Genomic DNA, 230,686 nt, shown 5'->3' with positions numbered 1-230,686 from the left:
CATACGTTCTGCACCATCTTCATTTTCGGCATATAACATACCTGGCATTTGCATTGGCATATCTTCATCTGCTGGGTCTAAATGATGCATAATAACATCAACAGAACCAGAGTACGAAGAGCCATCTTCTTTTATAAAATTACCGTCAAAGCTAACAGAGCTTCCGTCATTGGCTGTAATGGTTTCTGAAGCACCACTATTTACAGTGCCAACAACAGTTGCTTCAAGTAACATAATAGTGACTTTATTTGTGCCATTAGCAGGTACAACACTTCGTGATCCATGGATATAACCAGCTTTTTCGGCTTTTATATAACCAAAGCGCTCATTAACAGAAGCATTGTTTAAAATAAATACACCATTACTATCTGTTAAAGCAGTTTGACTTCCAATAGTTATAGTTACTCCCTCAATTGGGTTTTTATCAATATCAATGACATTTCCTATAAAGTCCCTTGAAATTTGGTTTCCAAAATATTCTGAGAAGGTATCAGGTATATTTTCTTGAGGTCCGCCACTTCCATTGCCATCATCTTTTTGGCAAGAAGTCATAGTAATTAAAGACATAAGTAGGATTAAGATGAGATTTGGTAGTTTGTTAATTTTCATCATTTTATTTCGATTTTTTGAGTTTCGTATGTGTTAGTGCATTTTTTTAATATAACAGTTCGCAATATGAAACTCCTACCTATGGTATTAAAAAACAAAACCCTCATAGTATTGTTTATGAGGGTTTTGATTTGTGTTTTATAATGCTTTTATAAATTAAAAGCTGATCTTACTTTGTCAACATAGTCTAACTTTTCCCAAGTAAATAACTCTACATCTAAAGTTATTGGTTCACCATTAGGTTGTTCAAAAGTTTTGCTTACAACTTCATGTTGTCTACCCATATGTCCATATGCAGCTGTTTCACTATACATAGGTTGTCTAAGCTTTAAACGACTTTCAATTGCTGCAGGTCTCATATCAAAAATGGCTTCTACCTTTTTAGCAATTTCGCCATCTGTAAGATTAAAAGGACATGTACCATAAGTATCAATAAAAATTCCCATAGGTTCTACAACACCAATTGCATAAGAAACTTGAACTAATACTTCTTCACATAATCCTGCAGCTACTAGATTTTTTGCAATATGTCTTGTGGCATAAGCAGCACTTCTATCAACTTTACTAGGATCTTTACCCGAAAAAGCTCCACCACCATGAGCACCTTTGCCTCCGTAAGTATCTACTATAATTTTACGACCGGTTAAACCTGTATCTCCATGTGGTCCTCCAATAACAAATTTACCCGTAGGATTAATATGGTATTTTATATCATTATTGAATAGCGGTTTAATATGTTCCGGAAGTTTAGCAATAACTCTAGGAATTAAAATTTCTACGATATCCTTTCTGATTTTAGCTAGCATGGCTTCATCAGAATCAAATTCATCGTGTTGGGTAGAAACCACAATGGCATCAATACGCTGAGGTGTATTATCATCACTATACTCAATAGTAACTTGGCTTTTGGAATCAGGTCTTAGGTAGGTAATATCTTTATTTTCACGACGTAATTCTGCCAATTCTATTAAAATTCTGTGCGATAAATCTAATGCCAAAGGCATATAGTTGTCAGTCTCATTTGTTGCGTAGCCAAACATCATACCTTGGTCACCAGCGCCTTGCTCTTCTTTCGTAGCTCTGTCGACACCACGATTAATTTCTTCTGACTGCTCATGTATAGCAGAAAGTACTCCACAGGAATTACCATCAAACATATAGGCACTTTTAGTATAGCCAATTTTGTTTATAGTATCTCTTGCAATTTTCTGCACATCTAAGTACGTGTTAGACTTAACTTCACCAGCAAGTATCACTTGCCCTGTAGTTACTAATGTCTCGCATGCAACCTTAGATTCAGGATCAAAGGCTAAAAAATTATCAATTAAAGCATCACTAATTTGGTCTGCTACTTTATCTGGGTGTCCCTCAGAAACACTTTCTGAAGTAAATAAATATGGCATAAACTCTATTTTAGGTTATAGTTATTTATAAAAAAATCTGAGATTGCTTGGTCGCTAGAGAAGTCGTTAACTTACTGCTTTAGCATTTTTGTTTCGGCTGAAATTATTCAGCGTCAGAGGTTGCAATCAGACAAATTTTTCCTCTAAATTTTAATGATGCAAAAGTAGAAAAATTAAATGGAAAGTAAATTTATTTCAATCTTTTTATAAGTTAATTTAAAAAGTACAAAATTATGGAGCTTATTTTTTTCTATAATAATTCTAGCAAAAGTTAATCTTTTAGATATAGAAAAAAGTACTAGATTTACATCATGCTTTCAAAGAAAACAAAATACGGAATTAAAGCCTTGGTGCATTTAGCAAAACAAGAAGATAAAGTTCCTGTTCAAATTTCTGAAATTTCTAAAGCGGAAAATATTTCACAGAAATTTTTGGAAAGCATATTATTAGGTCTGAGAAAGCATGGAATTTTAGGTTCTAAAAAAGGAAAAGGCGGAGGTTATTACTTATTAAAAGACCCAAAAGAAATTCCAATGACAACTGTTATGAGATTGTTAGAAGGACCAATAGCCATGGTGCCTTGTGTGAGTTTAAATTTCTACGAAAAGTGTGCCGATTGCCCAGATGAAAATGCCTGCGCAGTACATAAACTAATGCTTGAAGTACGCGATAGTACCTTAGAAATTTTCAGAAATACAACCTTAGCAGATATATCAAATTGAGGAATCCTCAAATTTTAACCCATATTTTTTCGTAATTAATACTTGAGTTTTATAAAATAATATTTAGGTTTGCATTTTACTCTACTAAATCGATAGGGTAAAAGGATTAATAGTAAAAGAATATTATGGAAAGTGTATTACAAACGGAATTAAGAGAAAAAAAAGAAGAGATTCAAGGACCGCAGGAAAATATAAAAAGAAGTATTGCAAAAACAATTAGCTGGAGGGTGGTAGGTACTTTGGCAACTGTAGCTATTTCATATTTATTAACAGGAACTCTGGCTCTAGCATTTTCAATAGGTGGTATTGAGTTAGTATCTAAAATGGTACTATACTTTTTTCATGAACGCGCTTGGAATAATATTAAATGGGGAAAATAATGGAACTTGACATTGATAAAATAAATAAGGAATTAAGGAGCAAATCACCGAAGGATATTGTGATTTGGGCATTAAGTATTTCTAAAAATCCAGTAGTGACTACTAATTTCAGACCTTATGAAGCAGCTATTTTGCACCTAACCAATACTGTGAAGCATAATATAAAAGTAATCTGGTGCGACACAGGTTATAATACACCTAACACGTATAAACATGCCGAAGAAGTAATTGAAAAATTAAACCTTAACATACAATTATATGTTCCTAAACAAACCGTTGCACACCGTAACGTACTTATGGGAATACCAAGTGTGGAAGATCCAACACACAAATTGTTTACGGAGCAGGTTAAATTAGAGCCTTTTAAAAGAGCTATGTCTGAGCACAAACCAGATGTTTGGTTTACAAACTTACGTAAAGGGCAAACGGCCTTTAGAGATAGTATTGATATTGTGTCTCAGGATAACACAGGTGTCATTAAAGTAAGTCCTTTTTATCATTATTCAGATGAAGCTTTAGATGGCTATTTAAAGGAAAATAATCTCCCAAATGAGTTTAAATATTTTGACCCAACAAAACAATTAGAAAACAGAGAATGTGGATTACACGCCTAAAATTTTTAAGATGAAGAATACAGAACATATAAATCCATTAGAAAACGAAGCCATTTACATCTTCAGAGAAGTTGCTGCTCAATTTGAGCGACCTGTTCTATTATTTTCAGGAGGTAAGGATTCTATAACTCTTGTACGTTTAGCACAGAAAGCATTTTACCCAGCAAAAATTCCTTTTCCTTTAATGCATATTGATACTGGACATAATTTTCCAGAGACAATTGAGTTTAGAGATAGACTTGTAAAGGAATTAGGATTAGAATTAATAGTAAGAAACGTACAAGATTCTATAGACGAAGGAAAAGTAAGAGAGGAATCTGGTAAATATGCTAGTCGTAATGTATTACAGACAACAACACTTTTAGATGCTATCGAAGAATTTAAATTCGATGCATGTATTGGTGGTGCACGACGTGATGAAGAAAAAGCAAGAGCTAAAGAACGTATTTTTTCAGTACGAGATGATTTTGGGCAATGGGATGAAAAGAATCAACGTCCGGAATTGTTCGATATGCTCAATGGACAAATAGAATTAGGTCAAAATGTTCGTGTATTTCCTATATCAAATTGGACAGAATTAGACGTATGGTCATACATTCAAAAAGAACAAATTGAGATTCCATCAATATATTTTGCACATACCAGAGCTACCTTTTTACGAGATGGATTAATATGGTCGGCAGATGATGCTGTAGTCTATAGAGAAGATTATGAAGAAGTAAAAGAACGCACTGTTAGATTTAGAACTGTTGGTGACATGAGCTGTACTGCAGCTGTATTATCAACAGCATCCGACATTAACAGTGTCGTGCAAGAAATTAGAGAATCTTCCATATCAGAACGAGGTGCAAGGATTGATGATAAACGCTCCGAAGCAGCAATGGAAAAACGTAAGCAACAAGGGTATTTTTAAAAAAAGTCCTTAATCCCCAAAAGGGGGAATCAGCAAGTTTGAGGGAACTTAAGATTAATAAAATTTTATAAGACATTAAAAACAAAACTCAACATTCGCCCGAGTAAGAGTTCTTCCCATCTGGGGAAGTTAGAAGGGGCTTTTGATTATGGAAGTATTAAAAATAGCAACAGCAGGAAGTGTAGATGATGGTAAAAGTACATTAATAGGTCGACTTTTATACGATACAAAATCGTTGACATCAGATAAATTAGAAGCTATAAAAAACAAAAGCCGTCAGTTAGGTTACGATTATTTAGACTTTTCTTTAGCTACGGATGGATTAGTTGCAGAAAGAGAACAAGGAATAACAATAGATGTGGCACACATTTATTTTTCTACAATTAATAAAAGTTACATTATAGCAGACACACCTGGTCACGTAGAATATACAAGAAATATGGTTACTGGAGCTTCAACATCTCAAGCAGCCATAGTTTTAATTGACGCTAGAAAAGGGGTGATAGAGCAAACCAATCGTCATTTTTTTATTAATAATCTGTTGAGAATAAAAACAGTTATTGTCGCTATAAACAAAATGGATTTGGTTGATTTCTCTGAAGAAAAATATAACGCAATTAAAGCAGACTTTGAGGCTTTAATGAGTAAGAGAGATTATAAAGACCAGAAGATTACTTTTATTCCTGTTAGTGCTTTAAAAGGTGATAATGTGGTTAATAAATCAAAGAATACACCTTGGTACAGAGGTGATACTTTACTCGAATACTTAGAAAATATTGATAATGAAGATATTTACAATGTTGGCACACCTAGGTTTCCTGTTCAATATGTAATTAGACCGAAAACTCAAGAGTTTCATGACTTTAGAGGTTATGCTGGAAAAGTATATGGTGGTGAGTTGAGTGTTGGAGATGATGTGGTGGTTTTGCCTTCAAAGACCAAATCGAAAATTAAGGAAATCCATTTTTACGATCAGAAAGTTGAAACAGCCTCAAGGCGATCTTCAGTCTTAATAACACTTGAAGATGATGTTAATATTAGTAGAGGAGATATGATTGTTAAAGCCAATGACTTACCAACTGTAGATAAGCAATTTACAGCTACTATTTCTTGGATGGATTCACAAAACTTAACAGCAGGAAAGAAATACTATGTGCAACACGGAGTTAATAAAGTATTAGCGAAAGTAGATCAAATTTACCATAAAATTAATCCGGATTATTCTGGTATAGATGAGTCTATTACTGCTTTGCAGATGAATGATATTGCAACGGTTTCCTTTAAGCTTAATAAACCAATATTTTATGATGCATTTAAATCTCATAGAACTAACGGTTCTTTTATAATTATTGATTCCCAATCTAATAATACAGTAGGCGCAGGCTTCATTCAATAAAAAATGTATTTTAAAAAACTAGGAAACGTATTTTTTTAATTCCTAGTAAACCCATAGGAATAATATAATAATAATGCAAAGCTTCAGAACAGAATTAGAAAACCCAGTTGTAGAAAAGGATATCATTGAATTAGCCAATAAGATTGAGCTATTTCAAAATGGAAAAATAGACGAGGAAAAATTCCGTAGCCTACGTTTGGCAAGAGGCATATATGGTCAGCGTCAAGAAGGTGTGCAAATGATTCGTATCAAATTGCCTTATGGTAAAGTGTTGAGTCATCAGTTGCGTCGTATTGCTGAGGTTTCTGACGAATATTCTAGAAGCCGATTACACATTACAACACGTCAGGATATTCAAATTCACTATGTTGATATTAATCGCACTCCAGAACTTTGGGCAGAATTAGAACGTGACGACGTTACGATAAGAGAAGCTTGTGGTAACACCGTGAGAAATGTCACCGCAAGTGAAACTGCTGGTATCGATCCAAAAGAACCTTTTGATGTGTCTCCATATGCTGATGCCTTGTTTAAGTTCTTTCTGAGAAATGCGATTTGCCAAGAAATGGGAAGAAAGTTCAAGGTGTCCTTTTCATCTTCAGATGACGATACTGGCTTGTCATATATTCACGATTTAGGTTTTATAGCTAAAATAAAAGATGGAGTAAAAGGATTCAAAGTGATGCTGGGTGGAGGCTTGGGTTCGCAACCTAGACATGCCGATGAATTTTATAGCTTTTTACCTTCAGATAAAATCATTCCTTTAATGGAAGGTGTACTTCGTGTTTTTGACCGTTATGGTGAACGTAAAAGTCGCGCCAAAGCCAGAATGAAATTCTTAGTAAAGGACATCGGTTTAGATGCTTTTAGACAATTGGTAGAAGAAGAACAAAATGCCATTGAGTTTAAGTCTGTTGAAATTGATGAAACCAACTATGTGGTTTCAAAACCGGTTTCAGTAAAAGCTCCGAAAATTGAAATAAAAGATGTGAAAGCTTTTAACTTGTGGAAATCCACAAACGTTATTCCTCAAAAGCAAGAGGGTTATGTTGCCATTGGTATTAAAGTTTTACTGGGCGATTTCTACACGGATAAAGCACGATTATTAGCCGATTTAGTTGAACAATATGCAGCTGGTGAAATTAGATTGAGCTTACGCCAAAACATTTTAATTCCATTTGTAAAGGAAGATTTAATCCCATTTTTCTATACCGAATTAGAAAAATTAGGCTTCACAGAAGCAGGTTATAATAAAGCCGTGGACATTACGGCATGTCCTGGAACAGACACTTGTAATTTGGGAATTGCTAGTAGTACAGGAATTGCAGAAGAATTGGAGCGCGTCATAAAATCAGAATATCCACAGTATTTACAGAATAAAGATTTAGTGATTAAAATAAGTGGATGTATGAATGCTTGTGGACAGCATAATATGGCAGATATTGGTTTTCAAGGCATGTCCATTAGAACTAAAGATAAGTTGGTTGCTCCAGCATTGCAAGTGCTGTTAGGAGGTGGAAATTTAGGAAACGGTAACGCTTATTTCGCTGACAAGGTGGTTAAAGTGCCTAGTCGAAGAGGACCAGAAGCCTTACGTCGAATTCTAGATGATTTTGAAGCCAATGCAGATGGAAAATTATTTGTCGATTATTATAAAGAAAAAGGCGAAAAATACTTTTATCAGTTGTTGACTGATTTGTCAGATATTGAAAATTTAACTCCAGAAGATTTTATTGATTGGGGAACCGATGAACAATACGTTAAAGCCATCGGAATTGGTGAATGTGCTGGTGTTGTTATCGATTTAATCGCTACACTTTTCTTAGAAAGCGATGAAAAAATTGAAGAAGCTAAAGAGGCATTCAGTAACAAAGTATATTCTGGAGCCATTTATGAAGCATATCGTTCTATGGTGAATTCGGCGAAAGCAATTTTATTATCCGAAAATATAAAAACCAATACACAAGCCGGAATCATAAGTCAGTTTGATGAACTATTCGTAGAGACTAAAAAAATAACATTAGGGACATCATTTTCAGATTTAATATATCAGATTAAGGTGTACCCACCAACTGAAGATTTCGCAAACAATTATATAAATGCAGCAGCACAATTTTTAACCGAGGTTAAAGCATTCAGAGAAGAACAATTAGCCGTTAAAATTTAAAATCATGACACCAAGATTAACCGTAGTAGGAGCAGGACCAGGAGATGCAGATTTAATTACATTAAAGGCTATTCAAGCCATAAAATCTGCAGATGTTATTTTATTCGACGCGCTTGTAAATGAAGAGTTACTTCAATATGCGTCGCGTAAAGCAGAGAAAATCTTTGTAGGTAAACGTAGTGGTTGTTATGCTTATCAGCAAAGTCAGATTAACGATTTAATTGTTGAACGCGCGCTAAGATGTGGACATGTAGTAAGATTAAAAGGAGGCGATCCATTCATTTTTGGTCGTGGAGCGGAAGAGTTAGACTATGCTAAAGATTATGCTATTGAAGTAGCCGTTGTTCCAGGTATATCGTCCTCTGCTGCTGTTCCAGCTTATCAAGGTATTCCGTTAACCAAACGCAATGCTTCAGAAAGTTTTTGGGTAATAACGGGAACAACCAAATCTCATAAAATTTCTGGTGACATCGCTCTAGCAGCAAAGTCAACAGCGACAGTAGTGATATTAATGGGAATGGGAAAATTGCCTGAAATTGTTCAAACGTTTAAAAAAGAAGGTAAATCTGAAACCGCTGTTGCAGTTATTCAAAATGGAACTCGATTAAATGAAAAAATAGGAATTGGGACGATAAGCACCATTGAAAAAATTGTGGAAGAAAAGCAACTCTCAACACCTGCAATTATAATAATTGGTGAAGTTGTAAATCAGAGGGTAGATCTTACAGATATTTATGCTAAAGCAGATTTGGCTATTGCCAATTCAAAACAAAAAAGCGCTTAAAGCTATGGATAGAAATAATTTATATCCCATTTTTCTTAAAGCAAAAAATCTTGAGATTTTAATAGTTGGTGGTGGATTTGTAGCAGAAGAAAAACTGACGTTTTTATTAAAGTCGAGTCCAGATGCGAAGGTTACCATGGTGTCGCCAATGTTTAGGGAAGATACCATCAAAATTGCTGAAACAGGAAATGTAAAACGTATCAATGCAGTGTACCATAAAAATCATTTAGAAGGAAAGCATATCGTCATCGCTACTACAGACAATCCTGAGGTTAATATAGAAATATACAACGATTGTAGAGCACAAAGTAAATTGGTTAACGTGGCCGATAATCCACCATACTGTGATTTTTATATGGGAGGCATTGTTACAAAAGGCAATGTAAAAGTAGCGATTTCCACCAACGGTAAATCGCCAACAACAGCAAAACGCTTACGACAATTTTTTGAAGATGTTATACCAGAAAATATTGATGATTTGGTACAAAATCTCAATATATACAGAAAAACAATAAAAGGAGACTTTGAACAAAAAGTCGAAAAATTAAACGAATTCACTAAAGGTTTAGTGGAAAAAATATAATTATGATTAAAACAGATATACTCATCATTGGAGCAGGACCAACAGGATTATTTACAGTATTTGAAGCTGGCTTGTTAAAATTAAAGTGCCATTTAATTGATGCATTACCACAACCTGGTGGTCAATGCTCTGAGTTGTATCCTAAAAAACCGATTTATGATATTCCTGGCTTTCCAGAAATATTAGCAGGTGATTTAACGTCTAACTTGTTAGAACAAGGACGACAATTTCAACCAGGTTTTACTTTAGGTGAACGTGCAGAAACCATTGAGAAATTAGAGGATGGTAGTTTTATTGTTACTACTAATAAAGGAACGCAACATCACGCACCAATTATAGCCATCGCTGGAGGTTTAGGCAGTTTTGAGCCTAGGAAACCACAGTTAGAAAATATTGAAAACTACGAAGACAATGGTGTTGCTTACTTTATAAAAGATCCTGAAGTCTATCGAAACAAAAAGGTTGTTATTGCAGGAGGAGGAGATTCTGCCTTAGACTGGAGTATTTTTCTGGCAGATGTAGCTTCAGAAGTCACTTTAGTCCACAGACGAAACGAATTTAGAGGAGCACTTGATTCTGTTGAACGTGTGCAAGAATTAAAATTGCTTAATAAAATTAACCTTATTACACCAGCAGAAATCACTGGGCTTCATGGAAACGAACTTTTAGAAGCCGTTTCGATTACAAAAAATGGTGACACAGAAATTTTAGAAGCCGATGAGTTTATTCCGTTATTTGGTTTATCACCAAAATTAGGTCCAATAGGAAATTGGGGATTAGAGATTGAAAAAAATGCTATCAAAGTAGATACAGTGGATTATCAGACCAATATTCCTGGCATTTATGCCATTGGAGACGTCAACACTTATGAAGGCAAGCTAAAGTTAATTCTTTGCGGTTTTCACGAAGCCACCCTAATGTGTCAGTCAGCTTACAAACGCTTGAATCCTGGAAAGAAATTTGTACTGAAATACACAACGGTTAGTGGTATTGATGGTTTTGATGGTAGTAGAAAAGAATCACCTAAAGCTGTAGTTAAGGCAATAGTTTAGTGCTATAACAGTAACGTTTTCTTAGGGTTTAATTAACACTGTAGTCAGTTTTCATTTAGATATTTGAAGAGTAATTTTAAGCCCCTTTAAAAATGAAATTAATCAAAAAGAATAAATCGGAATTTAGATTTGTAATACAAATTTTAGCGCTCACAATAGTGTCATTGGTTGCTACATTGTTTGTATAATATTCCTAACATTTAGAATAGCTATTGAGTTATAATTATTGACTATTTTTGCGACTCAACAATTTTGAATGCGAAAATTAGTAAGTACAATTTTATTGCTCTCATCTATCGTGCTTTTTGCACAGGAGAAAAGAAACAATTCGTATTTAGATGTCAACTATTTTGGTGGAAACATTGCACTGCACAACAATGATATTCTTCATTTAATTACAGGTCACCCAGAGGGTTTTATTTTTACATGGAACAAAAAAACCTTTGGAAACCAACCTTGGGAACAACGTTTTAATTATCCAGATTATGGAGCGTCTTTTGTATATCAAGATTTAAAAAATGATGTTCTTGGTGAAAACTACGGACTCTACGCACATTATAATTTTTACTTTTTAAAGCGAAATTTAATGCTTCGCATTGCGCAAGGATTAGCTTACAATACAAATCCTTATGACAAAGAGGATAACCACAAAAACATTGCTTTTGGTTCTCATTTTTTAAGTTCAACATATCTAATGTTGAATTATAAAAAGGAGCGAATATTTAACAGGTTTGGCTTACAAACGGGTTTATCTTTAATTCATTATTCCAATGCCAATGTAAAAGCACCAAATACAAGTGTCAATACAATTGCTTTTAATTTCGGGCTAACCTATAATTTAGATAATGAAGATGCAGAATATCTAGATAATCCAGATGATAAAAAATTTACAGAACGCATCAAATACAATATTGCTTTTAGAAGTGGCATAAACCAAAGTGATGTTATTGGTAGTGGTCAATTTCCTTTTTATATTTTTTCGGCTTATGCAGATAAGAGATTAAGTCATATTAGCGCAGTTCAGTTGGGTGTTGATGTGTTTTTTTCAAACTTTTTAAAGGAGTTAATTTATTACCAATCGGTTTCTTTTCCTGAGCTAGATGTTAGCGGTAAAGAAGATTACAAACGTGTTGGATTGTTTGCAGGTCATGAATTATTCATCAATAAAATGTCTATAGAAACACAATTTGGGTATTATGTCTACTATCCTTTTGATTTTGAAGGAAGAACGTATATAAGAATAGGATTAAAACGCTATTTTGGAAAAAAATTCTTCGGTGCGATGACCTTAAAGTCGCATGGAGCAAAAGCCGAAGCTGTTGAATTTGGAATAGGAGTAAGATTATAAAATAATGACATGCAGAGAGCAGTTGATTGATAGAAACATTATTTAAGTTTTATTAATATTTGAGTTTCCGAAACACGATTAGAATAACAAACAATGAGAAAAAGAGTTTACATACTATTGCTTTTTGTTTTCGCTTGTAACAGCGAAGATGCCAATGATTGTTTTCAAACTTCTGGACATATTATACAAGAAGAAGTTACGGTTTCTAATTTTGAAAAAATCCTAGTCAATAGAGGAGTAGAACTCATTATTAAAGAAGCAACAGATTATAAAGTAACCATTGAAACTGGTGAAAACCTTATCAATGATGTTAAAGCTGAAATTGTAGGAGACCAATTAGTGCTAACCGATAATAATACTTGCAATTATGTTAGGGATTATGGTATAACAAAGGTATATGTGGAAGCACCAAACCTAACAGAAATTATTACATCGTCTCAATATGAAATAGTTTCCGATGGTGTACTCTCGTATGACGATTTAACACTTTATTCCGAAGATGTCAATACTGGCAGTCAATTTACAGTTGGTGATTTTAGATTAACCATAAATTCTGTAGAACTAAATATTGTTTCAAATAATATTTCATCGTTTTACATAGATGGAAATGTTACAAACTTATTTGTTGGTTTTTATTCAGGCTCTGGACGTTTTGAAGGCGAAAATTTAATAGCTCAAAATATAAGCGTTTACCATCGTGGCAGTAACGATATGATTGTAAATCCACAATTGTCCTTAGCTGGCGAGCTTAGAGGCACTGGAGATTTAATTTCGGTTAACGAGCCACCACTTGTGGATGTTGAAGAAATCTATATTGGTCAGTTGATTTTTGAATAATTTTTTTACTTAATTAAAATGCTATTTAATTCAAGTTTTATTTGAAAACTGAAAATGTTCTACCTTCTTTTCTCTTTTTGTTTCTCATTTTTATCCCAATAATAATAACTAAAATCGTAGACAAGGGAACTATACTTTTACTAAAAAAACTATAAATAATAATATCTAAAGTAATTCCACAAATTAGAAAATATCGTAGAGATAAATCTGGACCAAAGTCACTTTCTTGAATTAGATAACTTCCAACTGGACGTAGGTGTTTTTGGTATAAGTCTAAACTTTGTTTTCTTTTGTCATGAATATATTTGACATTATTGATATTATCGTAATATTCAAAATCTTTTACTATTTCAAAATATTCAAGCATTAAATCTTTTAGCTTATTAGCTTCGGAATTATTGAAACGAATTATTTCTTTAGATAAATTTATAACTGACTGATAGTGTAATAGCTTTTTAGTCTTTTTGGGAGCATTTTCAAAACTCAATATAAATTCACTTAATTTTTCGTTAATTAAATCTTTATATCCACTGAGATTTTTAAAACTATCTGTTCTCATAGTATAGTCGCAACATATCATTCCTTCCCTCTGGGAAGGCTAGGATGGGCTTTTTAATTCGTCAATTCCCTAAACAAACTCTCTAAGCTTGCATTTTTCTGATTTAACTGTAGAATTTTTAATTCATTGTCATGTGCAAAATCAAACACATGAGAGCGCATATCGTCTTTGGTAGAAAAAGTGATTTCGTATATAAAATCGTGCGTGTTTTTTACACTAGTTACTTTTGGTAGCTTTAATAAAAAGGCATCTTCAACAGGATAATCAAACTCTACCACAACAACTTGTTCTTGTCCGTCTCTTAAATCCTTTAAGTATTTGTCTGCAACAACTTCACCTTTATTGATAATGATAACACGATCGCACATAGCTTCAACCTCTTGCATAATATGAGTGGATAGAAAAATGGTTTTTTCTTTACCAATAGTTTTAATCAAATTTCTGATATCTACCAATTGGTTTGGGTCTAAACCTGTAGTAGGTTCATCTAAAATCAACACATCAGGATTGTGTAATAAAGCATTTGCCAAGCCAACACGTTGTCTGTAACCTTTAGAAAGCTGTCCAATTTTTTTGTGCGCTTCTGGTGTTAAGCCCGTTAACTCAATAACTTCGTTTATTCGAGATTTTGAAGCACCATATACATTGGCATTAAAACTTAAATACTCTTTAACGTACAAATCCGTATAAAGCGGATTGTGTTCTGGTAAATATCCAACGCTTTTTTGAACATTTTTTTTGTCTGAAGTAACATCAAACCCATTGACGTTAGCAGAACCTTCTGAGGCATCAATATATGTGGTTAATATCTTCATCATGGTAGATTTACCAGCACCATTTGGGCCTAAAAAACCTACAATTTCAGCATCCTTTACTTTAAAAGATACATCATTTAGAGCCTTTTGGTCTTTGTATAGTTTTGTAATGTTTTTAACTTCAATTGACATAAAAGAAAAGTTTATTCAAAAATAAGTATTATATAATATTGTATAGCGTTTATTGCTAATTCTTTAAAAGTTAAACTTTAATTTCAAAAAATCTATTTCCACATTTTGATTTGTAAAAATATTAATTACATTAGCCATATAATTAAAACAATGAACACAACTAAAACATATTTTAACTGGTTTTATTTCTTTTTTAGCAAAAGAAACGAGGCTTAGTATGTTTTATTTAAAATATAAATTTTATAAAGTCTCGATTTAATCGGGACTTTTTTTTTAGTAAAACTCTGTTTTCAAAAGCTGGAAGCAAATTGAAAATAGATAGTTGAACTTATCCTGAATTAATTTCAGGATCTCATAATAAGAATATAAAATATTGAAAAAGCCAATAGCTATACAAGGAATTAAAGGATCGTTTCATCACGAAGTTGCACAGCTTTATTTTAATGATAATGCCGATGTTATTGAGTGTATGTCGTTTGATGGTACAGTAGAAAGTCTTTTAAAAGGTGATACAGATTTTAGTATAATGGCTTTAGAAAATTCTATAGCAGGCTCAATTATACCAAATTACGCGCTTATAGATAACCATAATTTAAACATCGTTGGTGAGTACTATTTAGATATTCAGCATAATTTGTTGGCCTTGCAAGGTGAAACAATGGCATCTATAAGAGAAGTGCATTCGCACCCAATGGCTTTACTGCAATGCAAAGTGTTCTTTAAGGATTTTCCGCATATCAAATTAGTTGAAGCCAAGGATACAGCAGATGTTGCCAAGCAAATTTCAGAACAAAAGATAAAAGGTATCGCCGCAATAGCAAGTCAAAAAGCAGCAAAATTATATGGTCTGGATATATTGGCAAAAAGCATACAAACCATAAAACATAACGAAACACGATTTGTTATTGTTGAGCGAGAAAATAATGACCTTGAACGAAAAGGACTTAATAAGGCTTCCTTAAAATTTGAATTAGATCATAAACGTGGTAGCTTAGCTACAATACTCAATGTAATGAGTGATTGTAAATTAAACCTAACCAAAATTCAATCCTTGCCAAAAATAGATAGCCCTTGGAAATATGCCTTTTTTGTTGATGTCACCTTTGAAGACTATAAAGACTATGAAAAAGCACATTCCATCATGCAATTAATGGCACAGAATTTTAAAGTGTTAGGCGAATATAAAAATGCAAGATTATGATTGAAGTTGCCAAACGTTTAAAGCATGTTGAAGAATACTACTTTTCTAAAAAGTTGAGAGAAGTTGCGTTTTTAAAATCCCAAGGAAAGCCAATAATAAATTTAGGTATTGGTAGTCCGGATTTAGAGCCACCTTTTAAAGCAACAATGTTGTTGAGAGATAGTTTAGATGATGAAGGCGCAAATAAATATCAAAGCTATCAAGGTATACCAGAACTTAGAGATGAAATAGCAAACTTTTATAAAAACCGCTATAAGGTTAATCTCAGTGGACAGACAGAAGTGTTGCCTTTGCTTGGTAGTAAAGAAGGTATAATGCATATTTCTATGGCGTTTTTAAATAAAGGTGATAAGGTTTTAGTACCAAATCCAGGTTACCCAACGTATTCTGCAGTAGCCAAACTTTTAGAAGCAAAGCCAATATTATATGATTTAAAAGAAGACAATAATTGGTTGCCAGATTTTATCGCTTTAGAACGATTAGACTTAAGTAAAGTAAAAATAATGTGGGTAAATTATCCACACATGCCAACAGGAGCCAATGCACCTAACAAATTTTATGATGAGGTTATTGCTTTTGGAAAGCGTCATAATATCCTCATTGTAAACGATAACCCTTACAGTTTTGTGCTCAATGAAAAGCCAATTAGCATTATGCGCTACAAGAATGCTAAAGATGTGTGTTTGGAGCTTAACTCATTCAGTAAAACCTTTAATATGGCAGGCTGGAGAGTAGGAATGGCTGTAGGTAGCTATGAGCATCTTAATGCAGTTTTAAAAGTAAAAAGCAATATGGATTCTGGAATGTTTTATGGCATTCAAAAAGGAGCTATTGAAGCTTTAAAATGTTCAGATATGTGGTTTGTAAGTTTAAATAGTGTTTACGAACAAAGACGTGAATTGGTATGGAAATTAGCCGAAAAACTTAACTGCACTTATGATGAATTTGCCACAGGTATGTTTGTTTGGGCAAAATTGCCACCGAAAATTAAATCCGAAGAATTTACAGATATGGTTTTAAAAGAATATTCAATTTTTATTGCGCCAGGAACAGTATTTGGTAGTAATGGTGAAGGTTATGTTCGGTTTTCGTTATGTGCGCCAGTAGAAATAATAAAAGAAGCAATCGCAAGAATATAATGAGAAAACAAGTTACAGTCGAAATTTGTATAGGTAAAAATTTTAATAGTGATTTTCTTCCCTTTGGGAAATCGAAGATTCAACGAATCAAATAAGTAAGTATTAACGAAAGAGTTAAATGTCTCAAAGAGACAGATGGGAATGAAAAATATTTGTATTGTAGGAGTAGGATTAATTGGAGGCAGCTTTGCATTAGATATTAAACAGCAGCATACTTCTTGTACTATTTATGGTATCGATAAGAACAAAGCGCATTTAGACGATGCAATGAGTTTGGGTATAATAGACAAAAAGTCAAATTTTGAAGAATTAGATAAGGCAGATTTGGTCATAATAGCTATTCCTGTAGATGCAACTTTAGAGGTTTTGCCTAAGGTTTTAGATAAGATTTCAGATGAAGCAATTGTCTTTGATGTTGGTTCCACCAAAGAAGATATTTGTCTTAAGGTGCAAAGTCATCCGAAACGCAGAAACTTTCTAGCAGCGCATCCTATTGCAGGTACGGAATATTCAGGACCAAAAGCAGCTATTCGTGGACTGTACAAAAACAAAACAAATATTATTTGTGAAGTAGAAGAAACCGCATTCAAATTGCAAGAAAAAGCATTGAAGCTGTTTTCAGATTTAGGAATGCGTATTCGTTATATGAATCCCAAGGCTCACGATAAGCATATTGCTTATGTATCGCATTTATCGCACATCAGTTCATTTATGCTTGGAAAAACTGTGATTGATAAGGAAAAAAATGAACGCGATATTTTTGATATGGCTGGTAGTGGATTTGAAAGTACGGTACGTTTGGCAAAAAGTTCACCAGCAATGTGGACACCAATTTTTAAGCAAAACAAAACGAATGTTATAGAGACTTTAGATGAGTACATAACTAACCTAAAGCATTTTAAAGAGCTTATGGAAAATGGTGATTTTGAGGCCGTTTATAAAGAAATGGAAACCACAAATCATATAAAAGATATATTAAACGGAATAAAATAAAATGTCAGGTTGAGCGCAGTCGAAACCTCATAAAAATTAAAAGTAAAATTAGAAAAGAAGATTAATAGCAGTATGGAGAATAAGAAAGAATTAAGAAATTGGTTAGACGCATATAACTTAGATCATCCACTAGTTATAGCAGGACCATGTAGCGCAGAGACAGAAGAGCAAGTATTAAAAATAGCACATCAGCTAAAAGATAGTGATGCTACGGTTTTTAGAGCTGGTATTTGGAAACCAAGAACTCGTCCAGGAAATTTTGAAGGAGTTGGCGCACTTGGCTTAAAATGGCTTCAAAAAGCAAAAGAAGAAACAGGTATGAAGATTACTACGGAAGTTGCTAATGCCAACCATGTAGAATTAGCCTTAAAACACGATGTAGATATCCTTTGGATAGGTGCTAGGACAACCGTTAGTCCTTTTATAGTTCAAGATATTGCTGATGCTTTAAAGGGAACAGACAAACCTGTATTAATCAAAAACCCTGTAAACCCAGATTTGTCGTTGTGGTTAGGTGCTGTAGAGCGTTTTTATACACAAGACATTAAAAATTTAGGTGTTATTCATAGAGGGTTTTCTACCTATGAAAAAACACGTTACAGAAATAATCCAGAGTGGCAAGTAGCTGTAGATTTACAGAACCGTTTTCCGGATTTACCATTAATTTTAGACCCATCACATATTGCAGGACGACGCGATATTATTTTCGATTTAAGCCAAACAGCTTTAGATTTAAATTACGATGGACTAATGATAGAAACTCATCACGATCCTGATAATGCATGGAGTGATGCGGCTCAGCAAATTACACCAGAGACCTTAATAAAATACACTGAAGATTTAAAAATCCGTAAGGAAGTGGGTGATGACAAGGCATACAATAATAAAATCAACACGCTAAGAACCCAAATAGATGTTATTGACCACCAGTTAATAGAAATGATGGGCAAGCGTATGACAGTTGCTGACGATATTGGTCAGTTAAAAAAGGAGCACAATGTTGCCGTTTTACAATCCAAACGTTGGAATGAGATTTTAGGAAAAATGATCCTTCAAGGAGAAGAGAAAAATTTAAGTGAAGAATTTATTCTACGCGTGTTTAAAGCAATTCACCAAGAATCGATTAACCACCAAGAAAAGATTATAAATCATTAAAATTTAAGGCTCGCAATTTGCGAGCCTTTTTTATTTCGATTTTATCCTTTTAAAAGTATATCGTGTTACAAAAATTCCTTGTCCATCATCTTTACCACTATCGCTTTCCACAGCACTATTAATAAACATGAGCTCCCAACCTTCTTTCGCCATTGCTGTAAGCTTTGAGCTAACAAGAGCATCATTGGCTACAATATTTTGGAAACGAATACCACCTATATTATAAAAGTTCAACAATTTGGTTTCTTCAAAATCCTTAACACGTATGTCACCACGTTTGGATTTATTTCTGCTATTGTCTTCCTCAGATTGCTCTGAAGTAAATTCTTCGAAATTTCTATCAACATTAGATGAAATTAAACGAGAGCGTCCTAAGCCATTAGATACAATAGATTCGACGCTTGTTATAACTTTGTATTCTATTTCTGCTTGCGGCTGTTCTTGATTGATGAATGAAAAAGAAATAAAGCCAGCAATGAGCAACCCGAAAAATAATAGGAATTTTTTCATGAGAATGGTTTTAAGATTAATACTTCTAATTTAAGAAATATTTTAGTTTAAAATCGTTTCTTTGTTATACATTAAAAGTATGATAGGAACAGTATATAAATCTACAGGCAGTTGGTACACTGTAAAAACCTTAAACGGCAAATTTTATGAATGTCGCATAAAAGGACGTTTTAGGTTAGAAGGTATAAAGAGTACCAATCCCATCGCTGTTGGCGATAATGTAGAGTTTCAATTAGAAACAAAAAATAATACTGAAACGGGAGTCATTAACCGTATCGAAGAACGCAAAAATTACATTGTGCGCAAATCGGTAAACCTGTCTAAGCAAACCCATATTATTGCTTCAAATATAGACCAGGTATTTCTCCTAATTACAATAGATAATCCACCTACATTTACCAGTTTTATTGACCGCTTTTTAGTAACGGCAGAAGCCTATGCTGTAAAGACCGTCTTATTATTCAATAAGATTGATACTTATGATGAGGAAAAATTAATGGAGGTTAAATACCTAACAAGTATTTACAAAAAAATAGGCTATGAGTGTATAAATATTTCCGCAACTACAGGCGAGAATATTGACAAGGTTAAAGCTCTGATGGTTGATAAAGTAAGTATGTTTGCTGGTCACTCTGGTGTCGGCAAATCTACATTGGTAAATGCCATAGAACCTTCTTTAGATTTAAAAACCAAAGCTATATCAGAGCAACACATGCAAGGCCAACATACCACAACTTTTGCAGAGATGTTCGATTTAAGTTTTGGAGCTAAAATTATTGATACACCTGGTATAAAAGGGTTTGGTATTGTGGATATGGAAAAAGAAGAAGTTGGTGATTATTTTCCTGAATTTTTTGAACTAAAACAAGATTGTAAATTCAATAACTGTTTACATCTTAAAGAGCCAAAATGTGCTGTTAAAGACGCTTTGGAAACTGATGAAGTTTCCTATTCTAGATATAGAAGTTATATTCAAATTTTAGAAGGAGAAGATGAACATTATAGAACCGATAATTGGGATAATGAATGAAAGTAATTATACAAAGAGTTTCAGAGGCTTCAGTTGTTATAGATAAAAAGGAAGTTGCATCCATTAAAAAAGGCCTTTTGGTTTTATTGGGTATTGTTAATGAGGATGCACAAGAAGATATTGATTGGCTTTGCAAAAAGATTGTAAACCTACGCATTTTTCCAGATGAAAATGAAGTGATGAATACATCACTTTTAGATGTTGAAGGTGATGTTATTTTGGTGAGTCAATTTACACTTCATGCAAGTATCAAAAAAGGGAACAGACCAAGTTATATTAAAGCAGCAAAACCAGATGTTGCTATTCCGTTGTATGAAGATTTTATAAAAACACTACAGTCAGAGCTTGGTAAAGCAATACAAACTGGAGCCTTTGGTGCAGACATGAAAGTTCATTTAGTTAATGATGGCCCAGTGACTATAATTATTGATTCTAAGAACAGGGAATAATGGCATCAATTTTTGGTCATGGACTGGTGGCATATACAACCTCAAAGCTTATAGATTATAAGTCTGGTAAGTTGTTATTGTGTTTAGCAATAGGTTCGGCAATGTTACCAGATTTAGATGTATTAGCATTTAATTTTGGTGTTAGCTATTCTCATCCTTTTGGTCATAGAGGGTTTACGCATTCTATTTTCTTTGCTTTAATTTGGAGCAGTTTATTAGCGTTTGTTTTCGGAAAAAGCAAAAAGCTTATATATCTCATTGTTTTATTTCTTTCAACTATTTCCCACGGACTTTTAGATGCAATGACCTCTGGTGGTGAAGGAGTCGGTTTTTTTATTCCTTTTGAGAATTCAAGATATTTTTTCCCTTGGAGAGGGATTAAAGTATCTCCAATTGGAGTAGAAAAGTTCTTTTCAGAACGAGGAATAAATGTCATTCTTAGTGAATTTAAGTATATAGGTATTCCGTGTTTAGTAATATTATTGGTTTTATTTTTTAGAGCAAAATTCCTTAAAAAGCGTTCGTAAATCACAATTTTATAGACGATTATCGAAAAATTTTAATTCAAGAGAAATATATTAGAGTAATTATTTGCAGAGATAATATTCCTTTTTATATTGTAATTCCAAAACGCAATTAAACAAGTGCATGCCTCCTACAAAATTTACGCTTTTCACTTTTTTCACCTTTATTTTCTTTTTTAGCTTTTCACAAACGGATGATGTTTATAACGCTCTGTTAGTTCCTGCTGAACTTAAGGTTAAAGCTAACGCAGTTGTTAGATTCGAAAAAACAACAGTTGAGATTCAAAGTATAGATGAGATAAAAGTTACAACCAAGCGTATTACTACAGTCTTAAATAAATATGGAAATAGACACATCAATGCAGGCGAAGGTTATGATGATAATACAAAGATTCAAGACATAGAAGCACGTGTTTTTGACGAGATGGGAGATGAAATAAAAAAGATAAAAGAAAGGGATTTTATAGATGTTAGTGCTGTAAGTGATTTTTCAATCTACGAAGACAATCGCGTAAAATACCTTAAATATACACCGATTAATTACCCTTATACTGTTGAATATACATCTGAAGTAGTCCATAAAAACACAGCTTTTTTTCCGGAGTGGAAGCCAATTGATGATTATTATGTAAGTGTACAGCATTCCGAATATGAGATAATTAATACTGCTGGTATTTCTATAAAGAGTAAAAAGGCAAACTTTGATGATTTCAATATTCAGGAGGTTTCAGAGCATCATTTTATAGCAGAAAATATCAATGGAGTTAAATATGAAGCTTATACACCTGAATTAAAAAGCTTATTACCTAGATATAGAGTTGCGCTTAAAACGTTTAGTATGGTTGGTGTAGAAGGAGTAAATAACAACTGGAATGAGTTTGGTAAATGGATGTACGATAAATTATTGACAGGCACAGACAACATACCTGAAGAGCGAATTGCAGAAGTAAAACAACTCACAGCAGGTGTTGATGATAAAATAGAACGTGCTAAAATTATCTACAAATACATGCAAGACAAAACACGTTATATAAGCATACAAGTTGGTATTGGAGGTTGGAAACCCATGATGGCTGATGATGTGGATAAATTGGGATATGCAGATTGTAAAGGACTAACTAATTATACAAAAGCCTTATTAGAAGCGGTTGATGTACCATCTTTTTACACGGTCGTTTATGGTGGCAATGGTATAAGAAGTATTGATAACGAGTTTTCCGCAATTGAAGGTAATCACGTTATTCTATGTGTGCCTAATGAAGATGAGAATATATTTTTAGAATGTACAAGTCAAACTAATCCGTTTGGTTTTATTGCTGGCTTTACAGATGATAGAGATGTGTTATTGGTAAAGCCAGAAGGTGGTGAAATTGTACATACTAAAGTTTATGAAGCAGATGATAGCGTACAGAAAACTATGGCTACAATTAACCTAGATGATACAGGTGGTTTTACAGCAGATGTTAGTATAGCTACAACAGGATTTCAGTATAATCTTCATGAAGGTATAGAGAAAAAAACTGAAAGAGATCAAAAATTACATTATCAGGAATATTGGGACAATATTAATGGCTTAACAATAGATAATATTGCTATTGAAAATGATAAAGACAATATTATTTACCAAGAAAATGTCAAGTTGTCTTCAGCCAATTACGCTTCAAAAAGTGGTACGAGACTTATTTTTCAGCCTAATATGTTTAATAAAGTCACAAATATTCCACCACGATATACCGAGCGTAAATTAGAATTTAAAATAGATCGCGCTTTTAAGGATGTCGATGAGTTTATTATTCAACTACCAGAAAACTTAAAGCTAGAAGCAATGACAGAAGGCAAGACCATTGACAACAAGTTTGGTAAGTATGAATTTAAACTTGAAGCCTTGGAAGACAATAAAATTAAGTACACACGAACCTATATTTTAAATAAAGGAAGTTACGAGAAAGAAGATTATAAAGCGTTTAGGGATTTTAGAAAGCAAATTGTTAAACACGATAAAACTAAAATTGTACTTATTAAGGATTAACATTTTTAAGTCGTAAAATAAAAACATTAAACAATCAATATTCAATAGCAATGAAACAACTTTTTTTAACCATAATTACTGTACTTACAATTACCCAAGTTAGTGGTCAAGATTATGATTTTGGCAAAATTTCTAAAGCAGAACTTGAAGAAAAATACCATCCTTTAGATTCTTCAGCATCTGCAGCAGTATTGTACAGAAATGAAGAGATTAGTTTCTTTTATTCAAACAATCAAGGGTTTATGCAGCAGCGAAAAGTACATGAGCGCATCAAAATTTATAACAAAGATGGCTTTGATTGGGCAACAAAAAAAATATACTTGTACAAAGGGAGCAGTGATGAAGATATTAGTAGCTTAAAAGGCTTTTCCTATAACCTTGTAAACGGTAAAATAGAAAAAGACAAGCTAAGTAGTGATGGTAAATTTAAGGAAGATTATAATGATTATTTAAAAGTAAACTCATTTACGATGCCTAATGTAAAAGAAGGTACAATAATAGAGTATAGATATACAATCAACTCACCTCGTATAGGTATTGATGATGTTATTTTTCAATACAGTATTCCAATAAATAAGTTGGATGTGAAGATTTCAACACCAGAATATTATGCCTATAACAAGCAACTAAACCCTAGGGCGAGGTTTTATCCTAAGCTTAACAGTTCAACAAAAAACATTAACGTTCCATTTGAATATAGATTAGATATTTTAGATGTTAACGAAACTAATATACCAGGATTAAGGGAAGAGGCTTATGCTGGAAATATTAATAATTACCGAAGCAAGATGAGTGTGGAACTCACAGCAATACTTGATGCTAATAAAGTTTTAAAGAAGTCTTTTTCAGCAAATTGGGAGGAAGTTTCAAAGACCATATATGATAGTGAAGACTTTGGAGGACAATTAGCCAAATCTAGTTTTTATAAAGATGATTTAGAAGCATTGATGGTTGGTGTGGAAGATGATTTTGAAAAAGCACGTATCGTAGAAAGCTTAGTGAAATCTAAGGTAAAATGGAATGGTAATTATGGTAAATATGCCCAAAAAGGTATCAGAGCTGCCTACAAAGATGGTGAAGGCAATGATGCAGATATTAACTTGCTGGTAGTTTCAATGCTTAGATCTCAAGGAGTCAATGCAAATCCTGTGTTAATCAGTACAAGAAATAATGGTATTCCTTTGTTTCCAACCAGAGAAGGATTTAACTATGTAATTTGCAATGTGCAAAGTGGTGATAATAATTTACTGATTGATGCCACTGAAGAATACAGTACAAATAACGTATTGCCTTATCGTGTATTAAATTGGCAAGGAAGATTGATTGAAGAGGGAGGTATTTCTAGATGGATTGACATCATGCCTAATGCTAAGTCTGTTGAGTCCACAATGCTCAATATAAAAATTGATAATGATTTTAATGTTACAGGAAAAGTTGCTAAAAACTTAACGTCTTATATGGCATACAGTTATAGAGATAAATACGCTCAAGTAACTACCGAATCTCATATTAAATCCCTTGAAAAAGATAAAGGTAATCTTGGGATTAGTGACATAGATTTTGAAAATAAAAACGAAATCACTGAACCTGTTAAGATAAGTTATGAGTACGATTTGTCGGATGCAGTTGATGAGGTAGGTGATAAGCTGTATTTTTCTCCGCTTTTGTTTATGGCCATGAAAGAAAATCCATTTAAACTTGAAGAAAGACAATATCCAATAGATTTTGTAATTCCTTATGAGGATAAATATTTGGTTAATATTATGCTTCCTGAAGGTTATGTTGTGGAATCATTACCAACATCAGAGGCTATTGCATTTAAAGATGAAAACGTAAAGTTTGTATATGTAGCCAAAGAAAACGGCAGATATTTGCAATTAAAAGTGCAATTAGATATTAATAACCCTATGATACTGCCTGATGACTATAAAGATTTCAAAGCCTTTTATGGTAAAATCGTAGAAAAGCAAGGAGAACAAGTTGTATTAGCCAAAGCACAACCATAAAAAGTATTTATTTTATTACAAAAGCTCCCTTTTCATTAGTTTGATGGAAAGGGATTTTTCTTTTTAGGCAAGTTGATTTCCAACGATTAACATAAGATTTGTAATTACTGGCATCTGCAATAATCTGTTTTGGTTTTAGGCGATCTATTACGCGATTCAGATTTATTCTCGGTGAATTTCGTAATAAAACATAATCAGTTTTAAAGCTAATATTGTTATAAACTCCTAGACTATCAATAACTAAAATAGTTTTGCCTTTATATTGGTAAACAGACTGTAAATCTTCAGTTGAGACGGAATTTATTAATTCACCGACTTTATAATTTCTAATAACATTATCAGTGCGCTGCTTTATGCTATCTAGGTTATGATGAATGACTAACTGACCATTATGTTTCTGACCAATTATAGAGTGTCGGCTCTTATTAAAAATAATAAAAGCATCATTTTGTGTTTGGTAGTCATTATAAATCAATAAGCCTTGAAAGCTAATAATGCCAATTAAACACATAGCTACCCAATTAAACAATTTGGTTTTATAGATTTGAACCAAGCAAACAATAATAAAATAACATATGATAACTTGAAGTAAAGTGAAAGGAATATCTCTAAACAAAAAGCCTTCAAATTGTGCAACCCAAGCAATAAACCCATTTAAGCTATCAATGATAAAACTGTAAGCAATAACCATATAATGTGGAAGCAAATTCAATAATGCTAAGGCAATAACCAATAAACCGAAACCAAGTATTAAGCCTAAAAAAGGAATCACTACAAGATTGGAAACAAAAAACAAACCAGGAAACTGATGAAAGTAAAATAAGCTTATAGGCACAACTCCAGCTTGGGCAGCTAAGGTTACTGTAAATATTTGCCACAATTTATCAGTTATAAGAAATTTTGGTTTCCAAAGTTTGTAGAGAATTGGCTGTACACTAACAATGCCTAAAACGGCCAAATAACTCATCTGAAAACCAACTTCGAACAGAAAATTTGGGTTAATAAGAAGTATAAGAAAAGCGGAAATTGCCAATGTGTTGTAAATATTCGTAGGTCGTTTTATATGCATTGCAATGCTGATAATACTAAACATCGTCACAGCACGAGTTACAGAAGGTGACAATCCGGCAATAACAGCAAACGACCAAAGCAAAGTAACAATGATAAATGGCCTTATAATATTACCATACCTAAAATAAAGTAATGGACTAAATATAAAATTTAAAATCAGTAGCAGAATACCGACATGAAGCCCAGAAACAGCTAATATGTGTATGGTGCCAGAGTTGACATAATTGTTATAAATGTTTTTGTCTATTGTTTGGCGTTGGCCCAGTAAAAGCGCGTTAATAATACTCAGCGTATCATCATTAAAACCTGCTTTTACAAGTTTTCCATTAATGGTAGTTCTCAATTGGTCGGCAAAACCATAAATGGTTGTTTTATCGTCTGAAAGCAACAACAATTCTGAAGGCTTTAAATAAAGCTGATGGTAAACTTGCTTCAATTCTAAATACTTACTATAATCAAACTGATGTGGATTTAATGGTTTTTGAATAGTTTTAAGGTTAGTAGAAGTAAACAAAACCACATCAACTGGCAAAACCTTGGAGGTCGAATCTCGTCTTATATTTATGAGAAGTTGTCCAGAAGCTCTTTCATTATTAATTGAACTTACCGAAACGATATATTTGTCGTTATAGGCATCAGGTTTTAGACGTTCTTCCACCTTAAAAACGATTGCTGCTGTTGATGAATCTAGTTGTTTGTTGGTATAATGATGCGGTTGTAATGTTTCATTTTTAATGTTATAGGAAGTTATCCCAATACCAATCATGCACACAAAGGCTAACAAAGCAAAATAAGGTGCTTTGTCAATTTTTTGTTTAAGCACAAACCAGTAAATACCTAGTAAAATAATTAATCCGATTGTAGAAAAAAGAACGGCATTAAAGTCAAGCACAAAATAATGAGCTATAATAATGCCTATCATAAGGCACAAAGTCAGTTTTATGATGGTAAAATTCAGTAACTTCATGATTATGAGTTACTAATATAAGAAAATGATTACAAAATTCGTCGCGCTTGGACAAAAGCAAAATACCAATATTTCTCAGCTAAAGAAGAAATCATTACTCCTCTGCTACTTGAGGCGTGTATAAACTCAACGTTACCTGTTCTCACATTTGTTACAATACCAACATGGTTTACTTTTCGGCTATTCTTTTTGGTCGCAAAAAAAACGAGATCGCCAACATTGACTTCTTTTACATCAATCCAGCTACCATAACTAGATAAACCTCCAGTGGTTCTTGGTACACTAACATTGTTGTCGTTAAATGAAGTATATACCAAACCAGAGCAATCCATACCACGTTTTGTTGTGCCTCCGTATTTATAGCGTGTACCATTAAATTTTTTGGCATAATTAGCAATGGTTTCGGCTTTTTCAGAAGGCTTTGCTGTAGTATTGACTTTAACGGTATGCGTTTGCCTTTTTTTACTTGAATATGATTTTTTGGATTTGCAACTGCCTAATAAAAGTATTAATAATAATAGTGGTAGTAATTGCTTCATTGGTAATTTTTGAGATTTGGAATTTAGTTATTGGAATTTCTAATTGAGTTATAAATCAACTTAGCTGCATTTTCACTAGCACCTCTACCTCCAAGTTTTTGCTCTAATTCGTAGTAATCTAAAAATAGTTGTTCGCGTTTTTTAGTTTTTAAAATTGCTGTGAGCTCTTTTTTAAGGCGTTTTTTGTTTAAATCTCCTTGAATAAGTTCTGTTACCACTTCACGATCCATAATAAGATTTACTAGTGAAATGAATTTTAAAGTAATAATACGTTTTGCAATTTGATAAGATATAGCATTGGCTTTATAGCAAACTACCTGCGGCACTTTATATAATGCAGTTTCTAAAGTTGCAGTTCCAGAAGTAACCAACGCAGCAAAAGAAATACTTAATAGGTCATAGGTCTTGTTAGATATAAAGTGCACATTGTCCTGTTTAATGAAGCTTTTGTAAAAGTCATAATCTTGACTAGGAGCACCAGCAATAACAAACTGGTAATCTTCAAAATCATCAACCACGCTCAACATAACTCCAAGCATTTTGGTAATTTCTTGTTTTCTGCTTCCTGGTAGTAAAGCTATAATTGGTTTGGTGCTTAGTTGGTGTGTTTTTCTAAAATCGTTTTCATCTATTTGTTTGCGGTCTGCAATAGCGTCAATCAAAGGATGTCCTACAAAATTAACGTCGTAATCGTACGTTTTGTAAAATTCCTTTTCAAAAGGAAGTATGCAGTACATGGCATCGACATCGCGTTTTATTTTTTCAACACGGTTAGCTCTAGAAGCCCATACTTGCGGAGAAACGTAATAATGGGTTCTAAAACCTTGTTCTTTTGCCCACTTTGCTATCCTAAGGTTAAACCCGGAATTGTCAATAAAAATAATAACATCTGGTTGGTAGGTTTCAATATCTTTCTTGCAGAATTTTATATGACCAAAGATTTTTCTGAGGTTAAAGATAACTTCAGCAAATCCCATAAACTGACGTTCTTTATAGTGCATCACAAGTTCGCCGCTAACAGATTGCATTAAATCTCCTCCCCAAAATCTAAAATCGGCTTTAGGATCTTGTTTCAATAAAGCCTTCATTAGGTTGGAACCATGCAAATCGCCCGAAGCTTCGCCAGCAATGATGTAGTATTTCATTTAGTTCATGAATTTAATAATCAGTGTTGTAATAAAAACCAATAAAGTAGCAATTAAAACACCTTTTGCTCTATGGTCTTGGTTTTTCTTTAAAAACAAGAAAAATGCTCCAAGATTTAGTAACGCTCCAATACTCATAAGTTTGGTTAAAAAACCATTTGTAATGGCTTGTCTTACCACTTCGCCCCAATCATCCGATTTCCCAAAAATTTGTATAGCGATAATCAATCCAAAGGCTGCGGCAACAAGTCCTACGGCAAACCCAATTAAAATTTCTTTTTTCATTGTGCTGAATTTATTTCAGTAACTAATTTAATTTCCAAGTATTTAATTTCTGAATGGCATGATGTGCTGTTAAATCAAATTGCACTGGGACAACAGATACATACCCATTGGCTAAAGCCCATTCGTCAGTGTCCTCACCATTATCCATATTTACAAATTTACCTGCAAGCCAATAATAGTCACGTCCCATCGGATTGGTACGCTTATCAAACTCTTCAACCCAATTTGCCTTAGCTTGTCGGCATACTTTAACACCTTTTATTTTGTCTTTTTCTAGGTTTGGTAAGTTTACATTTAGCACCACACCATCAGATAAACCATGCTCTAAAACCTGCTTGGTTATGGTTTCAACAAAAGGTTTGCAATGTTCAAAATTAGCATTCCAATTATAATCTAAAAGAGAGAAACCAATTGCTGGAATACCTTCAATACCAGCTTCTAGGGCAGCACTCATTGTGCCAGAATAAATAACATTAATTGAGGAATTAGAACCATGGTTAATACCCGAAACACAGATGTCTGGTTTTCGTTCTAAAATCTCACGCACAGCAAGTTTTATACAATCTGCAGGTGTTCCAGAACAACTGTATTCAAGCTGTTTACCATCAATATCTACTTTTTCAAGATAGAGTGTTGCGTTTACTGTAATTGCATGTCCCATGCCACTTTGTGGGCTGTCAGGTGCCACAACAACCACATCTCCTATAGTATTCATTACAGAAATTAAGGCTCTAATGCCAGGTGCGGTGATACCGTCATCATTGGTTACTAATATTAAAGGGCGTTTAGACATATAGCAATTATTTGTTTTTTTTTGATGGAGTAAAAATACTAAAAAGCATAAGAATATTAAGTAATTGCACCTTTAACAAAAAATTAGTGCCTCGTTTTTTTATGGCACGGTTTTTTCTTCTATTTTAGTGAAATATTGCATGCCTACTTAATACAAATAAAAAATTAAGATAAAATGAAAGGGAATTATAAATTTTTGCTACTTGCATTGTTAATAGCATTTGCTTCATGTAGCTTTACAAGTAAAACATTTGACAATCCTGATAAAGATAAGCTGTTAATACAATTAATTACTTATGTGCTTGATAATGGGCATTTTGACCCTCAGGATTTAAACGATGATTTTTCTGAAAATGTATTTGAAGACTATTTGAATCAGCTCGATCCGTTTAAACGTTATTTTTATGAGTCTGATATAAAAGAATTTGAAGAATTTAAGCATCAGCTTGATGACCAAATTAAGGCTTATGATGTGTCTTTTTTTAATCTTACACACCAACGTTTGTTACAACGTATTGAAGAATCAAAGAAGATTTACGCTGATATTTTAAGCAAACCTTTCGATTTTTCAAAAGATGAAGAATATTCTTCGGACTATGAGAAGTTAACTTATGTAACCAATAAGCGCGACATGAAAGAGCGTTGGAGACAACAACTTAAGTTTTCAACTATTGCAAATTATGACGATGCTATTTCTCAACGCGATTCAAACTTAGAATCAAATATGCTTCCTGAAAGTGTGTTTTCTGCTGAAAATGAGAAGTCTAATACTGATGAAAAGAAATCATTAAAAGAAATAGAAGAAGAGGCGAGAGAAGCGACAAAGCGTTCGCTGGATGAGCTTTACGATTTTATTGATGATAGACAACGAAAAGATTGGTTTTCGGTTTATATCAATGCCATTGTAGAAGAGTTTGATCCACATACATTCTATTTTGCTCCAGAAGACAAAGACCGTTTTGATGTTGCAATGTCTGGTAATTTTGAAGGTATAGGTGCAAGATTACAAAAGCGAATGGATGCAATTATGGTGAATGAAATCATTAGTGGTGGTCCAGCTTGGAGAGCAAACGAACTAGAAGTTGGTGATCAAATTCTTAAAGTTAGACAAGAAAACGAGAAGGAAGCTGTAAACATCGTTGGCATGCGCTTAGATGATGCCATAAAACTTATCAAAGGTGAAAAAGGAACCACAGTAGTACTTACACTTAAGAAAGTAGACGGAACCATTGAGGATATATCGATAACAAGAGATATTGTAGAATTAGAAGAAACATATGCTAAGTCTTCTACAGTTATCAAAGACGACAAGAAATTTGGTGTTATTAATTTGCCTAAGTTTTATATCAATTTTGAAGATTATAACAAGAGAAATGCTGCTTCAGATATAAAACAAGAAATAATAAGACTAAAACAAGAAGGTATAGAAGGATTGGTCTTAGACCTTAGAAATAATGGTGGAGGATCCTTACAAACTGTTGTTGACATTGCTGGATTGTTTATAGAAGATGGACCTATTGTACAGGTTAAAACTACTGGTGAGCCTAAGGAGGTCTTAAAGGACAAAGACAAATCTATTGTTTGGGATGGACCTTTAGTAATTTTGGTAAATGAGCTATCGGCTTCAGCTTCTGAAATTTTAGCTGCAGCAATGCAAGATTACAAACGTGCTATTGTTATAGGAAGTAAGCAAACTTATGGTAAAGGCACAGTGCAAAATGTATTGGATTTAAATAGATTGGTAAGAAACAACTCTAATGGAGATTTAGGTGCTTTAAAATTTACAACTCAAAAATTTTATAGAGTTAATGGTGGTTCTACACAATTAGAAGGAGTTAAGAGTGATGTTGTAGTGCCAGACCGTTACAGCTATATTAATATTGGAGAAAAAGATCAGGAAAACCCATTGCCTTGGGATAAAATTGATGCGGTTGATTATAATCTTTGGGGAAATTACTTTGATTACGACTCTACGATTGAAAAAAGTAAAGCGCGTATGGCTGTAAATGAACAATTAAAACTAATTGATGCCAATGCACAATGGGTTAAGAAGATAAGAGATCGTGAAGTATATTCGTTGAATTATGATGAATACAAAAAAGCTATGGAGTTAAATGAAGAAGAGGCAAAACGTTTTGAAAAGCTTTCTGAGTACCAAACAGATTTAACATTCAGTTCTCTGCCTTATGAGGTTCAGTTAATGGAACAAGATTCTGTTTTAAAGGAAAAACGTAACCGCTGGCACCAAAGTTTAGCTAAAGATGTTTATATAGAAGAAGCTTTAAATGTGCTTCATGATTTAAAGATGACTTACGCTATAAAAAACAAAGTGGCAACGGTTAAGAATTAATGTTCTTATAAATGTTAGTTCTACTATCACGCTGACGGTAGTCGAAGTGCTTTAAGACTAAAACTAAATGTCAAATAACAATAATTCACTAACAAGATTGGCGCTTCAAAAGTTTAAAAAAAACTTTTGGGGCGTTTTTAGTTTTGGTATTATTTTGGTCATAGGTTTCATCTCAATTTTCGCCTATGTTTTTGCGCCAGACGCATCAAAAAATGCTAATCAAATGCACTTGTCTATTCATTCAAAACCTCCAGGCTTTGAAGTGCAAATGCTAACGATACCTTCTGGTATAGAATCTAGCCAAAATCTGTTTTCAAAGTTGTTTTTTGGTAAGGACAATACGGATACGGAAATTCCGATTCAATCCTATAACGTTGAAGATAATGCGCTTCATTATGTAGAGTATGCTTCAGATGGGTTAAAAGGTCAGGAAAAACAAGTCTTATTGAGTCAGTTTCCAAATTCAGATTACAAAAGTTATATTGACAACAGAAGTTTTCTTTTTGGTACGGATAAGTATGGAAGGGATTATTTAAGCCGAATTTTAATAGGTTCTCGTATATCTTTTTTTATTGGTTTTGTGGCTGTTTTTATATCTCTAATAGTTGGTTTGCTCATGGGAAGTTTAGCTGGTTATTATGGAGGGAAAATTGATGCTTTTATAATGTGGATTATTAATATTGCGTGGTCTATTCCTACACTTTTATTGGTGATTGCTATTACTTTGGCTTTAGGTAAAGGGTTTTGGCAAGTGTTTATTGCTGTAGGTTTAACAATGTGGGTGGAAGTGGCAAGAGTTGTTAGGGGACAAATTATTAGCGCCAAGGAAATGCAATATGTTACGGCAGCAAGAGCGTTAGGTTATAAGGATTACCGAATTATAACAAAGCATATTTTGCCTAATATTTTTGGGCCTTTAATTGTGATTTCTGCGGCAAACTTTGCAGCAGCAATTTTAATAGAAAGCGGTCTTAGTTTTTTGGGAATTGGAGCACAGCCACCAATGGCAAGTTGGGGAGCTATGATAAAAGATCACTACAATTATATTATTCTTGGTAAGCCTTATTTAGCACTAATTCCAGGGCTTTGTATCATGTTGCTGGTAATGGCTTTTATGCTTGTCGGAAACGCCCTTAGAGACGCTTTGGATGTAAAGACCTAATACTTTATGGGTTTTTTAGACGTTCAATTTCTTCATTAGTAGCTTCAATAAAATTTAAAACCTCTTCTTGTCCAATTTTTTTGCTGGATGATGTTATAAAGTAAGGTGGCAATTCTTCCCAAGTTTTTAATAATTCCTGACAGTACTCGTCAACCTGCTTGTCTATAGCTTTTGGTTTTAGCTTATCTGCTTTTGTGAAAATAATGCCAAAGGGAATGCCATTTTCCCCTAGATATTGCATAAACTCTAAATCTATGGGTTGAGGTTTATGTCTTATATCCACCAAAACAAATGCTGAAACCAGTTGTTGGCGTTGCTCAAAATAATTAGTGATAAACTTTTGGAATTTCTTTTTTGAAGTCTTAGAAACACGAGCATAGCCATAACCAGGTAAATCTACTAGATACCAATTGTCATTTATGATAAAGTGGTTAATAAGCTGTGTTTTACCAGGGCGACCCGAAGTTTTTGCTAGACTTCTTCGGTCGGTAAGCATATTAATCAATGAAGATTTACCGACATTACTTCTGCCTATAAATGCATATTCAGGAATAGGATTCTTGGGGCATTTTGCCACTTCAGAATTACTAACTACAAACTCAGCAGATTTTATTTTCATGGTATTTCCTGCGGAAGCAGAAGTCTTTTTAATTAAACTTAGTGCTATGCTTTAAAAGCCTCTAGATTTTAACCACTTATTCAAAATCTTATTAAATTCATCAGGATGCTCCATCATGGCAGCATGTCCACATTTGTCAATCCAGTATAATTCAGAATCAGGTAAGAGTTCATTGAATTCTTCAGCTACCTCAGGAGGAGTCACATTATCATTTTTTCCCCAAATAATACAAGTTGGAGTATGCATGTTTGGTAAATCTTTAGCCATGTTGTGTCTAATGGCACTTTTAGCAATAGCTAGTGTTTTTATAAGTTTATTTCTGTCATTTACAGTTTCATAAACTTCATCCACTATTTCTTTGGTTGCTACAGCCGGATCGTAAAAAACATCCTGAGCTTTTTTCTTTATTACTTCGTAATCGCTACGTTTTGTGTAGCCACCTCCCATAGCACTTTCATAAAGTCCAGAGCTACCAGTTATAATTAACGCTTTTACCTTTTTAGGGTATAACTTTGTATGGTATAAACCAATGTGGCCACCCAAAGAATTACCTAGTAAAATAACTTCTTCAAAGCCTTTAAAGTCAATAAAATCTTTAAGATAATTGGCAAAGCTTTTAACGTTGGTTTTTAGTAGTGACATGGTATATATAGGTAGTTCAGGAATAACAACCTTATAACCATTGCTGCTGAAAAAGTTGGTGACAGCATCAAAATTACTTAATCCACCCATTAAACCATGAAGCACAATGATTGGTGTGCCTTCTCCTACTTCAATATATCTATAATCCTTTTCTTTTTTTAAAAGGTGTGCCATCTATAAACTTAGTGCTTAGTGTTAAAAACAAATATAACTAAATCCTTTTTAAATCAAATAGAATAATTGGTTTTCAATTTTTTTCAATTCTAAAATCATTAAGCAGCAGTTGTTGATAAGTACCACTTTTTTAATGCTATTAAACACCTTGATTTTAGGGTGATTGTCAAAGACTGATTTTTTTGAAACACAAAACTTATCAACAAAAGTGGGAAATCGTGGTAAAATGTGGTAAAATTTTCAATATATTTGAATCTTAATCGTTTAAGTGGGAAACCAAGTACGTTGAATTCATTTATAGGAACATACGAGTGTAAAGCAGATGCCAAAGGAAGGTTGATGATACCTGCTGTATTGAAAAAGCAGCTATCAGCAGCTTTGCAAGATGGCTTTGTGTTGAAGCGTGCTGTGTTTCAATCGTGTTTGGAGCTTTATCCTATGGCAGAGTGGAATGCTTTGATGGCTAAAGTCAACAAGCTAAACAGGTTCAAAAAAAAGAACAACGATTTTATAAGACGATTTACAGCTGGTGTTAAGGTTGTTGAAGTTGATAATGCTGGACGATTATTAATTCCGAAAGATTTGATTGCTTTTTCAGGGATTACAAAAGAAGTGGTTTTGGCTTCAGCGGTTAATATTATTGAGATTTGGGATAAATCGAAGTACGAGCAAGCTATAGACGATGCGGCTTCGGACTTTGCAGATTTAGCTGAAGAAGTAATGGGACAAGAGGATGATGACAATGGAATATCATAATGCAGTTTTACTTAAAGAAACAGTAGATGGTTTAGATATAAAGCCAGATGGTGTTTATGTAGATGTCACTTTTGGAGGAGGAGGGCATAGTCGAGAAATTTTATCGCGACTTGGGCCAAATGGTAAGTTATATGCTTTTGATCAGGATAAAGATGCTTTAGCAAATGCAATAGATGATGATCGCTTTGTTCTTATCAATGAGAATTTCAGGTATATAAAAAGGTTCTTAAGATTTTATGGTGTAAAGGAAGTTGATGGTGTTTTGGCAGATTTTGGTGTGTCATCACATCAATTTGATGTAGCAGAACGCGGTTTTTCTACACGTTTTGAGGCGAAGCTAGATATGCGAATGAATCAAGGTAATAAGTTGTCAGCTTTTGAAGTCATTAACGAATATGAAGAAGAGCAAATAAGAGCTGTTTTGTTGCAATATGGCGAGCTGAGACAAGCACCAGCTATGGCAAGGGTGGTTGTTTCAGAGCGAAAAACAAAGCCAATTGAAACCAGTGAGCAATTAAAAACGGTCTTAAAACAATTTTTGAATCATAAAAAAGAGAATAAAGTTTTAGCGCAAATCTATCAGGCAATAAGGATAGAGGTTAATCAGGAGATTGAAGTGTTAAAAGAGCTTCTGGTGCAGATGCCAGAAATCTTAAAAGTTGGTGGTCGATTAAGCTTTATCTCTTACCATTCTTTAGAAGATAGATTGGTAAAGCGCTATATAAGAAACGGGTTATTTGAAGGTGAGCCAGAACGTGATGTTTTTGGAAATTTTGAAGTCCCATTAAAAAAAGTGGGTGGACTTATTGTGCCATCAAAAGAAGAAATAAAAGCAAATAATAGAGCGCGAAGTGCAAAGCTTCGGATTGCTGAAAAAATATGAAAAAAAACATCTACAGCATATTACGTGGAAAGTTTCTAATCAGTGATGATTCGTNTTTAAAAATTGGCGCATCATCATTTTTATTTCAGTGCTGGCAATCATTATGATAGCAAGTTCGCATAGCGCAGATAAAAAAGTGCATGAGATAGCTAAACTTACAAATGAAGTAAAGGAATTAAGATCGGCATTCGTAGATGGGCGCTCAAAACTAATGCGGTTAAAAATGGAGTCATCCATAATAAATAAAGTAGCAGAAAAGGATATTCAGATTTCTGAAATCCCTCCAACAAAAATCAGGGTTAGAACTCAAAAACAATAAGCTTTGGCAACAACCGAAACTAACATACTCAACAGATTGTATTTCGTGGCAGGCTGCATGTTTGTCTTTGCCTTGGCTGTGGTGTTTAAGTTATGCAGTATTCAGTTTATTCAAGGGGATGAATATAGAGCATTGGCAGAAAAACGGACGGTTAAAGATTTTGATATAGAGCCAAATCGTGGTAATGTGTACTCTGCTGATGGAAGTTTACTGGCTACATCTATTCCTAAGTACGATATTAGAATTGATGCCATTCAAGCAAAAGATGCGGTTTTTGATGAGCATATTGGTGCTTTAGCAGATTCACTTTCGGCTTATAAAGGCAAGCCAGCTTCCTATTATAAAAATGTCATCAGAAAAGCACGAAAAAATAAAAACAGATATTTCCTTTTAGCAAGAAACATTAGCTATTCAGATTATATCAGAATGCGAAATTTTCCACTTTTAAATCTTGGTGCAATTAAGGGAGGATTAATTGTTGAGCAGACAACACGTCGCGAGCATCCAATGGGCGAAATTGCTTCGCGTTCTATCGGTTATGAACGTATTGATGAAAATAATTATGCTACAAGAGTTGGAATTGATGGTGCCTTTGGTGAAAAATACCTTAAGGGAGTAAAAGGTAAACGATTAAAGCAGAAAATAGGAAATGGGCAATGGAAGCCAATTGCAGATTTCGACCAAGTTGAGCCTCAAGATGGTTATGATTTGTACACCACGATAGATGTTAATATTCAAGATATAGCACACCACTCCTTATTAGGTCAGTTGGAAAAATATGAAGCAGAGCATGGCTGTGTTGTAGTTATGGATGTTAAAACTGGTGAGATAAGAGCTATTTCAAATCTTGCTAAAACATCTAAAGGGACGTATTACGAAAAGTTGAATTATGCTGTTGGTGAAAGTCATGAGCCTGGTTCTACCTTTAAAGTTATGGCGATGATGGCGGCTTTAGAGGATAAGGTAATTGATACATCTACAATTATTGACACAAAAAATGGAATAAAATATTTCTACGGAAGAACTATTAGTGATTCGCATCGTGGTGGTTATGGAAAAATATCTGCTGCTAGGTCACTTGAAGTGTCTTCAAATATTGGTTTAGCAACAATTGTTGATGACCATTATTCAAGTAAGCCTGAAAAGTTTTTAGATAGATTGAGTAAGTGGAAATTAGATCAACCACTTGGTGTATCAATCATTGGAGAAGGGAAACCTGATATCCCAAGACCTGGAGCTAGTAACTGGAGTAGAAATGCTCTGCCTTCTATGGCCTATGGATATAATCTAACTATGACACCGCTTCAGACTTTAGCATTCTATAATGCTATTGCCAATAAGGGTGAATTGATTAAGCCTCGATTTATCAGAGCGGTAAAATCTTTTGATAAGGATATTGAAGTCTTTAAAAAGGAAGTGCTGGTAGATCAAATATGTTCTGATAAAACATTATCTCAAATTCAGGATATTCTTAAAAACATTGTAATTCGTGGTACTGGAAGCCGTATGTATTCAGAAACATTTTCAATGGCTGGAAAAACAGGTACAGCTCGTACAGATTATGCAAATTTTGAAGAATGGAAAAAGGATAAGAAATATATCTCATCATTTGCAGGTTACTTTCCGGCCGATAACCCTAAATACTCATGTATAGTTGTAATACATGAGCCAAGTACTAAAGTTGGTTACTATGGAGCTGATGTGTCAGGTCCAGTCTTTAAAAGAATAGCGCAAAAAATATATACAGACACACCAATTATTGATGAGGTTCAGAATTTAGATTTCAATAATAATTTGGTGAATGAAGATTTTGAAAGCTACTACGAAAACGCTCAAAAATATAAAGAGCTAATGCCAAGTGTTGTGGGTATGCCAGCCATGGATGCTATAGCATTGCTTGAAAATCTACAGGTTAACGTAAAGGTGAGATTAAATGGTAGCGGAACTGTAAAAAAACAATCAGTAGATAAGCATCAAAAATTAAAGCCTAACCAAACAATAGTCTTAGAAGCATCATGATGATTTTAAAAGACATATTGTACAAGGTTACTATTAATGCTGTGGTTGGGAGCACAAGTATTGCTGTTAATAAGGTGGAGTTTGATTCACGTCAAATAAAAACAAATGATGTTTTTGTAGCAATTTCAGGAACCATTACTGATGGTCATAAATTCATTGAAAAAGCTATTGCAGATGGTGCTAGTGCTATAGTCTGTGAAAAACTTCCAGAGGTTCTTGAAGATGGCATTACTTACATAGAAGTAGCGAATTCTAACCAAGCATTGGCCTATATGGCAGCGAATTACTATGAGCACCCTTCTGAAAACTTAAAATTGGTTGGTGTTACGGGTACTAACGGTAAGACTACGGTTACAAGTTTATTGTATCAACTGTTTAAAAAAGCAGGTTATAAAGTTGGGTTGTTATCTACGGTTAAGATAATGGTGGATGATAAAACGTATAAAGCAACGCATACAACACCAGATTCATTAACGATTAATAAGTACTTAAAGTTAATGAATGATGTAGGGGTCGAATTTTGTTTTATGGAAGCGAGCTCTCATGGTATTCACCAGAGCAGAACGGAAGGCTTAAAGTTTGCAGGTGGCATTTTTACCAATCTGTCGCACGACCATTTAGACTACCACGAAACTTTTGCAGAATACAGAGATGTTAAAAAAGCATTCTTTGATGGCTTGCCAAAAGATGCCTTTGCATTATCTAACATGGATGATAAAAATGGTTTGGTAATGCTTCAAAATACAGGAGCTAAAAAATACACTTATGCTTTAAAAAATTATGCCGATTACAGAGCGCAAATTCTAGAAAACGAATTTAGTGGATTACTGCTCAAGATTAATGAAAGTGAATTGTGGACACGGTTAATTGGAAGTTTTAATGCCTATAACATTTTAGCAATCTATGGTGCGGCTGAGCTTTTAGGCTTAGAAAAAGTTGAAATTCTAAGGCTTATTAGTGAGCTTGAAAATGTATCTGGTCGTTTTCAATATTTCATTTCAGATGAAAAAATTACGGCCATTGTTGATTATGCTCACACACCAGATGCGCTTAAAAATGTTCTGGAAACAATCAACAATATTAGGACTAAAAACGAAGAGTTAATCACTGTTGTCGGCTGTGGAGGAGACAGAGATAAAACCAAGCGACCTAAAATGGCACATATAGCGTCTGCATTGAGTACTAAAGTCATTTTTACGAGTGACAACCCAAGAAGCGAAGTGCCAGAAACCATAATTGAAGATATGGAAAAAGGTGTTGAGCCTCAAAATTTTAAAAAAACATTATCAATTACAGATAGAAAACAAGCGATTAAAACAGCTTGTCAAATGGCAAATGTTAACGACATAATTCTCATTGCAGGTAAAGGGCATGAGACTTATCAAGAGATTAAAGGTGAACGCTTCGATTTTGATGATTATAAAACGGTTCAGGAATTTTTAAAACAATTACAAAAATAAGACGAAGTAGGAATTACGATTTAAGAATGACGAATTAAAATTGAAACAACAATTAAAAAATAGAACTCAAAAATATGCAGCTGATGGCTGGCATTTATGTACAAAATTCCCTTTGTCAAGAGAATATAATGCCTTTTGTAATCAGTTGATTAGATGTTCAAGCTCTGTTGGTGCTAATTACAGAGCGGCATGTCGAGCTAAATCGGATGCAGATTTTATTAACAAGTTAAAAATTGTTGAAGAAGCGGACGAGAGTATGTATTTCTTGGAGCTATTGCTTCAGGTAAGTAATAAAGAACATGAAGAAATAAAAAGATTGCACAAAGAAGGGAATGAACTATTGGCAATAGTCGTAACCTCAATAAAAACAATGAGAGCCAAAAATCGTAAATCGTAAATCAAAAATTGTAAATCAAATTAATGTTATATTATTTATTTGAATATTTAGAACAACAATTCCAATTTCCTGGAGCATCACTCTTTGGGTTCTTAACGTTTAGGGCTGCAGTCGCTATTATTTTGTCATTGTTAATCTCTACAATATATGGTAAGCGTATCATAAGATTTTTACAGAGGCAACAGGTAGGTGAGACTATTCGCGATTTAGGATTAGAAGGACAGGTAGAAAAGGCTGGTACTCCAACTATGGGTGGAATCATCATTATACTGGCAACATTAATTCCGGTATTGTTGCTTGCTAAACTCGAAAACATTTACATCATTCTATTAATTGTTACCACCCTTTGGATGGGAACCATTGGTTTTATTGATGACTATATCAAAAAATTCAAAAACGATAAAGAAGGTTTAAAAGGAAGGTTCAAGGTGCTTGGACAGGTTGGACTAGGTCTTATTGTTGGTTTAACGCTGTATTTTCATGAGGATGTTACCATTAAAGAAGAGTTGCCTATCGCAGAGCAACGTGTAATGTTAGCCGAAAATCCAGATTTGCCAGCAGCTAAGTTGTTTGATGTTGCAGAAAAATCAACAAAAACAACCATTCCTTTTGTTAAGAATAACGAGTTTGATTATTCGGACTTAATCACATGGATAAGTCCGGATTTAGAAAAATACGCTTGGATTATTTTCGTATTGATTTCCATAATTATTGTCACAGCAGTTTCCAACGGTGCAAATCTTACAGACGGTATAGATGGCTTGGCTGCAGGAACTTCTGCAATTGTAGTATTGACCTTAGGGATTTTTGCTTGGGTCTCTGGTAATATCATATTCTCAAAATATCTAGATATAATGTATATACCTCAAGTAGAGGAAATTACAATATATATCGCTGCTTTTGTAGGTGCTCTAGTTGGGTTTTTATGGTACAATGCCTATCCAGCTCAAGTGTTTATGGGTGATACAGGAAGCTTAACTATTGGTGGAATCATTGCTGTTATTGCTATTGCAGTAAGAAAAGAATGGTTGATTCCAATTTTATGCGGAATCTTTTTAGCTGAAAATTTATCGGTAATGCTGCAAGTGAGCTATTTCAAATACACAAGGAAAAAATATGGAGAAGGCAGACGTATTTTTAAAATGTCGCCACTGCATCATCATTATCAGAAGTCAGGATATCACGAAAGTAAAATAGTCACACGATTTTGGATTATAGGCATATTGCTAGCTATTATTTCCATTGTGACATTGAAGATAAGATAAAGTTTATCATTCCTGTCTGTGCAGGAATGACAGGGAAAATAAAATGAAGGATAGAGAAAATAGCCAGCAGAGTGAAAAGTCCTTCCCTTCTGGGGAAGGATTTAGGAAGGGGCTTTTGGTGATTCTTGGCGGAGGCGAAAGTGGAGTGGGAACTGCACTTCTAGGAAAAGCAAAAGGGTATGAAGTTTTTGTTTCCGACAAAGGAAAGATTAAAGAAAAATATAGAGACGTTCTTTTAAATAATGAGATTGAATTTGAAGATGAGCAGCATACAGAATCAAAAATTCTGAATGCAGACATCGTCATGAAGAGTCCTGGTATTCCAGATAAAGTGAATTTGGTAAAACAAATCCACGAAGCTGGTATTAAGGTGGTTTCAGAAATTGAATTTGCTTCAAATTACACCGATGCAACGTTGGTAGCAATCACTGGTAGCAACGGAAAAACAACAACGGCAACGTTAACACATCATTTGCTAAAGCAAGATTTAGATGTGGGTTTGGCTGGAAACATTGGTGATAGTTTTGCGAAGCAAATACTTGAAAACAACCATAAAAATTATGTGTTAGAGGTAAGTAGCTTTCAGTTAGATGATATTCATGATTTTAAACCAAAGGTGGCAATTTTAACCAATATTACACCAGACCACCTGGATCGCTATGATTATAAATTTGAAAACTATATAGCTTCAAAATTTAGAATTGTAGAAAACCAGACTAAGGACGATTACTTCATTTACGATGCAGATGATGAAGTGATTGTAGAATGGTTAGCGCAGCATCAAATTCATTCCAAAAAATTGCCTTTTTCATTAACTAAAGTTATTGAAGAAGGAGCCTATTTAGACAATAATAAAATAATAATAACAATAGATAACAACCAAATAATTATGCCGACAGAAAACTTAGCATTAGAGGGAAAACATAACATTAAAAATGCAATGGCAGCCTCAACTGTGGCGCATTTGCTTAAAATTAGAAAACAAACTATTAGAGAAAGCTTAGAAAACTTTCAAGGTGTAGAGCATCGTTTGGAGCATGTGCTTAAAATCAATAAAGTGCAATACATCAATGACTCTAAAGCAACAAATGTTAATGCGACCTATTTTGCTTTAGAAAGCATGGATGCACCTACAGTATGGATTGTTGGTGGTGTGGACAAAGGCAATGATTACAAAGAGCTGTTTCCGTTTGTAAACGAAAAAGTAAAGGCAATCATTTGTCTTGGTGTAGATAATACAAAACTGTTTGAAGCCTTTGGGAATATGGTAGATGTTATTATTGAAACACAATACATGGCTGAAGCTGTAAAAATTGCCTACAAAGTTGCTGATGCAGGAGACAATGTATTGTTGTCACCAGCATGTGCAAGTTTCGATTTATTCGAAAACTATGAAGATAGAGGACGCCAATTTAAAAATGCGGTTCGTAATTTATAATAAGCCCATCTTTATCTTCCCAGAGGGAAGAAACTGTTGAGGCGTCAAAAGTTGATTAAATAAGTAAGAGTTAATAACTAATTTAAACTTTCCCCTTTGGGGAAATGTCCAAAGGACAATGGGGAACATATTCACACAAATAAAAGGAGATAGAGCTATTTGGGCTATAGCCACACTGTTGGCTATTTTCTCATTTTTACCTGTGTATAGTGCTGCAAGTAATTTGGCGGATTATGGAGAGAGCAGCAATACCTTTTCATTTTTTGTCAAGCACTTTGTGCATTTGTCATTAGGCTTTGCAATCATGTTTGCAGTCCATAAAGTTCCGTATAGGTATTTTAGAGGACTTTCAATGATACTTATTCCAGTGGTTTTAGTGCTGCTTTTAATTACGCTTTTGCAAGGCTCAACTAACACAGAAGGTACAAATACAAGTCGATGGATTAATATACCAGTTGTCAATATGTCGTTTCAAACATCTACATTGGCAGCTGTGGTTATTATGGTTTATGTGGCTAGATATTTGTCAAAAATAAAAGACAAGCAAATCACATTTAAGGAAACTTTTCTGGCGCTTTGGGTTCCTGTGTTTTTAGTGTTAGCATTAATATTGCCAGCTAACTTTTCTACAACAGCCATTATTTTTACAATGGTAATGATGCTGACATTTATTGGAGGCTATCCTATAAAATATCTTTTAATAATTGTTGGTGTTGGTATAGCATCACTGGCATTCTTTATTCTGATTGCTAAAGCTTTTCCAGATGCAATGCCTAATCGTGTGGATACCTGGATGAGTAGAATTGAAAACTACGCTAATGAATCGGATACAGAGGCAGATTATCAGATTGAACGCTCTAAAACAGCCATTGCTTCTGGTGGTGTTTTTGGTTTAGGTCCAGGGAAAAGTCCAACAAAATATTTGTTGCCGCAATCATCTTCAGATTTCATATTTGCTATTATTATTGAAGAATACGGCTTAATAGGAGGCTTATTCCTTTTAGTGCTCTACTCGTGGCTACTGTTTAGAATTGTAGTAGTCTCACAAAAATCGGATAGTGTATTCGGAAAGCTGTTAGTGCTAGGTGTTGGTCTGCCAATTGTATTTCAGGCGTTGATTAATATGGCTGTTGCAGTAGAGCTCTTTCCGGTAACTGGGCAAACGCTGCCATTGATAAGTAGTGGTGGTACATCAATTTGGATGACATGTTTGGCAATAGGAATTGTATTAAGTGTAAGCGCAAAACGACAAGAACTAAAAGAACAAGAAGCATCAGAAGAAAACCCATTAGACATTTTAAGTGAGGCAATTTAATGAGTAACTATAAATTCATATTATCAGGAGGCGGCACAGGAGGACATATCTATCCTGCTGTTGCTATTGCAGATGAGTTAAAATCGCGCTATCCAGATGCTGAGTTCTTATTTGTTGGTGCGTCAGACCGCATGGAAATGGATAAAGTGCCACAAGCTGGTTATAAAATAGAAGGCTTATGGATTTCTGGTATTCAACGAAAATTAACTTTAAAAAATTTAGCATTTCCGTTTAAGTTGGTAGTCAGTCTCCTGCGTTCAAGAAAAATTATAAATACATTTAAGCCAAACGCAGTCATTGGTACAGGTGGTTTTGCTAGTGGACCGTTGTTGCAAGTGGCAACCTCTAAAAAAATCCCTAGTTTAATACAGGAGCAGAATTCGTATCCTGGCATTACAAATAAATTATTGGGTAAAAAAGTGAATACTATTTGCGTGGCTTACGAAGGTTTAGAAAAATTCTTCCCTAAAGAGAAAATAAAACTCACGGGAAATCCTATTAGAAAAGATTTGCTAGAGGTAAAGGGTAAGCATATAGAAGGTAAAGATGCTTTTACACTCATACATAGTAAACATACACTTTTGGTGTTGGGTGGGAGTTTAGGAGCAAGACGAATTAATGAATTAATTGAGTCTAACCTTGACCTTTTTGAAACATTAAATGTACAGGTCATTTGGCAATGTGGGAAACTGTATTACAGCCAATACAAACAATACAATGAGCGTAAACATGTTCAGGTTCATGCGTTTTTAAACAATATGGATATGGCTTATGCAGCTGCAGATATTATTATATCTAGAGCTGGAGCAATTTCAGTTTCAGAATTATGCATTGTAGGTAAACCTGTAATTTTTATCCCGTCTCCAAATGTGGCAGAAGATCATCAAACCAAAAATGCAAAGGCTGTTGCAGATAAGGATGCTGCAATACTAATACGAGAAAAAGATTTGGATACGGATTTTGAAAAGGAATTTTCAGAACTGATTTCTAACGATGAAAAGCGAAAGGACCTAAGTAAAAATATTGAAGCTTTAGCCTTGGTAAATGCTACAAACGATATTGTGGATGAAGTTGAAAAATTATTAAAAAGTCCTTCTTCTCAAACGGAAGAAACTAAGACGAATGAGTAAAGGCAATAGAATACATATAGGCAACAATGAGAAAACTCTTCCTTCTGGAAAAGGTTTGGGATGGGTTACTCACGTCTATTTCATTGGTATTGGTGGTATTGGTATGAGTGCACTTGCACGCTATTTTTTAGCAAACGGTAAGCAGGTAGCTGGCTATGACAAGACAGCAACAGATATAACAGCTTCATTACAGGAATTAGGTGTCGATATTCATTTTAAGGATGCTATTACCGAAATAGATTCTGACTTTTTAAATGCAGACACAACTTTAGTGGTGTACACACCTGCTATACCAAAACAGCACTTGGAATTAAACTATTTTATAGATCATAATTTCAAGGTATTAAAACGTTCCGCTGTTTTAGGAGAAGTAACTAGGCAAACATATTGCCTTGCTGTTGCTGGTACACATGGTAAAACAACAACAACAAGTATTTTAGGGCATTTGCTCAATAGCTGTGATGTTCCTGTAACCGCCTTTTTAGGTGGAATAAGCGAGAATTATAATTCTAATTTAATTATAAACGGCACAGAAGTTACTGTGGTAGAAGCAGATGAGTTTGATCGCTCATTTTTAACACTTTCACCAGATTTAGCATGTATCACATCTATGGATGCAGACCATTTGGATATTTATGGTGATGCTTCAGGACTTATCAAATCCTTTAAAGATTTTTCAGAATGTGTTAAGCCAAACGGAAAACTGTTTGTAAGAAATGGTTTACCGTTAGAAGGTATAACGTATGGTGTTGAAGACGATTCAGACTATAGTGCTCAGAATGTAAGAATAGAAAATGGAAGTTATGTGTTTGATGTGCAAACATCTAACGGATTATATAAAGATTTCAAATTTAACCTACCTGGTAGACATAATCTGTCTAATGCAATGATTGCCTTGGCGATGGCTGTAACCTACGGTTGCCCTCACGATCAGCTCGCCAAGGGCTTAGCATCTTATAAAGGTGTTAAGCGAAGATTTACCTATCAAATTAAAACTAACGATTTTGTGTATATCGATGATTATGCACATCATCCTGAAGAAATAAACGCAGTACATCAAGCCGTAAGAGAGATGTACCCAAACAAAAAGGTACTTGCAGTTTTTCAACCGCACCTTTTTAGTAGAACTAAGGATTTTGTAGATGGATTTGCGGAAAGTCTTTCAAAATTTGATGAAGTGTTGCTGTTAGAAATTTATCCAGCAAGAGAATTACCAATTGAAGGAGTCACTTCAAAATGGTTATTGGACAAAATTCAAAACCCGAATAAAAAACTAATTTCTAAGTCACAATTGATTGATGAAATAAAAATGGCACAAGCGCAAGTTGTTTTAACAATCGGAGCAGGTGATATAGGAGAAGAAGTAAAACATATTAAAGAAGCATTTAGCATTGCGAATTAATTATAACTACATAAAAGTCATTGTGTTACTGCTTTTGGTGGGTGGGTTATTTGCGTTTTCCAATCACCGAAATAGCAATAGAAAGGTTGTTGATTCTAAAATAAAATTTTTAGGAGAAAACAAATTATTTATCACTGAGGCCACTGTTAGTAAATTGTTAATACAAAATCAGCGGGCAGTTGCGGAACAACCTAAAGAAATTATAGATTTGAACGAATTAGAAACTGCCCTAAATTCTAATCCAATGATTAAGAAAGCAGAAGTGTTCATGTCAGTGAACGCGGAACTTTCGGTAGAAATTGAACAAAAACGACCTATTGCAAGAGTTAATACTAATGCATCATATTATATAGATGACGAAGGTTCATTCATGCCATTGTCATCAAATTTTGCTGCAAGAGTACCACTAGTTACTGGTAATATTAAGAAAAATGACCTCGAAACAGTGTTTCAATTTGCTAAAGCTGTTGATGCGGACGAATTCTTAAAAAAACACGTCATTGAGATACGTCAGAATGATGATAAAACCATTGATTTTAAAATCCGAAAAAGCGATTTCACAGTGCATTTAGGAACATTAAATCAGTTAAAAAAGAAGATAAACAATTTTAAGGCCTTTTACCAAAAAGCTTTAAAGGATAACATATTAGATAATTATAAACTTGTGAATCTCAAATTTGATAAACAAGTGATTTGCACCAAAAAGTAAACTATGGACAATCATAACATTTCGGTAGGTTTAGATATAGGAACCACAAAGATTGTGGCCATGATTGGTCGCAAAAACGAATACGGTAAAGTAGAAATTATCGGTGTTGGTAAATCCAAAAGTATGGGTGTGCATCGTGGTGTTGTAAATAACATTACACAGACAATACAGTCAATTCAACAAGCAGTGCAAGAGGCCGAATCTGCGGCTTCAGAGAAAATTGAAGAAGTAACCGTAGGTATTGCAGGGCAACACATCCGTAGTTTACAACATAGCGATTACATCACTAGAGCAAACTCAGAATTAGTGATTGATGAAGCGGATATCGACCGATTAATCAATCAGGTGCATAAACTGGTAATGCTTCCAGGTGAAGAAATTATTCACGTATTGCCACAAGAGTTTAAAGTTGACGGACAAGCGGAAATTAAAGAGCCAATAGGCATGTATGGAGGAAGGCTAGAAGCCAATTTTCATGTTGTAGTTGGTCAAGTGTCTTCAATAAGAAACATTGGAAGATGTGTTAAAAGCTCAGGTTTACAATTAGAAGGCATCACTTTAGAGCCGTTGGCATCAGCAAACGCAGTGTTAAGCCAGGAAGAAAAGGAAGCTGGAGTAGCACTGATTGATATAGGAGGTGGTACTACGGATTTAGCGGTATTCAAAGACGGAATCATTCGTCATACAGCGGTAATTCCTTTTGGTGGAAATGTTATTACTGAAGATATTAAAGAGGGCTGCTCAATAATTGAAAAGCAAGCCGAATTGTTAAAAATTAAATTCGGTTCAGCATGGCCAGGTGAAAATAAAGACAATGAAATTGTGTCTATTCCTGGGTTACGTGGTAGAGAGCCAAAGGAAATAACCTTAAAAAACCTTTCTAAAATTATCCATGCAAGAGTCGTGGAAATTATAGAACAGGTTTATGTGGAAATTAAAAATTACGGCCACGAAGAACAAAAGAAAAAGTTAATTGCTGGTATCGTTTTAACAGGTGGTGGAAGCCAGTTAAAGCACCTTAAGCAATTGGTAGAATATATCACAGGCATGGATACCAGAATAGGATATCCTAATGAGCATTTAGCTGGTGATAGTGATGAAGATATAGCAAGTCCTTTGTTTGCTACTGCTGTAGGTTTGGTAATGGATGGTCTAAAGCGTCAAGAACGAAAAAGAGTTGAAGAGGCTGAAGAGGAGATGCTGGAAACATCAGAGGCTGAGCAAAGCGCAGACAAACAAACAGAAGCCGTTGTAGAAGAGCCTAAAAAAGAGCGTCGTTCGTTTTTAGATAAGTTAACAGAACGTGTTAAAGAGTTCTTGGATAACGCAGAGTAGAGTTGAATGTTAAGAAATTGTCCTGTGGCAATTTTAATTTAAAGCCAACGCTGAGGTGTAGGCAATAAAAAATAAAATAAAGTTTAAAAATATAAAATCCCATAATCTCAAAAAGTATGAGTAATAGCAACGAATTTGGAAACATCTCATTTGATTTGCCTAAGCATCAATCTAACGTCATTAAAGTTATTGGTGTTGGTGGTGGAGGTAGCAATGCCATAAATCACATGTTCCAGCAAGGTATCAAAGGTGTTGATTTTGTGATTTGTAATACGGATGCGCAAGCACTTCAAAACAGTGGTGTTCCAAACAAAATTCAATTAGGTGTTAACTTAACCGAAGGTTTAGGAGCTGGTGCCAATCCAGACGTTGGCGAACAAGCTGCTGTAGAAAGCTTAGAAGATATCCGCAGAATGTTAGATACCAATACAAAAATGGTGTTTATAACAGCCGGAATGGGTGGTGGTACAGGTACAGGTGCTGCACCAATTATTGCTAAAATGGCAAAAGAATTAGACATTCTTACCGTTGGTATTGTCACCATGCCATTTCAGTTTGAAGGTAAAATGCGTAATGAACAAGCACAACGAGGCATAGAAAACTTACGTGCTCACGTAGATTCTTTAGTGGTAATTAACAATAATAAACTTCGCGAAGTTTATGGAAACCTTGGGTTTAAAGCTGGTTTTTCTAAAGCAGATGAGGTGTTATCTACGGCTTCAAGAGGAATTGCAGAAGTTATTACACATCACTACACACAAAATATTGATTTACGTGATGCCAAAACCGTATTAAGTAACAGTGGAACAGCCATTATGGGATCGGCTACGGCTTCTGGTCAGACCAGAGCACAAGAAGCTATTATGAAAGCTTTAGATTCACCATTACTTAACGATAATAAAATTACTGGAGCTAAAAACGTATTGTTGCTAATCGTTTCAGGTTCTCAGGAAATTACAATTGATGAGATAGGTGAGATCAATGACCACATTCAAAATGAAGCAGGACATGGAGCTAACATTATTATGGGTGTTGGTGAAGATGAATCTTTACAAGAGTCTATTGCAGTAACAATAATAGCTACAGGTTTTGATATAGACCAACAGAACGAAATTTCTAATACCGAAACTAAAAAAGTAATCCACGCTTTAGAAGAGTCAGTAGAAGAAGTAAGTACTAAAGACAAAGAGCCAGCAATTATTACTCCAGATATTGTACTAGAGGACGAAAAGAAAACGCCAATAGTAAAGCATGTCCTATTTGATGAAGATGAAGTTGAGACCAAAGTGAATAACGGAATGGATATCATTCCTACTACAGATTTACTTAGAAATATGGATGTAATTTATGATGAAGTTTTAGATACCAAAGCTCAAAAAGAAGAAGAGCCAGAAGAGTTTATCATTACACCAATAGAAAATAAAGCTGAAACTATTGAAGTAGAACAAGAGGAAGAGCAGATCACATTAACGTTCGATTTGCCTTTAACAAAAAATGAGCCAGAGCAAGTAGATGAGCCAGAGACTGGTGAAGAAAAAATGTTCTTTAGTTTAGATGAAGAAGTTAAGGATATAGATGTTAATGAACCTGTTGAAATTATAGCCGTTACAGAAGTTAATGAACAGGGTGAAAAACGTTATGCTTTAGATGATTTTGAAACTTTTGAGTCGTCTTTAAATACTAAAACAAAAGAAGCTGAAGTAAAGGAAGAAATAGTATTTGAAAAGAAAGTACTTTCAGTTGAAGAACCTAATGAAGTTGTTGAAGATGAGATTGACCCAATGAACAGTCCAATTTCAGAACTTATTAAAGCACGTGCAGATGAGCGTAGAAAGCACATGAAAGATTTTAATTATAAGTTCAATACAGCTAAAATAGACGAAATAGAAAAAGAACCTGCTTACAAAAGACAGGGTGTTAATTTAGAGAATGCGCAGCATTCTTCAGAAACCAACGCATCAAGAATGTCTGTCGGAACCGACGATAATGACGACATACAATTGAGAAGTAATAATTCATTTTTACACGATAACGTAGATTAATAGCAAGTTTAAGTTAAGTGTTTAACACCTTTGTCAAGCCCAAAAAGCATCTCCAACTTTTTGGGCTTTTTGTTTTTATGAGTTCTAAAGCTATAGCCAAAAGTCAGTATAACTTTTAGTATCTTCGCAATTCTATTAAATGAATACAATTATGAGTTTACAAGACGGTGTAATGGCAGCTATGAAAGTAGCTATGAAAGAAAAAAACCAAACAGCATTAGCGGCATTAAGAGCTGTTAAATCAGAGATCTTATTGGCAAAAACCGCATCAGGTTCTAATGAAGAAATAACTGAAGAAGAAGAGATAAAGATACTGTCTAAAATGGTCAAGCAGCGTAAGGATAGCGCGGCAATATTTTTAGAACAAAACCGTAAGGATTTAGCTATGCCAGAACTGGACCAAGCAGAAATTATCAGTCAGTTTTTACCAGAAGCATTAAGTGAAGAAGAAATAGAAAAAGTAGTTGTAGAGACTATTGAAAAAACGGGTGCAGAAGGTATGAAAGATATGGGTAAGGTCATGGGCATGGTTTCAAAACAACTAGCAGGCCAAGCAGATGGCAAAACGATTTCAACAATAGTTAAAGCTAAATTATCTTAAATTGGCATTCCTGTAAAGGCAGGAATCTAAGGCCTCGTAGTTCAACTGGATAGAATATCAGATTTCGGCTCTGAGGGTTGGAGGTTCGAATCCTCTCGAGGTCACGAATACATGCTTCAATAAGAAAAAACGCCAAGCTCGCTTGAGCGTTTTTTCGTTTGAAGTATGTTCAAGGCGGAGCTCAAAGGATGCGCCAGCAATCCTCTCGAGGTCACGAATTGAGTCAATCAGTTTTGCGCATTTTTTTTGTTTAAATATTAAATTTAGTTTTTAGGTGATGTGTCGGGTTGAGCATTGTCGAGGACAAAATATATTTTGGACGAAGAGAGCTTACGAAGTAAGTCGAAACCTAATTCAGGCTCTAATTTTTAATGACCTTACGATTTTTTTTGCAAGTTGTATTCAAAGAGGAGCTTTAAAACACTACATAACAACCCTTTTAAAAAGGGCCTTTTATAAACACAAATCACACCTTAAATTAGGCACAATTTTTAATTTATGGCTATATTTAGCCATGATCTATCTTCAGCAAACTGAAGCACCTACTATGGACCCAGCCATAAAGCTAATTTTTATAATTATCTGTTTTATTGGCGTGGCTTCGGTGGTACTTGGCAGATTTTATATGTATGCAGAACAGGTATATGCCTTAAAGTACAAAAGACCCTTTTTCAGAAATACGTTTTTGTTTAAAAATGAACTGACGGATAAGCAGTTAAGGATATTAAAGAGTGAGTTCAGTTTTTATAATAAACTCAAAGAAAAAGAGCAGGCCATATTCAGACATAGATTGGCCACATTCATAAAAAGCAAAAAGTTTATTGGTAGGGAAGGCCTGGTGCCTAATGACGAAATGAAAGTGCTAATTTCAGCCACTGCAGTAATGCTTACGTTTGGTTTTAGAAACTATCTCATCGAACTCATTGACACCATTCTTATATATCCTAAAACCTATTATTCACAATTAAATAAAACCCAGCATAAAGGAGAAACAAACCCGCAAATGCGTACAATGGTATTTTCTTGGGAAGATTTTAAACAGGGCTATCATATAGGAGATGATAATCTTAATCTTGGCATTCATGAATTTGGACATGCAATACACCTCAATGCAGCTAGCAATAGTGATATTAGTAGTATAATTTTTAATGAAGGCTTTAATGACTTAGTCAATTATTTACAGCATCATAAAATAGTAAGAGAGGATTTAATCGCATCAAAATACTTCAGGGCATATGCCTATACCAACCATTATGAATTTTTTGCAGTACTATTGGAAAACTTCATAGAAACACCATTGGAATTCAAAAATCAGTTCCCTAGGCTATACAATTATGTAAAACAGATGCTTAACTTTAAATATGCAGGATACTAATAGCTTTAAAATAAAGTCTTATTTTTAGGCATTGATAAAATAAACACAATACATGAAAAAAATATTGGTAACTGGTGGCGCAGGATTTGTAGGTTCTCATCTTTGTGAACGCTTGCTCAATGAAGGTAATGAAGTTATTTGTTTAGATAATTATTTCACGGGCTCTAAACGTAATATTGAACATTTAATGGACCACCATTATTTTGAATTGGTACGTCATGACATTACCAACCCATATATGGTTGAGGTAGACGAAATCTATAATCTGGCATGCCCAGCTTCACCTGTTCATTATCAATATAACCCAATTAAAACGGTTAAAACCTCGGTAATGGGAGCTATAAATATGTTAGGTCTTGCCAAACGTGTTAAGGCGAAGATTCTACAAGCTTCAACAAGCGAAGTCTATGGAGACCCAACAATCCATCCTCAGCCAGAAAGTTATTGGGGAAATGTTAACCCTATTGGTACACGCTCGTGTTATGACGAAGGAAAACGCTGTGCGGAGACCTTATTTATGGATTATCATAAAGAAAACAAGGTAAAGATAAAAATCATCAGAATCTTTAATACCTATGGACCAAGAATGCATCCGCAAGATGGAAGAGTAGTTTCAAACTTTATAGTACAAGCTTTAAAAGGGGATGACATTACAGTCTTTGGAGAAGGGACGCAAACACGCAGTTTTCAATATGTAGATGATTTAATTGAAGGCACAGTAAGAATGATGAATTCTAGAGATGGTTTCGTTGGACCTGTAAACATTGGAAACCCGGTTGAGTTTACAATGCTTCAATTGGCTAAAGAAGTTATAGAATTAACCGGTTCTAAATCAAAAATAACCTATATGCCATTACCGCAAGACGACCCAATGCAACGACAGCCAGACATTTCATTGGCTAAAAAAGAATTGAACAACTGGGAACCAAAAGTACAATTGCGGGAAGGACTTAAATACACTATTGAGTATTTTGATGGGTTATTGGCAAAATAAGTTAGTTAGGTGATAGAAATTTACATACACACTAAAAACAAAAAAAGCCTCAAATATTGAGGCTTTTTTGTGTAATAAATGTTATTAATTATAGTGCAAAAACAAGCTGTAAATGCGTTTGGTAATGGTTATTAGCTAAACCACTATCCTTATGGTTTAAAGCAAATTTTGCAATAGCTTGCGCTCTAATACCAATAGTTTGTCTTCTGTTTAACCAAACTAAAACACCTCCACCAATATTTGCAGAAATATTAGTATCATCTATAGCAAATATACCGATACCAGCATTACCGTAAAAATCTAGCCAATCAGCTTTTGGGAAAATGTGTTTACCAAAATAGTACTTTACATGCGTGTCAAAAGAGGTGTATGCAAAATCGTCATCAAGTTCTACACCATCAATTTCATCGCCTTCAGCAAATTTATTCAATGTTAAGGATTGCTCAATTGATAATCCAGACGTCCAACCAACTTCAATACCTAAAGATATTGGTAAACCGTTTGCCCAATCACCAGGACTGTTAATTGGAGATTGCGTCCCAAGACTATTAATTGCGTTTATACCAACACTGGCAAACCATTCACTATCACTTCTTTGAGCTGAAGAAGATAGGCTAAAAGAAACTAATATTAATAATAAAATTAATTTTTTCATGTTAAATTCATTTTATTCAAAGGTAAACTTTATGATTTATAAAACAAATAATGATGTAAAGTTATTGATATTTATATCACAAAAAAGTTTAAATATTATTCAAAACGGACTTAAAATACTTGTAAACACGCTTTCTGTCATTAAATACAGCCTTTCTATAGGCTTGATTACTAACAAAAAACGGAACACGCCTTAGCAATAATCCTAAAAAATTAAACAAATTCAAAGCTTTATTCCAGAATTTATAAAATTTAAGATGCTTTAGCTTAAAACGGTAAAATGCTGTTGAAAAATTTGTGCGGACATCAAAGGTTTTACCAATATCTTCAAAAAACAAGCCCGTGATATTAAAATAACTCTTAAAAACAGAGTCGCGATACTTACCCTTTTTAAAATCTTGTTGCCTTAGCAATACCACAGTGTCATAAGCAGACCTAAAACTAATACTGTTGTGCAGTTTTCCATTATCATTTATTTGATAATTCAAAATGTTATGCCTCAAAAGATGATCCATTGAAGGAATAGGCACCTTGTGTTGCGCTTGCTTTTCAAGCAAAACATTAGCATTAATAAGAGCCTTGTCTTTATATGAAACAAATAATTTTTCATGCAATTCTACAGCACTAATGTGTTGTTTTGTTTTTAATCGAGGCAAATGCTTGTGTCCAAAAAAAGAATACCCTAAAGTCTGCGAGATAGGATAATACCCATTGTTTTTTAGCAAGTCAAAGGCAAGTTCAGTCTGGTTGGTATTAATAAGAATATCAATATCACCAATCATACGTTCCGCGATGTCTTCAAAAGTTCCTGAAAGTAATAATGCTGTACCTTTTAAAAACACATGCTCTATAGTGTTTTGATGGAGCAAAGCAGATAAAGAATGTGCCTGCTCTATTATAGATGCGTTTCGGTTTCGGTTTATGGCTGTTAGTTCCTCTAAGTAAGTATGGAGTTCTTCTGGTAAGACATGAAGCAGGCTTTTAGACTTTAACCGACAATAAAGTGCGGGTAAAACCAAATGCTTACTACCCTCAATAACAATAGCGTCCCAATTAAAATTAGGATCACTTAAACGTTGTTCTAACTCAGAATTTGTGGTTTCAAAACTCAGGATATCTGCAATATGTTGGTATGTAAGGGCTAGATGATCCATATTATTTTAAATAAAACTCTAATATAAGTATTATTGGTCGGCTTTAAAGGTGTTAAAAATTGTAGATACGGTTGCTAGGACACTATCCGTATCACTATAAGTTAATTGAAATAATTGAGTAGCGCTTAACCAATCCAAAAATTGCGCAGCATGTTCAGGGTTTGGTGACAACCATGAATCAGGTATCATAGTTTCTAAAATTTCCTTAATAGATATAGGTTCTAAACGCGTTGCTGCTTCAGCTTTATAATTTACCATGATGATAGCCTTACAAGGATAGTGAGATCTTGCAGGTGTAGGACATGGTATATATTTTAGAGGGCCTTTAGTGGTATTAAACAGTGTGGTTGGTAAACTATCAAAATCTGTAATTAAGGTTTGTAATGTACTAAAAGCTCCCGCTTTAATGGATATAGCAGAAGGGTTATGGTAAATATGACGGTTTTCTGAAAGCATAGGCGAAACATCATCAGCCAATAATTCAAAACCATTGGCAGCCAGTAGGGCGCACAACGTACTTTTGCCTTTTCCGGATTTGCCAATAAATAAAATTGAATTAGAACCATCTGAGATTGTTGACCCATGGAAAGTGCCTACCCAATCAGATTCCTCGTTATCATAAATAGTCGTGAGCAACTGCATTACAAATTTGCCTTGCAATAAATGATAATCGCGTTTAGGAACTGATGTAATCAACTGAGCATTCTTAAATAAACAAAGACGGTCAGTGTCTATATAGACATCAAAAACAACCTGTGCATTTTCGGTTTCTGCTGAGACTTCCATATGAGCCAACGCAGGATGAATGGTTTTCTGTACAAGATCGGTATCAAAATGAATTTGAATCCCTTTACCGTTAATACGATACTGTTTGGTGATGTTACGATGAGAGGCCTTAAACTTTGGGCAAAATTCCTCGGGTAATGTTTTAACGACATTACAATTTTGCAAATATGTGTTAAGGTTATGGGCAATAAGACTTGGATCAGATGTAGAATCAAGCTTTAAGAGAGTAGCTTTATACGCATCTAAGGAATCGGATTGAAAATAATAATCTAAAAGTGTTTTGAATTCAGAACCAACAATACTATAGTTGTTAGATTTAGAGTACCATAATAACCAATACGGACCAAACAGCCGTTGATGAGATGGTGCTAAGTCATTATTCAAAATATAACTAGGAAATTATTAATCGAAAGGATTCCCTCCTGGATCTGGTGGAGAAGACGTTTGCGCTTTAAGTGGGTTTAAAATCACGAAAGTTCCTACAGCTGTTAATGCGGCATACTTGCCCATTTTTTTAATAGCATCCTTACGTGTGATTTTATCTGTATGGTTTTCTTTCTTCATGGCACTAGCCTAAATTTGGTTCAAAAATAATAAAATAATTTATTTATCAATAGTAAATGTAAAAAGCTTTAATCAAAAATAAAAGTTTTACATTTTTATAATTGAGGCTTTTTAGTTTAATTTTCAATCTAATATACTGCAATTAAACTAAAAAACCTCAATTTTCCAACATACTTACCTAAGTATTTGGTTATTAGTTTTATTTTAAAATAACTTTCTCTACTCTGTTACTATTACCACTAGATAACTTAACGATATAAACACCAGTATAAAGTGTGTGGGCATCTATAGTTTGTAATCCAGATTGGTTATTAAGTTGTTGAGTAGTCACTAAACGGCCTTGAATATCATAAACATAAGCTGTAGTATCTTCTGTTAACTGTCCTGCTATAACAATCGTACGGTCAGTTTGGTTGGTATAAATAGTCAACTCATCTAAACGCGTATCTGCAGTAGATAAAGCGCTATTTGCTAATCTAAGATAAAAACGTCCTGTACCATTCAAATCGGTAGATGGTGTTAAAACATAATCAGCAGAATTCAATAAAGTAGAAGTATTTGCAAACGTATCATCCAAATAAACACTAATACCATCTGGTAAGGTGCTTGTATTGATGCTAAATGTAAGTTGTTCTCCTTGATTAGAATTTACTCCTAAAGGAATAGTAACATCAGACATATCATCCACTGATAAAGAATTAATAGCCATAGCTCTACCAGTATTATCTTCTACTAAATGAGAATACAATAAGTGCTCAGAAGTAAAAGCATCTAAAGTAGCGGCATCATAACCAGGATCTAAACCTCTGCTAGAATTGTTATTAAAATAAAAATTAGTGGTTTCACTGTTTGTGCCAGTAAGTTCTAGCTTTAAATGATAATTTTCATTTGTTGTGCGGCCTTCAATAAAATCGTCATTACCTGTAGTAATTCGCATATCGGCAGGAAAACCGTCATTTCCTGCAAAAACTACTGAACCTGCATTACCAGAAAGATCTCCTGGGCCTGCGGCCACAAAAAAGGCCTGACCAGGTGCAATATTTAAGCTGTTGTTAGCGGAACTGTTAATGATAGTAAAATTATTTACAGTAGCTTCACTACCAGAGTAAGTACCACTGTTGTAGCCGTATATGGCTACAGCTTCAGAGTCTAATATAGCGCTATTTGCAGTTAACCAAGCTTGCGCATCAACATAACTGGCAAATGGATTACCAATTAAATTCCATTGCGATCCGCCTGTTAATGGATTAGTAAGCATAATGCTCTGATTAGCTTGTAACGGAATACCTGTAAAAGTAAGGTTTTCACCGGTTGTGGTAGCTGCTCTATAACCTTTGGCTATTTCAAGAACATCAGTACTGTTAGAGTCGTAATTTTCGTAAGCAGGAACTAACGAAGTGTTATTATAAGGTCCAAAAGCATAAGTCGTTACAATTGTAGTCTGTGAAGCTAATTTCGTAGAGTTAGCAGGTGACCCTTGCGTTAAAAACGTATCAAAGGTTAATCCACCCAACACGGTCGGATGTAAAGGCACAGAAATAAGATCATTGCCTCCGGTACCTGTAGCTCCTGTACCTACAGTATTGGTAAAACGATGATAGTTTATGGTACCTATAATAGTACCATTAGAAATTAAACTTGAGTAACTAGAAGACGTAGATTCTAAAGTTAAACTATTAGAAGTCAATGTAAAAATAGGGTCTATGATAATATTGGCTCCTGGCTTTACAACCATATTATTAATTGCAATATCTGTAGTTACAGTATAAGTACCACTGAGCACCAAAGCATCCAATGCAGCAGTTGCTGCGGATGGAGCTGCTGGGTTCCAAACTCCGTCAACAAAAACTAAACCATTATAAATTCCTTTTATTGTGAAGTTATCAAACTCAATAACGTCACTTCCACCATTAAGAGTTCCTGTTAATATTAATCCTATAGTATTAGCACCATCTGCTACAGGAACAGAAATAGTTCCGTTTACACCAGGAGAAGAATCAGGGTCATTAAAATATTCAACTTGTCCTTGCCCAACACCATCAATAACAATTTCATATTCACCGGTTTCAGCGTTAGCAAAAGCATGATAATCAAAACTTACTACCAAAGATGTGAAATCAGATACATCTACAGATTCAAATGTAAAAGTATAAGGAGCCAATGATGGTTCACCAGACTCACCTTCTAAATCTCTACCAAATACGGTGTTGCCAGAAAAATTAATATTGTTAGACGAAGCTGCTTGTATAAATAAACCTTCACTAGGTGTAGAAGGATCTACAAAAAGTTGAGATTCAATATCATTATTCCATTTAGGATTAGTATTGTCAAAATCTTCAATAAAAATTACTATTGAAGGATCAGGATCATTATCAGCAATCGTTAAATCAAAACTAGAGTTAGCTCCAGCTGCAGCACTATTTCCTCCTGAAATATTTTGAATGCTAAACGTTAAGGTTTCGTCACCTTCATAAAAAGCATCATCTGTAATAGTGACAGTTAGAGTCTCATTTGTAGAAGAACCAGCTGGGAAAGTAACACTTTGAGTTGAGTAACTATTAATATCTGCCGCTTCACCTGCTGTAAGTACTACATCAAAAGTAGTGGCATTAGTTGCATCTTCATTTGTTATGGAAAACGTTAAATCATAGGTGCCATCAGCCTCACCAACTGTAGCTGATGCAGATGTAAACTGTACTTGTGTATTAGTTGTAGCAGCTTCAGCTGTCAAAACTAAGTCCTGTAACCTAACGCCTCGACCAGAACTTCCGGTGTTGGAGATTTTTATAACTACTGTAGAACTGAGAGTATTTAAAGTAAAACTTCCTCCATTGATATAAGAAGAACCAGTTGTTGTCGGAGAAGTTTCTGTTTGTGTATAATTAGTTCCACCATCAAAAGAAATTTCTATTAATGCTTGATTATGACTTCCGGTACCAAATGAAGCAACAGATAAAGAGAATTCCGCTGAGCTATAAGCAGATAAATCTATTGAAGATGTTATAATTTCGTCACTTGTACCTCCAGCATCAACTAGCCAATAACTTCCGCGATCAATAGCATTAGTTGTAACATTATTATTAAATGTCCAACCCGCTGGAGCAGAACCACCGCCTGCATGATCAAATATCGTTGTCTGCCCAAAAGCAAAACCGCAAATTAAAAGTGCTATTAAACCAAAGTAATTTTTTTTCATATTAAAAACGTATTTTTTTTAAGATTATCTACTTTACAAAATAAAGGTCAGCAAAGTTACTAAAACTTAGGGCTAAATTATAATTTTAATATTAACAAACAGTTAATCTCTAGTATAAGACACAACACAACCCAATAATGTCACTATAGGTGTAAACATAAAAAAGCGCATCCTTTTCAAGATGCGCTTTACAGTTTTAAAGAGGTGTTAATAAGTTACCTAATAATCACCTTCTGCGTTTGTGCTTGTGTAGCATTACGTAAGCTTACAACATAAACACCAGCAGAAAAGGCATCCACAGCAATGGTGTGCAACTGGTTGTTGGTGGTAAAAGATTCCTCATGTACCAATCGTCCATGTAAATCATAGATTTTTGCCGTAGTGGTGTCGTCAAAGTTTCCGTGTATATGCAATGCTTTTGGCGAAGCTGTAGTATAAATTTTAAAACCATTAAAATCATGGTCATCATCAGACAAAGCCTGCTCAGTAAATCTAATGTAAAAACGACCAGTACCATTTAGGTCCGAAATTGGTGTAATCACATAATCAGAAGAATTTAAAAGCGTCGTAGTGTTATTCAAAATATCATCCAGATAAACATTTACAGAACTATCTAGAGTGGTTTCACGAATACTAAACGTTAGTTGTTCACCTTGATTAGCATTCACTCCTAAAGGAATGGTAACATCTACTAAATCATTAGGATGTAAGGCCTGTAAAGCTATTGGCTGTCCTGTATTGTCTTGCACCAAATTAGAGTAAAGTGCAAAAGCTGGTGCAGTACTTCCTAGCATGATAGCGTCATAACCATGGTCGGCTCCTAGACTGGCATTGTCATTAAAATAAAATTCCGTGTTATACCATTTGTTAGAGGTGCTAATGCCTAAATCTAAAAACGTCAATAAACTAGCATCACGGCCAGCTATAAAATCATCTCCAGAACCTGTTCGTCGCATCGCATTATTAAATACAAGATCAATAGTTGCAGAATCGTCTGTATCTGCAGGTACAAGAAACCCTTGTCCTGGTGCCATTAATCGTGTTCCGGCATTTGCCAGGGTAATAACATCCCAAATCGGGCCATCTGGCGCAATTGTACGACCAGCATAGGCGTAAATACCAGTGTTAGGATAAAAGATATCAATATTATCTTTACCAGGTGTAGCAGTTTCCTGGCTTAAAAAATCACCAATATGAACATAAGATGGGTAAGGATTACCAATAAGGTTCCAATCCGGATACGTTGTACCAGAATAATCAATATCAACTAAAACATCACCAGTGGCAACAGTACCTGTAAAGGTTAATGTTGTGCCAGCATCTGTAGCTGCTCTGTAGCCTGTTCCTGCAGTTAAAGTAGCAACATCGGTATCGGTATAGGTAATATAAGACTCAGATACTTTGTCAAACGGACCAAAAGTATAAGTCGTAGGACTCGTATTGCCATCATCCATTAAATCTGCTGCATTGGTTCCAGAAGCCAAGAAAGCTGACCAACTTTGCCCATTTACTGGTGGTGCTATAAGATCTTTACCATTGGCGTCAGAGTTGACATAGCGCTTATAGCTTACACTGCCTGCAATTGTGCCGTCTAAAATTAAACTCGAAAAAGCACTAGAAGTAGAATCTAAAGTCAAGCCATTCGTTACAGTTAAGGTATAGCCTGAGTTCACTTTTATAATGCCGCCACCTTCAACAGTAACAGACTTTACGGTAACGTCATCGTCGATTTCTAATGTAGCACCACTTTTAACAGTGATGTCAGAACCTACTATATCTCCTCTTAGACGTAATACTCCTGAGTTAACAGTAGTCGTTCCAGTATAAGAATTATCACCAGAAAGTGTAACTGTACCAGTACCTTCCTTAATAAGATTATTAGGTTTCACTGTAGTGGCTGAGTTAGCTTCAAAGCCGTTTCGTAAAGTACTGGTTACAATAAATGAACCATTACTACCTCCAAGTTCTATAGAGCCAGTTGCGGTAAGACTTGCATTTTTCCAATACATATCGTTACCACCACCACTTGATTGATTCCAAATTACAAAACTTTCAATGTTATCATCAGTTGTACCTGCTAATAGCACATCTCTGGTTTCAGCTCCATTACTACCTGTAATGGTTGCTATAATTCTATTCGGAGTCACTAATTTAAATTTAAAAGTAACATCTTGACCTGGCGTAGAAAACCCATTGATAGTACCTGAAGCAGCACCAAACCAATTACCATCTTTATTAATTTGAAGTTTTAAGCGATTAGCATCTTGATAGTTTGCAAAGCCAGAATTAATAGGGTTACCATTAAAAGAAATACCAGCATTACTATTATTAAAAAAACTACTAGAGTTACCCACGTATGCCGTAATCGTAAACTCATCACCAACCCTTAAAGGTCTGACTGTTGCAGAACTATTCGAGCCGTTAGCCGTAAAGGTTCTAAAAAGGGCAACACCAGGATCTCCAGTGTAGCCTCCACCTGAACCATTTGCATACGTGCCTAATTCAGTAGCACTGTTATTATAACCACCTGCAAAATAACTGCCATTGGTGTGTATGGTATGTATGGCATTAAAATTACCGGTTTGCATCGTGTACGTTTCTTGAGCATTAACCCTCGTATGCCCATAAACAAATACCGCAATTGTAAAAAGAGATATTTTAAGTGTTGTGTAAAAGTGTTGCATAGATTATAGTGTTTATAAGTTAGTCGTTTGTTGTTGTAATAAGTAAAGATAAGCGAGTTTTATTTAAAACAAATAACGCAAACGTTTTCGTGTTGACAAATTAATAAATTTATTCAAATAACCTTTGATAAAAAGCCATAAATAAACTTTAGCAGTTTACTTTAAATCCAAATAAGCATTGATAGTCTTGGATTTATTTTAGCTTTGCAATTAATGAAATAATTTATAGCTGTAAGTATAGTAGGTCAGTTTATTGTATATGTCTAGTTTTAAGGATACATTAAAAAAAATAAAGAGAGATCACCCTAAACCTAATGCAACGATTTGGGATTGTCTAATTACAATGTTTATTAATCCCAGTTATAATGTTTTATTTAATTATAGGTTAGGTCAGTATTGGTATACATCTAATTTTAGAATCTTTAAATTAATGGCTTCTAGAATGAGAATGAAGCTTATATTTAAAAGAAATTGTGATATATCTTATTTGGCTAAAATTGGTGAAAAATTAAAGCTTGTCCACCCAGTAGGTGTTGTTATTGGTGAAAGTGAAATTGGTGACAATGTTATAATTTTTCAAAATGTTACTTTAGGAAGTGACGGTAAAAAGGGTAAAGAAAAAAGCTATCCTAAAATAAAGGATAATGCTATAATATATTCAAATGCAGTTATTCTAGGCGGTATTACCATCGGACACAACGCAATAGTAGCAGCTAGTTCTGTAGTTAATATTGATGTGCCAGATAATATGGTTGCAATAGGAGTTCCCTGTAAAATAGTAGAAAAATCTTAATGACGAGACTTTTAAAAGATGTTTTTAGTGTTAGTGCTTCTAAAGTTTTAATGACTGTTTTTGGCTTAGCAACTTCAATAATAATTGCCCGTTCACTTGGACCTGAAAAAAATGGTGTTATAGCTGCTTTATTAGTATATCCATCGTTATTTATTTCGTTTGGATCCTTGGGTGTTAGGCAATCAACTGTTTATTTTTTAGGAAAAAAAATTTATACTGAGAAAGAAATTAAAACAGCCATTACTCAAATTTGGTTTTTTACCTCAATAATAAGTGTTCTCTCCTGTTTTTGTCTAATAAGTTATTTTAGTAATGAAGGAGAGGATATATGGTTAGTGCTCTTAGCAATTTCACCTATTACATTTAATCTATTTAATACATATAATACAGGTATTTTTTTAGGAAGAAACGATGTTGCTTCTTTTAGTAAAGTAAATTGGATTCCTTCATTCGTTATCTTATTTTTAACTGTCATTTGTGTACTTGTTTTAAAATTAGATATTAAAGGCTATTTCTTTGCCTTAATTGGTGGTCCAATGGTAGTGTCGCTTATACTTTTTAATAAGAATAAGTTTTTGTCTTTTTTTACCTTAAACTTCAATTGGTTAATTATAAAAAAAATGATTTCTTTAGGAGTAGTGTATGCTTTAGGGCTATTGATTGTAAATCTAAATTTGCGAGTTGATGTTATTTTACTTGATAAATTGTCAACGCCATATGAGGTAGGTATATATTCAAAAGGTACTAGTCTGGCTGAGTATTTGTTGCAAGTTCCTCTTTTTCTTAGTGCTATTATATTTGCAAGAAGTGCTGTCGCAAAGAACGATAAGCTTTTTTCAGTTAAAATAACACAGCTATTAAGATTATCTTCAATGATAACTATTATAGGGTCAGTTGTATTGTTATTGTTGTCTAATTATATAATATTAGGTCTATTTGGGGCTGATTTTTTTGAAAGCGGTCGTGTTCTAAAATTTTTAACACCAGGTATTTTGTTTCTCACAATTTTTACTGTTTTAAATATGGATATAGCAGGCAAAGGCAAGCCATGGCTTGCAGTTAAGGCAATGGTTCCTGCTTTAATTATAAATATTATACTTAATCTTGTTTTGATTCCAGATTATGGCTCTTCTGGTGCTGCATTATCATCTACTTTTAGTTATTTTATAGCGTCTTTATTATTTTTAATACTATACAGTAGAGAAACGAAAATTCCGATAAAACAAATAATTATGATTAAAAAAACTGATTTTATAGTTTTCAAAGATTTAATCAAAAAATTAAAGCAATGAAGATAGTTTTTTTAATATCAAGTGTAGGTCATGGTAAGGGAGGGCATTTTCATGATTTAAATACTATTGCAAACGAGTTAGGTATAAATAATGATGTTTTTATAATCAATTTAGGATACAGAAAATCTGATGTATTTGATTCAAGAAATTATAATACTTTTTTTGTAAAATTTAATGGTTACAATTTTTTTAAAGCCCTAGGAAGTATTAAGTCTTTAACAAAAAAAATAAATCCTGATGCTATAAATGCTTTTGATTTAGAAAGTTTTGCTTTTAGTAGATTAATTTCATTGAAGTTCAATCAACAGAACTATTTAACGAAATGTGGAGGACCTAATCCTAAAAGATATTTTCCTCAAGCGGATAACTTAGTATTGGTCAGTGATGAAAATTTAGATTATTTCAGACAAAGAGACAGATACAAAAATACCGAAGTCATTTTAATTCCCGACAGAGTAGCAAAAGTCAATTTGGACTATACAAGAATTAACGATTTTAAAGCCAAACATAACCTTACAAAACATACCATTTTAAGAATAAATAGAATAGGAAAACATTATCATAAAACTATGATTCAAAGTGTTAATCTATTGAAATGGTTAGCTAATAAAGGACTTGATGTAAAATTAGTAATATTAGGTACAATTCAAAATGAGGAAATTTTAAATTCTGTTCTAGAGCATATAAGATTGAATAATCTAGAAAACAAAGTTATAGTTGAAACTTCAGATGTTTTTACACATAACGCAAGTGAACTTGTAGATATTGGTGATGCTATTATTGGTACAGGACGTAACTTTATGGAAGCTTCTAGTCTCAATAAATTAGTTTTTGTACCATACAATGAAGGTGAATATCCTCTTTTGGTTAATAATTCAAATTTCAATGAAATTTTGGCTTCAAACTTTTCACCTCGTACAAAAGTCAAAGACTTTAACTCTGAAATTAATTTGAATAATATTTTTCAAGCATTTACAGACCAAGATTCACAAAATTCAATAAAGTGGTTTGAACAATATTTTGACGTGGCAAATGGAGCTTTAAAATATGAGAAATTGTATCAGAATAACTTTAATAAAAAGCCTGTTAAATTAATTGATACCTTAACTAATATTTTATATGCTATTAAAACATTTGTTTTAAAATAGATAGTCCTTAATGAAATTTACATATTATAAATACCGTGCTAAATTAAATATTGTCAAAAAAGACTTAAGGGATAAATTTCCGTTGTCTTTTTTCAAAAAACTCAGCTTGTGGAAAAAAGGATTTTTGGCAGAAAAATATGTACTCTATCAATTAGATAAGCACAATTATAAAGATTATCTAAGTGATTACAACACCTCAATGGCAAGGTGGATTAACGAGCCCTTTAATGAAATACTCACAAATAAGTTCATTTTCTCACAATGTGTTGGCAAATACATTAAAGTGCCAGAAACCTACGGAATTTTTATAAATGGACATTTTTCGTCACATAGCAATAAGACTTTAGATGATTTAATGGATGCCATGACGATGTTTGTGGTAAAAATTGTTTCAGGCGGTGGTGGCAAGGGAGTTTATATTATCCAAAAAGAAAATGACAATCAGTATATTCTAAATAACAAAACAAGGTACAGTCATAAAGAACTGCACCAATTGTTTAAAACGTTAAACAATTATATTTTTACGGAGTATATAGAACCTGGCGATTTTTCAAAATCCTTAAACCAAGCCTCAGTCAATACCATGCGTGTGGTCACTATGATAGACCCAAAAACAAACAAGGCTTTTATAGCTAGAGCAGTACAGCGAATTGGTGTTGAAGCTTCAGCTCCACAAGATAATTTTACAAAAGGTGGATTAAGTGCAGCTATAGATTTAGATACAGGAACATTGAGCGATTGTACAACCCATCCAAAAACTAAAAAACATATAAGATATACCCATCACCCAGATACAAACATTAAAATTGAGGGTGTAACAATACCCAACTGGCAATCCATTAGGGAGCAAATAATTAATGCAGCCAATAACTTACCAATGCTAAAGATTATAGGTTGGGATTTTGTAATTGCCAAAGAGGGATTGGTTGCTATTGAAGGTAATCACCACCCAGACCCAGATGTACTACAAGGGCACGAACCTTTATTAATAGACGAACGTATTAAAGCGTTCTATAATTATTATAAAATCATTTAGCTATGTGTGGTTTTACAGGTTTTATAAATTTAGAAGGACAACCGCTTAATAGTCGTGTGCTAAAAGCAATGACAGATATTCAGGAGCATCGTGGTCCTGACGACCAAGGTATGGTGGGCTTTTCTTTGTTTAAGGATACTAAAGTTAATGTTATTGATGGGCAAACAGATGAGTTTAGCCACCTTAATGCTGGGATTGGTTTCAATAGACTTTCCATTCTAGACCTGTCACAAAAAGGACACCAACCCATGATTTCCAATTGTGGTAACTATATATTAGCGTATAATGGTGAAACCTATAATGCATTGGCTTATAGAGACGAATTAATTGCCAAAGGTCATCCCATTAAAAGTAAAACTGACTCTGAGGTGTTATTATACCTCTATATCGAATATGGTATAGATAAAATGTTGGACATGCTCAATGGTATGTTTGCATTTATAATTGTAGATTTAAAGCAAAGTAAAAGCTTTATTGTAAGAGACCAATTAGGCATAAAGCCAATGTATATTTATAAAACATCAAAAATTGTGATGTTTTCTTCAGAAATAAAATCTTTTACTGAGCATCCTGAGTTTAAAGCAGAACTCAATACCAACCATCTCGATGAATATTTGTTATTCAGATATTGTGCACACGACAGAACATTATACAAAAATGTTGAGCAAGTGCCTCCAGGTCATTATTATGAGATTTCCAAAGACAGTGTAAAAGTTAAGGAATACTGGTCGTATAAAATGGTGGAAGAAAACAACATCAGTTTAAAGGATGCTGTCGAAGTGCTGGATGCAACTTTCAAGGAGAGTATTAAATCCCAATTATTGAGCGATGTGCTTGTGGGTTGTCAATTATCTGGTGGTGTAGATTCGTCATTAGTAACCACCTATGCCAGAGAGTTCTTTAATGCCAATATGGATACCTTTTCTATTGTGTTTTCAGATGCTAACTACTCTGAAGAAGAATTTATCAATTACGTTACCAATCATACCAATTCAGATTCGCATCGTTATCAATATTCCAACCAATATGCTTTTGAGAACTTTTTTAAGGCAACCTGGCATCTAGACCAACCGATTAGCATTCCAAACACTTTGGGAATTAAGCGACTTGCAGAAAGAGCAAAGGAGAATGTTACGGTTTTATTAAGTGGTGAAGGTGCAGATGAATTGTTTGGAGGGTATTCAAGATACCATGACTTATCCTGTCGTTTTAATATGAACCTAAAGGGATATTCTAAAGTGCCGCTCATTGGAAATAAGATTCAAAACAAATATAACTTAGGGCAAACACCCGAAGATTTTTTCATAATGAGCAGCTCTGCCATACAGTTACAAGATTATGATAAGTTTAGTGTTTCCAATAGTATTGAAGACGTAATTGCACAACGTAAAGCAGTGTTTCCAACGCAAGGCGATCTTATTAAAAGAGCTTCTGCATACGACTTAAAGACCTACATGGTAGATCTGTTAAATAGACAAGACAAAATGACGATGGCACATTCTGTAGAAAACAGAGTCCCTTTTTTAGATAAAAATATGGTGCAGTTGGTAGCCACTTTGCCTAGTGATTTATTGGTAAAAAAATGTAATGATTTAAGGTATTTAAATAAATCCAATACCTATACAAAACATATTTTAAAAGAGCTGGCAGTCAAGCGTTTTAATAAAGATTTTGTTTACCGAAATAAAAGTGGGTTTCCATTGCCGGTAAAAGACTTATTTTTGAAAACAGATATGTTCAATTTAATTGAAGATCAATTATTGCCAGGCATTAAAAGTAGGGGAGTTTTCAATTTTACTGAAGTATCTAAAATTTGGAACAAAAAAAATAAAGGGTTTTCTAAGAGCGATTTAAAAAACTTATGGATGTTTTTTGCCTTTGAAACTTGGGCGCAAACATTTTTAGATGGTAAATACAATGGTTAAACTTGTAATTGGAGGAGATATCTGTGCAACTAAAAGAGATGAAACAGCTTTTTTAGACGGTGATGCTTTGCAATTATTTTCAGATACCATGCCGATTGTAAAGTCGGCAGATTTAGCAATAGCCAATCTAGAAACACCATTAATTACAGAGGCAAGTCCTATAAAAAAAAGCGGTGCTGTTTTTGGTAACAATCCCAAGATATTAAAAGCTATTAAAGAGGGTGGTATTAGTTTTTTAAACCTTGCCAATAATCACATTTTAGACCATGGTGCCAAAGGGTTACAGACTACAATAAATGCTTTAAAAGAGTATGGGTTACATTATTCTGGTGCTGGTGAAACTATAGAACAGGCATCCCAACCTTTCTCAATAGAAATCAAAGGAAAAACCATTACAATATTAAGTTATGCAGAGCATGAGTTTTCAATTGCAGAGCATGGCAAATCAGGGGCTAACCCACTGGATATTATGGATTTTGTTGATAAAATACAGAACCTAAAACCTAAAAGCGACTTTATATTACTTTTATATCATGGCGGAAAGGAAAACTACAGTTTACCAACACCGCAACAACAAAAAACATGTCGATTTTTTATAGACCAAGGAGTCCATATGGTGGTATGTCAACACTCGCATATTGCTGGTGCTTTCGAAAATTATAACAAAGGAAAAATTTATTATGGTCAAGGTAACTTTGTGTTTGACCCTTATCCACTAAAACGAGATTGGTTATACAAAGGGTTTTTAATCCAAGTAGTGATTAATGAGGACAATTCTACCGATGTTGAATTATTACCTTACATTCATAAAAGTTTTTACGGTGATGAAATTGGGATTAGAAAAATGGATGCTCAGGAGGCAAAATCACTCTTAGATACTATTACCATACAAAATAACAAAATGAGTGAAAACCCAAATTATGTTCATGAAGAATGGTTGAAACTTTCTAAGGACCTAAAGAATACGTACCTCAGTATTTTAAATGGAAATGGAAGAGTCATGAGAAAACTAAATGAAAAATTTCCATGGCTTAATTTTGTATATAAAAATGAGAGAAAGCGTGTTCTGAAAAATGTTGTCACCTGTGAAACGCATCATGAACTTATTAAAACAATCTTAAAAGAGAAGTAGTATGAAAGGCAAACTAGTTCTAAAGATTAAAAAAATCATTTACTACTACTTTAATCTGTTCAATTATCGCGAAAAAAAAGCTATAGAGTCAGTAATCGATATTACCAGTAAACAGGAGCAGCAGTTTCAGGATTCTAAATTTACGGTTGGTATCTTAAAGGAGAAGTGGCACTTGCATAGCAATTTCATAAAGGCTTGTAACGAACTAAAAGTGTCGTATCAGGTTATAGATTTCTTTTCTAAGGATGGGTTAGAGGATTTAAAAGCGGCTCCAATAGATGTTTTAATAGCAAGACCATCTGTACAGTACACACCTTGGAAAGATATGTTTGATAATAGATTGAAACTTCTTAAAGATAATGGAACGGTACCTGTGTTTCCTAACTTTAATGCCTTGTGGATTTGGGAAAGCAAACTAAGAACAATAGATTTTCTAAAACTGAATAACTTACCTCATCCCAAATCGTATATTTTTTATGATATGCAGGAAGTCTTTAACTTCGCATCATCTTATACATACCCATTGGTATATAAAGCAAGCAGTGGGTCTGGTGCTTCAGGTGTTAAGATTCTTAATAGCGCTTCACAACTAAAAAGTATTACAAAAAAAGTATTTGGTAAAGGGGTAAGAAGTTATAGAAAACATAAGCTAGACAAAGAACATGGTTTTATTATTTTGCAAGACTATATTCGCGATGTTAAGGAATGGAGAATAATTAGAATAGGTGATTATTATTTTGGTTTCGAAAAATTAAAAAATGGAGAGTTTCACAGTGGGTCACAGAATTTTGGATATGGGATGCCACCAATAGAATGTTTAGAGCTCGTAAAAAACATTACAGAAACACACCTTTTTAAGTTTGTGTCCATTGATATATTCATCTCAAGTGAAAATGAATATTTTATTAACGAAATACAACCTTATTTTGGACAAAAGGACGACAGGGAGTTATTAGTGGTAAAGGGCAAGCCAGGAAGGTTAAGCTATAACCAAACGAACAATAGCTGGGATTTTGAAGAAGGCATGTTTTGCAAAAACAATCTATGCAATTTAAGATTGCAACAAATACTTAAAATTATAGATAATTGAGACTATTAATAATTCTCATAAAATGGGGTTTTCCACTTTTATTAGTAACGGACTTAAGTTCTGAGTTATTAGAAAGTACCTTTATTTTAAATATTTCCAGAACGTTAAGGTTAGTAATGTTGGTACTTATAGTTAAGGAGAATATTCTAAACTATAGTATCATTAAAAAGTTTCAGTTCTTTAGATTCTTTTTGTTTTTCTCTCTGGTTTTATTTTTTTACTTGTTCACGGATAGAGATTTTTTTGAAGGCTTTTGGTTGTATTCTAAAACTCTGTTTTGGATACTTGGAATCAACATACTCTTTGTATATGCCTATAAAAATGTATTTACCATAACGGACTTCATCAAGGTTTTAAAAAAGGTAGTGGTCGTAGCCTTTGTATTCACTATTATGTTTTACGTAACAGGTTATATTGAAACAGACTATAATGTGGCCTCATATTTAGTGTTGTTTATGTATCCATTTTTATTATGGAGCACCGATGGTTTTAAAAAGAATAAAATCTTTATAATTATTTCCGCACTGGCAATTCTTATAACTTTAAAGCGAGGTGCTATGATAGCGTTTGCAATTGGGAACCTGGTGTACTATCTTGGTAATCTTAAAACCGATTTTAGCTTTAAAAAGTTTTTTACAGGCTTATTGATTTTTCTTGCTTTGGGCTTTGCAGGTATATACATTTTTGAAAGTCAAAAAAGCACCATAGACGATCGCTTTTCTGAAGACCAATTTGACCCTGAAAACGAAAAGGCAGGCTCTGGCCGTGTTGGGATGTACACTAGATTGTACAACGAATGGTACTATTCAGATAACCACTTTTTTGGATTCGGAAATCAAGAGGATTCGCACAGAACTATTGGTAGAAGAACACATGCGCATAGTGATATATTTGGGTTTTTATATAATCATGGGATAGTGGGCATTATTCTCATTCTGATTTTATATATTAAGATATTAAAATTCTATTTTTCATACCGAAAATATGACAGGAAAAATGCTCCAATTATATTAACATTGTTTGTCATACTCATATTAGTAAATTTTTATTCGGGTATGTTTAAAACAACTGATGCAATATACTTTTTCGCATTACTACCATACTTACAATTAAGAAGAGATGCCATTAAACAAAGTACTTATAATCACCAACCCACTTAATCACGAAGGTGGTGTAGTTAATTATTACAATCTGTTTTTTAAGCATTTTGAGTCTGATACCATAGTCTTAAAACATGGCACTATTGGCTCAAGAGCATACCTCTTCTATTACCCAATACTAAAACGTCTATTATACCCTTTTTACTATTTATGGGATGTATTAGCGTATATATTAAGGCTAATAGGCGATAGAAAAATAAAAATCGTTCAGGTAAGCCCATCATTAATTCCAGTACCACTTATAAGGGATGGGTTATTAATTGTATTGGCAAAACTACTGGGTAAAAAAGTAGTGGTCTTTTACAGAGGGTGGAAATTACCAACCTACAATAAAATAGCAAATAGCAATATACAACGAAAGCTGTTCAACTGGGTGTATCAAAAAAACACCTTACAAGTAGTTTTGGCATCGGCATTCAAACAAGATTTAGTTAACCTCAAGCCCAAAAAGACTAATGAAATAGTAGTAACCACTACAGCCATTGATAAATCCCAAATAGTACAACCAAATAAAAACCTAGAACCAAATCCCATAAAAGTGCTGTTTTTAGGTAGAATCCAGGATTTAAAGGGAATAGAGGAATTGATGGATGCAATTATCGCTCTTAAAAATAAGGGACAACTACAGGCTTTTCAATTTTCAATAGTGGGTCACGAAAACAAATCAGGCTATACTCAAAAATTAAAAGACAAATTAAAAGCCAACGACATCCCTTCAGATAAAGTAAAGTTTTTAGGACGTATTACTGGTGAAGAAAAATACAAGCTATATGCTAACCATCATATTTATGTGTTGCCATCTTATACAGAAGGTTGCCCTAACAGTTTATTGGAAGCCTTGGCCTCTGGTCTGTTTTGCATCACCACTAACGTTGGTGCACTTGCGGATTTGGTTGTTCCAAAGGAAAACGGATTGTTTGTTAAAGTAAAGGATAGTGACGAGATATTAAGTGCCTTACAATACTGTGCAGATAATACCGATTTCAATAGCAGGAGAGAGGCTAATGCAGAGCACTATTCCAATACATTCGACATAAAAAAAATAACAAAGCTTTTTGAAGCAAAATACATAACCTTAATTGAAAAAAAGTAAACTATATCTCATTGGACCAACAGAATCTATTCTCACCAAACGTGGAAACAGATTTCCTAATATGGCGAGTTTCTTTAATGATGAAGGGGAAGACGTAGTGTACTATACGTCTAATTTTTACCATGCTGAAAAACGCTTTTTTTCAAAACAGGAAATTAAAGAGGCTAAACAAACCTTACCCTACACCTTAAAAGTACTCAATGTATTGGGCTATTATTCTAATGTGTCACCACGAAGAGTGCTTTCAAACTTTTTCTTTTCCTTGAAGCTCTTTTTTAGGTTACTGATTAAAGTATCTAAACATGATAGAATTTTGTTGCCTTCAAGACCTGTAGAGCTCATTTTTTTTATGGCAATGCTCAAAATCCTTAGAGGCGTAAAAATTTATTTAGACATTCAAGACGTATGGCCAGATGCTCTGGAAATTGAAAACAAAAAGAAGAAAAGAATATTTGAACTGTATTGCAACATGTTCTTAAAACCTTCGCTAAAGCATTATACGGGTGCACTGCATGTGGCACCATCGTTTAAGCTATGGTTAAGAAGATACTCCAAAAATACTCCTTCTGGTTTTGTGCCTTTAGGTTGGGAAAATAAAAGATGGGAAAAGGTCTCTGAAAAACAAACCAGCAGCGGGCCAATAACAAAGTTGGTTTGTGTAGCACAATTACAGCACCAAATAGATGTAATGCCAATACTAAAGGTATTAAAAAATAGAACAGACCTGCATTTAACGATACTTGGTGAAGACGGTACTGGCGAAAGATACAATGATGTTATAGACTTTATAAATCAAAATAACATTACTAATGTCGAGATTATAGGCAAAATTGAAAGAAATAAAATGATCGATTTTCTTCAGGATAAGCACATTGGAGTGTTACCAATGATAACCTCTTCTATTCCTAATAAAATATTCGATTATATGGCAGCAATGCTACCCATTATAGTGTTAGGAGATAATGATAGCGCTGATTTTGTTGTTCAAAATAACATTGGTTGGCAATGTAATTTTAATTCAGAAGATTTGGATGTACTTTTGCAAAGTCTAGGCAATGATGAGATACAATCTAAAAGAAAGCAAGTTGTTCTAGTTAGGGAAAAATATTCTCGTGATATTTTACATAGGAAAATTAAAAATTTAATGGCATAAAATGCAACAACTCACACAAAAACTAGGTTCTGGCGATATGATTATTCAAGAAGTGCCTTATCCACAATTAGGAAAAGGTATGGTCATCGTTAAAAACCATTATTCTATTATAAGCGCAGGTACCGAAGGATCTACGGTTGTTGCCGCCAGAAAAAGCTTAATAGGCAAGGCAAAAGAGCGTCCGCAACAAGTAAAGCAAGTTATAGACACACTAAAAAAGCAAGGCCCTGTACAAACCTACAGAGCGGTAATGAAAAAACTGGATGCCTATTCTCCTTTAGGTTACAGTTGTGCTGGTGAAGTGATTGAAGTAGGCGAAGGAGTCACAGAATTTGAAATTGGTGATAAAGTAGCCTGTGCTGGTGTTGGTTATGCCAACCATGCGGAAATCGTGGCAGTGCCAATCAACCTATGTGTAAAACTTAACGATGCTACCAATCTTAAAGATGCAGCATATAACACTTTGGGAGCAATTGCAATGCAAGGCGTGCGCCAGGCAGATTTGCGTCTGGGTGAGTCTTGTGTCATAATTGGTTTAGGCTTATTAGGACAATTAGCAGCACTTATTCTTAAGGCGTCTGGTGTTACGGTTATAGGCATTGATGTGTCTGAAGCGGCAGTACAACAAGCCGTGGAAAATAAGGTGGTCGATTTAGGATTTACCAGAAATGCCGCTGGTATAGAAACACAGATTCTCAATGCTACCAATGGCTATGGTGCAGATGCAGTGGTTATTGCTGCAGCTACAGATAGCTTAGACCCTATAAACTTTGCAGGCGCAATAGCACGCAAAAAAGGAAAAGTAGTAGTCTTAGGGGCTGTGCCAACAGGGTTTGATCGCGACCCGTTTTGGTACCGTAAAGAGTTAGAACTTAAAATGGCATGCTCTTATGGACCGGGACGTTACGACCTTAACTACGAAGAAAAAGGCATAGACTATCCGCTACCTTATGTACGTTGGACGGAAAAACGAAATATGGAGGCCTTCCAAAACCTCATAGCGACAAAACGCATCGATATAGGCTACCTTACAACACACGAGTTTGAGTTCGATAATGCTAAAGCAGCCTTTGATTTGGTCGTATCCAAAACAGAACCCTTTACAGGTATCGCTTTAAAATACGACACAAGCAAAACAGCGACTAAAGAAAAAATTACAACCTCGTCAACCGATAAACTCGGAAAAATAAACATTTCATTTATTGGTGCTGGGAGTTATGCACAGGGGAATTTATTACCAAATATTCCGGAAACGGATGAGGTAGGCAGAGTAGGTGTGCTCACCAACACCGGAACAACCTCAAAACGCGTAGCAGAAAAATTTAAGTTCCAGTTTTGTGCAACGGAAGAGTCAGACATACTAAACGATAAGACCAATACCGTTTTTGTGGCAACACGTCATGACTCTCATGGTGCTTATGTATTAAAAAGCTTAGAGGCCAATAAAAATGTCTTTGTAGAAAAGCCTTTATGCCTTTTAGAAACCGAACTCAATGCCATTGTGGAAGCGCAGGCTAAAGCGAATAAAGCGGTAATGGTAGGTTTTAACCGTAGGTTTTCACCATTAACTACAAAGCTAAAAAAGGCCATTGGTAACAATCCAATGACCATGATATATAGAATTAATGCTGGTGCCATTCCTAGTGATAACTGGATTCAGGATTTAGAAATTGGTGGAGGTAGAGTGCTAGGGGAAGTTTGTCATTTTATAGATTACTTAACCTATCTCAACGGAAGCTTACCGACCAAAATTTCGGCATCCGCATTGCCAGATGCGAATCAGCTCAACGATACCTTAAATATTTTAATTCAGTTTCAAAATGGTTCATCAGGAGTGGTAGCATACTATGCTAACGGTTCCAAAGCCATGACTAAGGAATATGTTGAGGTGTTTTCAGCAGGAATGTCGGCAACGCTTAATGACTTTAAGGAATTAAAAATCTACGGAAAAGGAAAACCTAAAAAGTCTAAAATCTTAAATCAAAATAAAGGCCAAAAGGAAATGGTTAATGCCTTTGTAAACGGACTATTGGCAGAAGGTAAAGCACCAATCCCTTTTCAGGAAATAGTGGCGGTTACCAAAGCATCTTTTAAAGTGTTAGAATCTGTAAAGCAAGGAGGAGCGCAAGTTGATATTTAATAATCGTCAGTTCGAGTGTCCCGAACGTTTACATCGGGATGTATCGAGAATTATTTAACAAATAAAACGAGCCTTCCCTACCAAAAACTAAACGAATTGACAATATTAAAATTTAAAAAAAGCTTTCAAAAATTAAAAACCTACTGTGAAGCCGAAGATTTTAAATCTCTGCTAATAAATGACCTTCGAGGGTTGAGCGTAAAACATACAGTGAAGCGAAGGGTTAAACAACTGCGAAGCACATCATGAGTTCTTAAACAATGAAAATAGACGAATAAAAATCGTTAGCTTTTAATCACAATAATGTATTAGATATTAAACATAGGAAAACAATACACTCAAGCTTCTCATAAACTTTATTTTTGTGCCGAAGCGAGCCTAATGTTTAGCGAAAGCATCGGCAGTCTTGACTTTTTTGGTTCGTTTTTTGGTCAAGCAAAAAATGAATATAGCTTATCAAACATTAAATTTTATCAATTGTATATAGGTTAAAAATAAAGACCTTAAATTTGATGTTTTGAAAGGCATGCTGTATTATCTACCAAAAACTAAACGAATTGACAACAATAAAATTTAAAAAAAGCTTTCAAAAATTAAAAACCTACTGTGAAGCCGAAGACTTCAAAGGTTGGGACCCTTACGATGGCATGAACTCTAAAATCTTTCAGGCACTACCATTAAAGCATTGGGATTTAGCACGTTTGGCTTGGATTCAAGGATTCAAACGAAGTCCTATAAATTTTAGAAAAGTACTTTTAGTACCCAAACAGCACAATTCCAAAGGCATCGCTTTATTTCTTTTAGGCTATTGCAGACTATATCAGGCAGCCCTTAATGGAAAGAAGGATTTTGGTACACAAGCAGAGCTTTTAGAACACATCAAATACATCACCCAACTGCTTTTAGACATGAAAGCCGAAGGCTACTCAGGGGCATGTTGGGGCTATAATTTCGATTGGCAAGCCAGACGTCTGTTCTTGTTCAAAAAAAATACACCAACAGTGGTGGCAACGGCTTTTGCGGTTGAAGCCTTGGTAGAGAGTTATAAAATAACACAAGACCCTAAAGTTCTGGAGGTCATTAAATCCTCAGCGGATTTTGTGCTCAAAGACCTGTCTCGTACACCGCATAAAGATGGTTTTCTGTTTTCTTACAGCATCAAGGACGGAAACAATACCGTAATCAATGCATCATTATTAGGAGCTAAGATTTTAAGCTTTGTGTACCACTATACAAAAGAAGAGTCCTATAAAAACTTGGCGGCTACGGCTGTAGATACAGCATGCCAATTACAGAATGAAGATGGATCGTGGATTTACGGTTTGCTACCTATTCAATCATGGATAGATAGCTTTCACACAGGATTCAATTTAGATGCAATTGAAACCTACCAACAACAAACGGGAGATAAAACTTTTCAAAAATATATAGATAAAGGCTGGAAATATTACGTCGATAATTTTTTTGAAGCGGATGGTAAGCCAAAATATTACCACAACAAAACCTATCCTATAGACATACATTGTCCGGCTCAGGTTATTGTTACGGCTTCAAAATTAAGTCAGTTCAAAAATCAAGAAGACCTACTGGAGAAAACCTTGGATTGGACCGTAAATAACATGCAATCCAAAAAAGGGTATTTTTACTATCAGGTAAAAAAAGGAATGAGTTCTAAAATTCCATACATGCGCTGGAGCAATGCCTTTATGTTTAACGCTATGGCACATTTTTATTTAGAAGCATAACAACCTCATGAAATCAGAAACTTTAAATGGTGTCATTACCTATGCTCCCAATTCCAGAGAGGAGCTCATAGACTATGCCTATCAGCATAAAAAGATTTTAGTGGCGGTTAATGCCGAAAAAATCTTGCACGCTACAGACCAGAGTAGGGCAATCATAAACCGAAATTTGGGCTACCCAGATGGTATTGGTGCGGTTTGGGCATTGCAAAAAAAAGGGCACAAAGAGGTCGTTAAAATTCCTGGGTGCGAGCTGTGGTTAGACATTGTACAAAAACACCATAAAGACAAGTCATTTTACCTCGTAGGTGGCAAACAAGAAGTCATTGAAGCCACGGTAAAGCAATTACAGGCCCAATATAAAGGGATTAATATATGCAACTATAGAAACGGTTACATTAAAACAAACGCAGAAGAAAAGACGCTAATTGAAGATATTATAAAACATAAGCCAGATATCGTGTTCGTCGCTATGGGTTCACCTAAACAAGAGTTGTTAATGGAGCGTATTCAAAAACAACACCAGGCGGTTTACCAAGGTTTAGGCGGAAGTTTCGATGTATATACAGGCAATGTAAAGCGCGCTCCGCAATGGTGGGTAAAAAATAATTTAGAGTGGGCTTATAGGCTTATCAATCAGCCTTCAAGGATAAAACGCCAAATTCACTTGGTAAGATTTTTTATTAATTTAATTTTGGGGAAATATTAAATTCAATAACTATGCGTAGTTTTGCATTTATATTTATAAGATTAAAATTGAGAGACTAAAAAGAGTAAAGGTGTTCCTCTGAGGCTCCTTCGACGCTCCTCCGACGCTCCTTCGACTCTCCTTCGACTATGCTATCGATTTTTCTTACAAAATATAAAGAATGAGTTTTTATTTGCTATAATAGGGATTATTGTAATGCTATAATGAGAATAAAGGGATAGATATTTGAGTACTGAAAATTAGAACATAAATACAACAAGAACCAAATCAATACATATGTGTAAAATCACCATAATTGCAGGTGCAAGACCTAACTTCATGAAAATTGCACCAATAATTCATGCCATTGAAGTGGCACAACAAAAAGGTGAAAAAATAGAATACAGATTAGTGCATACAGGCCAGCACTATGATAAAAATATGTCTGGAAGCTTTTTTGAACAATTGGCGATTCCTGAACCTCATGTTAATCTGGAATGTAGTGGTGGCACGCAAGCAGAACAAACCGCTGCTATACTCATTAACTTCGAAAAAGAGTTGATGGCTAACCCTGTAGATTTGGTATTGGTAGTTGGTGATGTAACCTCTACGATGGCATGTGCATTGGTCGCACAAAAGTTACATACCAAAGTAGCCCATGTGGAAGCCGGTATCAGATCCGACGATTGGACCATGCCTGAAGAAATAAACCGTCTCGTTACAGATAGTATCACCAATTATTTCTTTACCACATCAGAATTGGCAAATATAAACCTGCAGCAAAGTGGTGTTAAAGACAATCAAATCTTCTATGTGGGTAACACCATGATAGATACACTTCTAAAACAAAGACCAAATTTTAGAGCACCAAAAGTATGGTCAGAATTAGAATTAAAACCACAGTCCTACATTGTAATGACCCTTCATAGACCAGCAAATGTTGATGAAGAAGGACAACTAAAAGCAATGATGGATGAGATTATTGCCCATAGTAAGGATGTGCCGCTCATCTTTCCTGTACATCCTAGAACGGCAAAGATTTTAAGCAGACTAGAAATAGAACACCCAAGACTACACATTGTAGAACCCTTGAGCTATTTAGAGTTTAATTATCTGGTAGAACGAGCAAAAGCGGTTATTACAGACTCTGGAGGTATAACGGAAGAAGCATCCATAATGAATGTACCGTGTATGACACTTAGAGATAATACCGAACGACCAGAAACAATTACACTAGGCACCAACGAACTAGTAGGCACAAACCCCAAAGCAATTAAAAAATACTTAGATAAATTATTTAAAGGACAATGGAAAGAAGGGCAAACCATACCTCTTTGGGATGGTAAAACCGCCAGAAGAATTATTGAGGTCATTTTGGAAGTTCACCAAAATAAGCAATAACTCAACTTTTAATTTGTATCTTAGTATTCCTCTAAGATGTTTTCAATATCTATTTTATGATAAAAACATTACTCGAAAATTTTTCCCCAGAAAATAATGCTGTAGTTTGGTTAATTTGTGCTTTTATGTTAGCATTTATTATAGCACATCAAACCTTTCCGACTATTCTATATGTGGCAAAGACAAAGCACTTAATGGATGAGCCAGACAGTAGAAGTTTACATTCTAATAAAACACCAACGCTAGGAGGCATAGGTATTTTCTTTAGTCTAATTGTGGTAATGACCATTGTTGGTGCATTTTTAAATACCAAAGTGCTACTATTGGTAATGGGCGCACTAACCATTCTGTTCTTTCTTGGTCTAAAGGATGACTTAACGGTGCTTTCAGCTAAAAAGAAGTTTTTCGGTCAATTGTTTGCGGCTCTCTTATTAATTGTTTTTACAGACACACGTATTATAGGCTTTTCTAGTATTCTTGACGTTAACACCCTACCGTATTGGGTATCAATTGGGTTTACATTGTTCGTTTATATTTTAATAATCAATGCCTACAACCTTATTGATGGTGTGGATGGATTGGCAGGTACAATAGCTTTGTGTGTTAGTGGCATCTTTGTATATCTTTTTGTCAAAGCACAAGATTTAAGTCTAGCAACCATTGCAATAGCATTGTGTGGTGCTTTAATAGCCTTCCTAAGATTGAATTTTTCAAAAGATAAGAAAATCTTTATGGGCGATACAGGCTCAATGATCGTCGGATTTTTATTGGCATTCTTTACCATTAGTTTTATTAATATGGCGCAAGTAGATGAGACATCTAGCTATTATAGAGCCTCGCCTGCTTTGGCATTTGCGTTATTGTTTTATCCGCTAATAGATACATTGCGTATCTTTTTTATAAGGATTGTAATTCATAAATCAAACCCATTTAAAGCGGATAAAAATCACATCCACCATAAATTTATCAAAACCGGATACAGCCACTTAGCGACCACACTGTTAATTTGTGGTATTAGTGTACTAATTGTAGCTATTGCTTTTAATCTGTTGCACCTTGACCTTAATACACAAATAGTTTGTTTATTGATGTATGGCTCCATATTATATGCATTACCATTTTTATTAAAAAAATAACGACTTAACCTAGATTTCTACCTATTAGAATTTAAATAAGGCTTATTTTTGCAAGTCTTTTAAATGCAGTTATATTTGCCATAAATACTATTATTTTTTAATGAAAACAAAAGCTATATACCTTTTTATTGTGTTATTAACATGCTCATGTGCCTCTAAAAAAGAAGTACTGTACATGCAAGATGCAATGACAGAAGGAACAGGTAAAGTCAATTACCAAACAGCAACCATACAACCTAATGATATTCTTAAGATAACAGTAGAGAGTCTAAACCCTGAAACAACCATACCCTATAACAAGAGTGGTGCTCAAGGGATGCAGCCTCAAAACTTACAAGTAATACAATTAGAAGGTTATTTGGTCTCATTAGAGAATACCATAAAGTTTCCCGTTCTTGGAGAAATCTCAACAGCCAATCTTACTACAATACAATTAGAAAACGCTATAAGGGATAAATTAATTTCTGAAGGGCATTTGTTAAACCCAACCGTAAACGTACGTCTTGTTAATGCTAAAGTAACAGTACTCGGCGAAGTTAATAAGCCAGGTGTATATACATATACAGAGCAAAATATTACGTTACTACAAGCATTGGGATATGCCGGTGATTTAACGATTAAAGGCCAGCGTAATGATGTTTTAATTACAAGGGAAGTGGACGGTATGCGTAGAGTAGCGCATATAGATTTAACATCAGCTGAGTTTATGAATAGCGAATTTTATTTCATTAAACCAAACGATGTTATAGTAGTTAATCAAAATAACCCAAGAGTAAAAAATGCTGGGTTTGTAGGTGATGTAGGTACAGTTTTAACCATTGCATCTTTAGCACTTAGTATCACCATATTATTGTCGAGGTAAACTATGGAAAACCAATTAAATAATAATTACACCTTTAAAGAAGAGGATAGCGTAGATTTAAAACAAGAGATTGCACGTTATTTACGTTATTGGCCATGGTTTGCAATAACTTTGGTAGTAATGCTCATAAGTGCTTATATGTATCTAAGATATGCACCTCGTATTTATGAAACTTACTCAAAAATTAAAATTTTAGACGAGTCTGAAGGTTTAGAATTACCAACCTCCGCATTTATATTTAAGCGTACCAATATTAACTTAGAAAATGAAATAGAGATTATTACCTCATATCTCATTATGGAGCGTGTGGTTAGGGAATTAAACCTAAATACAAGTTTCTATGAAGAAGGTACCATACAAACAACACAAATTGATACACTACCATTACAATTTGAACAGCTTATATTACCAGATAGTATAGTTAAGCCACTGTCTTATAAAGTGCAAATAGAGAATAATGGTTTTCATATAAGTAATTTAACGACCGAAAAAGATTTTGAATTCAGTAAGCATTCTACATATAATAAAAACCACAATTTACCTTTTAACATTAAGTTAAGCGAAAATATACCTTTTAGCCAAATAGAAAATAAGGTTTTTATTATAAAGTTTAACCCTATCAAAAGTACTGCGCTTGGATTAAAAGCTAAAGTACAAGTAGAAGCAATAGGTGATTTAAGTGATTTATTAAAGCTATCTATTAAAGGTGAAAGCAAAGAGCTTTCTGAAAAAATATTAAACACACTTATGACTGTGTTTGATGATGATGGTATAACTGATAGAAAATTAGTGTCTCAGCGCACTATTGATTTTATAGAAGAACGTTTTGTTTTTTTAGCCCAAGAATTAGATTCAATAGAAATAAACCAAGAAGTTTTTAAGGAAAAAAACAATATCGTAGATATAGCTACTGATGCAGAATTAGGACTAGAACAAAGAGCACAATCAGAAGAAGAACTTTTTAGATTACAAAATCAGCTAACACTTTCTAAGCTGTTAGATAATTCTTTAAACACAAATTCAGAATCAGACTTACTTCCTGCCAACATAGGTATAGAAAATACAGGTATTAATGCACTGATATCAGAGTATAATTTAGCAGTTATAAACAGAGATAAACTAGTCAGTAGCGCAGGTGCCAACAATCCTACAGTAAGATTGGCAGAGAGCCGTGTAGCAGATTTAAAATCTAATATCAACAGATCTATAAAAGCCTATACCAACCAGTTAGAAACTTCTTTACGACAGTCTAAAAGTAGAAACCAAAAGTTTGCTGGTAGAGTATCTCAAATACCAGAACAAGAAAGATTGTTTAAGGCCATTCAGCGTCAACAAAAAATAAAAGAAAGCTTGTATCTTCTTTTGCTTCAAAAGCGAGAAGAAGCAGCAATAAACTTAGCAATTACAGAGCCTTCAATAAAGATAGTAGAGAGAGCCCTGTCAGGTACTTATCCTATTTCACCAAAGCCAAGGATTGTGTATGCAGGTGCTTTACTTGGTGGTTTACTTATACCATTTGGAGTTTTATATCTTATGTTTATGCTAAACACGAAGCTTAACAGTAAAGAAGATATCATAAAAGTATCTTCAAAAATTCCTGTTATTGGTGAGATACCTGATTTTAAAAAGCGAAAGGATATTATTTTCGATAACCCTAATGACCTTTCTCCAATTGCGGAATCGTTTAGAATACTAAGTTCAAACGTCAACTATATTTTACCTCCTGTTGAAGGTGAAAAAAAGGGGAAAGTGGTTTATTGTACCTCTAGTATTAAAGGTGAAGGTAAAACTTATGTGAGTCTTAATTTATCACTTGCTTTATCCAGTATAAATGAAAGGGTATTATTAATCGGTGCGGATTTAAGAAACCCACAAATACATGTACTTATCAATGAAGATAAGCGTAAATTTGGATTATCAGATTATCTATATGACCCTGATTTTAATTGGAGAAGTGCAATCATAAAAGGTTTTGATAAACATCCACATCACAATATCATTCTTTCTGGTAATATTCCTCCTAATCCAGCTAATTTATTAACCAACGGACGTTTTGAAAAATTAATAGAAGAGGCTAGGGATGAGTATGACTACATTATTGTAGATACAGCACCAACAGTTTTGGTAACTGATACATTATTGATTTCGAACCTAGCTGATGCTACGATATATATAGCGAGAGCAAATTATACAGAGAAAAATTTACTAAAATTCTCAAAAGAACTTAATGAGTCAGGCCGTTTAAAGAACATAGCCTATGTGATTAACGGTGTTGGTCAGAAAAATTCTTATGGTTATAATTACGGTTATAACTATGATTATGGTAATGACGGATAGTCTTCTTAAATCTTATGAATTAGCTAAGGTTTTTAGTTTTTTAATAGTAGCTGTAGGGTTATCACTTTTAAATACGTGACTACCAGCTACAAAAGTATCAGCTCCAGCGTCTACTAATTTTTCGATATTCTTATCGGTTACGCCACCGTCAATTTCAATACGAGTGTTTAACCCTTGTTGGTCTATCATTTGTCTTAGCTTCTTAATTCTTTGATAAGTTACGTCTTCAAATTTTTGCCCACCAAAACCTGGGTTAATGGACATTAACAAAATCATATAACATTCAGGTAAAATATCCTCTAAAACAGAAATTGGCGTAGTTATATTCAAAACAATACCTGCTTTACAACCAGCATCTTTAATTTGTCTAAGGGTTCTGTGTAAATGTACTGTAGATTCATAATGCACAGTTATGATATCTGCACCTACTTTTGCGAATTCTTCAATATAACGCTCAGGTTTTTCAATCATTAAATGGACGTCTAATGGTTTAGTAGCATGCTTTTTAATTGCAGCTATTACAGGCATTCCGTAAGAAATGTTAGGTACAAAATGACCATCCATAACATCGATGTGAAACCAGTCTGCTTCACTGTTGTTAACCATTTCTGTATCACGTTGAAGGTTGCCAAAATCGGCAGCTAGCATTGAAGGAGCTATTAGTTTTGAAGCCATTTTTAGGTGTTGTGTTTTAGTTTGTGCAAAGGTAATTAAAATGTGAAGTTTATCTCTTTTTGAATTGGAAAGATTTTTTGTTTTGGCAGGAAGCAGGAAGCAGGAAGCAGGAAGCAGGAAGCAGGAAGGAGAAGGTAAACTTTAAATATGAAACCGACCATTATGCAAAGCTCTAATTTTGGTGAAGTACATAAGATAGTTTGGTCCCTTCCTTTTGGGAAGGGATTAGGGATGGGCATATAAAAAAAGTGAACCCACGGTAATCAGCCGTGGGTTCTTTCATCAATCAAAAAACGAACAGTTATGTTTTGTAACTGTTGTTACCTTTATTAGGTTGGTCGTTAAATATACAAAAAACTAACCTAAATATGTTTTCAATATTTTGCTTCTAGAGGTATGTTTTAACCTTCTAATAGCTTTTTCTTTTATTTGTCTTACGCGCTCACGAGTTAAATCAAATGTTTCCCCTATTTCTTCTAAAGTCATAGGATGTTGATTTCCTAAACCAAAGTACAAACGGATAACGTCTGCCTCACGAGGTGTTAAAGTTTCTAAAGCACGCTCAATTTCTGTACGTAAGGATTCGTGTAATAAATCTTTATCAGGATTTGGAGACTCACCACTCCGAAGTACATCGTATAGGTTAGAATCTTCACCTTCAACTAACGGTGCATCCATGCTTACATGACGCCCTGAGTTTTTCATAGACTCTTTAACGTCGTTAATCGTCATGTCTAATTCCTTAGCAATTTCTTCTGCAGAAGGTGGACGTTCATGACTTTGCTCTAAAAAGGCAAAGGTCTTGTTAATTTTATTTATAGAACCAATTTTGTTTAATGGCAAACGTACAATACGAGATTGTTCAGCTAAAGCTTGAAGAATCGATTGACGAATCCACCAAACAGCATAAGATATAAATTTGAAACCACGAGTTTCATCAAAACGTTGTGCTGCCTTGATTAAACCTAAGTTCCCTTCATTAATTAAATCTGGTAATGTTAAGCCTTGGTTTTGGTATTGTTTTGCTACGGATACAACGAAACGTAAATTAGCTTTAGTTAGTTTTTCTAAAGCAATTTGGTCACCAGCTTTAATACGCTGAGCCAATTCTACCTCTTCATCCGCTGTAATTAAATCTACCTTACCAATTTCTTGTAGGTATTTGTCTAATGATGCAGTTTCCCTGTTGGTAACCTGCTTGGTAATTTTAAGTTGTCTCATTTAATTTTAAGATTTGTGCAACGCTTTGCAACGGTAAGTTGCTTTAATTATACGTATAAACACTATAAAATGTTACACAACTTTTAATTTTTTTTAAATCTTTAATAGTTTTATAGTATCAAGATTAATATCATCTATAGTTTCGTTTGTGAATTTATAATGCCCTCGTGTAGTTATTAATCTAAAACGATAAGATTTAATTTGGCTTAATGTGTTCAAAAACAGCCATTTAGATTTTAATAATCTAGGCTTTTGAGATTTTAAACTTAAATCAAAGATATGCTTTCTACCTTCTTTTTCTGCGACAATATCCGGCGTTATAGCAATAGAACTTCCTTTTTTTAGGTAAGATTTAGGAGTTTCGTAGCCTTCAATATCCGCTTTAATATTATTGTAACCTAAATTTTCTAGGTATTGAATGGAATGGGTTAACTCTTCTGCGTATTTATTTTTGTCTTGTGTTATCATAACCTATAGTATAAGGAAATTTATTGAGAAAACCAAATTTTGAGGAAGGTTATATAGTTTGTTGTCGCCTAACCTCTTGTAAGCCAGCCTCTCCTGTTTGCTGTTGCGATGGCGTAAGGTGTAATCCAGAATAAAGCAAATGTGTATAGAATACTGTAGGAATAGGCCCAGAAACCTTCAGCGGTTTTGTATTGCGTGGCAAAAAATACTGCAGAAAAAGTTGAAAATATAAGAATGCTTACTAAAGTGGATCCTAGGAATAATAACGGATGAATTAATACAAAGAATAACATAGATAGCATTAGTGGATAGCTCATTAATAATTTTAAGAATTGACTTATGAATAAAATTCTGATACCTGTTTTGTCTCCTTTTCTAAAATTAGTGAAGACATATTTTGCCATTTCAAGATTCTCTCTCACATTACTTCGTCCCCAACGAATAAACATTTTATATAGCCCAAGGTATTCTTCTGGCACATTGGTGTAAGCCACAGCGTTTTTTTGAAATAAAACATGTTTTCCTTGTTTTAAAATCATGTTGGTCATTGCTCTGTCTTCTCCAATATCCGAAGGTTGACCCATAAAACTTTGATTAATCCACTCTGATAAACAATTGTGAACTGCTGTTTTTCTGTAAGCTGCTAAAGCTCCAGGTGTACATAACACAGAGTTAAGGTTGCTTTCTGCTGAACGGACAAATTCAAAACTCATTACAAAACTTACATCCAGCATTTTAGGAAGCACTTCTTTTTTCTTATTTAGAACTCTAATGTTACCAGCAACAGCACCACAATTAGGATTTTTTATAAATGGGCTTACTAAATTTTTTAATGTATTTTCAGTAACAATAGAATCACTATCAACGGTAACAAAAACATCACCAGTACCAACATTAAAACCATAATATAATGCATGTCGTTTGCCTTTATTTTTTGGTTGTTGGTATATCTCTAAACGGTCTCCAAGTTTTGTCTTAGCATCACACATCCACTCCCAAGTATCATCTTTACTACCATCATCAATGGATATAATTTGCATTTTATGTTTAGGGTAGTTGCTGTTTGCTAAACTCATTAAGGTGTCCCAAACTTGTTTTCCTTCGTTGTATGCAGGGACAATTATAGTACACGTTGGCAACTCCTCATCGGAAACAGCTGTAATAGGTTTATACTTATAGTAATTATAGGCTTTGTAAATAAAGAATAAAGCTTTGAAAACAAATAAACTTGTACCTAATATAAGAAAGAATAACCCTAAAGTAGAACTTGTTTTGTAGGCGTTGAATTGCTCAAAATCATTATGAAAAACGGATAGAAAATAAATTCCTAACAGTAATAATAAAAAGGAACTTAATAATACAATTCTATTGTATGAGCTTTCAGTTTTGCTACTACTGCTAAAAAACAAATTAAACTCATTCGCTAATTTTTTTGATTCATTTATGAAGTTGTGATGTAGGTTAGAAAAGGCAGTTTTTAGTGAGGCCATGAATATTTTATAAAAGATTAAAAATTAATTGTTTACAGATGTACGTTAAACATTTAAAATTGGATTGTTTTTTGTAATTATTTAACACTTGAATAAAATGACCAAAAAAATAAACCCTAAATGATGTACTTCATTTAGGGTTATTTATAATAATTGAGAAGTTAAAAATTAATCTTCCTTCTTGTCTTCTCTAGTTTTACGATCGTCACGTCTGTTATCACGTCCGCGATTATCTCTTCCTCTGTTGTTATCACGTCCACCACGATTGTTATTGTCTCTTGGTGGTCTTGCTACATAACCTTCAGGTTTTGGTAAAATAGCTTTTCTTGACACCTTTTCCTTTTTAGTTCTAGGATCTACACCAAAGTATTTTACATCAAAAACGTCTCCCATGTTTACAACATCCGATACATTTTCTGTACGTTCCCAAGCTAATTCACTTACGTGTAATAAAACTTCGTTTCCTGGTGCTTCAGTGTATTCTACAACAGCACCAAAATCTAACATCTTAATAACTTTTACTTCGTAAATACTTCCAACTTCAGGCTTAAACAATAAAGAATCAATTTTTGCCATAACAGCCTCAATCCCTTTTTTACCAACACCAAGTACTTCCACGATACCTTCTTCAGTTACAGGATCTTCATTGATTACTATAGTAGTATCGGTTTCTTTCTGTAACTCTTGAATCACTTTTCCTCCAGGTCCAATTAAAGCACCAATAAATTCGTTAGGGATACGTCTCGTTACCATAGTTGGCGCATGATCCTTAACTTCAGCATTTGGTGTTGCAATTGTATCAGTTAATTTCTCTAGGATATGTAAACGACCATCTCTTGCTTGTTTTAGTGCATTCACTAAAATCTCGTAAGACAATCCTTTAACTTTAATATCCATTTGGCAAGCTGTAATTCCGTCTGCCGTACCTGTTACTTTAAAATCCATATCACCAAGATGGTCTTCATCACCTAAGATATCAGAAAGTACAGCGTACTTATCACCTTCAGAGATTAATCCCATAGCAATACCAGAAACAGGTTTCTTTAATTGTACACCAGCATCCATTAATGCCATTGTACCAGAACAAACCGTTGCCATAGAAGAAGAACCGTTAGATTCCAATACTTCAGATACAACTCTTACAGTGTAAGGGCAATCTTCAGGAACCATACCTTTTAATGCACGTTGTGCTAGGTTACCATGACCAACTTCTCTACGAGATGTTCCACGGATTGGTCTTGCCTCACCAGTGGAAAACGGTGGGAAGTTATAGTGTAAATAGAAACGTTCTTCACCTTCAAAAGATGGCATGTCTATTTGGTTTGCTTCTCTTGATGTTCCTAAAGTAACTGTTGCTAATGCCTGAGTTTCTCCACGTGTAAAGATTGCTGAACCATGCGTTGACGGTAAGTAATCAACTTCACACCAAATGGGTCTGATTTCAGTTGTTTTACGACCGTCTAAACGTAAACCTTCATTTAAGGTTAAGTCTCTAATTGCTGTTTTTTGAGCTTTTGCAACATACTTATGAATTAGTTTTCCTAAATCCTCTTGCTCTTCTTCAGAGAACGAATTGAAAACCTCTTCTTTGATTTCTGAAAAGGCAGCACCTCTTTCATGCTTAGAAGAACCAGCTTTAGCAATAGCATATGTTTTATTGTAAACCATATCGTGAATCTTTTTTGCTAAATCTTCATCTTCACGTTCTGGCTCATACTCACGTACTTCTTTTTTGCCAACAGCTTCAGCTAATCTTATTTGTGCGGCACATTGTACTTTAATAGCTTCATGTGCAGCTTTGATAGCTTCAGTCATTTCTTCTTCAGAAATCTCATCCATTTCACCTTCAACCATCATTACCGAGTCCGCTGAAGCTCCAATCATCATATCAATGTCAGATTCTTCAAGTTGTGCTCTAGTTGGGTTGATAACAAATTCACCGTTTACACGACCAACTCTTACTTCAGAAATGGCACATTCAAAAGGGAAATCCGATAATTGAATTGCAGCAGAAGCAGCTAAACCAGCCATTGCATCTGGCATTACATCGTCGTCATGAGACATTAGTTGTATCATAACCTGTGTTTCTGCGTGATAATCTTTTGGGAATAATGGACGTAATACACGGTCCACTAAACGCATGGTTAAAACTTCTCCGTCACTTGGTCTAGCTTCTCTTTTAAAAAAACCACCAGGATAACGGCCTGCAGCAGCAAATTTTTCGCGATAATCTACTGTTAACGGTAAGAAATCTACATCTGCAGAATGGTAATTGGAAACAACTGTACATAATAGCATACATTTTCCTGATTGCACTACAACGCTACCATGTGCTTGTTTTGCTAATTTTCCGGTTTCGATAGAAATTTCTCTACCATCACCAAGGTCAATGACCTCTTTGTAAGTCTTTGGAATCATAAAATTTTTAATTCTTGTTCTGACGATAGTACGCCAAAATAATGTTAAACAATGGTCGTTGTGTTGTTGTGTAGTAGTTGTGTGACCAATGAAAAACCGCTAGTCCTGAACTTGTTTCAGAATCTCATGCTTATTCATAAATTCGAATTTTAGACGCTTTCGATTGCGTTATTTTAAAACAAAAAACCACGCTAATAGCGTGGTCTTTATATTGAGATTATTTTCTTAATCCTAATTCTTTTACTATTGCACGATATCTTAAGATATCTTTCTTAGTTAAGTAATCTAGTAGCGCTCTTCGCTTACCTACCAATTTCACTAGAGAACGCTCAGTATTGTAATCTTTACGATTGTTTTTTAAGTGTTCTGTTAAGTGGTTAATTCTTGCGGTAAATAATGCAATCTGTCCTTCTGCAGAACCAGTATTTTTTGCATCACCACCATGTTTTTTAAAGATTTTCTCTTTTGCTTTTTGATCTAAATACATGCTAATATTATTGTAAATGATTTTTATGTACTCGAAAGCCTTTCTTTCGAGCGGCAAATATAATACTTTTTTGTGATTTGTAGTTTTTTTCGTAACTTTTATCTGAAATACAATGTTTTAGTATAGTCTCCCCTCGACTAATTAAGAGCTTTCACCTAATTAATCCTGTAAATCACAAAGGATGAAGGCAGTAGATTCTCGTCGCTATTTTTCAAACGCACATGATGTGCTGGACCGTGTTTTTAACAATACTTACAACGGTATTGCAATTGTTAACTTAGAAGGCAATTGGCTAAAGGTTAATGAAAGTGTTTGTGAACTTTTAGGGTACACAAGATGGGAACTTTTTAATATGGATATAGATAATATTATCTATGCCGAAGATCTTGGTGTTCATGAAGAAAAGTATCATAAATTAATTCATGGTAAAATAGATAAGTATCGTGTTAAACAACGTTACTTTCATAAGGATGGTTCAATTTTATGGGTGTTGGTTTATGTGTCTTTAGTGTACTTTAAAGAGGGCAAGCCATATATGATATGGCAATTTAATGATGTTACCAATAGGCAAAAAAACCAAGATAAATTAAAATCGATGCTTAGTGTTGTACAAGAGCAAAATGAGAGGTTAACAGCTTTTGCAAACATAGTAACCCATAACCTTAGGTCACACTCTGGTAACTTAGCTACATTAACCGAGTTTTTAGAAGAAGATCTTTCCAATCAAAAGGATAATGAGAACTTTCAATTGTTAAAGAAAGCTGTCGATAATTTACAAGAAACCGTTTCACATCTTACAGAAGTTGCAAAAATCAAAGAAGTAGAGTCTTCAAAATTAGAAGCACTCAATTTATTTGATTTCGTAGAAAAGGCTATGTATAATATCATTGCCATGGCGCAGAATGCAAATGCAATAATATATAATGAAATAGATGAAGAGCTCAATGTTAGAGCTGTACCTGCATATTTGGAAAGTATTATACTCAATTTCCTTACTAATGCTATTAAGTATAGGTCAAAAAAACGAGTACCTATAATTGAGTTAACAACATCTCTTGAAGAGGATTTTGTGGTCTTAAAAGTAAAGGACAATGGATTGGGAATAGATATGGACAAGTTTGGAGACAAAATCTTTCAGATGTATAAAACGTTTCATTATAATGAAGATGCAATAGGGATTGGTCTTTTTATTACAAAAAACCACATTGAATCTTTAGGTGGTAAAGTAGAGGTGAGTAGTAAAGTTGATGTTGGTACAGAGTTTTCTATTTACTTTAAAAGAGCATAAATTATTCAACCGAATTAAACCTTTTGTTTTTATTCTGGTCTTAACAGTATATTAACATAAAAAAAAGTAATCATGAATTTTTTAAATCACAAACTCAAAAATACCGTTAAGAATGGTGTGGGTACAAATTGTAATGCGTTAAAGAGAGGAATATTAGGCTTGCTGGTTTTAGGCTTGGTCTTTACATCATGTAGTAACAATGATGAAACTGCTGACCCAGATAGTGAAGCTCAGGATACTTTAGAAGTTAAGCGTTCTGCTGAGATAGATCAAATTGATGCTGTTTTGGGAGATGTGATTATTGATGCCTATGAAGAGCAAGAGTCGGATGTTGTTGATAGGATTGAATATACTGGAAGTGATTCTGAGAGAACAGAATATTCTAGAGATATTCCAGATTGTGTGACTATTACAGTTGTTGCACAACAAGGCTATAGACAGGTAACATTAGATTTTGGAACAGAAGGCTGTGAAGTGAATAGCCATATTATTAAAGGGCAAATTATTTTTGATTATACAAGAGATCCTGAAGCGCAGCAAATAGCAATTAATTACAACTTAGTTGATTTTTATTTTGATGATAAAAATGTCATTGCGAGCCGTTCTATTCTCAAAAAATTGTCTAATGAAAATGGCAACCCTCAATATACTCACGATTTAAGCATAACCGTGATTTGGCCAAATGGCGTACAAGCATCGAGAGAAGGATCAAGAATTAGAGAATGGGTTGAAGGTTTTGGTAGTGGTGTTTTTAGTGATAATGTTTTTGAAATTACAGGTAATTGGTCATCGACTTTTGTAAATGGAAATACGCATACTTATGAAGTTATTGTTCCATTACGTAGAGAGGTAGTTTGCTATTATTTTGTAAGCGGATCTTTTGATGTGCAACGAACAAATTTTGGTGGTGTATTTGATTATGGAGATGGAAACTGTGATAATCAGGCAACATTTACATTTAATAATGGTACTGAAATACCTATTACTTTAAACTAGTAATTTGGTTTAAGTTTGATTGGAGAAAAAAAGCGAGCCTTATGGCTCGCTTTTTTATGCTCTTAATGGTTGATTTTTTATTAAATCTATATAGAGATTTACTTTCTTTTTTAAGTCTTTACGATGGGTTATAAAATCTAAGAAACCATGCTCTAATAAGAATTCAGAAGTCTGAAAACCTTCAGGCAATTCCTGACCTGTTGTGTCTCTTACAACTCTTGGTCCAGCAAAACCTATTAAAGCTCCGGGTTCAGCAATGTTTATATCTCCAAGCATTGCAAAAGAAGCAGTTGTGCCACCAGTAGTTGGATCAGTACACAGAGAAATATAAGGAATATTAGCATCTGCCAATTGTGCTAACTTTGCAGAAGTTTTTGCTAACTGCATTAGCGATAGTGCTGCCTCCATCATACGTGCTCCGCCAGATTTACTAATAATCATAAATGGTGTTTTGTTTTTTAAGGCATAATCTGCAGCTCTTGCTATTTTTTCACCAACTACACTACCCATAGATCCACCAATAAAACTAAAATCCATACATGCAATAACTAAATCTTTTCCATTAGATTTACCTACGGCAGTACGTACAGCATCTTTTAATTTAGTTTTTTCCTGAGCAGCCTTTAAGCGGTCTGGATATTTTTTTGTGTCAATAAATTTTAGAGGATCTTTAGAAGATAAGTTGGCATCTAATTCTTTGAACTTATTATCATCAAACAGAATTTCAAAATACTCTTTGCTTCCAATTCTTACATGATAACCATCTTCAGGGCTAACATAGAAATTTTGTTCAAGTTCCTTTGTGTCTATTATTTTTCCCGTAGGTGATTTATACCAGAGCCCTTTGGGAGTGTCTTTCTTTTCTTCAGTTGAGGTATGAATACCTTTATCTTTTCTTTTAAACCAAGCCATATTGATTCATGATTTTAAGTTTGTAATTACAGATATAAAATAATCTATAATCTATATTTTTAGTTCGTTAGGGTTTGCATAAACAAAGCATACAAAATTACTATTTTATTAAATATAACTCAAAAATTGAGATAGGTATCTATAGAATTGAATTTTGTAAGCAAATAAAAACCCACTAAAACTCTGATTTTAAGTCCTAATGGGTTTTAAAAACTATTTGTTTTTTTTCTTAAAGCGTATCTATATTATTTAAATCTTCGAAAGCTTTTTTAAGTCTAGCAACAAAGGCTTCTTCACCTTTACGTAACCAAACACGTGGGTCGTAGTATTTTTTATTTGGCACATCATCTCCGTCTGGATTGCCTATTTGAGTTTGTAAGTAGTCTTTTTTGTCTTGCACGTAGTCTCTAACACCACTTAAAAAAGCCCATTGCATATCGGTATCAATATTCATTTTAATAACACCATAGCTAATACCTTCTCTTATTTCTTCTACAGTAGAACCAGATCCACCATGGAATACAAAATCGATGTGATTATGACCTACACCATACTTTTTTGAGATGTAATCTTGAGAGTTCTTTAATATTTTTGGAGTTAATTTTACATTTCCAGGCTTATAAACTCCATGAACATTCCCAAAAGCTGCAGCAACCGTAAATTGGTCACTCACTTTACTTAATTCTTCATAAGCATAAGCAACTTCTTCTGGTTGTGTATATAATTTAGAATCATCTACATCTGTATTATCAACTCCATCTTCTTCACCACCTGTAATTCCCAATTCAATCTCCAAAGTCATACCCATTTTGCTCATACGAGCTAAATATTGTTTACAGATTTCGATGTTTTCTTCTATTGGCTCTTCAGATAAATCAATCATGTGAGAACTGTAAAGAGGCTTTCCAGTTTCTTTAAAATGTTGCTCACTAGCATCCAGTAAACCGTCAATCCAAGGTAAAAGTTTCTTAGCACAATGGTCTGTATGTAAAATTACAGGAACTCCATAAGCTTCTGCCATTTGGTGCACATGCTTTGCACCAGCAATAGAACCTGCTATTGCAGCTTTTTGCCCTTCGTTACTTAAGCCTTTACCTGCATTAAATTGAGCACCACCATTAGAAAATTGAATAATTACAGGAGCATTTAGTGCCTTGGCAGTTTCTAATACTCCATTAATAGTATTAGAACCGATAACGTTAACAGCTGGTAGGGCGAAGCCTTTTTCTTTAGCTAGTTTAAAAATTTCTTGAACTTCTCTACCTGTAGCTACACCAGGTTTAATATTATGACTCATATTGATATGATTGAAAAAAGTTAGATTTCAAAAATACGCAATTTTGAATATTTATGCGTCTGTTTTTAAAGATAAATAGTGTACAAATACCGAAAACGATATAGTTTTTTAGAAAGGATAGTTAATACCAATATTGTAAACTGCATTCCTGAAGTTATAATTTTTAAACCATCTGTTTCCTTCATTTTGTGAAGGTTCGTAAGTTTTAAAACCTGTATCGAAACGTAGTACAAAAAAATCGAAATCATAACGTATTCCAAACCCAGAACCTATAGCTATATCTTTTAATGAGCTAAAGTCATTGAAAGTTGCTGCTTCATCCACAACGTTATCTAAAACATTCCAAATATTCCCTGCATCAACAAAAAGAGCGCCTTTAAAATTACCAAATAGACCAAAGCGTTGCTCTGCACTAAGATGAATTTTAAAGTTAGCTTCATTAAACTCGTTGGTGGTCTTAGAACTTCCAGGTCCTAGATTATAGGCCGTCCATGCTCTGTTATCGTTTGGTCCACCTGCAAAGAAACTCTCAGCAAACGGAATGTTAGTAGAGTTACCATAAGGAATGGCTATACCTGCATAGCTTCTAAGGGCGAGAACATTATTTCTCCCTAGGTCAAAATATTTTACATAATCAACTTCTGTTTTAAAGTATTGTGAAAACGCGACACCAAAGACTTCGTAATTTCCATTACTGTTTTTAGTAGAGCCTAAGACTTCGGATAGTGTAGAAAGAAAATTACCTGCCAACTCTACACGCCATTTAAATATTGAGAAATCATTATCAAAAATATTAGCGCGCCTATCTTTTTTATAATCGAAACTTGTAGAAAAAATAAGGTTGTTTTCGGTGAGTCGGTCTTTACGTTCGTCAATATTGTTTACCGTTACATAATCGTCATCACTGGAGGTTAAACTTGTGTTGCCCGCTAACACATCATCTATAAAGGTATTGGCAAGTGAGAATGAGTTTGAAGGGTTTTCTAAGCTCTCATCTTCATCGATATAGCCAATATCTCTTGCGATATTATCTAAACGTCTAAATGAATTTGAATAGACTCCAAAATAGTTGCTTGTATTAAGGTTTTTCACAAACTGAACATTAAAAAGTTCTAAGGTATTTGTAACCGTTTTTGAAGGCAACCAATTGTAACTAAGCAGACCCGAAATGGTTTGTTTATCTAATCCAATATTCTGTTGACTTGTAGCAGAAAGGTTGATGGCAGTACTTGGAGACATGTATTTTGGAATAATACTATCTGTTTTAAATGGCGTAAATAAACGAGGGATTGTAAGTCTTATGTTTCCACCAAACTCGTTGATATCAAAAAACGTATCTTCGGTATCACCACCATCTTCAGATGCGCCAATTGCTGCAACTCCACTTAATTCTAATGTCTCAGCACCTCTGAAAATATTTCTGATTTTTAAACCAGGAGAAACCGAAAAACCTATGGTTTGGATATTACTTTGAGAAACATCTAAATCAAAACTCAGTTGGTATTTCTTTTTAGGTTCAAGAAAAATGTTCGCGGTAAGCGTTGTATCTGCCTCGTTTTCTTCAAAAATGATTTTAGGGTATCTAAACATTTGCAGATCGTTAAGGTAACGCGAGGTTCTACTACGTGCTAAGTCACTGTAATTATCACCTTTATTAATAAAAACTGCATCGGTGAGTGCTTTAGGCCTAAATCTTAATTTGTTTTTACTGTATAAGGTGTAGTCTTTATATGTGGTAGTATCTGCAATGGTTTTGAAACGATTTTCAAAATTGTCGTCTGTAAAAATATTAACTTCCTTGATTTTATATTTCTTAAATGGTACTACTGCTGTAGAATCATCACCACGTATTGAGCGATTGGCAATAACCAATTCTGTATTTACTTTGTAATTTGTACCTATAGTATCTGTAACAAACCTAATGTATTCTTGTCCAAAGTAATAAAAACCATTGTTTCGTAAATAAGCGTTAATACGTTGGCGTTCTTTTTCATAATTACTTACGTCGTATTGCTCTCCTCTTTTCAAAAGTGACGCTTTACTAAATTTACTATATAAAGTATCAATTTCAGGACTGCTGATAATTGGCTTAACAGAGTCTAAAATAAAAGGTTTATTTTTTGTGACTTTGTATGTGACTTGAGCACGTTTATTACTGTCTTTTTTTATTTCGTAATCAACAGAATTATTTAACCATCCTCTAGAGGCGTAGTAGTTTCTAAGATTATTTACCGTCTTAAGGGTTTTGTCTTCATTCAAAATTACGGGTGCTTCTCCTGTGCGTTTTAACCAATTGTGCCTATTTCGGCGAGCTTCTACAGCACGATCAAATTGCTTTTTGGATAGTAAGGCTATGCGTCGTTTTACTTTTAACGAATCGCTTAAAACATCTGCATATATAATTGAATCAATGTTAGGCTTTGCCCAATTATAGATATGTAATCTTAGTGGTAAGCGCAAACCTAAAAATCTATCCATACCAAGGTTGGTTTGCTGTATGATAATATTGTTAACGCGCTCTTCGTTATTTACTTCTCCATCTTCAATAATGGTGTTTTTAGTAATTAAATGTTCGTCAGCTTTAACGCGTTTAACAATATTACAGGAGCTTGTAAGCAAAACAATAAAGAATAACAATATCGTATTACAAGTGGTTCTGTAATATTTTTTAGATAACAACATACGATATTGCAGTTTCAAAAGCTGTATTATTTTTTTGATATTGGATGTTATAAACAAAAATTAGTCCAAAAAAGGTTTACTTTGTAATAACACTAACAAATGTAAAGACATTTTAATGTTATCAAAGAATCAAATTAAGTTAATTAAGAGTTTAACTCAAAAAAAAATTAGACAACAATTAGGTTTATTTATTGTTGAAGGCATAAAAGGCATAGAAGAATTTCTGAATTCCGATTTTGTGCTTGAAAACTTATATACAACAAAACCAATTTTTGATAATAATGAAGCTGTAATAATTTCTCAAAACGACTTAAAAAAAATCTCTTCGTTAAAAAATCCGAATACAGCTTTGGCTGTTTTTAGAATTCCTAATGCAACTAAAATAAACGAAAAAGGCTTAATTATAGCTCTAGACGATGTAAGAGATCCTGGTAACTTAGGTACAATAATTAGACTTTGCGATTGGTTTGGTGTAAAGGATTTGGTTTGTAGTCCTACAACAGTAGATTGTTATAATCCTAAGGTTGTGCAAGCTTCAATGGGTTCGTTAACACGTGTTAACGTTAGCTATTTAGATTTAAAAGATTTTATTTCATCTACCAGCTCAGATGTTTTTGGAACCTTTATGGAAGGTGAAAATATTTATAAAACACAATTGCCTGAAAATGGAGTAGTAGTATTGGGAAATGAAGCAAATGGAATATCAGAGGCTATAAAATCTATTGTAAAAATGAAAATTACAATTCCTCAATATGGAGATGTTAACTCAACAGAAAGTCTTAATGTTGCTAATGCAGCTGCAATAGTTTTAAGCGAATTTAGGCGAAGCGCTATTGAAAAGTAAAATTAATAAAAATACCTCTTGTTTGCATTTTTGCCACATTGCCAGTCCAAGGACTATTAGGGTCAGCGTCTCGTACAATTTCATCATTTAAAGCAAACACACCACGAATTGAAGGAGTGAATTTAAAATAGAGTAGATATAAATCGATACCAAAACCTATTTCATAAAAAAAGGTATTTTTTTTCATTCTGAATTCTCCAGCACTATTATCGTCTGGGTTGTCTTCATTGCTCGAAAGGTTAAGAGCCGTAGAAATACCTCCAATGATAAAAGGTTTAAAATTATTAATTCGCTTCGTGGACACCTTTAATAAAAGCGGAACATGGATATAGGTAGATTTTACCTCTCTTAAAAGATCAGAATCGTTATAATCCATACCAGCAAAATAGCTTTCGTCGTACATTACATTTCTAGTGGTAAAAAACACTCCTGGCTCTAGTCTAAGGTTTAAGTAATCGTTAATACGCATGTCACCAATAAGACCTAGGTGAAACCCAAAGGTTTTATCAACCAAGATATCTTTTAAATCTTCATTGTAATTGAATTTAAAATCATACTGGTTGAAACCCAAAAAATAACCCCAAGACAAAAACTTTTGGTCGATATTATCAATGTTATTAGCAACTTTTTCTTTTGTAAATAGCTGAGCTGATACATTTTGAAATGCCAATAAAAATGCTAAAATGATTACAATTCGTTTCATATTACCCTTTAGATGCTGTATAAATAGTTGCCACACCCATAGTTTGTGGTTTGTCTTTGACATTAATAAACCCAATTTTTCTTAAAATATTGTTTAAAGCCTCTCCATAAGGAAAAACCGAAGCCGATTCACTTAAATAACTGTATGCAACTCTGTCTTTAGAAAATAACTTTCCAATAATAGGTAATAAAAACCTACAATGTATATTATATCCAAATTTATATATTGGGTTTGTTGGAACCGAAGTTTCTAAAATTACAAAAATGCCGTTTGGTTTTAAGACTCTTAAAATTTCTGCAAGACCCTTTTCTAAGTTTTCAAAATTTCTAACACCAAAAGCAACAGTAATAGCATCAAATGTATTATTCTCAAATGGTAAATCTTCAGAATCACCTATAACCATAGAGATAATGCCATCCAAGTTTTTAGATTTTATCTTTTTTCTTCCAACCTCAAGCATGCCGTCACTAATATCTAGTCCAATAATTTCTTCAGCATTAGTTTTGGTTAGGCTTATAGCTAAATCACCAGTTCCTGTAGCGATGTCTAAAATATTCTTAGGTTTCTTTTTAGATACAATATTTACAACCATATCTCTCCATTTTATGTCTATACCAAAAGAAATGACACGGTTTAACCCGTCATACTCCTTAGAAATAGTATCAAACATTTTTGTGACTTGAACCTTTTTTGAGGCTTCGCTATCTTTATATGGTTTTAGATTTTTAGACATTAAAAATTTTTGGCAAATATATGGATAAGTTCTAACAGTACTTACAACTTTAAATACTTTAGGCACTTATTAACTTGTAAGTTCTTAGTATATTTGCACGTCTATTTAATGATATATAATGAAAATAATTATCGCAGGTGCTGGAGAGGTAGGATTTCATTTAGCAAAATTATTATCCTACGAGTCGCAAGAGATAACCCTTATTGATAACAAAAAAGATAGTTTATCTTATGCAGGTGAACATCTAGATATAAAAACCATAAAAGGTGATGCCACATCTATAGCAATTTTAAGAGAAGCGCGTATAGAATCTGCGGCATTATTTATTGCAGTAACTTCTTCTGAAACTACAAATATCACAGCATCAGTTTTGGCTAAGCAGCTTGGTGCACAACGTACTATCGCTAGAATTTCTAATACTGAATTTATAGACGAAAAAGAAACTATTGGTTTTTCTCAATTTGGAATAGATGAACTGATTTCACCAGAATCTTTAGCGGCATCAGAAATAGAATTATTACTAAACCAATATGGTTTTAACGATACGTATGAGTTTGAAGATGGTGCACTAACCATGTTGGGCTTACGTTTGTCCAGAACGGCAACGTTTGTAGGTAAAACGGTAAAAGAAGCTGCCGAGTTATATTCCGAACTTCATTTTATTCCAATTGCAATACAGCGCTATGCAACGCAATATACTATAATACCAAGAGGAGATACTCAGTTTAAGGAAGGAGACAAAGTTGTATTTATGACCTCTAAAGGAGGTGATGCCGAATTGTTTGAGCTTTCGGGAAAAGTGAAAGCTGAAATTAAGAATGTTATGATTCTTGGAGGTAGTAAAATAGGTTATAAAACGGCTAGAGATTTATGTCAAAGTAAGTTTAACGTAAAGTTGATTGAAAGCAAAAAACCAGTTGCTGAAGATCTAGCTGATAGTCTGCCTAATGCCTTAATAATATGTGGTGATGGTAGAAATGTAGATATTCTGCATGAAGAGAACATTTCAGAAATGGATGCTTTTATTTCCGTAACAGGAAATTCTGAAACCAATATTATGTCTTGTCTTTTAGCTAAGTCTAAAGGAGTAAAGAAAACTATTGCTCTTGTAGAAAATATGGATTATTACCAACTGTCGCAATCCATAGGAATAGATACACTTATTAATAAAAAACTTCTGGCAGCTAATAATATTTTTAGATATATTAGAAAAGGTGAGGTGGTTGCAATGACAAAGCTAACAAACATGAATGCTGAACTTTTAGAGTTTGTGGTAAAACCAAATTCTAAAATCACCAATAAGGTTATTAAGGATTTAAATTTCCCAAGGTCTGCAATTTTTGGAGGTGTTATGAGAGATGGAAAAGGTTTGATTCCGCTTGGTAGTTTTAAAATAGAAGCAGGAGATCGTGTGGTAGTTTGTTGTTTGCCACGTTCCATTTCTGAGGTAGAAGCTTTTTTCTCTTAGTCTGTTATTATGTCTAGAATACATCTTAATTATAAAATTATTTTCCACTTTTTTGGATTGTTATTGCTTTTCAATGGTGGTTTTATGATGCTTGCTACTTTAATAAGCCTCATTTATAAGGATGGTGTAACATTAAATTTATTTTTGGCTGGTTTGGCCACATTGCTTTTGGGAGCTATTGCTATGTATGGTACCAAAAAGCATCGCAAAGAAATGAATAAGCGCGAAGGTTATATAGTAGTAGCCTTTGGGTGGATTGTAATGTCTCTTACAGGTACATTGCCTTATTTGGCAACTGATGCCATTCCATCATTTACAAACGCTTTTTTTGAAACCATGTCTGGCTACACAACAACAGGTGCAAGTATTTTAAATGATATTGAGGTGCTTCCAGAAGGTGTACTATTTTGGAGAAGTATGACACACTGGATTGGTGGTATGGGAATTATTGTATTAGCCATTGCCATTTTACCATTGTTAGGTGTAGGTGGTATGCAGCTGTTTGCAGCAGAAGCACCAGGTCCTGGTGGTGATAAATTACATCCAAGAATTACAGATACAGCCAAGCGTTTATGGTTAATTTATTTTGGCTATACCGTTGCTGAAACTATTTTTTTAAAGCTTGCCGGAATGTCTTTCTTTGATGCTATCAATCACGCATTAAGTACATTGTCAACAGGAGGATTTTCTACAAAAAATGCAAGTGTAGCTTATTGGAATGATAATCCTACAATTCAATACATTATTATCTTTTTTATGTTTTTAGCCGGAACAAATTTTGTTTTGAGTTATTATCTATTTAAAGGAAATGTAACAAAAATCATTAAGGATGATGAGTTTAAACTCTATTTTAAGTTTATAGCTATATTCACAATTATAGCATCACTATTAATATATTTTAGAGCAGATGTATCGCAATCTTCAATATTACATCCTATGGTATTGGGTGAAGGCGAAAGTGCCATTAGGCATGGATTATTTCAAGTATTAGCAATAGTAACTACTACAGGTTTTGTAACCGCAGATTACACAGTATGGACACCATTTCTTACGGTTTTCTTTTTCGGTTTAATGTTCTTGGGAGGTTCAGCAGGTAGTACATCTGGTGGTGTAAAAGTAGTACGTCATTTAATTTTGATTAAAAATGGCTTTTTAGAATTTAAGCGTGCATTGCATCCTAACGCCATTTTACCAGTGCGTTACAACACTAAATCAATTTCCAAAGACATTGTTTTTAATATTTTAGGTTTTTTCATTCTTTATATGTTATCCTTTATCATAGGTGCTTTGGTGTTTTCTATGTTTAATATGGATTTTGAGTCTGCTATTGGACTTTCTGCATCCAGTTTAGGGAATGTTGGTCCGGCTTTAGGTAATTTTGGTCCAGTAAATAATTACGCTGCATTACCAACCTTAGGTAAATGGTGGGCTTCATTTTTGATGCTTATTGGACGATTGGAATTGTTTACAGTACTGATATTATTTACACCGTTCTTTTGGAGAAATCGGTAAAATTTTCAACTTTTTTTAATTTTTTTTAAAATAGACCTAGCCTATATTTTTACTAATAGTTCCAGATTTTTGGTTATTTATTTTTCTTATCTGCTGTAACACAGACTGTAACATTTTTTGAAGTTGTACGTCATATCTATGTAACCAATTAAAAAATATCAATCATGGAATTAGTATTAAATCAAAAATTAGAAACAGTACCAGAACCCATTGAGGTGTCACATTTTACAACCAATGGATTATTGAATTCTAATTACAAATCAGTTGTGAAGTATAACTTTAGCAAGTCAACAACAAAATCTATATTTGGAATTAGACAAAGACTAAAATCTTCTCAACAAACTATGGTAAACCATACAGCTGTAATTTTAAAATTGTCTGTCTTTGCATTGTTCTTAGTGGCTTTATTTTAGAATTTAAACACTATCATAAAAAAAAGCTATAATCAAATCATTTGATTATAGCTTTTCCTTTTAAAAAAGGCGATTGATGAAAAAGTTATACTAGCTTAACGCAGTTTTTATCCTTTTAATTGCCTCTTTAATATTTTCTTGTGATGCCGCATAAGAAATTCTAATACAATTTGGGTTACCAAAAGCTTCACCTGTTACTGTTGCTACCAAAGCTTGTTCTAATAAAAACAAAGACATATCTGTAGCATTGTTAATCGTTTTTCCTTTAATGGTTTTTCCAAAATATGAAGAAACATTTGGGAACACATAAAAAGCGCCTTCTGGTTCGTTGGTTTTAAAACCTTCAATATCATCTAGTAGGCCTAAAATAAGTTTACGTCGGTTTTTAAACTCATCCACCATATACTGTACGCTAGATGCTGGTGCTTCTAAAGCTGTTATTACAGCACGTTGTGCTATACAATTAGCACCACTAGTAACCTGACCTTGCATTTTATTACATGCTCTAGCAATCCAATCTGGAGCTCCAATATATCCAATTCTCCAACCTGTCATGGCAAAGGCCTTAGATACACCATTTACTGTGATGGTTCTATTAAACATATCATCAAATTGAGCGATACTAAAATGTCCACCTTTAAAATTAATATGTTCGTAGATTTCATCTGAAACTACATATATATTAGGATGCTTTTGCAATACATCTGCTAAAGCTCTTAATTCTTCTTTACTATATACAGATCCACTTGGGTTACAAGGAGAACTGTACCAAATCATTTTAGTTTTTGGAGTGATTGCAGCTTCAAGTTGTGCTGCTGTCATTTTAAAGTCGTTCTCTATGTCGGTTTGTACTTCAACAGGAACTCCGCCATTTAGTTTTACAATGTCACTATAACTTACCCAATAAGGACAAGGTAAAATAACTTCATCTCCATCATTTAGCATCACCGACGCAATATTAAAAAGAGACTGTTTAGCCCCTGTAGAAACTACAATTTGCGGAAGTGTATAATTAAGATCATTGTCACGCTTAAATTTGGTGATAATAGCTTCTTTTAATTCTACATAACCATCAACAGGAGTATAGCTGTTGTAGTTTTGATTTACCGCTTCAATAGCAGCTTCTTTAATAAAATCTGGAGTGTTAAAATCTGGCTCACCTAAACTTAATCCAATAATGTCTTTTCCCTCTGCACGTAATTCTCTTGCTTTTGCAGCCATGGCTAGGGTAGCTGAAGTCGATAGATTATTAATTCTATCCGAAAGTTGGTTCATGATTTTGTAATAATAGAATTTTGCTTAAATCGCTGGTCGCATACCCATTTCTTTCAAAAATCTGAAATGTGCTGCAATAGCTTTTCTTGTGGTTTCGTATTCTTTATAAGGTAAATTAAATTCCTTAGCAGTGTCTTTTACAATCTTAGCGATTTTTCCGTAGTGAATATGACTAATATGAGGAAAAATATGATGCTCTACTTGATGATTTAGACCACCTGTGTACCAATTTACCAACCAATTTTTTGCGCCGAAATTAACTGTAGTTTTTAACTGGTGAATAGCCCAAGTGTTTTTCATTGTACCATCTTTTGCAGGCAAATGCATCTCTGCTTCATCCATTACGTGCGCCAATTGAAAAACAACACTTAATATTAAGCCAGCAACATAATGCATAATTAAAAAGCCTATGATGACTTCATACCAAGCTAAATCTGTTAAAAGTATTGGTAATACTATCCACATAGAAACATATAAAAGTTTTGTAACGACTAATTTACTCCAGTTGACTACAGGATTCGGTAATTTGCCATAAGATAACTTTCGTTTCATATAGCGCTTCATTTGCTGAAAATCTGTAGTAATAGCCCAATTAATGGTCAATAGTCCATATAACAGTATTGAATAATAATGCTGAAATCTATGATGTTTATGCCATTCTGCATGTTTGGAAAAACGTAGAATTCTTCCTGCTTCTAAATCTTCATCATGTCCATGTATGTTAGTATATGTGTGATGTAGAACATTATGCTGAACTTTCCAATTGTAAACATTTCCGGCTAATATATAGATACTGCTTCCCATTAGGCGATTAACCCATTCTTTGTTAGAAAACGATCCGTGGTTACCATCGTGCATTACATTCATACCAACACCAGCCATACCAATACCCATAACAATGGTTAGAAGTATTTGTGCCCAAGTAGGTATATCTAAAGTTAGAAGTAAAAAATAAGGTGTTAAAAATATAGCAAACATTACTATAGTCTTAACCCAAAGTTGCCAGTTACCTGTACGCTTTATATTATTGTCTTTAAAATAACTGTTAACGCGTTTGTTTAGAGTTCTAAAGAACTTTGCAGAGTCAACTCTAGAGAAGGATAAGGTTTGTTGTGCCATTTATTATATTAATTTATGTTATAACGTATGGGAATTGAATACAGTATAACGGGTCAAATATAGTTAATAATTAAAATGAAGCATTATGTATTAACGTTATTTTATCCACATTAAAATAATGTACTTTTGCAAAAATTGAATATAATGGATTTAATTCTAAAATATTTTCCAAATTTAACGGAAACTCAAATAAAGCAGTTTGAAGCTTTAGAATCACTCTACAATGATTGGAATACTAAGGTAAATGTTATATCCCGTAAGGATATAGATGAGTTATATATTAGACACGTACTTCATTCTTTGGGTATTGCCAAGGTAGTTCGGTTTACGGATGGCTCGTCAATATTGGATGTAGGCACTGGAGGTGGATTTCCAGGTGTGCCATTGGCTATTTTGTTTCCTAATTGTCAGTTTCACTTGGTGGATAGCATCAATAAAAAGCTGAAAGTTATTAATGCTATTTGCGATACTATTGAATTAACGAATGTAAAAACTACACATAGTAGGGTTGAAGCCATAGATGGAACTTATGATTTTATTGTAAGTAGAGCAGTAACAGCAATGCCAGAATTTACCAAATGGATAAAAGGAAAAATTGCCAAAAAGCAGCAAAACGAACTTAAAAATGGCATCTTATACCTAAAAGGTGGTGATTTAACAGAAGAACTAAAAAACTATACTGCGGTTAAAGCTTATTTATTATCCGATTATTTTGAAGAAGCATTTTTTGATACTAAAAAGGTCATTTATCTGCCACTTAAATATAAAAAATAACAACAGAAAGTTAAAAACTCATAAGTAAGCTTGCTGATAGCCCTGTTGCTTCTGGTACAAATCTACACACACCTCCAACACATACTAGGCCAGCTCTCTGTCTTCCATAGTTTAAAGATAGACGGGTTGTACCTTTATTAAAGCTGCCTCCAAAATTAAAATAATGAGTTTCTTTAGTGCTACTATCTAATCCACTATTATAAATATCATTTACATAAAGTGATAATCTTGGGCTAAAATTAAACTCAAAAGTGCCACCAACCCAATCATGATTTTCAGAGTTAGACCATAGTTTTTGAGCTACCAATCTAACAGATTTTCCTTTACCAAGTTTGTTTGTTGTTTCCAAAACCAGAATATTTGATTGAATTTGTTCACCAGAAAAATTGTCTTCAATGGTTTTTTGATTGTAATATTGATTAACAAAGTAGAAAATTGAGCTCCATTTTTTTGACCATTTTTTTCTAATTTCCAAGCTTAAGTCAGAGAAATATTTAGATCCAAAGCCTAAGTAGTCTACATCATAACTAAGGTTTCCGTAATCAAAATCACCTTTTAGGCCAGCCCAATATGAAGCGTTAAAAGCTAATTTAGTACCATATTCACCTCCAAGTGCTGATCCTTTTTTGATATTGTAATATAAATCTAGTTGCCCTCCTATTTCTCCAGCTTCCATAAGTTGAGGGTCTGCAAAAATAACTTGAGATTGTGCTTGGTAGACAAAAATATTGGTGAGTAAGTAATCATGCTGTTTGGTCAATGCTGGTGTAAAATTTATATTGTTTTCTAAATATACGTTTCCAGTTTTTTCGCGCTCTGAGAAAAACCCCATATTTTCTAGACGTCTAAATGTGGCATCAATACCGAATCCTTTTGTGGAAAAACCAGTGTTGATTGACAATGCATTTCCTGGGTTTACAAAATCATTTAATAACTGACCAGCAATAACGGTAACATCTTCAGATTTATAAACATATTCGGCATTGGCATAAAAATTATTCTTATAAAAATCAAATCGACCAGAAAAAGCATTAGTCAATTCATCAAAATTTGGATCTTCAATTTTTGTAGCTTCTTTTCTTCCTACATAACTTAAACCAATACTGTAAGAAGAGTTTTCAGACTTTAATATTGTAGATAGGTCAATTTCTGTATTAAATCCAAATATTTCCCCATCTGATGTTTCAAAACCAAATCGCTGTTTCCCATAAAGCCCAGTAAGTGATAAAAAATCTAAAGGCCTATATTTTAATCTACCTCCTAGTAGGGCATTATTGATACCTAATTGTCTGTCTTCCCAATTTCTTAATATCAATCCACTGCCAAATTGCTCATAGAAGTGACCAGCATTTATTTCTAACTTAGAATTTCTGTAGTTTAAGGAGTATATACCTAGGTTAGTGCCCTCAAAATTTGGAGAGTAATTAAGTAAAGCCAATGGTTCATAAGATTCTACTTGAGCAGTAGCTGTGAAGTTTTTTAAAAAATTATAATCTAATTTTAGATATGTATTAAATCTTAAGTGTTTGTCTCCATCTTGGTTTTCACTATCGAAAAAAGGACCAGTTTTTTTGTCATCATTGTACCAAGCCATATTAGACTCTAGTCCAACTCTTAGACCGTCTAACGATTGGGCTGATACGCTGTTTAATGATGAATAAAAAAACAATAACAGTATTAATTTTTTCATTTAAAGTATTTAAGGATTGATTAGTTTTTTAATGACTATTTGTTGCTGTGCTCTTTAATTATGTCATAAAGTTCATCTTCACTGCCGGGCGTATATCCTGTGCGAGTGTGAATAATTTTGCCATTTTTAACCACTATTACGTATGGTAAAATATTGACATTCAATGCACGTTTAAAATCTTGATTATCGTCAATTAAAATTTGGTAATCCCAATCTTTACCATTTATAAGCGGAATAACTCTTTTTTTAGTTCTAGCATCATCAGTTGAAATAGCAATTAATTCTACATTAGTTTCTTCTTGCCATTCTTCATAAACATCTGCAATAGCATCTAACTCATTAATGCAAGGCACACACCAAGTTGCCCAAAAGCTAAAAATCTTAATATCATTAGAATTGGCTAGTTCGTTTATTGATATAGAGTTCCCTTCAATGTCTTGAAGCGAAATATCCGGTATATCTTGGGCATAGATTAGTGAAAAACTGAGGAAGGTAATCGTTAAAAAAAAGTATTTCATAGTGAACTAATAATTGTTTATTTTCTAAATATTTGACAATAATAATACCAGAATTTTGAAAAATTAGTATAATTTGCGTTTTTTTGAAGAAAATATTATTAAAAATTTTAAATTTTATGAAAACAAAACAGTTTGCAATCCTTTTTTTAGTAGCTATAGCAACATTTTTTAGTTCTTGCAGTAGTGACAGCAGTGATGGTGGTGGAGATGGAGATGGTGATGGTAGCAATGACCTAACAAGTATAAGTGTAGAAGTCTCTAGTTCTGTAGAGTGCGGTATTTATGCTGGTGATACAGTGAGTTTTGCTGTAACAGGAAATAATGGACAAGATTTAACCAATCAATCTACTATAATGGTTAATGGTAATAGTATAAGTGGAAATACATATACAACTTCAGAATCTGGTTCTTTACAAGTTACTGCGACATATCAAAGCCTTACAAGTGGCTCATTGCAAGTAGGTGTTTCCGAGGACCATTCAAAATTTACCAAACATGTTTTAATTGAAGATTATACAGGTACTTGGTGTGGTTATTGTCCAAGAGTATCTTATGCAATCGAGTTGACTAAAGAGCAGACTGATCAAATAGCAGTAATTGCCGTACATAATGATGAGGAGTATTATTGTGATGAGGTTGAGGCTTTAGAAAACGCATTTAATATTAATGCATACCCAACGGTTAAAGTTGATAGAGCTGCAGATTGGACATTTCCTGAACCTAATAATATAGATCAAGTGGTTAATAAAACACTATGTGATAATGCTCCTTTAGGTTTAACAGTTATACCTACATTAAATGGTAATAATGTAAATGTAGAAGTTAAAGTTAAATTTAGTGAAGACTTTTCCTTTAATAACACTAAACTTGTTGTTATGGCTGTAGAAGACGATTTAATTGCTAATCAAGAAAACTATACTAGTTATTATGGTGGTGTAAGTGTTATACAGAATTTTGAACATGACCATGTGTTAAGAGCTAGCTTAACTAATGTTGCTGGTGATGCTATACCTAGTAATGATATTCTTGAGTCTGTTTATAGTAGAACCTTTTCATTGAGTGTGCCATCAAATGTTACTAATGCTTCAAAGTTGAGTTTTGTTGCTTTTGTATCTAACAATAACTTTACTGGAGCCCCTTATGTAGTAAATGCTAGAGTTGGGCATTTTAATGAAGTTCAAAGTTTCGAAGAAAATTAAGATGTTAAGAAACTGTAGATAACTACTAAAGCTTGAAACAAAAAACCTGAGCAATATACTCAGGTTTTTTTGTTTTAGTGTATTAAAGGTCTTATCCTAAAAAAGGGTATCTGTAATCTGTTGGAGTTACAAAGGTTTCTTTAATTAATCTAGGAGATACCCAACGTAATAAGTTTTGAGCACTACCAGCTTTATCATTAGTTCCTGAAGCTCTAGCACCACCAAATGGTTGTTGTCCTACAACAGCGCCTGTTGGTTTATCATTGATGTAGAAGTTTCCAGCTGAGTTTTGTAAAGCCTTTGTCGCTTCTTCAATAGCGTAACGATCTGTAGATAAAATAGCTCCAGTTAGTGCATATTCACTAGTTTCATCAACAAGTTTTAAAGTTTCAGAATAAGCGTCGTCTTCATATACGTATATTGTAATAACTGGTCCGAATAACTCAGTACACATTGTAGTATATTTTGGGTTTGTAGTCACAATAACTGTAGGCTCAATGAAGTAACCTTTAGATTTATCATAATTTCCTCCGGCAATTATTTCTGCATCACTATCTGCTTTAGCTCCGTCAATATATTTAGCCAATTTATCAAAAGAACCTTCATGTATTACAGCTGTAATAAAATTGCTCATATCTTCAGGAGATCCCATTTTAAAAGATTTAATATCTTCTAATAAATAATTCTTAACATCTCCCCAAATTCCTTTAGGAATATACGCTCTTGATGCTGCACTACATTTTTGACCTTGAAATTCAAAAGCTCCACGAGAAATAGCGGTTGCAACTTGTTTTGCATTTGCTGACTTGTGTGCTATTATAAAATCTTTTCCACCTGTTTCACCAACAATTCTTGGATAAGTTTTGTAGTTATGGATATTGTTTCCAATTTGTTTCCATAGCTCTTTAAAGATATAAGTTGAACCAGTAAAATGTAAGCCAGAAAAATCTGGACTCGCCATTACCGTATTAGTAATCATTACAGGATCACCAAATACAACATTAATAACTCCAGCTGGAACGCCAGCTTCTTTAAAAACATCCATAATAACCTTAGCAGAATATATTTGGCTATCGCTTGGTTTCCAAACAACAACATTGCCCATTAATGCCATACATGCTGGTAAGTTTCCAGCAATAGCAGTAAAGTTAAAAGGTGTTACAGCATAGGTAAATCCTTCAAGAGGTCTGTATTCTACTCTGTTCCATGCGTCACTTGTGCTTTCTGGTTGCTCCATATAAATGTCAGTCATAAACTGAACATTAAAGCGTAAGAAATCTATCAACTCACATGCTGCGTCAATTTCAGCTTGATGAATCGTTTTAGATTGCGCAATCATAGTAGCAGCATTAATCTTAGCTCTATAAGGGCCTGCGATTAATTCTGCAGCTTTTAAGAAAATACCAGCACGTTGTTCCCAAGGCATTTGAGACCATGATTTACGTGCTTCTAAAGCAGTTGTAATGGCAACTTCAACATGCTTTTTTTCTGCAAGGTGATATTCTCCTACAATATGTTGGTGATCGTGTGGTGGAGACATTGTTCTGGTATTTCCAGTTTTTACATCTTCTCCATTTATGAACATTGGGACTTCAACCTTACTGTTAAACATTGCTTTGTATGTTTCAGACACAGCTTTGCGTTCTGGTGATCCAGGTGCGTAAGACTTTACTGGTTCATTAACTGCTACAGGTACATTAAAGAATCCTTTTCCCATAATATATTTTGTTTTTTAGTTTGAATTTTGAAAGTGCAAAGGTACAATATTTATGATATATCGTTTCTATCAAACGTTATAGTTATGTGAATATTAAAAAGATATTTTTTGTAAGTTGCCACTTGAATTTTCTTAATTTATTTATGCCACAAAATGATGCTTTTATTCTAACGCTTGCCTATCCAGAAACTATTGTTTCGCATGCGGAAGAATGGTACTCTAAGTTTTTAAGATTTCTTTTTATTGGAAGTAAAAAACATGTGCGAGCTGGGCATGCAGCCTTAGTGCTTATAGATAAATCTACAGGTATCTTAGAATATCACGACTTTGGAAGGTACATAACTGCTGCGCCTAATGGTAGAGTGCGTGGAAAAGAAACTGATTTTGAATTGAACTTTCCTATTGTCGCAAAAATTGAAAATGACACTATTCTTAATCTGGATGGAATTCTTAAGTTTTTGTCAACACATCCTAAGTTAACACATGGAGATGGTAATTTATATGCTTCGGTATGTAATGCTGTAAATTATAGTTTAGCAAGGGCACATATAGACAAGATGCAGGCTAAAGGTTTTATTAGGTATGCGGCATTTATAAAAGATGCCTGTAATTGCGCACGTTTTGTTACAGATACTTTAATTGCTTCGGTAACTGATGCTGGTATAAATAAGAAATTAAAAAACTCTAAATGGTTTACTCCGAGCACAATTGGTAATGTTGTCATTGCTGATACGGAAAATTCTGTGTTTTTGGTTTCAGACAAAGGTGTGATTAACAAATTTAATTCTACAGTAAGTAAAGAAAACAGAAAGTTGTTTTTAGATACTTTAAAAGGTTATAATCCTAGTTTGGTTGGTACTTTGAAGTCAAAACCTAATGAGGTCAAAGCAGAACATGCCCAATGGTTAAGCGGTATTGCAGCAGGAGCTTGGTTTGAAATTTATGATTTAGCAGACGATGTTGAATATAGATTTAGAAGAATTTCACCTTATGGTAATATTGATTGTGATGGTATTTATAAAGTGAATGATGATAGTTTTGATATTGCTTCGGACTACCAATTTGTACATTATTCTAACTGCCTGTTCTTTCAAATTGAACAAGCGTCTAAAATATTTCGATTTGATTTTGTGAAAAACTTTGAATCCTAATTAAGTGCAAAAGGAGCACTTAATTTAAAAGAAGGAATATATACCTTAAATTTACTGGCCTTTGTAAAGTTAACCATATTGTAATGGCCTTGCATAGCTCCAAAAGGAGATGTTAGAAGGCATCCTGAGTTGTAAGTGTGAGACTCGCCAGGTTTTAAAACTGGTTTTTTTCCGATAACGCCTTCCCCTTCAATAATTTCTTCATTATTAAGAGCGTCGAGGATTTTCCAGTGTCTGGTGTTGAGTTGTACAGAATCTTTACTTTGGTTTTCAATAGTTACTTTATAACCGAAAGCGAAGTGCACTTTATAATTCTTATAAAATGTACCTTCAAAATTGGTTTCTACAGAAATTTTAATTCCGCTTGTAACTTGTTGTACCATAAATTTTAAGAAAATAGTATGCTAAAATAGTATAATTTTTGAATGAAGCACTATTTTTTAGGTTAAGAGGTTGTTATTTTTGATATATTTTTTGCGACAAAGCTTTCTAAGGTTTCAAAAAAGGTTAAAATATCTTCTTTTTCTAGTAGATTATTTATGGTTACCATTCTTACAAATTCTTGGTTATTGAATTTTCCGAAACCAACCATTAATTCCGAATTTTCATAGAGTGCTGTACATAATTTACTGGCAGAAATGGCTTTATAATTAAAGCAAACAGAAATTGAATCTTCAAAGCTATATAGTGTATAGTCCTTATGATTTTTAATGTAATCTCTTGCGATTTGAGCCATTTCAAACTGTTTGTCTACAATTTTTTCTAAGCCTTTAGTGCCTATGGATTTCCATAGTGTCCATAATTTTAGAGCATCATTGCGTCGTCCGCACTGAAGCGAGGTTTTTCCTAAGTTAAACTCATCTCCATCCGTTTGGTATAAATAATCGGCTTCGTTAGAAAAAGAATGATGTAATTGTGCTCTATGTTGTGTTACTATGATAGAACAACTCAAAGGTGTTCCCAACATCTTATGTGCGTTAACACTAAAAGAGTCTGAAAGTTTTAAGCCTTTAACCAAATGTTTATAGGTGTCACTAAAAATAACACTGCCACAATATGCACCATCCACATGCAACCAAAGATTATGTTTTTTGCAAACTTTGCTTATGGCTTCTATATCATCAAATGCACCTAAAACAGTTGTTCCTGCAGTTGCGTTAACGAAGAAAGGTTGAAAACCTTTACTAATGTCATTTTCAATCAGTTTATTGAGGTGGTCAGCTAACATTTCGCCTTTTTTGTTAGTGTTAACAGCTCTAACATGGTTTCTTCCTATGCCAATTAAAGCTGCGTTCTTAGAAATGGAATAGTGCGATTCTGATGAGGTATAAAGTGTCATTTTTGATGTAAGCCCATGTGTTCTTATAGACACATTTTTAGCATCTCTGGCCATAATTAATGCCATCATATTGCTCATGGATCCACCAGGTGCCAAGGTGCCATCACTGGTTTCAGAATAGCCAGCTAATGCGCAAATGTTTTTTAAAATTTGTTTTTCAATACCTACTTGAGGGCCAGCAACTTTATAAGTGTACATGCTGTTGTTAAGCATTACAGCTAGTAAATCTCCAAGCGTAGCCTTACCATTCCTGCCTCCAAATAGTTGGTTAAAAAAAGACTTAGATGCTGTTTTTGGTGTGCTTTTTATAATCTGGGCTAATGTATTTTTTAACTCCTCATCGATTATACCATCTGCATTTAATGATAAATCTAATTGATTGTATATTTCTGTAGTAGGTATGAGTTGAGCAACAGGTTGATTGCTCTCGGCTTTAAAAAGTTGGTCGCATAATTCATTAAATAGGGCAATTTCATTTTGCATGCTAAATCTTTTTTTTGATGTGAAGGTAAAAAGAAATTTAGTCTAAACTCGAAAAAAACCTTACAGCACTAATTTGAGATATTTACAGAACTTGCTTCTCCATAGCCAATTAGCCTGTCAAATCGTGCTCCTAAATCCCTGTAATACACCAAAACTTTGTAATTGTTTTCTGTCTGCCAAAAGTTTCCACTGATGGCACCTTCTTCCAGGTTGCCAGTTTCTTTATCAACTACAACGTATTTATAATTGTAGAAACCTTGTTTAAGACGCATCATAGTTTCGTATTTGCCGCTTTCAGAATTGAATTCCATTTTTGTTAATGGCTCAATAGCATAAGCATTAAAGTTGCCATAGACATGTATGTCCTTGTCTTTTAGTTCTTGTTGCAACAATGAAAAATGAACCATGGTGTAATCTGCTTCTATATCAATATTTATACCATCAGCTGCGGTTACTTGAAAATTACCGTTAATATCAGGATTGTATGTGTAAGGTCTATCTTTTCTAACGATATTTGTGTATAGGTAACTATGGTAAATATCTTTTAGGTCAATAAATTGTACACCAATGTTAGATGTTCTTACATCTCTATTTTCAAAATATAGATATTCATTTCCGCCCCAAAATGCTGATTCAGTATCGTATCTGTAAATGAGTTCATTCCCTAAGGTGTACTGTGGCTTTAAATCGTTTATTGAAGTATTTAGATTATTGTTCTGAACAATAAGGGTTTTTATGGTTTCTAGAGGATTATTAAAATTAATACTATTTGTGGCAACTACGATATCTACAGATTGTTTTTCTGCTATAACCTTGACGTCTCTAGAACGTTTTACTTTTACGCCAACATTAACAACATCTTCATATATCATAAACTTTCTGCTGAACATTAATTCATCGTAATCGTCGTAAATGGAAATCATGTAATTACCACTTTTCAACAAAGCGCGTGTCTGAATGTTTGGAATTTGCAATTTATAGTGCGAATAAATCTGATAGGTGTTAAAGGAGTTCTCATAGGTTAAGATGCGTTGATTGTCCAGCCCTCTTAAGTATTCGGCTTTAGCCAAAACAGAAGGTGTCCAATCAAAATTATAGTGCTCTATAACATAATAAAAATCTTCTTCGTTAGCGTTAAGGGCGTCAAACTCTAATACTAAAGGCTCTCCCAACTTTAAGATTGGTAATTGACCTTGAGTTGTATTACTCTTAAAAGTTATTGTTTTTATAAAATCTGGTGGACTAACTTCCTCAACTTGAGCAATTAAAACTGCAGGAGTTAATAGGAATAATAATATTCTATATAAGTTTTTTTTCATTATTAAAAATCTATAAGGCATAAAGATAAACAAAATCTATGCCTTAAAATGGTGTGTTATTTTTCAAGTTCGCTATCAATTAAGCTTAATATAGAATCTGCTTGTTTGAGCATACTTTGTTGACGGTCATACCTGTTTTTTTCTAATACAAGTTTATAATATAAATTGCCAAAGTAACGGTCGTTGCTAAAAAACTTTTTAGATACTATTAAGGTGTCATGTTTTCTTGGGATTAAATTTAAATGATTTCTGAATTTTTTGTTAGCCAATTTTAAGGTAATGTCGCTGATTTGGTTAGTTAATATTATTAATAAATCCATAGCAATGTTATGGTCTTCAAACCCAGACTCTATTTCAGAAGAAAATTGTGCCAATAAGTGTCTTAAATTTTCATTTTTTATTAAATCAACTTTGCCAGCACTAATTAAAGCATTGTAAGCACCAGTTACAGGTTCTGCTCTGTAGAAAGAAGTTCCGTAGCCTATTAAAAGATCTAAGGAGTCTAGATGTGTATCAAAGTATTCATAGTTGTGTTCATTTTCGCTTTCATGAATTTCAATAAGAATTTTGCTATAATCTAAAACACGTTTTTGTTGTACCATGACATTTTCAATTCTGGTTTTAGAGACTTGAAAATCGCTTTGTAAAGCTGTTAATATTTTATGCTCTTCATTTGCGGCTTTGCGATTTTCATTCCATGTATTAATCTGTAGTGCAATTAAAATACCTATAACCACAAGGATGATTTCACCTATGGCATATTTAAGATAACGTTGTGTTTTGTTTTTGTCTAGCAATTTTTTACGACTATTTCTAAATAGTTTTATCATGTTCAATTAAAGTAATTGAGTCTAAAGATAATTAATAAAGCATCATCTGATATATTAAACTTATTTAAAATCATTATAAATAAAAATGTTGCGTTTAATTTGAAAATTTATTTAAGCATTAATTCGTAAATTTGCACGGATTTTTAGATAACTAATCTTTAAGTATATGTCAAAAGACATCAGAATTAAAAAGGGTTTAGATATAAAGTTGGTCGGTGAAGCCGAGAAAACTACCGAAAATGCTATAATCAGCAATTTCTATTCTGTCAGACCTGAAGACTTCCACAGTATAATCCCAAAACTTGTTGCAAAAGAAGGTACACGTGTTAAAGCGGGTGAAACTTTGTTTTATAATAAGGATAATGAGGATATGAAGTTTGTTTCTCCAGTTTCGGGTGAAGTAACTGAAGTACAACGTGGACCAAGACGTCGAATCGACGCAATAAAAATTACTGCCGACAAAGAGCAGATCTATGTAGATCATGGTAAGTTTGATTTATCATCAGATGCTGAGAAAGTAAAATCACATTTATTGGCTTCTGGTTGTTGGCCTTTTATAAAGCAACGTCCTTATGATGTTGTGGCAAAAGCTAACAGTACTCCAAAAGCAATTTTTGTATCTGGTTATGCCAGTGCTCCATTGGCTGCAGATTTAGATTATACCTTAGCAGGTAAAGAGGCTGAATTACAAGCTGCTGTTACTGCGCTTTCAAAATTAACCGAAGGTGGAGTGCATATTTCTGTTGGAAATAACAAGTCTCCATTAGTTTATTTAAATGACGCAATAACTTATAAAATTTCTGGTCCACATCCAGCAGGTAATGTTGGTACTTTAATAAATAAAGTAAGTCCAGTAAACAAAGGTGAAGTTGTTTGGACAGTAAATGCACAAGATTTAGTAATTATTGGTGAGTTATTATTAACTGGGAAGTTTAATGCTGAGCGTGTTGTTGCATTAGCAGGGTCTTCAGTTAAAAAGCCAAGATACTTTAGAACTAAAATAGGTTCTGAAATAGCAACTATGGTTTACGATAACGGTGTTGATAAAGATGGTAATGACCGCATTATTTCTGGAAATGTATTAACAGGAAAACAGGTGAAACCAGATGGATTCTTAGATTACTACAGTAACATTATTACTGTTATCCCTGAAGGTGATGATTATGAATTCTTTGGTTGGAATAAACCAGTTTTCAATAAAGTGTCAACGTCTAGAGCTTTAACTTTTTCTTGGTTGAACCCTAAGAAAAAATACAATTTAAATACGAATACAAACGGTGAGCATCGTGCATTTGTAACTACAGGAACTTACGAAGAAGTATTTCCTTTAGACATTTATCCTATGCAGATTCTAAAGGCTTGTATGTATCAAGATTTAGACGAAATGGAAGCTTTAGGAATGTATGAAGTTGCACCAGAAGATTTTGCATTAACAGAATTTGTATGTGTGTCTAAACAACCACATCAAAAAATTATAAGAGAAGGATTAGACTTAATGCTTAAAGAGATAGGATAATGGGTTTAAAACAAAATTTACATAATTTTAAAGTAAAGAATAAAGACAAAAAGTGGTTACCAGGCTTTAATGCACTTTTTACGTTTTTATATATGCCAAATGAGACGACTCACAACGGAACTCATATTAAGGCAGCGGATGATTTAAAGCGTACAATGAATACTGTAATCATGGCTTTAATACCATGTTTAATATTCGGTATGTTTAATGCAGGTTATCAGCATCATTTAGCTTTGGGCGAAATTGCAAGTGCCTCAGGGTTTTTTGATAATATGTTTTGGAACTGGGATAACCTAGTAATAGGGTTGTGGAAGGTTCTACCTTTAGTAATCGTTTCTTACGGAGTTGGTTTAGCAGTAGAATTTATTTTTGCTATTATCAAAGGACACGAAGTAGAAGAGGGTTACTTAGTAACCGGAATGTTAGTGCCATTAATTGTACCTATTGATACTCCACTTTGGATGTTAGCTGTTGCTGTCGTATTTGGTGTCGTAATAGGTAAAGAAGTTTTTGGTGGAACAGGAATGAATATCCTTAATCCAGCATTAACAATCCGTGCGTTCTTATTCTTCGCATATCCAACATGGATGTCTGGTGATAAAGTTTGGGTGCATGGTGCTGTAGAACGTGATCAAATGATTGCTGCAGGACAAAATGTAGATGCTATTTCAGGTGAAACAATCTTAGGTAGTTTAGCACAAAACAAAGGAGCTGGTTATGAAGTTATGGATATGTTCTACGGAATTATTCCTGGTTCGGTTGGTGAAACTTCTACACTGTTAATCTTATTAGGAGCTTTATTCTTAATCTTTACTAAAATTGGAAGTTGGAGAATTATGCTATCATCTGTAATTGGTGCCTTAGTAATGGGCTTAATCTTCAACGGAGTTGTAAGTTCTGGTTGGATTACAGAGTCTAGTAAATTTTATGGATTAATGAGTACAGAATTCTGGCACCACTTATTAATAGGAGGTTTTGCTTTTGGTACAGTGTTTATGGCTACAGATCCTGTAACGGCTTCACAAACAACCAAAGGAAAATGGATTTATGGTTTCTTAGTAGGATTTATTTCTATTATGATACGTGTATTTAACCCAGCATATCCAGAAGGTGTAATGTTAGCCATTTTATTAATGAATGTGTTTGCACCGACAATAGACCATTATGTGGTTCAAGGAAATGTAAAGAAAAGAATGAAACGTGTAAAAGCTAAAGTTGCTTAACAATGGAACAGAGAACAGATAAAAATTCATATACTATAATTTTTGCCATTGGTATGGTGATTATTGTAGGTGCTTTATTAGCGTTTTTAGCGTCTTCGTTAAAACCGACTATTACTGAAAATGAGCGTTTAGAAAAACAACAAAACATCCTATACGCTATGGGTGTTAATGCAAATGAGGGTTCTAGTGCAAATTTTGTTTCTACAGATGAAGCTCCAGAATTATTCAAGCAGTATATCACAAAGCAATTAGAAGTACAAGGTGGTAAAGCAGTTGAGAATGATCAAGCTTATTTAATAGATGTAAAAAAGCAACAAGCTAATGCCAAAAATGGTGGTGTTAGAAAGTTACCATTATTTGTAGGTGAGAAGGATGGAAAGACATATTACATAGCACCAATTAGAGGTAAAGGACTTTGGGATGCTATTTGGGGTTATGTTGCTTTAGATGAAAACATGGTAGTTCAAGGAGCTTATTTTGACCACAAAGGAGAAACTCCAGGTTTAGGTGCAAACATAAAGCAACGCTATTTTATGGACGACTTTATTGGTGAACATTTATTGTCAGAAGGAGGTGCTTTTAAAGGTATCACTGTGGCTAAAGGAAATGCAGATCCTAAGAACGAAGATAAAACAGATAATGAGGTAGATGCTATTGCAGGTGCAACAATCACTGGTGATGGTGTTACAGCAATGATTAAAAAAGATTTAAAGCTGTATTTACCTTATTTTCAAACTTTAAAAGGAAACTAAGACATGGGAAAAGACAGTAAATTAATATTAGACCCATTAGCAGATAATAACCCAATTACCATTCAGGTATTAGGTATTTGTTCTGCTTTAGCTATTACAGCAGAGTTAGAAGCATCAATAGTGATGTCTATCTCAGTATTATTTGTACTTGGTGTTGGTAACGTTGTTATTTCTTTAATGCGAAATATCATTCCTTCAAAAATTAGAATTATTGTACAACTTATTGTTGTTGCAACACTTGTAATTATAGTAGATTTAGTACTAAAGGCCTTTGCATACGAACTCAGTAAAACACTTTCGGTATTTGTTGGTTTAATTATTACCAACTGTATTATTATGGGACGTTTTGAAGCTTTTGCTTTAGGTAATGGACCATGGAGATCATTCTTAGATGGTATTGGTAACGCTTTAGGATATGGAGTTATACTTATCATTGTAGGTTTCTTTAGAGAGCTATTAGGATCTGGTACTTTATTAGGTTTCCCTGTATTAGGTGACCCAATTGAGAAAACAGGATTATACGCTTTAGGATACGAAAATAACGGGTTTATGTTATTATCTCCAATGGCACTTATAGTTGTAGGAATCATTATTTGGGTACAACGTAGTAGAAATAAAGCGTTAATAGAAGACTAAAACTTAGAATTGTCATCCTGAATTTGTTTCAGGATCTCAAACATAAAATATATGGAACATTTAGAATTATTTTTCAAATCGATATTTATAGATAATATGGTATTTGCTACATTCTTAGGGATGTGTTCTTACCTTGCTGTATCTAAAAAAGTTTCAACTGCAGTTGGTCTTGGTGCGGCAGTAATTTTTGTATTAGCTATTACAGTACCATTAAACTGGTTATTAGATCAATATATATTACAACCAGGTGCCTTATCTTGGTTAGGTGAAGAGTATGCAAGTTACGATTTAAGCTTCTTATCATTTATTATGTTTATCGCTACTATTGCTACTATGGTACAATTAGTAGAAATCGTAGTTGAGAAGTTTTCACCTTCATTATACAACTCATTGGGTATTTTTTTACCATTAATTGCTGTAAACTGTGCCATCTTAGGCGGTTCTTTATTCATGCAATCTAGAGAGATAGAAACACTAGGTCTAGCTTTAAATTATGGTATAGGTTCTGGTATTGGATGGTTCTTAGCCATTTTAGCTATTGCAGCTATTAGAGAAAAGATTAGATATAGTAAGGTTCCACCAGCATTAAGAGGTTTGGGAATTACATTTATTATTACAGGTTTAATGGCTATTGGGTTTATGAGTTTTGGAGGTATGTTAACGGGAGGTGATGAAGAAGCTGCACCAGAAGATCAATCTGCTGCTATTGAAGTAATAAAAGAGGATGTTAAAAAAGTAGAAGCTAAGCTTGAGTCTGACTTAAACGTAGCAGAAAATACAAACAAGTAATTGAAAAGTATGATATTAGCAGTAGATTTTGGAATTATTTTAGCAACTGTAGCAGCTTTTTTAATAGTAACATTACTATTGGTTGCTTTGTTATTATTTGTAAAGCAAAAATTATCACCATCTGGACCTGTAAAGATTCTAATTAATGGTGAACGCGAAATAGAAGTGGCTTCAGGAAGCACGCTTTTAAATACTCTTGGAAATAACAAAGTATTCTTACCATCTGCTTGTGGTGGTGGTGGAACTTGTATTCAGTGTGAGTGTCACGTTTTATCTGGTGGTGGTGAGGCCTTACCAACAGAAACACCACATTTTTCAAGAAAAGAATTGCAACAAGGAGCACGTTTAGCTTGCCAAGTTAAGGTTAAGCAAGACATGGAGATTACAATTCCAGAAGAAGTTTTTGGTATCAAAAAATGGGAAGCTACTGTTGTTCGTAATTATAACGTTGCATCATTTATTAAGGAATTTGTTGTTGAGATTCCTGAAGATATGGGTTATAAAGCTGGTGGTTATATTCAGATAGAAATTCCTCCATGCGAAATAAAATATTCTGACATAGACATTACGGCTCACCCAGAAGAGCATGAAACACCAGATAAGTTTCAGGCAGAATGGGATAAGTTTGGACTTTGGCCATTGGTAATGAAAAATACGGAAACTGTAGAGAGAGCGTACTCTATGGCTTCATACCCTGCAGAAGGACGTGAAATTATGCTAAACGTGCGTATTGCAACTCCACCATGGGATAGAGCAAAGAATGGATGGATGGATGTAAATCCAGGTGTAGCGTCATCATATATTTTTGCGCAAAAACCAGGTGATAAAGTAGTTATTTCTGGTCCTTATGGAGAGTTCTTTATCAACGAGTCAGATAGTGAAATGCTTTATGTTGGTGGTGGTGCTGGTATGGCTCCGATGCGTTCGCATTTATATCACCTATTCAAAACTATTAAGACTGGTCGTAAAGTAACGTATTGGTACGGTGGACGTTCTAAGCGTGAGCTATTTTATATAGATCACTTTAAATCTTTAGAAAAAGACTTCCCTAACTTTAAATTCTACATGGCGCTTTCTGAGCCTTTAGAAGAAGATAATTGGAAAGTAAAAGAAAATATAGATGCTCCAGGTGATGGTTTCGTAGGCTTTATTCACAATTGTGTAATTGAAAACTACCTTAATCATCATGAAGCACCAGAAGATATAGAGTTATACTTCTGTGGTCCACCTTTAATGAACCAAGCAGTTCAAAAAATGGGTGAAGATTTCGGAATCCCTGATGAGCATATTAGATTTGACGATTTTGGAGGTTAAATTCTGTAAAACAGGAAGCTCGTAATCGAGAAATGTTGCATATAAAAAGCCAGTACTAGAAAAAGTGCTGGCTTTTTTGTGAAAATTAGTTACAGTTGCTTAATCCTTATATATTTGTAGGAAATTTACAATTACAATTTATGAAAAATCTATTTTTATGTGCCATTGCGTTAATGGTGTTTTCTTGTTCTTCTGATAGTAGTGATGATGATGGTGGTTCAGCATCAGGAAATGGAACTAAGATTAAGACCATTAAAAAAATTGGTACTAACGGTATAGTTGAACAAACTACAAGTTACGAGTACAATTCAGAAGGAAATGTTTCAAGATTACTTTTTGAAAACGTATATGGCGAAACAACAGATACCTCTTTTGAGTATGATTCAAACGATAGAATGATATCGTTTACAGAAGTTAAAGTTGATGCTTGGGATGATATTAGAACTGAAATTGATTACTTGGAATATGAAGGCGACGTAGTTGTTAAGATATGTCAAGATATTACTTATGAAAATACAACATCTTCTTTCGACCAACCAGAAGTTGATAAAATTGAATTTGAGTATAACGATAGCAATCAAAATGTCAGCCTATTTACTCATTTTTACCAAGAAGATGCTGAGTTTTCTACTTGCGATGACGTTTCTAGTGTTTCTAATACAGAAGAGATGGAATTTGACGCCAATGGTAATATGACGAGGTATGAGAACAGTGATTATTTTTGGTCACCAAGTTATTTAACATACAACTATGATGATAAAAACCATCCACTAAAAAATGTAAAACCAGATGCTTTTAGAAAATTAATAGGAGCATCTTCAGTTAATAACATTAATTCAGCTAACGAGTATAATGCAGAATCTAATGAATTAATAGGAACCATTTCTTTCAGTTACACATACAATGCTAGTAATTATCCGACGGTTATGGAAAGAACTTATACTAGTGAAGGTAGTAGTGCAGGGCAAACAATACGTTATGAATATACATACTATTAGTATAAATAACTTTTAAACATTAAAAAAACCAACGGTAACTTCGTTGGTTTTTTTATTTGTATTCCATAATCAAAAATACTGCTGTGCTGTCACCAATATTTAAAACTTCGTGGGTTGAAATGCTATCTTTTTTGAAGCTATAACCCGTTGGGACATTAACTTCTCTAGTACCTTTGTAATCCGTAATTCTAAATTTACTTCCTTGTAGTGTATAACCAAAGTGAGGGTTGTGATAATGTTTCTCGTGGCCAACACCAGGTTCAAACGTACATTTTAAAACCCTTAAGTTAGAATTGTCCTCTAGCACTTCGCAAACCGCATTACCTTCCCATCCAGCTTCTAAAGGATCTGGTAAACTGCTTTCGTTTTTGCAACTGGTTATTGCAAATAAAAATAGTACAAAAATGTTACGTTTCATATAAAGCTAAAATTACAAAATATAGATGCTATATAACAAAATCTATAAGTAATTCGTTACATTAATTATGAAGAAAGGAATACTTACTTTATTAGCTTTAGCTGTGTTTTTTTTGTTCGCGTTTCAACTTAGGCCAATTAAAAAAGCAGTTGAGACTGTAACGGCAATAATTGAAACGCCTAGTTTAATTAATAAAGATAGCTTAACTATAAAGTCTAGAGTTAATGTGCCTTCTGGTTACCAACGTGTAGAATATACTATAGGTAGTTTTGAAGACTACCTGAGAAATTATAAATTAAAATCCTTTGGTAGTAAAATTATAAACTACGATGATTCCGAATATTTTTGGCAAGGTGGACACATTGGGATTTTAGAAATTCCCGTACCTAAAAACGGATTGCAACAATGTGCAGATGCATTGATTAGAATTAGAAGCGAGTTCCTTTGGGATAATAATAGAAAAGACGAAATTGGTTTTAAGTTTACCTCTGGTCATTATTGTTCGTGGACAAAGTATGCAGAAGGCTATCGTCCAAAAATTAATGGAAATAAAGTGTCATTTCATAATACTGCTAATACAAACCATACAAAAGAAAATTTCTATAAGTACCTTAATTTAATCTATATGTATTCAGGTACATTATCACTTTACAATGAATTGGAAGCTGTAAAAGCCAAAGACCTAAAAATAGGCGATATGTTAATTAAAGGAGGTTCTCCTGGACACATTGTAATGATTGCTGATGAGGTGATTAATGACAATGGTGAAAAACTATTTTTACTGTTTCAAGGCAATACACCAGCACAAAATGTACACTTAGTCAAAAATCTCGAAGACGCTTCAATTTCACCATGGTATCAATTGAAGGATGATGCTGTAATACCTGTTTCAAACTACACTTTTGATAGTGCAAAGTTTGTTCGTTTTAAATAATATTAATTTTTCTGCTCACATTATAAAAACGTTTCGATGTAATGGTATAAACTATTAAATGCTATTAATTATGAAACGAATTTTATTTTCTACACTATTTTTCATAGTCACATTTACCATCTTAAATGCCCAAAACTATGATCAGGTTGTTTTTACGGGTGAAGGTGATGGTTATTCTTGGGAAGACGATTTAAACTGGAGAAGGGGAGGAGACCCATCACTTCCAGGGGTTCCTCAGGCCTATGATGATATTTTAATTGAATATTCCTACGTGTATTTTAACGGACTTGGGTCCATCCCATTAGATCAAGAATACGGAACCCTAGAGCTACGCTATGGAGCATATTTAAGTACACAAGGAGACTTTCATCTTTTGGGTGATTTTATTGTAGATACATCAAGTACTTTTGAAGCTATTGTGAGAGATGTAGATTTAATTCACAATGTAACTTGCGAAGGAAACTATTTTTTTAATGGTTCAATGCAAGTCGCTTTTTCAGGTTTTGTACCACAAATTGGGCAAAGCTTTCTTATAGTTGATGGTTACCAAGGTTCTTGTGCTACTTCTCAATCTACGATCAGTTATGGTGATGGTTTTGAGGTTACAATGGGCGCACAATGTGATTTTGATAGTTTAAGCTATGTAGTTACAGACATTAATTACACCACAGCACATGCTTGGGATGGTGAAGGAGGTGATGGTCTTTGGAATAATCCTGCAAACTGGGATCCCAACGGAATTCCACCAGCAGGTGCAACAATTATTATCAATTTGCCAGGGACAGGAGGTTACGCCATCACAGATGGAGCAGGTATAACCGATACTCATACCATTTATATAGGACACAATAACACACTTGAGGTAAATGGAGATTTATTAGTGGCTAAATATATTTACCTATCTAAGAATGGAACATTTAATTGGAGAGGTGGTAAAATTTATAGTCCAGACGAAAATGAACAATCTGGCATGATAAGTTACGGACATATAAATCTAAATGGACCAGGACTAAAAGAATTAGATACCAATTTTAATATCTGGAATTATTTTGAAGACATCAATCATAATCAAGGTAACTTAAATATTAATAATGGAGTAATAAGGATGTTTAACTTTAATAGTTATAATATAAATAATGATAATATAACTATTGGTTACAGTAGTGGCAATCTCCATGAACTAACGATTAGTGTTATTAGTGAACTCAAAAAAACTACTGGTGTAGGTACATCTTCAATTAATTTGACAACATTTATAAATTACGGTGATGTTGTAGTTGAGTCTGGTACTTTAGCATTTAATGAAGATTTAACTACAGGAGAATATCAAGAATATATTAATGGTGAACTTGTAGATTATATTGGGACTTATGGTGGTAGTGGAAGTTTTCAATTTCCAACTGGATATGTTTTTGATGGAGAAATGTCTCCTGGAAGCTCTCCAGGTATTTTGACAATAATGGGAGATTTAATCACAGCACCAGAAGCGGATTTTATTATTGAAATTGATGGACCAACAGTTGGCACAGAATACGATCAAATTGTTGTCACAGATGATGCAAAATTAGAAGGTACAATTCAAGTTTCTCTCGGTTATTTACCAGCTAACGATGCAAGTTTTGAAATTCTCACTGCATCATCAATTTCCTTGTGCAATTTACCTACACAAGTCACAGCTAATTATAATGGAACGGATTACACCTTCGATGTGGTTTGTTATAATAATAAAGTATATCTCAATGGTCCAGGTGCCGTATTGTCAACTCCTGAGATAGAAGAAGAGATGATAGGTATATATCCAAACCCTATCCAAAATGAGCTTAATATAAAACTAAAAACCCAATCAGAAGGCAGTTGGATTTTGTTTAATGAGTTAGGACAAATAGTTAAGGAAGGGGAGTTGTTAGGTGTTGAAACTAAAATAAACACAGCAAATTTAGCTCATGGTTTCTACGCATTACAGATAAAAGATAAAAACAAAACCACTGTATCAGTGAAAAAAATAATTAAAAATTAATTAAGAGGATGACTTGCTATTAATCAATTCTCAGAGAGAGCTGCTAATTTGTTTTTAGTGGCTCTTTTATTTTATACAACATTCGGAAATATCTCATATAGGCTTTATCTTTGTAAAATTTAAATTTTATATGAGCAAACCATTAACTCCACAAGAAATGCACAATCTTGCCATGAACCACGTAGGTAAAGATTTGGAAGCTCGTGGTTTTGAGTTTGTAGCTATTAATAGCAAGTTAAAGCGCCATCCACAATTTGTTTGCATTGATAAAAACAACCAATATTACTTTGTTGTGGTAAGGGCTGTAATACTTCCAGAAAACCCAAATAATTATGATGTTGTATGGATGGAGGCCTTTAAAAAACATGCGTATGAAAAGGATGCAAAAGTTTTATATGCTGGTGTTGGTCTTGGTAATCCAGATGGTGAAAACTTACCAATTTACCTTAACGAAGAATACTTAATTGAGTACAACGGCATCCAAGTGATAGAAATGAATTTAAATTAAAAGTCATTGCTGGTGCAATGGGTTTTCTAATTATATAACCAAGTGAATTTTATTATGAAAAAAACCATAGTTCTGTTATTAATTATTTCAGTATTTTTTTCATGCCAACAAGAACCAAAAAATATAAAGCTATCAGGTCCAGTATTTGGTACAAATTTTAATATTCAGTATTTTTCTGAGGAGGGAGTAAACTATAAAAAACAGTTTGATAGTTTATTCACTGTCGTTAATAAATCACTGTCAACTTACATTCCAGATTCCGATGTTTCAAAACTTAATAGAAACGAAACAACCAAAGTAGATCATCATTTTGAAGCCGTTTTTAGAGCTTCAAAAGAAATATACAGATTTACTGAGGGTGCTTTTGACCCTACAATAGGAAACGTAGTAAATGCCTGGAACTTTGGGGCAGATAAGGACAAGTTCTTAACAGATAGTACTACAATAGATAGTTTAATGAAGTTTGTAGGTTTTAATAGAGTAGGACTTAAAAAATCTAACATAATAAAACCCAAAGAAACTTATTTAGAGTTCAATGCTATTGCCAAAGGTTATGGTATAGATGTTATTGCAGATTTTCTAGAGGCTAAAGGAGTAGAAAATTATCTCGTAGATATTGGTGGTGACTTAAGAACTTCTGGTGCCAATATAGAAAGTGGTAAAGGATGGGCTGTTGGTATTGATGATCCAAATTTTAATGGTGAGCAAACCTTTTCTAAAGTCATAATCTTAAAAGATGAAGGTATGGCTACCTCTGGGACCTACAGGAAATTTAAAGTAGATAAAAATGGTAATCGTTATGCACATATTATAAATACCAAAACAGGATATCCAACCAAAACTAATATTTTGAGTGTTTCTGTAATTGCACCGGATTGTATGACTGCAGATGGATATGCAACAGCTTTTCAAGCTATGGGAATTGAGAAAGTAACCTGGTTTTTAAATTCACATCCAGAGCTAAAAGCTTATTTTATTTATGAAGATGAAAACAAAAACTTACAAACGCTTAGTTTAAATAATTTTCCGGAATAAAATGTGTGACTTTTTATATGAAGTTGCGTCTTATGCGTGCTATTAACTACTATTCAAAAAAAAGTTGTTCCTTGTTGGTTGGGTTCAACTTTTTTTATTTGAATACCACAGGAATAATTTCACCTTTAGCTAATCGATATGTATCAATAGCTTCACTTGAAAGTTGAGAGGTATAATCAACTTCTTTAACATTAAAACCTATTGAACGCAATTTGTCGAAATAGTCACGACCATAAACTCTAACATGGTCGTATTGACCAAAAATTTTAGCACGTTCAGCTTTGTCGGTTATGGTATCATCTTCAAACGTTGTTTCTCTATTTAGATCTTGTGGAATTTGAAATATGCCATAACCACCAGGTTTCATAACTCTGTAGAGCTCTTGCATGGCTTTAGTATCATCTGGTATATGCTCTAAGACATGGTTGCACAGTATAACGTCATAGGTATTATCCTCAAAAGGAAGATTACATATATCTGCTTTTACATCTGCAATTGGAGATAATAAATCTGTTGTGGTATAATCTAGATTGTTTAATTTTTTAAAACGTTTTAAGAAACATTGTTCTGGTGCAAAATGAAGGACTTTTTTTTTAGCAGTAAAAAAATCAGTTTCATTCTTAAGGTATAACCATAACAGTCGGTGTCGTTCTAAAGAAAGCGTAGAGGGTGATAAAACATTTGGTCTTTGTTTACCATAGCCATACGGTAAAAAACTCCTGAAACTTTTTCCGTCTATTGGGTCTGTGAAATTATTCCCTCTAAGAAAGAATTCTAAAATTGGACGAATTAAGTAGCTTAGCCTAATTAGTAAAGGTCTTGGGAAAAGATTGAGGAAAAGTTTAAAAATAGATTTCATTTGTCGTTACTCAGAGATGCACTGAGATAAAGAGATTCACCGAGATTTTACTCCATAGTGTTTATGAATCTTTTTATTCCGTTTTTTAAAAGTTTAGTATTAAAGTTAAGTAATAAACCGATTGGATAATTTCCTAACTTCATATAGGTCAAAATCTGAGCAGTATGAACATCTGTAAATTTTTCAACCGTTTTGAGTTCAATTACAATTTTATGCTCTACGAGCAAATCAATTCTGTATCCATGATCTAAAGTAATATCTTTATAAACTATAGGTTGAGAAATTTCTTTTTGAACAGAATATCCCATCGTTTTTAATTCATAAAATAAACATTCTTGATATGTGGATTCGAGTAACCCAGGTCCTAAATCTTTATGAACTTCAATTGCAGCACCAATTATATTTTCTGTTATCTTATCGTAAATCATTTCCTAACCTGAAACTAAAATTGCTCAGTGAATCTCTGTGAAAACTCTGAGAATCTCTGTGTAACAATCTACAGTACTAAAGCTTTTTGCCTAAATTCATCTTCTTCATTAGAAGTGATGCCTAAAGCTTCATGCACATAAGCAAAAGTTGAGAGAATTTCTGGCTTACCATCTACAATGGCAATATCGTGCTCAAAATGCACACTTGGTTTTCCGTCTTGCGTAACAATGGTCCACCCGTCCTTAAGTTGCTTTACTTTATGTGTACCTAAGTTTATCATAGGTTCTATAGCTACAACCATTCCTTCAATAAATTTTTTACCTCTACCACGTCTTCCGTAGTTTGGCATTTCTGGATCTTCGTGCATTTTACGTCCCAAACCATGACCAACTAATTCACGTACAACACCATAACCTTCTTTTTCGCAATGTTGCTGAATTGCATAACCAACATCGCCAACACGATTACCAAGTTTTAATTCCTTAATGCCAACGTAAAGTGATTCTTTAGTTACTTTAATTAATTTTTTAGTCTCTTCAGCAACTTCACCAATTTCATAGGTATAAGCATGATCTCCGTAAAAGCCGTTCATAAACGAACCACAGTCTACAGATACTATATCTCCATCTTTTAATGGAACATCAGTTGGTAAACCATGTACTACAGCTTCATTAACGCTACATAGAAGTGTTGAAGGGCAGTCATAAAGTCCTTTAAAACCAGGTAATGCACCATGGTCTCTAATGAATTCTTCGGCTATTTTATCTAAATGATTTGTGGTAACACCTTCCTTTATTTCCTTTGCTAACATGCCTAAAGTTTTGGACACAATAAGTGCGCTTTGGCGCATTAATTCAATTTCTTCGGCTGTTTTTACTATAATCATACTATAAAATATTGAACAGCAAAGATAGGTAATTATAACAATTTCAAAATATTTCTAAAATATGATAAATGACAGTTTTTGAATAAGTTTTCTACTGTAAATTTGACTTGTAAAAATTAGAACTACTATGTATAAAATGGTCACTGCTGAAGAAGCTTTAAAAGTTGTAAAATCTAACGATCGTGTATATATTCAAGCCGCTGCAGCAGCTCCTCAAGCACTAGTAAAAGCATTGTCAGCTAGACATGAGGAATTACGAAATGTTGAAGTGTGTCATTTACATACCGAAGGTGAAGCTCCTTATGCTAATCCTGAATTCAAAGAAAGTTTTCATGTTAATTCTTTTTTTATAGGAAAAAATGTTAGGCACACTTTAAAGACAGGAAATGGCTCTTATACTCCTGTTTTTCTGAGTGAATTACCACGGCTTTTTCAACAACGTATTTTAGAAATAGATGTAGTGTTGATACATGTATCTGTTCCAGATAGACATGGTTATTGCTCTTTAGGAGTGTCTGTTGAAGCAACTTTAGCGGCTATTGATAACGCTAAGATTGTAATAGCTCAAGTAAATCCTCAAATGCCAAGAACGCATGGAGCAGGAATTATCCATCATTCTGAAATTGATTATTTTGTTGAGTCAGATGAAGCCCTTCCTACACATCATATTGTTGAGCCTAATAATGTTGAGAAAAAAATAGGTGATTTTGTTGCGGGTTTAATAGAAGACCGAAGCACATTGCAGATGGGTATTGGATCTATTCCAAATGCAGTGCTGACAAGATTAAAAAATCACAAAGATTTAGGCTTACATACAGAAATGTTTTCGGATGGAGTAATTGATTTAATTTTAAGCGATGTTATTAATGGGAATTATAAAAAAATCAATAGAGGAAGAGCTCTTTCTACATTTTTAATAGGCTCTAAACGGTTATATGATTATGTAGATGATAATCCTTTTGTGGAAATGCGCGCTTCTAATTACACAAATAATGCAGCTTACATAAAACAAAATCCAAGAATGGTAGCTATTAACTCTGCAATTGAAGTAGATGTTACAGGACAAGTTTGTGCTGACTCAATAGGCTCTAGTATGTATTCAGGAGTAGGAGGGCAGATGGATTTTATTAGAGGAGCTTCACTTAGTAAAGGAGGAAAAGCTATTATAGCCTTACCATCTGTAACAAAAAATGGTATAAGTAGAATTGTACCAACTCTAAAACATGGAGCAGGTGTTGTAACTACGCGAGCTCATGTCCACTATGTAGTAACTGAATATGGAATAGCTAATTTATACGGAAAAACAATAAAAGAGAGGGTAAGAGCTTTAGTTGAAATTGCTCACCCAGACCATAGGGAGGTTATTGATAAGGCATACTTTGAAATGATTAATTGACCAATATAACTAAAACTGCCACCACTTCTTTTTTACGTTCTGTAAATTTGGTTGTTCATTGGTAATCAGTTGATAGACTTCGCCCCAACCAAGTATGCCACCAATATTACGGTCGTCTATAAATAAGTCTGCGTGTATTTTTCGGCTTCTACTGTAATCAAATTTTTCTTCAGGGAAACTAGCATTTACAGCATAAAATTCAATGCCATTTTCTTTACAGAAGTCAACAGCTTCTTGTAGTTTAGAACCACTTCTGTAGGTCCAAAGAATGAGTCTGTGGCCATCTTGCTGAAGTCGTTTTAAAGTCTCAAAAGCAAAAATACGCGTCTTACCTATTTTAGGATAAGCATCTTCTACAATGGTACCATCAAAATCTACTGCTATTATTAATCTATCCTGAAAATTCATGCTGTCAATTCAATTAAAAAGCAAAGGTACAATAATAAGCGTTTTATACAAGGCTATGTTGTGTCATGGCCTTAGGTTGCGGTATTCCTATTAATTTTAAGACTGTAGGAGCAATATCTCCGAGAATCCCATCTTTAATTTCTTTTAACTCTTTGTCGATTAAAATAATAGGAACAGGGTTTGTAGTATGTGCTGTATTTGGAGAACCATCTGGATTTATCATCGTTTCACAATTTCCGTGATCGGCTATTAGGATAGTAGTATAGTCATTTTCTAAAGCTGCTGTTACGACATCTTTCACACATTCATCTACTGCTTCACAAGCTTTTATTGCGGCTTCCATTACACCTGTATGCCCAACCATATCACCATTTGCAAAATTTAAGCAAACAAAATCAACCTCTCCTTTTTGTAATTCTGGTATTAAGGCATCACGTAATTCGAAAGCACTCATTTCTGGTTTTAAATCGTAAGTGGCTACTTTTGGTGAATTTCTTAATATTCTTGTTTCTCCCTCAAATGGTACTTCTTGTCCGCCAGAAAAGAAGAAAGTAACATGCGGATACTTTTCTGTTTCAGCAATACGAATTTGCGTCTTATTGTGTTTGGATAAGACTTCACCTAAGGTTTCTGAAAGGTTATCTTTATTAAAAACAACATTAATGCCTGCGAAACTCTCATCATAGTTAGTTAACGTAACGTAATGAAGATTTAATTTGTGCATATTATACTCATGGAAATCTTCCTGAGATAAAGCTTGTGTTAATTGACGACCACGATCTGTTCTGAAGTTGAAAAATATAACAACATCGTCATCCTTTATTGTTGTGGTTGCGTTGTTATTGTTATCAACCACAATTAGAGGTTTTATAAACTCATCTGTAACATTATCTTCATAATTCTTTTGAATGGTAGCTAAAACATTTTGTGTTTTTTCACCTTCACCGTGAACTAAAGCGTCGTAAGCTAATTTAACACGCTCCCATCGTTTATCTCTATCCATGGCATAATAACGACCAGTAACTGTAGCTAGTTTTCCAGTAGTTTTATTTAAATGCTCTTGTAATTCTGAAATAAATCCATAACCAGATTTTGGGTCAACGTCTCTTCCGTCCGTAAATGCATGTACAAAAACGTCTTGTAAACCATAATCATTAGCTGCATCAATGAGTCCAAAAAGATGATTGATATGCGAGTGTACACCACCATCACTTACCAAACCTAACAAGTGAACATTCTTGTTGTTATTTTTAGCATATTGAAAAGCATCCTTCAATACTTGTTCTTCCTGAAGAGTTTTATTTTTTACTGCAAGATTGATTTTTACTAAATCTTGATACACAATTCTTCCAGCGCCAAGATTCATATGACCAACTTCGCTATTGCCCATTTGACCTTCTGGCAAACCAACATGTAAACCATCTGTACGTAAACTGGCACTTGGATATTTGGTATAAAGCGAGTCTATAAATGGTGTTTGGGCGTTATCTATAGCAGAAACTTTTGGATCTGGTGATTTTCCCCAACCATCCAAAATCATTAAAATAACCTTCTTGTTCATTGTGAATTGTTTAAGTGTCCAAAGATAATATATTGAATAGTACAACAAATTTGTAAGCTATAAAATTTTAAGGTGTTATTGATGTTTTAAGCCTTAATGAGTTGATTATTAACACAAATAGGTGTTTTGTGAAAGCCTTAACAGATTTGTTTTCAAAATGTTAAATGTATGTTATATAACTTTTTTTAGTGTAACACATTAAATCTTTTGTCGTCTCTTTAGTATATCAAAAAACAAATCAATTAAATTTTAAAATCTTTCATCATGAAAAAATCAGCAGTAGTTTTAGCCTTAGCATTGGGCTTTTCAATTTGTAATTTAAATGCAACAAACGATGTTTTAACTTCAAATTCAAATGAAGTAACTGTAAAAAATGTAGAAGTAAGTCCTTTGTGCAAGGCTGTTGCTACAGGTAATTTAGAAGAAGTAAATAAGCTTATAAAAGCTGGTGCAGATGTAAACGAAAAGTCTAATGGCATGATGCCAATTCATTATGCGGCAAAATATAACCGTGTAGAAATCATTAAAGCATTGATTACAGGAGGTTCAAAAATTCATGAACCATGTGATTTAGGCTATACAGCATTAAATCATGCTGAAAAATCAAAAGCAAAAGAAGCAGCACAATTTTTAAAGCGTTTTAAAAGAAAACCGTCTAATTAAAGACAATTATTTTGAGTTAGTTAATTGAAAATGCGTCTTATACTTTAGGACGCATTTTTATATTTTCTAATTGCCTCTCTAATTTTTTCTATACGATTTTCTGGGTCAGGATGCGTACTTTGCATTTCTGGAACTCTATTTGGGCCAGCAGCCGCTTTAAGAATTTGCATTACGCCAATCATCTCTTCAGGGTTATAACCTGCATTTATCATAAATTGTACTCCTAGCTCATCACTTTCTAATTCATCTCCTCTACCATTTTTAAGAAGCGATCCGTTACCAATTTGTTGAGCAACTCCTCCCATATCTATTGCAGAACTTCCCATTGCTAAGACTTTCCAGAAATTAGCATTAGTAATACGCTCGTTAGAATGTTTTCCTAATACATGACCTATTTCATGACCTAGCACTCCTGCAAGCTGAGATTCGTTTTCTAATTGTGAGAATAATGCATAAGTAATAAAAATCTGACCTCCAGGTAATGCAAAGGCATTTATAGTATTTTCATCTGCTAATAAGTGAAAATCATATTTGTAAGGGGTTTCTTTTGCTACACTGTTATTTACAAGTTTATTACCAACATTGTCAACAAATGCCTGATATTCATTATTTGGGTGCAAGCCACCGTGCTGTTGTGCCATGCTAGGTGCACTTTGTAGACCAATGGCTATTTCTTCTTGAGGAGATAAAGAAATAGCTTGTTTTTTTCCGGTATATGGATTAACCTCTTCTTGACTGCATTTTCTTAAATACGCAAAAGCAGCAATAGCAATGAAAATTAAAATACGGACTTTGAAATTACCTCTTCTCATAATAATTGTGTTAGTGAGTTCAATTTACAAAAGTTTGACACAATATTTATTGAAAAGTCATGGGTTTTGCATTCAGAATTTTAAAATTTTACTTTTACATTAATAAATTGTAGCTATGAATTATCAATTTCAAATTATATCTAATAATGATTTAGATATTGTTATTCCTTTGGTTTTTGAACTTAACGAGGGTAGGGTGAGCGCGTCAGTTTTAAAATCGCGTTTTGATGAAATGAAAGATCAAAATTATGAATGTGCAGTAATTTTTGATGGCAAAGAGGTTGTTGGAGTATCTGGTTTGTGGTTCTGTACTAGGCATTATGTGGGAAAAGCCGTAGAGCTAGACCATGTTTACATAAAAACAGAATACAGAAATAAAGGTTTGGGCAAACAATTTATGGATTGGATTTATGCTTACGTAAAAACTAAAGGTTGTAATTCTATGGAGCTAAATACTTATGTTCAAAATCACCCTTCACATAAATTTTACTATAACGAGGGTTACGAAATTTTAGGCTATCACTTTTTAAAGAAAATTTAAAAATCTATTTTAAAAACCCTAAATCCGCACCTGTTGGTAATTCATAAGGTGCTTTATTATATTCAAAAATTCTAGCGTCTAAATTGCCTTTTAGGGTTAGTTCAGTTCCTTTAACTTCAATCCAACTTCCTTCTCTAAGTCCAATAACAGGTTGTGTGTTAAACGCATGAAACTCTTTAATTCGTGTTTCTCTGGTTTCTCCCATGTGTGTACTGTCTGGAATTGGATCTAGATAATGCGGATTAATATTAAATGGTACAAATCCCAAAGTTTTAAAACTCGGAGGGTAGACAATAGGCATGTCGTTAGTAGTATTTACAGTTAAACCACAGATATTGCTGCCTGCACTAGTACCAAGGTATGGTGTACCGTTGTTAATAGCATTTTTAATTGCTCCTAAAACATCATTTTTATACAACTGGTTGACTAAAACAAATGTATTTCCTCCGCCAGTAAAAATACCTTTAGCATTTTCTATAGCTGATTTTGGGTTGTCAAACTCATGTAATCCTTTTACGGATTTACCTATAGAATTAAAGGCTTTAGCAGCTGTTTTTGCATAGTCATCATGCGATATTCCGCCAGGTCTGGCATAAGGAATAAATAAAATTTCATCAGTATCTTTAAAGTGAAGTTTTAGTTCGTCCAAAAGATATTCTAAATAGCCACTACCATGAATTGTCGATGTGCTTGCAATTATAATTGATCTCAAAATAAAATGTTTTTGTAAAAATAAAAGTTATAAATTAGATAAACTAGGATAGGACGCATCTAGATAAATTCTTTTTAAAAATAGGATTGCAATCAGGATTTAACAAAGATTTATTAACCAATTTTATGAGATGTCAAGAATAAAAACGAACTTTATGAGTCTATAATACCAACATGAAAAATATAACCATCATACTATTCAGTTTATTCGCCTTTTCTATCTATGCACAAGACATTGAACGGATCGAAGTCAATGGTAAAATTATTGTCTCTTCAGAAGATAAAGAGGGCGTTACAGTCTATAACACATCTTCTAATAAAGGAACTGTTACAGACGAAAATGGTGAATTTAAAATAAAAGTGACCATTAATGATAAGGTAGAGTTTGGTGCACTTCAATTTAAGGACTTTACTGTAACAATCACTGAAAATATTATTAAATCTAAAAAACTTACAGTTATCCTTGTTGAGGAAGTTAATAAATTGGATGAGGTTGTTATTTTACCATTTGATTTAACAGGAAATCTAAATGTAGATCTCGAAAACGTTAGGACTTATAACGTAAGTTTAGACGCAGTATATTTTGGATTAAATAATATAGAAAATTTTGAATTTTCCGCAGATTATAAAACCAAAGTAGATAACCCAGCGTTTGATGAATATAACCCAAGAGTAGACAATATGCTTAATTTGGTTAATATTGCTGGTTTCTTAGTAAGTCAGGTGGTTGATATAGATACCGCAAAATCTAAGAGTAAAGAAGAAAAATTAATTAAGAAAACACCGTTTAAAGAGGCTCTAGATAAGTATAGCATTAACTATATCCATGCCAATTTTAATATTCCATTAGACCAAGTTGAGACGTTTATTGATTATATGGAAACTCAAGGTATTGATGAAGATTTGCTTAAAAAGGATAAAGAGATGCAATTACTAGAACGTATAAACGAACTAAGTAAATCCTTTTTAAAAGAGAAAAGTGAAGAGGATTAACTTATTAATAGTCTTAGTTGTTTTATTTTTAACTTCTTCGTTGTATGCGCAACGAAAGGAATTAAAAGGACAACTTATTGCAGATGATGATGTGGAGGGAATTCATATTCTTAATAAAACCGCATTAAAATATGCTATTTCTAATGAAGATGGTAGCTTTCTCATTCTTGCCAAGGCGACCGATACCTTATCTATTTCTGGTTTAAAATATGAATCCATGGAAGTTGTTATCTCACAATCCATGGAAGACTTAGGCGAGTTTTCTGTTCAGCTTACCGAAAAAATAAACGAATTACGCGAAGTTATTGTTGGTAAAATTTTAACAGGAAGTCTTGAATCTGACCTTGAAAATTCTGATGCTAAAACAGATATAAATTTCTATGATTTAGGAATACCTGGCTATACAGGCAAACCTCTAACTCTAAATGAGCAAAAACTACATGATGCAGATGCAGGACCTTGGGGACATATCGGTTTAGGTTTTGGTGTTAATTTACACAAGCTGCTTAATAAAGTCAGTGGTAGAACCAAAAAACTCAAGGAGATAGTAGAATTGGACGATAAAGAGCGATGCATGAATAGATTACGAACCGATTATGAATCTATCATATTTGAGAACGATTCTTTAGCAGAGCAGCATAAAAATGAGTACTTCATGTTTTGCCAAGAAGACCAAGGTTTTAAAGCATTGTGTGATAGAAAAAATGATTTAGAATCTATTGAGTTTCTGCAAGAAAAGTTAAAAGCCTATAAGGAAAATAGAGAATCTGTAACTAAAGAGTAACTTTGGAATGTTTTTTGGAATTAACACAGCAACCTCAATTTTAAATATGAAGCGATTACAATTAATACTATTAGTTATAATAGTTCCACTACTTTTTTCTTATGATGCTAAGCATGAATACTATGTAAGCGTTACTAAAATTGAACATTCCAAAACCCACCAATCACTTCAAATTATAAGTCAATTATTTATAGATGATTTTGAAAAATTATTACGCCAACGTTATGATGAAAGTTTAAAGCTGGCACCAGACAATAATGAAGAAGTAATTAATGAATATATGAGCCGTTATTTAACAGATAAACTAAAAATCAATGTAAACGGTAAACCTGTAAATTTTGTATTTATAGGAAAGGAATATAAAGACGATATTGCGTATTGTTATTTAGAAGTCGAAAACGTTGCTAAAATTACTTCCATTGAGGTGGTTAATAGAGCATTATTCGACGTTTTTGAAGAGCAACAGAACATTGTTAGGCTAAAACTCAACAACAAAAATAAGAGTTTTCTTCTAGTGCCAGACAATGATAAATGCATGTTAAACTTTGACTAAAAATATGTTAATACCATCCTAAATACTTATTTTAGGCATCATTTTTAAAACAACTAATTACAATGAAAATAGTTAAGTATCTCTTAGGTGCTATGCTCTTTGTTTCTGCAAGTACATTTGCTCAAGACGAAATAAAGCCAGAGCGCAAACCTGGTCACACTAATCAAAATAAATTCAAGCAATTATATGATGAATTTGCAACTCCAAATATGTTTAGAACAGGCTCAGGTGCACCTGGACCAGCTTATTACCAGCAACAAGCAGATTACAAAATGGATATTGAAATTGATGATGTAAATGCTAAATTATATGGTAATGAAACTATTACATACACCAATAATTCTCCAGATGAGTTGAAATATCTTTGGGTACAACTAGATCAAAACATGCGTGCTAAAGATTCTAAAACGCCATTAATCAATAGTTCAGGAATTGCTCCAGCAACTTCGGCCTCCAGAGTAACAAGTTCATACTTAAAAGAACGTTTTGATGGTGGTTTTAACATAGAACATGTTAAAGATATAAATGGTAAAGATCTTCCTCATACAATAAACCGTACCATGATGCGTGTTGAGTTGCCAAAGCCTATGAAAACTGGCGACAAATTTTCATTCAAAATAAAATGGTGGTATAACATTAATGACCACGTTAAAGATGGTGGTCGTTCGGGCTATGAGTATTTCGAAGAAAATGACAACAGAATATATGTAATGGCTCAGTTCTACCCACGTATGGCAGTATACAATGATGTTGAAGGATGGCAAAACTCCCAATTTTGGGGACGTGATGAGTTTGCATTACCATTTGGTGATTTTGATGTAAATATTACAGTGCCAGCGGATCATATTTTAGATGGCACAGGTTATTTGACTAATAGAGAAGAGGTTTTTACAAAAGAAATGATGAAGCGTTATAATCAGGCTAAAAAATCTTATGATAAGCCTGTAATGATTGTAACTCAAGCAGAAGCTGAAAAAACTGAAAAAACTAAGAGTAACAAAAAGAAGACTTGGAAACTTTCAGCACAGATGGTTCGAGATTTCGGATTCGCAACATCGCGTAAATTTATCTGGGACATGATGGCTGTTAAAATAGGAGATAAAGATGTTATGGCTGTTTCTATGTATTCTAAAGAAGGAAATCCATTGTGGGAACAATGGTCAACAAGAACAGTTGCAAGTACATTAAAATCTTACTCGCGCATGACCTTTGATTACCCTTATCATAAGGCGATTTCGGTACATGCACCAATGGGAATGGAATATCCTATGATATGCTACAATTTTGGTCGTCCAGACAAAGACGGTAACTATTCAGATAGAACTAAATACGGAATGATCAGCGTAATTATTCATGAGGTAGGTCATAATTTCTTTCCGATGATTGTAAACAGTGACGAACGTCAATGGACTTGGATGGACGAAGGTCTAAACACATTTGTACAGTATGTTGCTGAGCAAGATTTTGGTGAGTGGAATCCAACAGCACTTTCGCCAGGGCATGATAAATATCCTTCTCGAAGAGGTCCTGCTAAAAATATTGTGAGATATATGGGTGGAGATCAAGACTACATTGCACCAATTATGACAAAAGGTTTAAACACATATCAGTTTGGTAGTAATGCTTACTCTAAGCCAGCAACAGGTTTAAATATTTTAAGAGAGACCATAATGGGGCGCGATTTATTTGATTATTCGTTTAGAGAATATGCTAACCGTTGGATGTTTAAGCATCCAACACCCGAAGATTTTTTCCGTACGATGGAAGACGCATCTGCAGTGGATTTAGATTGGTTCTGGAGAGGTTGGTTCTATACTACAGATTACACGGATATAGGAATTAAAGAAGTGAAAAAATATGCTGTTACCAGCAATCCAAATGAAAATGGAAAGAAGCTAGCAGAACGTTACAACAGAGATCCAAATTCTCTAGTTTACTTTATAGGAGAAGGAGAAGAAGGTTATGATGAAGCGGTGAAAAATAGTACTGCAGTACAAGATTTGCCTACAGTAAAAGAGTATATCATGGATAATTTTACTCCTGAAGAGCAAAAAAACATGAAGAAATCACCTAAATATTTTTATCAAGTAACTTTTGATAAACCAGGTGGTTTAGTAATGCCTTTAATTGTTCAGTATGAATATGCTGATGGTTCTAAAGAAAAAGTAACCTATCCTGCTCAAATATGGAGATTAAATGACAAAGAGGTAAGTAGGGCAGTGGCTAGTGATAAAGAGATTGTTTCAATTGTTGTAGATCCAGATTTAGAAACAGCAGATGTAGATACATCTAACAACTCTTGGCCAAGAGAGGAAAAAGAAAGCGAATTTGATAAGTTTAAGAACTCGGTAAAAGACTAAGCCAAATAATTTATTCTATAAAATTATGCCGACTTTAACGAGTCGGCTTTTTTTATTACATAAAGTCACTCTATATTTGCAATGTGATACATCTATCTACATTATTATTCATCGGAGGTACCGAAATTGTATTCATACTATTTATTGTAGTATTAGTTTTTGGTGCAGATAAATTACCCGAAATAGCTCGTGGTCTTGGTAAAGGAATGCGTACACTCAAGGACGCAACCAATGATATTAAGCACGAAGTCACGAAAAGTGCTAAAGCTAATAATATTATCGATTCAGATACTACCAAAGAAATTCAAGAAGAAATCGACAAAGTAAAAGATGATCTTGAAGATTTTACAGGCTCAGTTAAGCGAAAAATGTAATTGATAAATATTTAAAATTTTATCGCTAATTTTACTAAAAACACAAAATTATCAATTTAAAATATTGAATATTTAATATATTTAGAAAATCATTAACCATTCTAAATATATTTAAATGAAAAAACTACACTTTAAGTTGCTGTTTTTACTGGCAGTTACTATTTGGTCTTGTACTTCAGAAGAACCGCTTACCGAAACAGAATCTCAAGAAATCCAATTCCCTAAAAATCCACTTACAGTTGATGAAATTAATTCTAAAATATCTGAAACCATAGATAATACGGGTGATTTTGATTGGAGTAAAGTCGATGCTCATTTTTTATGGAGCGCAGTTGTTCATGGACAAAATGTTTTGTCTATTGGCTATGGCAATGAGGAGCAAAGTTTTAGTGAATCTTATGACCCAGAATTGGAAGCTAAAAAGAATAATATTATAGACGTTGTTACTGAAAATGAAAAAATTGCAGATGAGAAACTTATTAGAGTGGAGCATGAGATAATTACAGTTATTGACGTGGAGGTTAAAAATATTGAAACTATTATTGCGCTGAGAAACAATGATAATGTTAGGTATTTAGAGCCAAATGGTTATAATCATTATAACCCAGTTACGGCCAAAAGTAGTTCTGGATGTGATAAAGATGCAGACACTATCAATTCTACACATTACACGACTACATCCCCAAATAACGCTCAGGTATCATGGCATTTTAATGAACATAATATCCAACAAGCATGGAATTACAGTACTGGTTCTGGTGTTACAATTGGGTTGATAGATACAGGTGTTTCAGCATCACAGAGTTTACTTAATTCATCAGGAATTAATGATGGGTATTCAAGTGGACGTTTTGTCCAGAAATATGGAACATTTATAGATTCTAATTGGTGGTGGTCTAGTAATTACGATGGTCCACATGATAAATGTGGTCATGGCACTGCTATGGCTTCTACAATGGCATCTCCTAGAAACGATAACAGAATGCCTGTAGGTGTTGCTTACAATGCTAATTTAGTTGCTTATAGAGCTACTGAAGATGTACTTTTAAATGATTATCATGAGCGTAAAGGTGTTTCTGCTGCATTAACCCAACTAGGAAATAGAAGCGATGTGAAAATTATTTCTATGTCCATTGGTTATGTATGGTCTATAGGAAATATAAAAGATGCTGTGAGATATGCTTACAGTAAAGGTAAATTGATATTTGCAGCTGGTGGAACATCTACAAGTTTTACCAATGGATTTGGTGTTATATTTCCAGCAACTATGAGCGAAACTGTTGCAGTTACTGGTGTGGATGATGGTCCTAATTATGATAGATGCCAAACATGCCACAGTGGTAATAAAATTGATTTTACCATTATAATGGAAGGAAATAATAATACAAGTAAGGCACCACCTGTCCTTGGTTTTTACAATGGTCAGCGTCGTTATACTGGTGGTTCTTCTGTTGCAACGGCAACCACAGCTGGTATTGCAGCGTTAGTGTGGGCTAAACACCCGACATGGAGTAGAACTCAAGTATTAAATAAATTAAAACAATCTGCAGAGTTTTATCCAAATAAGGATAGCAGCTTTGGTTATGGAAATATTGATGCGCTTCAGGCAGTGCAATAAATGAACAATTTTTAGATTCAATAAAAAACCTCTTCAGATAATGAAGAGGTTTTTTTATAAGTTAGATTTTTCTACTTATGGTTAATCCATCGCGTATAGGCAACAGAACAGTTTCAATACGTTCATCGTTTTTAAGTAGCGTATTGTAATCTAAAACTGATTTAGTAGAAATATCTTTTTCTTGCAACGGCTCAACCACTTTTCCATGCCACAACACATTATCCGAAAGTATAATGCCTCCAGAATTTAGTTTATCTATAATTAAATGGAAATAGTTACTATAGTTAGGTTTGTCTGCATCAATAAATACTAAATCAAAAGACATATCAAGCTTTGGTATAATATCTAAAGCATTTCCCGTGTGCTGAAATATTTGATTTCCAAAGTTAGACTTGTCAAAATATTTACGTTGAAAATCTACTAATTCTTCATTAATATCAATAGTATGTAATTCACCATTACTTTGTAAACCTTCTGCCAAACATAAAGTAGAGTACCCAGTGAAGGTGCCTAATTCTAGTATATTTTTTGGGTTTATTAATTTAGATATCATACTTAATACACGACCTTGGTAAGGTCCGCTAAGCATAATAGGCTGCAATACTTTTTGATAAGTTTCTCGAGTTAATTGCTGTAATAATTCAGGTTCTTGCTCAGAGTGTGCAACGACATAATTATCTAAAGCTTCAGGTAAAAAATTCATAGTTATGCTTGGTTGCAATTACGATAAAATACGTGATACAAGTTTTTGTTTAGCAACTTCATCATCACCACACAGCCATTGTATAACATTGTCTTCCCATATGGCATCGCGTTCAGACTCTTTAATAACATTTCTATCAACTGCTAAATCCAAAATCTTACCAGGATAAGAAGATTGTTTCTCGCTTTCCATTTCACCTAAAGGGTAAGGGTCATCTAATCCCATTAAAACTTGTTTTGAACCTTGATTTTTAATAAGAAGTTCTAATCCGCCAGTGTCGTGCACGAGTGTGTCAAAGAAGATGTTTTTGTGTCCAACGGCTTTTCTAGGATGGCTTTTATCTTCAAACAAATCTGGTCGTCCATCAAATCCTTGGATACGTCTTCCTAAGTTTATTTGTGCCAATTGTCCACCATGGGCAAAACAGACCCTCATGTTTTTATATTTTTCGTAGTAACCATTTAAGGTTAAAAAATGATAAGCATCAGCACATTGTGCAAGCATCCAAATAAGGTGAAAACGCCAAGATGTGTTTTCTAGTTTTATAAATTTTTCACCATCATAAGGATGAATTTCAACAGCAAGATTATACTTATCAGCTAATTCAAAAATAGGTTCGTTTTCTTCGTCAAAAATGCAACGCCATGTTCCAATAGTATCCATGTAGTGTGTTGGTAAACAAAGTAATTGCATGCCTAATACTTCTACACAACGTTCTATTTCCCAACAAGCTCCTCTAACAAAACCAGGATGCACCACAAAGCCACAAGTAAATTTACTTGGGTTTTCATGTTGTATACGTGCATTAAAATCATTTTGAAAACGGAGAGCTTGTTTCATTTCTTCGAGCCTCAAGCCATTTCCATAAAGTTGAGATAAGTTGAGTACAACAGCATGGTCAATCTTAAAATGCTCCATCCAAGCCAATTTTTCATTTAAGAAAAAGCTTGAGTCCGTAATTGGTCGGTTCCAATCTTTTTGAAGCATAAATTTTCTGTCCTTGTCTACCCAAAAAATGCCTTTGTCTTTCATAAAGTCAGGAATTTCCTCTGGATAAGGAAGCAAGTGAGAGTGACCGTTTATTCTAAGTTTACGTTTTGTCATAGTATTTCCTGCGAAAGCAGGAATCTTATTAATAGGAGTTTCAATTGTTTTTGATTCCTAAAAGTTAATTATTTCTTTTAAAACATTTTCTGGTTGGCTTTTTGCCTACACCATTTTTGTGATTAGCAGTCAAGAGATTCCTGCCTTCGCAGGAATGACATTTAATCTTCTACCTGCACTTTCTTTGGCGGCTGCATTACTTCACCACAATTAGGGCAACTGCGTTTGTCAGTGTCTCCGTAATATGCATCAAATATTTTTGGCATATCGGTTTCAATATTATCTAATGTAAAATCCTCTTCGTAGAGTTTAGTAGTGCAGTTTTCACAAAACCATAACAAGGCGTCTTTAACTCCTTTTTCTCTTGGGTACTCTATGACTAAGCCAACAGTATTAGCGCCACGTTGAGGTGAATGCGGTACTTTTGGAGGTAATAGAAAAATGTCACCTTCTTTTATATGAATATCCTTTGGTGTGCCTTTGTCAATAACTTTTAAGACAATATCGCCTTCAACCTGATAGAAAAATTCTGGCGTTTCATTATAGTGGTAATCTTTTCTGCTATTGGGTCCACCAACAACCATAACGATGAAGTCTCCATCTTTCCAAACCACTTTATTTCCAACAGGTGGTTTTAATAGATGACGGTTTTCTTCAATCCATTCTTTAAAATTTATAGGAGGGAATAATTTGCTCATGGTAAGGAAGCCCTTCCTAACCTTCCCAGAGGGAAGGAACTCTTACTCGGGCGAATTAAGAGTATTTGTTAAACAAACATGTATGTTCGTCATTCAACCAAAATATAAACACTGATTGATAACAGCCATAACACTAAATAAATATTTTACTAATATACAAAGACCTCACAGGTTTTTAAAACCTCTGAGGTCTATTTTTTTACAGAATGAGTTGCTACAACAGTTTCCTTCCCTCTGGAAAGGTTAGGATGGGCTATTAGAGTGATTTTGTTCTTCCGCCATCAACAGGAAGATTAATTCCGTTAATATAGCTAGCACGTGCACTAGCCAAAAATGTAATGGCATCAGCTAATTCTTCTGGTTTTGCAAATCGTTTTGCTGGTACAGCGTTTTTCATGGCATTTGCAGCTTCCTCTTCCGAGTTTCCTGTTTTAGCTGATTTGTTTTTTATAATTTCTGCTAAGCGTTCAGTGCCAGTGGCTCCTGGTAATACGTTATTTACTGTGATACCAAACTGACCTAACTCATTAGCCAGCGTTTTACTCCAATTGGCCACAGCACCACGTATCGTGTTGCTTACTCCAAGTCCATCCAAAGGTTGTTTTACTGAGGTTGAAATAACATTTATAATACGACCATAATTTTGTGATTTCATAAAGGGGACAACTGCTTGTGCCAATACATGATTGCATTTTAAATGTTGAGTGAATGCGTTTTCAAATTCTTCAATTTTTGCAGAAAAAACGGGTCCACCAGCAGGTCCACCAGTATTATTAACTAAAATATGAAAACCATGATTTTTAGAAATATAATCTGATATTTTGGTCTTTAATTCTGTTGGATTAGAAAAATCTGCAACAATATAATCATGATTTCTATGCTGAGGCAATTCCGCAAGTGTAGCTTTAAGTTTGCCTTCATTTCTAGCAACAAGAGTAACAATTGTGCCTTCTTCAGCTAATGCTAAAGCTGTTGCTTTACCTATACCTGCTGTGCTTCCACAAACTAGAGCGTGTTTATTGTTAAGTTCAAAGTTCATTTATTTAGCTAATTTAAAACTGTTAAGAATTTTATCACCTATTTCAATGTATTGGTCATATTCAGAAGCGGTTGACGAAAAGGTTAATACATACGCATTACCGCTATTTATAAGTAATATTTGCTTGAATTTTAATATCATGCCATTGCCAAAATCTGCTGACCATATTACAACTCTAGCCTCAAACCCATCTATTTTTATAGCATCATTAGAAATTATTTTTGAATTTGGAATCTGAGATGTAATCTGATCTAAGGAGATTTTAACATACTCTTCAGTGCTTAACGTTTGCCCTCTTAAATCTTCTATTGTTAAGTTGATATTTTCTCTGAATTGATCTTTTTCTTGAGATTTTTCATCAGATAAGAGTAAAAATTGCATTGTAGGTTGTGGTTTTTGGTCGCTAGAAATCCAATCTTCAGGATAGTTTATGGCATAGTTGTCTTTTTCTAATGTTTTCCAGTCTTTTTGCGCAAATAGAGCAGTGCTAACAAAACATAATAATAGTGTTGTGATTTTAATTTTCATGGTATTTTGATTTAGTATTTTATGCATATATTTTTAGCTTCCGTAAAAAAGCGTAAGGCTTCAAAACCGCCTTCGCGACCAACGCCTGATGCTTTTACACCACCAAAAGGTGTTCGTAAATCACGCATCATCCAAGTATTAACCCAAACAATGCCAGCTTGTAATTGATTGCTCATTCTCATGGTACGTTTTAAATCGTTCGTCCAAAGGGTTGCTGATAACCCGTATTTTACTTTGTTTGCCATTTCAAGGACTTCATCCTCCGTGTTAAATGGCATAATTGTTACTACTGGCCCAAAAATTTCTTCTTGGTTTACTCTACATTCATCATTAGGAACTTCGATAACCGTTGGCTCTAAATAATAGCCTTTTTCGTAACCTTTTACTGTCACCTCATTTCCACCACATAAAACGGTTCCGTTTTCTTCTTTAGCTATGTTAATATATTCTTTTACTTTTTTAAGATGTGGTTTGGAAACTAAGGCGCCAATATTGGTGTCTTTTTCTGATGGATGTCCAACTTTTAGTGCTTTTACTTTAGCTACAAAATCGGTTTTAAATTTCTCATAGATTGAAGCTTCCACAAAAATACGACTTCCGCATAAACAAATTTGACCTTGGTTGGCAAAAGACGAACGCACTGTTGTTTCTAACATATCCTCATAATCACAATCAGCGAAAATGATATTCGGGTTTTTTCCGCCTAATTCTAAAGATAGCTTTTTAAACATTGGTGCAGCGACTTTTGCAATATGTGCTCCAGTAGCTGTGCCTCCTGTAAATGAAATGGCTTTAATATCTGGATGCTCAATAATGGCTTGACCAGTTGTGTTTCCTAAACCATGTACAATGTTTAAAACACCTTTGGGTAAACCAGCTTCAATACAGATTTCTCCTAAAAGAAAAGCAGTCATTGGAGTGACTTCGCTTGGTTTGGCAACTACACAATTACCGGCTGCGATTGCTGGTGCAATTTTCCAAGTAAAGAGATAGAGTGGAAGGTTCCAAGGGCTAATACAACCAACAACACCAATTGGTTGGCGTAAGGTGTAATTTATGGCTTGTTGTCCAACGGATTCGTGACTTTCACTAGCAAACTGCGTTATGGCATTTCCGAAGAATCTAAAATTACTTGCTGCTCTTGGGATATCAACAGTTTTAGCTAATGCTATGGGTTTGCCATTATCTAAGCTTTCGGCTTCTGCAAACTGTTGTAAGTTAGCTTCTAGTAACTCAGAAATTTTAATTAAAATACGACTGCGTTCTTCTAAACTAGTCTCTGACCATTGTTTAAAAGCAGATTTGGCACTTTTATAGGCTTTCTCAACATCTTCTTTTGTTGAGTTTGGAATCTGCCCATAAATGGTACCACTTGCAGGATTATAGTTGTCAATCCAGTTATTTTGAATTGGATTTTCGAATTTTCCGTTTATGTAGTTTTTGATTTTAATCATTTAATATTTCTTTTAAGTAGCGTACAAACTCTATCGTATTATTGAGCTTGATTTGCACCGAAGGATGATTAATGACCTTATTGTCCATTTTAAAAACATCCATTACATTTTTTTCTGAAACTACAAATTCTTTAGCATCATTGGACTCTCTTGAAGTTAATTTGAGAACATACTCTATATTCAATATATTAGACTTTTTGTATGGTACTTTATATTTTATGGCATACTTTTTTAAATACTCGAAAATACTTAATTCATTAAAACTATATAATTTTTCAATTACAGAATTATCTATGACTGTTCCTGCCCACTCTTGACTTTCAGCTTTAATATGAGAGTTTACAATTCCTTTGCCATAAATCGTATTGACGTTGTAATAGCCACCTGTTTTCGTGGCCAGCTTCCCATCTAAAATATATATTTCATCATGAATTATTGATCCTCTTACAGGGAAATTCCAATTGTTTTGAGACCAATTAAACTCATAACAAACTTCAATTAGTTCCTTGAATGATTCAATTGAATCATCTTTAGTCCAAAACAACACTGTATCTGATATGTTAACTGTAATTAATGGTGAATCACTAACATCGTTTATCAATTGATTACCTCTTTTATAATATTTTCCCTTGGCTAATGCAGCTTCAATATCTCTTTGAATATGTGCTACTCTATAATGATGGTGCTCACTATCATTATTTACTATAAATTCTTTGTATCCCAAATAATCAAAATAGGCAATAAACTTTTTCATTAAACTAATTATTTCTTATAAGCAACAACCTTAATCTCCACCACCAAATCTGGATGAGGCAACTGATGAACAGCAACAGTCGTTCGGGTTGGTCCTGTTTCCTTTTCAAAAAACTCAGCGTAAGCTTTGTTGTAGTCCGCAAAGTCATTCATGTTTACTAAAAAGGATGTGACATCAACGACATCTTTTAAGCTTGCACCAACTTTTTGAAGGTTCTTATCAATGTTTTTTAGTACTTCTTGAGTTTGGGTGTAGGCGTTTAACTTTTTAGTACCCATTTCGTCAATAATATCCACTCCAGCAATAGTGTTGTCTGCTCTGCGAGAACTTGTGCCTGAAACGAAAATGAAATCGCCAACTTGTTTTACGTGTGGGTATGCTCCTCTTGGTGTTACTCCAGTTCCTGCGGAAGCAGGAATCTCATTGTTTTTGTTACTCATAATGTTTGTCATTCCTGCGAAGGCAGGAATCTATTTTTTAATTGTTATAGATGTTATGGATTCCTGCCTTCGCAGGAATGACAATTCATCGCAATCCAGCAATCCTATCATCTTCTAAAATTGCTTCAGTTTCACTTTTTACTTTATCTAAAATATCTTTTGGGTCATCTGATGTAGAAATAATTCCATCAGCTAACATATTTAAAATTGCTTTGTCTTGTGCACGTCCTTTTAACATCGCTTCTCTGTAACCAATATCTTCATTAAAAGTAACTAAACTATATTTTGAAGAATAATCCTCTGGAAATTCTTTTTCGAGCATCATTTCAATTTTTCGTTTTTCTTGGAAAATCGCCTGACCTACATGGTCTTTCATTTCATGAAAATTATCAATGGCTAAATCGGCAATGGCATCTGTATCTTTCTTTCTGTTTTTCTCGTAAGCTTCAAAAATGGCTTCCCAATTATCTAAATTTTGGTCTAAGACTTTATCAAACTCTACAACGTCTTCAAAAGAGGCATTCATACCTTGTCCGTAAAATGGAACAATAGCATGAGCAGAATCACCCATTAACAAAGTATTACCTTTATAATGCCAAGGCGAACATTTTACAGTCCCTAAAGGTGCTGTTGGGTTTTCAAAAAAGTCTTCAACTAGATTTGGCATCAATTCCAAAGCATCAGGAAATTCTTTTTGAAAAAATTCTGTCACAATTTCTGGTGTGGTTAAATTATTGAAATTGTACTCGCCTTCATCGTAACTTAAGAATAATGTCACTGTAAAACTACCATCTAAATTTGGTAATGCGATAACCATAAAATCACCTCGTGGCCAAATATGAAGTGCATTTTTATAGGTTTTGTAACCACCATTTTCAGTTGGCAGAATACTCAGCTCTTTGTAGCCATGTGTTAGATAATCTTGCGAAAAACTGAACAAAAACTTCTTACCCAAATAGTAGCTTTTACGCAAAGCTGAACCTGCTCCATCTGTAGCAATAATGCAATCAGCATCTTCTATAAATTCGTCTTTTGTAATGTAATCTTTAAATAGAGCTGTTGTCTTTTCAAAATCAACGGATTTACATTTTTTGTTGAAATGAATGGTGACATTTTCGTGCTTTTCTGCTTCTGTTAATAGTAAACCGTTAAGTTCTCCTCTAGATATTGAATTAATATATTCATAATCGCGACCACTATAATTAGATAAGAAGGTATTGCCTTCTTTATCGTGAATCATACGACCATTCATAGGAATGCACAATTCCTTTACTTTGTCTTCAATACCAACTAGTTTCATGGCTTTATTGCCGCGATCTGAAAAGGCAAGATTTATTGAACGACCAGCAGAAATATCTGTTTTACGTAAATCTGGACGCATTTCGTAAACAGTTACGTTGTAACCGCGTTGGCCTAGGCGAAGCGCAAGGAGACTACCGCAGAGGCCAGCTCCAATTATTAGTATGTTTTGTTGTTTGTTACTCATTTTATTTTTGTCATCCTGAACTTGATTCAGGATCTTATGATTTCTAGTTGCAATTTTAAATTAGATTCCTGCATTCGCAGGAATGACAACTTAACTTAATATATTTTTCATTTTTTCAACCATTCTATAAACATCTTCAAACGAATTATACAATGGTACAGGTGCACAACGAATTACATCTGGTTCTCGCCAGTCACTTATGACTCCGACTTCGGTTAGTTTGTCGTGTAATTTTTTATCTGCGTTCAATACTTGTATGGATAATTGGCAACCACGTTCATTAGGGTTTTCTGGTGTAATGATTCTAATGGTATCTTCGCCCAGTTGCTTTAGTAAGAACTCGAAATATCCAGTTAATGCTTTTGACTTTTTTAGAAGTTTGTCTAAGCCAACTTCATTAAACATATCTAAAGAGGCTTTAATTGCTGCCATAGATAATATTGGTGGATTACTGAGTTGCCAACCTTCAGCTCCAGGCAACACATCAAACTCGTGTCGCATGTTAAAACGCGTTTGCTTATTGTGACTCCACCAACCTGTAAAACGATTTAAGTTTTTATCGAAAGCATGACGCTCGTGAACAAAGCAACCAGAGAGACTTCCAGGTCCTGAGTTGAGATATTTATAAGTACACCAAACTGCAAAATCTGCTCCTGAGTTGTGTAAATCTAAATTCACATTTCCTGCACCATGCGCACAGTCAAATCCAACTTTACATCCATAGCTATGACCAAGTTCTGTAATGCGTTTAAAATCAAAAAACTGCCCAGTGTAGTAATTCACACCACCAATCATTACCAATGCAATTTCATTACCATGAGCTTCTAAAATAGCTTCTAGGTCTTCATATCGTAATAATTCTTCACCATCTCTAGGTTTCCAAAGAATAAGCCCTTCTTTATCATCATAACCATGATGGCGCAATTGCGATTCTACAGCATATTTGTCAGATGGGAACGCATCACTTTCTATAACTATTTTATAACGTTCTTTTGTTGGTTTGTAAAACGAAACCATCATAAAATGAAGATTCGCAGTAAGCGAATTCATTGTTACAACTTCAATAGGTTTGGCTCCAACTAATTTAGCAGTAGCTTCCGTTAAAAACTCATGATACGGCAACCAAGGGTTTTTAGCTTCGGTATGACCTTCTACACCAAGATTTGCCCAATCTTCTAATTCTTGATTAATGTAATCTTTTGTAGATTTTGGTTGTAAGCCTAGTGAGTTGCCACAGAGGTAAATTAATTCATTTCCGTTTTTATCTTTTGGAATATGAAACTGTTGCCTATAGCTTGATAATTCGTCTAATGTGTCTTGTTGCTTAGCATAGTCAAGACTATTTTTATAATTGGACAAGGTGAATTTGTTTTTCGGTTTGTAACAAAAATAAGGATTTAAAGTGAAGGATTAAAGAGGTGTTTTTAATTAGAATTTTAGTTATCTTTAGACAAAGGATATAGATATGGGAAAGTCAAAAGAGTACACCAATGGTGAGGTTACAATAGTTTGGGAACCTGAAAAATGTATACACTCTGGTGTTTGTGTCAAAGGGTCTCCAAATGTTTTTCAGCCAAAAGAGCGTCCTTGGATTAAAATTGATGCGGCTTCTACTGAGACTATAGTCGATACAGTAAAGAAATGTCCATCAGGAGCTTTGAGTTTTTATATGAATAATGAAGAGGATAAGACTTCTGAAAACCTTGATACCAAAGTTGAAGTTTTAGAGAACGGACCGCTTTTGGTTTATGGCACTTTGCATGTGACTCATAAAGATGGGAAAAAGGAAACTAAAAATAGAACCACTGCGTTTTGTCGTTGTGGAGCGTCACAAAACAAGCCGTATTGCGATGGTGCTCATGTAAAAGAGGATTTTAGAGGGTAATATGTTTTTGTATGAAATCCCGTTTTTCAACGGGATTAATTCAACTATTCATTTTACATTCAGCCTATGGCTTTTGTAAAATGAGTTTCATTAAAAAATAAAGCACTCTAACTAATAAGGTAAAGTGCTTTGAATATATATAGGCGCCAAAAAGGCGGAAAATGTAAGCTATACGTTTTAAGCCGAAACTATGACGTGAAACTTACATTATAGAATGCAAAAGTAATGCCATAAACTTATTCCTCCAAAGTAATACTCACATCAGTAAAATTTAGGTTCCAATTACCGCCTTCTTGTTTGTGGTCAGTGGCGATTTTAATACCATTGTAATCTTTGTAATTTTCGAATGTTGTGGTTAACGACGGTTCTTCAGAGTTTCCTTTTCTAAATACCCATTCTTTAATCATATAGTTGTCATCATAATAAATATCGTAGGCATCTCCAGGTGTGTAGCCACCTTCGTTTGCATATAAAATGGTTATCATGTCTAATTGCTCTTTGTGTATAGGAGATTCAGCTTTTTTGGGCTGAGAAATTGTTGCTGTATTGTCCCAAACCAATTGAAAAGGTACAAATGCCCAAAACTTATCGTTAATAAAGTTTCTATCTGCATTAGGTGGTACACTATCTAATTTGTTCCTGTTGAATTTTACGATTTGTTCACCAGCTTTCATAATAACACTATCTTTTTTGGGATACCATGTCCACGATCTTCCATTACCTTTTATAGAATTCCTATCTACTTTAAAAGTGAATTCTACTTTTTCGACATTTTTCCAGTTTTCATAACCATGAGCATTAGCAATTTTTTCTGCAGTGGTTAATTCTTGAGTTTCTTTTTCGATTGTGGCTTCTTTCTTTTCAGATTTACATGAAAAAACAAATAATAAGCAAATCAGACCTAGATATAATGACTTCATTTTAAAAGAAATTTTAATTTAGAGACAAAATTAACTAACAATGGAGGACAACACTAATTATTTTGAAGTAAATAAAGCGACTTGGAACAAGAAAGTAGGTGTACATGCCGAAAGTGAGATGTATAAAATGGATGCTTTTAAGGCTGGAGCAACTTCTTTGATGCCCTATGAACTAAACGCTTTAGGAGATGTTTCTGGTAAGTCTTTATTGCATTTACAATGTCATTTTGGGCAAGATACGCTGAGTTGGAGTAGAATGGGTGCTAAGTGTGTTGGTGTGGATTTAAGTGATGAAGGAGTAAAACTTGCCAAGCAATTAAATGCAGAATTAAAACTTGACGCTGAGTTTGTTTGTTGTAATGTTTTAGACACTTCTAAACATATTTCTGAAACTTTTGATATCGTTTTTACAAGTTATGGAACTATAGGCTGGTTACCAGATTTAAAGCCTTGGGCAAAAATGATTTCAGAACGTTTAAAAGTTGGTGGAACGTTTTATATTGTAGAGTTTCATCCTATTTTATGGATGTTTGATTATGTTGAAGGTAAACCAGTGATGAAACACCATTACAACCAAGATGAAGTTATTTATGAAGAATATGAAGGTACGTATGCCAATCAGTCTTCAAAAATGGTTAGTAAAGAATACGGTTGGAATCATGGCTTAAGCGAAGTTGTAAATTCACTTATAGAAGCCGGATTGCAAATAGAATATCTTAATGAGTATGATGAAAGTCCGTATGATGTATTTCCAGATTTAATACAACTTGACAACGGAATGTATAAAATGAAAAATCAGTTATTTCCTATGATATTTGAATTGAAGGCAATTAAAATTTAGTTTGAGACCTTTCAGGTTTTTTAAACCTGAAAGGTCTATTACATTAATGCTTCTCGTCTTCCTTCAATAACTCAGGAAATTTAGCTTTAAACTTATTCAACCTAGGGACAGAGACATTCCTAATATAACTTTGATTAGGGTGAAGACGCTCATAATTTTGATGATATGCTTCAGCTTCCCAAAACTTTTGAAACGGATAAATTTCGGCTGCAATTGTAGCATCTAATTCTTTAGCTAAGGCGGCTTTCTTGTCTTCTATGATTTTCTTCTGCTCATCATTTTGATAAAAGATGATAGAACGATATTGAGAGCCGTTGTCTGGTCCTTGTCCATTAACTTGTGTTGGATTTTGAGAACCAAAATACACATCTACTAAACTCGAAAAGCTTATAACTTCAGGATCGTAAATCACTTCTACAGCTTCTGCATGTCCTGTTTTGCCTGTATTGCTAGACTCGTAGGTTGGATTTTCTGTATGCCCTCCAGAATAACCACTAATTACTTCTTCAACACCTTTAATACTTTCGTAAATAGCCTCTACACACCAAAAACAACCACTAGCAAAATAAGCTCTGGCTTTGCCATCTTGTAATGGTACTTCAACAGGTTCGGCCTCGATTACTGCCTTTTGTTTTTCACTGACTTGAGCCGAGTTATGACAACTAAATAATAAACTGATACTTAAAATGTAAAGTAACTTTTTCATTTTATACTGAATTTATTTCAGAATCTACATCAATAGAAACCCTGAAGTTTGCTTTCTTTTTTAGGTAGTCGTCTAAAGTTACAAAACCTTAATTTTTATTATTTTAAAATTATATTAAAAAAAAGCCTTTGCGGATGCAAAGGCTTCTGTGTATTGTAAAGGATTAATTTACTTACTCAACTTAGCAAATAACTTATCCATTTTTGCTTTTTCTTCTTCAGCTAAAGCCGAATCAACTAAAATTCGTCCACTGTGCTCATCTGTAATTACTTTTTTACGGGAAGCAATTTCAACTTGCACTTGTGGTGGAATAGTAAAGAAAGAACCACCTGAAGCTCCACGCTCAATTGGTACAACCGCTAAACCATTCTTAACATTATTTCTAATTCTTAAGTATGCTTTTACTAAACGTTCGTCAATTTTCTTTTGGAAATCTTCTGACTTACTAATTAAAGCTTCTTCTTCTTTTTCTGTTTCTTTTAAGATTTCATTTAACTCACCTTTTTTGTGCTTTAGGTGTGTTTGACGATCTTTAAGACGATCTTTAGTTTCAGAAATAACTTCTTTCTTTTGTTCTATTTGAGCTTTAAATTCTTTAATGTGCTTTTCAGCTAATTGAATTTCAAGTTCTTGGAATTCAATCTCTTTTGTTAATGAATTGTATTCTCTGTTATTTCTAACGTTATTTTGTTGCTCGCTATATTTTTTGATTAAAGATTTAGCTTCTTCGATTAAATTCTTTTTTCCTTTAATCTCATCATCAATAATTGCAAGACTGTCATTCAATTTTTCTAATCTAGTATTCAGTCCTTCAACCTCATCTTCTAAATCTCTAACTTCTAATGGAAGTTCACCTCTGACATTTCTTATTTCATCTACTCTAGAATCAATTAATTGTAAATCATATAACGCTCTTAGACGTTCTTCTACAGTAGCTTCAGCTTTTTTTGCCATAATTATAAATACTTTACCGGATTTGTATTTGTCTTTGATAAAATGATTGCAAAATTAGTAATTTTTTTTGAGAGATAGTCTACTAAAAAGGATTTTGTGAACTGTTCACTTTCATAATGCCCAATATCTGCCAATATGATACTATTTTCGGCACTAAAAAAATCATGATATTTAAGGTCTGCAGTGACAAAAAGGTCAGCACCTGATGCTTTTGCCGCACTAATAGCAAAACTGCCTGAGCCGCCTAAAACTGCAATTTTTTTAATGGGTCTATCAATGAGTTTTGAATGTCTTATGCAATCCGTCTGCATGTTTTGTTTCACATATCGCAGACATTCAGTGGCATTCATTTCGGTTGGAAGCTCACCTATCATTCCCATTCCAATATGTTGGTTGTTGTTATCAAGGGTGAAAATTTCGTAAGCAACTTCCTCGTAAGGATGTGCTTCAAATAAGGCTTTTAAGACTTTAGACTCTAAGTGTTTTTTATAGGTTACGGAAATTGCAGTTTCATTTTCGGTATGTAATTTTCCTTTTTTGCCTATCACAGGGTTTGAATCTTCATTGCCTTTATAAGTACCTTCTCCTTGAGTATTGAAACTGCAGAACTCGTAGTTACCAATGCTACCTGCACCTGCTTTGAACAAAGCTTTACGCAATTCTTCAGCATTATTTTGAGGAACATACGTTTGTAGTTTTTTTATTGTGCCAGATTGTGGAATTAGGATTTTTTTGTTTTTTAAACCTAATTGTTCACAAATAATAGAATTAACTCCTTCTATTGCATTGTCTAATGCTGTATGGATTGAAAATATTGCAATGTTATTCTGTATGGCTTTAATAACAACACGCTCCACATAGGTTTTTCCTGTTAATTTTTTCAAACCATTAAAAATAATAGGATGAAAGCTAACTATAAGGTTACAATTATTAGCAATAGCCTCGTCAACAACAGCTTCAAGTGTATCTAATGTCACTAAAATACCAGAAACTTTTTGATTTTTATCACCTACTAAAAGGCCTACATTATCAAAATCTTCGGCATAAGCTAATGGAGCTAAGTCGTGCAAGTGATTAATTACGTCTTGTATAATCATAAGTGTATATTTGTTTCAAAAATAATATATTTTAGTGCTCGTGAAATTTATCCGTAAAATATTGTTTCCAATTGTACCTATTTACTACGTGGTAACTTGGTTACGAAATTGGTTATATGATAAAGGTGTAAAATCTTCAAAAACGTATGATTTTCCTATAATTTGTGTAGGTAATCTAAGTACTGGTGGCACTGGGAAAACACCAATGATTGAATATTTAATACGCTTATTAAAAGATGAAAAATCTGTTGCTACCTTAAGTAGAGGTTATAAACGTATTACTGAGGGTTTTGTTTTGGGTGATAAAACAGCAACGGCAGATACTATAGGTGACGAGCCTTATCAATTTTTTAGAAAATTTAATGATATTACAGTTGCTGTAGATGGTAATCGCCAAAACGGTATTGAGCAATTAATGTCCTTAGAAAATAAACCTGAAGTTATCTTATTGGATGATGCCTACCAACATAGAAAAGTTAATGCTGGCTTTAATATTCTTCTAACCGCTTATTACAATCTTTATTTTAACGATATTGTTTTGCCTACCGGAAATTTAAGAGAGCCGCGTTCTGGCTCAAAGCGAGCAAATGTTATTGTGGTTACAAAGTGTCCTGCGGATTTATCTGCAGAAGAAAAAAATAAGATTATTTCAAAGTTAAAGTTGCAAGCACATCAAAAAGCATTTTTTAGTCATATTGATTATTCCGAAAAAGTAATATCTAAAAATAATGTGTTAACGTTGAATGAGTTATCGGAATTTACGCTTGTTACCGGAATTGCTAATGCAAAACCACTTGTTGATTTTTTAACAAAAAGGGGATTGGCTTTTAATCATATAGAATATCCAGATCATTACAGTTTTAGACCAATGGATATAGAGATGTTGGAAAAGAAAGATTTAATTATTACTACTGAAAAGGACTACGTAAGGTTATCTGATAATGAAAATTTAGCGTCTAAATTATTCTATATACCTATACAATTAAAGATTGATGATGCTGAAACTTTTAATAAAAGTATTAACTCATTCGTTGATTAGAAGAAACTAGAGGTTACTTCCTTTCCAGAAAGTACATCATGTAGTTTATTTTCAAAATCTTCTTGTTTAAAAGGTTTAGAAATAATGTCATTAAAGCCTGCTTCACCAAATTCATGCATTTTGTCTTCTAGCGTTACAGCAGTAAGTGCAAAGATGGTTAAGTCTTTATCAAAAGTTCTGATAATCTTTGTGGCTTCTAATCCACTGATACCTGGCATGTGAATGTCCATTAACACTACATTATAGGCTGTTGATTTTACTTGTTCCACAGCGGCTTCGCCATTGTCTACAACATCGCAATAAAGTCCCATTTTGTTAAGGATCTTTTTGGTAATCATCTGATTGATTTTGTTGTCTTCAACAATCAAAATTTTAACTTCACTTAAATCCAAATCTTCCATCTTATTAGATTTTTTAATTTTTTCTACTATAGGCTTCTTAGCTTCTTCAGCATATTCTAAAGGAATTTCAAAAAAGAATGTTGTGCCTTTTCCAAGCTCACTCTTTAAGTAAATGTTACCCTTTAAAATTTTGATAAGTCCTTTTACAATAGATAAACCTAGACCAGTACCACCATATTTACGGTTAATCTGTACAGAGCCCTGGGAGAAGCTCTCAAACATGTGGTCTTGTTTTTCTTTTGTAATACCAATGCCATTATCTTCAATTTCAAAGCGCAGCGTGTAGGTGTTGTCTTTTTTGCCAATTTTGTACGCTCTCACCCAGATGTCACCATCTTTTGTGAATTTAATAGCATTTCCTAGTAGGTTAATTAAGATTTGGGAAATCTTTAATTGGTCACCATTATATGTTTCTGGTAAACCGTCTTCATAGTCAAAATGTAATTCTGTACCATTATCTTTAGCAGAATTGCCAAGTGCAGAAATTACGTTTTCTATTTTATTTTTAAGGTTGAATACTTCTGGGTCTAGCTCAACTTTATTAGCTTCAATTTTATTGATTTGAAGAATGTCATTAATAAACGTTAGTAGATAATCGCCAGAAAATTTCAATGATTTTAAATGTGGTATTTGATGCTCTTTTGGGTTTTCATCTAATAACATATTTGTTAAGCCAGTAACCGCATAAAGTGGTGTACGTAACTCGTGTGTTACTGTAGATAAAAAGTTGGCCTTAGTCTTAGACGCTAATTCTGCTTTTTCTTTTGCAACAATAAGCTCATCATTTTTAGTATGTAGCATATTGTTGGTTCTTAATCTTATATTATTGTTTTTATATAGCGATAAGGTTAAAAGTGATAATATGGTAATAAGAGCTATACTTAATATAGTAGTAATCCTTGTGAAATTACTTTCTGCACTAACTTCATCTATTTGGGCTTTAAGCTGTGCGTTTTGAGCATCTTTATATTTAGATATGGATTGCCCTGTAATACCTGGAGCAAGATTTTCACGTTTTACATCTAGTATTGAATCGGATAACTGTATATGTTTTGTGATAAACTCATACGAATTTTTGTAATCTCCTCTTTTTTTATGAATATCGCTTAAGGTGAGGTAAGCTTCATTAATGTTTTCTACAAGTTTATAGGCTTTTGCAATAGATAATCCTTCTTCAACTTGTGATAATGCTAAATCATTATTGTTTTGAACACTATAAATTTTACCAGATTGTATTAAAGCACTACTAAGTCTTCGTCTTTGGTTGTATTTCTTTGCTATAATAATGGTTTTATCTAGTCGAGATTTGGCTTCGTCATAGCGTTGCAACGCAATATAGGTTTTAGCTTCGTTTAATGTAACTTCGGAAATATATTCCTCTAAATCTTCTTGTTCAAATAGGGTTATAGCAGACTTGTAGTATCCTAATGCATCCTCATATTCTTCTTTTGTATTAAGAATAACACCTTTAATATTATAAGTAATAGCTAGGTTTGGATAATCGCTAATTTCACGCTGAATGTTTATAGCGTTATTTAAAGATACATTGGCTTTATCTGTTTCGCCAACCAAAAACTGAACTTTGGCTATTTTAGTGTGGGTTTTTCCTAGACTCTTTTTGTCCTCTATTTTTTCAGCAATATCTATTGCTTTACTAAGATTGTCCAATGCATTATAGTAGTCACCTCGGTCACTATCTAGCTTAGCCTGATCTACGTGATTTTGTAGTCTTAAAGATAACATGTCTGAATCTTCTGCACCAATTTTTTGTGCGAAAATCAGACTGCTAACACATGCTAAAAAGACAAATATGTAATATTTGATTCGGGACATTTCAGCTCTCCTTAAAGAACAAATATAATTATTTATTCGACAAAAGTGCTTTTTTATCCGATAAATTGCAAATTAAATCTAAAATTCTTGAACTGTAGCCAGTTTCATTATCATACCAACCTACAATTTTTACCATATTTCCTATGACCGAAGTCATTAATGCATCAAACACACACGAATGTGTATTACCTACAATATCAATAGAAACAATAGGGTCTTCTGTATATTCTAAAATGTCTTTTAGCTTAGAAGTTGCAGCATTTTTAAAAATTGAATTCACTTCTGTAATAGAAGTGGGTTTTTTCACATTTATAGTTATATCTGTCAAAGATCCATTTGCGACAGGAACTCTAATACCACAACCTCCAATAACATCTGATAAGTCTGGGAAAATTTTTGTTAAGGCTTTAGCAGCACCAGTTGTGGTTGGAACTATAGATTGACCAGCAGCTCTAGCGCGTCTTAAATCTCTATGAGGTTGATCGTGTAAGCTTTGATCTGTAGTGTAGGAGTGCACTGTAGTAATATACGCTTGCTCAATGCCTAAATGTTGCTTTATTAAAGCTATCATTGGAGCAGCATTGTTTGTGGTACATGAAGCGTTAGATATAATAGTTTCAGAGCCATCTATACTATTATCATTTACTCCAAAAACAATGGTTTTTATATCCTCGTCTTGTGCAGGGACCGATAAAACAACACGTTTTGCTCCGTTGTTAATATGATGTTGTAATTCTGTTTTGGTTTTAAATTTTCCTGTAGATTCTATAACAAAATCTGGTTGAACAGTAGTCCAGTCAATAGTTTTTGGATGAGAAAGGTTATATAATGGAATGGAGATATCGTCTATGATAATATTTGTATCGTCAAAAGAGATACTATTATTTAAAACACCATGAATACTATCATATTTTAGTAAGTGACTTAAAGTTTTTGCATCTGCCAAATCGTTTATGGCAACAATTTTTATTTGTGGGTGTTGAAGTGCTAATCTAAATACACGACGACCAATTCTACCAAATCCGTTTATGGCAACCTTAATCATTAGTTGATATGTTTTTGCGCTTTGTATGAAGATCTTACCAAAGCACTACTTTCTACATGTCTAAAACCTAGACTTAATCCTATTTCTTCAAATTCCTTAAACTCATCAGGATTGATAAATCGTTTTACAGGTAAATGTTTTTTACTTGGTTGTAGATATTGGCCTATAGTTACAACATCTACATTGTTTTCTCGTAAATCGTGGAGTGTTTCAATAACTTCTTCTCTGGTTTCTCCTAAACCTAGCATGATACCAGATTTTGTTCTACGTTGGCCTTGTTGTTTTAAATATTTTAAAACTCCCATGCTACGATCGTATTTTGCTTGTATACGAACCTCGCGCGTTAACCGTCTTACAGTTTCAATATTATGAGAAACCACCTCAGGAGCTACATCAATAATTCTGTCAATGTGTTTTTCTATACCTTGGAAATCTGGGATTAAAGTTTCTAATGTCGTTTCAGTATTCATTCTGCGGACAGCTTTCACGGTCTCAGCCCACATAATACTTCCCATATCTTTTAGGTCATCTCTATCTACACTTGTTAAAACGGCATGTTTTATTTGCATTAATTTAATGGAGCGTGCTACTTTTTCTGGCTCATCCCAATCTACAGTTTCTGGTCGTCCTGTTTTTACACCACAAAATCCGCAAGAACGCGTACACACGTTTCCTAAAATCATAAATGTTGCAGTACCTTCTCCCCAGCATTCTCCCATATTAGGACAACTACCAGAAGTACAAATAGTATTAAGTTTGTACTTATCTACTAAGCTTCTGAGTTCTGTATATTTTTTTCCAGTTGGTAATTTTACCCTAAGCCATTTTGGCTTACGTTCTGGTAAAATATTTGAGGCAACTTTAGATTCCATGCATTTATAATTTCAGAACGCAAAGATACGAAGTAAAAAATTAAAACAGGTTAAAGAAAAGTTAGGTACCATATGCTGAAACCAAATAAAAATAAGATTCCCATCCAAGATAAAATATGCAGTTTTAAGCTTGGTCTCCAATCTTTTGGAGTGTGCTTACTTGAAATTAATTTGTAATTGATAATGGCATAAAAAGGAGCCGTAATAAAAGAGAGGATGGTTGCTATTTTTACTAATAATCCCATTTCTGAAGCAAAAGCAAGGAATATAAAAATAGTACCGAAAGCAAGGATTAATATCCAGTATAAATAGCCATTCTTTAGAGATTTTTGGTATAAGATTTCTAAACTTTTGGTCATAGCTCTTGGTGAAGCATCCAATGTTGTTATAGTTGTACTAAACATGGTTGTAAATGCAGCAATGCCAATAATTACAAAGGCCCAACTGCCTAAACTTTTGGTATATAAGTCTATTAATTGATTCGAAAAAACTGCTGCCTTATTACTAAAGGTTTCTCCTGTATTGAACATTATAAAGTAGCCCAAACAAACAAAAGCGATACCTAAAATTATTGCTCCAAGGTAACCAATATTAAAATCCAGTAGTGCTTGTTTTGGTGTGAAGGAACCTTCGTCTTTTTTCTTTTCAATTGCCCAAATAGAGTGCCAAACCGAAATATCCAATGGTGCAGGCATCCATCCCATAAAGGCAATTAAGAAGATAATTTCTGTAGTATTATCTGGTAATACCTGTAACAGAGCTATTGGTTTGTCGAATTCAATAAAAGCAAAGGAAACAGCAGTCAAGGTGCTAATGGTTAGTGTAACAATTATAATTTTAATGAGTTTATCTAAAGTGCTGTATTTTCCTAAAAAGAGAATAAATAAACAAACCATTAGGATTATTACCGTCCAAATTTCTACACTACTTATGCTTTCAAAACCAAAATTTAAAAAGCTAAGGTCACCAAAAATTGAATGTGCCAAGCCAGCTGTAACAATAGTTACTGCAGTTTGAATCGTAAACATTGTGGCCAAGTTTAATATAAAATAAGCAATTAAAACACCTTTACCTAACTTTTGATAGCCTTCCAATAAGCTCTCACCAGTTGCAGCTGCATAGCGTGGACCAAATTGAAAGAAAGGATATTTAAATACATTAACGAGTAACAAAGCCCAGAGTAAACCTAAGCCAAAATCCGCGCCAGCTCTAGTAGATTGTACCAAATGAGACACACCTATTGCTGCACCTGCGAATAATAATCCAGGGCCCAGTTTTTTTACTATAGATAACATTAGGTTTTTGTAATAATAGCTGCCAAGAGTTTTTTTGCTCTTAAAAGTTTCACTTTTACGTTGTTTATAGGCTCATTAAGCTCTTCAGAAATTTCCTTGTAACTTAATTCTTGAAAATAACGTAAATTAATAACTTCTTGATAATGAGGCTTTAGTTTTTTTATATCTCTTAAAAGCTTGGCAAGGTTTTGCTCTGTAATAATTTTATCTTCAGGAGTAGGTGAGTCGTCAATAATGTCGAAATAATTGTCATCGTTATCTTTTGAAGTATTTCTAATAGTTTTTTTCTGCTTTCTTACTAAATCAATATGAATGTTTTTTGAAATTGTAATCAGCCAAGTTTTAAACTTATAATCTTCATTGTAGGTATTAATCTTGTCAAAAGCTTTAGAAAATGTCTGAATGGTAATGTCTTCAGCATCGTTTTCATTTTCAGTGCGCTTTAATTGAAAAGCATAAACATCGTTCCAAAAAGTGTCTAATAGAAAGTTGAACGCAATCTGATCATTCTGCTTTGCTTTTGTAATTGCGTCTTTTATTTCCAATGTTTTGGTGTAGATATGAGATTAGCAATAAAGATAAATAATTGTGTACTAATTAAAAATAATTCTAGAACAGGTGCTAAAAAGATAAGATTAACGTCATCTAGTTTTTTTGCGGTGAGCCCAAAACTTGTAAGTTGTATTGAAAACCTCAGTACAATTAGTGCTATAACCCATTGCCAATTGTATGTTGTTATAAGAAGTAATATCCCTAAACACCAGAAAAGGATTTGCGAACTATAGAATAGACCTAACAAGAACTTATGTTTCGTTTTATAGAACGAAGCAGTGCTGATATGTCTGCGTTTTTGTAAGATCCAATCTTTAAAAAATGTTTTAGGTTTTGAAATTGTAAAACTTTCTTTTGAAAAACAAAGTGCTGTATTTTTATTGTCTGCAACTTCATTTATAAATAAATCATCATCGCCAGATTTTATGGATATATGACCGTTAAAACCATTGTTATTAAAAAACAATTCCTTTCTATATGCCATATTTCTGCCCACTCCCATGTATGGCATTCCTAAGTTGGCATATGAGAAATATTGTAAAGCGGTCATTACAGTTTCAAATCTAATGAGTTGATTTAGAAATGAAAAAGGCTTTTTAGCATAAGCGCCATATCCTAAAACGATAGCTTTTTGGTTAGAAAATTTGCTGCTAATATGCGCCAGCCATTTGTTTGAACTTGGTTTGCAATCAGCATCAGTAAAAACCAAAAAGTTGTGTTTAGAAGCTTTAATACCTAGGGTTAAAGCATATTTTTTATTGCCCCAAAATGCTTCAATGGTTTTTACATTGACCAGTTTAATATTGTCGTATTCTGCTTCAAATTTTTTCATTACGTCCAATGTACCATCAGATGAACTGTCGTTAACTAAAACAACTTCAAAATTTGAATAGTCTTGATTTAAAATAAACGGAAGATTCTGTTCCAAGTTTTTAGCTTCGTTTTTTGCACAGATAATTACAGAAACAGGTACATGTTTTTTTAACCTAGTTTCGGGACGCTTAGCAGAAAATGAAAAAAGAAAAGAGAGGTAAAAAATAATTTGAACACCAACAACTACAATAAAAACAAAGAAAAGTATTGTGGTAATGCTCATTAAAGCCTAAGAATGTTGTGGTTCGTTACAATCACTAAATTGGTCTGGTGTTTTTCCACAAAAGCCACAAGCTTCACCTTCTTTATTTAACATTGGGTTTTGGCTTGCACAAGTTCCTGCAAATTCACCATCTTTTTTTGCCCATAGTTTTATGGCAATTCCTGCAATGGCTAAAGCTAATAAACCAAGTGTAAGGAGTAGTAATTTCATTGTGATACTTAAATTTAATACAAAGATAATGCTTTTACATTTATCTAAAGCCCTTCTTCAATTGTGACTTTAGATTATATGCTTGTGTCATAAAAATATTATACATTTTTATTACTAACTAATTAATTATCAATTATGAAAAAATTATTTGCTGAGTTTTTCGGAACCTTTTGGCTTGTGTTTGGCGGTTGTGGTAGCGCAATTTTTGCTGCTGGAATTCCAAATTTAGGAATTGGATTTGTAGGTGTTGCATTTGCTTTCGGTCTTGCTGTATTGACAATGGCTTATGCTGTAGGTCATATTTCTGGAGCACATTTTAATCCAGCTGTTTCTATTGGTCTTTGGGCTGGTGGAAAGTTTGAAGCTAAAGATTTATTGGGTTATATTATAGCTCAGGTTATTGGAGCAATTGCTGCTGCTGGTGTATTATATTTAATCGTTTCTGGTAAAGCTGACTTTGAGTCTGTTGGTGGTTTTGCGGCTAATGGTTATGGTGAATTATCGCCAGATGGTTATAACATGACATCTGCATTAATTGCAGAATTTATTTTAACAGCATTTTTTATGTTAGTTATTTTAGGAAGTACTTATCCTAAAGCACCAAAAGGTTTTGCTGGTATTGCAATTGGTTTGGCTTTGGTTTTAATTCATTTAATAAGTATTCCTATTACTAATACATCGGTAAATCCAGCGAGATCTTTAAGTCAAGCATTATTTGCTGATGGTGCCTATTTATCTCAGGTGTGGTTGTTTTGGGTTGCTCCAGTAGCAGGTGCTGTTGCTGGTGGAATAATTCATAAAGCATTTTTTGGTAAAGAATAAGTATTGCTTATAATAGACCATAAAAAAGAGGAACGTTATAACGTTCCTCTTTTTTATTTATTTAAGTTGAAATTAATTCTCCTTTAATGATACTTCTGCAACTTCAGTATTATTTTCGTTAGCTTTACTACCACTAGTTCCAATTTTAATACTTAAGGCCAAGGCATCTTCCATATATGGAATATGTTTTAGCCTACGGTCAGACTCGTCTAATATACCTAAGTTAACCATTCTGTCTTGTAACTCTGCCCAAATCTCGTAATGTTGTTCTTTAGGCAATTGAGGTAATGTAATAACATCAATCATTGACGTTTTTTCAACAGGATTAATATATGCTACGGTTTTTAAATTCTTAGCACGTTCATTACCATTGATAACATATTTTCTGGCGTCAGGATTGTTTAATTTATTTAGCTCTCTAGATAGCTCAGTTAATTTTTTATTGTTGTTTTCTATATCGCTTCTTAAATCAAAAATTTCTTCTACAACAACATTGTTTTCATTCGCTAAATTTTGATTTTTCTGATACAGCATAAATGATGTTGCAGCAAATAATATAGCAGCAGCACTTGCAGCTATACTATACCAAGGAGTTTTTCTGTTCTGTACTAACTGAATTACTTTAGTATCGTCAGTTTCATCTAAAGCTTCTAAAATGTTAGATAATACATTTTTTGGCACATCTACTGCGCCAGCTTTAGCAATGATTTCTAAATTATTCTGAAGTTTTTCATAAGCTGTAGCAACTTCTGGATAATTACCAATAAAATACTCTACTTCTCTTGTCTCTTCAATAGAAGTGTCACCTACTAAATACTTATTCAGTAAGTTAGAGTTTAAAAAGTTATGTAATTTTGTTTCCATGATAAATACTTTTTAAGGCTCGTAAACTTTTTTGAGTTCACGTAATCCTATTTTTAATCTAGATTTAATGGTACCAAGCGGAATGTCTAATTCTTCACTCGCTTCTTGTTGCGTCATGCCTTGAAAAAAGAGGGCATCTAACACAATTTGGTACTTTTCTTCTAGTCGTCCAACATGCTCTTTAATATCCATTACGTCCTGGTTTAAATTGCTTGTTGGTAAAATATATACGTTAGAAGTCTCAATTTGGACTTCTTTCTTATATCGATTGTTGAAACTCCTTAATTTATCTATTGCTGTATTTCTTGCTATACGGAATAACCAAGTGAATAATTTTGCTTTGCTAGGATCGTACTTTGAAGCATTTTTCCAGACTTTGATAAAGGTTTCTTGCAGTGCATCTTCAGCTACTTCTTCATTTACGGTAACTTTTAAGATAACACCATAAAGACTGCTTGAATAATTTTCATAAAGAAGATTCAAAGCGCGTTTATCTCCTTTTTGGAGATAATCAATTATTTTTTGTTCGGTAGGTGTTATACTCAAAATGTTAAAATCTTATTTTTTCACTCTTAAAACATCCAAAACGGATTAATAAACGTAAATATAATTAAATAGACCTTATAGGTCATCAGCATATATAATTTGAAATAACTTTTTCTTCCATTGAGAGGTTGATTAATAGCATTTTTTAATAAAAGAATTATTTCAAATTCAAAAGTCGTAATGAAAATTACGACTTTTGTTTTATATAATGTTTACTTCAGTTTCTATTGAGATATCAAAAATACGTTTTACTGTTTTTTGAATCAATAAAGCCAAGTTATATATGTCGCTACCTTTTGCGTTGCCATAGTTAACTAAGACAAGGGCTTGTTTATTGTGTACACCATAGTCATTAAAGCGTTTTCCTTTAAAACCAGCTTGCTCAATAAGCCAACCTGCAGGAACTTTCACTTCGGTTTCTGAAATTTTGTACGAAGGTACCTCGGGAAAATTTTCTTTAAGTTTTTCAAACTTTTTAGCTGAAACAATCGGGTTTTTAAAAAAACTTCCGCTATTTCCAATCTCTTTAGGATCTGGTAATTTACTTTGTCTTATTGCTATTACGGCTTCAGAAATATTTTGAATTGTTGGGTTAGTGACATTTAAAATTTCGAGTTGCTGTTTTATAGCTCCATAATCAACATTTAATTTATGCTTGGTTTTTGTGAGTTCAAAATTTACACTTGTAATAATATATTGACCTTTTAGTTTTTGTTTAAAAACAGATTCTCTATAATCAAACTCACAATCGGACTTGGTAAAAGTTTTTAACCTTTGGTTTGTGATATGAATTGCTTCACAACTCACAAAAACATCTTTTAATTCCACTCCATAGGCACCAATATTCTGAATAGGTGCAGTACCTACATTACCTGGTATAAGTGATAAGTTTTCTATTCCCCCATAATTGTGCTCTAAGCACCAAAGTACAAACTCATGCCAGTTTTCACCAGCCATTGCTTTTACAATAACTTTGTCATTGGTTTCACTAACAATTGTAATTCCCTTTAGATTAATGTGTAGTACTAATGCTTCAATATCTTTAGTTAACAACATGTTGCTTCCTCCTCCAAGAATAAAAAGCGGATTATTATGCTCTTTTTCTAGAGTAGATTTTAGTTCTTCTATAGTTGAGACAGGACAATAAGAAGTTGCTTTAGCATCTATACCAAAGGTGTTAAAAGGTTTTAATGAAACATTTTTTGCTATGGTCATTAGTCCTTATATGCTTTTAGAGCTTCAGCCAATATTTTTACAGCAATTTTTAAACTTTCTTCATTTAAGACATAAGCTATACGGATTTGGTTGAGACCTACACCTGGTGTTGAATAAAAACCTGCTGCTGGTGCAACCATAACTGTATTGTTTTGATAATCAAAAGATTCTAATAGCCAGCGTGCAAAATTATCAGAGTTCTTTACTGGTAATTCTGCTATACAATAAAATGCACCATTTGGTTTAGCCACTTTTACTCCTTCAATTTTTTCTAATTCAGAAATGAGTAAGTTTCTTCGTTTTACATACTCATCAATAACATCATCAAAATAACTTTGTGGTGTTTCTAAGGCTGCTTCACTTGCAATTTGTGCCAATGTTGGCGGACTTAGTCTCGCTTGCGCAAATTTTAAAGCTGTTTTTATAACATCTTTGTTTTTTGAAACCAAGTATCCAATTCTTGCTCCGCACATGCTGTAGCGTTTAGAAACTGAGTCTATAACAATAGCATGATTTTCTAATCCAGGTTCTTGTAAAATGGAATAGTGCTTAATGCCATCGTAAACAAACTCTCTGTAAACTTCATCAGCTATTAAAAATAAATCATGCTTTTTTACAATAGAAGCTAGTTTTTTTATTTCTTCTTTAGAGTATAAATAACCTGTAGGGTTTCCAGGATTACATATTAAAATAGCTTTGGTTTTTGGTGTAATTAATTTTTCAAATTCTTCAATTGGAGGTAATGCAAAGTTATCTTCAATTTTAGAAATAACAGGTACTACGTTAACACCAGAAGCTGTTGAAAACCCATTATAGTTGGCATAAAATGGCTCAGGAATTATGATTTCGTCATCTTCATCCATAATACTACCAAAAGCAAATAGTAATGCCTCACTACCACCTGTGGTTACAATAATGTCGTTATGTGTAACTTCAATACTATTGCGACCATAGTATTGGGCAATTTTTTTTCTATATTCCTCAGAACCTTCTGAACGTGAATACGCTAAAATATCTAAGGAGTGTACCTTAACCGCATCTAGCGCAATTGATGGGGTTTTTATATCTGGCTGACCAATATTTAGATAGTATACTGTTTTTCCTTGTTTATGAGCTTCTTCAGCAAATGGCACCAATTTTCTAATTGGTGATTCTGGCATGTTTATACCTTTTTTCGAAATTTTTGGCATTGTTGAGTTTTTAAAGTGCTAAGTTCTGAAATTTCTTAAAGTTTATGTAAAAAAAAGCCTTTAAAATAAAGATATAGGATAAAGATTTGTAACTTCATTTAAAACGAACCAAAATTGAAATTACTTTTTAGATATATATTTATATGTTTTTTGAGTATAAACAGTTGCTTTTTGTCAGCTCAGGACAATTTTTTTCTAAAAGATAATGTTAGCGACAAAATACACTTTGAATTTGCTAGCAACCTAATTATCATTCCTTTAGAAATTAATGGAGTGACTTTGTCGTTTGTTTTAGATACAGGTGTAAGAAAGGCAATTCTATTTAATCTCTCTGAACGCGACTCTCTGGATTTAAAAAACACAAAAACCTTTTACTTACATGGTTTGGGAGGTGATGGACGTATTGAAGCCTTAAAGTCTACCCATAATAAATTCAGAATTGGAGAAGCGGTTTGTAATAACAAAGATTTATATGTTGTTTTTGATAAGGCCATCAATTTTACACCAAGGCTTGGAGTGTTGGTTCATGGTATTATTGGTTACGATATTTTCAAGGATTTTGTGGTAGAAATCAATTACAACTCCAAATACATAAGGTTGCACAGACCAGATGCTTTTAAACCTAAATCTTCAAAAAAATGGAAGACTTTGCCAATTGTTATTCATCAAAACAAACCTTACTTGGATGCTGATATTGCCATTACAGAAGAAATTAAACAAGTTAAATTGCTAATAGATACTGGTAGTAGTGACGCACTGTGGTTATTTGAAGATAAAAATGAAGGCATTATACCAAATAAAGACATGTTTTTTAATGATTATTTAGGTCAAGGGCTAAGTGGATCGGTTTATGGAATACGATCTAAAGTGAAAAACTTTACCTTAAGTGCGTTTAATCTTAATAATGTTAATGTTGCCTTTCCAGATTCTGTGTCTATAGATGTTGCCAAAATACATAAAGAACGTAACGGAAGTGTAGGCGGAGATATTTTAAAGCGGTTCAATTGGTTTTTTGATTACAATAATAACCAGATACACTTTAAAAAAAATGGCTTGTTTAAAGATCCATTTACCTATAACAATAGTGGTATTGTGTTAGAACATCATGGTACAATGTTTGTGAGAGAACAAATTAAAGTACCTCCACGAACCAGTTATTCTGAAAGGGATCATTCTAATGCTGTAAAGATAGATTTTGCTATAAGTCATATAATGGTTTTAAAACCCACTTATAAGATTATAGAATTAAGAACTTCATCTAACGCATACGCTTCTGGCTTAAGGGTTGGTGATATTCTCATTGGCATCAACGGTAAGCCTGCTTATGACTATAAACTCTCACAAATAAATATGATTTTTCATGGTAAAACAGGAAAGACCATACGTCTAAAGGTAGAACGAAATGGGGAAACCATGACATATAAGTTTAAACTAGACAATGCCTTTAAAAAAAGTGAGCCCTCAAATTGAGGGCTCATATAATTATAAAAAGTAAAGCAGAACTTATTGCTCAATCATACTTTTTTCTTTCTTTTCTAAAACACTTGTTTTATCAGGATCTATAACTAACCCTTTAATTTTAAGTGCAACAGTTGGAGTTTCAGCATTAGAAATAACGGTTATAGTTTTTCTAATTGGGTTTACTCTTTTGGTGTCATATTTTACTTCAATCTCACCAGTTTCACCAGGCATGATTGGTCCTTTAGGTTTTTTAGGTACAGTACATCCGCAAGTAGATTTAACACTAGAGATTATTAAAGGTGCATTACCAGTATTAGTAAATTCAAATACTCTTACACCATCAGCACCTTTTTCAATGGTACCATAATCGATTACGTCTGTCTTAAACTCAATTTTCGCGACTTTTTTCTCTTGAGCAAAGGATCCAAGACTAATTAAACCTACAAATAAAATTGCTATTAAATTTTTCATCATTTTAAATTTTTAAATTGATACTATCAAAATTACTTACTTTTTAACTCTCCTCAAAATTAATTAGATGTAATACATAGCATTTAACAGTATTTAGTGATTTATAGCCATATTAATCATCTAATAATTTTTCAAAAAAAGAAATATAAGTACTTTTGTCAGTTACTTAGCAAAAACGATACCAAAATATGGAAATTCCATCAAAATATAATGCATTAACTGTAGAAAACAAGTGGTACGACTACTGGATGCAACATAACTATTTTCATTCTAAACCAGATGATAGAGAACCTTACACCATTGTAATTCCTCCTCCAAACGTTACAGGAGTACTGCATATGGGACATATGTTGAATAACACCATTCAAGATGTTTTAATTCGTCGCGCGCGTTTATTAGGAAAAAATGCATGTTGGGTTCCTGGTACAGACCACGCATCTATTGCTACAGAAGCTAAAGTTGTTGCCAAATTAAAGGCCCAAGGTATTGATAAAAATGACTTAACTCGAGACGAATTTTTAAAGCATGCTTGGGAATGGACTGAAGAATATGGCGGAGTTATCTTAGAACAACTTAAAAAGTTAGGATGTTCTTGCGATTGGGACAGAACCAAGTTTACAATGGATGACGATATGTCAGAAGCTGTAATTAAGGTGTTTGTTGATTTGTATAATAAAGGGTTGATTTACAGAGGGTACCGTATGGTGAATTGGGATCCTGAAGCTAAAACAACTTTATCTGATGAAGAAGTAATCCATCTTGAAAAACAAGGTTTGCTGTACTATTTAGAATATAAAGTTGAAGGCACTAATGAAAAATTAACCATTGCAACCACAAGACCTGAAACTATTTTTGGTGATACAGCTATTTGCATCAATCCAAATGATGAACGTTTTACCCATTTAAAAGGTAAAAAGGCAGTAGTTCCAATTTGCGGAAGAGTCATTCCTATTATAGAAGATGAATATGTTGATGTTGAATTCGGAACAGGTTGTTTAAAAGTAACACCTGCACATGATGAAAATGATAAAGTTCTAGGAGATAAGCACAATCTTGAAGTAGTTGATATATTCAATGAAGATGCGAGTTTAAATAGCTTCGGAATGCATTACGAAGGTCAAGATCGTTTTGTAGTTAGAAAAGCAATTGTTAAAGAACTGGAAGCAGAAGGTATTTTGGTAAAAACCGAAAACCATGTTAATAAAGTAGGAACATCTGAGCGTACAAAGGCTGTAATCGAACCAAGATTAAGTGATCAATGGTTCTTAAAAATGGAAGATTTGGCTAAGCCAGCAATAGATGCTGTATTAAAAACTGGTGATGTAAAACTATTTCCTAAAAAGTTTGAAAACACTTATAGACATTGGATGGAAAACATTCGCGATTGGAACATTTCGCGTCAGTTACTTTGGGGACAGCAAATTCCTGCATACTATTATGGTGATGGAAAAGAAGATTTTGTAGTTGCGGAATCTATTGAGGAAGCATTGAAATTAGCGAAAGAGAAAACCAATAACCAACAACTTACAACAAACGATTTAACTCAAGATACAGATGCGCTAGATACATGGTTCAGTTCATGGCTTTGGCCAATGAGTGTTTTTGATGGTATTAGAAATCCTGAAAATGAAGAAATAAAATACTACTACCCAACTAATGATTTAGTAACAGGTCCGGATATTTTATTCTTTTGGGTAGCACGTATGATTATTGCTGGTTATGAGTATAAGGATGAAAAACCTTTTGAAAATGTATATCTCACAGGATTGGTTAGAGATAAACAAAGACGAAAGATGTCTAAATCTTTAGGAAACTCACCAGATGCGTTAAAGTTAATTGATGATTATGGTGCCGACGGTGTACGTGTTGGGTTGTTATTAAGTTCTGCTGCAGGAAACGATTTAATGTTTGATGAAGATCTGTGTCAGCAAGGAAAGCAATTTGCCAATAAAATTTGGAATGCATTTCGATTAGTAAAAGGATGGGAAGTTGATACTACGATTAGTCAACCGAACTCAAGTAAAATAGCTATAGAATGGTTTGAGTCTAAGTTTCAAAAAACCATTTTAGAAATAGAGGATCATTTTAGTAAGTATAGACTAAGTGATGCGCTAATGGCAACTTATAAATTGATTTGGGATGATTTTGCATCATGGTTACTAGAAATTGTAAAACCTGCATACCAACAACCTATAGATGCAAAAACATTGGAGAGTATCAATGCAATCTTTGAAGATATTCTAAAAATCTTACATCCTTTTATGCCGTTCTTAACTGAAGAGATATGGCATTACATTAAAGAGCGATCACCAGAAGAAGCATTGATTATTTCAAAATGGCCAGAGGCTAAACCAATTAATGAAACTTTGATTTCAGAATTTGAATTTGCTACCGAAGTAATTTCAGGTATTAGAAATATCAGAAAACAAAAGAACATTGCTTTTAAGGATGCGATTGGTTTTTCAGTTGTAAATAATGAAAATGTAGCAACTACCTTTGATGAAGTCATTGCTAAGTTGGGTAATTTAGAAAGTTTTGAATATGTAACCGAAGCAGTAGATGGTGCTTTAACATACAGAGTAAAGTCTAACGAATACTTCATTCCGATGGAAGGCAGTATAGATGTTGAATCTGAAATAAAGAAGCTTACCGAAGAATTAAATTATACCGAAGGGTTCCTTAAATCTGTTCAGAAAAAGTTATCTAACGAGCGTTTTGTCAATAATGCACCAGAGCAAGTTGTAGCGTCTGAGAAAAAGAAAGAAGCAGATGCTTTGGCTAAGATTGAAACTATTAAAGCGAGTTTAGCAAGCTTAAACTAAATCATAATTTATCAATATCAAAAAGCCTTTAGATTCAATTTTAAAGGCTTTTTTGTATCATTCAACTTTGTTAAAACATCTTAATTTAACTTAATATTTTGTAAACATGTTAACACTATGAGTCATTGTGTTAATTGCCCCTCAAATTTTAAGTGTATTTTAAAATTAATAATTTTTTGTTATGCCTATTGCCTTATAGTTTAGCATCATAACCAAATTTAAAAATTATGAAAACGACAAGAGTTTTAGTAAGTATATTATTAGCAGGAACTATTTTTACAGCCTGTCAGGAAAACGCAAAAAAGAAAGACGATTCAGCCATGAATAATGAAGTTGAAGAAACAACGACATTTTCTAATGCAGAAAACGAAGATATAACAAAAGTGAAAACACGTGAGTATGCAATGAAAGATGGAACTGAAATTTCTTATGACTACAGTGAAGATGGTGTAACATCATTAAGTGATTGGCTAGATTACAACACTTTGAGTTATGAATTGGCAGAAATTGAATCAATGGATTTTAAAACCAATAATGTTAGAGTTGCTAACTTAGACGGTATTATTTCCAATCTTGGTAATACTATTCCAGACTGGTTAAAAACTGAAGAGGTAATGGAAGATGTTTCTGATATTCAAAAAGAATATAAAGAGTATTTAGAAGAAAAAGATGCATCAGAAAAAGAGCGAATGGAGAATTTAGAGGAACTAAATGAAAAATTCGCAGACCTCAGAGAGGAGCTTAATGAAACCATAAATGAATATATGGAAATTAACAAAGAAGCCATAGAGGAATACAATGAGGAAATTAAAAAAGGTAAATATGAAGCTGCGAGAGAGGAATATAATGAGGAAATAAAGAAGAAAAAGAAAATCGCAGATTATGAAGAAAAGCAATAATTAAAATAACTAAAAAGTTGAAAGGGTAGGTTGAAAAATCTACCTTTTTTTATTTACCATTCATTTATTTTATTACTATCTAGTTTTACAAAAATAAACAGTAAAATGGTAAAGCCCCAAAGTCCTGAGCCACCATAACTAAAGAAAGGAAGAGGAATACCAACGGTTGGGATTAAACCCATTACCATACCTGTGTTTATTGTAAAATGTATAAATAGGATAGAGGCCACTCCATAACCATACACTCTACTAAATTGTGACTTTTGTGATTCTGCCAAAAACAATATCCTTACAATAAGTAGTACAAAGACAATAACTACAAAACTGCACCCTAAAAATCCCCATTCTTCACCAACTGTACTAAATATATAATCGGTTTCCTGTTCAGGTACAAATTTTCCTGTGGTTCTGGTACCTTGTAAAAAGCCTTTACCTGTAAAACCACCAGAGCTTATAGCTTGTTCAGATTGAATAAGGTTATAAGCCTCAGCTTTTTTCATTTTTTCAAGCTTAATAGGATCTTTCTCTAACCTAAGCCAAAGGCTAATTCTGTTTTGCTGGTGCGTTTTTAGCCCGTGTTCGTAAAATAATTTCACTCCATAAGAAAAGCCAATAGCAACAATCAAAACTACGAGATATTGAAGTATCGATGCTCGTTTCTTTTTTCTGAAAAAATAGCGTACTACCAAAACCAATGTGGCAACGATAGCCGTAATTACAATTCCAAACTTTAAAGACAGCACAGCTAATATAATAAGAGATAAAGCGACAATCAAATAAATTTGTTGTAAGCCTTCTCTATAAAACACAAAGAAAAAAGCTAGATAAACAATAGTACTACCAGCATCATTTTGAAGTAAAATAAGTATGGCTGGTATAAATATTATTGCAGTAACCCGTATTTGGTCTTTTAAGGTTTTCATGTTGGTTTGCAGGTCGCTTATATATTTGGCAACGGCTAAAGCCGTTGCAAATTTTGCAAACTCACTAGGTTGAATGGTCATGCTGCCAATGCCATACCAAGAACGTGCACCATTAACATCCTTACCGAATATGAATAAACCAACTAAAGCTAAAATGGCTACTAAATAGATAATACTGGCAAACCGTTCATAAAATTTAGCCTCAAATGAGAGTATGAGAACAATTAGGACAAAGGTTAGCCCTATGAATATCAGTTGCTTTCCGTAAAGCTGAGAAGTGTCAAAATAACTTGTAATTTCACCCACATGAGATGCAGATAAGATATTGAGGTACCCAAAACCAACTAATAATAAAAAGAGAATTATTGTTATCCAGTCAAATTTAAAACGTCTTTGGTTCTCTCTAAGCATTTATTATTGCTTTAAGTTGCTTTGGTTAGGGTTTTCAATAGCATAATTATCAATAACCTGTAGCGTTGTTTCTCCATTGATTTTAAAAGGTTCACCAGAGTAAGGTTTTGCATACTCATTTTCAAGACTATGGGTTAAAATCCAATTTTCCATATCTTTTCTTGTAATATGTCCTTTTATATATTTTTCTATCATTAAACTTGCCATACGACCAGCAAAACGGCTTCCCCAATACCCATTTTCTACAAAGACAGCAATGGCTATTTTAGGATTGTCTTTAGGTGCAAATGCTACAAAAATGGAATGGTCTGTTAATTGGGTTTTAACACTGTCAATTTTAACAAAATTCTCAGCCGTACCAGTTTTTCCGCAAATTTCAATTCCTGGAATCCTAAGAGTAGAGGCAGTACCTTTATTATAGACATCAAACATACCCTGAATAACTGGTTCAAAATGTTCTTTATCTATAGTTGTATAATTTGGTGTGGTATATTTACTTGGAATTGTATCTCCTTCAATTTCCTTTATAATATGTGGTGTGTAATAATAACCACGATTACCAATAGCTGCTGCCATATTAGCTAATTGAATTGGAGTAGCCTCAACCTCACCTTGACCAATGGCATTAGAAACAATATAGGTTGAGCCCCAACGATTGTCACCATAAGCTCTGTCGTAATAATCTCCGTCTGGTATCCGTCCTCGTTTACCAATCTGTAAATCGTAACCCAAATAATTTCCTAGCCCAAAACTTTTAACATGGTTAGCCCAATTGTTCATTCCTTCTCCGGCATCTTTATATTTATCAATGATTTTACGGTAAACAGTAACAAAGTAAGCATTGCAGGATTGTGCAATACCATCGTTCATGTTCACTGGACTTCTATGATGATGACATCCTGTAAGTCTTCTACTTCCGTAATAATAACCCATTCTACAACTTACCTTATCATTAGGCTCTACTACATTCTCTTGTAAACCAACAAGTGCGTTAATTACTTTAAACGGAGATCCTGGAGGGTATTGTGCCAGCAAACCTCTGTCAAATAATGGTTTTGCAATAGTGTCGTAGTGTAGTTTTGTGTAATTTTTAGATCGTTCTCTGCCAACTAATATGTTAGGATTATAACTTGGTCCTGTTACCATAGCCAATATTTCGCCACTTTTAGGATCTATAGCAACTATACCGCCTCGCTTATGTCTCATAAGTAGTTCACCGTAAGCTTGTAACTCAGAATCAATAGTAATTGTGATGTCTTTGCCTGGTTTTGGTAGGGTATCGTATATACCATCTTTGTATGGACCAATATTCTTATTGAAGCGGTCTTTCTGAATGAACTTTATACCCTTTGTACCTCTTAGGATTTCTTCATATGATTTTTCAACACCTTGCTTGCCAATAAGATCACCTAATTTATAATAAGGATCTTTTTCTATGGTTCTACGGTTTACTTCTCCAATATCGCCAAGTACATTTGCACCTATTGTGGTTTGATAAGAGCGTAATGATCTTTTTTGAATATAAAAGCCTTCAAACTTTCGCATTTTTTCTTGAAGGACAGCATAGTCTGTTTTAGAAAGCTGAGGTACAAAAGGAGATGGCAGCCGTGGGGAGTAGTTTGTAGCCCTTTCTAATTTTTTGTTATACTCTTCCTTTGATATTTTTAGAAGATTGCAAAATTCATTAAGCTCTAAAGAGTCCATAGGTTCTACCTCTCTAGGGATTACCATTACATCGTAAGATGGTTGGTTGGCAACTAATAGCTTACCATTTCTATCGTAAACATAACCGCGTTTTGGGTAGTTGTATTCTTTTTTTATGGCACTGTCTTCAAAAATATCGTACTCATAACCTCCGTACAATTGCAGGTAAAACAAACGCGCTATAAATACAAGGCCAACAAGAATTACAGTAGTTAAGAGTAGAAGTTTTCTCATTTTCGGTTTCGACTAAATAAAATTATAATCAATACACTTAGTATTATGGTGAAAATACTAGAAAATAACGTTTTCTTCAATATTAAAAGTATGCTTGTAATGTTAAAAATTTCTAACGAGAACAATACAAAATGATGTATTATAGTTCCGAACGTGATATAGGTAATTATGCTTCCTATTTCTGTAGTACTAAATTTTATACTTTGATGTTCGTACAGCATACCAAAAGAAGTTTTTAAGAGTATTGGCCTTGTGTAAGCCAAACAAACTGCAGCAGCTGCGTGTACTCCTCCAGAATCAGAAAACATATCTACCAGCATGCCTAATAAAAAACTTGTAAGCAGTAATATGAGCCTGTTTTCTCTAATTGGGAAAAGAAATATAAAAATGATATAGATATATGGGTTAATATAGCCTAGGAAATTAATATTGTTACAAATAACAACCTGCACTAAAAGCAGCACAATAAATCGGATACTATTTGAAGCTACAACATTATTCATGACTGCGATTTTCTAGATCTTTAATTTCTTTTTTATCAAGATTTTCAAGAATATATATTGTGCCAATATTGGTCATGTCATTAAATAACTTTACTTGAATAGTGTAGGTATCTCCACTAATATCTGTTACAAAGCTATCAATAGTTCCTATGCCAATTCCTTTTGGAAAAATAGCAGATTGCCCACCAGTAACAATAGTATCACCAACTTTTACGGGAGCAAACTTAGAGACATCTATAAGTTGAACAAATGCAGGTGAAGCTCCGTTCCAGGTAAGTGAGCCAATATGATTTGAGGATTTTAGCTTGGAGTTAATCCTACTCCTTTTGTTTAAGATAGAAAGTACTGTTGCATAATTTTTTGAAGTATTATCAATAATACCAACAATACCTTTTGAAGTTATAACACCAAGATCTTGTTTTATACTATCCTTTTTACCCTTGTTTATAGTGAGATAATTATTAGTACGCGAATAACTGTTTTTGAAAACTTCTCCCTTTATGACTTTGTAATTGCCTTTTGAATACGTCTTATCAATAAAAACACTATCTGTTGTGTTTTGTATATTGAAAAGTTGTTCTCTTAGTTTTCTATTTTCTTCAGAAAGGGTTTCGTTTTCGCTTTCTAAATCGAAATATTTATCAATTGAATTTACAATGCCATATACACCTCCTGTTAATCCATTAGCAGAATTTATAAATTTACTTCTGTGATAAGAATGCGATTGAATGGTTAGTGCTAAAGCTATACTTAAAAGCAATAAAAACAACAGAAATGTTTTGTTCTTTATAACAAAATTGAATATTTGTTGCATTATTTACTCCTTATTTAATCAATACGCTTTTGTATTTAGGTAAGTTTTTAAGGACAATTCCTGTACCTCTAACTACAGCTCTCAATGGATCTTCAGCAATATAAACTGGTAAATCTGTTTTTTGTGATAAACGTTTGTCTAAACCTCTAAGCATAGATCCACCACCTGCAAGATAAATACCTGTGTTGTATATGTCTGCTGCTAGTTCTGGTGGAGTTTGCGATAATGTTTCCATTACAGAATCCTCAATACGTAAAATCGACTTATCTAATGCTTTAGCAATTTCACGATAAGAAATTTGAACTTGCTTTGGTTTTCCTGTTAATAAATCACGTCCTTGAACGCTCATATCTTCTGGTGGCAATTCTAAATCTTCGGTTGCAGCACCAATTTGTATTTTAATTTTTTCAGCTGTTCTGTCTCCAACATATAGGTTATGTTGGGTTCTCATATAATAAATAATATCATTGGTAAATACATCACCAGCAACTTTTACAGACTTATCACAAACAATGCCTCCAAGTGCTATAACAGCTATTTCTGTTGTTCCACCACCTATATCCACAATCATGTTTCCTTTTGGCTGCATAATATCTACACCAATACCAATAGCAGCTGCCATTGGTTCGTGAATTAGATAAACTTCTTTACCATTAACACGCTCACAAGATTCTTTTACTGCTCGCATTTCTACTTCAGTAATTCCAGAAGGAATACAAACTACCATTCTAAGTGCTGGATTAAAAAATTTCTTTTTTAAAGCAGGTATGTTTTTAATAAACAAACTTATCATTTGTTCAGAAGCGTCAAAATCTGCAATTACACCATCTTTTAATGGACGAATTGTTTTAATGTTTTCATGCGTTTTACCTTGCATCATATTGGCTTCCTTACCAACGGCTATGATTTTGCCACTAATGCGGTCTCTGGCTACTATTGATGGATTGTCAACTACAACTTTGTCGTTGTGTATAATTAATGTGTTTGCGGTTCCTAAATCTATGGCTATTTCTTCCGTTAGGAAATCAAAAAATCCCATGTGCTGTTCTAATATTAATTTGGGTTATTCTTGTCAAATTTTATGACTAAGCGTAAATGTAATAAATTATACGATATTTCTGTGATTATAGACGTTTTCTTATGCGTTTTTTATGAAGTTGTTTTATAACTTAATAAAACTTCTGCTTAAGATACGTTATTTTATCCACCAGTTCGATATAAATTACAGGAATTTAATGCTTAAAATGACGTGTGCCAGTAAACACCATGGCAACATCATTTTCATTACAATAATCAATGCTTAGTTCATCCTTTATAGAACCACCAGGTTGTATTACAGCTGTAATCCCAGCATTGTCAGCAATCTCTACACAATCCGGAAAAGGGAAAAACGCATCACTTGCCATAACAGCTCCTTTTAAATCAAAATTAAATGACTTTGCTTTATGAATAGCTTGGTTTAATGCATCAACTCTACTGGTTTGTCCTGTGCCACTTGCTAATAATTGTTTGTTTTTAGCAAGTACGATTGTATTTGACTTGGTATGCTTACATAATTTAGATGCAAAAATTAAATCTTCAATTTCACTTTCTGTAGCAGCTTTTTTAGTTGCTGTTTTTAAATCATCTAAACCATCTGTTTTGTAATCTTTATCTTGAACAAGAACACCGTTTAAACAAGTTCTTACAGTTGTTTTTGGCAACTCAACATCATTTAAGATTAATAGAATTCTATTTTTCTTGCCTTTTAAAATTTCTAAAGCATCTTCACTAAATGAAGGAGCAATAACCACTTCGCAGAATAATTTATGAATTTCTTCAGCTGTAGTTTTGTCAATTTCTGTGTTTGAAATTAAAATTCCACCAAAAGCAGAAACTGGGTCACCAGCTAACGCATCTATATAAGCTTGGTGAACAGAATTTCTTTGTGCAAAACCACAAGCATTATTGTGTTTTAAGATGGCAAAGGTTGGGTCTTCACCTTTAAATTCTAAGATTAAGTTAACAGCTGCATCAACATCAAGGAGGTTGTTGTAGCTTAACTCTTTACCATGTAGTTTGGTAAACATAGTGTCAAAATCACCAAAGAAGAAACCTTTTTGGTGAGGGTTTTCACCATAGCGTAATACCTTTCCGTTAGTTTCACTAATTTTAAGAACAGCCTCTTCATGATTTTTATTAAAATAATTGAAAATAGCTGTGTCGTAATGAGAAGATACATTAAAAGCTTTTGCAGCAAAACGCTTTCTGTCATCTTCAGAAGTTTCACCATTTTTAGCTTCTAATAACTCCAAAAACTCTGAATAGTCTTCAACAGAAGATACACAGGTAACATCTGCATAGTTTTTTGCAGCAGCTCTAATTAAAGAAATACCACCAATGTCTATTTTTTCAATAATATCTTGATTGCTTGCTCCAGAAGCAACGGTTTTTTCAAAAGGGTAGAGGTCAACAATAACCAAATCTATTTGTGGAATTTCAAACTCTGCTAATTCGGCAACATCACCTTCATGGCTTTGGCGATTTAAAATACCTCCAAATACTTTGGGGTGTAAAGTTTTTACACGACCACCTAAAATTGAAGGGTATGACGTTACATCTTCAACAGGTACTACATCGATACCTAAATCTTTTATAAATTTTTCTGTTCCGCCAGTAGAGTAGATGGTGACGTTGAGGTCATTAAGTTTTTTAACGATTGGTGCTAGGCCATCTTTACTAAAAACGGAAATTAATGCAGATGACATGGTTTTGTTGCTCATAATGTTGTGTTGTAATTTTGATGCTGCAAAAATAAAATATTCAATAGTATAATCTTATGTATAAAACCAGTTTCTTTAAGTTTTTTGTAACAATAAATTGTTGAAAACGTCTTATCTTTAAATTGTTTTAAAACAACCAACTTATGCTTGTCTATTTAAGAGTCTTCAAAGAAAGCTTTTCATTTGCGTTAAATGCACTAAGAAATAATAAGTTGCGTACTTTTTTATCCCTTTTAGGTGTTACAGTAGGGATTTTTTCCATCATTGCGGTTTTGGCTGCTGTAGATTCTTTAGATAGAAATATAAAAGAAAGTTTATCTGGTTTGGATAAAAACACCATTTATTTATCTAAATACTCTTTTGGGCCAACCGAAGTACCAAGATGGAAAAGAGATAATTTTCCACAAACCGATTATGACGATTACGAATACATAAGACGTAATGTACCAAATATAGCAGCATCAGCCTATGTAATTTTTGGTGGTAATGAAACTGTAAGATACCAAGCAGAAACAGTGGTTGGTGTTAATGTTACTCCTGTGTCCAATGAAATATACGAGATTGAAGATTTTAAGATAGAAAAGGGTCGATTTTATTCGGAGTTAGAATCCGATACTGGAGCACCAGTAATTGTTGTTGGCTCAAACTTAGCAGAAAATTTATTTAGTGATGCCAATCCAATAGGTAAAGAAGTAAGAGTTTACGGTAGAAAGTTAACCGTTATAGGTGTTCTTAAAAAAGTTGGTAATGGCTTAGGAGATTCGCCAGACGATAGAGCGTATGTACCGTCTAATTTTGTACGTCGATTTAGAAATGGAGGTGTTGATGGGTTACCTGGAGCTGTAATTATAAAGCCTGAAGCAGGAGCTGATATAGGTGCTTTTGAAGAGGTTTTAAAACAAAAGATTAGAGCATTTCGTGGGTTGAAAGCAGATGAAGATGATGACTTTTTTGTGAATAAAATAGCAGGATTAGTATCTTTTGTTGATGCAATTATTGGAACCTTAAATTTAGTGGGTTGGGTTATTAGTGGCTTTTCACTTTTAGTTGGAGGCTTTGGTATTGCAAATATTATGTTTGTAAGTGTTAAGGAGCGTACTAACCTTATTGGTATTCAAAAATCATTGGGAGCAAAGAATAGATTTATCTTATTTCAATTTTTATTTGAAGCCGTAATTTTAGCTGTTGTTGGTGGTTTAGTAGGTTTACTATTTGTGTGGATTACTTCTATAATAATGAATGGAGTTGTTGGTGACAGCTTTAACTTTGTGCTTTCTTTTGGTAATATGTTCTTGGGCTTTATGCTATCTACGTTTATAGGACTTATTTCTGGAGTCATACCAGCAATATCGGCATCAAAACTAGATCCTGTAGAAGCTATTAGAACAGGAATGTAAGATCTGTTCTAAGTTTTCAAATAATAGCTTATTAAGAGAGAAGCGTCGCGACTTCCTTGCAGACAAACTCTAAAAATCGCTCATCGGCTTCAGTGAACGGATCTGGAGTATTAGAATCGATATCTATCTGACCAACGTTTTGCCCATTCACAAAAATTGGGATTACAATTTCTGCTTTAACTGTAATGCTGCAGGCGATGTAATTGTCTTGTGCTGACACATCTGGTACAACAAAGTTTTGATTGCTCACTGCAACTTGCCCACAAATTCCTTTTCCAAACGGAATAATTATATGGTCTGTTGGTTCACCAACATAAGGGCCAAGCTTTAATTCCTGCTTGTCTCCATTTTTAAAATAGAAACCTACCCAATTGTAGTAAGACACATTAGCTTCGAGAATTTCACATATTTTATGGAGACGCTCATCTATGGTTAAGCTATGTTGAGCAACTATATTTTTAATTTCAGGTTTTAAAACTCCTAAGGTCATGTAAAATAAAATTTTTGCCAAAAGTAGATAATTGGTAAGGATAAATGGCATCAGTTTTTGAAACTTTAACATAACTATTTATCGATTAAAGACCTAATAACACGATAAAATACATTTTTTGACGTTATTTTAATATATTTGTCAATAATAAACTTAACCTTATGAAAAAGATAGTCTTAATTGTAGTATTGTGTTTGTCGGTTTTGGTATCCAAAGCCCAAAATGATATTGATGTTTTACTTACAGCTGGTGTAGAAGATGCTGAAAGATTTGCTAACGATTATTTAGCGCCAGGTACTAATGGCATGATGTATAGTATGAACGCTAATTGGTTTAATTCTGCTAAGGTGAAACCACTTGGCGGTTTTGAAATTTCAATAATTGCCAATGCAGCCTTGATTAAAGATGAGCATAAAGTCTTTAATATGAATACTGCAGATTACAACAATGTGCAATTTGTCAGTGGGCCAAGTGCTCAAGATGTAGCATCGGTTTTAGGTGAAAATGACCCAGCCATATTTGTAGAGGTTGAATATGATGACCCTATTTTTGGGTCTCAAACTGTTGAGTTAGAGCTTCCACAAGGAATAGGAGATAATAGTAAAAATCTATTGCCAACTGCTGCATTACAAGGTGCTGTTGGACTTGGGAGCGGTATAGAAGTAAAAGCACGCTACGTGCCAAAAATTGATACAGACGAAGTTACCTTCAATATCTATGGTGCTGGTTTACAGCTAGAGTTTACCGAATGGTTGCCAGCAGATAAATTATGGCCTGTGGCATTGTCTGGCCTTGTGGCTTACAATCATTTAGATGGTTCTTATGACATTACAGGATCCTCAGGAATTGATGGGGAAAACCAAAGGATAGAGAACGATACTAATACGTGGTTGTTTCAGTTGGCTGTTTCTACCAAGCTTCCTGTTTTTAATCTTTATGGTGGATTAGGTTATATAACTGGTAAGTCAGAATCAGATTTATTGGGTACCTATAGAGTAACTAATGGTCCTTTGATAAGTGAAGATATTGTAGATCCATTTTCTGTTTCTAGCGATGTTTCATCATTAAGAGGAACCGTTGGAGCAAAACTAAAATTAGGTTTTTTTAGACTTAATGCTGAGTACCATATATCAGAGTTTGATGCTTTTTCGGTAGGTGTTAACTTTGGCTTTAGATAAAAAAGTTTTTTTGCTATAAAATACTGAAAGCGCAAGATTTACTCTTGCGCTTTCTTCGTTTACAGAAATTTTATTTGTAATTTTGCAGTCGTTTTTAACAAGAAGTTTCACATTTTAAAAATCATAAAAAGAATGAAAGTAACAGTAGTTGGTGCAGGTGCAGTTGGCGCAAGTTGTGCAGAGTATATTGCCATTAAAAATTTCGCTTCAGAAGTTGTATTGTTAGACATTAAAGAAGGCTATGCTGAAGGAAAAGCAATGGATCTTATGCAAACGGCATCTTTAAATGGATTTGATACAAAAATTACAGGAAGTACTAACGATTATTCTAAAACAGCAAATAGTGATATTTGTGTCATTACTTCTGGTATTCCTCGTAAACCAGGAATGACTCGTGAAGAATTAATAGGTATCAATGCTGGTATTGTAAAAACTGTTTCTTCAAGTTTGGTAGAGCATTCGCCAAATACAATTCTTATTGTGGTGAGTAATCCAATGGATACTATGACTTATTTGGTTCATAAAACTACAGATTTACCAAAGCACAAAATTATTGGTATGGGTGGAGCTTTAGATTCTGCACGTTTTAAGTACAGATTAGCAGAAGCTTTAGATGCGCCAATTAGTGATGTTGACGGTATGGTAATTGGTGGACATAGTGATAAAGGAATGGTGCCTTTAACATCTCATGCAACTAGAAATAGCATCAAAGTGTCAGAATTCTTATCAGAAGATAGATTAAACCAAGTAAAAGAAGATACCAAAGTTGGTGGAGCAACATTAACAAAGTTATTAGGAACATCTGCTTGGTATGCGCCAGGCGCAGCAGTAAGTGGGTTGGTGCAAGCAATAGCATGTGACCAAAAGAAAATGTACCCATGTTCTACATTATTAGATGGTGAATACGGATTGAGTGACCTTTGTATTGGTGTGCCAGTAATATTAGGTAAAAATGGTATTGAAAAAATTGTTGATGTACCGCTAAGTGCTGCTGAAAAAGAGCACATGGCAGAAAGTGCAGAAGGTGTTAAAAAGACTAACGGCTTGTTAGAATTATAATACCTACAAACATTATACTTATATAAATAAAGACTGTAGAAATACAGTCTTTTATTTTTTCTATATTTGCCGCATGAAATCCAAACTGCATTTTGGTGTTTTAGTTATTCTAATGGCCTTTTTAGGAAGGTACATGGAAACTTCAGTTGTACCCAATCAACAGATTGTTGTACAATTTTCTGATGCTAATATTTCAGAAAATGATGCGCAAAATGCCATTGATACCATAGAGTTAAAACTCAAAATAATTGGTGTTGAGGATATCAAGATTGGGCAAGACCAAAATGGTCAGTTAAAGATTACTTACTTTAGTAAAACTGATATTCATCAAATTGAGGATATACTTTCTGGAGAAGAAAGCTTCAAGTTTGCTCACAACTCTAGTGAAGAAAACTCAAATAATCTTCCTGAACAAAGAGATTTCAAAGATTATAAGCTTAATATTTCCGAAATTCAAAAAAACAGTAACACTAACTGGGATTTTGATGGTGTTGAAATTGTAGAACTTAATCATAAAAGTGATAGGTTTATCAACCTTAAGCTTAATAATTCTGGCAATTCAATAAATTCTAGATTATTTGATGGATTTATTAAAGTTAGAGCCAACATTATTTATACTAGTGCTTTAGAAATAGATAATCTATCTTATAAAATTCCAGAAATCAGAGCTGGACCTACTACATAAGGGAATTTCTAATCAGGTTTATTTCCCATTTCTTAAGCAAAGCTTTTCATTCAATCAAAAAGCTATAAAACAATTCATTTATAATATATAAACAATTGTCTGGTTTTGGTGTAAATCATATATTTGCGCGTTTTAAAAATTAGACACTAAACAATTACAAAAATGCAAAACAAAGGAATAATTAAAGTGTTTGCACTGTTATTTGGATTGGTAAGTATTTACCAATTGTCCTTCACATTTAAGGCTAACCAAATACAAGACGATGCAGAAACAGTAGCGATTAGTAAATATCCAGAAACTATGGATAATTACCATGACTTACGAAATGTTGAAGAAATTAGATACCTAGATTCTTTAAAAACATCTAAAGTTAAGGTGGGTGATGAATTTCAACCTATCGATGTGTATAACTTAGGAGTTGCTAAATACACTTATAGCGAAGTTGAAGACAATGCCATGAAATTAGGTCTAGACCTTAAAGGTGGTATTAATGCAATCATTCAGATTTCTGTAAAAGACATCCTAAAAGGCTTAGCTAACAATAGTAAAGATCCTGTTTTTAATAAAGCTTTAGATGATGCTGAAGAGCTACAGAAAGATGCACAAGAGTCGTATTTAGAATCATTTTTTAGAGCATTTGATGCTATTAAAGGAGATACCAAATTAGCTTCACCAGATATTTTTGCAAATCGTGATTTAAGCGACGAGATAAAATTCGATATGTCTGATGATGAAGTTAAAAGTGTTTTAGAAAGAAAAATAGACGAGTCTATCGTTTCGGCTTTTGAGGTATTGCGTAATCGTATTGATGGCTTTGGTGTATCTTCACCAAACATCCAGCGTTTAGGAAACTCTGGTCGTATTCTTATCGAATTACCAGGTGCAAGAGATAAAGAGCGTGTTGTAGATATTATTACTAAAACAGCACAGTTACAGTTCTGGGAAACTTATAAGATGGAAGAAGTTCTTGGCTATATTGGTCAAGTTAACGAAATGATGATTGCTGAAGCTAAAACTGTTGACAAATCTGGCTCAGAGGATGAAGCTGGAGAGGCAGAGGTTGAAAAAGATAGTACTTCTAGTGCCATCGATGAATTAACTGGCCAGATAGAAGCAGATTCAACAAATGTAGCAGATGTTAACCCTATTGGTTACCAAGGTCGTGGTGGAAGTCCTGCTGTTATTGGTATGTTCTTGTCTAAGGATAGAGAGAAAGTAATGAATGCACTTAACGATCCTAAGCACAGAGCACAATTACCAACAGAAATGCGTTATATTAAATTTGTTTGGGGAATTCAGCAAGAAGATTCTGAATACTCTGAATTGTACGCTATTAAAGGTAATAGAGATGGTGTGCCACAATTGAGTGGTGCTGTTATTACAGACGCTAGACAAGATTATGATCAAATAAGCAGACCTGCAGTTAGTATGCAAATGAATGCTAAAGGAGCAAAGATTTGGGAAGAAATGACCAAGGTAGCTTATGAAACTCAAGGATATATTGCTATTGTCTTAGATGATATTGTATATTCTGCACCAAGTGTTTCTACAGGTCCAATTGCAGGTGGTAGATCTCAAATTTCTGGAGCATTTTCGCTAACAGAAGCAGTAGATTTAGCAAACGTTTTAAGAGCAGGTAAATTACCAGCTTCTGCAGAGATTATTCAAGCAGACGAAGTTGGTCCTTCTTTAGGGCAAGAGGCTATTGATAGTGGAATGAAATCATTCCTTATTGCATTAGCATTTGTATTACTTTGGATGATATTCTATTATGGTAAGGCAGGTATTTTTGCAGATATCGCATTATTATTAAACATCTTGTTAATCTTTGGTGTATTGGCAAGTTTAGGAGCGGTATTAACCTTACCTGGTATTGCAGGTATTGTTTTAACCATTGGTATTTCGGTCGATGCAAACGTACTTATTTTTGAACGTATTAGGGAAGAGCTAGCAAAAGGTAAATCGCAAAAAGAATCTATTAAAGATGGTTTCTCTAACGCATTATCTTCAATCTTAGATGCTAACATTACTACAGGGTTAACAGCTTTAATCTTATTTGTATTCGGTACAGGACCAATTAAAGGTTTCGCAACAACATTAATCATTGGTATTTTAACATCATTATTTACAGCGATATTTATTACACGTTTGTTAATTGATTGGTGGGTAAATAGAGGAGGAAAACTAGATTTCTCAACAGCAATGACTAAAGGATTGTTTAAGAATGTAAATATTAACTTCTTAAAGAAACGTAAGATTGCTTATGTGATTTCAGCAGTATTCATCATCGTTAGTATTGGTTCATTATTTACTAATAAATTAGACCAAGGTATTGACTTTGTTGGTGGTAGAACGTATCAAGTACGTTTTGAACAGCCAGTAAGCACAGAGGAAATAACTAATGTATTGAATGACCAAGCTGTATTTGGAAGTGCTGAGGTTAAAACTATTGGTGCTGCAAATCAGTTGAAAATATCTACCAAGTATAGAGTAGAGGATAATTCAACGGAAGCAGATGAAGATGTACAGTCTAAACTTTTTGAGGCATTAAAGCCTTATTTACCATCTGGTATGAGCTATCAAGATTTCTTAGATGGTTCTGGCGATGCTAAAATTGGTAAGATGCTCTCTAGTAAAGTGAGTCCAACAATTGCCGATGATATTAAAAAATCATCATTCTGGGCAGTATTAGGATCTTTAGTAGTAGTGTTCTTATATATCTTATTCAGATTTAAGAAATGGCAATTCTCATTAGGTGCTGTTGCGGCAGTATTCCATGATGTATTAATCGTGTTAGGTATCTTCTCATTAACTTGGAAGTTTATGCCATTTAGTATGGAGATTGACCAAGCATTTATTGCGGCAATCTTAACCGTAATTGGTTACTCGCTGAATGATACGGTTGTGGTGTTCGATAGAATTAGAGAGTTCTTAAATGAGCATACATCTTGGGAATTTGATAAAACCATTAATGCGTCATTGAACAGTACGTTAAGTAGAACATTAAATACATCTGTAACAACCTTAGTGGTATTGTTAGCAATGTTTGCTTTCGGTGCAGATTCTTTAAGAGGCTTATTATTTGCTTTAATCGTAGGTGTGGTTGTCGGTACATATTCATCTATGTTTATCGCAACACCATTAATGTACGATACGGCTAAAAAAGGTGATGCAGCAGAAGCTTTAAAGAAGAAAGTGAAAGAAGACGAAGAATAGTCTTTAAAATATATTTATCCTGAAATTGTTTCAGAAACTAAAAAAAGCCTTTCTTAATTGAGAGGCATTTTTTTATTTATTCAGTAAGGAATTGATATCACTATCAAATTTTATTTCCCACATATTTTGTGGTGATTTTCCATGATTATTTTTAGTTATTATATCAGCATTATGCTTTAATAATGTAGAAACTATTGAAAAATCTTCTTTTGCATTCATAATTGCTGTCCAAATAGGAGGATTACCATATACATCTCTGAGATTGATGTCACAACCAGAATCAATTAAAATATCAACAACTTCAGGATGACTATTTTGGCATGCAAAATGGAGTGAGGTGTAACCGTTCTTATCTTGAAAATTCAAATTTGAACCGAGTTCGATTAGATGTTTTATAATACTAATATTTCCTTTGCTAGCAGCTAAAATTAAAAAAGTTCTCTTGTATGAATCATAGCAATCAACACCGTGGGAATTTATTAGCCACTCAATTCCATCTAGATCATTTTCATCTATATAATTATCTATAAACGCTAATTCTGAGGGAACCTTTAAGGGTCTTCCTGATCTTGCCATTTTTAATTTTAAAGCTTAGTTTAAAACGTCAAACTCAATCTTGTCACCAACCTCAAGCTGCCATTCGTCAGATAATCCTCCATTAATCTCTAGGACATACTTTGCTGGTGCTTCAGATGGGAGCGAGGTTTCATCAAAGGGTTTGGCATTTTTTTGAAAGCTTACAATAGATTTGTCTTCATCTATATAAATAATATCCAATGGAATTTTGGTGTTCTTCATATAGAAACTTCTGTAGTCTGTGTTAGGAAAAATAAATAACATACCATGATTGGCCTCTAATTTGGTTCGGTACATCAATCCCGTTTGAGTTTCATAGTCGTTATCGGCAATTTCGATATCTAAAGTTTTTATAATAGAATCTGAATCCGCTTTTTTAAGATGTAGCACGCCTTCTTTTTTAAAGCTAACGATAACTTTACCTTCGGTTTTTGTTGTTTTTTCTTCTTTACAGTTTGAGAATAGCAGTAATGCAACAAAGAATAATGTATGTTTTAAAAGTGCTTTTAATTGCATTAGCTTAATTCCTTTTTTGGTTTATATAGAAACATGAAATAAAGCCCGATTAAAATAAAAGGAATACTTAACAATTGACCATTATTTAGCACATTGCCAAAGAAATTTGCCAGATCTTCATTTCCTTGAGGTTCCTTTAAGTATTCAACAAAGAATCTTACCGTCCAAAGTAGAACTAAAAACAAGCCAAACAAGAATCCTTGTTGTTCAGATTTTTTAGTTTTCCAATAGAAGTATAAAAGAATTAAAAACACAAAAATGTAAAAGAACGCTTCGTATAATTGCGCAGGATGACGCGCAAAATTTTCACTATTTTGCCTAAATATAACTCCGAGAGCACTTTCAGTTTTTTTACCGACTATTTCAGAATTAATAAAGTTTCCTATACGTACAAATACTGCACCAAGTGCTACTGGAATTACGACACGATCTAAAATCCACATAACCGTTTTTTTCAAAACTTTTTTGTTGTATAAATACATGGAGATAATCATACCAATCGCAGCACCATGACTTGCTAGGCCTTGAAAACCTGTAAATCTTATGCCATCTTTAAAACTAAATGGTAGAAAGATGCTCCAAAAATCTTCTGAAATTAATTCGGATTGGTAAAAAATAACGTGACCCAATCTGGCACCAATCATAATGCCTAAAACGGAATAAATGAATAAAGAGTCTAATGAATCACTAGATTCGTTTTCATTTTTCCAAATACGTTTGGTGACATAAAAGCCCAAAATAAAGGCTACAATCCACATGACACTGTAAAAATGAAGTTCAAAAAATCCTAAATCGAGTGACTTTATTGGATCCCAATCAATTTGTAATAAATACATAAATATTTTCTTTATGTGGTAAATATAATATTTTGAATGCGATTGAAAATGAGATTAACGTAATATTAATGGTCTTTAGGTGGAACAGGATCGTAACCTTTTCCTCCTAAGGGATGACAACTAAAAATCCGCTTAGTAGCTAACCAACCTCCTTTAAAAAAACCATGAACTTCTAATGCTTCTTTTGCGTAATGCGAACAGGTTGGTTGATATCTACAAGTTGCGGGAGTTATTGGAGAAATAAACTTCTGATATACGTTTATAATAAATAAAAAAGGTGCGATAAGAACTCTTTTCATAATCGTGGTAAAGTCCTTTCCTCTGGAAAGGATTTAGTAGGATAGGCCTCTAATTAGTCGTAAAAGTAGTGCCTTCTCTACTATCATTTAGTTGAATACCAGCTTCAGCTAATTGATCTCTAATTTTATCGGATAAGGCAAAATCTTTATTTAATCTAGCTTCTTTTCTAAGATTGATTAAGATTTCAACAGCACTAGTCAACTTATCTCTTCCGGAATCTTCTTTTGATACGTTAACCAAACCTAAAATATCAAAAGTAAAAGCTTCAATAGTTTGCTTAAGTAATTCTAAATCATCTTTAGTAACAGTAGCGCTTCCGTCCTTAACTTGGTTGATAAATTTAGCGGCATCAAAAAGTGTAGCGATTAAAATAGGTGTATTAAAATCGTCATTCATAGCGTCATAGCATCTCTGTTTCCATTCAGAAACATTATATGTTGATGTTGAGCTAGATTTTAAGTTACCAATTAAACCAATAGCCTCCATTAATCTATTGAAGCCTTTTTCAGCCGCCAACAAACCATCATCAGTTAAATCTAAAACACTTTTATAAGACGCTTGCATCATAAAAAACCTAATGACCATAGGGTTATAACCTTTGGACATTTTATCATTTTTGCCAGATAATAATTCGGCTGGATTTATATAATTGCCGGTAGATTTACTCATACGAGCACCATTCATTTCCAACATATTGGTATGCATCCAATATTTTACAGGATCTTGTCCTTTGGCTGCTTGGTTTTGTGCTATCTCACATTCGTGATGCGGAAATTTTAAATCCATTCCGCCACCATGAATATCAAACTGTTCTCCAAGATATTTGGTACTCATTGCCGTACATTCTAAATGCCAACCTGGAAATCCATCACTCCAAGGTGAAGGCCATCTCATAATGTGCGACGGCTCTGCTTTTTTCCAAAGTGCAAAATCTTGAGGGTTTTTCTTATCACTTTGACCATCAAGAGCTCGTGTATTATGAATCAAGTCTTCAAGCTTCCGCTTACTTAATATTCCGTATTCGTTAGACTCATTATATTTATGGACATCAAAATAAACAGAACCATTAACCACATAAGCAAAGCCGTTGTTTATAATAGCTTCAATGAGTTCTATCTGTTCAATGATATGACCAGTTGCAGTCGGTTCTATACTAGGTGGTAAAAAATTAAACGTATTTAATACATTATGAAAATCTACAGTATAGCGCTGTACTATTTCCATTGGCTCAATGGCTTCTAATCTTGCTTTCTTTGTGATTTTATCTTCACCAACATCTCCATCATTCTCTAAATGGCCTGCATCAGTGATATTACGTACATAACGTACTTTATAGCCTAAATGCTTAAAGTATCTAAAAATCATGTCAAAAGACATAAACGTTCTCACATTGCCCAAATGTACATTACTATATACTGTAGGACCACAGACATACATACCAATATGACCTGCTGTAATAGGTTTAAAAACTTCCTTTTCGCCAGAAAGTGTATTATATATCTTTATTTGATTAGTATCGTATAATGGCATGATGAAAATTAAAAAAATATAGACAAAGCTAAATAACTAGTAATGATAAAGCAAACTAAAAATGAGTATCTAGTTTTATGTAATCTAAAAATTCGCGACGTGTCTCTTTCTCTTTAAATTTACCACCAAACTCAGAAGTTACAGTACTACTTTCAACGTCTCTTATACCACGAGAATTAACACATAAGTGTTTGGCATCTATAACGCAAGCTACATCTTCGGTGTTTAAAACATTTTGAAGCTCTTTTACTATCTGAATTGTTAGTCGTTCTTGTACTTGAGGACGCTTGGCAAAATAATCAACGATACGATTCATCTTGGATAAGCCTACTACAGTACCATTAGATATATAGGCCACATGAGCTTTACCAACAATTGGTAAGAGATGATGCTCACAGGTAGAGTAAACTGTAATGTTTTTCTCTACTAACATTTCGCCATACTTATATTTGTTTTCAAAAGTTGATGCACTAGGTTTTTTACTAGGGTCTAAACCTCCAAAAATCTCATTCACAAACATCTTAGCAACACGGTTAGGTGTACCTTTAAGGCTATCATCTGTAAGATCTAAACCTAAGGTCTCCATAATATGTCTTACATCATCTTTAATGATGTCAATTTTTTCGGTTTTTGATAACTTAAAAGCATCATCTCTTAAAGGAGTATCACTTGATGAACCGATATGGTCATCTCCTAAAGCATCAATATCGTTAAAATCACTATCGATTTTCATTCTAAAAAAATATTAATCAGATTCTAAAATTAAAGCGCAAAGATAAGCAATAAAAATAGCTTCGCTTAGGTAGGAGTTTTATAATTATACTTGTTATATAGGTAAAACCGTTAAAATGCCAATAACATTGTCGAATTAACAGCGGTTTTCCTAAAATTTTCTTAATTTTCGAAACTCTAAAAATTACGGTTAAGCCATGAAAAAATTACTAACTATTCTTGTTGTAATACTATTGCCTATGATTATGCTTGGGCAACAAACAAAACAAAAAAATCCTTTACCATTAGCAAAGTATGATGATAATGTAAAACTACCATTAACGGCTCAAGAACGAGCTCAAATAATTGAAGTTTATGGAGATTCTGCTGATAAGTATGTTTTTAATAACCCTCATATGCTAAAAAGTATTAAGCAACTGCTTCGAAACAGAGTTGTAATAAAACAAATAGCTAATGAAGATAGTAAGAAACCATGCCCAAAACTTTCGGAAATTACACTTTTCAATAGTTTTGTTACGGATTTAGAACGGGATAAAATTTTTAACCCAAAAACTTTTAATCCTCTAAAATATAATTTTGAATTTCATTCAAGGGCTGCTGCCATATATCAGGTAGATGGTACAAATTATTACATCATTATTAAGTCTCAATATCAATAAAATTTTACAGTATGAAGTATTTATTAACTATAGTTTCATTAGTATTTTCATCGATATTGTTAGCACAAGATGTAAATATGCAAACAGCAACCGTTAGCCAATGTGGAGGAGTCTTTTATGACTCTGGAGGAGAATTTGGTAATTACGGAAATGATGAAGATTTTATATTAACCATATGTCCTGAAAATGCAGGTCAGAAAATAAGATTGGATTTTACGTCATTTACAACGCAATTGAATTTAGACGTAATGTCAATTTTTAATGGAGACTCAGTAGCTGCGCCACCTTTTGGTAATTTTTCAGGTCCAACAGGTCCTGGTATAGTTGAAGCTACACCAGATAATGCCTCTGGCTGTATTACAATTCAATTTGTTTCTAATGATAGTGGACCTGGCAATGGTTGGGCTGCAACAATCTCTTGTTTAACACCATGTCAAACAATTAATTCTCAATTAGATTCATCATCACCTGCACCAAACGGTGATGGTTATATTAGAGTTTGTCCTAATGAAGATGTTACCTTAACTGGTAGTGGTGTCTTTTCTGTTGATGGAACAGGCGCAACTTATGAGTGGGATTTAGGTGATGGTAATACCGCTACAGGACAAACAGCAACATTTTCTTATGCAACACCTGGAGTTTACATAGTAAATTTGAATATTAGAGATGCAAACACTTCTCAAGACCCTGAAGGGTGTACTAATAATAATTTAATCAATCAAGTAATTCAAGTTGCAACAGAGCCGGACTTTACAGGTACAGCCGCAGCAGATCCTACAATTTGTTTTGGAGATAGTACTACTATTGAAGGTGTTGTAAATGCAGTAGAATTTATTAACGATTGTACTCCACCTGTAAGTGGAATAACTTTTTTGCCAGATGGTAACGGTGTAACTTACGAAACTTCAGTAACTGTAGACTGTTATGATTCTGCACAGACAATAACTGACGTTAATCAAATAGTAAGTATATGCTTAAATATGGAGCATTCATATTTAGGTGACTTAGATATTGAAATTATATCACCAAGTGGTCTAGTCGTTAGGATGCATGACCAAGGTGGTGGGTCTGCAAATTTAGGAATCCCATGGGCTACTAATCCTGTAGATGGAAATAGTGGTAATACAACACCTGGTACTGGATATGATTATTGTTTTGTGCCTAATGGAGGTTTCCCAACTTTAGTGGGAGGTATACAAACAGGAGGTACATTTCCTGATGGTAATGGTCCTGGTACCTATAACGATTCTTTTGTGCCTGCTGGTAGTTACAGTTCTGTAAACCCATTGGATGGTCTTATAGGGTCACCTTTAAATGGAGATTGGACGATACGTGTTGTAGACAATATTGGAGCGGATAATGGACATATATTTTCATGGAGTATAGAATTCGATCCAAATTTGCAACCACCTGAGTTGTCTTTTACACCAGTTATAACTTCTGAAGCTTGGGATCCTGATCCTACAATAACTAATACAGCTGGTAATGTCATTACTGTAACACCGCCAACACAAGGTCAATTTTGTTATACCTACCGTGTTACTGACGATTTTGGTTGTGAATATACCGAAGTGGTATGTATAGATGTTTTGCCGGAAATAGTTACAGAGGTACCTAATAATTTATTTATTTGTGATACAGGTATGCCACCTTATCTTTTCGATTTAGAAACAAATACTGCTGTTGTATTGGCTAGTTCAACCATTCCTGCTGATATGGTAGTCACCTATCATAATTCGCAGGCAGATGCTGATGCAGATACAGGGGAAATTACTGATTTAAATAACTACTCAGGCACAGATGGAGAAACTATATATATACGTGTAGAGTATTTAAATTCTGGTTGTTATGAGGTTTTACCGTTCACATTAAATGTAGCTGGTCAGCCAGATATTAATCCTGTGCCAGATTTAGTACTTTGTGATGACCCATCTAATGATGGCTTTGAAGAATTTGATTTAGATGTACAAAGATTAGGAATTTTAGGAGGTCAGGCTGATTCAGACTTTAACGTTACTTATCATTTAAACTTTGCTGATGCTGATGGTGATACAGGCGCTTTACCATTATTATATACTAATACAGTTAATCCGCAACCAATTTATGTAAGGGTTGAAAGTATTGGAGATTCTAATTGTTATAATGCAACGGCGACTCCTTTGTTTAATCTTGTAGTTGACCCTAGAGATGATGCCTCCTTTACAGTTACACCAACTTGTGATGGTGCTACAGTAACAATTAACGGTGCAGTAGGAGGAACATTTACATTTAATCCTATACCAACTGATACAGCTGTAATCAATCCTAATACAGGTGAAGTTACAGGAGGAACTTCAGGGGAAACATATGGAATAGAATATACTACAAATGGAGTATGTCCTGCAACAAGCCTTCAAACTTTTGAAGTAATTGTCGGTGATGATCCTGCATTTACAGTAACGCCTACATGTGATGGTGGCACAGCAACAATTACTGGTGATGTTGGTGGTACTTTTAGTTTTAATCCTGCTCCAACAGATACAGCGGTAATTGATCCTAATACTGGTACTGTAACAGATGCAACTCCAGGCAACAGTTATACTATAGAATATATGACGTCAGGAGCATGCCCTGCATCAAGCACGGAAGTTTTAACTGTATTAACTCTAGACGATCCAAGTTTTACTTTAACAGCAACCTGTGATGGTGCAACTGCTACTGTAACAGGTGATGTTGGTGGTACTTTTGCTTTTAACCCAATGCCAACTGATACTGCTATCATTGATGCTAATACAGGTACAATAACTAATGGTGTTTCTGGTTCAACATATACTGTTGAATACACTACTGCTGGCGATTGTCCACAGTCATCAACTCAAAGTGTTACTGTAATTACCTCTGATGACGCATCCTTTAATGTTACACCAACTTGTGATGGAGGTACCGTAACAATTACTGGTACAACTGGTGGAACTTTTAGTTTTGATGTTGCACCAACTGATACTGCTGTTATAAATCCAGCTACTGGAGATGTAACCAATGGTTCACCTGGAGCCTCATATTCTATTTCTTATACAACGGGAGGAACATGTCCAGATACTCAAATAGTAACTTTTAATGCCTTACCAATTGATGATGCAAGTTTTACTGTACAGCCTACATGTGATGGAGGTACTGTAACAATTACTGGTGATGTTGGCGGAACTTTTAGTTTTGATATTGCACCAACAGATACAGCTGTTATAAATCCAGCTACTGGAGATGTAACTAATGGTACACCTGGTGAAACTTATTCAATAGAATATGTTACTTCTGGGACTTGTCCAAATAGTAGTATTGTTCAGTTTACGGCCAATCCGTTACCTGCTTTAGTAGTTCCAACACCATTAGAAGTCTGCGACGACGGCACACCAGACGGTTTAACGGAGATTGACTTGAGCATAAAGAACATAGAGATCACGGGCAACAATCCGGGATATACTGTGAATTATTATTTAACCCAGGCAGATGCCGACAACGCTGCCAACCCTTTGACAATCCCATACACCAATATCAGCAACCCTCAGATCATCTTTGTACGTGTCGAGGACAACACAACGGGCTGTTACGATACAACAACCCTAGAGTTGGGAGTAGAGCAAGCACCAGTAGCCAATACACCAGAGCCGTTACGCTACTGTGACCCAGACAATGATGGGTTTGGGATGTTCACCCTTACCGATGCCGAGAATGATATCACCATAGGAGCAGCAGGGCTCACAGTGACCTACCACGAGACGATGGCCAATGCCGATAACAATGTAGACGCGATAGACACAACAGTAGATTACAACAATATCGTAATCAACACACAGACATTATACGCAAGAGTAGAGAGCGAGACCATAGCCACGGACTGTGCCACTATAGTAGAACTGGTACTGATCGTAGAGCCAAGCCCACAGATAGTAGAACCAAACCCATTGCACGCCTGCGACGATGCCTCAGCGGACGGTTATGCCATGTTCGACCTTACCACCAAGGCACCAGAAGTTTTGAACGGACTAGACCCAATGCAGTACACGGTAAGCTATTACGAGACCGAAGCCGATGCCAATGCACCAATGAACCCTATCGCCAATCCCAATGCCTATACCAATACGCAAGAGGACGGCCAGTTCATCTGGATACGCGTGGAGGACAGCAATACGGTAGAAGGCTGTTATAAAGTAACGAGTTTAGAACTTATCGTCAACCCATTACCAGTACTATTACAACCATCACCATTAGAGCTTTGTGATGTGGACAATCCAGGAGACGAGCAAGAGCCGTTCACTTTGGAAGATGCCAATGCAGAAATACTAAACGGGCAGACAGGCATTACCCTAACGTATTACGAGACACAGCTAGATGCCGATAATGGGACGAGCCCAATAGCAAGCCCATATATTAATACGAGCAATGCACAAACGATCTATATACGCGGAGAGAACGATAACACGGGCTGTTACAGTACGGTAACGCTGACCTTGAGGGTCAACCCGTTACCATCACCAGAACAAGACCCAGAACCAATAGAAGTCTGTGATGACGACAACGACGGTTTTGCAGAGTTTGACCTTACGATCCGTACAGTGGCCATTACCAATGGTGAATCCGATGTAGTGATCAGTTACCACGAGACCCAGGAAGATGCAGAAATGGGAGATAACCCATTATCAAGCCCTTACACCAACATCGTGGCCAATAGCCAGATGATCTATGTGAGATCGGAGAGCACGTTAACAGGTTGTTATAGATTGACCTTAAATACATTAGAACTCGTCGTGGTAGCATCGCCAGAAGTACCAACGAGTTTAGACCCACTGATTATCTGTGATGCCGATGCCGATGGCATTGCCCAGTTCGACCTTACAGAGCGCGACGCCGATATCCTTGGTGTCCAAAATCCAGCCGATGTGACGTTGACCTATCATGTAAACGCAGCAGACGCACAATCAGGGAATAACCCAATAATCAATGTAGGGAACTACACCAATACGGGCAACCCACAGACGATCTATGTACGCTTGTACAACCCAACATCGGACTGTTACGATACAGGCGAATTTGAGCTTCAGGTAGAGCTGCCACCAACAGCGGTACAGCCAACACCATTAGAGCTATGTGATGATTTAGGGGAATCGCCAGGGAACGAGATGACCGAGTTCGACCTTACGGTAAAAGATCAAGAGATCACAGGAGGTAATGCCAGCTGGTCCGTAGCCTATTACGAAACAAATGCCGATGCACAAGCACAGACAGGTGCCATACCAGACCCGACAGCATATACCAATACCTCTGTAGGAGGCTTACCAGCCAACCCACAGACCCTATATGTTGTGGTAACGGATACCGATACAGGCTGTGTGGACTACACGACCTTGACCATTAGAGTATTACCAAACCCAACACCAACACCAAGTGATCAGTTACCGGATTTAGAGCTATGTGATGAGATCAATACAGGAGATGGTTTTGAAATCTTCGATTTAACAGAAAACGAAGTGCTATTGCTCAATGGTGAGAACGGAGTTACGGCAACCTACCATGAGACACCAGAAGATTCAGACTCAGGGATGAACGCAATCGTAGACCCAACTCAATATACCAACATAGAGACACCAGAGCAGACGATCTATGTAAGGGTGACCAACGATGTAACAGGCTGTTACACCTTGGTAGACTTTACCATACGTGTCAATCCATTGCCAGAAGTCGTGGCGGTAACGGACTTTATCCAGTGCGAACTCAATACCGATGGATTTGACAGTTTTGACCTAACGACTAAAGACGAGGAAGTCTTGAACGGACAGGACCCAACCCAGTTCATAGTGACCTATCATGAAGACCTTGCAGACGCAGAGTCAGGGATGAACGCCTTGGTAAGTCCGTACATCAACACAACGAACCCACAGCAGATATTCGTAACGATCACCAATAACGTCACGGGCTGTTCCATCAGCACACAAAGCTTCAATATCCAAGTGGACGAAGCCGCAGAGGCCAATCCGGACATGGACCCTATCCTTTACGAAGAATGTGATGACCATATGGAAACGGACGGAGACCCGAGCAACGACAGTGTACAGTTTGATTTATCAACACAAGATGCCCAAGTACTCGACGGCCAGAATCCAACGGACTATATCGTAAGCTACTATGCAACGGAAGAAGATGCCAACTTAAATGTCAATCCACTACCAAATTTATATGAGAATGTCGTCAACCCACAAGTCATCTATGCAAGAGTGGACAATAACACCTTAACGGTAATCCCGATTTCTTTAGACTTAGCAGAATTGACAGCAGGATTGGATTTGGATGCCAATGGTACCATAGATACCTATGACACCGATGCAGACGGTATCTTTGACCTTATCGATGTTGATGGAGATGGTTTATCGGATGGAATAGATGCCAACGCAGACGGTACGTTTGAGTATGTAGACATCGATGGTGACGGTAATGGAGACCCAGTGGACTTGAACAACGACGGTACGTTTGATAACCAAGCGGACAGTTCCATCTGTTTTGCAGTGGCAGAATTGACCCTTCAGGTGAACCCATTGCCAAACTTTGATTTAGATGACAATTATATACTGTGCGTCAATACCAATGGAACAGAAATACTGGATCCATTGGTACTGGATACTGAACTATCAGAGGCGGACTATACCTTTGAGTGGTCATTGGATGGCAACGTACTTGCAGGAGGGACAGGGTCAAGTTTAAGCCCATTACAAGGAGGAACCTATAGTGTTATAGTAACCGATATCAGTACATCAACAGTGACGCAGTGTGTTAATATGGACAACACTGTAGTGACAGAAAGTGAGCCACCGACATTGGTAGCTGATGTGGTCACACAAGCTTTTGCAAATAATCACGTTATAGAAGCAGTGGCAAGTGGACCAGGAGTGTATGAGTACAGTCTGGATGGAGGTCCATGGCAAGATGAAGGTATATTTTATAATGTATCTACAGGAGATCACGAAGTTACAGCAAGAGACAAGAACGGTTGTGGTTGGGTAAGTGTACCAGTATTTGTAATAGATTACCCACTGTACTTTACACCAAATGGAGATGGCAACCATGACACATGGAACATAAAGGGCATTGGAAGCAGTGCAAAAATTTATATATTTGACCGCTATGGGAAACTGTTGAAGCAATTGAGCCCGACAGGCCCAGGATGGGACGGAACATTCAATGGGAACAGGATGCCGAGCAATGGCTACTGGTTTACCGTAGAGTACGACGAACCACTAACGGGAAAGCGAAAAGAGTTTAAAGCCCATTTTACCTTGAAACGATAAGGAAATGGTATTGTATAAAAGAAAAAACCTGAACATGTGTTCAGGTTTTTTCTTTTTATAGTTGTTTTGTGTTAAATTCTAAATCCTAGTGTTATTATAACATCAGTAAATTTTGTCTGTACTTGAGCAGAGTCAGTTAAACCAACATTATACAACTGATGGTTTGTTTCTCTTTCAGCTTGACTAAAAGCTACATCTAAATTAAAATCTCCAAAAGTATAACCTAATCCTAATGAGTAACCAGTTAAATCTCCAAGGCGCATATCATCTTTATATGGGCTTTCTTCAAAACGATAACCACCTCTAAAACTGAATTGTTTATGACGGTATTCACCACCAAATTTGTAGGAGGCAGCAGAAGTTAAAGCATTACTTATGTCATTATTTAGATCAGAAAAGGATGGGTCTGATGTAGGTTTGAATTTTGCATTACTATAATCTTTAACAGAATAATCAAAACTTAATAAACCTTGTTTTCCAAAAACATAAGCAAGACTTCCTGTAATTTTTCCAGGTGTTTTTAGTTTATACTCAGGATAAATATTAATTATATCACTTATATATCTTATATCCTGATCAGCAATATTGGAGTTAATCCCCTGAACCAATTCCTCGCTCACCCTATACCATGTAGGTGAGTTATATGAAACGCCAGCTCTAAGCTCTGGTGTTAATTTTACAATTGTACCAAGCTGAAATGAAAAACCACTTCCTGTTGTAGATAATAAATTTTCAAATCTTAAACTGTTAACAACAGATCCAGCATTAGAGTTAGTTTCGTTTAGGCTTGTAAATTTTTCATAATTTATAAAATGTGTATTCAAGTTTAAGCCAAAAAAGAATTTGTCGTCATAATCTGTAGCAAAATTGAAGGCGAGTTTACCATTATATCCTGTTTCAGAATACAGATAATTTTGATTAAAATTTCCAGGACTTATATTAGAAACATAATTAGTTTCATTATTGTTAGTATTGTCATCAAGGTTCTCTGGATCAATTATTCCAGACCAATAGCCTAAAAATGCTTGTTGAATTGAATAACCATCATCAGGTATTGTGCCTATATCTGAATAAGCTTCTTCAATGAATTCACCAGGTTGAAGTTTTAGTATTCCAAAAGGTATTTCTATAGTATTAGTAAAAGCAAGAAAATAGCTATCTATCGAAGTTGTATTTGTACCGCTAGCTCTCCATTCATTATTAAGGTTTGCGGTATTGTCATAAGCGGCACCTAATGTGAATTTTTTCCAAGGTGAATTTGGATTTGAATTTGTAAATACAAAGGTAGCTCCAAGTTGATTCAAATCTAGATTTGAATCAGAGTCTGAGTTTGAACCATTAAAATAGTTAACATCATTATTTTTATTAAACACACCAATGGAAACTGAAGCATGGCTATTATTAAATATTGCGGAACCTGCTGGGTTAATACTAACACCAGACATATCTCCTCCAAGGGCTCCAAAAGCACCACTCATAGCTCTAAAGCGTGCGGTACCTTGTATTTCGTCTATTGAATACCTAATTGCGTCAGTTACATCTTGTGCTAAAATATAGGACGTACTCAACATGCCTATGCAAAACATAAGTAATTTTTTCATAAGTAAATTTTAAAAATTTTCGAATTTAAATTAATGTCTAACCTCTACCACGTCTACTGCTACTAGTCGATCTTGAGCTACTAGACGATCTTGAGCTGCTCGATGATGATCTTACACTTCCAGAAGACCTAGATGAAGAACTTCTTGATGATCTAATAGAACCTGATGATCCTGAACTTCTACTAGATCTTACTGAGCCAGATGATGAGGATCTCGTGCTTCTAGCAGGTCTAGTAACTCTTGTGCTAGAACGTGTTGGTGCTGAGATGTTTCTAGATGTTCTAGTGGATCTTGTATTTCCAATACTTCTAGTTGAAGTATTAGGTGTTGCCCTAGTACTTCTTGTACTTCTATTTGTTGCTGCATTTGATAATCTACGGGTTGAATAATCTCCTCTTGATATAGCAGAATTGCTTCGTGCACTACGACCAAAATTGTTATTATATAGCATAGAACCTCGTCTTCTACTGTTACTATACGCTAATCTATGGTTTGAGTAACCGTAGTAACCATTCCATGCCCAATTGTTATATCCAGGAGGACACCATGCATTCCAGCCCCAGTTATTCCATCCATAGCCAAAGCCAGCGTTCCATCCCCAGCCATAATTCCAACCCCAACGGTTCCATCCCCATGGTCTTCCCCAACCATAATAACTGTAGCCAAAACCTCCGTTCCATAACCAAGGGTCATTCCATAACCATGGATCATAGAAGCTGTTGTCTATAACATTTATTGTTACGGTGCTGTTTTGTCCCCAACCACCATAAATAGGTCTTTGCTCTAGAGTGTCTTGAGCTGTTTCTGTATAATTACCTTCATAAGAATCTATATCAGTAAAAATTTCGCTTTCTTCTGTAGCAGCATCAAGTTGTGCTGAGTTTTCGGCAAAATAATTTTTATAATAACTAGAACCATTTGTAGATGTAGTAGTTACTGGTTGTTCAACATCAGGCTCATTTTCATCAGAAGCATAAATACCATCGTTGTCGTATCCTGCATATTGAAAGGAACCACATGATGTTAACACAGCCATTAAGCCGATTGCAACAAAAAATGGCAATTTTTGTTTTGTAATAGTTTTAAATTGCATATCTCATTTATTTTATTGTTGAACATAGCAAAAATAGTTAGTTTTGCTGAACTATTTTTTTATTTAACATAAGCACAATATTTGTGCCAAAACACTGAAAATGAGTAAAAATCTTACGAGTAGAGCTGAAGATTATTCAAAATGGTACAATGAATTGGTTGTAAAGGCTGATTTAGCTGAGAATTCAGCGGTTAGAGGTTGTATGGTAATTAAGCCTTATGGTTATGCAATTTGGGAAAAGATGCAAGCCGAATTGGATAGAATGTTTAAGGAAACAGGACATGTAAATGCTTATTTTCCGCTTTTTGTACCAAAAAGTTTGTTTGAAGCTGAAGAAAAAAACGCTGAAGGCTTTGCTAAAGAGTGCGCAGTTGTTACACATTATAGATTGCAAAATGATCCTGATAATGAGGGAAAACTTAGAGTTGATCCTGAAGCTAAACTGGAAGAGGAGTTAGTAGTAAGGCCAACTAGTGAAGCCATAATATGGAATACTTATAAAGGTTGGATTCAAAGTTATAGAGATTTACCAATATTAATTAATCAATGGGCTAATGTGGTGCGTTGGGAAATGCGTACACGTCTATTTCTAAGGACTGCAGAGTTTCTATGGCAAGAAGGGCATACGGCACATGCTACAAAAGCAGAAGCATTGCAAGAAGCAGAATTAATGAATAATGTCTATGCTGATTTTGCTGAAAACTTTATGGCAATACCAGTTATTAAAGGATTAAAAACAGAAAGTGAACGTTTTGCAGGTGCAGAAGAAACCTATTGTATTGAAGCATTAATGCAAGATGGTAAAGCTTTACAAGCAGGTACTTCCCATTTTTTAGGTCAAAATTTTGCAAAAGCATTTGATGTAAAGTTTACTAATAACGAAGGTAAACTAGACTATGTTTGGGCAACATCTTGGGGAGTTTCTACGCGTTTAATGGGTGCTTTAATAATGACGCATAGTGATGATAAGGGGTTGGTTTTACCTCCTAACTTAGCTCCATATCAGGTTGTTATTGTTCCTATATATAAGAATGAGGAGCAATTTAATGCCATACAACAAGTGGCAAACGAAATCATTGGTGACTTAAAGGAAAGAAACATTAGTGTTAAGTTTGATAAAAGAGATACACTACGTCCAGGTGCGAAATTTGCACAACATGAGCTACAAGGTGTACCGTTGAGAATAGCTATTGGACCTAAGGATCTTGAAAATAATACCGTTGAAGTAGCAAGAAGAGATACTTTTACAAAAGAAACTGTAATTCTAGATCGAATTAGTGTAGTTGTTGAAGATCTTTTAGAAGAAATCCAAGAAAGCTTGTTTACTAAGGCTCTAAACTTTAGAGATTCTCATATCACAGAGGTCGATAATTTTGAAGATTTTAAAAAGGTATTAGAAACCAAAACCGGTTTTGTATCTGCGCATTGGGACGGTACAAAAGAAACGGAGCAAAAGATAAAAGAATTGACTAAGGCTACTATAAGATGTATTCCTGTGGATAATAAAATGGAAAGTGGTATTTGCGTTTATAGTGGTGAACAATCAACACAACGTGTACTTTTTGCAAAAGCATATTAAAATTTTTTAAAAAAAAATATGTTAGTAGTTGCAACATTTAAAAATAGTTGTATTTTTGCATCCGCAATGGAAACATTGTAGGTTCATTTAATTAGTAAAATAACCAAATGGCCCGTTCGTCTATCGGCTAGGACGCCAGGTTTTCATCCTGGTAAGAGGGGTTCGATTCCCCTACGGGCTACAATTTTTAATAAGAAAAAATAAAATGGCAAATCATAAGTCAGCTTTAAAAAGAATTAGAAGTAACGAAAAAAGACGTGTACTTAACAGGTATCAGCATAAGACAACTCGTAATGCTATAAAGAAATTACGTGAGCTTACTGATGCTAAAGAAGCACAAAAGATGTTACCTTCTGTTATTAGTATGGTAGATAAATTAGCTAAGAAGAATGTTATTCATGCTAATAAAGCTGCTAACTTAAAATCACAGTTAACTAAACACGTTGCTGCAATCTAATAATTGTAGTACCCACTAAGATATAAAAGTCTTTCCGAAAGGAAAGACTTTTTTTGTTAGTTGAGATAAGAGATAAGCATAAAAAAAACCTTGAACTCAAAAAGTTCAAGGTTTTTTTTGGTTTTATACTTAATATTCTTTATCCATTCATTGAGATAAGGAATTCTTCATTATTTCTAGTTTGTTTAAAACGATCGTTGATAAATTCCATGGCTTCAACTGGGTTCATATCCGCAAGATATTTGCGCATTACCCACATTCTTTGAATGGTATTGTCGTCTAATAATAAATCATCACGTCTCGTACTAGAAGATGTTAAATCAATTGCAGGGAAAATACGACGATTAGAAATCTTACGGTCTAACTGTAACTCCATGTTACCAGTTCCTTTGAACTCTTCAAAAATTACTTCATCCATTTTAGAACCTGTTTCAGTAAGAGCAGTAGCAATAATGGTTAAAGAACCACCATTTTCAATATTACGGGCTGCACCAAAGAAACGTTTTGGTTTATGAAGCGCATTGGCATCTACACCACCCGAAAGAATTTTACCTGAAGCTGGTTGTACTGTATTGTAAGCTCGAGCTAAACGTGTTATAGAATCTAAAAGAATCACAACATCATGTCCACATTCCACAAGACGTTTTGCTTTCTCTAAAACTATGTTAGCAATCTTTACGTGTTCGTGTGCCTCCTTATCAAAAGTAGAAGCTATAACTTCACCACGAACATTACGTTGCATATCTGTTACTTCTTCTGGACGTTCATCAATTAATAAGATCATTTGATAAACTTCTGGGTGATTTGCAGCAATTGCATTAGCTACATCTTTTAGAAGCATTGTTTTACCAGTCTTTGGTTGCGACACAATCATACCACGCTGTCCCTTTCCTATAGGTGAAAACAAATCCATTATTCGAGTAGAAATAGTGCTTTGTTTTTCTGCAATATTGAATTTTTCCTTAGGAAATAATGGTGTTAAATGTTCAAAAGCAACTCTATCTCTTACAACTTGAGGATTCTGACCATTAATTTTACTTACCTTAATTAAAGGAAAATATTTTTCACCTTCTTTAGGAGGTCTTACATGACCAAGAACGGTATCTCCGGTTTTTAAACCAAACAATCTAATTTGAGATTGAGAAACATAAATATCATCATCATCTGGTGATGTTAGGTAATTATAATCCGAAGATCTTAAAAACCCATAACCATCTTGCATAATATCTAGGACACCTTCACTTTCTATAATGGCATCAAATTCAAAATCTGGCTCGCGGTAACGATTTCTGTTGTCCTTATTGCCATTATTTTTTGAATTGTTATTATTGGTCTTACGATTATTATTCTCTTTAGAACGGTTTTGTCTATTGTCGTTTGAGTTATTGTTAGAGCGTTTGTTATCCTCTTTAGCGTCGTTAGACTTATTGTCTTGACGCTTAGGCTTTTGATTTTCATTGCTAGGCTTTTGCTCTTGAGGTTTAGATTCTTCTTTTTTATCAGAAAATTCTAAAGCTTTTTGGTCCTTGTTATCTTGAGGTTTTTTCTGAACTCTAGCGCGTTTTTGTTGTGGTTTTGCTTCTTTTGGTTCAGGTTTGGTTTCTACCTTAGCTTTTACCTCATCAGGATTTGCTGCTTGGTAATCTAAGATTTGATAAACCAAGTCTAATTTTTTTAAAGTACGGTATTTTGGTACGTTTAGTTGTTGAGCTATATCCTGTAATTCAGGAAGCTTTTTAGCTTTTAACTGTGAAATTTCAAACATTCGTATGTTATATAATGTATTACAATTTTGATATTATTAATTCAATGTTTTCTTAATGATTTAAAAAGAGAAAAAGTGAAATTAATATGGAAGATTTAGAATGATGCAACTCAGTATGTTACTTCTTTCTACTGCAATAATACAATTTTATTTTAAAACAATTTCTATCTTTTTAAAAAATAAACTACTAATTTTGCATTGCTTTTTTAATAAAAGATATGATTCAACGTATTCAAACACTCTATTTAGTATTAGCAGCTGGTATATCGGCAGGTTTAATATTTGTGTTCCATTTATGGACAAATATGGAGGGCGTTAAAGTATTTGCTCTAGACAACTATACGTACCTAGGTATGTTTCTAGGCTCAGCTTTGTTATCTTTAATTTCAATTTTTAGCTTTAAAAACAGAAAGTCTCAGTTTGTAATGGGACGGCTCAATATAATATTAAACTTTATTTTACTAGGAATCTTTGTGTATCAATCTCTAAACATATCTGGAGAAACTAACGTTTCTGAGAAAGGTATTGGGATTCTTCTTCCTATTTTTTCTATTGTGTGTTTAGTCTTGGCTAACAAGGCTATTAAAAAGGACGAAGATCTCGTAAAATCTGTAGATAGATTACGATGAACCTAAAATCTTAGTAGTATTAGTGCGAAAAACCCAGACGCTGCCGTCTGGGTTTTTCATTTTTAGGCCCATCTTAAAGCCCTAAGCCCTTCCCAACCTTCCCCAGAGGGAAGGAGTTCTCATTCAGACGGAAAAACCACCTCTTTTTTAATTCTGAAAATTCTCAATTCAATATGATTATTTAGCGTATTGCAGAGAGTTCCCTTCCCTCTGGGAAGGGCTAGGGTTGGGCCTGAAATTCAATAACTTTCAAGTCCTTGATTTGCTTTCCTTCAATCTTAAACCGTAACATGGTTCTGACTTTATGGAAACCGTGCTTACCAACAGCACCAGGATTCATGTGTAATAAATTTAATTTTTTATCTGGCATTACTTTGAGAATATGAGAGTGTCCTGTAATGAACAGGTCTGGTGGGTTGGATATTAATTCTTCTTTTACTTTGGAATTATATTTTGGTGGATAACCTCCAATATGGGTTATCCAAACATCCACATCCTCACACATAAATCTGTTATGGAGTGGAAATTCAGTTCTTGCTTTAGCGTCATCAATATTGCCATATACGGCTTTTAAAGGTTTTAAAGCTTTAATAACATCAGTAACTTTTAAATCTCCAATATCTCCTGCGTGCCATACCTCGTCAGCTTGTTTCACGTGTTTAAGAATAGCATCATCTATATAACTATGTGTGTCAGATAAAAGGAGTATTTTTTTCATATTTATTTCTCAAGGAATGGAAAATCTTAAAGTTTTTTTTAGTCTAATGTTTTGTTAAGGAGATTCCTGTCTTCGCAGGAATAAACTTATCTTTGTGGCTTCTTGAGCAAAAATAATCTATTCTTTTGAGATATTTTTTAGAGTTTTCATACAACGGAAAAGCATATCATGGTTGGCAAAATCAGCCCAACGCAATAAGCGTACAAGAAGTATTGGAAAAAGCACTAAGCACTATTCTAAAAACTACGATTAGTATTACTGGAGCAGGAAGAACAGACGCAGGTGTGCATGCTTCACAAATGTTTGCACATTTTGATTTTGAAGGCAATTTTGAGAATAAAGATTTAGTTTATAAATTGAATTCGTTTTTACCAAAAGATATAGCAATTCATACTGTTTTTAAGGTTAATGATGAAGCTCATGCACGTTTTGATGCTGTAAGTAGAACTTATAATTATAAGATTTCAACAACAAAAAATGTATTTGATTATGATTTTGCTTATCAAACACAATTGCCTTTAGATGTTGATGCTATGAATGAAGCTTGTAATATCTTATTTCAGTATAAAGATTTTCAATGCTTTTCTAAGAGTAATACTGATGTAAAAACGTATAATTGTGATATAAAGGAGGCGTATTGGACTAAACATTCTAACCAGCTTATATTTACAATTACGGCAAACCGTTTTTTGCGCAATATGGTTAGGGCAGTTGTTGGTACGATGGTAAATATTGGATTAGGAAAGTTAAAACCAAATGACTTGCATACTATTATTGCTTCTAAGGATAGAGGTAAAGCTGGTTTTTCAGTGCCAGCGCATGGTTTGTATTTGGTTGAAATTGTTTACCCAGAGAGCATAAAATTTAAAAAAGATACTGAATAAAGTTCAGCATAAAATGACACAAAACAAGAAGAAAAAAATATTTGATGTATCTCTTTTTACAAGGTTATTGCAATACATAAAACCTTATAGATCAGTATTTGTTATTTCATTGGTTTGTGTTATAGGATTGGCTGCATTTGGTGCTTTAAGACCTTATGTTCTGCAACAGGCAATAGATACGCAAATTGCTAAAAGAGCTTATGATGGCTTTGTACTTTATGTTGTTGCAATGCTTGTGCTTTTGATTCTCGAAGTCATTTCACAGTTACTTTTTATTTATTATGCGAGTTGGTTAGGGCAGTCTGTGGTTAAGGATATTCGTGTAAAACTATTTCGTCATATCCTAAAATTTAAGATGACCTATTTTGACAAATCCTCTGTAGGTGTTCTCATTACTAGAGCTGTAACAGATATGGAGCGTATTGCCGATATTTTTGGGCAAGGTCTATTTATGATTTTTAGCGATATATTAAAAATGGTTGTCGTTGCAGGCGTAATGTTTTATATGAACTGGAAATTGGCACTTATAGTTTTTACGACATTGCCAATTATTGTAATTGCTACTAAAATTTTTCAGAAGTATATGAAACGTGCTTTTGAAGATGTACGAACTGAAGTTTCTAATCTAAACTCATTTGTACAAGAGCGAGTCACTGGCATGAAAATATTACAGCTTTTTACACGTGAAACAACGGAATACAAAAAATTTAAAGCCATTAACGAGCGCCATAAAAAAGGGTGGTTAAAAACGGTTTGGTATAACTCTATTTTTTTTCCAATTGCCGAATTTGTATCAAGTTTAACAATGGGAGCTGTTATATGGATTGGTGGATTAAATACTGTTGTAGGGCAAACAGCATCAATGGGAGATTTAATAGCTTTTACCATGTTTATTCCATTACTGTTTAGACCATTAAACCAAATTGCGAATAAATTCAATACGCTACAAATGGGTATGGTAGCTGCCGATCGTGTGTTTAAGGTCTTAGATACAAATTCTAATATTGACGATGCTGGTACTTTAGAAGCCAATCATTTTAAAGGAGATATAGCGTTTGAAAACGTCAAATTTTCATATATAAAAGGAGAGGAGGTTTTAAAAAGTGTTTCTTTTAAGGTGGAAGCAGGTGAAACTGTTGCTATTGTGGGCTCCACTGGAGCAGGAAAATCGACTATTATTAATTTATTGAACCGATTTTACGAAATCGATTCTGGAAGTATAAAAATTGATAATACAGATATTAAAGAAATGACCTTGAGTTCATTGCGTAATCAAATTGCGGTAGTGCTTCAAGATGTGTTTTTGTTTGCGGATACTATTCTAAATAACATTACCCTAAATAATGAATACATCACTGAAGAAGACGTGGTTGCTGCGGCAAAGGCAATTGGTGTTCATGACTTTATTACAACACTTCCAGGTGGTTATCATTACAATGTTAAAGAACGAGGTGCTATGTTGTCCTCTGGTCAGCGACAGTTAATATCATTTTTAAGAGCTTATGTTACTAATCCAAGTATTCTTGTGTTAGATGAAGCTACATCTTCTGTAGATTCCTATTCAGAGCAATTGATACAAGACGCAACAGATACTATAACCAAAGGAAGAACATCTATTGTTATAGCGCATCGTTTGGCAACCATACAACAGGCAGATAAAATTATTGTAATGGACTCTGGACAGATTGTTGAAATGGGTACACACAAATCTCTTCTTGAAAAAGAAAATGGCTATTATAAAAATCTTTATGAGGTTCAGTTTTTAAAGGCAGAGACTATTTAATTATGAGCTTCAGCAGCAGCTCTTTGAGCTTCAATCATTTCTTGCAAATCACCAGTGAAGTACATAATACCTAACACGACTAAAGTTATAACGAACAATGTTATACATAGCACGCCAAAAAACAATAATGTTCTAACAATTATATTTAACAAGCTGAGTTCATAAAGTCTTTTGAGGCAGTATGCAGAATAAATAATCATTAAGGGAATTATTGCTATTCCTAAGATATTAGTATTTAATCCAATAAAAGCTAAAGTAATAACCACTATAGCACTGACTATTGATGTTTGGGCTTGAATGTATAGAAAGACAACTAGTAACTCTGTGTAATTATATTTTTTTATATTGAAAAAAACAACTCTTGCCATTAATGCATAAATTGGTACGTAGAGCATCATTACTATAGACTGATATTCTTGTACAAAAGCCATATTTTTTCTCTGAAATTCTTCTTGACCTGGTGCTGTCATATAAGAAAAATCCATAACCTCTGGAAAATACTTCTTAATTATAAACATATAAGCTCCAGATATTGTAATTGCTAAGGCGAAATAACTGATAACGTTGACGTATTTTTTTCTTGTACCATCAATATAACCACCTATAACATGCTCGGGTTTTTTGAATAGATCTATTACCGTCCGTAGAAGCTTATTGTCATAATTAAAAAATGTTTCGCTAATATGTTCAAAGAGATTTTTGAAAGATAGACGTTTTCTAATCACTTTTCCGCCACAACTTTTGCAGTATTCATCTTGTGCTTCTAATTTGGTATGGCAGTTTTTGCAATTCATTTTTAAATATTGATTGTTCCCGTAAATGCAAGTATTATGAAAATGATTATCCATACTGCCATATAAATGACTGCGTAGATAATCATCATGAGCAAGAATTTAGCAAAAGTTTCAATATGGCTTTCCTTAAACACGTCTTTTAAAACGTAGCCTAAGTAAAAAAATGCAGGTAAAATAATTAGGCTAGATAGAATAAGGTAATTAAGACCAAGGACCAAAAATAAAATAGAAAGAACTGCTGTTATTATAATTATTTGGGCGGAGTAATAAAGATTTAAAACAAGATGTTCTGTAAAATTATAACGTCTGTTACCTAAAAAGAAATAGACCAACCAAGATGATATTGCAGATAGCGGAACACCAATAATATAAATGAGACCTTGATATTTAGTAAAGAAGCTAAAATCGAAATCAGCCATAGGATTTTTATCTTGTCCTGGCATACTTTCAATAGTTTTCATAAACTCAGGATCTATTACTAAAGCTTCTTTAAAAAAAGTAGTCATTAAAAATACCTGAATACCTGCTAAGGTCAACGAAATAGCAAAATACTGAAGTACATCAATATACTTTTTTCGAGTTCCAGTGATATAACTGTCTATAACAGTTCCAGGTTTTTTAAAAAGGTCAATAAATGTTCTGAAAAATCTATTGTCAATTGATATAAACTGCTCATTTACTTGTGCAGCAATCACTTTTGGTGTTAAACGATTTTGAATGACTTTTGCTCCACATTCGTCACAAAATTTTTGAGTATTGTTAAGCGCTTTATTACAGTTTTTGCAGTTCACTAGCCTAGGTCTTCTTTTATTTTCTTAATGAGTTCATCAGTATCTTTAAACATTTCAAATTCACCGTTTTTGATGTAGGAAATTTGACCTGTCTCCTCACTAACCGCAATGGCTAAAGCATCCGTTTTTTCGGTAATACCAACCGCAGCTCTATGTCTTAATCCAAAACGTTCTGGTATGTGTTTTTCATTGTTTACAGGAAGTATAACACGAGTGGCTTTTACAACATTGTTGTCTATAATAATAGCACCATCGTGAAGTGGGCTGTTTTTAAAAAAGATACTTTCTATAATAGGTTGGGAGACCAAGATGTTCATCTCGTCACCTGTATTTGTAAGAAAATCTAGGTTGTTGTTACGCTCTATAACAATCAAGGCACCAGTATTTGTAGTTCCCATTTTATTACATGCGTTAATTATAGCTTCTACATCTGTAGTCGTTTGGTCGTCATTTTTAAGAAACTTAAAGTTCTTAAATATGCTTTTTTTACCACCAATATTGGTAGAGCCAACCATAAGCAAAAACTTTCTAATTTCTGGCTGAAAGACGACTATAAGAGCAATAATACCAACTTTCATAAATCCATCAAAAATGCTGTAGAGCATTTGCATTTCAAGATAATCCGTTAAGCGCCAAGCGATATAAATAATGAGAATACCAATAAAAATATTGATGGCAACGGTTCCTTTTACAAGCTTATAGATATAGTAAAGTAGTATAGCAACAAGGAAGACATCTACAAAATCTATAAATCTAAAATCCCAAAGTTGTAAGTTTTCCAAAGGTTAGTGCTTTTTGCTAATTTAAGTTAAAATATGTATTCATTAAAATCCACAGAAATTAAATCAGATTTAAAAGATTGAATTTTTCTTTTTATAGATATGTAATCTTGAAAAGATAAATTCTTATCAAAGTAGATTTGTATATGAATGCCAATAAAATTAAGTTCTGTAAACTTATTAAGTTCATTTTCTAAATTATCAAAATCTAACGTAACACTATCAATTTTAACTTGCTCAGCTCCATTGAATATTATTGGAATTGTTGAACTAGCATGAAAGCCCGCCATTCTTTTCAGGTTTTCTTCGGTAGGCAGATTGTTTTTGTGATATATTGTGTCAATTTCGATTTTCTCCTGATACATGATTTCCGTAAACTCAACAAAACCTAAACTGCCAATACCAGTATCATTACAAGTAAAATAATTCTTAGCGTCTTCGTTCTTATGCATTTTAGCATTTCGTTTTTTGTCTTGTAAGAATTTTATATGTGGAATGGCTTGTTTTAAAGTCAAACGTTTATCAACATTAACCAGCCAATTGGTGGTACTTATTAAGTTTTTTCGGTTTAGTAGAGTCGAATCTGGTTGTGTTTCGTCATAAAAAATATAAGCAGGTGATACGTCTAAAACTTCAATAATCTCAGCATTTTCAATTTCAGGAAGTAATAAAACACGTTCGTTATTGCAGCTAAAACAACATAAAATAAGTAGTAAATAAATATAACGCATAGTTTAGTTGACAGTTAGTTGATTAAAAAGTGTTACACACTCCATAGCTTCTTTTACATCATGCACACGCAAAATGGAAGCTCCTTTTTGAAGTGCAACCATGTGTAAAGCTGTTGTTCCGTTGAGGGCGTTTTCCGGAGTAGTATTTAAAGATTTGTAAATCATAGATTTTCTCGATATGCCAGCAAGCATGGGTTTATCTAACATTTGTAGTAATTCCAGTTGATTCAATAATTCATAATTCTGTTCTACGGTTTTGGCAAAACCAAATCCTGGATCAATAATAATGTCGTTTATTTTTGCATTATGTGCAACTTCTATTCGTTCAGCAAAGTATGAAATGACCTCTTTAGTCAAATCTTTATAATCCGTTTGTTGTTGCATGGTTTTAGGATTTCCTTTCATGTGCATCATAATGTATGGAACGCCTAATTTTCCAACGATTGCTAACATGGATTCGTCTAATTTTCCTGCCGAAATATCATTAATTATTGCTCCACCAGCTTTAATACTTTGTTCTGCAACACGACTTCTAAAAGTGTCAACGGAAATTAAAGTTTCAGGGAAATGTTTTAGAATAAGTTCTATAACTGGGATAACACGATGCAATTCTTCATCTTCAGAAACAAAATCTGCGCCAGGACGCGAGCTGTAACCACCAATATCAATAAACGTAGCACCAGCATTAATCATAACTTCTGCCTTATTGAGAATCTCATTTTTGTCTTTATACTTTCCTCCATCAAAGAACGAATCGGGAGTAACATTAAGTATTCCCATTACTTTTGGTGAGGATAAATCAATTAATTTGCCTTTGCAGTTTATTGTCATAATTTATATAAAAAAGGCGTTAAGAAAACTTTAAACCCTAAACTTTGAACTTCTAATTTATTTATGCGAAATTTACGGAAATTTTAACGGAACTTGATGCAAGATACTTCAAAACAATACGATGCTGTTGTCGCTAAATGTAGAGCGCTTTTTGTGAATAAGATGAGTGATTATGGCAGTGCATGGCGAATTTTGAGATTACCATCGCTAACAGACCAGATTTTTATAAAAGCACAGCGTATTAGAAGCTTACAGCAAAATGCAGTTAGAAAAGTTGATGAAGGAGAAGTGAGTGAGTTTATAGGTATTATTAACTACTGTGTTATGGCGCTTATTCAATTAGAAAAAGGAGTTGTAGAACAGCCAGATATGAATACTGAAGAAGCAACAAAACTTTATGACGAAAAAGTGGCCGTCACCAAGCAATTAATGCTCAATAAAAATCATGATTATGGAGAAGCTTGGAGAGATATGCGCGTAAGTTCGTTGACGGATTTAATCTTGCAGAAACTTTTACGCGTAAAGCAGATTGAAGATAATGCTGGAAAAACTATTGTTAGTGAAGGTATAGATGCTAATTATCAAGATATGATAAATTATGCAGTTTTTGCTATGATTCATTTGGGATAAAGTTAAATCAAATAAAAGTGTCAGACTGAGCGCAGTCGAAGTCCATTTTTAGGATAATAAAATTGAGTCTTAATTAAAAAGATTCCTGCCTTCGCAGGAATGACAAATAAATATGAAATACCTAGTACAAATAAGCAGAGTTTTAGTTGGAGTATTGTTCATCATTTCTGGATTTATAAAACTGAACGACCCACTTGGGTTTTCATACAAGCTCCAAGAATACTTCGGTTCAGATGTTTTAAATATCGAATTTTTAATTCCTTATGCCTTAGGAATATCGGTTATAGTTGTTGTTCTAGAGGTTGTTTTAGGTGTCTTTTTATTAATAGGTTATAAGCCTAAGTTTACAGTTTGGAGTCTGTTGTTAATGATTATATTCTTTACATTCTTAACATTTTACTCAGCTTATTTTGATAAAGTAAAGGACTGTGGTTGTTTTGGTGATGCACTAAAGCTAACTCCATGGGAAAGCTTTACCAAAGATGTCATTTTATTGGTGCTTATCTTAATCCTGTTTTTTGGTATAAAACATATCAAGCCAATATTTTCTAAGCTACCGACTACAGTTATAGCCTTGTTAAGTTTTGTATTATCACTCTGGTTTGGTTACCATGTGTTAATGCACCTTCCGGCAATAGATTTTAGAGCTTATGCAATAGGAAAAAATATTCAGGAAGGAATGGCTATTCCCGATGATGCGCAAAAGCCAATTTTAGAATACACTTGGACATTTAATGTTAATGGCGAAGAGAAAGAATTTATTACCAATGGAAGTTACCCTAAGGTTGATGGAGAGTATATTGGTGTCGAAACAAAAACCATTGATGAAGGTTATATTCCGCCAATTCAAGATTTTTCTATAGAGTCTGTTGATGAAGATTTAACAGCGCAATTCTTAGAAGAAGAAAAACTACTAATAATTGCAATGTACAATATCAATAAAGCCGAAAAGGAAGGTGTAGAAAAATTAAAAACGTTTACAGACAAAGCGCTAAAAAAAGGATATAAGGTTATTGGCTTAACATCTTCAGGTGAGGCAGAAAAACAACAAGTTAAGACAGATTATAAGCTCAATTTTAACTTTTATCTGTGTGATGAAAAAGTGATTAAAACTATTGTGCGTTCAAATCCTGGTGCCGTAATTCTAAATAAAGGCACAGTTATGAATAAATCTCACTGGAACGATATTGAAGATATAGAACTTTAATTTGATAAGATATCTGGTAAATAAAATCTTCTATGCTTTTATCACTCTAATAGGTGTAATCACAGTCATTTTCTATTTATTTACCATTTTACCTGGTGATCCAGCTAAAATGATGCTAGGGCAAAACCAGACAGCAGAACAAGTTGAAGCGGTAAAAAAGAAATACGGTTTTGATAAACCGATAGGAACGCAGTTTTTGTATTACCTTAATGATTTGTCTCCAGTTTCATTTCATTCTAAAAACCCAGAAGATTATACGTATTTAAGTCAAAATAAATACAATGCATCCCAGCTTTTTACAATAAGAAATACAACCACAGTAGTTAAAACTCCATACCTCCGAGAATCCTTTACCAAACAAGGCAAAAAAGTTACTCAAGTTATAGGAGAGACTATACCGAATACCTTTGTATTAGCAGTTTCTGCGATTATAATAGCCATTGTCCTTGGTGTTATTTTCGGTATTATTTCGGCATTGTATAAGGATACATGGATAGACAAAACCATTCAGATTCTCAGTACGTTTGGTATGAGTGTACCTTCGTTTTTTAGTGCTATTTTATTTGCTTGGTTATTTGGTTTTGTATTGCACAAATACACCAATTTGGAAATGACAGGTAGCTTATACGAGCTTGAAGATTTTGGCGAAAAAATGAGTATTAAATGGAAAAATTTAATTCTTCCAGCCATAGTATTAGGTATAAGACCATTGGCAGTTGTTATACAATTAATGCGAAATTCATTATTAGAAGTGATGAATCAAGATTACATAAGAACAGCAAGGGCTAAAGGTCTAAGTGAGTATCAGGTCATAAAAAGTCATGCAGTAAAAAATGCACTGAATCCGGTAGTAACTGCAATTTCTGGTTGGTTTGCTTCTATGTTAGCTGGTGCTGTTTTTGTAGAATATATTTTTGGATGGAATGGTCTGGGTAAAGAAATCGTGAATGCATTAAACACCATGGATTTACCAGTGATTATGGGATCGGTTCTAATAATAGCAATTGTTTTTATTACTATAAACATTCTGGTCGATATTATTTATGCTTGGTTAGACCCAAGAGTAAAATTGTCTTAAAATTAAGCTTAGGTATTCTTATGCCTACTATTCTTATAATCAATAAAAGTTGTAACATATTAGGGTTTTATTACAACCCAACACGATACTAGTATAACTGTCCAATACCTATAACGTTTTCGGTGATTATTCTTACTATGTGAGAAGTTTTGTGTAATCTTTTTACCTTATTTTTGTATTTCAGAATTTAATATAAACCAATAAAATCCCTTTCTTAATAGAAAAGGTTAGAGATAGGATGAGAAAAAATATTGTAGCAGGAAACTGGAAAATGAACAACGATTTAGCACAAACAGAAATGCTAATTACCGAATTAAAAATGCAAACAAGAACCTCTAATGCTGAGGTAATGATTGCTCCAACCTTTACTAATTTGTGGCAAGCCTACCAAACCTTAAAAGGAAATACAATTGAAGTCATTGCCCAGAACATGCACTTTGCAGAAAATGGTGCATATACAGGTGAAATTAGTGCAAGCATGCTAAAAAGTATTGGTGTCCAAACGGTAATTCTTGGTCATAGTGAAAGACGTGCGTATTACAACGAAACCGATGAATCTCTATCTAAAAAAGTAGATGCTGCTTTAGTAAATGATATGCGAATCATTTTTTGTTTCGGTGAAGAATTAGCGGATAGAAAAGCCGGTAATGAAGAAACCGTAGTAGAAAGCCAGATTAAAAATGCATTATTTCATTTAGATGCAGATGCTTTTAAAAATATCGTTTTGGCTTATGAGCCTGTTTGGGCAATTGGTACAGGAGAAACTGCTAGTCCTGAGCAAGCACAGGATATGCATGCTTTCATCAGAAAAACATTAGCTAACAAATACGGCAGTGACGTTGCAGATTCTGTTTCTATTCTTTACGGTGGAAGTGTGAAACCAAATAACGCAAAAGAAATTTTTGGTAAGCCAGATGTTGATGGTGGATTAATTGGTGGTGCTTCTTTAAAAGCAGAAGATTTCTTTGCAATTGTTAACGCGTTTTAAGTAATGTCAAATTCAATTTATATTGGTTACAACTTTAAAGTTGAGCCCTTACAACCAGCAACTGAAATTCTAATAGCAGAACTCGGTTATGCCGGGTTTGAAAGTTTTGTTGAAACCGAAGAAGGTGTTACTGCATATATTCAAAAAGAAGAATGGCATAAAAATATCTTAGAGGATATTCAAATCTTAAATTCTGATGAATTTGAAATTACCTTTGAGTTTAATGAAATAGAACAAACCAATTGGAATGAGGAATGGGAAAAAAACTTTAATCCCATTATTGTAGATAATCTCGTATCGGTACGAGCGCCATTTCACGAAAAACCAGAGACCAAATATGATTTGGTTATTGAACCAAAAATGAGTTTTGGTACAGGACATCATGAAACCACACACATGATGATTCAGCATATTTTAAAAAATGATTTTAACGGAAAATCGGTTTTGGATATGGGTTGTGGTACAGGTGTTTTAGCAATTTTAGCAGAGAAAGTAGGTGCTGCAAAACTCGATGCTATTGATATAGATAACTGGTGTTATCTCAATAGTATTGAAAATGTTGAACGAAATGATTGTAAAAATATTTCAGTTTACGAAGGTGATGTAAATTTGTTAGAGGGAAAAAAATACGATAGTATCATTGCTAATATAAACAGGAATATTTTATTAGCAGATATAGAGCGTTATGCCAAATGTTTAAACAAAAACGGTTCTTTGTTTTTAAGCGGATTTTACAAAGAAGACATTCCTTTAATAGAAGCAGAATGTAATAAGCAGATGTTAAAATTGGAGGAAACTATACAAAAAGGGCAGTGGGTTTCGTTAAAATTTTTAAATTAGTAAAGCTTTTTCAAGTTTTTGTATTGCAATAAGTTTGAATAAGTGTTAACTGAGATTCCTCAAATCCGTTAAAACAATGACAAAAGAAAAGCATTCCGTAGAGCTTCTTATTAAAGAAGAAGAATTAAAAGAAAACGAAATTGTATTATTTAATGACGATGTCAATACCTTCGATCATGTTATTGATACATTAATATACGCATGTGATCACATGCCAGAACAGGCGGAGCAATGTGCATTATTAGTACATTACAAAGGTAAGTGTACTGTAAAAACAGGTTCTTATGACGATTTAGAACCAAGGTGCTCTAAGCTTTTACAAGCTGGTCTTAGTGCCGAGATAGTATAAAAAAAGCCTGCAATTGCAGGCTTTTTTATTTTGTAGAGGCTTGTGTTTACAAAGTAGAAGGACAAACAAAATCCGTAGTCGGTAAATCTGTTTGCTTAATGGCACCAAATCCACCTGCAATATCAATTAATTTATCAAAACCTCTCGCCTTTAATATAGAAGCAGCAATTACAGAACGATAGCCACCTGCGCAGTGCACATAGTAGGTTTTGTCTTTGCTAACTTCATTCATTTTGTCATTAATAAAATCTAGCGAAAAATGCTGAGCACCTTCTAAATGCATCGATTGGTATTCACCATCCTTACGAACATCTAGTACATTGATATCAGAAGCTTTTGCTCTATTAGCAAATTCTTCAGCCGAAATAGATTCTAAAGTTTCTATATCTCTACCAGAAGCTTTCCATGCTTCAATGCCACCTTCCAGATAGCCAAGTGTATTGTCGTAACCAACACGAGATAAACGTGTAACAGCTTCTGCAGATTTACCTTCTGGTGTCACTAACACAATAGGTTGTTTTATGTCGGTAATTAAAGCACCAACCCAAGGAGCAAAACTACCATTTAATCCAATAAAAATTGAATTAGGAATATGTGCTTTAATAAATTCAGACTGTGGTCTTACATCTAAAACTAAAGCAGATTCATGATTTGCTAAAGCTTCGAATTCTTCAGGTGTAAGAGGAACATCACCTGTTTTTAAAACCGTATCAAAAGCATCATAACCCATTTTGTTCATCATGGCATTTTTTGCAAAATATTGAGGAGGTGGCGCTATACCATCAAGCACTTCTTTTACAAATTCTGCTTTAGTCATGTCTGCACGTAAAGCGTAATTAGTTTTCTTTTGTTCTCCTAAAATACCAACGGTTTCCTTACTTAAATTTTTTCCACAGGCAGAACCAGCACCGTGAGCTGGGTAAACAATAACATCATCTGCTAATGGCATAATTTTATTTCTAAGCGAATCAAATAACATACCTGCTAAGTCTTCTTTTGTTAGGTCAGATTTAATTGCTAAATCTGGACGGCCAACATCTCCTAAAAACAAAGTATCTCCAGAAAAAATAGCATGGTCTTTTCCGTTTTCATCTTTTAATAAATAGGTTACGGACTCTAAGGTATGACCTGGAGTATGTAAAACCTTAATCGTTACTTTTCCTAGCTTTAGTTCTTCTCCATCAGTTGCGGAATGAATGTCGTAATCTGTAGTCGCACCTGGTCCAAAAACAATTTTAGCATCTGTTTTCTTCGCTAAATCTACATGTCCTGAAACAAAATCTGCATGAAAATGTGTTTCTAAAATGTATTTTATTTTAGCATTATTGGTTTTTGCTTTGTCAATATATTGTTGAATTTCTCGTAGTGGATCAATTATAGCAACTTCACCTTCAGATTCAATATAATAAGCACCTTGTGCTAAACACCCTGTATATAATTGTTCTATTTTCATAATTAAATTTTAATGTATTACAAATTTACAAAACTTCATTTTTTGAAATGTGACATTTATCACAAAGCTTTAAAAAAGCTCTTTGAATATGATGTAAAATGCGGTTATAATTGTAAAGTACCCAAAGCCCTTTTTTAGACGGATTGCACTAATTTTTTTTGATAGCGCCAACCCAATAAATATTCCAAAAATTGAAATAAACGTAAATGTGAGTAAAAATGGCCAATCAATGTCTAAGGTTTTTATATCTCCAAGAAATCCTATTAAGGATTGAATTGAAATAATAAATAACGACGTGCTAATTGCTTTTTTTATGGGTAATTTTACTAATAAGACTAATGCAGGCACAATCAAAAAACCACCACCTGCACCAACTAAACCAGCTAAAACACCAATACCTATTGCTTGTGTGCCAATTGCAAAATAGTGAGTTTTGTGAAATGTTTTAACTTCATTATCACTTTTAACTTCTTTAGACTTAATCATAGACCATCCTGCTAAAATCATAATTACTGCAAATAATAGCATTATAAAAAGTGAATTGGTAAACTTAAAATTACCAATGGTAAAAATGACTTCAGGTAAATTTGGAATTACAATACTTCTAACGCTAAATATGGTAATTATCGAAGGGATTGCAAATACTATAGCGGTTCTAAAGTCTATACGATTTTGCTTGATGTTTTTTAATGTACCAACCAGTGCTGTACTACCAACTACAAAAAGGGAGTAGCCTGTTGCAATAACAGGACTTAACCCTAAAAAATACACTAAGATAGGAACTGTTAAGATTGAACCTCCGCCTCCTATTAAGCCTAAAACCAGCCCAACAAGCAACGCGCCAACATATCCTATAATCTCTGTAAATTCCATTTAGTGTGGTAGTTTGTTTTTTAATAAACCATAAATGTAAGTACCTGCCAAAGCTGCTGCTATTACAATTAGAATAGAAAAAGCACCTGTGCCTACTAAAATGTACATTGGTCCAGGGCAAGCGCCACATAGAGCCCATCCTAAACCAAAAATTGTTCCTCCAATAATATAACGTGTAAAACCACGATCTTTTAAAGGTACTTTTAGTACTGAACCTTCTGTTGTTTTTACCTTTAAAACTTTAGAAATAGACAGTAGTGCTACTCCTGTAATAATAGCAGTACCAATGATACCATACATGTGAAAAGATTGGAATTTAAACATCTCAAAAATGCGATACCATGAAACAGCTTCAGATTTTACTAATACAATTCCGAAGAAAATACCAACTAAAAAAAACTTTATATACTTTCCCATTTTAAAATAGTATTGGATAGATAAGATGAATCATAATCAAACCTCCAAGAAAAAAACCAATAACAGCTATTAGTGAAGGTAATTGTAAACTGCTTAAGCCTGTAATGGCATGTCCAGAAGTGCAGCCGCCAGCATAACGTGTTCCAAAACCAACTAGAAATCCGCCAATAACTAATATTAGAAATCCTTTAATGGTAAAGACGGCATCCCAACTAAATAACTCTGGAGGTAGTAAACTTTGTCCTGCATTTTCAAACCCAAGAGTTTCTAAATCCTTAATTGTATTTTGACTTAAATCAATATCAATAGGATTAGATAAAAAGTAATGTGCAATAAAGCCACCAGCTATAGCGCCTAGTACTACTACTAGGTTCCACCTTTGACTTTTCCAGTTGAATTTAAAAAACTCTACACGTTTTCCTGCTCCGCCAATTGCGCATAATGTTCTAAGATTAGATGACATTCCAAATGTTCTTCCAAAATAGAGTAGAAGAAACATTACAATAGCTATTAATGGTCCCGAAACGTACCAAGGCCATGGTTGTAATATATATTCCATAGTTTTATTTTTATGCAAAAATAGAACTCTAGCGCTTAGTTAATGTCACATATGTTACTAAAAGTTTAAAACTGTGATTTTATTTCTGCCTAGTTCAATTTTGCTTTCTTTTTCAAGTTGTTTTAAAAGCCGAGAAATTACTACTCTTGACGTGTGCATATCTTCAGCAATTTCTTGATGTGTAATTTCTAAAGTTGTTGAAGCGGACAATTTAACGTGGTCTTTTAGATATTTGTGTAAGCGTTCGTCCATTTTCATAAATGCTAAAGTGTCTATGGTCTCTATCATTTCATCAAAACGAATTTGATAACTCTGTAAAATAAAGTTACGCCAACTTTCATTTGTATTAAACCATAATTTCATGTTAGCAATTGGTATCATAATTACCTTAACGTCTTCATCTGCAACAGCTCTAACTTTACTTATAGATTTAGACATACAACAGGTTAATGACATCGCGCAAGTGTCACCTGTTTCTAAAACATATAAAAGCAGCTCGTTACCCTCAGAATCTTCTCTCAATACTTTTATATTACCTTCAATTAATAATGGTATGTAGCTTAAATCCTGACCAATATCTATAATAATATCATGCTTTATAAAGGACTTGAGTAAAGCTACATTGATAATATTATTGATGATCTCAGTATCAAATAAATAATGAAAAGGTTGAAGTAATGCTTTAGAAATCATGTTTCAAAAATAAGGATTACAATTTTGAAATAAATAGTTTGGTGGTTTTTTAATAAATGTCTTATATTTGCACCCACTTAAAAACGGCCTCGTGGCGCAACTGAATAGCGCATCTGATTACGGCTCAGAAGGTTACAGGTTTGAATCCTGTCGAGGTCACTAAAGATTTAAAGGCGGAGTTTTTACCATTTTCAGAATGGTTAAAGGCTTCGCCCTTAGTGGTTTGTACAACTATCAAAAAAACAGCAGCATGCAGACAGGTTTATCTTA

The 230,686-nt window shown here is 33.9% G+C and carries 208 protein-coding genes, 3 tRNA genes and 1 pseudogene (1 of these 212 cut by a window edge); 113 read left to right on the top strand and 99 right to left on the bottom strand.

What is annotated here, in order from left to right:
* Both ACFFGA_RS06190 and metK read right to left on the bottom strand, forming a co-directional pair.
* Positions 1-612, bottom strand: partial view of a hypothetical protein gene (locus ACFFGA_RS06190; protein ID WP_386061223.1) — the 5' portion only. It extends 1,203 nt beyond the left edge of the window; the window shows 612 of its 1,815 coding nt (coding positions 1-612); its start codon is at positions 610-612; the stop codon falls past the left edge of the window.
* A gap of 146 nt (positions 613-758) precedes the next feature.
* Positions 759-2,012: a methionine adenosyltransferase gene (gene metK / locus ACFFGA_RS06185; RefSeq protein ID WP_386061221.1), complete on the bottom strand. Its 1,254-nt coding sequence runs from the start codon at positions 2,010-2,012 to the stop codon at positions 759-761.
* A 311-nt stretch (positions 2,013-2,323) separates the two neighbouring features.
* On the opposite strand from metK, the gene ACFFGA_RS06180 reads away from it, so the two are divergent.
* The 11 genes from ACFFGA_RS06180 to ACFFGA_RS06130 all read left to right on the top strand — a co-directional run bounded on the left by ACFFGA_RS06180 (position 2,324) and on the right by ACFFGA_RS06130 (position 12,808).
* Positions 2,324-2,734, top strand: coding sequence for an RrF2 family transcriptional regulator (locus ACFFGA_RS06180; protein WP_386061218.1), 411 nt, complete (start codon positions 2,324-2,326; stop codon positions 2,732-2,734).
* A gap of 125 nt (positions 2,735-2,859) precedes the next feature.
* On the top strand, positions 2,860-3,114 hold the full coding sequence (locus ACFFGA_RS06175; RefSeq protein ID WP_386061216.1) for a DUF2061 domain-containing protein: 255 nt from the start codon (positions 2,860-2,862) through the stop codon (positions 3,112-3,114).
* On the top strand, positions 3,114-3,728 hold the full coding sequence (locus ACFFGA_RS06170) for a phosphoadenosine phosphosulfate reductase domain-containing protein (RefSeq protein ID WP_386061213.1): 615 nt from the start codon (positions 3,114-3,116) through the stop codon (positions 3,726-3,728). The genes ACFFGA_RS06175 and ACFFGA_RS06170 overlap by 1 nt, the downstream gene beginning before the upstream one ends.
* A gap of 10 nt (positions 3,729-3,738) precedes the next feature.
* Complete coding sequence (gene cysD / locus ACFFGA_RS06165; RefSeq protein WP_386061211.1) at positions 3,739-4,641, top strand: sulfate adenylyltransferase subunit CysD; 903 nt, start codon at positions 3,739-3,741, stop codon at positions 4,639-4,641.
* Positions 4,642-4,789: 148 nt separating this feature from the next.
* Positions 4,790-6,037 (top strand): sulfate adenylyltransferase subunit 1, encoded by a 1,248-nt coding sequence (locus ACFFGA_RS06160; protein WP_386061208.1) that lies wholly within the window; start codon positions 4,790-4,792, stop codon positions 6,035-6,037.
* A 73-nt stretch (positions 6,038-6,110) separates the two neighbouring features.
* On the top strand, positions 6,111-8,204 hold the full coding sequence (locus tag ACFFGA_RS06155; protein WP_386061205.1) for a ferredoxin-like domain-containing protein: 2,094 nt from the start codon (positions 6,111-6,113) through the stop codon (positions 8,202-8,204).
* A gap of 4 nt (positions 8,205-8,208) precedes the next feature.
* A complete protein-coding gene (gene cobA, locus ACFFGA_RS06150; RefSeq protein ID WP_386061202.1) occupies positions 8,209-8,988 on the top strand; it encodes a uroporphyrinogen-III C-methyltransferase in 780 nt (259 codons plus the stop codon).
* Positions 8,989-8,992: 4 nt separating this feature from the next.
* Entirely contained in the window at positions 8,993-9,571 is a 579-nt protein-coding gene (locus ACFFGA_RS06145; protein ID WP_386061237.1) for a precorrin-2 dehydrogenase/sirohydrochlorin ferrochelatase family protein, read from the top strand.
* A gap of 2 nt (positions 9,572-9,573) precedes the next feature.
* Positions 9,574-10,623 carry an NAD(P)/FAD-dependent oxidoreductase gene (locus ACFFGA_RS06140; protein WP_386061200.1) on the top strand — a complete coding sequence of 350 codons (1,050 nt, stop codon included), beginning with the start codon at positions 9,574-9,576 and terminating at the stop codon, positions 10,621-10,623.
* 256 nt (positions 10,624-10,879) lie between these two features.
* Positions 10,880-11,971 carry an acyloxyacyl hydrolase gene (locus tag ACFFGA_RS06135; RefSeq protein WP_386061197.1) on the top strand — a complete coding sequence of 364 codons (1,092 nt, stop codon included), beginning with the start codon at positions 10,880-10,882 and terminating at the stop codon, positions 11,969-11,971.
* A gap of 93 nt (positions 11,972-12,064) precedes the next feature.
* On the top strand, positions 12,065-12,808 hold the full coding sequence (locus ACFFGA_RS06130) for a head GIN domain-containing protein (protein WP_386061194.1): 744 nt from the start codon (positions 12,065-12,067) through the stop codon (positions 12,806-12,808).
* 37 nt (positions 12,809-12,845) lie between these two features.
* Here the strand turns inward: ACFFGA_RS06130 and ACFFGA_RS06125 are convergent, their stop codons facing one another.
* Both ACFFGA_RS06125 and gldA read right to left on the bottom strand, forming a co-directional pair.
* Entirely contained in the window at positions 12,846-13,367 is a 522-nt protein-coding gene (locus tag ACFFGA_RS06125) for a hypothetical protein (protein WP_386061191.1), read from the bottom strand.
* Between the two features lie 53 nt (positions 13,368-13,420).
* Positions 13,421-14,314 carry a gliding motility-associated ABC transporter ATP-binding subunit GldA gene (gene gldA, locus ACFFGA_RS06120; protein WP_386061188.1) on the bottom strand — a complete coding sequence of 298 codons (894 nt, stop codon included), beginning with the start codon at positions 14,312-14,314 and terminating at the stop codon, positions 13,421-13,423.
* A 373-nt stretch (positions 14,315-14,687) separates the two neighbouring features.
* Between gldA and ACFFGA_RS06115 the strand changes: the two genes are divergently transcribed.
* The 4 genes from ACFFGA_RS06115 to ACFFGA_RS06100 all read left to right on the top strand — a co-directional run bounded on the left by ACFFGA_RS06115 (position 14,688) and on the right by ACFFGA_RS06100 (position 18,802).
* Positions 14,688-15,515, top strand: coding sequence for a prephenate dehydratase (locus ACFFGA_RS06115; RefSeq protein ID WP_386061185.1), 828 nt, complete (start codon positions 14,688-14,690; stop codon positions 15,513-15,515).
* Positions 15,512-16,654 carry a pyridoxal phosphate-dependent aminotransferase gene (locus tag ACFFGA_RS06110; protein WP_386061182.1) on the top strand — a complete coding sequence of 381 codons (1,143 nt, stop codon included), beginning with the start codon at positions 15,512-15,514 and terminating at the stop codon, positions 16,652-16,654. The genes ACFFGA_RS06115 and ACFFGA_RS06110 overlap by 4 nt, the downstream gene beginning before the upstream one ends.
* Before the next feature lie 141 nt (positions 16,655-16,795).
* Positions 16,796-17,647, top strand: coding sequence for a prephenate dehydrogenase (locus ACFFGA_RS06105; RefSeq protein ID WP_386061179.1), 852 nt, complete (start codon positions 16,796-16,798; stop codon positions 17,645-17,647).
* A 72-nt stretch (positions 17,648-17,719) separates the two neighbouring features.
* Positions 17,720-18,802 (top strand): chorismate mutase, encoded by a 1,083-nt coding sequence (locus tag ACFFGA_RS06100; RefSeq protein WP_386061176.1) that lies wholly within the window; start codon positions 17,720-17,722, stop codon positions 18,800-18,802.
* A 30-nt stretch (positions 18,803-18,832) separates the two neighbouring features.
* Here ACFFGA_RS06100 and ACFFGA_RS06095 read toward each other — a convergent pair whose 3' ends face one another.
* Complete coding sequence (locus ACFFGA_RS06095) at positions 18,833-19,312, bottom strand: hypothetical protein (RefSeq protein WP_386061173.1); 480 nt, start codon at positions 19,310-19,312, stop codon at positions 18,833-18,835.
* A gap of 79 nt (positions 19,313-19,391) precedes the next feature.
* On the opposite strand from ACFFGA_RS06095, the gene rsgA reads away from it, so the two are divergent.
* From rsgA to ACFFGA_RS06070, 5 genes are all read left to right on the top strand, one after another.
* A complete protein-coding gene (rsgA, locus tag ACFFGA_RS06090) occupies positions 19,392-20,342 on the top strand; it encodes a ribosome small subunit-dependent GTPase A (RefSeq protein WP_386061170.1) in 951 nt (316 codons plus the stop codon).
* A complete protein-coding gene (gene dtd / locus ACFFGA_RS06085) occupies positions 20,339-20,791 on the top strand; it encodes a D-aminoacyl-tRNA deacylase (protein ID WP_386061167.1) in 453 nt (150 codons plus the stop codon). The genes rsgA and dtd overlap by 4 nt, the downstream gene beginning before the upstream one ends.
* Entirely contained in the window at positions 20,791-21,318 is a 528-nt protein-coding gene (locus ACFFGA_RS06080) for a metal-dependent hydrolase (RefSeq protein WP_386061164.1), read from the top strand. Before dtd ends, ACFFGA_RS06080 begins: the two co-directional genes overlap by 1 nt.
* A 121-nt stretch (positions 21,319-21,439) precedes the next feature.
* Complete coding sequence (locus tag ACFFGA_RS06075) at positions 21,440-23,344, top strand: DUF3858 domain-containing protein (RefSeq protein ID WP_386061161.1); 1,905 nt, start codon at positions 21,440-21,442, stop codon at positions 23,342-23,344.
* A gap of 50 nt (positions 23,345-23,394) precedes the next feature.
* Positions 23,395-25,350, top strand: coding sequence for a DUF3858 domain-containing protein (locus ACFFGA_RS06070; protein WP_386061158.1), 1,956 nt, complete (start codon positions 23,395-23,397; stop codon positions 25,348-25,350).
* Between the two features lie 7 nt (positions 25,351-25,357).
* Here the strand turns inward: ACFFGA_RS06070 and ACFFGA_RS06065 are convergent, their stop codons facing one another.
* The 5 genes from ACFFGA_RS06065 to surE all read right to left on the bottom strand — a co-directional run bounded on the left by ACFFGA_RS06065 (position 25,358) and on the right by surE (position 30,150).
* Positions 25,358-27,343, bottom strand: a complete 1,986-nt coding sequence (locus ACFFGA_RS06065; RefSeq protein ID WP_386061155.1) for a ComEC/Rec2 family competence protein — start codon at positions 27,341-27,343, stop codon at positions 25,358-25,360.
* 74 nt (positions 27,344-27,417) lie between these two features.
* Positions 27,418-27,927 (bottom strand): C40 family peptidase, encoded by a 510-nt coding sequence (locus ACFFGA_RS06060; RefSeq protein WP_386061152.1) that lies wholly within the window; start codon positions 27,925-27,927, stop codon positions 27,418-27,420.
* Positions 27,928-27,950: 23 nt separating this feature from the next.
* Complete coding sequence (gene lpxB, locus ACFFGA_RS06055; RefSeq protein WP_386061149.1) at positions 27,951-29,072, bottom strand: lipid-A-disaccharide synthase; 1,122 nt, start codon at positions 29,070-29,072, stop codon at positions 27,951-27,953.
* Positions 29,073-29,357, bottom strand: a complete 285-nt coding sequence (locus ACFFGA_RS06050; protein WP_386061146.1) for a hypothetical protein — start codon at positions 29,355-29,357, stop codon at positions 29,073-29,075.
* A gap of 22 nt (positions 29,358-29,379) precedes the next feature.
* Complete coding sequence (gene surE, locus ACFFGA_RS06045) at positions 29,380-30,150, bottom strand: 5'/3'-nucleotidase SurE (protein WP_386061143.1); 771 nt, start codon at positions 30,148-30,150, stop codon at positions 29,380-29,382.
* Positions 30,151-30,324: 174 nt separating this feature from the next.
* On the opposite strand from surE, the gene ACFFGA_RS06040 reads away from it, so the two are divergent.
* Complete coding sequence (locus tag ACFFGA_RS06040; protein WP_386061140.1) at positions 30,325-32,499, top strand: carboxy terminal-processing peptidase; 2,175 nt, start codon at positions 30,325-30,327, stop codon at positions 32,497-32,499.
* A gap of 67 nt (positions 32,500-32,566) precedes the next feature.
* On the top strand, positions 32,567-33,661 hold the full coding sequence (locus tag ACFFGA_RS06035; protein WP_386061138.1) for an ABC transporter permease: 1,095 nt from the start codon (positions 32,567-32,569) through the stop codon (positions 33,659-33,661).
* 4 nt (positions 33,662-33,665) lie between these two features.
* On the opposite strand, the gene yihA is transcribed toward ACFFGA_RS06035, so the two are convergent.
* Together yihA and ACFFGA_RS06025 are read right to left on the bottom strand one after the other, a co-directional pair.
* A complete protein-coding gene (gene yihA, locus ACFFGA_RS06030; RefSeq protein ID WP_386061135.1) occupies positions 33,666-34,280 on the bottom strand; it encodes a ribosome biogenesis GTP-binding protein YihA/YsxC in 615 nt (204 codons plus the stop codon).
* A gap of 51 nt (positions 34,281-34,331) precedes the next feature.
* Complete coding sequence (locus ACFFGA_RS06025; RefSeq protein ID WP_386061132.1) at positions 34,332-35,096, bottom strand: alpha/beta fold hydrolase; 765 nt, start codon at positions 35,094-35,096, stop codon at positions 34,332-34,334.
* A gap of 285 nt (positions 35,097-35,381) precedes the next feature.
* On the opposite strand from ACFFGA_RS06025, the gene mraZ reads away from it, so the two are divergent.
* From mraZ to ACFFGA_RS05935, 18 genes and pseudogenes are all read left to right on the top strand, one after another.
* A complete protein-coding gene (gene mraZ, locus ACFFGA_RS06020) occupies positions 35,382-35,852 on the top strand; it encodes a division/cell wall cluster transcriptional repressor MraZ (protein WP_386061129.1) in 471 nt (156 codons plus the stop codon).
* A complete protein-coding gene (gene rsmH, locus ACFFGA_RS06015) occupies positions 35,839-36,735 on the top strand; it encodes a 16S rRNA (cytosine(1402)-N(4))-methyltransferase RsmH (protein WP_386061126.1) in 897 nt (298 codons plus the stop codon). Before mraZ ends, rsmH begins: the two co-directional genes overlap by 14 nt.
* Positions 36,732-37,054, top strand: a pseudogene (locus ACFFGA_RS06010) (FtsL-like putative cell division protein). Before rsmH ends, ACFFGA_RS06010 begins: the two are co-directional and overlap by 4 nt.
* A gap of 57 nt (positions 37,055-37,111) precedes the next feature.
* Positions 37,112-39,073, top strand: a complete 1,962-nt coding sequence (locus tag ACFFGA_RS06005; RefSeq protein ID WP_386061235.1) for a PASTA domain-containing penicillin-binding protein — start codon at positions 37,112-37,114, stop codon at positions 39,071-39,073.
* Positions 39,070-40,533: a UDP-N-acetylmuramoyl-L-alanyl-D-glutamate--2,6-diaminopimelate ligase gene (locus ACFFGA_RS06000; RefSeq protein ID WP_386061123.1), complete on the top strand. Its 1,464-nt coding sequence runs from the start codon at positions 39,070-39,072 to the stop codon at positions 40,531-40,533. Before ACFFGA_RS06005 ends, ACFFGA_RS06000 begins: the two co-directional genes overlap by 4 nt.
* 40 nt (positions 40,534-40,573) lie before the next feature.
* Positions 40,574-40,930, top strand: a complete 357-nt coding sequence (locus ACFFGA_RS05995) for a four helix bundle protein (protein ID WP_386061121.1) — start codon at positions 40,574-40,576, stop codon at positions 40,928-40,930.
* Positions 40,931-40,953: 23 nt separating this feature from the next.
* Positions 40,954-42,195 (top strand): phospho-N-acetylmuramoyl-pentapeptide-transferase, encoded by a 1,242-nt coding sequence (gene mraY / locus ACFFGA_RS05990; protein WP_386061119.1) that lies wholly within the window; start codon positions 40,954-40,956, stop codon positions 42,193-42,195.
* Between the two features lie 43 nt (positions 42,196-42,238).
* Positions 42,239-43,633, top strand: a complete 1,395-nt coding sequence (gene murD, locus ACFFGA_RS05985; protein WP_386061116.1) for a UDP-N-acetylmuramoyl-L-alanine--D-glutamate ligase — start codon at positions 42,239-42,241, stop codon at positions 43,631-43,633.
* A gap of 118 nt (positions 43,634-43,751) precedes the next feature.
* Positions 43,752-44,948 (top strand): FtsW/RodA/SpoVE family cell cycle protein, encoded by a 1,197-nt coding sequence (locus ACFFGA_RS05980; RefSeq protein ID WP_386061114.1) that lies wholly within the window; start codon positions 43,752-43,754, stop codon positions 44,946-44,948.
* Positions 44,948-46,078 (top strand): undecaprenyldiphospho-muramoylpentapeptide beta-N-acetylglucosaminyltransferase, encoded by a 1,131-nt coding sequence (gene murG / locus ACFFGA_RS05975; protein WP_386061111.1) that lies wholly within the window; start codon positions 44,948-44,950, stop codon positions 46,076-46,078. Before ACFFGA_RS05980 ends, murG begins: the two co-directional genes overlap by 1 nt.
* Entirely contained in the window at positions 46,071-47,480 is a 1,410-nt protein-coding gene (gene murC, locus ACFFGA_RS05970) for a UDP-N-acetylmuramate--L-alanine ligase (protein ID WP_386061108.1), read from the top strand. Before murG ends, murC begins: the two co-directional genes overlap by 8 nt.
* A 22-nt stretch (positions 47,481-47,502) precedes the next feature.
* Positions 47,503-48,189 (top strand): cell division protein FtsQ/DivIB, encoded by a 687-nt coding sequence (locus ACFFGA_RS05965; protein ID WP_512701464.1) that lies wholly within the window; start codon positions 47,503-47,505, stop codon positions 48,187-48,189.
* Between the two features lie 3 nt (positions 48,190-48,192).
* Positions 48,193-49,524: a cell division protein FtsA gene (gene ftsA, locus ACFFGA_RS05960; protein WP_386061102.1), complete on the top strand. Its 1,332-nt coding sequence runs from the start codon at positions 48,193-48,195 to the stop codon at positions 49,522-49,524.
* 116 nt (positions 49,525-49,640) lie between these two features.
* Positions 49,641-51,566 (top strand): cell division protein FtsZ, encoded by a 1,926-nt coding sequence (ftsZ, locus tag ACFFGA_RS05955; protein WP_386061099.1) that lies wholly within the window; start codon positions 49,641-49,643, stop codon positions 51,564-51,566.
* Positions 51,567-51,717: 151 nt separating this feature from the next.
* Positions 51,718-52,167, top strand: a complete 450-nt coding sequence (locus ACFFGA_RS05950; protein ID WP_386061096.1) for a GatB/YqeY domain-containing protein — start codon at positions 51,718-51,720, stop codon at positions 52,165-52,167.
* A gap of 30 nt (positions 52,168-52,197) precedes the next feature.
* Positions 52,198-52,271 (top strand) — tRNA-Arg (locus ACFFGA_RS05945).
* Between the two features lie 443 nt (positions 52,272-52,714).
* Positions 52,715-53,542 carry a zinc-dependent peptidase gene (locus tag ACFFGA_RS05940; RefSeq protein WP_386061094.1) on the top strand — a complete coding sequence of 276 codons (828 nt, stop codon included), beginning with the start codon at positions 52,715-52,717 and terminating at the stop codon, positions 53,540-53,542.
* A 52-nt stretch (positions 53,543-53,594) separates the two neighbouring features.
* Complete coding sequence (locus tag ACFFGA_RS05935) at positions 53,595-54,536, top strand: UDP-glucuronic acid decarboxylase family protein (RefSeq protein WP_386061091.1); 942 nt, start codon at positions 53,595-53,597, stop codon at positions 54,534-54,536.
* A gap of 88 nt (positions 54,537-54,624) precedes the next feature.
* Here ACFFGA_RS05935 and ACFFGA_RS05930 read toward each other — a convergent pair whose 3' ends face one another.
* The 6 genes from ACFFGA_RS05930 to ACFFGA_RS05905 all read right to left on the bottom strand — a co-directional run bounded on the left by ACFFGA_RS05930 (position 54,625) and on the right by ACFFGA_RS05905 (position 63,574).
* Positions 54,625-55,191, bottom strand: coding sequence for an outer membrane beta-barrel protein (locus ACFFGA_RS05930; protein WP_386061088.1), 567 nt, complete (start codon positions 55,189-55,191; stop codon positions 54,625-54,627).
* 88 nt (positions 55,192-55,279) lie between these two features.
* Entirely contained in the window at positions 55,280-56,344 is a 1,065-nt protein-coding gene (locus ACFFGA_RS05925; RefSeq protein ID WP_386061085.1) for a nucleotidyltransferase family protein, read from the bottom strand.
* Positions 56,345-56,374: 30 nt separating this feature from the next.
* Positions 56,375-57,514, bottom strand: coding sequence for a hypothetical protein (locus tag ACFFGA_RS05920; protein ID WP_386061082.1), 1,140 nt, complete (start codon positions 57,512-57,514; stop codon positions 56,375-56,377).
* Between the two features lie 18 nt (positions 57,515-57,532).
* Positions 57,533-57,694, bottom strand: coding sequence for a hypothetical protein (locus tag ACFFGA_RS05915; RefSeq protein ID WP_386061079.1), 162 nt, complete (start codon positions 57,692-57,694; stop codon positions 57,533-57,535).
* 199 nt (positions 57,695-57,893) lie between these two features.
* The gene (locus ACFFGA_RS05910; RefSeq protein WP_386061076.1) at positions 57,894-60,890 is read right to left on the bottom strand and encodes a DUF8693 domain-containing protein; all 2,997 of its coding nucleotides are present in this window, start codon (positions 60,888-60,890) and stop codon (positions 57,894-57,896) included.
* A gap of 215 nt (positions 60,891-61,105) precedes the next feature.
* A complete protein-coding gene (locus ACFFGA_RS05905) occupies positions 61,106-63,574 on the bottom strand; it encodes a DUF8693 domain-containing protein (protein ID WP_386061073.1) in 2,469 nt (822 codons plus the stop codon).
* A gap of 259 nt (positions 63,575-63,833) precedes the next feature.
* Here ACFFGA_RS05905 and ACFFGA_RS05900 point away from each other — a divergent pair, with 259 nt between their 5' ends.
* The 17 genes from ACFFGA_RS05900 to ACFFGA_RS05820 all read left to right on the top strand — a co-directional run bounded on the left by ACFFGA_RS05900 (position 63,834) and on the right by ACFFGA_RS05820 (position 85,702).
* Positions 63,834-64,367, top strand: a complete 534-nt coding sequence (locus ACFFGA_RS05900) for a serine O-acetyltransferase (protein ID WP_386061070.1) — start codon at positions 63,834-63,836, stop codon at positions 64,365-64,367.
* Positions 64,367-65,659, top strand: a complete 1,293-nt coding sequence (locus tag ACFFGA_RS05895) for an oligosaccharide flippase family protein (protein WP_386061067.1) — start codon at positions 64,367-64,369, stop codon at positions 65,657-65,659. The genes ACFFGA_RS05900 and ACFFGA_RS05895 overlap by 1 nt, the downstream gene beginning before the upstream one ends.
* Positions 65,656-66,807 (top strand): glycosyltransferase family protein, encoded by a 1,152-nt coding sequence (locus ACFFGA_RS05890; RefSeq protein ID WP_386061065.1) that lies wholly within the window; start codon positions 65,656-65,658, stop codon positions 66,805-66,807. The genes ACFFGA_RS05895 and ACFFGA_RS05890 overlap by 4 nt, the downstream gene beginning before the upstream one ends.
* A 10-nt stretch (positions 66,808-66,817) precedes the next feature.
* Positions 66,818-67,843, top strand: coding sequence for a sugar-transfer associated ATP-grasp domain-containing protein (locus ACFFGA_RS05885; protein WP_386061062.1), 1,026 nt, complete (start codon positions 66,818-66,820; stop codon positions 67,841-67,843).
* A 2-nt stretch (positions 67,844-67,845) separates the two neighbouring features.
* Complete coding sequence (gene asnB / locus ACFFGA_RS05880; protein WP_386061059.1) at positions 67,846-69,768, top strand: asparagine synthase (glutamine-hydrolyzing); 1,923 nt, start codon at positions 67,846-67,848, stop codon at positions 69,766-69,768.
* Positions 69,761-70,900, top strand: coding sequence for a CapA family protein (locus ACFFGA_RS05875; protein WP_386061057.1), 1,140 nt, complete (start codon positions 69,761-69,763; stop codon positions 70,898-70,900). The genes asnB and ACFFGA_RS05875 overlap by 8 nt, the downstream gene beginning before the upstream one ends.
* Before the next feature lies 1 nt (position 70,901).
* Positions 70,902-71,990 carry an ATP-grasp domain-containing protein gene (locus ACFFGA_RS05870; RefSeq protein WP_386061054.1) on the top strand — a complete coding sequence of 363 codons (1,089 nt, stop codon included), beginning with the start codon at positions 70,902-70,904 and terminating at the stop codon, positions 71,988-71,990.
* The gene (locus tag ACFFGA_RS05865) at positions 71,987-73,150 is read left to right on the top strand and encodes an O-antigen ligase family protein (protein WP_386061052.1); all 1,164 of its coding nucleotides are present in this window, start codon (positions 71,987-71,989) and stop codon (positions 73,148-73,150) included. The genes ACFFGA_RS05870 and ACFFGA_RS05865 overlap by 4 nt, the downstream gene beginning before the upstream one ends.
* A complete protein-coding gene (locus tag ACFFGA_RS05860) occupies positions 73,110-74,243 on the top strand; it encodes a glycosyltransferase family 4 protein (protein ID WP_386061049.1) in 1,134 nt (377 codons plus the stop codon). Before ACFFGA_RS05865 ends, ACFFGA_RS05860 begins: the two co-directional genes overlap by 41 nt.
* Positions 74,230-75,396, top strand: coding sequence for a glycosyltransferase (locus tag ACFFGA_RS05855; RefSeq protein ID WP_386061046.1), 1,167 nt, complete (start codon positions 74,230-74,232; stop codon positions 75,394-75,396). The genes ACFFGA_RS05860 and ACFFGA_RS05855 overlap by 14 nt, the downstream gene beginning before the upstream one ends.
* A 1-nt stretch (position 75,397) precedes the next feature.
* Complete coding sequence (locus tag ACFFGA_RS05850) at positions 75,398-77,536, top strand: bi-domain-containing oxidoreductase (protein ID WP_386061043.1); 2,139 nt, start codon at positions 75,398-75,400, stop codon at positions 77,534-77,536.
* Between the two features lie 557 nt (positions 77,537-78,093).
* A complete protein-coding gene (locus tag ACFFGA_RS05845; protein WP_386061041.1) occupies positions 78,094-79,281 on the top strand; it encodes a delta-aminolevulinic acid dehydratase in 1,188 nt (395 codons plus the stop codon).
* Between the two features lie 7 nt (positions 79,282-79,288).
* Complete coding sequence (locus ACFFGA_RS05840; RefSeq protein ID WP_386061038.1) at positions 79,289-79,987, top strand: WecB/TagA/CpsF family glycosyltransferase; 699 nt, start codon at positions 79,289-79,291, stop codon at positions 79,985-79,987.
* A gap of 276 nt (positions 79,988-80,263) precedes the next feature.
* Positions 80,264-81,367 (top strand): non-hydrolyzing UDP-N-acetylglucosamine 2-epimerase, encoded by a 1,104-nt coding sequence (wecB, locus tag ACFFGA_RS05835; protein ID WP_386061035.1) that lies wholly within the window; start codon positions 80,264-80,266, stop codon positions 81,365-81,367.
* Between the two features lie 56 nt (positions 81,368-81,423).
* On the top strand, positions 81,424-82,503 hold the full coding sequence (locus ACFFGA_RS05830; protein WP_386061033.1) for an MraY family glycosyltransferase: 1,080 nt from the start codon (positions 81,424-81,426) through the stop codon (positions 82,501-82,503).
* Positions 82,504-82,603: 100 nt separating this feature from the next.
* Positions 82,604-83,365 (top strand): polysaccharide biosynthesis/export family protein, encoded by a 762-nt coding sequence (locus ACFFGA_RS05825; protein ID WP_386061030.1) that lies wholly within the window; start codon positions 82,604-82,606, stop codon positions 83,363-83,365.
* A gap of 3 nt (positions 83,366-83,368) precedes the next feature.
* Positions 83,369-85,702 carry a GumC family protein gene (locus ACFFGA_RS05820; protein WP_386061028.1) on the top strand — a complete coding sequence of 778 codons (2,334 nt, stop codon included), beginning with the start codon at positions 83,369-83,371 and terminating at the stop codon, positions 85,700-85,702.
* A gap of 12 nt (positions 85,703-85,714) precedes the next feature.
* Here the strand turns inward: ACFFGA_RS05820 and rpe are convergent, their stop codons facing one another.
* From rpe to rpsO, 6 genes are all read right to left on the bottom strand, one after another.
* Complete coding sequence (gene rpe, locus ACFFGA_RS05815) at positions 85,715-86,377, bottom strand: ribulose-phosphate 3-epimerase (RefSeq protein ID WP_386061025.1); 663 nt, start codon at positions 86,375-86,377, stop codon at positions 85,715-85,717.
* A 357-nt stretch (positions 86,378-86,734) separates the two neighbouring features.
* Positions 86,735-87,598 (bottom strand): sigma-70 family RNA polymerase sigma factor, encoded by an 864-nt coding sequence (locus ACFFGA_RS05810; protein ID WP_094967995.1) that lies wholly within the window; start codon positions 87,596-87,598, stop codon positions 86,735-86,737.
* A 93-nt stretch (positions 87,599-87,691) separates the two neighbouring features.
* The gene (locus ACFFGA_RS05805; protein ID WP_386061022.1) at positions 87,692-88,066 is read right to left on the bottom strand and encodes a hypothetical protein; all 375 of its coding nucleotides are present in this window, start codon (positions 88,064-88,066) and stop codon (positions 87,692-87,694) included.
* A gap of 68 nt (positions 88,067-88,134) precedes the next feature.
* Positions 88,135-89,556, bottom strand: a complete 1,422-nt coding sequence (locus tag ACFFGA_RS05800; protein WP_386061019.1) for a glycosyltransferase family 2 protein — start codon at positions 89,554-89,556, stop codon at positions 88,135-88,137.
* Positions 89,557-89,724: 168 nt separating this feature from the next.
* Positions 89,725-91,974: a polyribonucleotide nucleotidyltransferase gene (locus tag ACFFGA_RS05795; protein WP_386061016.1), complete on the bottom strand. Its 2,250-nt coding sequence runs from the start codon at positions 91,972-91,974 to the stop codon at positions 89,725-89,727.
* A 217-nt stretch (positions 91,975-92,191) separates the two neighbouring features.
* Positions 92,192-92,461 (bottom strand): 30S ribosomal protein S15, encoded by a 270-nt coding sequence (gene rpsO / locus ACFFGA_RS05790; protein ID WP_386061232.1) that lies wholly within the window; start codon positions 92,459-92,461, stop codon positions 92,192-92,194.
* Between the two features lie 181 nt (positions 92,462-92,642).
* On the opposite strand from rpsO, the gene ACFFGA_RS05785 reads away from it, so the two are divergent.
* Together ACFFGA_RS05785 and ACFFGA_RS05780 are read left to right on the top strand one after the other, a co-directional pair.
* Entirely contained in the window at positions 92,643-93,749 is a 1,107-nt protein-coding gene (locus tag ACFFGA_RS05785; RefSeq protein ID WP_386061014.1) for a sensor histidine kinase, read from the top strand.
* A gap of 72 nt (positions 93,750-93,821) precedes the next feature.
* Positions 93,822-94,745 (top strand): hypothetical protein, encoded by a 924-nt coding sequence (locus tag ACFFGA_RS05780; protein ID WP_386061011.1) that lies wholly within the window; start codon positions 93,822-93,824, stop codon positions 94,743-94,745.
* A 54-nt stretch (positions 94,746-94,799) separates the two neighbouring features.
* Here ACFFGA_RS05780 and accD read toward each other — a convergent pair whose 3' ends face one another.
* The 3 genes from accD to tamL form a co-directional block, all read right to left on the bottom strand.
* Entirely contained in the window at positions 94,800-95,657 is an 858-nt protein-coding gene (gene accD / locus ACFFGA_RS05775; RefSeq protein WP_386061008.1) for an acetyl-CoA carboxylase, carboxyltransferase subunit beta, read from the bottom strand.
* 229 nt (positions 95,658-95,886) lie between these two features.
* Entirely contained in the window at positions 95,887-96,954 is a 1,068-nt protein-coding gene (gene fbaA / locus ACFFGA_RS05770; RefSeq protein ID WP_386061005.1) for a class II fructose-bisphosphate aldolase, read from the bottom strand.
* Positions 96,955-97,062: 108 nt separating this feature from the next.
* Positions 97,063-99,654 (bottom strand): translocation and assembly module lipoprotein TamL, encoded by a 2,592-nt coding sequence (tamL, locus tag ACFFGA_RS05765; RefSeq protein WP_386061002.1) that lies wholly within the window; start codon positions 99,652-99,654, stop codon positions 97,063-97,065.
* A gap of 97 nt (positions 99,655-99,751) precedes the next feature.
* On the opposite strand from tamL, the gene ACFFGA_RS05760 reads away from it, so the two are divergent.
* Complete coding sequence (locus ACFFGA_RS05760; RefSeq protein ID WP_386060999.1) at positions 99,752-100,480, top strand: TrmH family RNA methyltransferase; 729 nt, start codon at positions 99,752-99,754, stop codon at positions 100,478-100,480.
* Here ACFFGA_RS05760 and porT read toward each other — a convergent pair.
* On the bottom strand, positions 100,467-101,183 hold the full coding sequence (gene porT / locus ACFFGA_RS05755; protein WP_386060996.1) for a type IX secretion/gliding motility protein PorT/SprT: 717 nt from the start codon (positions 101,181-101,183) through the stop codon (positions 100,467-100,469). The genes ACFFGA_RS05760 and porT overlap by 14 nt on opposite strands.
* A gap of 1 nt (position 101,184) precedes the next feature.
* Complete coding sequence (ubiE, locus tag ACFFGA_RS05750; RefSeq protein ID WP_386060993.1) at positions 101,185-101,916, bottom strand: bifunctional demethylmenaquinone methyltransferase/2-methoxy-6-polyprenyl-1,4-benzoquinol methylase UbiE; 732 nt, start codon at positions 101,914-101,916, stop codon at positions 101,185-101,187.
* A 118-nt stretch (positions 101,917-102,034) separates the two neighbouring features.
* On the opposite strand from ubiE, the gene trkA reads away from it, so the two are divergent.
* The 3 genes from trkA to ACFFGA_RS05735 all read left to right on the top strand — a co-directional run bounded on the left by trkA (position 102,035) and on the right by ACFFGA_RS05735 (position 105,309).
* The gene (gene trkA / locus ACFFGA_RS05745; protein ID WP_386060990.1) at positions 102,035-103,384 is read left to right on the top strand and encodes a Trk system potassium transporter TrkA; all 1,350 of its coding nucleotides are present in this window, start codon (positions 102,035-102,037) and stop codon (positions 103,382-103,384) included.
* A 9-nt stretch (positions 103,385-103,393) separates the two neighbouring features.
* Positions 103,394-104,896: a TrkH family potassium uptake protein gene (locus tag ACFFGA_RS05740; RefSeq protein WP_386060987.1), complete on the top strand. Its 1,503-nt coding sequence runs from the start codon at positions 103,394-103,396 to the stop codon at positions 104,894-104,896.
* Positions 104,897-105,060: 164 nt separating this feature from the next.
* Complete coding sequence (locus tag ACFFGA_RS05735; RefSeq protein WP_386060984.1) at positions 105,061-105,309, top strand: hypothetical protein; 249 nt, start codon at positions 105,061-105,063, stop codon at positions 105,307-105,309.
* 90 nt (positions 105,310-105,399) lie between these two features.
* On the opposite strand, the gene ACFFGA_RS05730 is transcribed toward ACFFGA_RS05735, so the two are convergent.
* A complete protein-coding gene (locus ACFFGA_RS05730) occupies positions 105,400-106,584 on the bottom strand; it encodes a pyridoxal phosphate-dependent aminotransferase (protein WP_386060981.1) in 1,185 nt (394 codons plus the stop codon).
* Positions 106,585-106,608: 24 nt separating this feature from the next.
* A complete protein-coding gene (locus ACFFGA_RS05725; RefSeq protein WP_386060978.1) occupies positions 106,609-107,703 on the bottom strand; it encodes a fatty acid desaturase family protein in 1,095 nt (364 codons plus the stop codon).
* A 144-nt stretch (positions 107,704-107,847) separates the two neighbouring features.
* Between ACFFGA_RS05725 and rsmG the strand changes: the two genes are divergently transcribed.
* Positions 107,848-108,477, top strand: coding sequence for a 16S rRNA (guanine(527)-N(7))-methyltransferase RsmG (gene rsmG, locus ACFFGA_RS05720; RefSeq protein WP_386060975.1), 630 nt, complete (start codon positions 107,848-107,850; stop codon positions 108,475-108,477).
* A 10-nt stretch (positions 108,478-108,487) separates the two neighbouring features.
* On the opposite strand, the gene ACFFGA_RS05715 is transcribed toward rsmG, so the two are convergent.
* Complete coding sequence (locus ACFFGA_RS05715; protein ID WP_386060972.1) at positions 108,488-110,167, bottom strand: DUF6029 family protein; 1,680 nt, start codon at positions 110,165-110,167, stop codon at positions 108,488-108,490.
* Between the two features lie 35 nt (positions 110,168-110,202).
* The gene (locus tag ACFFGA_RS05710; RefSeq protein ID WP_386060970.1) at positions 110,203-110,685 is read right to left on the bottom strand and encodes a TlpA family protein disulfide reductase; all 483 of its coding nucleotides are present in this window, start codon (positions 110,683-110,685) and stop codon (positions 110,203-110,205) included.
* A 116-nt stretch (positions 110,686-110,801) separates the two neighbouring features.
* Between ACFFGA_RS05710 and ACFFGA_RS05705 the strand changes: the two genes are divergently transcribed.
* Positions 110,802-111,884, top strand: coding sequence for an Omp28-related outer membrane protein (locus tag ACFFGA_RS05705; RefSeq protein WP_386060967.1), 1,083 nt, complete (start codon positions 110,802-110,804; stop codon positions 111,882-111,884).
* A gap of 91 nt (positions 111,885-111,975) precedes the next feature.
* Here the strand turns inward: ACFFGA_RS05705 and pruA are convergent, their stop codons facing one another.
* The gene (gene pruA, locus ACFFGA_RS05700; RefSeq protein WP_386060964.1) at positions 111,976-113,601 is read right to left on the bottom strand and encodes an L-glutamate gamma-semialdehyde dehydrogenase; all 1,626 of its coding nucleotides are present in this window, start codon (positions 113,599-113,601) and stop codon (positions 111,976-111,978) included.
* A 143-nt stretch (positions 113,602-113,744) separates the two neighbouring features.
* On the opposite strand from pruA, the gene ACFFGA_RS05695 reads away from it, so the two are divergent.
* Positions 113,745-114,752 (top strand): DUF6695 family protein, encoded by a 1,008-nt coding sequence (locus ACFFGA_RS05695; protein WP_386060961.1) that lies wholly within the window; start codon positions 113,745-113,747, stop codon positions 114,750-114,752.
* On the opposite strand, the gene apaG is transcribed toward ACFFGA_RS05695, so the two are convergent.
* The 4 genes from apaG to ACFFGA_RS05675 form a co-directional block, all read right to left on the bottom strand.
* Positions 114,749-115,135: a Co2+/Mg2+ efflux facilitator ApaG/CorD gene (apaG, locus tag ACFFGA_RS05690; RefSeq protein ID WP_386060958.1), complete on the bottom strand. Its 387-nt coding sequence runs from the start codon at positions 115,133-115,135 to the stop codon at positions 114,749-114,751. The two genes, ACFFGA_RS05695 and apaG, sit on opposite strands and share 4 nt — an antisense overlap.
* Positions 115,136-115,197: 62 nt before the next feature.
* On the bottom strand, positions 115,198-116,574 hold the full coding sequence (locus ACFFGA_RS05685; protein WP_386060955.1) for a pyridoxal phosphate-dependent decarboxylase family protein: 1,377 nt from the start codon (positions 116,572-116,574) through the stop codon (positions 115,198-115,200).
* 68 nt (positions 116,575-116,642) lie between these two features.
* A complete protein-coding gene (locus ACFFGA_RS05680) occupies positions 116,643-117,893 on the bottom strand; it encodes a type IX secretion system plug protein (protein WP_386060952.1) in 1,251 nt (416 codons plus the stop codon).
* A 56-nt stretch (positions 117,894-117,949) separates the two neighbouring features.
* On the bottom strand, positions 117,950-118,723 hold the full coding sequence (locus ACFFGA_RS05675; RefSeq protein WP_386060949.1) for a DUF6090 family protein: 774 nt from the start codon (positions 118,721-118,723) through the stop codon (positions 117,950-117,952).
* 166 nt (positions 118,724-118,889) lie between these two features.
* Between ACFFGA_RS05675 and ACFFGA_RS05670 the strand changes: the two genes are divergently transcribed.
* The 7 genes from ACFFGA_RS05670 to ACFFGA_RS05640 all read left to right on the top strand — a co-directional run bounded on the left by ACFFGA_RS05670 (position 118,890) and on the right by ACFFGA_RS05640 (position 125,951).
* Complete coding sequence (locus ACFFGA_RS05670) at positions 118,890-120,239, top strand: Na(+)-translocating NADH-quinone reductase subunit A (RefSeq protein WP_386060946.1); 1,350 nt, start codon at positions 118,890-118,892, stop codon at positions 120,237-120,239.
* Positions 120,239-121,462, top strand: coding sequence for an NADH:ubiquinone reductase (Na(+)-transporting) subunit B (locus ACFFGA_RS05665; protein ID WP_386060943.1), 1,224 nt, complete (start codon positions 120,239-120,241; stop codon positions 121,460-121,462). Before ACFFGA_RS05670 ends, ACFFGA_RS05665 begins: the two co-directional genes overlap by 1 nt.
* Before the next feature lie 2 nt (positions 121,463-121,464).
* Positions 121,465-122,214, top strand: coding sequence for a Na(+)-translocating NADH-quinone reductase subunit C (locus ACFFGA_RS05660; protein ID WP_386060940.1), 750 nt, complete (start codon positions 121,465-121,467; stop codon positions 122,212-122,214).
* 3 nt (positions 122,215-122,217) lie between these two features.
* Positions 122,218-122,850, top strand: a complete 633-nt coding sequence (locus ACFFGA_RS05655) for an NADH:ubiquinone reductase (Na(+)-transporting) subunit D (protein ID WP_386060937.1) — start codon at positions 122,218-122,220, stop codon at positions 122,848-122,850.
* Between the two features lie 51 nt (positions 122,851-122,901).
* A complete protein-coding gene (gene nqrE / locus ACFFGA_RS05650) occupies positions 122,902-123,639 on the top strand; it encodes an NADH:ubiquinone reductase (Na(+)-transporting) subunit E (RefSeq protein ID WP_386060934.1) in 738 nt (245 codons plus the stop codon).
* 9 nt (positions 123,640-123,648) lie between these two features.
* Positions 123,649-124,953, top strand: a complete 1,305-nt coding sequence (gene nqrF, locus ACFFGA_RS05645) for an NADH:ubiquinone reductase (Na(+)-transporting) subunit F (RefSeq protein ID WP_386060931.1) — start codon at positions 123,649-123,651, stop codon at positions 124,951-124,953.
* A 140-nt stretch (positions 124,954-125,093) separates the two neighbouring features.
* Positions 125,094-125,951, top strand: coding sequence for a hypothetical protein (locus ACFFGA_RS05640; protein ID WP_386060928.1), 858 nt, complete (start codon positions 125,094-125,096; stop codon positions 125,949-125,951).
* Between the two features lie 52 nt (positions 125,952-126,003).
* On the opposite strand, the gene ACFFGA_RS05635 is transcribed toward ACFFGA_RS05640, so the two are convergent.
* The gene (locus ACFFGA_RS05635) at positions 126,004-126,369 is read right to left on the bottom strand and encodes a cupin domain-containing protein (protein WP_386060925.1); all 366 of its coding nucleotides are present in this window, start codon (positions 126,367-126,369) and stop codon (positions 126,004-126,006) included.
* A gap of 67 nt (positions 126,370-126,436) precedes the next feature.
* On the opposite strand from ACFFGA_RS05635, the gene ACFFGA_RS05630 reads away from it, so the two are divergent.
* The 4 genes from ACFFGA_RS05630 to ACFFGA_RS05615 all read left to right on the top strand — a co-directional run bounded on the left by ACFFGA_RS05630 (position 126,437) and on the right by ACFFGA_RS05615 (position 130,863).
* Complete coding sequence (locus ACFFGA_RS05630) at positions 126,437-127,303, top strand: DUF4846 domain-containing protein (protein WP_386060923.1); 867 nt, start codon at positions 126,437-126,439, stop codon at positions 127,301-127,303.
* A 70-nt stretch (positions 127,304-127,373) separates the two neighbouring features.
* Positions 127,374-129,320, top strand: a complete 1,947-nt coding sequence (locus tag ACFFGA_RS05625; protein WP_386060920.1) for a T9SS type A sorting domain-containing protein — start codon at positions 127,374-127,376, stop codon at positions 129,318-129,320.
* Positions 129,321-129,450: 130 nt separating this feature from the next.
* The gene (locus ACFFGA_RS05620) at positions 129,451-129,828 is read left to right on the top strand and encodes a DUF8840 domain-containing protein (RefSeq protein WP_386060917.1); all 378 of its coding nucleotides are present in this window, start codon (positions 129,451-129,453) and stop codon (positions 129,826-129,828) included.
* A 54-nt stretch (positions 129,829-129,882) separates the two neighbouring features.
* Positions 129,883-130,863 carry an FAD:protein FMN transferase gene (locus ACFFGA_RS05615; protein WP_386060914.1) on the top strand — a complete coding sequence of 327 codons (981 nt, stop codon included), beginning with the start codon at positions 129,883-129,885 and terminating at the stop codon, positions 130,861-130,863.
* Positions 130,864-130,957: 94 nt separating this feature from the next.
* Here ACFFGA_RS05615 and ACFFGA_RS05610 read toward each other — a convergent pair whose 3' ends face one another.
* The 3 genes from ACFFGA_RS05610 to map form a co-directional block, all read right to left on the bottom strand.
* Entirely contained in the window at positions 130,958-131,722 is a 765-nt protein-coding gene (locus ACFFGA_RS05610) for a class I SAM-dependent methyltransferase (protein ID WP_386060911.1), read from the bottom strand.
* 47 nt (positions 131,723-131,769) lie between these two features.
* Entirely contained in the window at positions 131,770-132,150 is a 381-nt protein-coding gene (locus ACFFGA_RS05605) for a GxxExxY protein (RefSeq protein WP_386060908.1), read from the bottom strand.
* 68 nt (positions 132,151-132,218) lie between these two features.
* Positions 132,219-133,037 carry a type I methionyl aminopeptidase gene (map, locus tag ACFFGA_RS05600; protein WP_386060905.1) on the bottom strand — a complete coding sequence of 273 codons (819 nt, stop codon included), beginning with the start codon at positions 133,035-133,037 and terminating at the stop codon, positions 132,219-132,221.
* A gap of 127 nt (positions 133,038-133,164) precedes the next feature.
* On the opposite strand from map, the gene ACFFGA_RS05595 reads away from it, so the two are divergent.
* On the top strand, positions 133,165-134,433 hold the full coding sequence (locus ACFFGA_RS05595; RefSeq protein ID WP_386060902.1) for an acetyl-CoA hydrolase/transferase family protein: 1,269 nt from the start codon (positions 133,165-133,167) through the stop codon (positions 134,431-134,433).
* 9 nt (positions 134,434-134,442) lie between these two features.
* On the opposite strand, the gene ACFFGA_RS05590 is transcribed toward ACFFGA_RS05595, so the two are convergent.
* A complete protein-coding gene (locus ACFFGA_RS05590; RefSeq protein ID WP_386060900.1) occupies positions 134,443-134,841 on the bottom strand; it encodes a BT0820 family HAD-type phosphatase in 399 nt (132 codons plus the stop codon).
* Positions 134,842-134,884: 43 nt separating this feature from the next.
* Positions 134,885-136,402 carry a 2,3-bisphosphoglycerate-independent phosphoglycerate mutase gene (gpmI, locus tag ACFFGA_RS05585; RefSeq protein ID WP_386060897.1) on the bottom strand — a complete coding sequence of 506 codons (1,518 nt, stop codon included), beginning with the start codon at positions 136,400-136,402 and terminating at the stop codon, positions 134,885-134,887.
* 264 nt (positions 136,403-136,666) lie between these two features.
* Between gpmI and ACFFGA_RS05580 the strand changes: the two genes are divergently transcribed.
* Positions 136,667-137,065 (top strand): ankyrin repeat domain-containing protein, encoded by a 399-nt coding sequence (locus ACFFGA_RS05580; RefSeq protein WP_386060894.1) that lies wholly within the window; start codon positions 136,667-136,669, stop codon positions 137,063-137,065.
* A 44-nt stretch (positions 137,066-137,109) separates the two neighbouring features.
* Here ACFFGA_RS05580 and ACFFGA_RS05575 read toward each other — a convergent pair whose 3' ends face one another.
* Positions 137,110-137,877, bottom strand: a complete 768-nt coding sequence (locus tag ACFFGA_RS05575; RefSeq protein WP_386060891.1) for a M48 family metalloprotease — start codon at positions 137,875-137,877, stop codon at positions 137,110-137,112.
* 115 nt (positions 137,878-137,992) lie between these two features.
* Between ACFFGA_RS05575 and ACFFGA_RS05570 the strand changes: the two genes are divergently transcribed.
* Positions 137,993-138,418, top strand: coding sequence for a GNAT family N-acetyltransferase (locus tag ACFFGA_RS05570; protein ID WP_386060889.1), 426 nt, complete (start codon positions 137,993-137,995; stop codon positions 138,416-138,418).
* Positions 138,419-138,422: 4 nt separating this feature from the next.
* Here the strand turns inward: ACFFGA_RS05570 and pepE are convergent, their stop codons facing one another.
* On the bottom strand, positions 138,423-139,130 hold the full coding sequence (pepE, locus tag ACFFGA_RS05565) for a dipeptidase PepE (protein WP_386060886.1): 708 nt from the start codon (positions 139,128-139,130) through the stop codon (positions 138,423-138,425).
* A 173-nt stretch (positions 139,131-139,303) separates the two neighbouring features.
* On the opposite strand from pepE, the gene ACFFGA_RS05560 reads away from it, so the two are divergent.
* The 6 genes from ACFFGA_RS05560 to ACFFGA_RS05535 all read left to right on the top strand — a co-directional run bounded on the left by ACFFGA_RS05560 (position 139,304) and on the right by ACFFGA_RS05535 (position 145,811).
* Positions 139,304-140,122 (top strand): carboxypeptidase-like regulatory domain-containing protein, encoded by an 819-nt coding sequence (locus ACFFGA_RS05560; RefSeq protein ID WP_386060883.1) that lies wholly within the window; start codon positions 139,304-139,306, stop codon positions 140,120-140,122.
* On the top strand, positions 140,109-140,906 hold the full coding sequence (locus ACFFGA_RS05555; RefSeq protein ID WP_386060880.1) for a peptidase associated/transthyretin-like domain-containing protein: 798 nt from the start codon (positions 140,109-140,111) through the stop codon (positions 140,904-140,906). Before ACFFGA_RS05560 ends, ACFFGA_RS05555 begins: the two co-directional genes overlap by 14 nt.
* A gap of 46 nt (positions 140,907-140,952) precedes the next feature.
* Positions 140,953-141,459, top strand: a complete 507-nt coding sequence (locus ACFFGA_RS05550) for a DUF6702 family protein (RefSeq protein WP_386060877.1) — start codon at positions 140,953-140,955, stop codon at positions 141,457-141,459.
* Positions 141,460-141,521: 62 nt separating this feature from the next.
* Complete coding sequence (locus ACFFGA_RS05545; protein ID WP_386060874.1) at positions 141,522-143,819, top strand: M1 family metallopeptidase; 2,298 nt, start codon at positions 141,522-141,524, stop codon at positions 143,817-143,819.
* A gap of 83 nt (positions 143,820-143,902) precedes the next feature.
* Entirely contained in the window at positions 143,903-144,193 is a 291-nt protein-coding gene (locus ACFFGA_RS05540) for a Sec-independent protein translocase subunit TatA/TatB (protein ID WP_386060871.1), read from the top strand.
* A 115-nt stretch (positions 144,194-144,308) separates the two neighbouring features.
* Complete coding sequence (locus tag ACFFGA_RS05535) at positions 144,309-145,811, top strand: S8 family peptidase (RefSeq protein ID WP_386060869.1); 1,503 nt, start codon at positions 144,309-144,311, stop codon at positions 145,809-145,811.
* A 61-nt stretch (positions 145,812-145,872) separates the two neighbouring features.
* Here ACFFGA_RS05535 and ACFFGA_RS05530 read toward each other — a convergent pair whose 3' ends face one another.
* From ACFFGA_RS05530 to kynU, 10 genes are all read right to left on the bottom strand, one after another.
* Complete coding sequence (locus ACFFGA_RS05530; protein WP_386060867.1) at positions 145,873-146,514, bottom strand: O-methyltransferase; 642 nt, start codon at positions 146,512-146,514, stop codon at positions 145,873-145,875.
* Positions 146,515-146,532: 18 nt separating this feature from the next.
* Positions 146,533-147,618: an amidohydrolase family protein gene (locus tag ACFFGA_RS05525; protein ID WP_386060864.1), complete on the bottom strand. Its 1,086-nt coding sequence runs from the start codon at positions 147,616-147,618 to the stop codon at positions 146,533-146,535.
* Positions 147,619-147,779: 161 nt separating this feature from the next.
* Complete coding sequence (locus ACFFGA_RS05520) at positions 147,780-148,316, bottom strand: 3-hydroxyanthranilate 3,4-dioxygenase (protein ID WP_386060862.1); 537 nt, start codon at positions 148,314-148,316, stop codon at positions 147,780-147,782.
* Positions 148,317-148,572: 256 nt separating this feature from the next.
* Positions 148,573-149,355 (bottom strand): SDR family oxidoreductase, encoded by a 783-nt coding sequence (locus ACFFGA_RS05515; protein ID WP_386060859.1) that lies wholly within the window; start codon positions 149,353-149,355, stop codon positions 148,573-148,575.
* Positions 149,356-149,883 carry a PsbP-related protein gene (locus tag ACFFGA_RS05510; protein ID WP_386060856.1) on the bottom strand — a complete coding sequence of 176 codons (528 nt, stop codon included), beginning with the start codon at positions 149,881-149,883 and terminating at the stop codon, positions 149,356-149,358.
* 11 nt (positions 149,884-149,894) lie between these two features.
* On the bottom strand, positions 149,895-151,337 hold the full coding sequence (locus ACFFGA_RS05505) for an aldehyde dehydrogenase (protein ID WP_386060853.1): 1,443 nt from the start codon (positions 151,335-151,337) through the stop codon (positions 149,895-149,897).
* A complete protein-coding gene (locus ACFFGA_RS05500) occupies positions 151,330-152,091 on the bottom strand; it encodes a hypothetical protein (protein ID WP_386060850.1) in 762 nt (253 codons plus the stop codon). Before ACFFGA_RS05500 ends, ACFFGA_RS05505 begins: the two co-directional genes overlap by 8 nt.
* Before the next feature lie 8 nt (positions 152,092-152,099).
* Positions 152,100-152,531, bottom strand: a complete 432-nt coding sequence (locus tag ACFFGA_RS05495) for a RidA family protein (protein ID WP_386060847.1) — start codon at positions 152,529-152,531, stop codon at positions 152,100-152,102.
* Between the two features lie 85 nt (positions 152,532-152,616).
* Entirely contained in the window at positions 152,617-154,017 is a 1,401-nt protein-coding gene (locus tag ACFFGA_RS05490; RefSeq protein WP_386060845.1) for an FAD-dependent oxidoreductase, read from the bottom strand.
* Positions 154,018-154,107: 90 nt separating this feature from the next.
* Complete coding sequence (gene kynU, locus ACFFGA_RS05485) at positions 154,108-155,376, bottom strand: kynureninase (protein WP_386060842.1); 1,269 nt, start codon at positions 155,374-155,376, stop codon at positions 154,108-154,110.
* Positions 155,377-155,482: 106 nt separating this feature from the next.
* Between kynU and ACFFGA_RS05480 the strand changes: the two genes are divergently transcribed.
* On the top strand, positions 155,483-155,902 hold the full coding sequence (locus tag ACFFGA_RS05480; protein ID WP_386060839.1) for a (4Fe-4S)-binding protein: 420 nt from the start codon (positions 155,483-155,485) through the stop codon (positions 155,900-155,902).
* Positions 155,903-156,138: 236 nt separating this feature from the next.
* Here the strand turns inward: ACFFGA_RS05480 and ACFFGA_RS05475 are convergent, their stop codons facing one another.
* Positions 156,139-156,822, bottom strand: coding sequence for a hypothetical protein (locus tag ACFFGA_RS05475; RefSeq protein WP_386060837.1), 684 nt, complete (start codon positions 156,820-156,822; stop codon positions 156,139-156,141).
* Between the two features lie 40 nt (positions 156,823-156,862).
* Between ACFFGA_RS05475 and ACFFGA_RS05470 the strand changes: the two genes are divergently transcribed.
* Positions 156,863-157,663, top strand: coding sequence for a class I SAM-dependent methyltransferase (locus ACFFGA_RS05470; RefSeq protein WP_386060834.1), 801 nt, complete (start codon positions 156,863-156,865; stop codon positions 157,661-157,663).
* A 43-nt stretch (positions 157,664-157,706) separates the two neighbouring features.
* Here the strand turns inward: ACFFGA_RS05470 and msrA are convergent, their stop codons facing one another.
* The 3 genes from msrA to ACFFGA_RS05455 form a co-directional block, all read right to left on the bottom strand.
* Positions 157,707-158,369, bottom strand: a complete 663-nt coding sequence (gene msrA / locus ACFFGA_RS05465) for a peptide-methionine (S)-S-oxide reductase MsrA (RefSeq protein WP_386060831.1) — start codon at positions 158,367-158,369, stop codon at positions 157,707-157,709.
* Between the two features lie 168 nt (positions 158,370-158,537).
* The gene (locus ACFFGA_RS05460; RefSeq protein WP_386060828.1) at positions 158,538-159,323 is read right to left on the bottom strand and encodes a zinc ribbon domain-containing protein; all 786 of its coding nucleotides are present in this window, start codon (positions 159,321-159,323) and stop codon (positions 158,538-158,540) included.
* Positions 159,324-159,325: 2 nt separating this feature from the next.
* Complete coding sequence (locus ACFFGA_RS05455; protein WP_386060826.1) at positions 159,326-160,420, bottom strand: Nif3-like dinuclear metal center hexameric protein; 1,095 nt, start codon at positions 160,418-160,420, stop codon at positions 159,326-159,328.
* A gap of 40 nt (positions 160,421-160,460) precedes the next feature.
* Here ACFFGA_RS05455 and lpxK point away from each other — a divergent pair, with 40 nt between their 5' ends.
* A complete protein-coding gene (lpxK, locus tag ACFFGA_RS05450; protein WP_386060823.1) occupies positions 160,461-161,459 on the top strand; it encodes a tetraacyldisaccharide 4'-kinase in 999 nt (332 codons plus the stop codon).
* Here lpxK and ACFFGA_RS05445 read toward each other — a convergent pair.
* The 7 genes from ACFFGA_RS05445 to ACFFGA_RS05415 are packed head-to-tail and all read right to left on the bottom strand — an operon-like array spanning position 161,456 to position 168,763.
* Positions 161,456-163,693: a tetratricopeptide repeat-containing hybrid sensor histidine kinase/response regulator gene (locus ACFFGA_RS05445; protein ID WP_386060820.1), complete on the bottom strand. Its 2,238-nt coding sequence runs from the start codon at positions 163,691-163,693 to the stop codon at positions 161,456-161,458. The two genes, lpxK and ACFFGA_RS05445, sit on opposite strands and share 4 nt — an antisense overlap.
* 28 nt (positions 163,694-163,721) lie before the next feature.
* The gene (gene gap, locus ACFFGA_RS05440) at positions 163,722-164,738 is read right to left on the bottom strand and encodes a type I glyceraldehyde-3-phosphate dehydrogenase (RefSeq protein WP_386060817.1); all 1,017 of its coding nucleotides are present in this window, start codon (positions 164,736-164,738) and stop codon (positions 163,722-163,724) included.
* On the bottom strand, positions 164,738-165,610 hold the full coding sequence (gene lipA, locus ACFFGA_RS05435) for a lipoyl synthase (RefSeq protein WP_386060814.1): 873 nt from the start codon (positions 165,608-165,610) through the stop codon (positions 164,738-164,740). The genes gap and lipA overlap by 1 nt, the downstream gene beginning before the upstream one ends.
* A gap of 50 nt (positions 165,611-165,660) precedes the next feature.
* Positions 165,661-166,905, bottom strand: a complete 1,245-nt coding sequence (locus ACFFGA_RS05430; RefSeq protein WP_386060812.1) for an Nramp family divalent metal transporter — start codon at positions 166,903-166,905, stop codon at positions 165,661-165,663.
* Positions 166,905-167,450, bottom strand: a complete 546-nt coding sequence (locus ACFFGA_RS05425; protein WP_386060809.1) for an RNA polymerase sigma factor — start codon at positions 167,448-167,450, stop codon at positions 166,905-166,907. The genes ACFFGA_RS05430 and ACFFGA_RS05425 overlap by 1 nt, the downstream gene beginning before the upstream one ends.
* Positions 167,441-168,553, bottom strand: a complete 1,113-nt coding sequence (locus ACFFGA_RS05420) for a glycosyltransferase (protein WP_386060806.1) — start codon at positions 168,551-168,553, stop codon at positions 167,441-167,443. The genes ACFFGA_RS05425 and ACFFGA_RS05420 overlap by 10 nt, the downstream gene beginning before the upstream one ends.
* Before the next feature lie 6 nt (positions 168,554-168,559).
* Complete coding sequence (locus ACFFGA_RS05415) at positions 168,560-168,763, bottom strand: membrane or secreted protein (protein ID WP_386060804.1); 204 nt, start codon at positions 168,761-168,763, stop codon at positions 168,560-168,562.
* Between the two features lie 135 nt (positions 168,764-168,898).
* Here ACFFGA_RS05415 and aqpZ point away from each other — a divergent pair, with 135 nt between their 5' ends.
* Complete coding sequence (aqpZ, locus tag ACFFGA_RS05410) at positions 168,899-169,585, top strand: aquaporin Z (RefSeq protein ID WP_386060801.1); 687 nt, start codon at positions 168,899-168,901, stop codon at positions 169,583-169,585.
* A gap of 72 nt (positions 169,586-169,657) precedes the next feature.
* Here aqpZ and ACFFGA_RS05405 read toward each other — a convergent pair whose 3' ends face one another.
* From ACFFGA_RS05405 to ACFFGA_RS05390, 4 genes are all read right to left on the bottom strand, one after another.
* Positions 169,658-170,449 carry an RNA polymerase subunit sigma-70 gene (locus ACFFGA_RS05405; RefSeq protein ID WP_386060798.1) on the bottom strand — a complete coding sequence of 264 codons (792 nt, stop codon included), beginning with the start codon at positions 170,447-170,449 and terminating at the stop codon, positions 169,658-169,660.
* A 12-nt stretch (positions 170,450-170,461) separates the two neighbouring features.
* Entirely contained in the window at positions 170,462-170,995 is a 534-nt protein-coding gene (locus ACFFGA_RS05400; protein WP_386060795.1) for an RNA polymerase sigma factor, read from the bottom strand.
* Positions 170,996-171,196: 201 nt separating this feature from the next.
* A complete protein-coding gene (gene murB / locus ACFFGA_RS05395; RefSeq protein WP_386060792.1) occupies positions 171,197-172,210 on the bottom strand; it encodes a UDP-N-acetylmuramate dehydrogenase in 1,014 nt (337 codons plus the stop codon).
* Entirely contained in the window at positions 172,210-173,400 is a 1,191-nt protein-coding gene (locus ACFFGA_RS05390; RefSeq protein WP_386060789.1) for a pyridoxal phosphate-dependent aminotransferase, read from the bottom strand. Before ACFFGA_RS05390 ends, murB begins: the two co-directional genes overlap by 1 nt.
* 171 nt (positions 173,401-173,571) lie before the next feature.
* On the opposite strand from ACFFGA_RS05390, the gene ACFFGA_RS05385 reads away from it, so the two are divergent.
* Entirely contained in the window at positions 173,572-174,870 is a 1,299-nt protein-coding gene (locus ACFFGA_RS05385; protein WP_386060787.1) for an aspartyl protease family protein, read from the top strand.
* A 33-nt stretch (positions 174,871-174,903) separates the two neighbouring features.
* Here ACFFGA_RS05385 and ACFFGA_RS05380 read toward each other — a convergent pair whose 3' ends face one another.
* Entirely contained in the window at positions 174,904-175,332 is a 429-nt protein-coding gene (locus ACFFGA_RS05380) for a DUF1573 domain-containing protein (RefSeq protein ID WP_386061229.1), read from the bottom strand.
* Positions 175,333-175,520: 188 nt separating this feature from the next.
* On the opposite strand from ACFFGA_RS05380, the gene ACFFGA_RS05375 reads away from it, so the two are divergent.
* Together ACFFGA_RS05375 and ACFFGA_RS05370 are read left to right on the top strand one after the other, a co-directional pair.
* Positions 175,521-178,154 (top strand): valine--tRNA ligase, encoded by a 2,634-nt coding sequence (locus ACFFGA_RS05375; RefSeq protein WP_386060784.1) that lies wholly within the window; start codon positions 175,521-175,523, stop codon positions 178,152-178,154.
* Positions 178,155-178,381: 227 nt separating this feature from the next.
* Positions 178,382-179,053 carry a Sec1 family protein gene (locus ACFFGA_RS05370; RefSeq protein WP_386060782.1) on the top strand — a complete coding sequence of 224 codons (672 nt, stop codon included), beginning with the start codon at positions 178,382-178,384 and terminating at the stop codon, positions 179,051-179,053.
* Between the two features lie 53 nt (positions 179,054-179,106).
* Here ACFFGA_RS05370 and rodA read toward each other — a convergent pair whose 3' ends face one another.
* From rodA to purH, 6 genes are all read right to left on the bottom strand, one after another.
* Complete coding sequence (rodA, locus tag ACFFGA_RS05365; RefSeq protein WP_386060780.1) at positions 179,107-180,387, bottom strand: rod shape-determining protein RodA; 1,281 nt, start codon at positions 180,385-180,387, stop codon at positions 179,107-179,109.
* A gap of 3 nt (positions 180,388-180,390) precedes the next feature.
* Positions 180,391-182,325, bottom strand: a complete 1,935-nt coding sequence (gene mrdA / locus ACFFGA_RS05360; RefSeq protein WP_386060777.1) for a penicillin-binding protein 2 — start codon at positions 182,323-182,325, stop codon at positions 180,391-180,393.
* Complete coding sequence (gene mreD / locus ACFFGA_RS05355) at positions 182,322-182,828, bottom strand: rod shape-determining protein MreD (protein WP_386060775.1); 507 nt, start codon at positions 182,826-182,828, stop codon at positions 182,322-182,324. The genes mrdA and mreD overlap by 4 nt, the downstream gene beginning before the upstream one ends.
* Positions 182,821-183,642, bottom strand: coding sequence for a rod shape-determining protein MreC (gene mreC / locus ACFFGA_RS05350; protein WP_386060772.1), 822 nt, complete (start codon positions 183,640-183,642; stop codon positions 182,821-182,823). Before mreC ends, mreD begins: the two co-directional genes overlap by 8 nt.
* A gap of 10 nt (positions 183,643-183,652) precedes the next feature.
* Positions 183,653-184,681, bottom strand: a complete 1,029-nt coding sequence (locus tag ACFFGA_RS05345; RefSeq protein WP_218546887.1) for a rod shape-determining protein — start codon at positions 184,679-184,681, stop codon at positions 183,653-183,655.
* Positions 184,682-184,874: 193 nt separating this feature from the next.
* Positions 184,875-186,404 carry a bifunctional phosphoribosylaminoimidazolecarboxamide formyltransferase/IMP cyclohydrolase gene (gene purH / locus ACFFGA_RS05340; RefSeq protein ID WP_386060770.1) on the bottom strand — a complete coding sequence of 510 codons (1,530 nt, stop codon included), beginning with the start codon at positions 186,402-186,404 and terminating at the stop codon, positions 184,875-184,877.
* A 143-nt stretch (positions 186,405-186,547) separates the two neighbouring features.
* Here purH and ACFFGA_RS05335 point away from each other — a divergent pair, with 143 nt between their 5' ends.
* Entirely contained in the window at positions 186,548-187,801 is a 1,254-nt protein-coding gene (locus tag ACFFGA_RS05335; protein WP_386060767.1) for an ABC transporter permease, read from the top strand.
* Between the two features lie 31 nt (positions 187,802-187,832).
* On the opposite strand, the gene ACFFGA_RS05330 is transcribed toward ACFFGA_RS05335, so the two are convergent.
* Positions 187,833-188,291, bottom strand: a complete 459-nt coding sequence (locus ACFFGA_RS05330) for an XrtF-associated fRMsr-like GAF protein (RefSeq protein ID WP_386061226.1) — start codon at positions 188,289-188,291, stop codon at positions 187,833-187,835.
* A gap of 161 nt (positions 188,292-188,452) precedes the next feature.
* Here ACFFGA_RS05330 and ACFFGA_RS05325 point away from each other — a divergent pair, with 161 nt between their 5' ends.
* The 4 genes from ACFFGA_RS05325 to secDF all read left to right on the top strand — a co-directional run bounded on the left by ACFFGA_RS05325 (position 188,453) and on the right by secDF (position 194,429).
* Complete coding sequence (locus ACFFGA_RS05325) at positions 188,453-189,469, top strand: DUF6588 family protein (RefSeq protein WP_386060764.1); 1,017 nt, start codon at positions 188,453-188,455, stop codon at positions 189,467-189,469.
* Between the two features lie 132 nt (positions 189,470-189,601).
* A complete protein-coding gene (locus ACFFGA_RS05320) occupies positions 189,602-190,528 on the top strand; it encodes a malate dehydrogenase (protein ID WP_386060761.1) in 927 nt (308 codons plus the stop codon).
* Between the two features lie 73 nt (positions 190,529-190,601).
* A complete protein-coding gene (locus tag ACFFGA_RS05315; protein WP_386060758.1) occupies positions 190,602-191,213 on the top strand; it encodes a hypothetical protein in 612 nt (203 codons plus the stop codon).
* Between the two features lie 162 nt (positions 191,214-191,375).
* Positions 191,376-194,429, top strand: a complete 3,054-nt coding sequence (gene secDF / locus ACFFGA_RS05310; protein WP_386060755.1) for a protein translocase subunit SecDF — start codon at positions 191,376-191,378, stop codon at positions 194,427-194,429.
* A gap of 72 nt (positions 194,430-194,501) precedes the next feature.
* Here secDF and ACFFGA_RS05305 read toward each other — a convergent pair whose 3' ends face one another.
* The 6 genes from ACFFGA_RS05305 to folE all read right to left on the bottom strand — a co-directional run bounded on the left by ACFFGA_RS05305 (position 194,502) and on the right by folE (position 198,920).
* The gene (locus tag ACFFGA_RS05305; protein WP_386060752.1) at positions 194,502-195,005 is read right to left on the bottom strand and encodes an ankyrin repeat domain-containing protein; all 504 of its coding nucleotides are present in this window, start codon (positions 195,003-195,005) and stop codon (positions 194,502-194,504) included.
* Positions 195,006-195,020: 15 nt separating this feature from the next.
* Positions 195,021-195,521: a DUF192 domain-containing protein gene (locus ACFFGA_RS05300; RefSeq protein WP_386060749.1), complete on the bottom strand. Its 501-nt coding sequence runs from the start codon at positions 195,519-195,521 to the stop codon at positions 195,021-195,023.
* Positions 195,521-196,357, bottom strand: coding sequence for a prolipoprotein diacylglyceryl transferase (gene lgt, locus ACFFGA_RS05295; RefSeq protein WP_386060746.1), 837 nt, complete (start codon positions 196,355-196,357; stop codon positions 195,521-195,523). Before lgt ends, ACFFGA_RS05300 begins: the two co-directional genes overlap by 1 nt.
* A 65-nt stretch (positions 196,358-196,422) precedes the next feature.
* Positions 196,423-196,656, bottom strand: a complete 234-nt coding sequence (gene yidD, locus ACFFGA_RS05290; RefSeq protein WP_386060743.1) for a membrane protein insertion efficiency factor YidD — start codon at positions 196,654-196,656, stop codon at positions 196,423-196,425.
* 49 nt (positions 196,657-196,705) lie between these two features.
* Entirely contained in the window at positions 196,706-198,187 is a 1,482-nt protein-coding gene (gene cysS / locus ACFFGA_RS05285) for a cysteine--tRNA ligase (protein WP_386060740.1), read from the bottom strand.
* Between the two features lie 55 nt (positions 198,188-198,242).
* Positions 198,243-198,920: a GTP cyclohydrolase I FolE gene (gene folE, locus ACFFGA_RS05280; RefSeq protein ID WP_386060737.1), complete on the bottom strand. Its 678-nt coding sequence runs from the start codon at positions 198,918-198,920 to the stop codon at positions 198,243-198,245.
* A 196-nt stretch (positions 198,921-199,116) separates the two neighbouring features.
* Here folE and ACFFGA_RS05275 point away from each other — a divergent pair, with 196 nt between their 5' ends.
* Together ACFFGA_RS05275 and ACFFGA_RS05270 are read left to right on the top strand one after the other, a co-directional pair.
* Entirely contained in the window at positions 199,117-199,578 is a 462-nt protein-coding gene (locus ACFFGA_RS05275; protein WP_386060734.1) for a hypothetical protein, read from the top strand.
* 11 nt (positions 199,579-199,589) lie between these two features.
* Complete coding sequence (locus ACFFGA_RS05270; RefSeq protein WP_386060731.1) at positions 199,590-206,894, top strand: FIDD domain-containing protein; 7,305 nt, start codon at positions 199,590-199,592, stop codon at positions 206,892-206,894.
* A gap of 71 nt (positions 206,895-206,965) precedes the next feature.
* On the opposite strand, the gene ACFFGA_RS05265 is transcribed toward ACFFGA_RS05270, so the two are convergent.
* Both ACFFGA_RS05265 and ACFFGA_RS05260 read right to left on the bottom strand, forming a co-directional pair.
* Positions 206,966-208,495: an OmpP1/FadL family transporter gene (locus tag ACFFGA_RS05265; protein ID WP_386060728.1), complete on the bottom strand. Its 1,530-nt coding sequence runs from the start codon at positions 208,493-208,495 to the stop codon at positions 206,966-206,968.
* Positions 208,496-208,532: 37 nt separating this feature from the next.
* On the bottom strand, positions 208,533-209,588 hold the full coding sequence (locus ACFFGA_RS05260; protein WP_386060725.1) for a hypothetical protein: 1,056 nt from the start codon (positions 209,586-209,588) through the stop codon (positions 208,533-208,535).
* Positions 209,589-209,688: 100 nt separating this feature from the next.
* On the opposite strand from ACFFGA_RS05260, the gene proS reads away from it, so the two are divergent.
* The 3 genes from proS (at position 209,689) to rpsT (ending at position 211,624) form a co-directional block, all read left to right on the top strand.
* Positions 209,689-211,167, top strand: coding sequence for a proline--tRNA ligase (proS, locus tag ACFFGA_RS05255; protein ID WP_386060722.1), 1,479 nt, complete (start codon positions 209,689-209,691; stop codon positions 211,165-211,167).
* Positions 211,168-211,276: 109 nt separating this feature from the next.
* A tRNA-Glu gene (locus tag ACFFGA_RS05250) sits at positions 211,277-211,348 on the top strand.
* A gap of 24 nt (positions 211,349-211,372) precedes the next feature.
* Positions 211,373-211,624 (top strand): 30S ribosomal protein S20, encoded by a 252-nt coding sequence (rpsT, locus tag ACFFGA_RS05245; protein ID WP_386060719.1) that lies wholly within the window; start codon positions 211,373-211,375, stop codon positions 211,622-211,624.
* A gap of 139 nt (positions 211,625-211,763) precedes the next feature.
* On the opposite strand, the gene rho is transcribed toward rpsT, so the two are convergent.
* Positions 211,764-213,389, bottom strand: a complete 1,626-nt coding sequence (gene rho, locus ACFFGA_RS05240) for a transcription termination factor Rho (protein ID WP_386060716.1) — start codon at positions 213,387-213,389, stop codon at positions 211,764-211,766.
* 218 nt (positions 213,390-213,607) lie between these two features.
* Between rho and ACFFGA_RS05235 the strand changes: the two genes are divergently transcribed.
* Complete coding sequence (locus tag ACFFGA_RS05235) at positions 213,608-214,018, top strand: DUF4293 domain-containing protein (protein WP_386060713.1); 411 nt, start codon at positions 213,608-213,610, stop codon at positions 214,016-214,018.
* 220 nt (positions 214,019-214,238) lie between these two features.
* Here ACFFGA_RS05235 and ACFFGA_RS05230 read toward each other — a convergent pair whose 3' ends face one another.
* Positions 214,239-214,736: a metallophosphoesterase family protein gene (locus tag ACFFGA_RS05230; RefSeq protein ID WP_386060710.1), complete on the bottom strand. Its 498-nt coding sequence runs from the start codon at positions 214,734-214,736 to the stop codon at positions 214,239-214,241.
* Positions 214,737-214,861: 125 nt separating this feature from the next.
* Here ACFFGA_RS05230 and truA point away from each other — a divergent pair, with 125 nt between their 5' ends.
* Positions 214,862-215,620 carry a tRNA pseudouridine(38-40) synthase TruA gene (truA, locus tag ACFFGA_RS05225; protein ID WP_386060707.1) on the top strand — a complete coding sequence of 253 codons (759 nt, stop codon included), beginning with the start codon at positions 214,862-214,864 and terminating at the stop codon, positions 215,618-215,620.
* Positions 215,621-215,633: 13 nt separating this feature from the next.
* Positions 215,634-217,403: an ABC transporter ATP-binding protein gene (locus ACFFGA_RS05220; protein WP_386060704.1), complete on the top strand. Its 1,770-nt coding sequence runs from the start codon at positions 215,634-215,636 to the stop codon at positions 217,401-217,403.
* Here the strand turns inward: ACFFGA_RS05220 and ACFFGA_RS05215 are convergent.
* Genes ACFFGA_RS05215 through folP form a run of 5 tightly spaced genes read right to left on the bottom strand, consistent with a single transcriptional unit; the run spans position 217,400 to position 221,329 of the window.
* Complete coding sequence (locus ACFFGA_RS05215) at positions 217,400-218,197, bottom strand: DUF3667 domain-containing protein (RefSeq protein ID WP_386060701.1); 798 nt, start codon at positions 218,195-218,197, stop codon at positions 217,400-217,402. The genes ACFFGA_RS05220 and ACFFGA_RS05215 overlap by 4 nt on opposite strands.
* 2 nt (positions 218,198-218,199) lie before the next feature.
* Positions 218,200-218,988 carry a DUF3667 domain-containing protein gene (locus ACFFGA_RS05210; protein ID WP_386060698.1) on the bottom strand — a complete coding sequence of 263 codons (789 nt, stop codon included), beginning with the start codon at positions 218,986-218,988 and terminating at the stop codon, positions 218,200-218,202.
* The gene (cdaA, locus tag ACFFGA_RS05205; RefSeq protein ID WP_386060695.1) at positions 218,988-219,770 is read right to left on the bottom strand and encodes a diadenylate cyclase CdaA; all 783 of its coding nucleotides are present in this window, start codon (positions 219,768-219,770) and stop codon (positions 218,988-218,990) included. The genes ACFFGA_RS05210 and cdaA overlap by 1 nt, the downstream gene beginning before the upstream one ends.
* 26 nt (positions 219,771-219,796) lie before the next feature.
* The gene (locus tag ACFFGA_RS05200; protein WP_386060692.1) at positions 219,797-220,498 is read right to left on the bottom strand and encodes a hypothetical protein; all 702 of its coding nucleotides are present in this window, start codon (positions 220,496-220,498) and stop codon (positions 219,797-219,799) included.
* Positions 220,499-220,501: 3 nt separating this feature from the next.
* Positions 220,502-221,329 (bottom strand): dihydropteroate synthase, encoded by an 828-nt coding sequence (gene folP / locus ACFFGA_RS05195; RefSeq protein ID WP_386060689.1) that lies wholly within the window; start codon positions 221,327-221,329, stop codon positions 220,502-220,504.
* Positions 221,330-221,425: 96 nt separating this feature from the next.
* Between folP and ACFFGA_RS05190 the strand changes: the two genes are divergently transcribed.
* From ACFFGA_RS05190 to ACFFGA_RS05165, 6 genes are all read left to right on the top strand, one after another.
* Positions 221,426-221,959, top strand: coding sequence for a DUF1599 domain-containing protein (locus ACFFGA_RS05190; protein ID WP_386060686.1), 534 nt, complete (start codon positions 221,426-221,428; stop codon positions 221,957-221,959).
* 112 nt (positions 221,960-222,071) lie between these two features.
* Positions 222,072-223,166, top strand: a complete 1,095-nt coding sequence (locus ACFFGA_RS05185) for a BT_3928 family protein (RefSeq protein ID WP_386060683.1) — start codon at positions 222,072-222,074, stop codon at positions 223,164-223,166.
* 1 nt (position 223,167) lies between these two features.
* Complete coding sequence (locus tag ACFFGA_RS05180) at positions 223,168-224,244, top strand: ABC transporter permease (protein ID WP_386060680.1); 1,077 nt, start codon at positions 223,168-223,170, stop codon at positions 224,242-224,244.
* Positions 224,245-224,482: 238 nt separating this feature from the next.
* Positions 224,483-225,232 carry a triose-phosphate isomerase gene (tpiA, locus tag ACFFGA_RS05175; protein ID WP_386060678.1) on the top strand — a complete coding sequence of 250 codons (750 nt, stop codon included), beginning with the start codon at positions 224,483-224,485 and terminating at the stop codon, positions 225,230-225,232.
* A gap of 3 nt (positions 225,233-225,235) precedes the next feature.
* Positions 225,236-226,072 (top strand): 50S ribosomal protein L11 methyltransferase, encoded by an 837-nt coding sequence (gene prmA / locus ACFFGA_RS05170; protein ID WP_386060675.1) that lies wholly within the window; start codon positions 225,236-225,238, stop codon positions 226,070-226,072.
* Between the two features lie 76 nt (positions 226,073-226,148).
* Positions 226,149-226,421, top strand: coding sequence for an ATP-dependent Clp protease adaptor ClpS (locus ACFFGA_RS05165; RefSeq protein WP_386060672.1), 273 nt, complete (start codon positions 226,149-226,151; stop codon positions 226,419-226,421).
* 46 nt (positions 226,422-226,467) lie between these two features.
* On the opposite strand, the gene ACFFGA_RS05160 is transcribed toward ACFFGA_RS05165, so the two are convergent.
* The 5 genes from ACFFGA_RS05160 to ACFFGA_RS05140 form a co-directional block, all read right to left on the bottom strand.
* Positions 226,468-227,874, bottom strand: coding sequence for an MBL fold metallo-hydrolase (locus ACFFGA_RS05160; protein ID WP_386060670.1), 1,407 nt, complete (start codon positions 227,872-227,874; stop codon positions 226,468-226,470).
* Between the two features lie 69 nt (positions 227,875-227,943).
* Entirely contained in the window at positions 227,944-228,747 is an 804-nt protein-coding gene (locus ACFFGA_RS05155) for a sulfite exporter TauE/SafE family protein (RefSeq protein WP_386060667.1), read from the bottom strand.
* On the bottom strand, positions 228,748-229,164 hold the full coding sequence (locus ACFFGA_RS05150; protein WP_386060664.1) for a DUF6691 family protein: 417 nt from the start codon (positions 229,162-229,164) through the stop codon (positions 228,748-228,750).
* 1 nt (position 229,165) lies between these two features.
* On the bottom strand, positions 229,166-229,723 hold the full coding sequence (locus tag ACFFGA_RS05145; protein ID WP_386060661.1) for a YeeE/YedE family protein: 558 nt from the start codon (positions 229,721-229,723) through the stop codon (positions 229,166-229,168).
* Positions 229,724-229,780: 57 nt separating this feature from the next.
* Complete coding sequence (locus ACFFGA_RS05140) at positions 229,781-230,416, bottom strand: Crp/Fnr family transcriptional regulator (RefSeq protein WP_386060658.1); 636 nt, start codon at positions 230,414-230,416, stop codon at positions 229,781-229,783.
* A gap of 85 nt (positions 230,417-230,501) precedes the next feature.
* On the opposite strand from ACFFGA_RS05140, the gene ACFFGA_RS05135 reads away from it, so the two are divergent.
* Positions 230,502-230,575, top strand: a tRNA-Arg gene (locus ACFFGA_RS05135).
* Positions 230,576-230,686: the final 111 nt, after the last annotated feature.

It is taken from the genome of Winogradskyella pulchriflava, from assembly GCF_042434315.1.
GTDB classification, from domain to species: Bacteria; Bacteroidota; Bacteroidia; order Flavobacteriales; family Flavobacteriaceae; genus Winogradskyella; species Winogradskyella pulchriflava.
This window is presented reverse-complemented; position numbering and strand designations above follow the sequence as displayed.

Coding starts and splice junctions, on each gene's coding strand:
- metK (WP_386061221.1), bottom strand. CDS start 2,012: ATGCCATATTTATTTACTTCAGAAAGTGTTTCTGAGGGACACCCAGAT.
- ACFFGA_RS06180 (WP_386061218.1), top strand. CDS start 2,324: ATGCTTTCAAAGAAAACAAAATACGGAATTAAAGCCTTGGTGCATTTA.
- ACFFGA_RS06175 (WP_386061216.1), top strand. CDS start 2,860: ATGGAAAGTGTATTACAAACGGAATTAAGAGAAAAAAAAGAAGAGATT.
- ACFFGA_RS06170 (WP_386061213.1), top strand. CDS start 3,114: ATGGAACTTGACATTGATAAAATAAATAAGGAATTAAGGAGCAAATCA.
- cysD (WP_386061211.1), top strand. CDS start 3,739: ATGAAGAATACAGAACATATAAATCCATTAGAAAACGAAGCCATTTAC.
- ACFFGA_RS06160 (WP_386061208.1), top strand. CDS start 4,790: ATGGAAGTATTAAAAATAGCAACAGCAGGAAGTGTAGATGATGGTAAA.
- ACFFGA_RS06155 (WP_386061205.1), top strand. CDS start 6,111: ATGCAAAGCTTCAGAACAGAATTAGAAAACCCAGTTGTAGAAAAGGAT.
- cobA (WP_386061202.1), top strand. CDS start 8,209: ATGACACCAAGATTAACCGTAGTAGGAGCAGGACCAGGAGATGCAGAT.
- ACFFGA_RS06145 (WP_386061237.1), top strand. CDS start 8,993: ATGGATAGAAATAATTTATATCCCATTTTTCTTAAAGCAAAAAATCTT.
- ACFFGA_RS06140 (WP_386061200.1), top strand. CDS start 9,574: ATGATTAAAACAGATATACTCATCATTGGAGCAGGACCAACAGGATTA.
- ACFFGA_RS06135 (WP_386061197.1), top strand. CDS start 10,880: ATGCGAAAATTAGTAAGTACAATTTTATTGCTCTCATCTATCGTGCTT.
- ACFFGA_RS06130 (WP_386061194.1), top strand. CDS start 12,065: ATGAGAAAAAGAGTTTACATACTATTGCTTTTTGTTTTCGCTTGTAAC.
- ACFFGA_RS06125 (WP_386061191.1), bottom strand. CDS start 13,367: ATGAGAACAGATAGTTTTAAAAATCTCAGTGGATATAAAGATTTAATT.
- gldA (WP_386061188.1), bottom strand. CDS start 14,314: ATGTCAATTGAAGTTAAAAACATTACAAAACTATACAAAGACCAAAAG.
- ACFFGA_RS06110 (WP_386061182.1), top strand. CDS start 15,512: ATGATTGAAGTTGCCAAACGTTTAAAGCATGTTGAAGAATACTACTTT.
- ACFFGA_RS06105 (WP_386061179.1), top strand. CDS start 16,796: ATGAAAAATATTTGTATTGTAGGAGTAGGATTAATTGGAGGCAGCTTT.
- ACFFGA_RS06100 (WP_386061176.1), top strand. CDS start 17,720: ATGGAGAATAAGAAAGAATTAAGAAATTGGTTAGACGCATATAACTTA.
- ACFFGA_RS06095 (WP_386061173.1), bottom strand. CDS start 19,312: ATGAAAAAATTCCTATTATTTTTCGGGTTGCTCATTGCTGGCTTTATT.
- rsgA (WP_386061170.1), top strand. CDS start 19,392: ATGATAGGAACAGTATATAAATCTACAGGCAGTTGGTACACTGTAAAA.
- dtd (WP_386061167.1), top strand. CDS start 20,339: ATGAAAGTAATTATACAAAGAGTTTCAGAGGCTTCAGTTGTTATAGAT.
- ACFFGA_RS06080 (WP_386061164.1), top strand. CDS start 20,791: ATGGCATCAATTTTTGGTCATGGACTGGTGGCATATACAACCTCAAAG.
- ACFFGA_RS06075 (WP_386061161.1), top strand. CDS start 21,440: ATGCCTCCTACAAAATTTACGCTTTTCACTTTTTTCACCTTTATTTTC.
- ACFFGA_RS06070 (WP_386061158.1), top strand. CDS start 23,395: ATGAAACAACTTTTTTTAACCATAATTACTGTACTTACAATTACCCAA.
- ACFFGA_RS06065 (WP_386061155.1), bottom strand. CDS start 27,343: ATGATAGGCATTATTATAGCTCATTATTTTGTGCTTGACTTTAATGCC.
- ACFFGA_RS06060 (WP_386061152.1), bottom strand. CDS start 27,927: ATGAAGCAATTACTACCACTATTATTATTAATACTTTTATTAGGCAGT.
- lpxB (WP_386061149.1), bottom strand. CDS start 29,072: ATGAAATACTACATCATTGCTGGCGAAGCTTCGGGCGATTTGCATGGT.
- ACFFGA_RS06050 (WP_386061146.1), bottom strand. CDS start 29,357: ATGAAAAAAGAAATTTTAATTGGGTTTGCCGTAGGACTTGTTGCCGCA.
- surE (WP_386061143.1), bottom strand. CDS start 30,150: ATGTCTAAACGCCCTTTAATATTAGTAACCAATGATGACGGTATCACC.
- ACFFGA_RS06040 (WP_386061140.1), top strand. CDS start 30,325: ATGAAAGGGAATTATAAATTTTTGCTACTTGCATTGTTAATAGCATTT.
- ACFFGA_RS06035 (WP_386061138.1), top strand. CDS start 32,567: ATGTCAAATAACAATAATTCACTAACAAGATTGGCGCTTCAAAAGTTT.
- yihA (WP_386061135.1), bottom strand. CDS start 34,280: ATGAAAATAAAATCTGCTGAGTTTGTAGTTAGTAATTCTGAAGTGGCA.
- ACFFGA_RS06025 (WP_386061132.1), bottom strand. CDS start 35,096: ATGGCACACCTTTTAAAAAAAGAAAAGGATTATAGATATATTGAAGTA.
- rsmH (WP_386061126.1), top strand. CDS start 35,839: ATGGAATATCATAATGCAGTTTTACTTAAAGAAACAGTAGATGGTTTA.
- ACFFGA_RS06005 (WP_386061235.1), top strand. CDS start 37,112: ATGTTTGTCTTTGCCTTGGCTGTGGTGTTTAAGTTATGCAGTATTCAG.
- ACFFGA_RS06000 (WP_386061123.1), top strand. CDS start 39,070: ATGATGATTTTAAAAGACATATTGTACAAGGTTACTATTAATGCTGTG.
- mraY (WP_386061119.1), top strand. CDS start 40,954: ATGTTATATTATTTATTTGAATATTTAGAACAACAATTCCAATTTCCT.
- murD (WP_386061116.1), top strand. CDS start 42,239: ATGAAGGATAGAGAAAATAGCCAGCAGAGTGAAAAGTCCTTCCCTTCT.
- ACFFGA_RS05980 (WP_386061114.1), top strand. CDS start 43,752: ATGGGGAACATATTCACACAAATAAAAGGAGATAGAGCTATTTGGGCT.
- murG (WP_386061111.1), top strand. CDS start 44,948: ATGAGTAACTATAAATTCATATTATCAGGAGGCGGCACAGGAGGACAT.
- murC (WP_386061108.1), top strand. CDS start 46,071: ATGAGTAAAGGCAATAGAATACATATAGGCAACAATGAGAAAACTCTT.
- ftsA (WP_386061102.1), top strand. CDS start 48,193: ATGGACAATCATAACATTTCGGTAGGTTTAGATATAGGAACCACAAAG.
- ftsZ (WP_386061099.1), top strand. CDS start 49,641: ATGAGTAATAGCAACGAATTTGGAAACATCTCATTTGATTTGCCTAAG.
- ACFFGA_RS05950 (WP_386061096.1), top strand. CDS start 51,718: ATGAGTTTACAAGACGGTGTAATGGCAGCTATGAAAGTAGCTATGAAA.
- ACFFGA_RS05940 (WP_386061094.1), top strand. CDS start 52,715: ATGGACCCAGCCATAAAGCTAATTTTTATAATTATCTGTTTTATTGGC.
- ACFFGA_RS05935 (WP_386061091.1), top strand. CDS start 53,595: ATGAAAAAAATATTGGTAACTGGTGGCGCAGGATTTGTAGGTTCTCAT.
- ACFFGA_RS05930 (WP_386061088.1), bottom strand. CDS start 55,191: ATGAAAAAATTAATTTTATTATTAATATTAGTTTCTTTTAGCCTATCT.
- ACFFGA_RS05925 (WP_386061085.1), bottom strand. CDS start 56,344: ATGGATCATCTAGCCCTTACATACCAACATATTGCAGATATCCTGAGT.
- ACFFGA_RS05915 (WP_386061079.1), bottom strand. CDS start 57,694: ATGAAGAAAGAAAACCATACAGATAAAATCACACGTAAGGATGCTATT.
- ACFFGA_RS05910 (WP_386061076.1), bottom strand. CDS start 60,890: ATGAAAAAAAATTACTTTGGTTTAATAGCACTTTTAATTTGCGGTTTT.
- ACFFGA_RS05905 (WP_386061073.1), bottom strand. CDS start 63,574: ATGCAACACTTTTACACAACACTTAAAATATCTCTTTTTACAATTGCG.
- ACFFGA_RS05900 (WP_386061070.1), top strand. CDS start 63,834: ATGTCTAGTTTTAAGGATACATTAAAAAAAATAAAGAGAGATCACCCT.
- ACFFGA_RS05895 (WP_386061067.1), top strand. CDS start 64,367: ATGACGAGACTTTTAAAAGATGTTTTTAGTGTTAGTGCTTCTAAAGTT.
- ACFFGA_RS05890 (WP_386061065.1), top strand. CDS start 65,656: ATGAAGATAGTTTTTTTAATATCAAGTGTAGGTCATGGTAAGGGAGGG.
- ACFFGA_RS05885 (WP_386061062.1), top strand. CDS start 66,818: ATGAAATTTACATATTATAAATACCGTGCTAAATTAAATATTGTCAAA.
- asnB (WP_386061059.1), top strand. CDS start 67,846: ATGTGTGGTTTTACAGGTTTTATAAATTTAGAAGGACAACCGCTTAAT.
- ACFFGA_RS05875 (WP_386061057.1), top strand. CDS start 69,761: ATGGTTAAACTTGTAATTGGAGGAGATATCTGTGCAACTAAAAGAGAT.
- ACFFGA_RS05870 (WP_386061054.1), top strand. CDS start 70,902: ATGAAAGGCAAACTAGTTCTAAAGATTAAAAAAATCATTTACTACTAC.
- ACFFGA_RS05860 (WP_386061049.1), top strand. CDS start 73,110: ATGCCATTAAACAAAGTACTTATAATCACCAACCCACTTAATCACGAA.
- ACFFGA_RS05850 (WP_386061043.1), top strand. CDS start 75,398: ATGCAACAACTCACACAAAAACTAGGTTCTGGCGATATGATTATTCAA.
- ACFFGA_RS05840 (WP_386061038.1), top strand. CDS start 79,289: ATGAAATCAGAAACTTTAAATGGTGTCATTACCTATGCTCCCAATTCC.
- wecB (WP_386061035.1), top strand. CDS start 80,264: ATGTGTAAAATCACCATAATTGCAGGTGCAAGACCTAACTTCATGAAA.
- ACFFGA_RS05830 (WP_386061033.1), top strand. CDS start 81,424: ATGATAAAAACATTACTCGAAAATTTTTCCCCAGAAAATAATGCTGTA.
- ACFFGA_RS05825 (WP_386061030.1), top strand. CDS start 82,604: ATGAAAACAAAAGCTATATACCTTTTTATTGTGTTATTAACATGCTCA.
- ACFFGA_RS05820 (WP_386061028.1), top strand. CDS start 83,369: ATGGAAAACCAATTAAATAATAATTACACCTTTAAAGAAGAGGATAGC.
- rpe (WP_386061025.1), bottom strand. CDS start 86,377: ATGGCTTCAAAACTAATAGCTCCTTCAATGCTAGCTGCCGATTTTGGC.
- ACFFGA_RS05810 (WP_094967995.1), bottom strand. CDS start 87,598: ATGAGACAACTTAAAATTACCAAGCAGGTTACCAACAGGGAAACTGCA.
- ACFFGA_RS05805 (WP_386061022.1), bottom strand. CDS start 88,066: ATGATAACACAAGACAAAAATAAATACGCAGAAGAGTTAACCCATTCC.
- ACFFGA_RS05800 (WP_386061019.1), bottom strand. CDS start 89,556: ATGGCCTCACTAAAAACTGCCTTTTCTAACCTACATCACAACTTCATA.
- ACFFGA_RS05795 (WP_386061016.1), bottom strand. CDS start 91,974: ATGATTCCAAAGACTTACAAAGAGGTCATTGACCTTGGTGATGGTAGA.
- rpsO (WP_386061232.1), bottom strand. CDS start 92,461: ATGTATTTAGATCAAAAAGCAAAAGAGAAAATCTTTAAAAAACATGGT.
- ACFFGA_RS05785 (WP_386061014.1), top strand. CDS start 92,643: ATGAAGGCAGTAGATTCTCGTCGCTATTTTTCAAACGCACATGATGTG.
- ACFFGA_RS05780 (WP_386061011.1), top strand. CDS start 93,822: ATGAATTTTTTAAATCACAAACTCAAAAATACCGTTAAGAATGGTGTG.
- accD (WP_386061008.1), bottom strand. CDS start 95,657: ATGGCTTGGTTTAAAAGAAAAGATAAAGGTATTCATACCTCAACTGAA.
- fbaA (WP_386061005.1), bottom strand. CDS start 96,954: ATGAGTCATAATATTAAACCTGGTGTAGCTACAGGTAGAGAAGTTCAA.
- ACFFGA_RS05760 (WP_386060999.1), top strand. CDS start 99,752: ATGTTATCAAAGAATCAAATTAAGTTAATTAAGAGTTTAACTCAAAAA.
- porT (WP_386060996.1), bottom strand. CDS start 101,183: ATGAAACGAATTGTAATCATTTTAGCATTTTTATTGGCATTTCAAAAT.
- ubiE (WP_386060993.1), bottom strand. CDS start 101,916: ATGTCTAAAAATCTAAAACCATATAAAGATAGCGAAGCCTCAAAAAAG.
- trkA (WP_386060990.1), top strand. CDS start 102,035: ATGAAAATAATTATCGCAGGTGCTGGAGAGGTAGGATTTCATTTAGCA.
- ACFFGA_RS05740 (WP_386060987.1), top strand. CDS start 103,394: ATGTCTAGAATACATCTTAATTATAAAATTATTTTCCACTTTTTTGGA.
- ACFFGA_RS05735 (WP_386060984.1), top strand. CDS start 105,061: ATGGAATTAGTATTAAATCAAAAATTAGAAACAGTACCAGAACCCATT.
- ACFFGA_RS05730 (WP_386060981.1), bottom strand. CDS start 106,584: ATGAACCAACTTTCGGATAGAATTAATAATCTATCGACTTCAGCTACC.
- ACFFGA_RS05725 (WP_386060978.1), bottom strand. CDS start 107,703: ATGGCACAACAAACCTTATCCTTCTCTAGAGTTGACTCTGCAAAGTTC.
- rsmG (WP_386060975.1), top strand. CDS start 107,848: ATGGATTTAATTCTAAAATATTTTCCAAATTTAACGGAAACTCAAATA.
- ACFFGA_RS05715 (WP_386060972.1), bottom strand. CDS start 110,167: ATGAAAAAATTAATACTGTTATTGTTTTTTTATTCATCATTAAACAGC.
- ACFFGA_RS05710 (WP_386060970.1), bottom strand. CDS start 110,685: ATGAAATACTTTTTTTTAACGATTACCTTCCTCAGTTTTTCACTAATC.
- ACFFGA_RS05705 (WP_386060967.1), top strand. CDS start 110,802: ATGAAAACAAAACAGTTTGCAATCCTTTTTTTAGTAGCTATAGCAACA.
- pruA (WP_386060964.1), bottom strand. CDS start 113,601: ATGGGAAAAGGATTCTTTAATGTACCTGTAGCAGTTAATGAACCAGTA.
- ACFFGA_RS05695 (WP_386060961.1), top strand. CDS start 113,745: ATGCCACAAAATGATGCTTTTATTCTAACGCTTGCCTATCCAGAAACT.
- apaG (WP_386060958.1), bottom strand. CDS start 115,135: ATGGTACAACAAGTTACAAGCGGAATTAAAATTTCTGTAGAAACCAAT.
- ACFFGA_RS05685 (WP_386060955.1), bottom strand. CDS start 116,574: ATGCAAAATGAAATTGCCCTATTTAATGAATTATGCGACCAACTTTTT.
- ACFFGA_RS05680 (WP_386060952.1), bottom strand. CDS start 117,893: ATGAAAAAAAACTTATATAGAATATTATTATTCCTATTAACTCCTGCA.
- ACFFGA_RS05675 (WP_386060949.1), bottom strand. CDS start 118,723: ATGATAAAACTATTTAGAAATAGTCGTAAAAAATTGCTAGACAAAAAC.
- ACFFGA_RS05670 (WP_386060946.1), top strand. CDS start 118,890: ATGTCAAAAGACATCAGAATTAAAAAGGGTTTAGATATAAAGTTGGTC.
- ACFFGA_RS05665 (WP_386060943.1), top strand. CDS start 120,239: ATGGGTTTAAAACAAAATTTACATAATTTTAAAGTAAAGAATAAAGAC.
- ACFFGA_RS05660 (WP_386060940.1), top strand. CDS start 121,465: ATGGAACAGAGAACAGATAAAAATTCATATACTATAATTTTTGCCATT.
- ACFFGA_RS05655 (WP_386060937.1), top strand. CDS start 122,218: ATGGGAAAAGACAGTAAATTAATATTAGACCCATTAGCAGATAATAAC.
- nqrE (WP_386060934.1), top strand. CDS start 122,902: ATGGAACATTTAGAATTATTTTTCAAATCGATATTTATAGATAATATG.
- nqrF (WP_386060931.1), top strand. CDS start 123,649: ATGATATTAGCAGTAGATTTTGGAATTATTTTAGCAACTGTAGCAGCT.
- ACFFGA_RS05640 (WP_386060928.1), top strand. CDS start 125,094: ATGAAAAATCTATTTTTATGTGCCATTGCGTTAATGGTGTTTTCTTGT.
- ACFFGA_RS05635 (WP_386060925.1), bottom strand. CDS start 126,369: ATGAAACGTAACATTTTTGTACTATTTTTATTTGCAATAACCAGTTGC.
- ACFFGA_RS05630 (WP_386060923.1), top strand. CDS start 126,437: ATGAAGAAAGGAATACTTACTTTATTAGCTTTAGCTGTGTTTTTTTTG.
- ACFFGA_RS05625 (WP_386060920.1), top strand. CDS start 127,374: ATGAAACGAATTTTATTTTCTACACTATTTTTCATAGTCACATTTACC.
- ACFFGA_RS05620 (WP_386060917.1), top strand. CDS start 129,451: ATGAGCAAACCATTAACTCCACAAGAAATGCACAATCTTGCCATGAAC.
- ACFFGA_RS05615 (WP_386060914.1), top strand. CDS start 129,883: ATGAAAAAAACCATAGTTCTGTTATTAATTATTTCAGTATTTTTTTCA.
- ACFFGA_RS05610 (WP_386060911.1), bottom strand. CDS start 131,722: ATGAAATCTATTTTTAAACTTTTCCTCAATCTTTTCCCAAGACCTTTA.
- ACFFGA_RS05605 (WP_386060908.1), bottom strand. CDS start 132,150: ATGATTTACGATAAGATAACAGAAAATATAATTGGTGCTGCAATTGAA.
- map (WP_386060905.1), bottom strand. CDS start 133,037: ATGATTATAGTAAAAACAGCCGAAGAAATTGAATTAATGCGCCAAAGC.
- ACFFGA_RS05595 (WP_386060902.1), top strand. CDS start 133,165: ATGTATAAAATGGTCACTGCTGAAGAAGCTTTAAAAGTTGTAAAATCT.
- ACFFGA_RS05590 (WP_386060900.1), bottom strand. CDS start 134,841: ATGAATTTTCAGGATAGATTAATAATAGCAGTAGATTTTGATGGTACC.
- gpmI (WP_386060897.1), bottom strand. CDS start 136,402: ATGAACAAGAAGGTTATTTTAATGATTTTGGATGGTTGGGGAAAATCA.
- ACFFGA_RS05580 (WP_386060894.1), top strand. CDS start 136,667: ATGAAAAAATCAGCAGTAGTTTTAGCCTTAGCATTGGGCTTTTCAATT.
- ACFFGA_RS05575 (WP_386060891.1), bottom strand. CDS start 137,877: ATGAGAAGAGGTAATTTCAAAGTCCGTATTTTAATTTTCATTGCTATT.
- ACFFGA_RS05570 (WP_386060889.1), top strand. CDS start 137,993: ATGAATTATCAATTTCAAATTATATCTAATAATGATTTAGATATTGTT.
- ACFFGA_RS05560 (WP_386060883.1), top strand. CDS start 139,304: ATGAAAAATATAACCATCATACTATTCAGTTTATTCGCCTTTTCTATC.
- ACFFGA_RS05550 (WP_386060877.1), top strand. CDS start 140,953: ATGAAGCGATTACAATTAATACTATTAGTTATAATAGTTCCACTACTT.
- ACFFGA_RS05545 (WP_386060874.1), top strand. CDS start 141,522: ATGAAAATAGTTAAGTATCTCTTAGGTGCTATGCTCTTTGTTTCTGCA.
- ACFFGA_RS05535 (WP_386060869.1), top strand. CDS start 144,309: ATGAAAAAACTACACTTTAAGTTGCTGTTTTTACTGGCAGTTACTATT.
- ACFFGA_RS05530 (WP_386060867.1), bottom strand. CDS start 146,514: ATGAATTTTTTACCTGAAGCTTTAGATAATTATGTCGTTGCACACTCT.
- ACFFGA_RS05525 (WP_386060864.1), bottom strand. CDS start 147,618: ATGACAAAACGTAAACTTAGAATAAACGGTCACTCTCACTTGCTTCCT.
- ACFFGA_RS05520 (WP_386060862.1), bottom strand. CDS start 148,316: ATGAGCAAATTATTCCCTCCTATAAATTTTAAAGAATGGATTGAAGAA.
- ACFFGA_RS05515 (WP_386060859.1), bottom strand. CDS start 149,355: ATGAACTTTGAACTTAACAATAAACACGCTCTAGTTTGTGGAAGCACA.
- ACFFGA_RS05510 (WP_386060856.1), bottom strand. CDS start 149,883: ATGAAAATTAAAATCACAACACTATTATTATGTTTTGTTAGCACTGCT.
- ACFFGA_RS05505 (WP_386060853.1), bottom strand. CDS start 151,337: ATGATTAAAATCAAAAACTACATAAACGGAAAATTCGAAAATCCAATT.
- ACFFGA_RS05500 (WP_386060850.1), bottom strand. CDS start 152,091: ATGAAAAAGTTTATTGCCTATTTTGATTATTTGGGATACAAAGAATTT.
- ACFFGA_RS05495 (WP_386060847.1), bottom strand. CDS start 152,531: ATGAGTAACAAAAACAATGAGATTCCTGCTTCCGCAGGAACTGGAGTA.
- ACFFGA_RS05490 (WP_386060845.1), bottom strand. CDS start 154,017: ATGAGTAACAAACAACAAAACATACTAATAATTGGAGCTGGCCTCTGC.
- ACFFGA_RS05480 (WP_386060839.1), top strand. CDS start 155,483: ATGGGAAAGTCAAAAGAGTACACCAATGGTGAGGTTACAATAGTTTGG.
- ACFFGA_RS05475 (WP_386060837.1), bottom strand. CDS start 156,822: ATGAAGTCATTATATCTAGGTCTGATTTGCTTATTATTTGTTTTTTCA.
- ACFFGA_RS05470 (WP_386060834.1), top strand. CDS start 156,863: ATGGAGGACAACACTAATTATTTTGAAGTAAATAAAGCGACTTGGAAC.
- msrA (WP_386060831.1), bottom strand. CDS start 158,369: ATGAAAAAGTTACTTTACATTTTAAGTATCAGTTTATTATTTAGTTGT.
- ACFFGA_RS05460 (WP_386060828.1), bottom strand. CDS start 159,323: ATGGCAAAAAAAGCTGAAGCTACTGTAGAAGAACGTCTAAGAGCGTTA.
- ACFFGA_RS05455 (WP_386060826.1), bottom strand. CDS start 160,420: ATGATTATACAAGACGTAATTAATCACTTGCACGACTTAGCTCCATTA.
- ACFFGA_RS05445 (WP_386060820.1), bottom strand. CDS start 163,693: ATGTCCCGAATCAAATATTACATATTTGTCTTTTTAGCATGTGTTAGC.
- gap (WP_386060817.1), bottom strand. CDS start 164,738: ATGATTAAGGTTGCCATAAACGGATTTGGTAGAATTGGTCGTCGTGTA.
- lipA (WP_386060814.1), bottom strand. CDS start 165,610: ATGGAATCTAAAGTTGCCTCAAATATTTTACCAGAACGTAAGCCAAAA.
- ACFFGA_RS05430 (WP_386060812.1), bottom strand. CDS start 166,905: ATGTTATCTATAGTAAAAAAACTGGGCCCTGGATTATTATTCGCAGGT.
- ACFFGA_RS05420 (WP_386060806.1), bottom strand. CDS start 168,553: ATGAGCATTACCACAATACTTTTCTTTGTTTTTATTGTAGTTGTTGGT.
- ACFFGA_RS05415 (WP_386060804.1), bottom strand. CDS start 168,763: ATGAAATTACTACTCCTTACACTTGGTTTATTAGCTTTAGCCATTGCA.
- aqpZ (WP_386060801.1), top strand. CDS start 168,899: ATGAAAAAATTATTTGCTGAGTTTTTCGGAACCTTTTGGCTTGTGTTT.
- ACFFGA_RS05405 (WP_386060798.1), bottom strand. CDS start 170,449: ATGGAAACAAAATTACATAACTTTTTAAACTCTAACTTACTGAATAAG.
- murB (WP_386060792.1), bottom strand. CDS start 172,210: ATGACCATAGCAAAAAATGTTTCATTAAAACCTTTTAACACCTTTGGT.
- ACFFGA_RS05390 (WP_386060789.1), bottom strand. CDS start 173,400: ATGCCAAAAATTTCGAAAAAAGGTATAAACATGCCAGAATCACCAATT.
- ACFFGA_RS05380 (WP_386061229.1), bottom strand. CDS start 175,332: ATGAAAAATTTAATAGCAATTTTATTTGTAGGTTTAATTAGTCTTGGA.
- ACFFGA_RS05375 (WP_386060784.1), top strand. CDS start 175,521: ATGGAAATTCCATCAAAATATAATGCATTAACTGTAGAAAACAAGTGG.
- ACFFGA_RS05370 (WP_386060782.1), top strand. CDS start 178,382: ATGAAAACGACAAGAGTTTTAGTAAGTATATTATTAGCAGGAACTATT.
- rodA (WP_386060780.1), bottom strand. CDS start 180,387: ATGCTTAGAGAGAACCAAAGACGTTTTAAATTTGACTGGATAACAATA.
- mrdA (WP_386060777.1), bottom strand. CDS start 182,325: ATGAGAAAACTTCTACTCTTAACTACTGTAATTCTTGTTGGCCTTGTA.
- mreD (WP_386060775.1), bottom strand. CDS start 182,828: ATGAATAATGTTGTAGCTTCAAATAGTATCCGATTTATTGTGCTGCTT.
- mreC (WP_386060772.1), bottom strand. CDS start 183,642: ATGCAACAAATATTCAATTTTGTTATAAAGAACAAAACATTTCTGTTG.
- ACFFGA_RS05345 (WP_218546887.1), bottom strand. CDS start 184,681: ATGGGATTTTTTGATTTCCTAACGGAAGAAATAGCCATAGATTTAGGA.
- purH (WP_386060770.1), bottom strand. CDS start 186,404: ATGAGCAACAAAACCATGTCATCTGCATTAATTTCCGTTTTTAGTAAA.
- ACFFGA_RS05335 (WP_386060767.1), top strand. CDS start 186,548: ATGCTTGTCTATTTAAGAGTCTTCAAAGAAAGCTTTTCATTTGCGTTA.
- ACFFGA_RS05330 (WP_386061226.1), bottom strand. CDS start 188,291: ATGACCTTAGGAGTTTTAAAACCTGAAATTAAAAATATAGTTGCTCAA.
- ACFFGA_RS05325 (WP_386060764.1), top strand. CDS start 188,453: ATGAAAAAGATAGTCTTAATTGTAGTATTGTGTTTGTCGGTTTTGGTA.
- ACFFGA_RS05320 (WP_386060761.1), top strand. CDS start 189,602: ATGAAAGTAACAGTAGTTGGTGCAGGTGCAGTTGGCGCAAGTTGTGCA.
- ACFFGA_RS05315 (WP_386060758.1), top strand. CDS start 190,602: ATGAAATCCAAACTGCATTTTGGTGTTTTAGTTATTCTAATGGCCTTT.
- secDF (WP_386060755.1), top strand. CDS start 191,376: ATGCAAAACAAAGGAATAATTAAAGTGTTTGCACTGTTATTTGGATTG.
- ACFFGA_RS05305 (WP_386060752.1), bottom strand. CDS start 195,005: ATGGCAAGATCAGGAAGACCCTTAAAGGTTCCCTCAGAATTAGCGTTT.
- ACFFGA_RS05300 (WP_386060749.1), bottom strand. CDS start 195,521: ATGCAATTAAAAGCACTTTTAAAACATACATTATTCTTTGTTGCATTA.
- lgt (WP_386060746.1), bottom strand. CDS start 196,357: ATGTATTTATTACAAATTGATTGGGATCCAATAAAGTCACTCGATTTA.
- yidD (WP_386060743.1), bottom strand. CDS start 196,656: ATGAAAAGAGTTCTTATCGCACCTTTTTTATTTATTATAAACGTATAT.
- cysS (WP_386060740.1), bottom strand. CDS start 198,187: ATGCCATTATACGATACTAATCAAATAAAGATATATAATACACTTTCT.
- folE (WP_386060737.1), bottom strand. CDS start 198,920: ATGAAAATCGATAGTGATTTTAACGATATTGATGCTTTAGGAGATGAC.
- ACFFGA_RS05275 (WP_386060734.1), top strand. CDS start 199,117: ATGAAAAAATTACTAACTATTCTTGTTGTAATACTATTGCCTATGATT.
- ACFFGA_RS05270 (WP_386060731.1), top strand. CDS start 199,590: ATGAAGTATTTATTAACTATAGTTTCATTAGTATTTTCATCGATATTG.
- ACFFGA_RS05265 (WP_386060728.1), bottom strand. CDS start 208,495: ATGAAAAAATTACTTATGTTTTGCATAGGCATGTTGAGTACGTCCTAT.
- ACFFGA_RS05260 (WP_386060725.1), bottom strand. CDS start 209,588: ATGCAATTTAAAACTATTACAAAACAAAAATTGCCATTTTTTGTTGCA.
- proS (WP_386060722.1), top strand. CDS start 209,689: ATGAGTAAAAATCTTACGAGTAGAGCTGAAGATTATTCAAAATGGTAC.
- rpsT (WP_386060719.1), top strand. CDS start 211,373: ATGGCAAATCATAAGTCAGCTTTAAAAAGAATTAGAAGTAACGAAAAA.
- rho (WP_386060716.1), bottom strand. CDS start 213,389: ATGTTTGAAATTTCACAGTTAAAAGCTAAAAAGCTTCCTGAATTACAG.
- ACFFGA_RS05235 (WP_386060713.1), top strand. CDS start 213,608: ATGATTCAACGTATTCAAACACTCTATTTAGTATTAGCAGCTGGTATA.
- ACFFGA_RS05230 (WP_386060710.1), bottom strand. CDS start 214,736: ATGAAAAAAATACTCCTTTTATCTGACACACATAGTTATATAGATGAT.
- ACFFGA_RS05220 (WP_386060704.1), top strand. CDS start 215,634: ATGACACAAAACAAGAAGAAAAAAATATTTGATGTATCTCTTTTTACA.
- ACFFGA_RS05215 (WP_386060701.1), bottom strand. CDS start 218,197: ATGAATTGCAAAAACTGCCATACCAAATTAGAAGCACAAGATGAATAC.
- ACFFGA_RS05200 (WP_386060692.1), bottom strand. CDS start 220,498: ATGCGTTATATTTATTTACTACTTATTTTATGTTGTTTTAGCTGCAAT.
- folP (WP_386060689.1), bottom strand. CDS start 221,329: ATGACAATAAACTGCAAAGGCAAATTAATTGATTTATCCTCACCAAAA.
- ACFFGA_RS05190 (WP_386060686.1), top strand. CDS start 221,426: ATGCAAGATACTTCAAAACAATACGATGCTGTTGTCGCTAAATGTAGA.
- ACFFGA_RS05185 (WP_386060683.1), top strand. CDS start 222,072: ATGAAATACCTAGTACAAATAAGCAGAGTTTTAGTTGGAGTATTGTTC.
- tpiA (WP_386060678.1), top strand. CDS start 224,483: ATGAGAAAAAATATTGTAGCAGGAAACTGGAAAATGAACAACGATTTA.
- prmA (WP_386060675.1), top strand. CDS start 225,236: ATGTCAAATTCAATTTATATTGGTTACAACTTTAAAGTTGAGCCCTTA.
- ACFFGA_RS05165 (WP_386060672.1), top strand. CDS start 226,149: ATGACAAAAGAAAAGCATTCCGTAGAGCTTCTTATTAAAGAAGAAGAA.
- ACFFGA_RS05160 (WP_386060670.1), bottom strand. CDS start 227,874: ATGAAAATAGAACAATTATATACAGGGTGTTTAGCACAAGGTGCTTAT.
- ACFFGA_RS05155 (WP_386060667.1), bottom strand. CDS start 228,747: ATGGAATTTACAGAGATTATAGGATATGTTGGCGCGTTGCTTGTTGGG.
- ACFFGA_RS05150 (WP_386060664.1), bottom strand. CDS start 229,164: ATGGGAAAGTATATAAAGTTTTTTTTAGTTGGTATTTTCTTCGGAATT.
- ACFFGA_RS05145 (WP_386060661.1), bottom strand. CDS start 229,723: ATGGAATATATATTACAACCATGGCCTTGGTACGTTTCGGGACCATTA.
- ACFFGA_RS05140 (WP_386060658.1), bottom strand. CDS start 230,416: ATGATTTCTAAAGCATTACTTCAACCTTTTCATTATTTATTTGATACT.